Annotated in this window: 217 protein-coding genes, 3 tRNA genes and 1 pseudogene (2 of these 221 only partly in view); 104 read left to right on the top strand and 117 right to left on the bottom strand. The window is 63.3% G+C overall.

Going from position 1 to position 225,592, the window contains the following annotated elements; translation table 11 throughout:
• The 3 genes from NKI21_RS03800 to NKI21_RS03790 form a co-directional block, all read right to left on the bottom strand.
• On the bottom strand, positions 1-2,094 hold the 5' portion of the coding sequence (locus NKI21_RS03800) for an aldehyde dehydrogenase family protein (RefSeq protein WP_352797273.1). Its footprint begins 279 nt before the window's first position; only the first 2,094 of its 2,373 coding nucleotides appear in the window; it begins with the start codon at positions 2,092-2,094; its stop codon lies beyond the left edge, outside the window.
• Between the two features lie 72 nt (positions 2,095-2,166).
• The gene (deoC, locus tag NKI21_RS03795; protein WP_031213095.1) at positions 2,167-3,216 is read right to left on the bottom strand and encodes a deoxyribose-phosphate aldolase; all 1,050 of its coding nucleotides are present in this window, start codon (positions 3,214-3,216) and stop codon (positions 2,167-2,169) included.
• Positions 3,217-3,367: 151 nt separating this feature from the next.
• Entirely contained in the window at positions 3,368-4,195 is an 828-nt protein-coding gene (locus NKI21_RS03790) for a ferredoxin--NADP reductase (RefSeq protein WP_023810851.1), read from the bottom strand.
• Between the two features lie 220 nt (positions 4,196-4,415).
• Between NKI21_RS03790 and NKI21_RS03785 the strand changes: the two genes are divergently transcribed.
• From NKI21_RS03785 to NKI21_RS03770, 4 genes are all read left to right on the top strand, one after another.
• Complete coding sequence (locus NKI21_RS03785; protein ID WP_352440645.1) at positions 4,416-6,500, top strand: hydantoinase/oxoprolinase family protein; 2,085 nt, start codon at positions 4,416-4,418, stop codon at positions 6,498-6,500.
• A gap of 16 nt (positions 6,501-6,516) precedes the next feature.
• Positions 6,517-8,259, top strand: coding sequence for a hydantoinase B/oxoprolinase family protein (locus NKI21_RS03780; RefSeq protein ID WP_023810849.1), 1,743 nt, complete (start codon positions 6,517-6,519; stop codon positions 8,257-8,259).
• A gap of 124 nt (positions 8,260-8,383) precedes the next feature.
• Positions 8,384-9,160, top strand: coding sequence for an ABC transporter substrate-binding protein (locus NKI21_RS03775; RefSeq protein ID WP_352440644.1), 777 nt, complete (start codon positions 8,384-8,386; stop codon positions 9,158-9,160).
• Between the two features lie 53 nt (positions 9,161-9,213).
• Entirely contained in the window at positions 9,214-10,344 is a 1,131-nt protein-coding gene (locus NKI21_RS03770; RefSeq protein ID WP_352864552.1) for an aminomethyl transferase family protein, read from the top strand.
• Between the two features lie 88 nt (positions 10,345-10,432).
• Here the strand turns inward: NKI21_RS03770 and hpaR are convergent, their stop codons facing one another.
• Entirely contained in the window at positions 10,433-10,828 is a 396-nt protein-coding gene (hpaR, locus tag NKI21_RS03765; protein ID WP_127276380.1) for a homoprotocatechuate degradation operon regulator HpaR, read from the bottom strand.
• A 215-nt stretch (positions 10,829-11,043) separates the two neighbouring features.
• Between hpaR and NKI21_RS03760 the strand changes: the two genes are divergently transcribed.
• Genes NKI21_RS03760 through hpaH form a run of 5 tightly spaced genes read left to right on the top strand, consistent with a single transcriptional unit; the run spans position 11,044 to position 15,652 of the window.
• Positions 11,044-11,430: a 5-carboxymethyl-2-hydroxymuconate Delta-isomerase gene (locus NKI21_RS03760; protein ID WP_023810846.1), complete on the top strand. Its 387-nt coding sequence runs from the start codon at positions 11,044-11,046 to the stop codon at positions 11,428-11,430.
• 11 nt (positions 11,431-11,441) lie between these two features.
• Complete coding sequence (hpaE, locus tag NKI21_RS03755; RefSeq protein WP_352440642.1) at positions 11,442-12,959, top strand: 5-carboxymethyl-2-hydroxymuconate semialdehyde dehydrogenase; 1,518 nt, start codon at positions 11,442-11,444, stop codon at positions 12,957-12,959.
• 13 nt (positions 12,960-12,972) lie between these two features.
• Entirely contained in the window at positions 12,973-13,953 is a 981-nt protein-coding gene (gene hpaD / locus NKI21_RS03750; RefSeq protein WP_352440641.1) for a 3,4-dihydroxyphenylacetate 2,3-dioxygenase, read from the top strand.
• A gap of 20 nt (positions 13,954-13,973) precedes the next feature.
• Positions 13,974-14,849 (top strand): fumarylacetoacetate hydrolase family protein, encoded by an 876-nt coding sequence (locus tag NKI21_RS03745; protein ID WP_352440640.1) that lies wholly within the window; start codon positions 13,974-13,976, stop codon positions 14,847-14,849.
• The gene (gene hpaH / locus NKI21_RS03740; RefSeq protein WP_352440639.1) at positions 14,846-15,652 is read left to right on the top strand and encodes a 2-oxo-hept-4-ene-1,7-dioate hydratase; all 807 of its coding nucleotides are present in this window, start codon (positions 14,846-14,848) and stop codon (positions 15,650-15,652) included. The genes NKI21_RS03745 and hpaH overlap by 4 nt, the downstream gene beginning before the upstream one ends.
• 24 nt (positions 15,653-15,676) lie before the next feature.
• On the opposite strand, the gene NKI21_RS03735 is transcribed toward hpaH, so the two are convergent.
• Genes NKI21_RS03735 through NKI21_RS03710 form a run of 6 tightly spaced genes read right to left on the bottom strand, consistent with a single transcriptional unit; the run spans position 15,677 to position 22,109 of the window.
• Positions 15,677-16,699 (bottom strand): phosphotransferase enzyme family protein, encoded by a 1,023-nt coding sequence (locus NKI21_RS03735; protein ID WP_352440638.1) that lies wholly within the window; start codon positions 16,697-16,699, stop codon positions 15,677-15,679.
• Positions 16,696-17,988 carry an aminotransferase class III-fold pyridoxal phosphate-dependent enzyme gene (locus NKI21_RS03730; protein WP_352440637.1) on the bottom strand — a complete coding sequence of 431 codons (1,293 nt, stop codon included), beginning with the start codon at positions 17,986-17,988 and terminating at the stop codon, positions 16,696-16,698. The genes NKI21_RS03735 and NKI21_RS03730 overlap by 4 nt, the downstream gene beginning before the upstream one ends.
• Positions 17,989-18,023: 35 nt before the next feature.
• Positions 18,024-19,373, bottom strand: a complete 1,350-nt coding sequence (locus NKI21_RS03725; protein ID WP_352440636.1) for an aminotransferase class III-fold pyridoxal phosphate-dependent enzyme — start codon at positions 19,371-19,373, stop codon at positions 18,024-18,026.
• Between the two features lie 20 nt (positions 19,374-19,393).
• Positions 19,394-20,062, bottom strand: a complete 669-nt coding sequence (locus NKI21_RS03720; protein ID WP_352440635.1) for an HAD-IA family hydrolase — start codon at positions 20,060-20,062, stop codon at positions 19,394-19,396.
• Complete coding sequence (locus NKI21_RS03715; protein ID WP_352864545.1) at positions 20,059-21,339, bottom strand: Tm-1-like ATP-binding domain-containing protein; 1,281 nt, start codon at positions 21,337-21,339, stop codon at positions 20,059-20,061. The genes NKI21_RS03720 and NKI21_RS03715 overlap by 4 nt, the downstream gene beginning before the upstream one ends.
• Positions 21,339-22,109 (bottom strand): IclR family transcriptional regulator, encoded by a 771-nt coding sequence (locus tag NKI21_RS03710; RefSeq protein WP_352440634.1) that lies wholly within the window; start codon positions 22,107-22,109, stop codon positions 21,339-21,341. Before NKI21_RS03710 ends, NKI21_RS03715 begins: the two co-directional genes overlap by 1 nt.
• Before the next feature lie 173 nt (positions 22,110-22,282).
• Between NKI21_RS03710 and NKI21_RS03705 the strand changes: the two genes are divergently transcribed.
• The 6 genes from NKI21_RS03705 to NKI21_RS03680 all read left to right on the top strand — a co-directional run bounded on the left by NKI21_RS03705 (position 22,283) and on the right by NKI21_RS03680 (position 29,401).
• Positions 22,283-23,731: an APC family permease gene (locus NKI21_RS03705; protein WP_128305117.1), complete on the top strand. Its 1,449-nt coding sequence runs from the start codon at positions 22,283-22,285 to the stop codon at positions 23,729-23,731.
• Between the two features lie 59 nt (positions 23,732-23,790).
• Positions 23,791-24,984, top strand: a complete 1,194-nt coding sequence (locus NKI21_RS03700) for a cytochrome P450 (protein ID WP_352864542.1) — start codon at positions 23,791-23,793, stop codon at positions 24,982-24,984.
• Positions 24,981-26,468 (top strand): aldehyde dehydrogenase, encoded by a 1,488-nt coding sequence (locus tag NKI21_RS03695; RefSeq protein WP_352440632.1) that lies wholly within the window; start codon positions 24,981-24,983, stop codon positions 26,466-26,468. The genes NKI21_RS03700 and NKI21_RS03695 overlap by 4 nt, the downstream gene beginning before the upstream one ends.
• 251 nt (positions 26,469-26,719) lie before the next feature.
• Positions 26,720-27,574 (top strand): MetQ/NlpA family lipoprotein, encoded by an 855-nt coding sequence (locus NKI21_RS03690; RefSeq protein ID WP_128305115.1) that lies wholly within the window; start codon positions 26,720-26,722, stop codon positions 27,572-27,574.
• A gap of 92 nt (positions 27,575-27,666) precedes the next feature.
• Complete coding sequence (locus NKI21_RS03685; RefSeq protein WP_352440631.1) at positions 27,667-28,764, top strand: methionine ABC transporter ATP-binding protein; 1,098 nt, start codon at positions 27,667-27,669, stop codon at positions 28,762-28,764.
• Positions 28,745-29,401, top strand: coding sequence for a methionine ABC transporter permease (locus tag NKI21_RS03680; RefSeq protein WP_352440630.1), 657 nt, complete (start codon positions 28,745-28,747; stop codon positions 29,399-29,401). The genes NKI21_RS03685 and NKI21_RS03680 overlap by 20 nt, the downstream gene beginning before the upstream one ends.
• Before the next feature lie 75 nt (positions 29,402-29,476).
• On the opposite strand, the gene NKI21_RS03675 is transcribed toward NKI21_RS03680, so the two are convergent.
• Positions 29,477-29,986 (bottom strand): flavin reductase, encoded by a 510-nt coding sequence (locus NKI21_RS03675; protein WP_352440629.1) that lies wholly within the window; start codon positions 29,984-29,986, stop codon positions 29,477-29,479.
• Positions 29,987-29,992: 6 nt separating this feature from the next.
• Positions 29,993-31,537, bottom strand: coding sequence for a 4-hydroxyphenylacetate 3-hydroxylase N-terminal domain-containing protein (locus NKI21_RS03670; RefSeq protein WP_352440628.1), 1,545 nt, complete (start codon positions 31,535-31,537; stop codon positions 29,993-29,995).
• A 92-nt stretch (positions 31,538-31,629) separates the two neighbouring features.
• Here NKI21_RS03670 and NKI21_RS03665 point away from each other — a divergent pair, with 92 nt between their 5' ends.
• The 15 genes from NKI21_RS03665 to NKI21_RS03595 all read left to right on the top strand — a co-directional run bounded on the left by NKI21_RS03665 (position 31,630) and on the right by NKI21_RS03595 (position 47,424).
• A complete protein-coding gene (locus tag NKI21_RS03665) occupies positions 31,630-32,499 on the top strand; it encodes a helix-turn-helix domain-containing protein (RefSeq protein WP_352864536.1) in 870 nt (289 codons plus the stop codon).
• 252 nt (positions 32,500-32,751) lie between these two features.
• On the top strand, positions 32,752-33,159 hold the full coding sequence (locus NKI21_RS03660) for a hypothetical protein (RefSeq protein ID WP_245273201.1): 408 nt from the start codon (positions 32,752-32,754) through the stop codon (positions 33,157-33,159).
• A 152-nt stretch (positions 33,160-33,311) separates the two neighbouring features.
• Positions 33,312-34,406, top strand: coding sequence for a transporter substrate-binding protein (locus tag NKI21_RS03655; protein ID WP_023810824.1), 1,095 nt, complete (start codon positions 33,312-33,314; stop codon positions 34,404-34,406).
• Positions 34,403-35,020 (top strand): ANTAR domain-containing response regulator, encoded by a 618-nt coding sequence (locus tag NKI21_RS03650; protein ID WP_023810823.1) that lies wholly within the window; start codon positions 34,403-34,405, stop codon positions 35,018-35,020. The genes NKI21_RS03655 and NKI21_RS03650 overlap by 4 nt, the downstream gene beginning before the upstream one ends.
• Positions 35,021-35,039: 19 nt before the next feature.
• Positions 35,040-35,906, top strand: coding sequence for an ABC transporter permease (locus NKI21_RS03645; RefSeq protein WP_196815320.1), 867 nt, complete (start codon positions 35,040-35,042; stop codon positions 35,904-35,906).
• Positions 35,903-36,823, top strand: coding sequence for an ABC transporter permease (locus NKI21_RS03640; RefSeq protein WP_023810821.1), 921 nt, complete (start codon positions 35,903-35,905; stop codon positions 36,821-36,823). Before NKI21_RS03645 ends, NKI21_RS03640 begins: the two co-directional genes overlap by 4 nt.
• An 82-nt stretch (positions 36,824-36,905) precedes the next feature.
• Positions 36,906-38,501: an ABC transporter substrate-binding protein gene (locus NKI21_RS03635; protein ID WP_502895179.1), complete on the top strand. Its 1,596-nt coding sequence runs from the start codon at positions 36,906-36,908 to the stop codon at positions 38,499-38,501.
• Positions 38,491-39,435 (top strand): acetamidase/formamidase family protein, encoded by a 945-nt coding sequence (locus tag NKI21_RS03630; protein ID WP_023810819.1) that lies wholly within the window; start codon positions 38,491-38,493, stop codon positions 39,433-39,435. Before NKI21_RS03635 ends, NKI21_RS03630 begins: the two co-directional genes overlap by 11 nt.
• A gap of 208 nt (positions 39,436-39,643) precedes the next feature.
• Positions 39,644-41,410 (top strand): ABC transporter ATP-binding protein, encoded by a 1,767-nt coding sequence (locus NKI21_RS03625; RefSeq protein WP_023810818.1) that lies wholly within the window; start codon positions 39,644-39,646, stop codon positions 41,408-41,410.
• A 209-nt stretch (positions 41,411-41,619) separates the two neighbouring features.
• Positions 41,620-42,828 (top strand): ABC transporter substrate-binding protein, encoded by a 1,209-nt coding sequence (locus NKI21_RS03620; RefSeq protein WP_128304150.1) that lies wholly within the window; start codon positions 41,620-41,622, stop codon positions 42,826-42,828.
• A 12-nt stretch (positions 42,829-42,840) separates the two neighbouring features.
• Positions 42,841-43,620 (top strand): ABC transporter ATP-binding protein, encoded by a 780-nt coding sequence (locus NKI21_RS03615; protein ID WP_023810815.1) that lies wholly within the window; start codon positions 42,841-42,843, stop codon positions 43,618-43,620.
• Positions 43,613-44,323, top strand: a complete 711-nt coding sequence (locus NKI21_RS03610) for an ABC transporter ATP-binding protein (RefSeq protein ID WP_023810814.1) — start codon at positions 43,613-43,615, stop codon at positions 44,321-44,323. Before NKI21_RS03615 ends, NKI21_RS03610 begins: the two co-directional genes overlap by 8 nt.
• A 7-nt stretch (positions 44,324-44,330) precedes the next feature.
• The gene (locus tag NKI21_RS03605) at positions 44,331-45,218 is read left to right on the top strand and encodes a branched-chain amino acid ABC transporter permease (RefSeq protein WP_023810813.1); all 888 of its coding nucleotides are present in this window, start codon (positions 44,331-44,333) and stop codon (positions 45,216-45,218) included.
• A gap of 1 nt (position 45,219) precedes the next feature.
• Entirely contained in the window at positions 45,220-46,191 is a 972-nt protein-coding gene (locus NKI21_RS03600; protein WP_023810812.1) for a branched-chain amino acid ABC transporter permease, read from the top strand.
• A gap of 174 nt (positions 46,192-46,365) precedes the next feature.
• On the top strand, positions 46,366-47,424 hold the full coding sequence (locus tag NKI21_RS03595; protein ID WP_128304151.1) for an aminopeptidase: 1,059 nt from the start codon (positions 46,366-46,368) through the stop codon (positions 47,422-47,424).
• 1 nt (position 47,425) lies between these two features.
• Here the strand turns inward: NKI21_RS03595 and NKI21_RS03590 are convergent, their stop codons facing one another.
• From NKI21_RS03590 to NKI21_RS03545, 10 genes are all read right to left on the bottom strand, one after another.
• A complete protein-coding gene (locus NKI21_RS03590) occupies positions 47,426-48,412 on the bottom strand; it encodes a methyltransferase (RefSeq protein WP_128304152.1) in 987 nt (328 codons plus the stop codon).
• 131 nt (positions 48,413-48,543) lie between these two features.
• Positions 48,544-48,774 carry a hypothetical protein gene (locus NKI21_RS03585; RefSeq protein ID WP_023810809.1) on the bottom strand — a complete coding sequence of 77 codons (231 nt, stop codon included), beginning with the start codon at positions 48,772-48,774 and terminating at the stop codon, positions 48,544-48,546.
• A 104-nt stretch (positions 48,775-48,878) separates the two neighbouring features.
• Positions 48,879-49,262, bottom strand: coding sequence for an SMU1112c/YaeR family gloxylase I-like metalloprotein (gene gloA2, locus NKI21_RS03580; RefSeq protein WP_352440625.1), 384 nt, complete (start codon positions 49,260-49,262; stop codon positions 48,879-48,881).
• Positions 49,263-49,356: 94 nt separating this feature from the next.
• Positions 49,357-50,337, bottom strand: coding sequence for a 2-dehydropantoate 2-reductase (locus NKI21_RS03575; protein WP_352440624.1), 981 nt, complete (start codon positions 50,335-50,337; stop codon positions 49,357-49,359).
• A 2-nt stretch (positions 50,338-50,339) separates the two neighbouring features.
• Positions 50,340-51,866, bottom strand: a complete 1,527-nt coding sequence (locus NKI21_RS03570; RefSeq protein WP_352440623.1) for an acyl--CoA ligase — start codon at positions 51,864-51,866, stop codon at positions 50,340-50,342.
• Between the two features lie 90 nt (positions 51,867-51,956).
• The gene (gene ggt, locus NKI21_RS03565; protein WP_352864531.1) at positions 51,957-53,543 is read right to left on the bottom strand and encodes a gamma-glutamyltransferase; all 1,587 of its coding nucleotides are present in this window, start codon (positions 53,541-53,543) and stop codon (positions 51,957-51,959) included.
• Between the two features lie 81 nt (positions 53,544-53,624).
• Positions 53,625-54,425, bottom strand: coding sequence for an ABC transporter permease (locus NKI21_RS03560; RefSeq protein WP_352774309.1), 801 nt, complete (start codon positions 54,423-54,425; stop codon positions 53,625-53,627).
• Complete coding sequence (locus tag NKI21_RS03555; protein ID WP_352440621.1) at positions 54,422-55,348, bottom strand: ABC transporter permease; 927 nt, start codon at positions 55,346-55,348, stop codon at positions 54,422-54,424. The genes NKI21_RS03560 and NKI21_RS03555 overlap by 4 nt, the downstream gene beginning before the upstream one ends.
• Positions 55,348-56,430, bottom strand: a complete 1,083-nt coding sequence (locus tag NKI21_RS03550) for an ABC transporter ATP-binding protein (RefSeq protein WP_352440620.1) — start codon at positions 56,428-56,430, stop codon at positions 55,348-55,350. The genes NKI21_RS03555 and NKI21_RS03550 overlap by 1 nt, the downstream gene beginning before the upstream one ends.
• Before the next feature lie 79 nt (positions 56,431-56,509).
• Complete coding sequence (locus tag NKI21_RS03545; RefSeq protein WP_352774307.1) at positions 56,510-57,550, bottom strand: ABC transporter substrate-binding protein; 1,041 nt, start codon at positions 57,548-57,550, stop codon at positions 56,510-56,512.
• A 239-nt stretch (positions 57,551-57,789) separates the two neighbouring features.
• On the opposite strand from NKI21_RS03545, the gene NKI21_RS03540 reads away from it, so the two are divergent.
• Positions 57,790-58,491, top strand: a complete 702-nt coding sequence (locus NKI21_RS03540; RefSeq protein WP_352440618.1) for a GntR family transcriptional regulator — start codon at positions 57,790-57,792, stop codon at positions 58,489-58,491.
• A 62-nt stretch (positions 58,492-58,553) separates the two neighbouring features.
• On the opposite strand, the gene NKI21_RS03535 is transcribed toward NKI21_RS03540, so the two are convergent.
• Positions 58,554-59,318 (bottom strand): SDR family NAD(P)-dependent oxidoreductase, encoded by a 765-nt coding sequence (locus NKI21_RS03535; protein WP_352774305.1) that lies wholly within the window; start codon positions 59,316-59,318, stop codon positions 58,554-58,556.
• Between the two features lie 168 nt (positions 59,319-59,486).
• Here NKI21_RS03535 and NKI21_RS03530 point away from each other — a divergent pair, with 168 nt between their 5' ends.
• A complete protein-coding gene (locus tag NKI21_RS03530; protein WP_352774303.1) occupies positions 59,487-60,308 on the top strand; it encodes an alpha/beta fold hydrolase in 822 nt (273 codons plus the stop codon).
• Between the two features lie 171 nt (positions 60,309-60,479).
• On the opposite strand, the gene NKI21_RS03525 is transcribed toward NKI21_RS03530, so the two are convergent.
• Complete coding sequence (locus NKI21_RS03525; RefSeq protein WP_352440615.1) at positions 60,480-61,670, bottom strand: glycerate kinase family protein; 1,191 nt, start codon at positions 61,668-61,670, stop codon at positions 60,480-60,482.
• A gap of 1 nt (position 61,671) precedes the next feature.
• On the bottom strand, positions 61,672-63,198 hold the full coding sequence (locus tag NKI21_RS03520) for an SLC13 family permease (protein ID WP_352628986.1): 1,527 nt from the start codon (positions 63,196-63,198) through the stop codon (positions 61,672-61,674).
• 113 nt (positions 63,199-63,311) lie between these two features.
• Here NKI21_RS03520 and NKI21_RS03515 point away from each other — a divergent pair, with 113 nt between their 5' ends.
• Together NKI21_RS03515 and NKI21_RS03510 are read left to right on the top strand one after the other, a co-directional pair.
• Positions 63,312-64,916 (top strand): sensor histidine kinase, encoded by a 1,605-nt coding sequence (locus NKI21_RS03515; protein ID WP_352864525.1) that lies wholly within the window; start codon positions 63,312-63,314, stop codon positions 64,914-64,916.
• On the top strand, positions 64,894-65,574 hold the full coding sequence (locus NKI21_RS03510; RefSeq protein ID WP_352440593.1) for a response regulator transcription factor: 681 nt from the start codon (positions 64,894-64,896) through the stop codon (positions 65,572-65,574). The genes NKI21_RS03515 and NKI21_RS03510 overlap by 23 nt, the downstream gene beginning before the upstream one ends.
• A gap of 147 nt (positions 65,575-65,721) precedes the next feature.
• Here the strand turns inward: NKI21_RS03510 and NKI21_RS03505 are convergent.
• Positions 65,722-65,798 (bottom strand) — tRNA-Arg (locus tag NKI21_RS03505).
• Positions 65,799-66,075: 277 nt separating this feature from the next.
• Positions 66,076-67,578, bottom strand: coding sequence for an ATP-binding protein (locus NKI21_RS03500; protein WP_352440594.1), 1,503 nt, complete (start codon positions 67,576-67,578; stop codon positions 66,076-66,078).
• A gap of 278 nt (positions 67,579-67,856) precedes the next feature.
• Here NKI21_RS03500 and rpmH point away from each other — a divergent pair, with 278 nt between their 5' ends.
• From rpmH to NKI21_RS03480, 4 genes are all read left to right on the top strand, one after another.
• The gene (rpmH, locus tag NKI21_RS03495) at positions 67,857-67,991 is read left to right on the top strand and encodes a 50S ribosomal protein L34 (RefSeq protein WP_008833937.1); all 135 of its coding nucleotides are present in this window, start codon (positions 67,857-67,859) and stop codon (positions 67,989-67,991) included.
• Between the two features lie 16 nt (positions 67,992-68,007).
• Positions 68,008-68,361 (top strand): ribonuclease P protein component, encoded by a 354-nt coding sequence (gene rnpA, locus NKI21_RS03490; protein ID WP_013528505.1) that lies wholly within the window; start codon positions 68,008-68,010, stop codon positions 68,359-68,361.
• A gap of 14 nt (positions 68,362-68,375) precedes the next feature.
• Positions 68,376-70,187, top strand: coding sequence for a membrane protein insertase YidC (yidC, locus tag NKI21_RS03485; protein ID WP_352440595.1), 1,812 nt, complete (start codon positions 68,376-68,378; stop codon positions 70,185-70,187).
• Between the two features lie 176 nt (positions 70,188-70,363).
• On the top strand, positions 70,364-70,924 hold the full coding sequence (locus tag NKI21_RS03480) for a fasciclin domain-containing protein (RefSeq protein ID WP_352440596.1): 561 nt from the start codon (positions 70,364-70,366) through the stop codon (positions 70,922-70,924).
• Between the two features lie 183 nt (positions 70,925-71,107).
• Here NKI21_RS03480 and NKI21_RS03475 read toward each other — a convergent pair whose 3' ends face one another.
• The 3 genes from NKI21_RS03475 to NKI21_RS03465 are packed head-to-tail and all read right to left on the bottom strand — an operon-like array spanning position 71,108 to position 74,395.
• Entirely contained in the window at positions 71,108-72,649 is a 1,542-nt protein-coding gene (locus NKI21_RS03475; protein WP_352440597.1) for a DHA2 family efflux MFS transporter permease subunit, read from the bottom strand.
• Entirely contained in the window at positions 72,646-73,938 is a 1,293-nt protein-coding gene (locus NKI21_RS03470) for an HlyD family secretion protein (protein WP_352440598.1), read from the bottom strand. The genes NKI21_RS03475 and NKI21_RS03470 overlap by 4 nt, the downstream gene beginning before the upstream one ends.
• The gene (locus NKI21_RS03465) at positions 73,931-74,395 is read right to left on the bottom strand and encodes a MarR family winged helix-turn-helix transcriptional regulator (RefSeq protein WP_128304172.1); all 465 of its coding nucleotides are present in this window, start codon (positions 74,393-74,395) and stop codon (positions 73,931-73,933) included. The genes NKI21_RS03470 and NKI21_RS03465 overlap by 8 nt, the downstream gene beginning before the upstream one ends.
• 177 nt (positions 74,396-74,572) lie before the next feature.
• Here NKI21_RS03465 and NKI21_RS03460 point away from each other — a divergent pair, with 177 nt between their 5' ends.
• The 3 genes from NKI21_RS03460 to yihA all read left to right on the top strand — a co-directional run bounded on the left by NKI21_RS03460 (position 74,573) and on the right by yihA (position 76,306).
• Positions 74,573-74,887 carry a hypothetical protein gene (locus tag NKI21_RS03460; protein ID WP_352440599.1) on the top strand — a complete coding sequence of 105 codons (315 nt, stop codon included), beginning with the start codon at positions 74,573-74,575 and terminating at the stop codon, positions 74,885-74,887.
• A gap of 124 nt (positions 74,888-75,011) precedes the next feature.
• On the top strand, positions 75,012-75,650 hold the full coding sequence (locus NKI21_RS03455; RefSeq protein WP_023810785.1) for a CatB-related O-acetyltransferase: 639 nt from the start codon (positions 75,012-75,014) through the stop codon (positions 75,648-75,650).
• Positions 75,647-76,306: a ribosome biogenesis GTP-binding protein YihA/YsxC gene (gene yihA / locus NKI21_RS03450; RefSeq protein ID WP_352440600.1), complete on the top strand. Its 660-nt coding sequence runs from the start codon at positions 75,647-75,649 to the stop codon at positions 76,304-76,306. The genes NKI21_RS03455 and yihA overlap by 4 nt, the downstream gene beginning before the upstream one ends.
• A gap of 152 nt (positions 76,307-76,458) precedes the next feature.
• Here yihA and NKI21_RS03445 read toward each other — a convergent pair whose 3' ends face one another.
• On the bottom strand, positions 76,459-77,193 hold the full coding sequence (locus NKI21_RS03445) for a TetR/AcrR family transcriptional regulator (RefSeq protein WP_023810783.1): 735 nt from the start codon (positions 77,191-77,193) through the stop codon (positions 76,459-76,461).
• Positions 77,194-77,325: 132 nt separating this feature from the next.
• Between NKI21_RS03445 and NKI21_RS03440 the strand changes: the two genes are divergently transcribed.
• Positions 77,326-78,525 carry an HlyD family secretion protein gene (locus tag NKI21_RS03440; RefSeq protein WP_352440601.1) on the top strand — a complete coding sequence of 400 codons (1,200 nt, stop codon included), beginning with the start codon at positions 77,326-77,328 and terminating at the stop codon, positions 78,523-78,525.
• A 22-nt stretch (positions 78,526-78,547) separates the two neighbouring features.
• A complete protein-coding gene (locus tag NKI21_RS03435) occupies positions 78,548-80,143 on the top strand; it encodes a DHA2 family efflux MFS transporter permease subunit (RefSeq protein ID WP_023810781.1) in 1,596 nt (531 codons plus the stop codon).
• A 113-nt stretch (positions 80,144-80,256) separates the two neighbouring features.
• On the opposite strand, the gene msrB is transcribed toward NKI21_RS03435, so the two are convergent.
• The 4 genes from msrB to NKI21_RS03415 all read right to left on the bottom strand — a co-directional run bounded on the left by msrB (position 80,257) and on the right by NKI21_RS03415 (position 83,016).
• Positions 80,257-80,760 carry a peptide-methionine (R)-S-oxide reductase MsrB gene (msrB, locus tag NKI21_RS03430; protein ID WP_352440602.1) on the bottom strand — a complete coding sequence of 168 codons (504 nt, stop codon included), beginning with the start codon at positions 80,758-80,760 and terminating at the stop codon, positions 80,257-80,259.
• A 210-nt stretch (positions 80,761-80,970) separates the two neighbouring features.
• On the bottom strand, positions 80,971-81,528 hold the full coding sequence (locus NKI21_RS03425; RefSeq protein ID WP_352440603.1) for a fasciclin domain-containing protein: 558 nt from the start codon (positions 81,526-81,528) through the stop codon (positions 80,971-80,973).
• A 223-nt stretch (positions 81,529-81,751) separates the two neighbouring features.
• Positions 81,752-82,480 (bottom strand): anti-sigma factor, encoded by a 729-nt coding sequence (locus NKI21_RS03420; protein WP_352440664.1) that lies wholly within the window; start codon positions 82,478-82,480, stop codon positions 81,752-81,754.
• On the bottom strand, positions 82,477-83,016 hold the full coding sequence (locus NKI21_RS03415; RefSeq protein WP_013528490.1) for a sigma-70 family RNA polymerase sigma factor: 540 nt from the start codon (positions 83,014-83,016) through the stop codon (positions 82,477-82,479). The genes NKI21_RS03420 and NKI21_RS03415 overlap by 4 nt, the downstream gene beginning before the upstream one ends.
• A gap of 152 nt (positions 83,017-83,168) precedes the next feature.
• Between NKI21_RS03415 and NKI21_RS03410 the strand changes: the two genes are divergently transcribed.
• On the top strand, positions 83,169-84,668 hold the full coding sequence (locus NKI21_RS03410; RefSeq protein ID WP_352440604.1) for an amidase: 1,500 nt from the start codon (positions 83,169-83,171) through the stop codon (positions 84,666-84,668).
• A gap of 158 nt (positions 84,669-84,826) precedes the next feature.
• Positions 84,827-85,720: an acetylglutamate kinase gene (gene argB / locus NKI21_RS03405; RefSeq protein WP_128304177.1), complete on the top strand. Its 894-nt coding sequence runs from the start codon at positions 84,827-84,829 to the stop codon at positions 85,718-85,720.
• A 37-nt stretch (positions 85,721-85,757) separates the two neighbouring features.
• On the opposite strand, the gene NKI21_RS03400 is transcribed toward argB, so the two are convergent.
• The 3 genes from NKI21_RS03400 to NKI21_RS03390 all read right to left on the bottom strand — a co-directional run bounded on the left by NKI21_RS03400 (position 85,758) and on the right by NKI21_RS03390 (position 88,544).
• Complete coding sequence (locus NKI21_RS03400) at positions 85,758-86,156, bottom strand: RidA family protein (protein WP_352440605.1); 399 nt, start codon at positions 86,154-86,156, stop codon at positions 85,758-85,760.
• A 207-nt stretch (positions 86,157-86,363) separates the two neighbouring features.
• On the bottom strand, positions 86,364-87,950 hold the full coding sequence (gene bchE, locus NKI21_RS03395; RefSeq protein WP_352864514.1) for a magnesium-protoporphyrin IX monomethyl ester anaerobic oxidative cyclase: 1,587 nt from the start codon (positions 87,948-87,950) through the stop codon (positions 86,364-86,366).
• A 117-nt stretch (positions 87,951-88,067) separates the two neighbouring features.
• Positions 88,068-88,544, bottom strand: coding sequence for an Lrp/AsnC family transcriptional regulator (locus tag NKI21_RS03390; RefSeq protein ID WP_128304179.1), 477 nt, complete (start codon positions 88,542-88,544; stop codon positions 88,068-88,070).
• A 138-nt stretch (positions 88,545-88,682) separates the two neighbouring features.
• On the opposite strand from NKI21_RS03390, the gene phhA reads away from it, so the two are divergent.
• Positions 88,683-89,519: a phenylalanine 4-monooxygenase gene (gene phhA, locus NKI21_RS03385; RefSeq protein WP_128304180.1), complete on the top strand. Its 837-nt coding sequence runs from the start codon at positions 88,683-88,685 to the stop codon at positions 89,517-89,519.
• A 22-nt stretch (positions 89,520-89,541) separates the two neighbouring features.
• Here the strand turns inward: phhA and NKI21_RS03380 are convergent, their stop codons facing one another.
• From NKI21_RS03380 to NKI21_RS03370, 3 genes are all read right to left on the bottom strand, one after another.
• The gene (locus tag NKI21_RS03380; protein ID WP_352864511.1) at positions 89,542-90,981 is read right to left on the bottom strand and encodes a GMC oxidoreductase; all 1,440 of its coding nucleotides are present in this window, start codon (positions 90,979-90,981) and stop codon (positions 89,542-89,544) included.
• Complete coding sequence (locus NKI21_RS03375) at positions 90,978-91,154, bottom strand: hypothetical protein (protein ID WP_023810772.1); 177 nt, start codon at positions 91,152-91,154, stop codon at positions 90,978-90,980. Before NKI21_RS03375 ends, NKI21_RS03380 begins: the two co-directional genes overlap by 4 nt.
• 195 nt (positions 91,155-91,349) lie before the next feature.
• Entirely contained in the window at positions 91,350-92,111 is a 762-nt protein-coding gene (locus NKI21_RS03370; protein WP_023810771.1) for a GGDEF domain-containing protein, read from the bottom strand.
• A 160-nt stretch (positions 92,112-92,271) separates the two neighbouring features.
• Here NKI21_RS03370 and NKI21_RS03365 point away from each other — a divergent pair, with 160 nt between their 5' ends.
• A complete protein-coding gene (locus NKI21_RS03365) occupies positions 92,272-92,997 on the top strand; it encodes a pyrimidine 5'-nucleotidase (protein ID WP_023810770.1) in 726 nt (241 codons plus the stop codon).
• A gap of 81 nt (positions 92,998-93,078) precedes the next feature.
• Here NKI21_RS03365 and NKI21_RS03360 read toward each other — a convergent pair whose 3' ends face one another.
• Entirely contained in the window at positions 93,079-93,924 is an 846-nt protein-coding gene (locus NKI21_RS03360; protein ID WP_023810769.1) for an LOG family protein, read from the bottom strand.
• A gap of 226 nt (positions 93,925-94,150) precedes the next feature.
• Here NKI21_RS03360 and dapD point away from each other — a divergent pair, with 226 nt between their 5' ends.
• The 4 genes from dapD (at position 94,151) to NKI21_RS03340 (ending at position 96,597) form a co-directional block, all read left to right on the top strand.
• Positions 94,151-95,005: a 2,3,4,5-tetrahydropyridine-2,6-dicarboxylate N-succinyltransferase gene (dapD, locus tag NKI21_RS03355; RefSeq protein ID WP_023810768.1), complete on the top strand. Its 855-nt coding sequence runs from the start codon at positions 94,151-94,153 to the stop codon at positions 95,003-95,005.
• Positions 95,006-95,077: 72 nt separating this feature from the next.
• Entirely contained in the window at positions 95,078-95,440 is a 363-nt protein-coding gene (locus NKI21_RS03350) for a DUF805 domain-containing protein (RefSeq protein ID WP_128304182.1), read from the top strand.
• A complete protein-coding gene (locus NKI21_RS03345) occupies positions 95,433-95,810 on the top strand; it encodes a DUF805 domain-containing protein (protein WP_023810766.1) in 378 nt (125 codons plus the stop codon). The genes NKI21_RS03350 and NKI21_RS03345 overlap by 8 nt, the downstream gene beginning before the upstream one ends.
• A 13-nt stretch (positions 95,811-95,823) precedes the next feature.
• Positions 95,824-96,597 carry a hypothetical protein gene (locus NKI21_RS03340; protein WP_352440608.1) on the top strand — a complete coding sequence of 258 codons (774 nt, stop codon included), beginning with the start codon at positions 95,824-95,826 and terminating at the stop codon, positions 96,595-96,597.
• Here the strand turns inward: NKI21_RS03340 and NKI21_RS03335 are convergent.
• On the bottom strand, positions 96,500-97,540 hold the full coding sequence (locus tag NKI21_RS03335; protein ID WP_352440609.1) for a 2-dehydropantoate 2-reductase: 1,041 nt from the start codon (positions 97,538-97,540) through the stop codon (positions 96,500-96,502). The two genes, NKI21_RS03340 and NKI21_RS03335, sit on opposite strands and share 98 nt — an antisense overlap.
• A 127-nt stretch (positions 97,541-97,667) precedes the next feature.
• Between NKI21_RS03335 and dapE the strand changes: the two genes are divergently transcribed.
• Together dapE and NKI21_RS03325 are read left to right on the top strand one after the other, a co-directional pair.
• Positions 97,668-98,861: a succinyl-diaminopimelate desuccinylase gene (gene dapE / locus NKI21_RS03330; protein ID WP_352440610.1), complete on the top strand. Its 1,194-nt coding sequence runs from the start codon at positions 97,668-97,670 to the stop codon at positions 98,859-98,861.
• A gap of 5 nt (positions 98,862-98,866) precedes the next feature.
• A complete protein-coding gene (locus tag NKI21_RS03325; RefSeq protein ID WP_352440611.1) occupies positions 98,867-99,502 on the top strand; it encodes a transporter in 636 nt (211 codons plus the stop codon).
• Here the strand turns inward: NKI21_RS03325 and truA are convergent.
• From truA to def, 6 genes are all read right to left on the bottom strand, one after another.
• The gene (truA, locus tag NKI21_RS03320) at positions 99,469-100,239 is read right to left on the bottom strand and encodes a tRNA pseudouridine(38-40) synthase TruA (protein ID WP_023810761.1); all 771 of its coding nucleotides are present in this window, start codon (positions 100,237-100,239) and stop codon (positions 99,469-99,471) included. The genes NKI21_RS03325 and truA overlap by 34 nt on opposite strands.
• Before the next feature lie 121 nt (positions 100,240-100,360).
• A complete protein-coding gene (locus NKI21_RS03315; RefSeq protein WP_352440612.1) occupies positions 100,361-100,867 on the bottom strand; it encodes a GNAT family N-acetyltransferase in 507 nt (168 codons plus the stop codon).
• Entirely contained in the window at positions 100,864-101,817 is a 954-nt protein-coding gene (gene fmt / locus NKI21_RS03310; protein WP_023810759.1) for a methionyl-tRNA formyltransferase, read from the bottom strand. The genes NKI21_RS03315 and fmt overlap by 4 nt, the downstream gene beginning before the upstream one ends.
• A gap of 43 nt (positions 101,818-101,860) precedes the next feature.
• Positions 101,861-102,277, bottom strand: coding sequence for a type II toxin-antitoxin system VapC family toxin (locus NKI21_RS03305; RefSeq protein WP_023810758.1), 417 nt, complete (start codon positions 102,275-102,277; stop codon positions 101,861-101,863).
• Positions 102,278-102,282: 5 nt separating this feature from the next.
• Positions 102,283-102,543 carry a hypothetical protein gene (locus NKI21_RS03300; protein ID WP_023810757.1) on the bottom strand — a complete coding sequence of 87 codons (261 nt, stop codon included), beginning with the start codon at positions 102,541-102,543 and terminating at the stop codon, positions 102,283-102,285.
• 116 nt (positions 102,544-102,659) lie between these two features.
• A complete protein-coding gene (gene def / locus NKI21_RS03295; RefSeq protein WP_352440665.1) occupies positions 102,660-103,190 on the bottom strand; it encodes a peptide deformylase in 531 nt (176 codons plus the stop codon).
• Between the two features lie 103 nt (positions 103,191-103,293).
• Here def and NKI21_RS03290 point away from each other — a divergent pair, with 103 nt between their 5' ends.
• Complete coding sequence (locus tag NKI21_RS03290; protein ID WP_128304190.1) at positions 103,294-104,565, top strand: DNA recombination protein RmuC; 1,272 nt, start codon at positions 103,294-103,296, stop codon at positions 104,563-104,565.
• A 20-nt stretch (positions 104,566-104,585) separates the two neighbouring features.
• Here NKI21_RS03290 and NKI21_RS03285 read toward each other — a convergent pair whose 3' ends face one another.
• From NKI21_RS03285 to NKI21_RS03275, 3 genes are all read right to left on the bottom strand, one after another.
• A complete protein-coding gene (locus tag NKI21_RS03285) occupies positions 104,586-104,990 on the bottom strand; it encodes a GFA family protein (protein WP_127296482.1) in 405 nt (134 codons plus the stop codon).
• Positions 104,991-105,051: 61 nt separating this feature from the next.
• The gene (locus tag NKI21_RS03280; RefSeq protein WP_352440613.1) at positions 105,052-106,017 is read right to left on the bottom strand and encodes a cation diffusion facilitator family transporter; all 966 of its coding nucleotides are present in this window, start codon (positions 106,015-106,017) and stop codon (positions 105,052-105,054) included.
• Positions 106,018-106,160: 143 nt separating this feature from the next.
• Entirely contained in the window at positions 106,161-106,970 is an 810-nt protein-coding gene (locus NKI21_RS03275) for a transglutaminase-like domain-containing protein (protein WP_023810752.1), read from the bottom strand.
• A gap of 211 nt (positions 106,971-107,181) precedes the next feature.
• Between NKI21_RS03275 and NKI21_RS03270 the strand changes: the two genes are divergently transcribed.
• Both NKI21_RS03270 and sugE read left to right on the top strand, forming a co-directional pair.
• Entirely contained in the window at positions 107,182-107,307 is a 126-nt protein-coding gene (locus NKI21_RS03270) for a hypothetical protein (protein WP_013528464.1), read from the top strand.
• 207 nt (positions 107,308-107,514) lie between these two features.
• Positions 107,515-107,829 (top strand): quaternary ammonium compound efflux SMR transporter SugE, encoded by a 315-nt coding sequence (gene sugE / locus NKI21_RS03265; RefSeq protein ID WP_013528463.1) that lies wholly within the window; start codon positions 107,515-107,517, stop codon positions 107,827-107,829.
• 139 nt (positions 107,830-107,968) lie between these two features.
• Here the strand turns inward: sugE and NKI21_RS03260 are convergent, their stop codons facing one another.
• Positions 107,969-108,397, bottom strand: a complete 429-nt coding sequence (locus NKI21_RS03260; protein WP_023761392.1) for a DUF6481 family protein — start codon at positions 108,395-108,397, stop codon at positions 107,969-107,971.
• Positions 108,398-108,697: 300 nt separating this feature from the next.
• Here NKI21_RS03260 and NKI21_RS03255 point away from each other — a divergent pair, with 300 nt between their 5' ends.
• The 3 genes from NKI21_RS03255 to NKI21_RS03245 all read left to right on the top strand — a co-directional run bounded on the left by NKI21_RS03255 (position 108,698) and on the right by NKI21_RS03245 (position 112,116).
• Positions 108,698-109,759, top strand: a complete 1,062-nt coding sequence (locus NKI21_RS03255; protein WP_352440589.1) for an LLM class flavin-dependent oxidoreductase — start codon at positions 108,698-108,700, stop codon at positions 109,757-109,759.
• A 117-nt stretch (positions 109,760-109,876) separates the two neighbouring features.
• Positions 109,877-111,046: an AI-2E family transporter gene (locus NKI21_RS03250; RefSeq protein ID WP_023810749.1), complete on the top strand. Its 1,170-nt coding sequence runs from the start codon at positions 109,877-109,879 to the stop codon at positions 111,044-111,046.
• 68 nt (positions 111,047-111,114) lie between these two features.
• Complete coding sequence (locus NKI21_RS03245) at positions 111,115-112,116, top strand: LLM class flavin-dependent oxidoreductase (protein ID WP_023810748.1); 1,002 nt, start codon at positions 111,115-111,117, stop codon at positions 112,114-112,116.
• A 32-nt stretch (positions 112,117-112,148) separates the two neighbouring features.
• Here the strand turns inward: NKI21_RS03245 and NKI21_RS03240 are convergent, their stop codons facing one another.
• On the bottom strand, positions 112,149-113,168 hold the full coding sequence (locus NKI21_RS03240) for a LacI family DNA-binding transcriptional regulator (protein ID WP_023810747.1): 1,020 nt from the start codon (positions 113,166-113,168) through the stop codon (positions 112,149-112,151).
• 222 nt (positions 113,169-113,390) lie between these two features.
• Between NKI21_RS03240 and NKI21_RS03235 the strand changes: the two genes are divergently transcribed.
• From NKI21_RS03235 to NKI21_RS03225, 3 genes are read left to right on the top strand one after another with little or no spacing between them, the layout of a single operon-like run.
• Positions 113,391-114,974, top strand: coding sequence for a sugar ABC transporter ATP-binding protein (locus NKI21_RS03235; RefSeq protein WP_352797164.1), 1,584 nt, complete (start codon positions 113,391-113,393; stop codon positions 114,972-114,974).
• The gene (locus tag NKI21_RS03230; RefSeq protein ID WP_352797161.1) at positions 114,971-116,287 is read left to right on the top strand and encodes an ABC transporter permease; all 1,317 of its coding nucleotides are present in this window, start codon (positions 114,971-114,973) and stop codon (positions 116,285-116,287) included. Before NKI21_RS03235 ends, NKI21_RS03230 begins: the two co-directional genes overlap by 4 nt.
• Complete coding sequence (locus NKI21_RS03225; protein WP_352730413.1) at positions 116,284-117,252, top strand: substrate-binding domain-containing protein; 969 nt, start codon at positions 116,284-116,286, stop codon at positions 117,250-117,252. Before NKI21_RS03230 ends, NKI21_RS03225 begins: the two co-directional genes overlap by 4 nt.
• A gap of 40 nt (positions 117,253-117,292) precedes the next feature.
• On the opposite strand, the gene NKI21_RS03220 is transcribed toward NKI21_RS03225, so the two are convergent.
• Genes NKI21_RS03220 through NKI21_RS03195 form a run of 6 tightly spaced genes read right to left on the bottom strand, consistent with a single transcriptional unit; the run spans position 117,293 to position 124,441 of the window.
• Positions 117,293-117,754 (bottom strand): MarR family winged helix-turn-helix transcriptional regulator, encoded by a 462-nt coding sequence (locus tag NKI21_RS03220; RefSeq protein WP_352775435.1) that lies wholly within the window; start codon positions 117,752-117,754, stop codon positions 117,293-117,295.
• Entirely contained in the window at positions 117,751-118,335 is a 585-nt protein-coding gene (locus tag NKI21_RS03215; protein ID WP_352864501.1) for an amino acid synthesis family protein, read from the bottom strand. Before NKI21_RS03215 ends, NKI21_RS03220 begins: the two co-directional genes overlap by 4 nt.
• Positions 118,328-119,212: a UPF0280 family protein gene (locus tag NKI21_RS03210; RefSeq protein WP_352864499.1), complete on the bottom strand. Its 885-nt coding sequence runs from the start codon at positions 119,210-119,212 to the stop codon at positions 118,328-118,330. The genes NKI21_RS03215 and NKI21_RS03210 overlap by 8 nt, the downstream gene beginning before the upstream one ends.
• Positions 119,212-120,753, bottom strand: coding sequence for a 6-hydroxynicotinate reductase (locus NKI21_RS03205; protein WP_352864496.1), 1,542 nt, complete (start codon positions 120,751-120,753; stop codon positions 119,212-119,214). Before NKI21_RS03205 ends, NKI21_RS03210 begins: the two co-directional genes overlap by 1 nt.
• Positions 120,750-123,584: a molybdopterin-dependent oxidoreductase gene (locus NKI21_RS03200; protein ID WP_352809525.1), complete on the bottom strand. Its 2,835-nt coding sequence runs from the start codon at positions 123,582-123,584 to the stop codon at positions 120,750-120,752. Before NKI21_RS03200 ends, NKI21_RS03205 begins: the two co-directional genes overlap by 4 nt.
• Positions 123,581-124,441, bottom strand: a complete 861-nt coding sequence (locus NKI21_RS03195) for an FAD binding domain-containing protein (RefSeq protein ID WP_128304201.1) — start codon at positions 124,439-124,441, stop codon at positions 123,581-123,583. The genes NKI21_RS03200 and NKI21_RS03195 overlap by 4 nt, the downstream gene beginning before the upstream one ends.
• Positions 124,442-124,687: 246 nt before the next feature.
• On the opposite strand from NKI21_RS03195, the gene pncA reads away from it, so the two are divergent.
• Positions 124,688-125,302 carry a bifunctional nicotinamidase/pyrazinamidase gene (gene pncA, locus NKI21_RS03190; RefSeq protein ID WP_023810735.1) on the top strand — a complete coding sequence of 205 codons (615 nt, stop codon included), beginning with the start codon at positions 124,688-124,690 and terminating at the stop codon, positions 125,300-125,302.
• Between the two features lie 205 nt (positions 125,303-125,507).
• Positions 125,508-126,953: a sodium:proton antiporter gene (locus NKI21_RS03185; RefSeq protein ID WP_502896738.1), complete on the top strand. Its 1,446-nt coding sequence runs from the start codon at positions 125,508-125,510 to the stop codon at positions 126,951-126,953.
• Here the strand turns inward: NKI21_RS03185 and NKI21_RS03180 are convergent, their stop codons facing one another.
• The 8 genes from NKI21_RS03180 to gcvA (NKI21_RS03145) all read right to left on the bottom strand — a co-directional run bounded on the left by NKI21_RS03180 (position 126,954) and on the right by gcvA (NKI21_RS03145) (position 135,956).
• The gene (locus tag NKI21_RS03180) at positions 126,954-127,688 is read right to left on the bottom strand and encodes an ABC transporter ATP-binding protein (protein WP_352797147.1); all 735 of its coding nucleotides are present in this window, start codon (positions 127,686-127,688) and stop codon (positions 126,954-126,956) included. It abuts the gene before it with no gap.
• Positions 127,685-128,413 carry an ABC transporter ATP-binding protein gene (locus NKI21_RS03175; RefSeq protein WP_352797144.1) on the bottom strand — a complete coding sequence of 243 codons (729 nt, stop codon included), beginning with the start codon at positions 128,411-128,413 and terminating at the stop codon, positions 127,685-127,687. The genes NKI21_RS03180 and NKI21_RS03175 overlap by 4 nt, the downstream gene beginning before the upstream one ends.
• Entirely contained in the window at positions 128,410-129,372 is a 963-nt protein-coding gene (locus NKI21_RS03170) for a branched-chain amino acid ABC transporter permease (protein WP_352440576.1), read from the bottom strand. The genes NKI21_RS03175 and NKI21_RS03170 overlap by 4 nt, the downstream gene beginning before the upstream one ends.
• Positions 129,369-130,250: a branched-chain amino acid ABC transporter permease gene (locus NKI21_RS03165; RefSeq protein ID WP_352440575.1), complete on the bottom strand. Its 882-nt coding sequence runs from the start codon at positions 130,248-130,250 to the stop codon at positions 129,369-129,371. The genes NKI21_RS03170 and NKI21_RS03165 overlap by 4 nt, the downstream gene beginning before the upstream one ends.
• Before the next feature lie 215 nt (positions 130,251-130,465).
• Positions 130,466-131,770: an ABC transporter substrate-binding protein gene (locus tag NKI21_RS03160; RefSeq protein ID WP_128304207.1), complete on the bottom strand. Its 1,305-nt coding sequence runs from the start codon at positions 131,768-131,770 to the stop codon at positions 130,466-130,468.
• A gap of 128 nt (positions 131,771-131,898) precedes the next feature.
• The gene (locus NKI21_RS03155) at positions 131,899-133,347 is read right to left on the bottom strand and encodes a hypothetical protein (RefSeq protein ID WP_352440574.1); all 1,449 of its coding nucleotides are present in this window, start codon (positions 133,345-133,347) and stop codon (positions 131,899-131,901) included.
• A gap of 193 nt (positions 133,348-133,540) precedes the next feature.
• On the bottom strand, positions 133,541-134,845 hold the full coding sequence (gene pncB / locus NKI21_RS03150; protein ID WP_352440573.1) for a nicotinate phosphoribosyltransferase: 1,305 nt from the start codon (positions 134,843-134,845) through the stop codon (positions 133,541-133,543).
• A 136-nt stretch (positions 134,846-134,981) separates the two neighbouring features.
• Positions 134,982-135,956 carry a transcriptional regulator GcvA gene (gcvA, locus tag NKI21_RS03145; protein ID WP_352440572.1) on the bottom strand — a complete coding sequence of 325 codons (975 nt, stop codon included), beginning with the start codon at positions 135,954-135,956 and terminating at the stop codon, positions 134,982-134,984.
• 206 nt (positions 135,957-136,162) lie between these two features.
• Between gcvA (NKI21_RS03145) and speB the strand changes: the two are divergent.
• The 4 genes and pseudogenes from speB (at position 136,163) to NKI21_RS03125 (ending at position 139,414) form a co-directional block, all read left to right on the top strand.
• A pseudogene (gene speB / locus NKI21_RS03140) lies at positions 136,163-137,222 on the top strand (agmatinase).
• Positions 137,223-137,300: 78 nt separating this feature from the next.
• Positions 137,301-138,107, top strand: a complete 807-nt coding sequence (locus NKI21_RS03135; RefSeq protein WP_023810725.1) for a transporter substrate-binding domain-containing protein — start codon at positions 137,301-137,303, stop codon at positions 138,105-138,107.
• Positions 138,108-138,113: 6 nt separating this feature from the next.
• Positions 138,114-138,770 (top strand): amino acid ABC transporter permease, encoded by a 657-nt coding sequence (locus tag NKI21_RS03130; RefSeq protein ID WP_023810724.1) that lies wholly within the window; start codon positions 138,114-138,116, stop codon positions 138,768-138,770.
• Positions 138,767-139,414, top strand: a complete 648-nt coding sequence (locus tag NKI21_RS03125; protein ID WP_352864486.1) for an amino acid ABC transporter permease — start codon at positions 138,767-138,769, stop codon at positions 139,412-139,414. The genes NKI21_RS03130 and NKI21_RS03125 overlap by 4 nt, the downstream gene beginning before the upstream one ends.
• 22 nt (positions 139,415-139,436) lie before the next feature.
• On the opposite strand, the gene NKI21_RS03120 is transcribed toward NKI21_RS03125, so the two are convergent.
• From NKI21_RS03120 to NKI21_RS03110, 3 genes are all read right to left on the bottom strand, one after another.
• On the bottom strand, positions 139,437-140,252 hold the full coding sequence (locus tag NKI21_RS03120; RefSeq protein ID WP_352776192.1) for an oxidoreductase: 816 nt from the start codon (positions 140,250-140,252) through the stop codon (positions 139,437-139,439).
• A 93-nt stretch (positions 140,253-140,345) separates the two neighbouring features.
• Complete coding sequence (fabF, locus tag NKI21_RS03115) at positions 140,346-141,611, bottom strand: beta-ketoacyl-ACP synthase II (protein ID WP_352864483.1); 1,266 nt, start codon at positions 141,609-141,611, stop codon at positions 140,346-140,348.
• 44 nt (positions 141,612-141,655) lie between these two features.
• Entirely contained in the window at positions 141,656-142,234 is a 579-nt protein-coding gene (locus NKI21_RS03110; protein ID WP_127297537.1) for a TetR/AcrR family transcriptional regulator, read from the bottom strand.
• 80 nt (positions 142,235-142,314) lie between these two features.
• On the opposite strand from NKI21_RS03110, the gene NKI21_RS03105 reads away from it, so the two are divergent.
• The 10 genes from NKI21_RS03105 (at position 142,315) to NKI21_RS03060 (ending at position 150,820) form a co-directional block, all read left to right on the top strand.
• A complete protein-coding gene (locus tag NKI21_RS03105; RefSeq protein ID WP_023810720.1) occupies positions 142,315-142,674 on the top strand; it encodes a hypothetical protein in 360 nt (119 codons plus the stop codon).
• 84 nt (positions 142,675-142,758) lie between these two features.
• On the top strand, positions 142,759-143,217 hold the full coding sequence (locus NKI21_RS03100; RefSeq protein ID WP_128304215.1) for a nuclear transport factor 2 family protein: 459 nt from the start codon (positions 142,759-142,761) through the stop codon (positions 143,215-143,217).
• A gap of 334 nt (positions 143,218-143,551) precedes the next feature.
• A complete protein-coding gene (locus NKI21_RS03095; RefSeq protein WP_245486190.1) occupies positions 143,552-144,310 on the top strand; it encodes an ABC transporter ATP-binding protein in 759 nt (252 codons plus the stop codon).
• Entirely contained in the window at positions 144,297-145,028 is a 732-nt protein-coding gene (locus NKI21_RS03090) for an ABC transporter ATP-binding protein (RefSeq protein ID WP_352610978.1), read from the top strand. Before NKI21_RS03095 ends, NKI21_RS03090 begins: the two co-directional genes overlap by 14 nt.
• Positions 145,025-145,927, top strand: a complete 903-nt coding sequence (locus NKI21_RS03085) for a branched-chain amino acid ABC transporter permease (protein WP_352610979.1) — start codon at positions 145,025-145,027, stop codon at positions 145,925-145,927. The genes NKI21_RS03090 and NKI21_RS03085 overlap by 4 nt, the downstream gene beginning before the upstream one ends.
• On the top strand, positions 145,924-146,973 hold the full coding sequence (locus tag NKI21_RS03080) for a branched-chain amino acid ABC transporter permease (RefSeq protein WP_023810716.1): 1,050 nt from the start codon (positions 145,924-145,926) through the stop codon (positions 146,971-146,973). The genes NKI21_RS03085 and NKI21_RS03080 overlap by 4 nt, the downstream gene beginning before the upstream one ends.
• Positions 146,970-148,148: an ABC transporter substrate-binding protein gene (locus tag NKI21_RS03075; RefSeq protein ID WP_023810715.1), complete on the top strand. Its 1,179-nt coding sequence runs from the start codon at positions 146,970-146,972 to the stop codon at positions 148,146-148,148. Before NKI21_RS03080 ends, NKI21_RS03075 begins: the two co-directional genes overlap by 4 nt.
• Before the next feature lie 2 nt (positions 148,149-148,150).
• Positions 148,151-148,909, top strand: a complete 759-nt coding sequence (locus NKI21_RS03070) for a cyclase family protein (protein ID WP_023810714.1) — start codon at positions 148,151-148,153, stop codon at positions 148,907-148,909.
• 71 nt (positions 148,910-148,980) lie between these two features.
• Positions 148,981-150,237 carry a cysteine desulfurase-like protein gene (locus NKI21_RS03065; RefSeq protein WP_128304220.1) on the top strand — a complete coding sequence of 419 codons (1,257 nt, stop codon included), beginning with the start codon at positions 148,981-148,983 and terminating at the stop codon, positions 150,235-150,237.
• A 1-nt stretch (position 150,238) separates the two neighbouring features.
• The gene (locus tag NKI21_RS03060; RefSeq protein ID WP_023810712.1) at positions 150,239-150,820 is read left to right on the top strand and encodes a cupin domain-containing protein; all 582 of its coding nucleotides are present in this window, start codon (positions 150,239-150,241) and stop codon (positions 150,818-150,820) included.
• Between the two features lie 86 nt (positions 150,821-150,906).
• Here NKI21_RS03060 and NKI21_RS03055 read toward each other — a convergent pair whose 3' ends face one another.
• The 10 genes from NKI21_RS03055 to gcvA (NKI21_RS03010) form a co-directional block, all read right to left on the bottom strand.
• The gene (locus tag NKI21_RS03055; RefSeq protein WP_023810711.1) at positions 150,907-152,310 is read right to left on the bottom strand and encodes an MATE family efflux transporter; all 1,404 of its coding nucleotides are present in this window, start codon (positions 152,308-152,310) and stop codon (positions 150,907-150,909) included.
• A gap of 166 nt (positions 152,311-152,476) precedes the next feature.
• Complete coding sequence (locus tag NKI21_RS03050; RefSeq protein ID WP_023810709.1) at positions 152,477-154,063, bottom strand: FGGY-family carbohydrate kinase; 1,587 nt, start codon at positions 154,061-154,063, stop codon at positions 152,477-152,479.
• Complete coding sequence (locus tag NKI21_RS03045) at positions 154,060-154,743, bottom strand: HAD family hydrolase (protein WP_023810708.1); 684 nt, start codon at positions 154,741-154,743, stop codon at positions 154,060-154,062. The genes NKI21_RS03050 and NKI21_RS03045 overlap by 4 nt, the downstream gene beginning before the upstream one ends.
• A 15-nt stretch (positions 154,744-154,758) precedes the next feature.
• On the bottom strand, positions 154,759-156,237 hold the full coding sequence (locus tag NKI21_RS03040) for a mannitol dehydrogenase family protein (RefSeq protein ID WP_023810707.1): 1,479 nt from the start codon (positions 156,235-156,237) through the stop codon (positions 154,759-154,761).
• Between the two features lie 146 nt (positions 156,238-156,383).
• Positions 156,384-157,154, bottom strand: coding sequence for an L-iditol 2-dehydrogenase (locus tag NKI21_RS03035; RefSeq protein ID WP_128304237.1), 771 nt, complete (start codon positions 157,152-157,154; stop codon positions 156,384-156,386).
• Between the two features lie 2 nt (positions 157,155-157,156).
• Positions 157,157-158,155 (bottom strand): ABC transporter ATP-binding protein, encoded by a 999-nt coding sequence (locus NKI21_RS03030; RefSeq protein WP_023810706.1) that lies wholly within the window; start codon positions 158,153-158,155, stop codon positions 157,157-157,159.
• Positions 158,156-158,224: 69 nt separating this feature from the next.
• On the bottom strand, positions 158,225-159,049 hold the full coding sequence (locus tag NKI21_RS03025; RefSeq protein WP_023810705.1) for a carbohydrate ABC transporter permease: 825 nt from the start codon (positions 159,047-159,049) through the stop codon (positions 158,225-158,227).
• 11 nt (positions 159,050-159,060) lie between these two features.
• Positions 159,061-159,933 (bottom strand): carbohydrate ABC transporter permease, encoded by an 873-nt coding sequence (locus NKI21_RS03020; RefSeq protein WP_013528414.1) that lies wholly within the window; start codon positions 159,931-159,933, stop codon positions 159,061-159,063.
• Positions 159,934-160,056: 123 nt separating this feature from the next.
• The gene (locus NKI21_RS03015; RefSeq protein WP_127297546.1) at positions 160,057-161,367 is read right to left on the bottom strand and encodes an ABC transporter substrate-binding protein; all 1,311 of its coding nucleotides are present in this window, start codon (positions 161,365-161,367) and stop codon (positions 160,057-160,059) included.
• A 223-nt stretch (positions 161,368-161,590) separates the two neighbouring features.
• Entirely contained in the window at positions 161,591-162,496 is a 906-nt protein-coding gene (gene gcvA / locus NKI21_RS03010) for a transcriptional regulator GcvA (RefSeq protein ID WP_023810703.1), read from the bottom strand.
• Positions 162,497-162,606: 110 nt separating this feature from the next.
• On the opposite strand from gcvA (NKI21_RS03010), the gene NKI21_RS03005 reads away from it, so the two are divergent.
• Entirely contained in the window at positions 162,607-162,792 is a 186-nt protein-coding gene (locus NKI21_RS03005) for a hypothetical protein (RefSeq protein WP_023810702.1), read from the top strand.
• A 37-nt stretch (positions 162,793-162,829) separates the two neighbouring features.
• Here NKI21_RS03005 and NKI21_RS03000 read toward each other — a convergent pair whose 3' ends face one another.
• Positions 162,830-163,789: a sugar-binding transcriptional regulator gene (locus NKI21_RS03000; protein ID WP_023810701.1), complete on the bottom strand. Its 960-nt coding sequence runs from the start codon at positions 163,787-163,789 to the stop codon at positions 162,830-162,832.
• Positions 163,790-164,048: 259 nt separating this feature from the next.
• Between NKI21_RS03000 and NKI21_RS02995 the strand changes: the two genes are divergently transcribed.
• Positions 164,049-164,681, top strand: a complete 633-nt coding sequence (locus tag NKI21_RS02995; RefSeq protein ID WP_352440557.1) for an HAD family hydrolase — start codon at positions 164,049-164,051, stop codon at positions 164,679-164,681.
• A 5-nt stretch (positions 164,682-164,686) separates the two neighbouring features.
• Here the strand turns inward: NKI21_RS02995 and NKI21_RS02990 are convergent, their stop codons facing one another.
• The 8 genes from NKI21_RS02990 to ureC all read right to left on the bottom strand — a co-directional run bounded on the left by NKI21_RS02990 (position 164,687) and on the right by ureC (position 170,917).
• On the bottom strand, positions 164,687-165,454 hold the full coding sequence (locus NKI21_RS02990; protein ID WP_292338211.1) for a class II aldolase and adducin N-terminal domain-containing protein: 768 nt from the start codon (positions 165,452-165,454) through the stop codon (positions 164,687-164,689).
• A gap of 82 nt (positions 165,455-165,536) precedes the next feature.
• Entirely contained in the window at positions 165,537-166,181 is a 645-nt protein-coding gene (ureG, locus tag NKI21_RS02985) for an urease accessory protein UreG (protein WP_013528407.1), read from the bottom strand.
• On the bottom strand, positions 166,178-166,618 hold the full coding sequence (locus NKI21_RS02980) for a DUF3995 domain-containing protein (protein ID WP_128304225.1): 441 nt from the start codon (positions 166,616-166,618) through the stop codon (positions 166,178-166,180). The genes ureG and NKI21_RS02980 overlap by 4 nt, the downstream gene beginning before the upstream one ends.
• Complete coding sequence (locus NKI21_RS02975) at positions 166,615-167,286, bottom strand: urease accessory protein UreF (protein ID WP_023810697.1); 672 nt, start codon at positions 167,284-167,286, stop codon at positions 166,615-166,617. The genes NKI21_RS02980 and NKI21_RS02975 overlap by 4 nt, the downstream gene beginning before the upstream one ends.
• Positions 167,279-167,872 (bottom strand): urease accessory protein UreE, encoded by a 594-nt coding sequence (gene ureE / locus NKI21_RS02970; protein WP_023810696.1) that lies wholly within the window; start codon positions 167,870-167,872, stop codon positions 167,279-167,281. Before ureE ends, NKI21_RS02975 begins: the two co-directional genes overlap by 8 nt.
• Positions 167,869-168,474, bottom strand: coding sequence for a glutathione S-transferase family protein (locus NKI21_RS02965; RefSeq protein WP_023810695.1), 606 nt, complete (start codon positions 168,472-168,474; stop codon positions 167,869-167,871). Before NKI21_RS02965 ends, ureE begins: the two co-directional genes overlap by 4 nt.
• Before the next feature lie 44 nt (positions 168,475-168,518).
• Complete coding sequence (locus tag NKI21_RS02960; RefSeq protein WP_023810694.1) at positions 168,519-169,112, bottom strand: hypothetical protein; 594 nt, start codon at positions 169,110-169,112, stop codon at positions 168,519-168,521.
• Between the two features lie 92 nt (positions 169,113-169,204).
• The gene (gene ureC, locus NKI21_RS02955; protein ID WP_502896737.1) at positions 169,205-170,917 is read right to left on the bottom strand and encodes an urease subunit alpha; all 1,713 of its coding nucleotides are present in this window, start codon (positions 170,915-170,917) and stop codon (positions 169,205-169,207) included.
• A gap of 182 nt (positions 170,918-171,099) precedes the next feature.
• Here ureC and NKI21_RS02950 point away from each other — a divergent pair, with 182 nt between their 5' ends.
• Complete coding sequence (locus NKI21_RS02950) at positions 171,100-171,483, top strand: hypothetical protein (RefSeq protein WP_352440556.1); 384 nt, start codon at positions 171,100-171,102, stop codon at positions 171,481-171,483.
• A 129-nt stretch (positions 171,484-171,612) separates the two neighbouring features.
• Positions 171,613-172,101 (top strand): hypothetical protein, encoded by a 489-nt coding sequence (locus NKI21_RS02945; protein ID WP_352440555.1) that lies wholly within the window; start codon positions 171,613-171,615, stop codon positions 172,099-172,101.
• Between the two features lie 20 nt (positions 172,102-172,121).
• Here NKI21_RS02945 and NKI21_RS02940 read toward each other — a convergent pair whose 3' ends face one another.
• Genes NKI21_RS02940 through NKI21_RS02920 form a run of 5 tightly spaced genes read right to left on the bottom strand, consistent with a single transcriptional unit; the run spans position 172,122 to position 174,485 of the window.
• A complete protein-coding gene (locus NKI21_RS02940) occupies positions 172,122-172,427 on the bottom strand; it encodes an urease subunit beta (RefSeq protein WP_352440554.1) in 306 nt (101 codons plus the stop codon).
• Positions 172,428-172,435: 8 nt separating this feature from the next.
• Positions 172,436-173,023, bottom strand: coding sequence for a HupE/UreJ family protein (locus NKI21_RS02935; RefSeq protein ID WP_128304229.1), 588 nt, complete (start codon positions 173,021-173,023; stop codon positions 172,436-172,438).
• 32 nt (positions 173,024-173,055) lie between these two features.
• Positions 173,056-173,310: a DUF1272 domain-containing protein gene (locus NKI21_RS02930; RefSeq protein WP_027161066.1), complete on the bottom strand. Its 255-nt coding sequence runs from the start codon at positions 173,308-173,310 to the stop codon at positions 173,056-173,058.
• Between the two features lie 10 nt (positions 173,311-173,320).
• A complete protein-coding gene (locus NKI21_RS02925; RefSeq protein WP_015314510.1) occupies positions 173,321-173,623 on the bottom strand; it encodes an urease subunit gamma in 303 nt (100 codons plus the stop codon).
• A gap of 28 nt (positions 173,624-173,651) precedes the next feature.
• Entirely contained in the window at positions 173,652-174,485 is an 834-nt protein-coding gene (locus NKI21_RS02920) for an urease accessory protein UreD (protein ID WP_502895174.1), read from the bottom strand.
• Positions 174,486-174,701: 216 nt separating this feature from the next.
• On the opposite strand from NKI21_RS02920, the gene NKI21_RS02915 reads away from it, so the two are divergent.
• The 3 genes from NKI21_RS02915 (at position 174,702) to NKI21_RS02905 (ending at position 177,039) form a co-directional block, all read left to right on the top strand.
• A complete protein-coding gene (locus tag NKI21_RS02915; protein ID WP_013528393.1) occupies positions 174,702-174,956 on the top strand; it encodes an acyl carrier protein in 255 nt (84 codons plus the stop codon).
• 5 nt (positions 174,957-174,961) lie between these two features.
• Positions 174,962-176,170, top strand: coding sequence for a beta-ketoacyl-[acyl-carrier-protein] synthase family protein (locus tag NKI21_RS02910; protein WP_128304230.1), 1,209 nt, complete (start codon positions 174,962-174,964; stop codon positions 176,168-176,170).
• 164 nt (positions 176,171-176,334) lie between these two features.
• Complete coding sequence (locus NKI21_RS02905) at positions 176,335-177,039, top strand: glutathione S-transferase family protein (protein WP_352440553.1); 705 nt, start codon at positions 176,335-176,337, stop codon at positions 177,037-177,039.
• A gap of 23 nt (positions 177,040-177,062) precedes the next feature.
• On the opposite strand, the gene NKI21_RS02900 is transcribed toward NKI21_RS02905, so the two are convergent.
• The 4 genes from NKI21_RS02900 to NKI21_RS02885 form a co-directional block, all read right to left on the bottom strand.
• The gene (locus NKI21_RS02900) at positions 177,063-177,410 is read right to left on the bottom strand and encodes a hypothetical protein (protein WP_352440552.1); all 348 of its coding nucleotides are present in this window, start codon (positions 177,408-177,410) and stop codon (positions 177,063-177,065) included.
• Between the two features lie 85 nt (positions 177,411-177,495).
• Positions 177,496-178,116, bottom strand: coding sequence for a nucleoside triphosphate hydrolase (locus NKI21_RS02895; RefSeq protein ID WP_023810683.1), 621 nt, complete (start codon positions 178,114-178,116; stop codon positions 177,496-177,498).
• Between the two features lie 110 nt (positions 178,117-178,226).
• The gene (locus tag NKI21_RS02890) at positions 178,227-179,327 is read right to left on the bottom strand and encodes a hypothetical protein (protein WP_352440551.1); all 1,101 of its coding nucleotides are present in this window, start codon (positions 179,325-179,327) and stop codon (positions 178,227-178,229) included.
• A gap of 345 nt (positions 179,328-179,672) precedes the next feature.
• Positions 179,673-181,445: a methyl-accepting chemotaxis protein gene (locus NKI21_RS02885; protein WP_352864464.1), complete on the bottom strand. Its 1,773-nt coding sequence runs from the start codon at positions 181,443-181,445 to the stop codon at positions 179,673-179,675.
• Between the two features lie 405 nt (positions 181,446-181,850).
• Between NKI21_RS02885 and NKI21_RS02880 the strand changes: the two genes are divergently transcribed.
• The 12 genes from NKI21_RS02880 (at position 181,851) to NKI21_RS02825 (ending at position 197,193) form a co-directional block, all read left to right on the top strand.
• Positions 181,851-182,738, top strand: coding sequence for a D-alanyl-D-alanine carboxypeptidase family protein (locus tag NKI21_RS02880; RefSeq protein WP_352864461.1), 888 nt, complete (start codon positions 181,851-181,853; stop codon positions 182,736-182,738).
• A gap of 635 nt (positions 182,739-183,373) precedes the next feature.
• On the top strand, positions 183,374-184,300 hold the full coding sequence (locus tag NKI21_RS02875) for a DUF1003 domain-containing protein (protein ID WP_352864458.1): 927 nt from the start codon (positions 183,374-183,376) through the stop codon (positions 184,298-184,300).
• Between the two features lie 131 nt (positions 184,301-184,431).
• Positions 184,432-184,508: transfer RNA gene (locus NKI21_RS02870), tRNA-Arg, on the top strand.
• A gap of 100 nt (positions 184,509-184,608) precedes the next feature.
• A complete protein-coding gene (locus NKI21_RS02865; protein WP_352864455.1) occupies positions 184,609-185,634 on the top strand; it encodes a tyrosine-type recombinase/integrase in 1,026 nt (341 codons plus the stop codon).
• Complete coding sequence (locus tag NKI21_RS02860) at positions 185,631-186,026, top strand: hypothetical protein (protein ID WP_352864451.1); 396 nt, start codon at positions 185,631-185,633, stop codon at positions 186,024-186,026. Before NKI21_RS02865 ends, NKI21_RS02860 begins: the two co-directional genes overlap by 4 nt.
• A gap of 249 nt (positions 186,027-186,275) precedes the next feature.
• A complete protein-coding gene (locus NKI21_RS02855; RefSeq protein ID WP_352864448.1) occupies positions 186,276-188,147 on the top strand; it encodes a DEAD/DEAH box helicase family protein in 1,872 nt (623 codons plus the stop codon).
• 712 nt (positions 188,148-188,859) lie between these two features.
• A complete protein-coding gene (locus tag NKI21_RS02850; protein ID WP_352864445.1) occupies positions 188,860-190,443 on the top strand; it encodes an RNA-directed DNA polymerase in 1,584 nt (527 codons plus the stop codon).
• Positions 190,444-190,953: 510 nt separating this feature from the next.
• Complete coding sequence (locus tag NKI21_RS02845; protein ID WP_352864442.1) at positions 190,954-191,799, top strand: hypothetical protein; 846 nt, start codon at positions 190,954-190,956, stop codon at positions 191,797-191,799.
• Positions 191,800-192,082: 283 nt separating this feature from the next.
• Positions 192,083-192,165, top strand: a tRNA-Arg gene (locus tag NKI21_RS02840).
• 671 nt (positions 192,166-192,836) lie between these two features.
• Complete coding sequence (locus tag NKI21_RS02835; RefSeq protein WP_352864439.1) at positions 192,837-193,469, top strand: DNA methyltransferase; 633 nt, start codon at positions 192,837-192,839, stop codon at positions 193,467-193,469.
• Between the two features lie 206 nt (positions 193,470-193,675).
• Complete coding sequence (locus NKI21_RS02830) at positions 193,676-194,656, top strand: DNA methyltransferase (RefSeq protein WP_352864436.1); 981 nt, start codon at positions 193,676-193,678, stop codon at positions 194,654-194,656.
• Positions 194,653-197,193 (top strand): DEAD/DEAH box helicase, encoded by a 2,541-nt coding sequence (locus NKI21_RS02825; RefSeq protein ID WP_352809557.1) that lies wholly within the window; start codon positions 194,653-194,655, stop codon positions 197,191-197,193. Before NKI21_RS02830 ends, NKI21_RS02825 begins: the two co-directional genes overlap by 4 nt.
• 74 nt (positions 197,194-197,267) lie before the next feature.
• Here the strand turns inward: NKI21_RS02825 and NKI21_RS02820 are convergent, their stop codons facing one another.
• Entirely contained in the window at positions 197,268-198,392 is a 1,125-nt protein-coding gene (locus NKI21_RS02820) for a LacI family DNA-binding transcriptional regulator (RefSeq protein WP_352864433.1), read from the bottom strand.
• Between the two features lie 557 nt (positions 198,393-198,949).
• Between NKI21_RS02820 and NKI21_RS02815 the strand changes: the two genes are divergently transcribed.
• The 4 genes from NKI21_RS02815 (at position 198,950) to NKI21_RS02800 (ending at position 203,648) form a co-directional block, all read left to right on the top strand.
• A complete protein-coding gene (locus NKI21_RS02815) occupies positions 198,950-199,912 on the top strand; it encodes a sugar-binding protein (protein WP_352864430.1) in 963 nt (320 codons plus the stop codon).
• A 115-nt stretch (positions 199,913-200,027) separates the two neighbouring features.
• Positions 200,028-201,566: a sugar ABC transporter ATP-binding protein gene (locus NKI21_RS02810; RefSeq protein WP_352864566.1), complete on the top strand. Its 1,539-nt coding sequence runs from the start codon at positions 200,028-200,030 to the stop codon at positions 201,564-201,566.
• A 59-nt stretch (positions 201,567-201,625) separates the two neighbouring features.
• Positions 201,626-202,618, top strand: a complete 993-nt coding sequence (locus NKI21_RS02805; RefSeq protein ID WP_352440541.1) for an ABC transporter permease — start codon at positions 201,626-201,628, stop codon at positions 202,616-202,618.
• Between the two features lie 136 nt (positions 202,619-202,754).
• The gene (locus NKI21_RS02800) at positions 202,755-203,648 is read left to right on the top strand and encodes an aldose 1-epimerase (RefSeq protein WP_352864425.1); all 894 of its coding nucleotides are present in this window, start codon (positions 202,755-202,757) and stop codon (positions 203,646-203,648) included.
• Positions 203,649-203,656: 8 nt separating this feature from the next.
• Here the strand turns inward: NKI21_RS02800 and phnN are convergent, their stop codons facing one another.
• The 9 genes from phnN to NKI21_RS02755 all read right to left on the bottom strand — a co-directional run bounded on the left by phnN (position 203,657) and on the right by NKI21_RS02755 (position 213,572).
• On the bottom strand, positions 203,657-204,286 hold the full coding sequence (phnN, locus tag NKI21_RS02795) for a phosphonate metabolism protein/1,5-bisphosphokinase (PRPP-forming) PhnN (RefSeq protein ID WP_352864422.1): 630 nt from the start codon (positions 204,284-204,286) through the stop codon (positions 203,657-203,659).
• A complete protein-coding gene (locus NKI21_RS02790; protein WP_352864419.1) occupies positions 204,283-205,422 on the bottom strand; it encodes an alpha-D-ribose 1-methylphosphonate 5-triphosphate diphosphatase in 1,140 nt (379 codons plus the stop codon). The genes phnN and NKI21_RS02790 overlap by 4 nt, the downstream gene beginning before the upstream one ends.
• A 13-nt stretch (positions 205,423-205,435) precedes the next feature.
• The gene (locus NKI21_RS02785; RefSeq protein ID WP_352440537.1) at positions 205,436-206,143 is read right to left on the bottom strand and encodes a DUF1045 domain-containing protein; all 708 of its coding nucleotides are present in this window, start codon (positions 206,141-206,143) and stop codon (positions 205,436-205,438) included.
• Positions 206,144-206,296: 153 nt separating this feature from the next.
• A complete protein-coding gene (gene iolB, locus NKI21_RS02780) occupies positions 206,297-207,109 on the bottom strand; it encodes a 5-deoxy-glucuronate isomerase (RefSeq protein WP_352864415.1) in 813 nt (270 codons plus the stop codon).
• Between the two features lie 324 nt (positions 207,110-207,433).
• A complete protein-coding gene (locus NKI21_RS02775; RefSeq protein ID WP_023810667.1) occupies positions 207,434-207,646 on the bottom strand; it encodes a DUF3329 domain-containing protein in 213 nt (70 codons plus the stop codon).
• Positions 207,647-207,704: 58 nt separating this feature from the next.
• A complete protein-coding gene (iolE, locus tag NKI21_RS02770; RefSeq protein WP_352864411.1) occupies positions 207,705-208,622 on the bottom strand; it encodes a myo-inosose-2 dehydratase in 918 nt (305 codons plus the stop codon).
• Positions 208,623-208,763: 141 nt separating this feature from the next.
• Positions 208,764-210,614: a 3D-(3,5/4)-trihydroxycyclohexane-1,2-dione acylhydrolase (decyclizing) gene (gene iolD, locus NKI21_RS02765; RefSeq protein WP_352864408.1), complete on the bottom strand. Its 1,851-nt coding sequence runs from the start codon at positions 210,612-210,614 to the stop codon at positions 208,764-208,766.
• 35 nt (positions 210,615-210,649) lie between these two features.
• Complete coding sequence (locus NKI21_RS02760; protein WP_352864404.1) at positions 210,650-212,584, bottom strand: bifunctional 5-dehydro-2-deoxygluconokinase/5-dehydro-2-deoxyphosphogluconate aldolase; 1,935 nt, start codon at positions 212,582-212,584, stop codon at positions 210,650-210,652.
• Positions 212,585-212,726: 142 nt separating this feature from the next.
• Positions 212,727-213,572: a MurR/RpiR family transcriptional regulator gene (locus tag NKI21_RS02755; protein WP_164748924.1), complete on the bottom strand. Its 846-nt coding sequence runs from the start codon at positions 213,570-213,572 to the stop codon at positions 212,727-212,729.
• Between the two features lie 156 nt (positions 213,573-213,728).
• Between NKI21_RS02755 and NKI21_RS02750 the strand changes: the two genes are divergently transcribed.
• Positions 213,729-214,838: a Gfo/Idh/MocA family protein gene (locus NKI21_RS02750; RefSeq protein WP_352440533.1), complete on the top strand. Its 1,110-nt coding sequence runs from the start codon at positions 213,729-213,731 to the stop codon at positions 214,836-214,838.
• Positions 214,839-215,215: 377 nt separating this feature from the next.
• On the opposite strand, the gene NKI21_RS02745 is transcribed toward NKI21_RS02750, so the two are convergent.
• Complete coding sequence (locus NKI21_RS02745; RefSeq protein WP_352440532.1) at positions 215,216-215,911, bottom strand: helix-turn-helix transcriptional regulator; 696 nt, start codon at positions 215,909-215,911, stop codon at positions 215,216-215,218.
• Positions 215,912-216,040: 129 nt separating this feature from the next.
• Between NKI21_RS02745 and NKI21_RS02740 the strand changes: the two genes are divergently transcribed.
• On the top strand, positions 216,041-216,676 hold the full coding sequence (locus NKI21_RS02740) for a LysE family translocator (RefSeq protein WP_352736556.1): 636 nt from the start codon (positions 216,041-216,043) through the stop codon (positions 216,674-216,676).
• A gap of 270 nt (positions 216,677-216,946) precedes the next feature.
• Here the strand turns inward: NKI21_RS02740 and NKI21_RS02735 are convergent, their stop codons facing one another.
• The 7 genes from NKI21_RS02735 to NKI21_RS02705 form a co-directional block, all read right to left on the bottom strand.
• Positions 216,947-218,038, bottom strand: a complete 1,092-nt coding sequence (locus tag NKI21_RS02735) for a 3-deoxy-7-phosphoheptulonate synthase (RefSeq protein ID WP_127384666.1) — start codon at positions 218,036-218,038, stop codon at positions 216,947-216,949.
• Positions 218,039-218,557: 519 nt separating this feature from the next.
• Positions 218,558-219,352: an SDR family oxidoreductase gene (locus NKI21_RS02730; protein ID WP_352440530.1), complete on the bottom strand. Its 795-nt coding sequence runs from the start codon at positions 219,350-219,352 to the stop codon at positions 218,558-218,560.
• Positions 219,353-219,385: 33 nt separating this feature from the next.
• The gene (iolG, locus tag NKI21_RS02725) at positions 219,386-220,381 is read right to left on the bottom strand and encodes an inositol 2-dehydrogenase (RefSeq protein WP_352440529.1); all 996 of its coding nucleotides are present in this window, start codon (positions 220,379-220,381) and stop codon (positions 219,386-219,388) included.
• A gap of 116 nt (positions 220,382-220,497) precedes the next feature.
• A complete protein-coding gene (locus NKI21_RS02720; protein WP_352440528.1) occupies positions 220,498-221,265 on the bottom strand; it encodes an ATP-binding cassette domain-containing protein in 768 nt (255 codons plus the stop codon).
• A gap of 2 nt (positions 221,266-221,267) precedes the next feature.
• On the bottom strand, positions 221,268-222,344 hold the full coding sequence (locus tag NKI21_RS02715) for an ABC transporter permease (RefSeq protein ID WP_023810654.1): 1,077 nt from the start codon (positions 222,342-222,344) through the stop codon (positions 221,268-221,270).
• 116 nt (positions 222,345-222,460) lie between these two features.
• Positions 222,461-223,402 (bottom strand): sugar ABC transporter substrate-binding protein, encoded by a 942-nt coding sequence (locus NKI21_RS02710; protein WP_024502009.1) that lies wholly within the window; start codon positions 223,400-223,402, stop codon positions 222,461-222,463.
• Positions 223,403-223,703: 301 nt separating this feature from the next.
• Complete coding sequence (locus NKI21_RS02705; RefSeq protein ID WP_023810652.1) at positions 223,704-224,735, bottom strand: LacI family DNA-binding transcriptional regulator; 1,032 nt, start codon at positions 224,733-224,735, stop codon at positions 223,704-223,706.
• A gap of 168 nt (positions 224,736-224,903) precedes the next feature.
• Here NKI21_RS02705 and NKI21_RS02700 point away from each other — a divergent pair, with 168 nt between their 5' ends.
• Positions 224,904-225,592, top strand: the 5' portion of a protein-coding gene (locus NKI21_RS02700; RefSeq protein WP_352440527.1) for a fatty acid desaturase family protein. The gene runs 403 nt beyond the window's last position; the window shows 689 of its 1,092 coding nt (coding positions 1-689); its start codon is at positions 224,904-224,906; the stop codon falls past the right edge of the window.

The raw sequence follows: 225,592 nt of genomic DNA, 5'->3' as shown, positions 1-225,592 counted from the left end.
GATGACCTGGTAGAGATCGGTGGCCAGCAGCGGATAGCGCTCCGAAGGCACCGCGACCACGGTGTTGCCCATGGCCAGCGCCGGTGCGACCAGCGAGATCAGGCCGAGCAGCGGCGAGCTGTCGGGGGCGACGATGCCGACGACGCCGACCGGTTCATGAAGCGCCAGCGTCACGGCACGCGCCGGCGGCTGGTGCACGCGGCCCTCGAACTTGTCGGCTAGGCCGGCATAGAGGAACAGCCGTTCGATGGATTGTTCTACCTCTTCCCGCGCGGCCTTGGGCGTAGCGCCGGTCAATTCGGTGAGACGGGCGGCGAACTCGCCGGCACGGCCGGAAAGATTCTCGGCCAAATAATAGAGCACCTGGGACCTGTTATAGGCGGTCGCCTCCGGCCAGGCCTTGGCACCGCGGGCGGCAGAGACGGCATCGCGGATATCCTTGCGGCTGCCGAGCCCAACCTCGCCGGCAAGCTTGCCCTTGGCGGTGGCGACAGCCAGCGAATAATTGCCGTCCGGCCGTACCTGCTTGCCGCCGATGAACAGCTTAGCCGTGCGGTCGATTGCCGAGCCGTCGGCCTGCTCGACCGGCTGTGCGGAGGTCGTCGCCGGCTTGATGATCTGGCCGAGCGGCAGCTTCGCCGTGAGATATTCGAACATGCCCTCGCGCCCGCCTTCGCGACCGAAACCGCTCTCGCGGTAGCCGCCGAAGCCACAGGCGGCGTCGAACATGTTGGTGCCGTTGACCCAGACCACGCCGGCCTTCAATTGCGGCGCGACGTGCAGGGCAAGGTTGACGTTCTCGCTCCACACCGAGGCGGCGAGGCCATAGCGCGTGTTGTTGGCAAGCTCGATCGCTTCCTCGGTGTTGCGGAAGGTCATGGTCGCCAGAACAGGGCCGAACACCTCTTCTTGCGCCAATATGTTAGCCGGCGAAACACCTGTGGCGAGCGTCGGCAGATGGTAGTAGCCGGAAGACGGCAGCGCCGCATCCGGCTGCCAGCAGACGGCGCCCTGCCTGGCACCTTCGGCGACCAGGCCCTTGACGCGCTCGAGCTGTGTGGCGTCGACCAGCGGGCCGATATCGGTGTTCTTGTCGAGCGGGCTGCCGACGCGCAGCCGGCTCATCCGCGTCTTGACCTTGGCGATCAGGGCGTCGGCGATGCCTTCCTGGACCAGCAGTCGCGAACCGGCGCAGCAGACCTGGCCCTGGTTGAACCAGATACCGTCGACCAGGCCTTCGACGGCGCTGTCGAGATCGGCATCCTCGAAGACGATGAAGGCCGACTTGCCACCAAGCTCCAGCGACAGTTTCTTGCCCGAGCCGGCGGTCGCCTTGCGAATGATCTTGCCGACCTCGGAAGAGCCGGTGAAAGCGATCTTCTGGATGCCGGGGTGGTTGACGATGGCCGCACCAGCCCCAGGCCCGCCCTGGACGATGTTGACGACGCCTTTCGGTACGCCGGCGCGCTCACAGATCTCGGCGAACAGGATTGATGTCAGCGGTGTGAACTCGGCTGGTTTCAGCACCACGGTGCAACCTGCGGCGAGGGCCGGCGCGATCTTCCAGGCAAGCATCAGCAGCGGAAAATTCCACGGAATGATCTGGCCGACCACGCCGACACCCTTGTGGCCGGGGAAATCCCTGTCCAGCGCCTGCGCCCAACCGGCATGGTGGATGAAATGGCGGATGGCCAGCGGCACGTCGATGTCGCGGCTTTCGCGGATCGGCTTGCCATTGTCGATTGTCTCAAGCACCGCGAACAGGCGCTGGTGGCGCTGCATGGCGCGGCCGATGGCATAAAGCACCTTGGCGCGCTGATAGCCCGAGGCTGCCGACCACTTCGGCAGCGCCTTGGTGGCCGCCGCAACCGCCGCGTCGATGTCGACGGCATTGGCGTCGGATATCTTGGCCAGCAGCTTGCCGGAAGACGGCTCGCTGGTTTCGAAAGTCTTGCCGCCGGACGCGGCTTTCCAGTCGCCGCCGATGAACAGCGCCTTGCCGAAATCGCGCGCGGCAAGCCATGCATCGGCCTCGTTGCGGGCTTCCGGCGCCGGGCCGTATTCCATGGCGTGGTAGCGGTCGAGAATGTTCATTGGGCGCCTCCTTCACCCCTCCCACTTGTGGGAGGGTCGATCGGCTTGCCGATCGGGGTGGGGGTAAATCTCTCAAGCCATCGCGTGGCGATGATTGGCCGAATAGTGTCCGGTCAGATGGTGCTCGAGCTGGCGCTCGATGTCGGTCAAGAGGCTCGACGCACCGAAGCGGAACAGGTCCGGCTCCAGCCATGGGCGGCCGAGTTCTTCCTTCATCAGCACCAGCCAGTCGAGTGAGGCCTTGGCCGTGGAAATGCCGCCGGCCGGCTTGAAGCCGATGAGATAGCCGGTTTCCTCGAAATAGGCCCTGATGGCGCGCACCATGGCGAGGCCGACGGGCAGCGTCGCATTGACGCTTTCCTTGCCGGTCGAGGTCTTGATGAAGTCGGCGCCTGCCATCATCGCTACCATCGAGGCCAGCATGACATTGCGCAGCGTGGCGAGGTCGCCGGTGCCGAGGATGACCTTCAGATGCGCGTCACCGCAAGCGGCGCGCATCGAGACGATCTCATTGTATAGCTCGCGCCATTTGGCGCCGAACACCAGCCCGCGTGGAATGACCACGTCGATCTCGTCGGCGCCGTCGCGGACCGAGGCTTCGATTTCCTGCAGGCGGGTCGACAGGGGTGCCAGACCATGCGGGAAGGCGGTGGAGACGGCGGCGACATGGATGCCGGCGCCGCGCACGGCATCGACGGCGGTGGTGACGAAGGGATGGTAGACGCAGACGGCGGCCGGGCGGATGGTTTCACCTGATATGCCCAGGCCCTCGACGATGTCGCGGCGGAACGGATTGATCGCCTTGGCGCAGAGCCGGCGCACACGCTCCTCGGTGTCGTTGGAATTCAGCGTCGTCAAATCCATGCAGGCGACAGCGCGCAGCAGCCAGGCCGCCTGGTTGTCGGCCTTGATCGAGCGCCGCTTGGTCAGGCTGGCGACGCGCCGTTCCAGCGCCGAGCGGTTGACGCTGCGCACCGATTCCATGAAGCCGAGATCGAGCTTCATGCCGGGATTGCGCGCAATGCGATGGTCCGGTGGAACGGCTGTGTTGGCGGCGGCACGCGCCGGCAGCGGCGTCACCTTGGACGAGCCGATATCGGCTTCTCGGATTGTGCTGCTCATCTCCTGCCCTTTCATTCAGCGACGTGTGCCGAAGATAGCCCGTGAAGCCGTACTTCACGAGTCCTGCGGGCGGTCATAACCGAAAAAGGCGGCGAAAGCAGCAATTTTGACCGTGCGGTCAAAAGCATAGACTTCGAGATGTTGGTGCGGCTCAGCCGACGAAGGCGCGCTCGACGACAAAAGTCGCTGGATGGCTCAGCGAGCCTTCCTCGAAGCCGAGGCTTTCGGCCAGGTCCTTGACGTCCTTCAGCATATGCATCGAGCCGCAGATCATGATGCGGTCGGTTTCCGGGCTGAGCTTGTCGATGCCGAGATCGCTGTAGAACTTGCCGGAGCCGATCAGCGCGGTGATGCGGCCCATGCGTGCCGACTCTTCGCGGGTCGTCGAATTGTAGAGCGTGACGCGCCCAGTGGTCAGTTCACCGATCAGCGGGTCGCTTTCCAACGCCGCGACCAGCTCCTGGCCGTAGGTGAGTTCCGCATTGTCGCGGCAGGTATGGGTCAGGACCAGCTGATCGAATTTGTCGTAGGTGTCAGGGTCGCGCAGCAGGCTGGCGAAAGGCGCGATGCCGGTGCCGGTCGAGATCATGAACAGCCGCTTGGCCGGGGTCAGCGCGTCGACCACCAGCGTGCCGGTCGACTTCTGGCGCATGATGACGGTGTCGCCGACCTGGATCTTCTGCAGCTCCGAGGTCAGCGGGCCGTCCGGCACCTTGATCGAGAAGAATTCCAGCTCTTCGTCCCAGGCCGGACTTGCCACCGAATAGGCGCGGTACACCGGCTTCTCGGCATTGGGCAGGCCGATCATGACGAACTCGCCGGAGCGGAAGCGCAACGACTGCGGACGGGTGATGCGGAACGAGAACAGCCGGTCGGTGTAGTGCTTCACCGAGACGACGGTTTCGGCATAGACGTTGGCCGGAATCGGGAACTGCAGCGGTCGGGCGCCGACGGTGTTGAGAGCGGATGTGGTGTTCATCAAATCCAACCTTCTGGCCCAACCGTGGACGCGGGCGCCAAACTTTCACCTGCACGCCCGGACCATTCAGATCCCGGCGGGCTGTTCGCACACTGCAAAGCGGCAAGCTCTTGTGTCCGGAATTTATTAGTATACAAACGATATTTGCGTCAAGATGCTCCCTTAAAACAGCTTTCCAAACTGGCGCATATCCGTAGTCCGCGCATTTCGGGTTTCGACGATGGAAGAGAATATTTCGGCGCAAGCGCGCAATTCCCGGGGAAATGTCGTCGCCGGTATCGATGTCGGCGGCACCTTCACCGACCTGCTCCTGATCGACGGAAGCGACGGCGGCCGGGTGTATTTGGCCAAGACGCCGACCACGGTGGACAACCAGGCTTTCGGTGTCGTTTCGGCACTCGGCGCCACCGGATTTGCCATCGATAGCATCGACCTCATCGTGCATGGCACGACCACCACCACCAATGCGGTGCTGGAACGCCGGCTGGCGAAAACCGGCATGATCACCACGCGCGGTTTTCGCGACGTGATCGAACTGGGTCGGCGCACGCGGCCGCAGGCCTATGGCATGACCGGCAGCTTCGTGCCGATCATTCCGCGCAATCTCAGGCTCGAAGTCTCGGAGCGCGTCGAAGCATCGGGCGCGGTGCGCACGCCGCTCGACGAGACCGAGATGCGCGACGCCGTGCAGACGCTGATCGCGGCCGGTTGCGAATCCCTCGTCATCCATTTCCTGCATTCCTACGCCAACCCGGCACATGAGCGGCGCGCCGCCGAAATCGCCGCCGAGCTCTGGCCGAACGGCTACATCACGGCAGGCCACGCGCTGCTGTCGGAGGCGCGCGAGTTCGAGCGCGGCGTCACCGCGTCGGTCAACGCCTCCGTGCAGCCGATCCTCGAGCGCTATGTCGAGCGGCTGCGCAAGGAATTGGGCGCAAAAGGCTATGCCCGCGACTTCCTGATCATGAACGGCAATGGCGGCATGATCTCGGCCCGCTTCGTCACACGTGAATCGGCCAAGACGGTCATGTCCGGCCCGGCCTCCGGCGTCATCGCCGCCGCCTATACCGGAAAACGCGCCGGCTTCGAAAACCTCGTCACCTATGACATGGGCGGCACCTCGACCGACGTGGCGCTGATCCGCAATGCCGAGCCGGCAGTCTCGAACGAGATCGAGATCGAATATGCGATGCCGATCCATGTGCCGATGGTGGCGGTGCACACGGTCGGCGCCGGCGGCGGCTCGATCGCCCGCGTCGATGCGGCCGGCCTGATCCAGATCGGTCCGGAAAGTGCCGGCGCCAATCCCGGCCCGATCTGCTACGGACGTGGCGGCCTCGAGCCAACCATTACCGACGCCAATCTGGTGCTCGGCCGGCTGGCGCCGAAGAAGCTGCTGGCGGTCCAAAATCCCGTCACATCAGAGCGCGTCACCAGCATTTTCGAGGACAAGATCGGCAAGGCGACCGGCCTGTCCGGCGTCGAGGCGGCGGGCGCGGTGCTGCGGCTCGGCAACATGAAGATGGCCGGCGCCATCCGCATGGTCTCGGTGTCGCGCGGCCATGACCCTCGTGATTTCGCGCTGTTCGCCTTTGGCGGCGCCGGCCCGCTGCATGCGACCGCCCTGGCGCGCGAACTCGGCCTGCCCAAGGTGCTGGTGCCGGCGCGTCCGGGCATCACCAACGCACTCGGCTGCGTCGTCGCCGACCTGCGCCATGACTTCGTCAACACCATCAACCAGCCGGTGGCGGTGCTCGACGAAAAACAGCTTCATACTGTATTGGAACGCCACCGAAACGAAGGTGAAGAGCTGATCGGCAAGGAAGCGGTGAAGCCGGAGACGATCCGCGTTACCCACTCCGCCGACATGCAGTTCGTCGGCCAGACCCACATCATCAACGTGCCGCTGCCGTCCTCATCGGTGACGCGGGCAACACTGCAGCAGCTTTTCGAAAAGGCCTATTTCGCCCGCTTCAAGGTCGAACTGCCGGAAATCCGCGCCAACCTCGTCAATCTCAACACGTCGGTGACCGGCGTGCGTCCGGCGATCGATCTGTCGCGGCTGATCGATCCGGCGGGGCGCGCAACAACGCTGGATGAGGCAAGGCGCGAAATCCGGCCGGTCTGGTATGGCGGGCGTTGGCACGATACGCCGGTATATGCACGCGAAAAACTGCCGCTTGACGCTGAAATCGAAGGGCCGGCGATCCTCGAACAGATGGACGCCACCACCGTGCTCGAGCCCGGCGACCGCGCACGCTGCGACGCCGACGGCAACATCATCATCGACATCGGCGAGGCCTGAGATGCCTGACATTGATATGGCAAAACTCGACGCCATCACCCTTTCGGTCCTCCAGGCGGCCCTGCAACAGGTCTGCGACGAGATGGACCTTACGTTCTCTCGCGCCGCTTTCTCGCCTGTCATCGCCGAAGCCAACGACCGCTCCGACGGCATCTATTCGGCTGTCGATGGTTCGCTGATCGCGCAGGGAAGCCAAGGCCTGCCGGTGTTCGTCGGCGTCATGCAATATTCGACCAGGACGGTGATCGAGATGATCGCCGACGGCCGCTGCCTAGCCCCGGAGCCGGGTGACATCTACATCGTCAACGACCCCTATCTCGGCGGCACCCATCTGATGGATGTGCGCTTCGCCATGCCGGTCTACCGGGCCGGAAAAATCTTCTGCTGGCTGTCCAACACCGGCCACTGGCCAGACATCGGCGGCTCGGTGCCGGGCGGTTTTTCGGCCTCCGCGACCGCGGTCGAGCAGGAAGGCCTGCGGCTGCCGCCCGTAAAACTGTTCAAGAAGGGCGTGCTCGATCCGGAGATCTACGCCATCATCTGCTCCAACATCCGCGTTGCCGACCAGCGCATCGGCGACATCAGGGCCCAGGCCGCCGCACTGCTGATCGGCCAGGACCGGCTTAACGGAATCCTGGATCGTTACGGTGACGAAACCGTTGTCGAGGCGATCGCCGAACTGCGCCGCCGCGCCGCCGAGCAGATGCGCGCCAACATCTCAGCCATTCCCGACGGCACCTACCATTCCAAGGCGTTTGTCGATTCCGACGGGGTGGTCAACGAGCCGCTGACCATCGCGCTCGCCGTCGAGAAAAAAGGCAATACGCTGACTTTCGATTTCACCGGCTCGTCAAAGCCCTGCGCCGGGCCGATGAACAGCGTGCTGGCGACGACTTTGTCCTCGGTCTATCTCGCCATGCGCCACATTTTCCCTGATGTGCCGATCAGCGCCGGTGCCTTCGAACCGCTTGAAGTCAAGCGGCCGGAAGGCACTTTCCTCGACGCCAGATACCCGCGCCCCGTCTCGGGCTGCGCCGCCGAAGTGTCGCAGCGCATCGCCGAGGCGGTGTTCGCGGCCATGGTGCAGGCGCTGCCCGACAAGGTGACGGCGGCGCCCGCCGGCTCCAGCGGCAATTTCGCTCTTGGCGGCAACGACCCGGCGCGCGGCCGCGATTATGTGATGTACCAGATCTCCGGCGGCGGCTATGGCGGCAATTCAGGCCATGACGGGCTGACCAATGGCTGCTCGACCATCGGCATCTCGAAGTCGCCACCGGTCGAGATCATGGAACAGGCATTCCCGGTGCTCTACCGCCATTATGCCTTGCGCGAGGGTTCGGGCGGCGCTGGCAAGCATCGCGGCGGTTTCGGCCTCGCCTATGAGGTCGAAATCCTGCGCGGTGACGCCCGGGCCTCCTTCGTCATGGACCACGGCCGTTTCGGCCCACAGGGCGCACTCGGCGGCAGGGATGGCGCGGTCAACACGGTGACCGTCTTCCGCAACGGCGAGGAACATGTGCCGCTGCACCTTTCGAAGGAGCAGGACATTGCGCTCAAGGCCGGCGACCGCGTGCGCGTCGGCACGCCGGGCGGCGGCGGCTACGGCGATCCGCTGCAGCGCGATCCGGATCTGGTGCTGCGCGACGTGGCGCTGGGGTACTACACATCAGAGGAAGCCACCGAAAAGTTTGGCGTTGTCCTCTCGGCCGGGGAGTTGGCCATCGACCGGGCGGCGACCAACAAGCAGCGCGCCGGGTAACGCACCACCGATCGCCTGGCCTGGATCGCCCGCCGCGCCGCGATCGCCGCAGCGCATGTCGTTTCCGTCTCCGCCACACGCCCGGAAGACCGTAGACTTCCCGCTTTCAACGGGGAACTCGAACATGCGTCTTTCCGGTCGTTTCGTGCTTGCCGCTTCCGTCGCCCTCACCCTTGCCACGGGCGCCGCCTCCGCCCAGGACAAAAAACTCAGGATCGGTACCGAGGGCGCCTATCCGCCCTTCAATTACGCCAGTGCCGACGGCACGCTGGGTGGCTTCGACATCGACTTGGGGAAGGCGCTGTGCGCCGAGATGAAGGCCGAGTGTGAGTTCAGCGTGCAGGATTTCGATGGTTCCATACCGGCGCTGCAGGCCGGCAAGTTCGACGCCATCATCAACATCACCATCACGCCCGAGCGGGCCGAGAAGGTCGAGTTCACCCACAAATACTACCAGACGCCGCCGGCCATCGCCGTACCGAAGGATTCGACCATATCAGGCACCTCGCCGGACGACCTGAAAGGCAAGGCGCTCGGCGTGCAGACTGCGACCATCCACCAGAAATTCGCCGAGCAGAAATACGCAGGCTCGACCGTCAAGGCCTATCCGACCGGCGACGACGCCCGCACCGACATGGCCAATGGCCGGCTCGATGCGATGATGGACGGCTCGATCATCCTGACCGAATGGCTGAAGAAGTCCGACGGCGCCTGCTGCAAGCTGCTCGGCACGCTGACGGCCGATCCGGCGATACACGGCCCCGGCGTCGGCATCGCGCTGCAGAAGGGCAACAAGGAGCTGGCCGACAAGCTCAATGCGGCCATCGACGCGCTGCGCGCCAACGGAAAATACAAGGAAATCAACGACAAGTACTTTTCCGTCGACGTCTACGGCAGCTGAGACCGACAATAACCACCTTCGGCAGCGCCGTCTGGCGCTGCCGTTTTTCTTGAATGATGGAGACTTCCTTGGCCGAGCGGCGCTCCCCTTTCTACAGCAGCATCGTCGGACTGGGCGCGGCCATGGGTCGTGTCGGCGGCGATTTCATCTCGGCCAAAACTTATTCCGGCATTGCCGACGAGCACCTGAACACCCGCAAGAATGTCGGCGTGCAGGATCTCAGCACCATGGGCAAGATGGACATCAAGGGGCCGGACGCCGAGGCGCTGGTCAACCATGTCATCGTCAATGATGCCGCGGCGATGAAGCCCGGACAGGTGCGCTATTCCACGCTCTGTCGTGAGGATGGCGGCATCATGGACGACCTCACCGTGTTCCGGCTGGCGGCCGAGCACTTCATGCTGGTGACCGGCTCGGTCAACCGCCTGAAGATGCTGCCCTGGCTGTTGCATCATGCGCAGGGGCGCAAGGCCTATGTCACCGACATCACGGCGGCCATCGCCTTCCCGACCATCCAAGGTCCGCGCTCGCGCGAACTGTTGAAGGCGATGATCTCGGATGCCGATCTGGACGGGCTGAAGCGCTGGTCGTTCACGTCAGGCCATATCAACGGCACGCGGGTGCTGATCTCGCGCACCGGCGTCACCGGCGAGCTCGGCTTCGAACTGTTCGTGCCTGCCGACGAGGCGGCCTCCGTCTGGGACGCGCTGATGCGGACCGGCCGGGATTTTGGCCTGAAGCCCTATGGCGTGCTGGCGATGTTCACGCTCGGGCTGGAAAAGGCCTATCCGGCGCATGGCATCGACATGGACGAGAGCCGCACGCCGTTTCATGTCGGCCTCGACCGCTGGATCAAGTTCGACAAGGGCGATTTCGTCGGCCGGCAAGCACTGCTCAAGGTTCGCGACAAGGGCCTCGACGAGCAATGGGTCGGCCTGATCCTCGACGGCGACAAACCGGCCACGACGGATGCCAGGGTGATGGCCGATGGCGAGGACGCCGGCATCGTCACCTACAGCGACCACGGCTATTCCCTCGGCAAGGTGCTGGCGACCGCGCATCTGCGGCTGCCTTTCACGGCGATCGGCACTGAATTGAACATTGATATCGGTGGTCAGCCGACGCGTGCGGTCGTGGCGCCGATACCGTTCTTCGATCCCGAAGGAGCGAGGTTGCGAGGTTAGCTGACCCCCATCGGGTGTTTCGGCCTTTCCAAGGTATGCGGGCCGTCAACCCAAGCGACCGTCGAAACTTCCGCGGTAGCCGGAACGATCAGCTCTCGCCGTCGATCAGCGTCTCCAGCAGATCGAGCAACTGCTCGAGCTTTTCGTGGCCGAAGCGCTGTTCGATGTCGTCATAAATGACGCGACGCTCGGGCGACAGGGCGTCGATCAGGGCGGAACCGGCGGGCGCAATGGTTAGAACGACGCGGCGGCCGTCGCCTTCGGCCTTGTTGCGGGTGATGAATTTGCGTCCCTCGAGCGCCTTGATGATGCGCGTCAGGCTGGGCGGCAAAACCGAGGCTCGGTCGGCGAGTTCCGTCGCCTCGACCGGGCCGGCTTCGCTCAGCACGCGCAGCACGCGCCATTGCTGTTCGGTCACGTCATGCGCGGCAAGCATCGGCCGAAACCGCGCCATCACCGCTTCGCGGGCATGAAGCAGCGCCATCGGCAGAGAACGACGGGTATTTTCCGGCAGCAAGAAAAGAGCCTCCCACGCTTGCGATCGAAACAGGCCCTCCCTCGGCCGAATCCGCCTGCCAGGGCCCGTTCCCGCCTTCCCGTATCGTTGCGCCAAGGCCGATGCAAGGCTTGACTTCGCGCATGCTGCATGTAATTAACGCGTTAACTACAACAAGGCAATAACCCAGGGAACGAAACGCCGTGCCTCACTTCTCCATCGAGTATTCGGCCAATCTCGATGCCAAGGTCGATATGGGCGAACTGTGCGCTCTGGTGTTGCGCACAGTGCTGGACACCGGGCTGTTCGAAACCGGCGCCGTGCGGGTGCGGGCGTTTCGCGCCGAGGCCTACGCGATGGCCGACAGGCTGCCGGAAAACGCCTTTCTCGACATGTCGTTTCGCATCGGCACCGGCCGCAGCGCCGACGACAAGAAGCGGACTGGCGAGGCTGTCTTCGCGGCGGTGAGCGAATACCTTGGCACGCTGTTCGAGACCCCGCATTTCGCCCTGTCGCTCGAAATCCGGGAAATCGACCCGGTGCTCAGCTGGAAGAGAAACGCAATCCACCCGCGACTGCGCGGCAAGTGACGGAACCCGACATGTCCGACCTGCAAGGCAATCTGAACAAGGCCGAGGCCTATCTGGCCCGCTTCAAGCGCGATGGCGTGTTGAACCAGATCGGCGGCGAGGCGGTTCCCGCCATCGACGGCACTGCGTTCGAGAGCATTTCGCCGATTGACCTCAAGCCACTGGCCAAGGTCGCGCGCGGCGGCGCCGCCGACATCGACCGCGCCGCCAAGGCGGCCAAGGCGGCATTCCTGGCCTGGGCCGCCATGCCGGGCGAGACACGCAAAAAGCTCCTGCACAAAATAGCCGACGCGATCGAGGCGCGAGCCGAGGAGATCGCCTTCGTCGAATGCATGGATACCGGCCAGGCGCTGAAGTTCATGGCCAAGGCGGCACTGCGCGGGGCCGAGAATTTCCGCTTCTTTGCCGACCGCGCGCCGGAAGCCCGCGATGGTGAGACGCTGCGGACGACAGGCCAGGTCAACATCACCACGCGCGTGCCGATCGGCCCGGTCGGCATCATCACGCCGTGGAACACGCCGTTCATGCTGTCGACCTGGAAGATCGCGCCGGCGCTGGCGGCTGGGTGCACCGTCGTTCATAAGCCGGCTGAATTCTCGCCGCTGACCGCCCGCCTGCTGGTCGAGATTGCCGAGGAGGCCGGCCTGCCGAAAGGCGTGTGGAATCTCGTCAACGGTTTTGGCGAGGACGCCGGCAAGGCGCTGACCGAGCACCCTGCCATCAAGGCGATCGGCTTCGTCGGCGAAAGCCGTACCGGCTCGATGATCATGAAACAGGGGGCCGACACGCTGAAGCGTGTGCATTTCGAACTCGGCGGCAAGAACCCGGTGATCGTCTTTGCCGACGCCGATCTCGAGCGCGCCGCCGACGCAGCCGTTTTCATGATCTATTCGCTGAACGGCGAACGCTGCACTTCGTCGTCGCGCCTGCTGGTCGAGGCCTCGGTCTACGACAGCTTCACCGCCAAGGTCACTGAAAGGGCGAAGCGCATCGTCGTCGGCCATCCGCTCGATCCGAAAACGGTGGTTGGGCCGCTGATCCATCCGGTGCATGAAAAGAAGGTTTTGTCCTATATCGACATCGGCAAATCGGAGGGTGCGACGCTCGCGGCCGGCGGCGGCAAGGTCGATGGGCCGGGCGGTGGCTGCTATGTCGGCCCCACCCTGTTCACCAACGTCACCAACCGCATGCGCATCGCGCAGGAGGAGATCTTTGGGCCGGTGCTGAGCGCCATTCCGTTCGCCGACGAGACGGAAGCGCTGGCTCTGGCCAACGACACGCAATACGGCCTGACCGGCTATCTCTGGACCTCGGACGTCACCCGAGCGTTTCGCTTCACCGATGCGCTCGATGCCGGCATGATCTGGGTCAATTCCGAGAATGTGCGCCATTTGCCTACCCCGTTCGGCGGCGTCAAGAATTCCGGCATCGGCCGCGATGGCGGCGACCATTCCTTCGATTTCTACATGGAAACGAAGAACGTAGCCTTCGCGACGACGGCGCACGCGATCCAGAAACTCGGCGGCTGAAGGAGGAAATCAGATGCCCTTGCCCAAGCCCAACCTCTATCCCGCCTTCAACATCGTGCGCCTCAGCCATGTCGAACTGGCGGTGACCGACCTCGCCAAATCCCGCGCCTTCTATGTCGACACGCTCGGCCTGCAGGTCACCGACGAGACATCGGGCGCCATCTATCTGCGCGCCATGGAGGAGCGTGGCCATCACTGCATCGTGCTCAGCAAGGCGACGACGCCGGAGGCACGCGATCTCGGCTTCAAGGTCTTTTCGGATGACGACCTCGACAAGGCCGAGCATTTCTTTAAGGGCAAGGGCCTGCCGGTGGAATGGGTCGAGCGGCCTTACCAGTCGCGCACCTTCCGCACGCGCGACCCGCACGGCATACCGCTCGAATTCTACGCTGAGATGGAGCGGCTGCCGCCGATCCACCAGAAATACGCGCTGTACAAGGGCGTGAAGCCGCTGCGCATCGACCACTTCAACTGCTTCTCGCCCAATGTCGACGAGTCCGTCGCCTTCTACAACGAGCTCGGCTTCCGGGTGACCGAGTATACCGAGGACGCCAGCAGCGGAAGACTGTGGGCGGCGTGGACGCACCGCAAGGGCGGCGTGCACGACATCGCCTTCACCAACGGCATCGGCCCGCGCCTGCACCACGTCGCCTTCTGGGTGCCGACGCCGCTCAACATCATCGACCTGCTCGATCTGATGGCAACGACGGGCTATTTGCCGAACATCGAACGCGGCCCCGGCCGGCACGGCATTTCCAATGCCTTCTTCCTCTATGTCAGAGACCCGGACAACCACCGCATCGAGATCTACTGTTCGGACTACCAGACGGTCGATCCGGACCTCGAGCCGATCAAATGGGACCTCAAGGACCCGCAACGCCAGACGCTGTGGGGCGCGCCGGCGCCAAAAAGCTGGTTCGAAGAGGGTAGTGTGTTTGCCGGGGCTGCGGTGCGTCAGCCGGATTTGACGGCTTCGCCGATCATTGCGCCGTGACGATGGACGAGGAGACCCGGATGACTGGACATGGGCGGCTCGCCACCTTCACCGTCGGCGGCAAGGCGCGCTATGGCGCGATCACGAGCAAGGGCGTCATCGACCTGGCGGCGCGCCACGGCCAGTGGCCGACGCTGCGTGAAGTGATCGAGGCCGGCGCCTTGCGGCGGCTGGCGGAAGAGGCGGAGGCGTTTGCCCCAGATTTCCCGCTCGACGCCATCGCCTATGAAATCCCGATACCTTCGCCTGAAAAGATCATCTGCGTCGGCGTCAACTACCCTGACCGCAACGAGGAGTACAAGGACGGCCAGGCAGCGCCCTCCAACCCGTCGCTGTTCATCCGCTTCCCCCGATCTTTCGTCGGCCATGGCGCGTCGCTGGTGCGGCCACCAGAATCCCCGCAGCTCGACTATGAGGGCGAAATCGTCATCGTCATCGGCAAGGCAGGCCGGCGCATTGCCGAGGCCGACGCGCTCGGCCATATTGCGGCGCTGTCGCTGTGCAACGAGGGCACCATCCGCGACTGGGTACGGCATGCCAAGTTCAACGTCACGCAAGGCAAGAATTTCGACCGCAGCGGCTCGATCGGTCCATGGCTGGTGCCGTTCAGCGACGAGGCGCAGATCGCCGACATAGCGCTGACCACCCGCGTCAATGGCGAAATCCGCCAGCAGGACCGCACCAGCCGGATGATTTTTTCATTCCGCAAGATCATCACCTACATCTCGACCTTCACCACGCTGGTGCCGGGCGATATCATCGTCACCGGCACGCCGACCGGCGCCGGCGCCCGCTTCGAGCCGTCGATCTGGCTGAAGCCGGGTGATGTGATCGAGGTCGAGGCAGACGGCATCGGCGTGCTCAGAAACGGTGTCGTCGACGAGGCAGCGCAATGACCCTGGAGCAAGTGGAAGACGCCGCGGCAAGGCTGTTCGAAGCCGAGCGGTCGCGCCGCCAGATCCGTCTGCTCAGCCTCGATTTTCCCGATGCGACGATGGAGGACGCCTACCGCGTGCAAGCGGCGCTGGTGACGCGAAAGATCGATGCCGGGCTGAAGCCGAAAGGCTGGAAGATCGGGCTAACCTCCAAGGCGATGCAGTACGCGCTTGCCATCGACACGCCGGATTCGGGCGTGCTGTTCGACGACATGTTCTTCAATGACGGCGCGACGGTGCCGGCCGACCGCTTCATCCAGCCGCGCGTCGAGGCCGAGATCGCCTTCGTCATGAAGGCGCCGCTGAAAGGCCCCGGCGTGACCATCTCCGATGTGCTCAACGCCACCGACTACATCACCCCGTCGCTGGAAATCCTCGACACGCGCATCGAGCGCATCAATGCCGAGACGAAGAAGGCACGCACCTTCTTCGACACGATTTCCGACAATGCCGCCAATGCCGGCATCGTCATCGGCGGCCGGCCGCAGCGGCCTGATGAGGCCGACATGCGCTGGATCGGCGCCATCGTTTCGCGCAATGCCGAGGTCGAGGAAACCGGGCTTGGCGCCGGCGTGCTCAATCATCCGGCGATGGGCATCGCCTGGCTGGCGGACAGGCTTGCCCGCTACGGCATGTCGATCGCGGCGGGCGAAGTCGTTCTCTCCGGGTCGTTCGTGCGCCCGGTCGAGGCGCGGCCCGGCGACACGATCGTTGCCGATTTCGGCAGCTCGGGAACGGTCAGCATCCATTTCGCGAAGGGCTGACGGTCGCCAGCCCGCACAGCAGCCCTATTCGCCACGCAGATAGGCGATCACCACATCGGCTGCGATGGCCGACATGCGCAGACCGACCTCCCTGGTGATGTCGCCTTCGACGCGGCTCTGCACCCAGCCAAGAAAGGCAAAGGCACGCAACGCGGAAAACAGCGGCAGCGCGGCGATGTCGCGCGCCGTCAGCTCCCGCTCCTGCCGATAGCCGTCGAGCAGAGCGGCCTCGATCAGCGGATAGATCGCCTCCTCGCGGTTCTGGTACAGCGCAACGGCAAGGTCGTACATGTGCCAGCCATAGCCGCAATCGTCGAAGTCGATGATGCGGATCGCACCCTCATGGACAAGCACGTTCTCGCGCACCAGATCGGCGTGGATGATGCCGAAATTGCGGGCGCTGCGTTCGTGCTCCGACAGCGCCTTCACGGCCTTCTCCCGCGCCTGAAAGACCAGCTCGCGACGGGCGCCGTCGAGGAAGGGCGAGGTCTCGAAGCGGCCCCAATTCGGGTTGGCGCCGAAGAAGCCGTCGAAATCCCAGGCATGGCGGGCAAAGCCGGACGGAGGCGTCCAGGCAGACGTGGCATTGTGCATGTGGGCGATGGTTCGGCCGATCGCGGTAAAGACCTGTCTTGCCTGCTCGGGCGTAAAATCCAATGGCACGCCTCGCGCCCCGACAGCGCGGCCTTCCAGCCAGCTCAGACAATCGGCTTGCCGGGGCTGCACTGAGGCGGCTGGGCTGACGAGCACGAACAGATCGCCGGCCTGCGTGGCGACCGGCGACGGTGTGGCGATGCCGGCGGATTGCAGAAAACCCATCCATTGCAGTTCCGAGCGCAGCGCGGCGTCCGTGTGATAGCCAAGCCGATGAATGCGCATGGCGGCCGGCTGGCCTGTTGGCAAGATGACGCGAAACACCGCGTTCTCGCGGAATTTCAGCAGCTCCGGCTCACCCTCACGAATGCCCCAATGTTCGAGCGCGCGCCTAGCAAGAGCCGTGACATCGGCAGCCGTCTCGGGCTCTGACTGCTCGGAAACTGCGCTCACGCCTTCCCTCCGCCGACTTCACCCAGCACCTCGTCGAGGACGCCGATCAGGACGTCGGCATTGTCGCGCGAAAACGGCATGGGCGGGCGGATCTTGAGCACATTGCCGTGGATGCCGGTCTTGCCCATCAGCACGCCGCGCTGGCGCATGCGGTTGGCGACCTGCTCGGCGATGTCGGGCGCCGGCTCACGGGTCTCGCGGTCGTGAACCAGTTCGGCGCCGAAGAACAGCCCGGCACCCCTGACCTCGCCGATGCATTCATGGCGCTCGGCCAGCGGGCGCAGCAGACCGAGCGCATAGGCGCCGACATCGCGTGCGTTGGCGACGAGATTTTCCTGCTCGATGACGTCGAGAACGGCATTGGCCGCCGCGCAGGAAACCGGGTTGCCGCCAAAGGTGTTGAAGTAGCGGAAGGCGTTGCGGAAGGTCGCCAATATCTCCCTTGACGTGACCACGGCGGCGATCGGATGGCCGTTGCCCATCGGCTTGCCCATGGTGATGATGTCGGGAACGAAACCGGCGCGCTGGTGCCCCCAGAAATGGCTGCCGGTGCGGCCGAAACCGGGCTGGACCTCGTCGGCGATGACAAGCCCACCGGCATCACGCACCGCGCGCATCGCGTCGTCGAAAAATCCATTAGGAAGCGTCGGGAAGCCTTCATTGGCGAGCAGTGGGCACAGGATGATGCCGGACAGGCCGATGCCGTCCTTTGCCAGTGCGGCGATCGCTTCGCGCACAGCGTCGCCAAAAGCCTTGCCGTTGGCCATCGCATCGGGATGGCGAAAACTGTCGGGTGCCGGCACCAGCCTGACATTGCGGGCGCGGCCGCCGACCGGCGGCATGCGGGTGCTGAGCTGCGAAACCGCCGTGGTGTTGCCATGGTAGGTGGCGTCGGTGGCGATGATGCCCATGCGGCCGGTGGCGGCCTGCGCCATGCGCAGCGCGATGTCGTTGGCCTCACTGCCGGTGCAGGTCAGGATGGCTGTGGACAGGCTGGCATCGAAGGTCGCGGTCAGCCGCTCGACATAATCGAGGATGGCGGTGTGCAGATAGCGTGTGTGGGTGTTGAGCAGGCTTGCCTGCCGGCACAAGGCCTCCACCACATGCGGGTGGCAGTGGCCGACATGCGCGACATTGTTGTAGGCGTCGAGATATTTGCGGCCGTCGGCATCGTAGAGCCAGACGCCTTCGCCGCGCACCAGATGCACGGGCTCGTCATAGAACAATTGCGATTTCGCGCCGAGCAGGCGGGAACGCCGGCTAACCAGTGCTTCTTGCGATTGACTCATTGCGTCTTGAAACTCCGTTGTGGCCAGCTAACCCGTCAGGCCTTCGACAGGCCTGCATCCAGCGCTTCGCCGATCTTCGTCACATCGGCGGCGGTGATGATGAGCGGCGGCGACAGGATGATGGTGTTGCCCGACACACGCAGCATGACGCCGGCCTCATAGGCGGCCTCCGAAACCACGGCCATGGTCTTCTTGTCGCCCGGCTTTTTCGTCGTGCGGTCCGAGACCAACTCCAGCGCCGCCATCAAGCCCTTGTACCTGACATCGCCGACGATCGCATGCCTGGCCTTCAGCCCCTCCAGCGCGGCCGCGAGTTCGACGCCCCGTGCCGCCGCGTTCTCGTTCAGGCGAAGCCGTTTGGTCTCGGCAAGCGCCGCCAGACCCGCCGCGCAGCCGACCGGGTGGCCGGAATAGGTATAGCCGTGGCCGATCGCACCAAAACTGGTCTTGTCGGCCTCGAAGACATCGGCGACTTTTCCGCCGATCAAGGTCGCGCCGAGCGGGAAATAACCTGACGTGATCGCCTTGGCGATGGTCATGAAATCCGGCTTCACGCCGGACAGACGCGAGCCCGACCATGCGCCGGTGCGGCCGAAGCCCGTCACCACCTCGTCGGCGATCAGCAGGATCTCGTGGCGGTCGCAGATCTCGCGCACCAGCGGCATGAAGCTCTCATGCGGAACGATGACGCCGCCGGCGCCGAGAACCGGCTCCATGATGAAAGCGGCGATGGTGTCGCCGCCCTGGAAGGCGATTTCGTCCTCCAGCGCCTTGGCGCACAGTTTTGCCAGCCGCGCGGGATCGGTCTCGTCGAACGGGTTACGGAAGGTCCAGGGCGCGGGAATGTGGAAGACGCCGGGCAGCAGCGGCTCGTAGTTGCGGCGGAAATTGGCGTTGCCGTTGACCGAGGCGCCGCCGAAATGCGTGCCGTGATAGCCCTTCTTCAAGGCGAGGAATTTTGTCCGGTCGGCCTGGCCGCGGATCTTCCAGTATTGCCGGGCCAACCGCAGCGCTGTTTCGACCGAGTCCGAACCGCCCGAGGTGAAGAAGGTCCGCACCATGCCTTCTGGCTCGAACCATTCGCAGAGTTCGTAGGCGAGTTCGATCGACGGTCCGGTCGAAGTGCCGCGAAAGCCGGAATAATAGGGCAGCGCGCCAAGCTGGTCGGCGATCGCCTTCTTGATCGGGTCGCAGCTGTAGCCGAGATTGACGTTCCACAGGCCGCCGACGGCATCGAGCACGGTGTTGCCGGCGATGTCGGTGACCATCACGCCCTCGCCCTTCATGATCACCTTTGGCGGGTTGGCCCGCATCTCGGCCGGATGCGCCATTGGGTGCCAGATCGGCTTGGCGTTGGTTTCGGTGAGAAAATTGATGTCGCGCATGAAAGGGCTCCGCAAAAATCTCAGGCAGCTGAAACGAGGTCGAAATGGCCGAGTGCTTCGGCATAGGATTGGGCCGGGTGAGCAACGTCGAAATGAACCGTGCGCATGCCGGCAGCACAGCCGCCATCGACATTGCGCTGCTGGTCGTCGACGAAGACGCAGGCACCGGCCGGCAGGCCGAGCGCTTCGGTGACCAAGGCATAGGCGCGCGGATCGGGCTTGAGGATGCCGGTGTAGGTGGCGTCGGTGATCACATCGAAGAAGCCGAGCAACGGCAGCCGCTGGCGGAAGTCGGCGCCGTAGAACAGGTCGAGTTCATTGGACAGGATGGCCAGTCGAAAGCCGGCCGCATGCACCGTGCGAATGGCGCTGTCAGCTTCGGGCCGCACCACCTTTTCCGGCTCCGCGCCACGCGCGCGCCGGACGAAGGTTTCCATCGCCTGCCAGTCCTCGCCGATGAGCTGACCGACCTCACTGGTGCGGGAGCGCCAGTAGTCGCGCTCGCTGATCTCGTCGGTTTGCATCGCGCGCCACAGCGGATCGCTGTCAGGATCGAACGGCCCGCGCCATTGCAGCGTTCCAGGCGCAAGGCCGAGCGCCTGTTCGGTCAAAGCATGCGTTTCGAACAGGGTCCGGGTGACGACGCCGCCGAAATCGAGGACAAGCGCCTGGGCGGGAACAGCACTCACGCTGCCACTCCCTTGGCCGGCTTGCCGCGCGGGACGATGCCTTCCTCGACCCAGCGGTCGAAGATCTCGAGCGCCTTGCCGACGAAGTCGTCGCTGTTGATGTGAGCGTCGATCTCGTGGAACTCGACCCCGGCGGGAATAGCCCTGCGCATTTCGTCAGTGAAGGCCGCGAGAGCCTCGGGGTCATAGAGCGGCTCGCCCTGCACGTCCCATTCCTGGATGCCTCCGGTTGGCAGGATGAAGGCGGAGCGGCCTTTCGCGGCACCGAGCTTGGCGGCGATGGTCTTGGCGACCTGGCGGCGATCGTCGGCATCGACGGTGACCGAAGCGATCAGCCTGTTGTGGGCATGAAACGGCCGCGTCGAGAATTTAGCCGGCAAATCCTGCCAGGTCGGCAGATCGACCATGTCGACCGCCCCGGGTGCGGCGATCTGCGGAATGCCGCGAGCGCCGGCATTCTCCAGCCGGTCGGCGCCGGAACTGACGACGGATCCCGCGAGATGATTGGTGATTTCCTGCAGGCTGAAGTCGAAGACCGCGCAGAAATGATCTTGGCCGGCGATCGATTCGAAGGCGCGGCCGCCCATTCCGGTGGTGTGGAAGACCGCAACGTCATAGCCGCGCCGTTCTAGGGCCGGCTTCAGCGTCTTCATGTAGCGCAGGCAGCTGCTGCCGAGCGAGGTCATGCCGATGGTCGGCCCCGGTGCCTGCGCTGACGCGCGAGACGCCAGTACGATTTTAGCCGCGCCGACGACCGCACCGCAGGCCTGCGACAGGACCAGCCTGCAGATGTTGTTGAGGCCGTACAGTCCGCCCGCCCAGAGGATCATCATCAGGTCGGGGGCGACGCGCTCGGGCGGGATGAGATGCGAATAGGCGATGGTCGAGACGACGAATTTCGGCACGCCGAGCGGCAGGCAAAGCGCCACGTCGAGCGCCAGATCGGTTCCCATGGAGCCGCCTATGGCAATGAAGGCGTCGATCTCGCCACTTTGATGGAGCTTGCGCACCAGCTGCACGGCGCCGCCGGCCATCAGCGTCATGGCGGTGTTCTCATCACCGCTCGAAACGATCTCGGCGATCGTCACATCTACAGCCCGGGCCACAGCGTGCTTGTCGTGGTCCGGGCTGTAGGGCGGGTCGCCCAGCACGCTGACATCCATCATCACGGCGCTGCCGCCCGACGCATCGATGCACTGTTTCATGAACAGCAGCTCTTCGGCCTTTGTGTCGCCGGTGCCGATGACCAGGATGCGGGGCGCTGTCTCCAAGGGCATCAGGCCTGCCTCCTCAAGATTTGCAGGTTTTCGCCGTTGAGGCGCATGGAAATCTCCCGTGCCGCCTCCCTCACGGCAAGTCCCCGTTCGGCGATCGCGGCTGCCGTCGTTCTGGCCTTTGGCGCCGCCACCGCGATGGTGCCGAGCGCAAAGCCATCCGCCCCGCGGATTGCCGCCGCGACGCTGATCACACCTTCCTCATAGCCCTGGTCGCAGATCGAATAGCCGCGCTCGCGCGCCTCGCTCATGGATCTTGAGATTGCGGCCGGCTCGATCAGCGTATGGGCCGTGAACGCGTCGAGCGAACCCGTCAGGCATGCCTTGACGGTCTCGTCGCGGGCGAAGGCCAGATAGGCGATGCCTGACGCGGTCGAATGCAGGGGCAGCAACTGACCGATGTCGATGTTGACCCGGTTCGCCCATGCCGGATGCTCGACATGGACGGTGACCAGGCTGTCGACGCCGAATTCCGACAAATGCACGGTCTCGGCCGTCGATGCTGCCAGGTCCCGCACCAGCGGAACAGCCGTCTGCAGGAAGGGAAAGCGCGCTTCGCGGATGCGCGCCAGCCGCGACAGGCCGGCGCCGAGGCGATAGTGCCGCGTGCCGATATCCTGCTCGACAAAACCATGGCCGGCCAGCGCAACCAGCAGCCGCCTTGTCGTCGCCTTGTCGAAGCCCGAGCGGCGCGCCAGATCGGACAGGCCGAGCTCGGGCTCGTCGACGCTGAACAGCTCCAGAAGCGAGATCGCTTTTCCGACCGTACTCAAATTTGCCTCCCGGTTCGGGACAATCATTTAACGTGTGAATTAACTTGACAGGCATCAGCATTGTTTGCAAGTCTATATTCAAAATAACAGTTCAAATAATGAACCGACCACCAGAGTGCATGGGACAGGCCATTCGGCCGGCGAGCCTGAGGGTTTGCAAACAGGAGGGATCAATGACAGCAGTTGCAGAACAGGCGCCGGCCAACAGGCTGCGCAAGAACAGTCTTGGCGTCGGCGCCATCACCTTCATGGTGATTTCGGCGGCCGCCCCGCTCACGGCAGTCGCCGGCGGCACGCCGCTCGGCATGCTGATGGGCAATGGCGCCGGCTTTGCCGGCACCTATCTGATCGTGACGCTGCTGCTGCTTTTGTTCGCGGTGGGCTATGTCGCCATGTCACGCCATGTCGGCAATGCCGGCGCCTTCTATGCCTATGCCGCGCGCGGCCTCGGCAGCATGGCCGGCGGCGCCACGGCGCTGATCGCCATCCTGTCCTACAATGCCATGCAGATCGGGGTCATGGGCCTGCTCGGTGCCGCGACATCAGGCCTGTTCGCCGGCTGGGGCATCAATTTGCCCTGGTGGGTGTGGAGCTTCATCGCCATCGCGCTGGTGGCCGTGCTCGGCTACCGGCAGGTCGACCTCTCCGCCAAGATCCTGACGGTGCTGGTGCTGTGCGAATATCTTGTGGTGCTGGTCCTCGACATCGCCATCCTCAAGACCGGCGGCGACAGCGGCCTGTCGGCGGCGCCATTCAGCTGGAGCCAGATCGTCAGCGGCTCGCCGGCCATCGCCATCCTGTTCTGCTTTGCCGCCTTCATCGGTTTCGAGGCGACGACGATCTATGCCGAGGAGGCACGCGATCCAAAGATCACCATTCCGCGCGCCACCTACTTTTCGGTCGTGCTGATCGGTGTCTTCTACATGCTCACGGCATGGCTGATGGCGGTCGGCGCCGGTGTCGACAAGCTGCTGCCGACGCTGCAAGGGCTGCAGGATCCGACGACCTTCCTGTTCGGCCTGTCGGATCGTTACGCCGGCACGATGCTGTCGCAGGCGATGAGCATCCTGTTCGTGTCGAGCCTGTTTGCCGGCGTGCTGGCGTTCCACAATGCGGTTGCGCGCTATATCTATGTCTCGGGCCGCGAAAAACTGTTGCCGCAGACGGTCGGCGTGACGCATGCGGTGCACCAGAGCCCGCATGTCGCTTCCATCATCCAGAGCGTGCTCGCCGCGGTCGTCGTCGGCCTCTTCGCCGTGCTCGGCCTCGATCCGGTGCTGGCGCTGTTCTCCTGGCTGACCAACGTCGCGACACTCGGCGTCATCGTCATGATGGCGGTGGCCTCGCTTGCCGTGGTGATGTTCTTCCGCGCCAATCCATCGACGCAGGAGAACGCGATGAAGACCACCATCCTGCCCGGGCTGACCTTCATCGCCTTCGTCATCATCATCTACCTGATCGTCATCAATTTCGGCAGCCTGTCCGGGGCCGGCGGTTTCCTTGGCGTGTTCCTGCCGGGGCTGGTGCTGATCGCCGCGATCGTCGGCCTGCTGCTGGCCAGCGCGCTGAAGAGCCGCGATCCGGTCGCGTTCAAAAACCTCGGCCAGCCGCTGAAAGATTGAGAAAAGCAAAGGGGGGGCGTGCCACGCCGCCCCTTACACCACAAAGGGGAGTGGCGGATTTGAGCTTTGCCGAAAATATCACCGTCGAGGCATTGGAAGCAGATCCCTACCCGATCTATGCAGAGCTCAGGCGCAGTGCGCCGGTCACCTTCGTGCCGGCGGTCAATCTGTGGTTCGTCACCCGCTGGAAGGATGTCGAGAGCGTCGCCAAGTCTCCCGACATCTTCTCCGCCGTTGTCGGCTCGTCGCCCGTCGAGCGCTCCTTCGGCAAGCCGACCATCCTGACCACCGATGGCGAGACGCACAAACAGCTGCGACAGGGCGTCGACCCGAAATACCGGCCGCGCACCGTCGCCGCCTATGCCGGCGACCTCGTACGATCGATCGCCGAGCCCTACCTCGACCGGATCGCCGAACAGGGTGCGGCCGAACTAATGGCCGACTATTTCGAGCCGGTGTCGACGCTCAGCCTGGCGCGCTCGCTCGGCCTTGCCGACATCGAGATGCCGACGCTGCGCCGCTGGTTCTACGGCCTTGCCCAGGGCGCCATCAATTTCGAGAACGACCCGAAGCGGCAGGAGATCGCCGACGCGATCAGCGCCGAGGTCGGCGACGCCATCTTGCCGACGCTGGAAAGGCTTGTCCACGCACCGGATGATTCCGCGCTGTCGCATATGCTGCATGACGGCATGCCGGAGGGCACGACGCGGCCAATCGACTTCCTGATGCCGAGCATCAAGGTCATCCTGCTCGGTGGTATGCAGGAGCCCGGACATGGCGCCGGCTCGATCCTCGCCGGCCTGCTGGCCCATCCCGAGCAATTGCGACAGGTGCTCGCCGATCCCGAGACCTTCGTGCCCAAAGCGGTCGACGAGGGCCTGCGCTGGGTGGCGCCGATCGGCACGCAGACGCGGCAGACGACACAGGCGGTCGAGCTTGGCGGCGTGACGATTCCAGCCGGTGCCGCCGTCGCCGCACTCGTCTCCTCAGCAAGCCGCGACGAGAGCCGCTTTGCCGATCCCGACCGCTTCGACATCAACCGCGACGAAGGCAATCATGCCGCCTTCGGCTTCGGCCATCATTTCTGCTCGGGCCGGTTCTTCGCGCGTGAGCAGATGTGCCTTGCGGTAAGACTGCTGCTCCAGCGGTTCCCCGATCTCAGCCTTGTGCAGGGCAAGGAACCGGTGTTTCGCGGCTGGGAATTCCGCGCGCCAACCACATTGCATGTTTCCCTTGGAGTCCGTCACCCATGATCAGTCAGAGTGCCATCGACACGCTGCGCAAGACGGAGATCGGCGCGCGGGGCCTGTTCATCGATGGCGTGCAGATCGAGGCAACAAGCGGCGCAAGCCTGCCGGTGACGTCGCCGATCGACGGCCGACCTTTCGCCAGCATCGCCGACGGCAACGCCGCCGATATCGACCGCGCCGTGAAGTCGGCGCGCAAGGCGTTCGAGAAGGGCTCGTGGTCGCGATCAGCGCCGGCCTTTCGCAAGAAGGTGCTGACGAAATTCGCCGAGCTGGTCGAAAAGCATGCCGACGAGCTCGCCGTGCTCGGCGTGCGCGACAATGGCACCGAGATCGGCATGGCCTACAAGGCCGAACCGCTGTCGGCGGCAGGCACCATCCGCTACTACGCCGAGGCCATCGACAAGGTCTATGGCGAGATCGCGCCGACGGCCGACAATGTTCTGGGACTGATCCACAAGGAGCCGCTCGGCGTCGTCGGCGTCATCGTGCCGTGGAATTTTCCGCTGATGATCGGCGCCTGGAAGATTGCGCCGGCGCTTGCCGCCGGCAATTGCGTGGTGGTCAAGCCGCCGGAAATCGCTTCGCTGACGCTGCTGCGGCTGGCCGAACTGGCAAGCGAGGCCGGACTTCCCGCCGGTGTGCTTAATGTCGTCACCGGCCGTGGTTCGGTTACCGGCGAGGCGCTCGGCCTGCATATGGATGTCGACGCCATCGCCTTCACCGGTTCCGGCCCGGTCGGCCGACGGCTGCTCGAATATTCCGCTCGCTCCAACCTGAAACGCGCCTTCCTCGAACTCGGCGGCAAGTCGCCCAACATCGTCTTTGCCGATGCTCCCGACCTGAAACAGGCGGCGGTCGTCTCGGCCAACGGCATTTTTCGCAATTCCGGCCAGGTCTGCGTCGCCGGCTCGCGCCTGCTCGTCCAGGCGTCGGTCTATGACCGTTTCATGGACGAACTTGTCGCGGCAACGACGCAGCTGAAAGTCGGCGATCCGCTCGATCTCGCCAGCGACATCGGTGCGGTATCGAGCGCCGAACAGCTGGACAAGAACCTCGGTTTCGTCACCAGGGCGACGGAAGAAGGTGCCCGTCTCGTCACCGGCGGCAAGCGGATCCTGACCGAGACCGGCGGCAGCTACATGGCGCCGACGATCTTCGAGAACGTCACGCAAGACATGCAGCTTGCGCGTGAGGAGGTGTTCGGGCCCGTACTCGGCGTCATGCGCTTCGAAACCGAGGAGGAGGCGGTTCGGCTTGCCAATTCGACCGTCTACGGGCTTGCCTCCGCGGTGTGGACCGCCAACCTCTCCACCGCGCATCGCATGGTGCGCGCCATCAATGCCGGCGTCGTCCACGTCAACACCTATGGCGGCGCCGACATCACCGTGCCGCTCGGCGGCGTCAAGCAGTCGGGCTTCGGCCGCGACAAGTCGCTGCACGCGCTGGAGAAATATCTGGAACTCAAGACCGCGTGGATCGCGCTTTGAGACCAACCGTGGCGCTGGCCTGCCTCCGAATCTGACCTTCCCACGGAGATGCCCAGGATCGCCTTAGATCCGGCGGCGGTCGGCCGAGCGCCGTCTTGTTCTCTCTTCGTTGGAATTTTTGAGAGAATATTCCTGGCTTTGGCGAGAACGGCGAAACGCGTTCTTTGATTAAATCAATAGAATTCCTGACGATGTGATCAAGGCTAGGCAGTCCGCTTGGCCGCATGACTTCACAACCGCAGAGATCAATCATGTCCGACTTCAAAAACACTTTGCCATCTTCCTCAGGGTCAACCATCAGCCGGCGCAGCGGCTTGGCTCTGCTGTTCGCATCGGCCGTCGCGGTCGGCAGCTTGATGGCGCCGCATGCTTCGTTCGCCGAGGACAAGAAGGCGATCAAGGTCGGCATCATCAGCGGCGAGGACGAGGATGTCTGGCGCGTCGTCGTCGCCCAGGCGGCCGAAAAGGGCCTCGCCATCGAGACCGTGGTGTTCAACGACTACACCCAGCCCAACGAGGCGCTGGAGCGCGGCGAAATCGACGCCAACGCCTTCCAGCACCAGCCCTATCTCGACAACCAGATCAAGACTCAAGGCTATCACATCGTGCGTGTCGGCTATACCGGCGTCTGGCCGATCGGCCTCTACTCGAAGAAGTACAAAGCAGTCGCCGACCTGCCCGAGGGCGCGGTCGTCGGCGTGCCGAACGACCCATCCAACGAAGGCCGGGCGCTGCGCGTGCTGCAGAACGAGGGCGTGATCAAGCTGAAAGACGGCACCGGCATTCTGGCCACCACCGCCGACATCGCCGAGAATGCGAAGAAGGTGGTGATCAAGGAACTCGACGCCGGCATCGTCGGCCGCTCGGTCGAGGATCTCGACGCGGCCGTGGTCAACACCGACTGGGCGCTGAAAAGCGGCCTGACGCCGGAAAACCGCATCGCGCAGGAGCCCATCGCCGACAATCCCTACCGCAACTTCATCGCGGTGAAGGCCGGCAATGAGAACGAGGCCTGGGTGAAGACACTGGTCGCGTCCTATCAGAACGAGGCGGTGAAGGCAGAGTTCGACAAGGTCTACAAGGGCACCGGCCTCAGCGCCTATTGATCCGATCCTCGGCCGGAAGTCCGGTTCGAGAGCAACAGCGGTTCGCGCTCAGGCGCGGGCCGCGATTGCGTTTTCGGAGAACAGGAACATTCATGAACCAGCATATCACGGCATCCGGGGACACCGCCGATCCGACCCAGGCCCGGCCCGACGCGTCTCAGGACGTCGTGCGCCTTGTCGACCTGAAGCGCCGCTTCGGTGTGACGCCGGCGCTCGACGGCGTGTCGCTGACGGTGCGCAAGGGCGAGATCCTCGGCATCATCGGCCGCAGCGGCGCCGGCAAATCGACGTTGATCCGCTGCCTGAACGGGTTGGAACGGCCTGACTCCGGCGAGGTGTTCATCGAGGGCCGCGAGATCAGCCGGCTAGGCGAGCGCGACCTGCAGCCGTTGCGGCGACGCATCGGCATGATCTTCCAGCATTTCAACCTGCTGTCGGCCAAGACCGTCGAGGACAATGTGGCGCTACCGCTCAAGATCGAGGGGCGCCCGAAAGCCGAGAGGCTGAAGCGCGCCGCCGAACTGCTCGATCTCGTCGGCCTGTCGGAGAAAGCAAAAGCCTATCCGGCGTCGCTGTCGGGTGGCCAGAAGCAGCGCGTCGGCATCGCCAGGGCGCTGGCAGCACGGCCGGCGCTGCTTTTGTCGGATGAAGCCACTTCGGCGCTCGATCCGGAGACGACGCGCTCGATCCTTGCGCTGCTCAGGGATATCAACCGGCAGCTCGGCCTGACCATCCTGCTGATCACCCATGAGATGGAGGTGATCCGCTCGATCGCCGACCGCGTGGCGGTGATCGATGCCGGGCGCATCGTCGAGGAAGGCCCGGTCTGGTCGGTGTTCGCCGACCCGCGCTCGGACATCACCAGAAGCCTGCTCGGCGCCATCCGGCCGCAGCTGCCAGCCGAACTGGCGGCCCGGCTGCTGCCGGGGGCCGGCGCGGAGACGATCCTGCGCGTGGATGTGGCCGGCGAAGCGGCAAGCGGGCCATTGCTGTCCGACCTTGCCACGGCTGTTCCAGGCACCTTCCGCCTCGTCCATGGCGGCATCGACCATATCCAGCAGCAGCCGGTCGGCACGCTGTTCCTTTCGGTTCCCGGCAGCGATGCAAATCATCTCGCTGACATCATCACATTCCTGAAGGCCCGCCAGGCGCGGGTGGAGGTGCTTGGCCATGTCGCCGATCCTGTTTGAACTTCTGCTGCGTTCGATCTGGGAGACGGTGCTGATGACGGCCGCCTCCGGCCTCATCTCGCTGGTCTTCGGCCTGCCGCTCGGCCTGGCCTTGATCGCCACCGAACGCGGCGGGATTGCCGAAAGCCTGTGGGTGAACCGGTCGCTTGGCGCCGTCATCAACGGCTTCCGTTCGGTGCCCTTCATCATTCTTCTGGTCGCGCTCATCCCGGTGACGCGGCTGATCGTCGGCACCTCGATCGGCACATGGGCGGCCATCGTGCCGCTGTCGATCGCCGCCACGCCCTACTATGCGCGCATCGCCGAAGTGTCGCTGCGCGAAGTCGATCGCGGGCTGATCGAGGCGGCGCGCGCCATGGGCGGCAACCGCTGGACGATCATCCGCGAGGTGCTGGTGCCGGAAGCCCTGCCCGGCATTGTCGCCGGCTTCACGGTGACGCTGGTGACGCTGATCGGTGCCTCGGCCATGGCCGGCGCCATCGGTGCCGGCGGCCTCGGCGACCTCGCAATCCGCTACGGCTATCAACGATTTGAGACGTCCATCATGATCGCCGTGGTCATCGTGCTGATCGTCCTGGTCTGCGGCATCCAGTGGGCGGGGGACCGGCTGGTGGCGAGGCTGGATCGGCGGGGGTGAAAGACTGGCTGGTGGCACGGCCGCGTACGGGATAGGCGGAGGCATCCCCGCCACCAAACCGTCTGACACCCGGCTTCACCCGCCAAAGCTGCCCAGCCGCGTCGGCTGCGTGTAGTTGCGGTCGACATAGAGCAGGGCCGAACCGCCGCTGCCGTGCCGGACATCGATGACGCGGCCGATCATGACATTGTGCGTGCCGACGATATGCACAGTCTCGATCTCGCAATCGAAATTGACGATCGCATCCGACAGCGCCGGCGTACCGGAGGTCAGCGTCTGCCAGCGTGCGGCGGAGTAGCGCGCTTCCATGTCCCTGGTCGCGCCGGCGAACTTTCCCGCCAGATGCATTTGGTCATGCGTCAGCACGTTGACGCAGAAGCGCTGGTTGGACAGGAACATGGCGGCCTGCGTCGAGCGCCCGTTCATGCACACCAGCAGCGTCGGCGGCTCGTCGGAGACGCTGCACATGGCGGTGGCGGTGAAGCCGCCGCGCCCTGCCGGGCCATCGGTGGTGACGATGTTGACCGGCGCGCAGACCCTCGCCATGGCGTCGCGGAAATCGGTTTTCGAAATCTGCGTGGCCATCTGGTTTCACTCGGCCGTTGAGACAAGCGGATTGAACCAGGTATCGCCCGTCCAGCCATTCTCGTCATAGTCGGCCATGCAGGTGTCGACGAGCTCTTCCATCGCCTTCAGCCGCCCGCCGCGTTCAGCTCCTTTCAGCACCTGCAGCCGCACCTCTTCCGGCGCGCCGGCATAGTTGAGCTCGTAGAGCGCGTGACGGCCGCCGAACTCGGTGCCGGTCGCGTCCCACAAAAGCTTCATGATCTTGATGCGCTCGATGTGGCCCATGTCGTTGGAGCCGCGCACATATTGCGCCAGATACTTGTCGATCTCGGGGTTGTTGAAGTCGCGCACCGACGACGGCAGGTAGATCAGCCCGGACGCGATCACCCGGCGCACGGTGTCGATGACGCGCGGATAGGCTTCCGACATGAAGGTGCGGTAGGCGAGCGCGGCTTCCAGATTGGGCAGCACCGCACCATTCGCCCACGGGATCGGGTTGTAGGCCATGGCGTTGGAAAAGCTCCAGAACATGTGCCGCAGTGCAATGACCTCGCCCAGTGCCGCCTGGTTGCCGCGGAAAGCATCGCCGCCCGTGGCGCGCAGCGCCTTGGCCAGCAGGCCGGCGAGGAAATCGAGCTTGACGGCGAAACGCGTGCAGCCCTGGAAGCAGTAGCCATGCATGAAGCCGGACGCCGGGTGGAAGGACAGGATCTTCTGCGCATCGCGCAGCACCAGCACGTCCTCCCAGGGGATGAAGACATTGTCGAGCACCAGGATCGCGTCGTTCTCGTCGAAGCGTGACGACAGCGGATAGTCGAACGGCGCCGCCACCGTGTTGGCCGTCTGCTCGTAGGAGACGCGGCAGAACATCTTTATCCCCGGCGCATTCATCGGCACGATGAACATCACCGACAGCGACGGATCCTCGGTGACCGTCGCCGATCCCTGCGCCAGGAAGTTATAGTGCGTCAGCGCCGAGGACGTCGCCACCACCTTGGCGCCGGAGACGTAGATGCCGGCATCCGTCTCCTTGGTGATGTGGACGAAGACGTCCTTCACCTGTTCGGCCGGCTTGTGGCGGTCAATCGGCGGGTTGACGATGGCATGGTTCATGAACAGCACGGCTTCCTGGGCACGCCTGTGCCAGGACAGGGCATTGTCCCTGAACGGCCCGTACCAGTCTGCGTTGGCGCCGAGCGTATTCATCAGCGCCGCCTTGTAGTCGGGCGTGCGCCCCATCCAGCCATAGGACATGCGTGACCACTCGGCGATCGCCGTCTGCTGGGCGGCGAGTTCGCCAGAGGATTTGGCGACGCGGAAATATTTGTGGGTGTAGCCGCCCGAGCCGGTGTCGGTCGGCGAAGTCAGCGTGTCCCGTCGCAGGGGATCATGCAGCGCATCGTAGAGGCGCGCCAGCGACCGCGCCGAATTGCGCATCGACGGGTGCGTGGTGACATCGGCAATGCGTTCGCCATTGATATAGACCTCGCGGCCGTCGCGCAGGCTCTCCAGATACTCGGCCCCGGTGAACGGCCGTGCCTTGTCGACGCGGAAGTCTTCTGATCGCATGATGGTCCTCCTCTTGAGTCGCAACACTAGCGCCTTGGGCATGCATTGGTTATGGACGGAACGGCAAAACCGATTGGACTTTTTCAGGCGCCATGAGCCAGAATTCCATCCCCGACTTCTTCGTCTATGGCGAGCCTGTGCGGCCGCTCGATGTCGGTTTCCTGCATGTCGAGACGGTGCTTGCGCGCAGCAATATCCATCTTGGTCAGGTTGCGGCGCACAAGCATCCGCAGATGGGCCAGATCACCTACTGGACCAGCGGCTCCGGCACCTACCGTATCGAAGACCGGTCCTGGGACTTTTCGGCGCCTGCCGTCAGCTTCGTGCCGAGCGCTGTCGTGCATGGCTTCTCGATCGGACCCGGCACCGATGCCTTCGTCGTCTCGGTCGCCGACGGCGCGCTCGCGGCCATCGCCGCTCACAGCCTGCTGCCGCTGGACAGGCCGGTCTTTGCCGACGGTCTGCCACGACACGCAGCGTGGGCGAGACTGGCGGCGGTGCTGGAGATGATCGCCGCCGAATATGCCGAGGCGCAAGCCGGCAATGACAGGGTCCTGCCGGCGCTGATCGCCGTCGCACTCTCCCAAATTGCGCGCCTCAGCCCCGGCGTGACCGCCTCCGCCGCCTCTTCCGATGCTTCGCTGGCGCGGGGCCTGCGTCGGCTCGCCGACACGCATTTCCGCGACAACTGGCCGGTCGATCGCTACGTCGAGGCGCTGGCCACCACGCCGCATCTTCTCGACAAGGCTGCCCATGCGGTTCTGGGCGCCGGCGTCAAGCGGGTCGTCAGCGAAAGGCGGCTGCTGGAGGCCAAGCGCCTGCTGCTGTTCACCGTACGCACGGTGGAGGACATCGCCTACGAGATCGGCTTCGACGACCCGGCGTATTTTTCACGGTTCTTTCGCGCGCGAGTCGGCGAAGCGCCCGCCGCCTGGCGCCGGAAGCACTTGCAGGGCCATTGATCCTGCGTGAAATGCAGACCCCGTGACGCGCAATCCTCGATGTTGCAGCCACAGCCACTTTTTCGTGAAGCTGAACGGGTTGATCCCTTCGCCTGCCTGCCTAGGTAGAAAGGAGCGGCGGGTGCCACGCAAATCTGACATCGGACCAATCTGACGGTCGGCATGATATTTTCCTGCATTCAAAAGCTTGCCCTTCCTATTCTCTTCGTTGGCATCCAGTCTTCCTGCGTCGTTCCCGACGATACGTCGCGCGTGGCCAAGGTTGACCCCACCGCGGCGGCGGCTCGCAAGGAGATGGTCGGCCTCAGCGAAGCCGACGTCCGCATGTGCGCGGGGTTTCCGACCGCCACCGCGGACGCCGGCCGATCGGGCCAGATCTGGTCCTATAAGCGCGTCGTTCAGCGCGGCAATCTCAGCATCGTCGTCCCAACCATGGCATTGGGCGCGATCCCGGCGGTCGGTGGCTCCGTCAATGTCGCTCCCGGCGGTTATTGCGATACGCAAATTCGCATGGTCGACGGTCGCGTCGCCGAAGTTGCCTACGCCGGCGACAACAATATGCCGAACAGGCGCGACGCGCTTTGTGTCAGCACGGTGGACGCCTGCGTGACCTATGCGCGTCAACACGGTCAGAGGCCAGTGGCAGCGAAACGGCGATGACGGTCACGCAAATATCGTTGAGGGCTTGACTGACCCGCCGGACAGAATACGCTAGCGCAAAATACCGGCTCTGATCGCCGGGCGGCAAGAATGCCTCGTATGCCTCGCCCTCCCGGCGCTGGCTGCGAGGCATTGTCATTTTGGGGATCTGTTTGAAACGGCGTATCGAGATCGGCATCCTATATTCCCGCTCGGGGAGCTATCAGCTCGTCTCCGATGCGTGCCGCATCGGCGCCATGCGCGCCATCGCCGACATCAACGCCGATCGCAGCTCAGGTATCGAACTGGTGCCGGTCGAGCGCGATCCGCAAAGCAATGCCGACCGCTACGCAACGCTGTGCGAGGATATTTTCAGGACCAGCAGCGCGCGCCATGTCGTCGGGTGCGTCACCTCGTGGAGCCGCAAGGAAACCATTCCGGTGCTCGAGAAGGCGGGCGGCATGCTGTGGTACGCCTGCCCCTATGAGGGCTTCGAGGCCAACGAGCACGTCGTCTACATGCACGCCTGCCCCAACCAGCATCTGGTGCCGTTGATGGCGCATGTCGTGCCGCGTTTCGGCGCCAACGGTTTCCTGCTTGGCTCGAACTATATCTGGGGCTGGGAGATGAACCGCGTCGCCCGCGACCTGATCGCCGATGCCGGCGGCAAGGTTCTGGGCGAACGCTATCTGCGCATCGGCGAGACCGACGTGTCGCGTCTGATCGCGGAAATCCGCGCCACGCGGCCGAACTTCATCCTCAACAACCTGATCGGCACCTCGTCCTACGCCTTCCTCGCGGCCTATCGCGACCTAGGTCACGAGGATGCCGCCTTCAGTCCCGAGACTTGTCCCGTCATCTCCTGCAACCTCACCGAAGGTGAGCTGCCGGCGATCGGTGAATCCGGCAAGGGACATCTATCGGTCGGGCCGTACTTCGCGCCGCGGCCGGCCGCCTTCGCCTCGTCTTTCGAGGCCTCCGCCTATGCCTCCGTGCAGGTGATGGCCGACGTGCTCTCCAGCAATCCCGAAGCCGGTCCGGCGGAATTTTCCAGAGCCTTCGCAGAACGCCGCTTCTCCACCCGGCTCGGGCCGATCGCCATCGACGCGCACTCGCAGCACGCCACATTGCCGGTGATCATCGGGCGGATCGCGGACGGCTTCTTCGAGGTCGTCAGCCGCGAAGACGAAGTCGCGCCGGATCCCTATCTGTCGCGCTACGACCCGGCAAAAACATTCGGCCGCCCACGCCTGAGGGTGGTGTCGTGACGAGAGCCCCACGCATCCCCAATCTCGGCGGCGCCAAGGCGTTTATCCTGCATCGCCCGCATCCGACGGTGCAGGCGATCACCAGGCAATTGTCGGCCATCGGCCTGATCACGCTGGACTGCTGGCCGGAACTGCCGCCCGAGGCGCTGGCGGCCGATTTCGTGTTCTTCGACGCCGATCTCGGTTTCGACGAGCAGTTCCCCTGGAAGCCGGGCGAGGCGCCGATGCCGCTGGTGGCGCTGATCGGCTCCGAGGCGCCGGGCCGCATCGAATGGGCGCTGTCGCACAAGGCCGATGCCCAGCTCCTGAAGCCGGTCGGCAATGCCGGCGTCTACAGCGCGCTGCTGATCGCGCGCCAGAGTTTCGAGGCGCGAAAACACCTGGCCAGTGAGATTGCCTCGCTTCGCCAGCGCGTCGCCGAGCGCCAGACCATCGTGCGCGCGGTCACCGCACTGGCGAAAGGCACCGATGACGGCCGCGCCTATGCGCAGCTTCGCTCGCTGGCTATGAGCTGGCAGATCAGCGTCGAGGATGCCGCGCGGCGGATCGTGGCAATGACAAGTGAAGAAGCAACAGGGGAAGAAGGCGGCGATGACCAGTCCCATCGCGCCTGATCTCACCGCGCCAGGGCGCATGCCGGTCAAACCACGCGCCGGCGTCTGGCGCCGGCTGGTCAGGCGCCGTCTCGCACTGCTTGGGCTGATGATCGTCGCCATTGTCGTTGCCGGCGCCGTGCTGGCGCCATGGCTGACTGGCTATGATCCCAACGAGCAGATGTTCGACGGCCTGACCATCGAGGGCTCGCCCTTGCCGCCGGATGCAAAATTCTGGCTGGGCACCGACCTGCTCGGCCGTGACCTGTTGACCCGCATCCTCTACGGCGCCCGCACCTCGCTGATCATCGGCATCGTCGCCAATGGCGTGGCGCTGTTCATCGGCACGCTGGTCGGTGTTGTCGCCGGCTATTTCCGTGGCTGGATCGGCAGCGCGCTGATGCGCTTCACGGATTTGATGATGGCGTTTCCGGCACTGCTGCTCGCCATTTGCCTGGCGGCGGTGTTCGAGCCCAGCCTGTGGATCGTCGCCATGGTCATCGCGCTGGTCAACTGGGTGCAGACCGCCCGCGTCATCTACACCGAAACCTCTTCGCTGGCCGAGCGCGAATTCATCGACGCCGAACGCACCATAGGGGCGAGTGCACCGCGCATCCTGTTTCGCCATATCCTGCCGCATCTGCTGCCGACCATCATCGTCTGGGGCACGCTCGGCATCTCGACCACGGTGCTGCTCGAGGCGACACTCTCCTTCCTCGGCATCGGCGTGCAGCCGCCGACGGCGTCGTGGGGCAACATCATCTTCGAGAACCAGACCTATTTCCAGGCCGCACCCTGGCTGGTGTTCTTCCCCGGTGCCGCGATCCTGGCGCTGGCGCTGGCCTTCAACCTGATCGGCGACGCACTGCGCGACATCCTCGATCCGACGCAGAGGGGCCGGGCATGATCGCCTATCTCGGCCGCCGCCTGATCCAGTCGCTGCTGATCCTGCTCGGCGTCTCGCTGATCACTTTCGCGCTGCTCTATCTCCTGCCCGCCGATCCGGTGCGCCAGATCGCCGGTCGCAGCGCCACGCCGCAGACGGTCGAGAACATCCGCCAGCAGCTCGGCCTCGACCAGCCCTTCATCGTCCAGTACTGGCGCTATCTCACGAAGCTCATCAGCGGCGATCTCGGCCGCTCCTACATCCAGCGCTCCGAAGTCACCGAGCTGATCGTCTCACGGCTGCCGGCCAGCTTGTTGCTGATGGTCGGCGCCATCCTGTGCGAGCTGCTGCTCGGCCTGAGCATGGGCCTGATCGCTGCCGTCAAGCGCGGTACCGCCACCGACCAGACGCTGATGGTCGCCTCCTTCGTCGGCGTTTCGGCGCCGCAATTCGTCGTCGGCCTGCTGCTGCTCTACGTCTTTGCCGTGCGGCTCAGCTGGTTCCCGATCGGCGGCTATGGCACCTGGCGTCATCTCGTGCTGCCGTCGCTGACCATGGGCATACTCGGCGCCGGCTGGTACGCCCGCATGATGCGCTCGTCGATGATCGATGTTCTGCGCCAGGATTATGTCCGCACCGCCCGCGCCAAGGGCCTGGCGCGGCGAGCCATCCTGTTCCGCCATGCACTGCCCAACGCCATCCTGCCGGTCATCGCCATGATCGGCATCGACATCGGCATCTTCATGGGTGGCATTGTCGTCGTCGAAAGCGTGTTCGGCTGGCCTGGCATTGGCCAGCTGGCGTGGCAGGCCATCCAGCGCGTGGACATCCCGATCATCATGGGCGTCACCCTGATCTCGGCCTTCGCCATCGTGCTCGGTAATCTGCTGGCCGACGTCATCGCGCCCTTCATCGACCCCCGCATCAAGCTCAGATGAAAATGAAAACCAGATAGAGAAAGGGAACATAAAAATGAAAAAGTTTCTCGCATCCACGGTAGCGGTATCGGCGCTGGCGCTGATGCTCGGCATGACAAGTGTTCGCGCCGAAGACGCCGTCGACCCGAACGCCAAGCAGGGCGGCGCCATCACCATCACCTACAAGGACGATGTCGCCACGCTCGATCCGGCGATCGGTTATGACTGGCAGAACTGGTCGATGATCAAGAGCCTGTTCGACGGGCTGATGGACTACGAGCCGGGCACCACCAATTTGAAACCCGACCTCGCCGAAAGCTACGAGATCTCGCCCGACGGCAAGACCTTCACCTTCAAGCTGCGCCATGGCGTGAAATTTCACAATGGCCGCGAAATGACCGCCGACGACGTGAAATATTCGCTCGACCGCGTCACCAATCCAAAGACCCAGAGCCCCGGCGCCGGCTTTTTCGGCTCGATCAAGGGCTATGACGATGTCGCCGCCGGCAAGGCCGAGAGCCTCTCCGGCGTCACCGTCGTCGACCCCTACACGGTCAAGTTCGAACTGACCCGCCCCGACGCAACCTTCCTGCATGTCATGGCCATCAACTTCTCGCATGTCGTGCCGAAGGAAGAGGTCGAGAAATACGGCGCCGATTTCGGCAAGCATCCGGTCGGCACCGGCGCCTTCAAGCTCGCCGAGTGGACACTCGGCCAGCGCATCGTCTTCGAGCGCAATGCGGACTATTGGCACAAGGGCCTGCCGCATCTGGACAAGATCACCTTCGAGATCGGCCAGGAGCCGATCGTTGCGCTGCTGCGCCTGCAGAAGGGCGAGATCGACGTGCCCGGCGACGGCATTCCGCCGGCAAAATTCCAGGAGGTGATGGCTGATCCCGAGCAGAAGGCGCGCGTCGTCGAAGGCGGCCAGCTGCACACCGGCTATGTCACCATGAACACCACCATGGCGCCGTTCGATAATGTGAAGGTGCGCCAGGCGGTCAACATGGCGATCAACAAGGCGCGCGTGATCCAGATCATCAACGGCCGCGCCGTGCCGGCCAATCAGCCGCTGCCGCCGTCGATGCCGGGCTACGACAAGGAATACAAGGGCTATCCCTATGACGTCGCCAAGGCCAAGGCCCTGCTTGCCGAGGCCGGCCATCCCGATGGTTTCGAGACGCAATTGTTCGCCATGAACACCGATCCCAACCCGCGCATCGCCCAGGCGATCCAGCAGGACCTGGCGGCCATCGGCATCAAGGCCAGCATCCAGTCGCTCGCCCAGGCAAACGTCATTGCCGCCGGCGGCGACAAGGCCGGCGCACCGATGATCTGGTCCGGCGGCATGGCCTGGATCGCCGATTTCCCCGATCCGTCGAACTTCTACGGCCCGATCCTCGGCTGCGCCGGTGCGGTGCCGGGCGGCTGGAACTGGTCGTGGTATTGCAACAAGGATCTCGACGCCAAGGCGGCCGAGGCCGACTCGGTGGTCGATCCCGCCAAGGCTGGCGAACGCGACAAGATGTGGAGCGCCATCTACGACAAGGTGATGGAGGACGCGCCTTGGGCGCCGGTCTTCAACGAGCAGCGCTTCACCATGAAATCGGCGCGCATGGGCGGCGCCGACAACCTCTATGTCGACCCGGTCCATATCCCGATCAACTACGACAATGTGTACGTAAAAGATGTGCAATAACTGCGACTACACCATCCACGGGCGCCAACATCATTTCGGCTGGGACAATTCGTTTGCCCCGGCCGAGCGGGTGGCGCCCGGCTCGACCATCGAGTTCCAGTGCCTCGATTCCTCCGGTGGCCAGTTGCAGGCCGACAGCACGGTCGCCGACGTCGCCAAGCTCGACTTCGCCACCGTCAATCCGGTGACCGGGCCGATCTTCGTCGAGGGCGCCGAGCCGGGTGACGCACTGAAGGTGACGATCGAGATGTTCAAACCGTCCGGCTTCGGCTGGACGGCCAACATTCCGGGCTTCGGGCTGCTCGCCGACGACTTCAAGGAGCCGGCGCTGAACATCTGGAAGTACGACGCTGCCTCGCTCGAGCCGGCGCTGTTCGGCAAAAATGCGAGGGTGCCGCTGAAACCCTTCGCCGGCACCATCGGCAACGCCCTGGCGGAAAAGGGTCACCACTCGGTGGTCCCGCCAAGACGCGTCGGCGGCAATCTCGACATCCGCGATCTCGCCGCCGGCACCACGCTGTACCTGCCGGTGGAAGTGGCGGGCGCGCTGTTTTCGGTCGGCGACACCCATGCCGCGCAAGGTGATGGCGAGGTCTGCGGCACGGCGATCGAAAGCCCGATGAACGTCGTGCTCAAGCTCGATCTGGTCAAGGACGCCAGGCTGAAGACGCCGCGCTTCACCACGCCAGGCCCGGTGACGCGCCATCTCGACGCCAAGGGCTATGAGGTGACGACGGGAGTTGGGCCGGACCTGATGACGGGTGCAAAGGAGGCGGTTGCCCAGATGGTCGACCTGCTTTCCACCCGCTACAGAATAGACCCCGTCGAGGCCTACATGCTGGCCTCGGTCTGCGGCGATCTCCGCATCAGCGAGATCGTCGACATGCCGAACTGGGTGGTGTCGTTCTACTTCCCGCGCTGCGTGTTTGAATGAGGTTGGGCCGGCGCTGCACCCCCCTCTGTCCTGCCGGACATCTCCCCCGCAAGGGGGGAGATCGGATGTCACGACGGGCTTCGCCACTTTTCAACGGTGACGAATGGACGCCGCGGCAAAGCCGCCAATCTCCCCCCTTGCGGGGGAGATGTCCGGCAGGACAGAGGGGGGTGTGCCGGAGTAAATCCCCCTCCGGGTCACACGCGCAATGATCGCCGCCAGCAAACCCATACTCGACATCGCCAACCTCTGCGTCAGCGTGCGCGGTGAGGACGGCGAGCGCGAGGTCGTCTCCGACCTGTCGCTGACTTTGGCGCGTGGCGAGACGCTCTGCATTGCCGGTGAATCCGGCTCCGGCAAATCGATGACCGCACTGGCGATCATGCAGCTTCTGCCGCAGCCTGCCGCCCGGATTTCATCCGGCAAAGTCCATCTGGGCGATACAGATCTGACGACTCTGGACGAGCGCCGGATGCGGCGCATCCGCGGCGACCGCATCGCCATGATCTTCCAGGAGCCGATGACCTCGCTCAACCCGGTGCTGTCGATCGGCCGGCAGCTCACCGAATCCATCGAGGCACACACCAGCCTGTCGCAGGGCGAAGTCCGCCAGCGCGCCATCGAGGCTCTGAAAGCGGTGCGCATTTCGGAAGCCGAAAGCCGGCTGAAGCAGTTTCCGCACGAACTGTCCGGCGGCATGCGCCAGCGGGTGATGATCGCCATGGCGCTGGCGCTCGAGCCGGACGTGCTGATCGCCGACGAGCCGACGACGGCACTTGACGTCACCGTGCAAGGCGAGGTGCTGGAGCTGCTGCGCGACCTGCAGCGCCAGCACGGCACCAGCGTCATCCTGATCACCCACGACATGGGCGTGGTCGCAGAGATGGCCGACCGCGTCATCATCATGCGGCATGGCCGCATGGTCGAAGAGGGGAAAACCGCCGACATTTTTTCCAGGCCACAAGCCGACTACACGCGCGAACTGCTTGCCGCCGTACCGCGCATCGGCAGCGGCGTCGGCCGACAGACATCCAGGGAGGCCGAGGCGACGACGGCATCGGCCAATGTCGCCGAGGTCAAGGACCTGCATGTCCGCTTCGACCTGCATGGCGGTTTCTTCGGTCGGGTCAACCGGCGCGTTCACGCCGTCGAAGGCGTTAGCTTTTCGATCGCGGCCAACGAGACGCTGGCGCTGGTCGGCGAATCCGGTTGCGGCAAGTCGACCACCGCCAAGGCGCTGGCCGGACTGGTGCCCTACAGCGGAGGCGTCGTCATCGGCGGCCGCAATTTGTCTGGCCTTGGCCGCGACGAGCGTAAGGCGGTGCGCCGCGACGTGCAGATGATTTTTCAGGATCCCTACGCCTCGCTCGACCCGCGCATGCGCGTCGGCGAACTCGTCGCCGAGCCGCTGCTGATCCATGGCATCGCCTCGAAGCAAGAGCGCAGCGACCGTGTGGCCGCGCTGTTCGAGCGCGTCGGCCTGTCGGCCGATCAGATGGAACTCTATCCGCATGAATTCTCCGGCGGCCAGCGCCAGCGCGTCTGTATTGCGCGTGCCCTTGCGCTGCGGCCGAAGCTGATCATCGCCGACGAAAGCGTCTCGGCGCTCGACGTCTCGGTGCAGGCGCGCGTGCTCGATCTGTTGAAGGAATTGCAGCGCGAATTCGGCGTCGCCTATCTCTTCATCTCGCATGACATGGCTGTGGTCGAGAACATCTCCGACCGCGTCGCCGTCATGTATCTCGGCCAGATCGTCGAGATGGGCACGCGCGACCAGGTCTTTTCCAACCCGCGTCATCCCTACACCAGGCGGCTGATCGAAGCCGTGCCCGTGCCCGATCCGGCTAAGCGGCGAAGCCGCTTCGCCCGCCTCGACCAGGAGATCCCGAGCGCCACCCGCAGGATCGGCGAGGCGCCGTTGAAACTGGCGCTGAGGGATGTCGGCAACGGCCACCTCGTCGCCGCCGAGGGCTGAGGCAAGTACCGCCGCGGGTCGCGGTTCACGTGTTTGTGTTTCTATCTCGGGCTCAACGCCGGCATTCTGTCCCCAAAGCGCATCGCTTCGAACACGAAATCCGGGACGGCCTCTTGCCCTCTGTCCCTATCTTCCTCATGTTCAATACCATTGCGATGATCGATCGTAGGAGGGTCGGTCGGATTCATCGCTATGGGAGGAAGTCAACCATGAAGGTAAGCCTTTTCGTTTCCGCGGCACTTCTCGCCGCATCCGCGATCCCCGCCTCGGCCGCCGACATTTCCGACGGCAAGGTCAAGATCGGCATCCTCAACGACCAGTCGGGCGTCTATGCCGATTTCGGCGGCAAGTGGTCGGTCGAGGCGGCCAAGATGGCGGTCGAGGATTTCGGCGGCAAGGTGCAGGGAGCGCCGATAGAAATCATCAGCGCCGACCACCAGAACAAACCGGATATCGCCTCCAACATCGCGCGGCAGTGGTACGACACCGAGCAGGTCGATGCCATCATGGAACTGACGACCTCTTCGGTGGCGCTCGCCGTCCAGGGGATTTCCAAGGAAAAGAAGAAGATCGACATCGTCACCGGCGCGGCGACCACGGAGCTGACCGGCAAACAATGCTCGCCTTACGGCTTTCACTGGGCCTATGACACACATTCGCAGGCGGTGGGAACCGGCGGCTCTCTCGTGCAGCAGGGCGGCGACAGCTGGTTCTTCGTCACCGTCGACTATGCATTCGGCTATTCGCTGAAGGATCAGACCACCAAGTTCGTCGAGAGCCATGGCGGCAAGGTGCTGGGCGAGGTGCGTTATCCCCTGGGATCGACCGATTATTCGTCCTTCCTGCTGCAGGCGCAATCGTCGGGCGCCAAGGTCATCGGCCTGGCCAATGCCGGCCTCGATACCTCCAACTCGATCAAGCAAGCGGCCGAATTCGGCATCGTGCAGGGCGGTCAGCGTCTTGCCGCACTCCTGTTCACGCTGGCCGAGGTGCATGGGCTTGGCCTTCAAGCGGCGCAGGGCGTTGTGCTGACCGAAGGCTATTATTGGGATCGCGACGACAAGAGCCGCGAATTCGGGCAGCGCTTTTTCAAGCGCACCAACCGCATGCCGAACATGATCCAGGCCTCGACCTATTCGGCGGTGACGCAGTACCTGAAAGCGATCGACAAGGCCGGCACGGACGAGACCGAAGCGGTCGCCAAGCAACTGCATTCGATGCCCGTGGACGACGCCGCGATAACCAACGGCAAAGTGCAGGCGGACGGCAACATGGTCCATGACATGTACCTCTATCAGGTCAAGTCGCCAGCCGAGAGCACCCAGGAGTGGGACTACTACAAATATCTCGCCACCATTCCTGGCAACGAGGCCTTCCTTAGCGAAAAGGAAAGCGGCTGTCCGACGGCCGGCCAGTGATCGGCGCGGCCGATGGCGCCGACTGACCTGAGCGCGAACGAGCCGCCTGTGGTGCTTTCCGCCCGCGGGTTGCGGCGCGACTTTGCCGGCTTCATCGCCGTCAAAAACGTCGATCTCGATGTCCGCCATGGCAACATCCATGCCCTGATCGGACCCAACGGCGCCGGCAAGACGACCGTCTTCAACCTGCTCACCAAGTTCCTGGCGCCGACCAGCGGCAGGATCGAGCTGCTCGGCCACGACATCACCCGCACCTCGCCGGCCAGGGTCGCGCGGATGGGCCTGGTGCGCTCGTTCCAGATATCGGCGATTTTTCCGCACCTCAGCGTGCTCGACAATGTGCGCGTCGCGCTGCAGCGGCCGGGCGGGCTCAGCGTTCAGTTCTGGCGCTCGCTGGCGGCGCTCGACCGGCTGACGCCGCGCGCCGAGGAATTGCTGCGCTCGGTCGGTCTCGACGACGCCAGGAACAGGCTCGCCGGCGACCTTTCCTATGGCAGGAAACGCGTGCTCGAGATCGCTACGACCCTGGCGCTCGATCCGAAAGTGCTGCTGCTGGACGAGCCGATGGCCGGCATGGGGCATGAGGACGTGGCCACGGTTTCCAGCCTCATCCGTTCGGTGGCCAGGGATCGCGCCGTGCTGATGGTCGAGCACAATCTGACCGTCGTGGCCGACCTTTGCGACTGGATAACGGTCATGCAGCGCGGCGAGGTGCTGGCCGCCGGCGACTACGCCACCGTCAGCCGCGACGAGCGCGTCAAGATCGCCTATATGGGCACCGCCGATGACTAGTGCCGCACCTCTGCTTGCAGTCAGCGGCCTCAACGCCTGGTATGGCGAGGGCCATGCGTTGCACGGCGTCGATCTGGAGGTGTTTGCCGGCGAGACGGTCACGCTGCTCGGCCGCAACGGCGTCGGCAAGACGACGACGCTGCGCGCCATCATGGGGCTGATCCGCAAGCGAACCGGCCGGATCGCTTTCGACGGCCAGGATCTGATGCGGCTGCCGCTGCACCGGACCGCGCATCAAGGCATCGGCTTCGTGCCGGAGGAGCGCGGTATCTTCGCGACGCTGACCGTCGACGAGAACCTGGTTCTGCCGCCGGTCGTCGCGCAGGGCGGCATGAGCGTCGAGGAGATTTTCGACCTGTTCCCCAATCTGAAGGAGCGGCGCAACAGTCCAGGCACGAGGCTGTCGGGCGGCGAACAGCAGATGCTGGCGATCGCGCGCATGTTGAGAACCGGTGTGAAAATGCTGCTTCTCGACGAGCCGACGGAGGGTTTGGCCCCCGTCATCGTGCAGCGCATTGGCGCGTTGCTGGCGACGTTGAAAAAGCGCGGCATGACGATCCTACTGGTGGAGCAGAACTTCCGCTTCGCCAGCCGTGTCGCCGATCGTTTCTATCTGATGGAGCACGGCAAGGTGGTGGCGGGGTTTCCGGTCGGCGAGCTGCCGGACCGCATGACGCAGCTCCACGAAGTCCTGGGTGTATGATGGCGCCATGACGATGATCTTCGGCATCCCCGTTCAGGCTTTCCTCGGCCAGTTGCTGGTCGGCCTGATCAACGGCTCGTTCTACGCCATGCTGAGCCTGGGCCTGGCTGTCATATTCGGCCTGCTGCGGGTCATCAATTTCGCCCATGGCGCCCAATATATGCTCGGCGCCTTCGTCGGTTATCTGCTTCTCACCTATCTCGGCATCGGCTACTGGCCCGCCTTGATCCTTGCGCCGCTGATCGTCGGTGCCTTCGGCATCGTGGTCGAGCGCCTTGCGCTGTCGAGACTGTACGATCTCGATCCGCTCTACGGCCTGCTCTTCACCTTCGGCCTCGCGCTCGTGCTCGAAGGCATCTTCCGCTACTATTACGGCGTCTCGGGAAACCCCTACGCCGTGCCGCCGCTGCTTTCGGGAGGCACCAATCTCGGCTTCATGTTCCTGCCCAACTATCGCGGCTGGGTCGTCGTCGCCTCGCTGATCGTCTGCTTCGGAACCTGGGCGCTGATCGAGAAGACCAGGCTCGGTTCCTACCTGCGCGCCGCGACGGAGAATCCCCGCCTCGTCCAGGCTTTCGGCGTCAACGTGCCCTTGCTGCTGACCCTGACCTACGGCCTCGGCTCCGCGCTGGCCGGGCTTGCCGGGATTCTGGCAGCGCCGATCTATCAGGTGAGCCCGCTTATGGGGTCGGATCTCATCATCGTCGTCTTCGCCGTCGTCGTGGTCGGCGGCATGGGATCGATCCTTGGCGCCATCGTCACCGGCTACATGCTTGGCCTTGCCGAAGGCCTGACCAAGGTCTTCTACCCCGAGGCCTCCAACCTCGTGGTCTTCGTCATCATGGCGATTGTGCTTCTGGTCCGGCCGGCCGGCCTGTTCGGAAGGGACGCCTGACATGTCGGAACTGACGCTTCGCGAGACATCGGCCAAAACCTCGGCACGGCTTGAATGGACGCTGGTCGGGCTCGGCATCCTGGCGCTGCTGGTGGCGCCTTTCCTGGTCTATCCGATCTTCCTGATGAAGATGCTGTGCTTCGCGCTGTTTGCCTGCGGGTTCAATCTTCTGCTTGGTTACACCGGGCTGCTGTCATTCGGCCACGCAACCTTCTTTGGCGGCGCCGCCTACTTCACCGCGCATGCCGTCAAGGTCTGGGGCTGGCCGCCGGAAGCCGGCATTCTGCTCGGCATGGCGGGTGCGGCCTTGCTCGGCCTCGTCATGGGCTTCTTCGCCATTCGCCGGCAAGGCATCTATTTCGCCATGATCACGCTGGCACTGTCGCAGATGTTCTTCTTCTTCTGCGTGCAAGCGCCGTTCACGCAAGGCGAGGACGGCATTCAGGGCATACCGCGCGGCATGCTGCTAGGCGTCCTCGACCTGAACGTCTCGCTGAACATGTATTATTTCGTGCTGGCGGTGTTCCTGATCGGCGTCTTCGCCATCTGGCGCATCGTCAATTCGCCATTCGGCATGATCCTGCGCTCGATCCGGGAAAACGAGAATCGCGCCATTTCGCTGGGCTATTCCGTCGCCAACTACAAGCTCGGCGCCTTCGTCATGTCGGCGGCGCTGGCCGGGCTGGCCGGCTCGCTCAAGGCGATCGTCTTCCAGTTCGCCACGCTCACCGACGTCACCTGGCAGATGTCGGGCGAGGTGATCCTGATGACGCTTCTCGGCGGCATCGGTACGATGGTCGGGCCGATCATCGGCGCCAGCCTTGTCATCGGCCTGGAAAACACGCTTGCCACTTCCGGCTTTCCGGTGACCATCGCCACCGGCCTGATCTTCATGGTGTGCGTGCTGATCTTCCGGCGCGGCATCGTCGGCGAATTTTACGCGCGGATTTTCGGGCGGGCGGGAAAGGACTGATCAGCTGCAGGTTGGTGGGACGCGGTTTGCGCGTGGTGACATGCGTCACCACAATGAGCACCTGTCCGGATTCTTCAGAAAACTATAGACCTCGATCAATCGAGGCGACTGCTTGCGACCTGGGGCAATCGCGACCCCATCGGAACGGGTGAGCACTGCTGTGGACAAATCGTGATGCGTGCATTCTTTCGATTGGTTGCGGTTATGACCGTGGTGTCCGGCGTGACCGGCTGCACCAGCATTTCCTACTACGCGCAATCCATGAAGGGTCATCTGCAGATCATGACCGCACGCCAGGATGTCGGAAAACTGATCGAGGATCCTTCGACGCCGAAGGCGTTGCGCGCCCGAATGGCATCGGCGAGCGCTATACGACAGTTCGCAACGGATGAACTGGCGCTGCCCGACAACAACAGCTACCGCAGCTATGTCGACATTGGTCGGGACTCGGTGACATGGGCTGTCTTCGCCGCGCCGGCATTTTCGCTGACGCCGCGAACATGGTGTTTTCCTGTTTTCGGCTGTGTTCCCTACCGGGGGTATTTCTCCAGGAAGTCCGCGACTGAAACCGCTGTCGAACTTCAAGAACAGGGCATGGACGTCTATGTGACGGGCATCACTGCATATTCCACGCTCGGCTGGTCAAGTGACCCGCTGCTAAGCACGATGTTCGGCGAGGATAAAACCTATCTTGCAGGGCTGATTTTCCATGAACTCGCCCACCAGCGCGTCTACGTGCACGACGATTCCGCATTCAACGAGGCGTTCGCTGTCGCCGTCGAAACAACCGGCGTGAGAAAATGGTTGCGCATGACTGGCGATACCGCCGCATTGCGCCGTTACGAAGCCGCCCGGAGACGCAAGGCTGAATTTCTTGCGCTGGTGTCGCGGACCCGGGACGAGTTGGCGCAAGTCTATTCCAACGCCGGCACCTCGGAGCAAAAACTGGCCGCAAAGACGGCCGCTATTGAACGGCTGCGGATGCGCTACCGGCACATGCGCGACAGACGCTGGGGCCGATACCGGGGATACGATGCCTGGTTCGCCTCCCCGATCAACAACGCGAAGCTCGCCGCGACGTCCGTTTATAGCGATCGGGTGACCGCGTTTCTGCGCCTGTTCGACTTGTGCTCGGGCGACTATGTCAGGTTCTATGCATCGGTCCGGCGGATTGGCGCACTGGACGAAGCTCACCGCGTCGAAGCACTTGCCGCGGCAGATCGCTGTTATTGAGTCAGCCCGTGAGGCGTCCACGAAACAACGTGCAGCCGTCCGTCAGGCGCGACCTGGAGATATCCCGGAATCCGGCCTCGGTCATCCACGCGCGATACTGACCCTCAGTGTACGATTCGCCGTGGCGATAGAGGTTCAGGAAGGTGAGATTGAGAAAGACACCCTCTGGCGGGCCGAGGCGGTCGTCATCGACGACACCCCACCCGGCAATTGCGATCTCGCCGCCATGTGTAAGGCAACGCGCCGCGTTCAGGATCGAACTGCGCGCCTGGTCCGGCGGAAGCACCTGGACGACGGCCTTCAGGATCGCCAGATCGTGCCGACCGACCGATGGCGCGACGGTTATGTCCCCCTCTTCGACAACCACGTCGTCGGCACCGTATTCCGACAGGATGGCTGGCGCGACCGCTGAGACCGTCGGCAGTTCCATCAGCGTCGCCGCAATGTGCGGCCACCGCTCGCGAAGCCCGACCAGTATGGTCCCGGCACCCCCGCCGATGTCGATCACCGAACCGACCGCCGAGAGGTCCATCTCCTGGGCCAGATGTCGGCCGAAAATCACCCCACCCGGTGCGAGCATGCGGCTGAAGGCCGCCGCGGCCTCAGGTCCCGCTTCGGAAAAGTCGTGCAGCGCAGCCGGCCGGTTCTGCCGCAGCGACTCGGCGGTTAGTAGGTCGGCTCCCCAGAGCTCGCGCAGGAGCGCATGATCGCCGCCGCGATAGCTTGGCTTGGACGCATCGAGGAAGGCCGACGCTTCGGCTCCGTTGCGAAATTCACCATCCTTGACTTCAAGGAGGCCGATGCTGGCGAGCGCGTAGAGGAGCCGCGACAGACGATCGGGTTCGACTTTGAGCGTGGCCCCGAGGCTGTCAGCAGTCAGCGCGCTTTCACCGAGCCGGGTGAAGATGCCAAGGTCCAATCCGGCGCGAAGCGCCAAGGCGGGGGGCACCGCTGCGATCAGCTTGTCGATCCGGTCAGAATCCACCATGTCACATCCCCTCCGCGATCCAGGATCGGCCTTGAAACAACTCCCATGGACTAGAACTTACAGTCCCGACGTCCGGATGGCGACGGACCGGCCGAGAACTCCCAGTGGTGCGGTTGGGAGCGCGCGCGGCTCTAGTCTGAGAACTTCACGCTCACGCCGCGCTGCCGAAAATAAGCCTGCATCAACTTGCGGCCCGAGCGGTTGTTCTGCGCCAGTTTGGTCGGATCGAACACCGCCTGTTTTATCCCCTCCCGCGTCAGCGCCGCCTTAAGCGTCGCGATATGTGCGTCGATGTCGGCATTGTCCGCCCGGAGCGAGGCATAGATGCTCTCGGTCGCCTCGGCCACGGTCAGTTCGCTCATTGGTGTCGTCCTTTGGTTGGTTGGGCGGCGCTTAGCACAGATTCGCGGTCCGCCGATACCGAGACCGTCAGTACACAGCGCCCGCCGCGAAAGCGAACCGTTCCTTATGAGGCTTCGTAAAGTTCCAGCGGCAATCCATCCGGATCTCTGAAAAAAGTAAACCGTTGGTCTGTGTATGGGTCGATCCGGATTGGCTCAAAGGCAACGCCTGCGGCTTCCAGGCGGATAATTACGGGCTCAAGATTAGCCACAGCAAATGCCAGATGTCTCAGGCCTGTAGCCTCTGGGTGGGATGGCCGCATCGCCGGTGCAGGGAAGGAGAACAATTCCAGTTGGGCCGACCCGATCCGCAGATCCGCCTTCCATGACTGCCGCTCCTCCCGATAGACCTCCCGGATCAGATCGAGGCCGAGGAGTTCGACGTAGAACCGTCGCGACCGGTCATAGTCGGTGCAGATGAGCGCGACGTGGTGAATGGCGTTCAGCATGCTGCTAACTCCAGTCAAGGGGATATGAGGCCAAGGTGCTTCAAGGCCTGGATCGTCGCGCGCCACGGCTCCGATTTGCCTTGTCCTTCCCACCTCACCCATAACACCCGCGTTCCACCGCCAGCCGCCGCACCAGCGCCAGCACGGCATCGATGGTCGGGGTCGGCTTGTCCGTTAGCCGGCCAAGTTCCTGCACCGCGCTCACCAGCGCGTCGATCTCCATCGGCCGGCCGCGCTCCAGGTCCTGCAGCATCGAGGTCTTGTGTTCGCCGACATCGCCGGCGCCCTTGATGCGCCGGTCGACCGCTATGGGAAAGCGCACGCCGAGGCTTTCGCCGATCGCCTGCGCTTCCAGCATCATGGTGCGAGCGAGCGTGCGGGTGCCTTCGTCGGCGACAATTGCGGCAAGCGTGCTGCCGGTCAGCGCCGAGATCGGGTTGAAGGACAGATTGCCCCACAGCTTTACCCATATCTCGCCGCGGATGTCGTCGCGCACCGGCACCTGCAGGCCGGCCTTGACCATTTCCTCGGCCAGAAGCGTAACCCGTTCGCTGCGCTCGCCGGAGGGTTCGCCGAGCGAGAAGCGTCTGCCCTCGACATGGCGGATGAGGCCCGGCGCATCGACCTCGACGGCCGGATAGACGACCGAGCCGATGACGTGGTCCGGTCCGATCCGCTGCCAGATCTTGCCGCCGGGATCGACCGCGTTCAGCCTGGTGCCTTCGCGCGGCCCGCCAACGCCGTGGAAGTACCACCACGGCACGCCGTTCTGCATGGTGACGACGGCGGTGTCTTGCCCGAGTAGCGGTGCGATCTGGTCAAGGGCCGAGGTGAGGGAATGGGCTTTTAGCGCCAGAACCACATAATCCTGGACGCCAAGTTCCTCGGCTTTCGCGGCGGCCCGGACGGGGACGGACGTCTCCTGGCCGTCCTCGATCAGGCGCAGGCCATTTGCCTTGATCGCTTCCAGATGCGCCCCGCGCGCGACGATCGAAAGATCGGTCCGCCCAGTCATGGCAAGCTTGGCAGCGAGATAGCCGCCGATCGCACCGGCGCCGAAGATGGTGATCTTCATCGTCAAAGCCCCAGTTTGGCAGCGAGGCCGATGCGCTGCAATTTGCCGGTCGCGCCCTTGGGGATCTCGTCCAGGATCAGGATCTTGCGCGGCACCTTGAAGTCGGCAAGCCGCGTCGCGGCATAGGTGCGAATGTCGCCCTCGGTGGCACTGATGCCTTCGCGCAGCACAACCGCCGCGGCCACCTCCTCGCCAAGCTTGTCATGCGGCATGGCGAAGGTGACGACCTGCGCCACCGCCGGATGGTCCATCAGCACATCGTCGACCTCGAGCGGCGAGATTTTTTCGCCGCCGCGGTTGATGATCTCCTTGAGCCGTCCGGTGACCCTGAGATAGCCGTCTTCGTCCAGCACGCCCTGGTCGCCGGTGTGGAACCAGCCATGCGCGAAGGCGGTGGCGTTGGCATCCGGGTTCTTCTCGTAGCCAACAGTCACATTGGGCCCGCGAATGACGATCTCGCCGGTCTCGCCGGCCTTGAGCAGTCGCCCGTCGGGCGCCATGACAGCCACGTCCGGACCGGCGGAGGCCCCGACGCTGCCCGGCTTGCGCTGGCCCGGCGGCAGCCGGTTCGACGCCATCTGGTGCGCGGCCTCGGTCATTCCGTAGGATTCGATCACCGGACAGCCGAAGGTCGCTTCCAGTTCAGCCATCACTTGCGCCGGCAGCGACGCCGAGGACGAACGGATGAAGCGCAGGCGCGTTGCCGCCAGCACCTCGGCATTGCGTGCCGCGCGAGGCAGGATCGCCTGATGCATGGTCGGCACCGCCGTGTACCAACTCGGTCGTGCCTCGCCCAGCCACTGGAAGAAGCGCAGCGCGTTGAAGCCCGGCGTGCAATAGATGCTGCCACCGGCAGCCAGTGACGACAGCACGGCCGCGATCAGGCCGTGAATGTGGAACAGCGGCATGATGTTGAGGCAGCGGTCATCGGCCGTCAGGCCAAGCGTGCCGCCGATATGGGCAGCCGAGGCTGCGATGTTGGCATGGCTGAGCGGCACCAGTTTTGGCCGCGACGTCGTGCCGGAGGTGTGCAGCAAAAGCGCGATGTCGCCGTCTTGCGCCATGTCGGGTGATGCCGGGGGCCCGATCGCCGCGCCCTCGATCGCAAAACTGCCGGCGGGTGTGGCGGGCTGCACGACAAGCCGCAGCACGCCGATGCCGAGGCGTTCGGCCACCGTCACCGCAGGGCCGGTCTCGCCCTCGGCGACAAGGATCGCCTTGGCGCCGATGTCGGTGAGGTAGAAATCGAGCTCGTCGGCCCGGTAGGCTGGATTGAGCGGTGCCGTCGAGGCGGCGGCCGCCACGGCGATAAAGGCGGTGGCCATCTCGGGCCCGTTCGGCAGCACGATCGCCACCCTGTCGCCCCGGCCGATGCCGCGCGCATGCAGCTGTTTTGCCGTGTCGGCGATCAGGCTGCGCAATCCGCCATGGCTGAGCGTCGCCCTGTCGGGCGCCAGGATGGCAGGTGCATCGTCCGCCCCCGCTGCGAGACGGCGGGAGAGATCTGCGTGGGTTTCAGTTTGGGTCATGATCACCGGCTGGATTTCGAACGGCTATTGGCGGCAGCCCCGCTGACGGGCTTGCCTCGATATGGATACGCCATTGGACAACGGATTGCGTCAGTAGCCAAGCGCCAAACCATCCTTGCGCGGATCGGAAGCGCCGGTCAGCGTCCCCTTCTCCCAGTCGATCAGCACCACCTGCCCGCCGCCCAGCGGGTGATGCGGTTCGGCGATGCGGTGGCCGCGCCGGCGCAGGCCCTCGATCGCCTCGCTGGGAACGCCACGCTCGGCCTCCACGGTGTCGTCATTGTAAAACACCCTGGGCGCATCCAGCGCCTGCTGCGGGTCCATGCCGAAGTCGATCATGTTGGTCAGCAGATGGACATGGCCGAACGGCTGGTAGCCGCCGCCCATGACGCCGAACGGCATCACGACGCGGCCGTTCTTCGTCGCCATGCCCGGCATGATCGTGTGCATCGGCCGCTTGCCGGGCGCGATCGCGTTCGGATGTGCCGGGTCGAGGCGGAAGCTCGAACCGCGGTTCTGCAGCACGACACCGGTCTTCGGGCCGACGACGCCGCTGCCGAACGAATAATAGGTCGAGTTGATGAAGGAAACCGCGTTGCGGTCGCGGTCGACGATGGAGATGTAGACCGTGTCGCTGCCGGGCAGCTCCACGCGCGGCAGATGCGTCATGGCGCGGTCGCGGTCGATCTCGGCGCGCAGCCGGTCGGCATAGGCGCCGGACAGGAGCTGTTTGACCGGCACCGGGACATGATCCTGGTCGCCGAGATAGCGGTCGCGGTCGCGATAGGCCAGGCGCCCGGCCTCGATCTCCAGATGCAGGCGCTCGGCGCCATTGGGGTCAAGTCCGCCAAGCTTGAAGCCCGACAGCAAATTCAGCATCAAAAGCGCCGTCAGCCCCTGATTGTTGGGCGGCATCTGGTGGATCTCGTGGCCGCCATAAGAGGTGCTGACCGGCGTCACATAATCGCCTCGGGTCGAGGCGAAATCCTCGGCCGAATGAAGTCCGCCCAATTCGTTAAGCCGACTAACCATATCGTCGGCGACAGCGCCTTCATAGAAACCGGCTCGGCCGTGTTTGGCGATGATGCGCAACGTCGCCGCTAGTTCCGGCTGCCTGTGGATGTCACCCGCCTTCGGCGCCTTGCCGCCGGGCAGGAAGATGCGCGCGGCATGCTCGTCGGCCGACAGGTCGGTTTCCGGTTCGGCCCAGTCGAAGGCGACGCGGTCGTGCACGACATAGCCGTTCTCGGCATAGTGGATGGCCGGCGCCAGCACCTCGGCAAGGCCCTTGCGGCCATGGTCTTCGAGCAGGCGGCCCCAGGCGTCGACAGCGCCCGGCACGGTGACCGCATGCGGACCCTGCAGCGGGATGCGATCGAAGCCTTTTTCGCGGTACCAGTCGACCGTCGCTTTGGCTGGCGCCCGACCCGAACCATTGAAGGCCAGCACATTGCCCTGTCCCGCCGGGCTATAGAGCACGAAGCAATCGCCGCCGATGCCCGTCGATTGCGGCTCGACGACGCCCTGCACGGCGGCGGCGCAGACGGCGGCATCCATGGCATTGCCGCCGGAGCGCAGAATGTCGATGGCCGCAAGGGTTGCAAGCGGATGCGAGGTCGCGGCAACCGCCTCGGTGGCACGAACCGGCGAGCGGCCGGGAAACTGGAAATCACGCATTCTGTCTGGATATCCCCTGGTCACGTCTGCAAGTTGGTCACGTCTGCAAGTTGGTCACTTCTGCGAATTGGTCTGGTGAAATCAATGCCGCCGGCCGAAGATCTGCGCAACCGACAACAGCACGACCGAGAGAACGATCAGGCAGGTCGAGATGGCAGCGATCGTCGGGTCGATCTGGTCGCGCAGCGCGTTGAACATGCGGCGTGTCAATGTCGTGGTCTCGCCGCCCGATATGAACAGCGAAACCACCACTTCGTCGAAGGAGGTGATGAAGGCAAACAGCGCGCCCGAGACGATCGAGAAGCGGATCTGCGGCATCGTCACCTGCCAGAAGGCGGCGACGCGGCCGGCGCCAAGGCTGCGCGCCACGCGCTCCTGGTTCATGTCGTAGGAGCGCAAGCCCGACAGCACCGTCAGCACCACCAGCGGCAAGGCCTGCACCGTATGCGCGATGACCAGCCCGGTCAGCGTGTTGTTGAGCCCGATGCGCGCATAGAGGAAGAAGGTGCCGATGCCGATCAGGATCACCGGAACGATCAGCGACGCCGTCAGCAGCGCGTTGATGGTGCCGTTGAGGCGCAGCGTGCCCCTGTTGATGGCATAGGCTGCAGCGGTGCCGAGCGGTGTCGCGACGAGCACTGTCATAACAGCCACCTTGACCGAGACGATCGTAGCGTCGCGCCATTCCAGTGAGCCGAAATAGGTCTGGTACCAGCGCAGCGACCATTGCTGCGGCGGGAATTGCAGCAGCGTCGAATCCGAAAACGACATGATGACGATGATGATCGACGGCGCGATCAGGAACAGAAGCACGAGGCCGCCGAGGCAATAGAGCCACAGCCGTTGCCGATGCGAGATCGGCAGGCCGACATCCTCGCTCATCGCGAACTCCACACACCTGTGGCGCGCGCGCCGAGCAGCCACTGGAACAGGCCGAGAAGCGCCAGCGTGACCACCAGCAGCACCACGCCCAGTGCTGCACCCGCACCCCAGTTGGAATAGAGGCTGGTGGTCTGTTCCATGCGCATCGCCCACATGATGACCTTGCCGCCGCCCATGAGCGCAGGCGTGACGAAGAAGCCCAGGCACAGCACGAAGACGATGACCACGCCCGAGGCGAGGCCGGGCAGCGACAGCGGAAAGAAGATCTGCCGGAAGGTGGCGGCCGGGCCGGCGCCGAGATTCATGCCGGCGCGCAGGCAGTCGATGTCGATGGTCTTCATCGAGGCGTAGAGCGGCAGCACCAGGAACGGCAGCAGGATATGCGTCATGCCGATGACGACGCCGGAAAAATTGTTGGCGAGCGATAGCGGCTGGCTGATGACACCGAGATCGATCAGCCAGCTGTTGATCAGGCCCTTGCGCTGCAGGATCACCAGCCAGGCATAGGTGCGCACCAGAACCGATGTCCAGAACGGCAGGATGACGAAGATCAGGCAGATCGACGCCGCCCGGCGCGGCAGTTGCGACAGCATGTAGGCTAAGGGATAGCCGAGCAGCACGCAGGCGCCGGTGACGATGAAGGCGACCTTGAAGGTGGTGATAAAGGTCTTGATGTAGGAGGCCTGTTCGAAGAAGCGCGCATAATTGGCGGGACTGAAGGCGCCGGCTTCGTCGAACAGCGACAGCCAGAACAGCCAGCCGATGGGCACGATGATGATGGCGAAGACCAGCAACAGGCTCGGCGACAGCAGCGCCAGCAACCGCAACGACTCGCGCCGAGCGTCCATATGCAGCGCCTGCGTGTTCAGATCCGGGCCCGAGCGGCCGGCTTTCTCCTGCATGAGGGCGGTCTGCGCGCTCATCAGTCTGCCGCCACCAGGATCGTGTCCTGCGCATCGAGACCGAATGAGACTGGATGGCCGGGTGCGGGCATTTTCGCCAGCACATCGCTGCGGCAATAGTCGCGCAAAGTCAGCTGCCGGCCGTCGCGCAGCACGGCATAGCAGACGAAGCTGTCGCCCTGGTAGATGATGTCGCTGAGCGTCGCGTTGAGCACGTTGACGCCGCTTGCCGGTTCGGCATCGGTGAGCAGCCGCAGCTTTTCCGGCCGCACCACCATCAGGTACTGGCCTGCCGCCGGCGTCGCCGCCGCCGTATGGATTCTTCGCTCCTCGTACCAGACGGAGCCGTTGCGGCACTCGACCGGAATGAAATTCGATTCGCCGATGAAGCCGGCTACAAATTGCGTCCGCGGCGTGGCGTAGAGGGTTTCGGGCTTGTCGAGCTGTTCGATGCGCCCGGCGTTCATCACCGCGATGCGGTCCGACATGGTGATGGCTTCACGCTGGTCGTGCGTGACATAGACCGTGGTCATGCCAAGCCGCCGGTGCAGGCTGCGCAGCTCGATCTGCATGTGCTCGCGCAAGCCCTTGTCGAGCGCCGACAGGGGCTCGTCCATCAAAACGATGCGCGGTTCGAAGACGATGGCGCGCGCCAGCGCCACGCGCTGGCGCTGGCCGCCGGAGAGCTGGTCGACCCGGCGCTCGCCCAGCCCCTGCAATTTCACCAGATCGAGCGCCTTTTCGACACGCTCGGCCGTCTCGGCGGCGGCAACGCCGCGCTGCTTCAGCGGAAAGGCGATGTTGTGAAAGACGTTCATATGCGGAAACAGCGCGTAGTTCTGAAACACCATGCCGATGTTGCGCTTGTGCGGCGGCGTGGTGATGATCTCGTCGCCGCCGACCCTGATCGAGCCGGCATTGGCCCGCACGAAACCGGCCAGGATCATCAGAAGCGTCGTCTTGCCGGAACCGGAAGGCCCCAGCAGCGTCAGGAATTCACCAGCCTCGACGTCGAGGTTGAGGTCGCGCAGCACAGGCACGCTGCCAAATCGTTTCTCGATCCCGCGCATGCCGATCGGCAACGCGGATGGCGCAATGGACAAGATTTTTCTCTCCCAGGGGCTGAGGCGGCGAAAGCAGGGCGAGGCGTCGCCCTGCCGTGGTTTGGATTGCGGCCGCAGCCTATTGCTGGATCAGATTGTTGAATTTTTCCGTCGCCTCGACCAAATTGTCGCGCCAGAATTCTGCATCCTGCAACACCTGCTTCTTGACGTTCTCGGGCGCCGAATTAATGTCCTTGATCCTGTCCTGCGGGATCTTGCCGGTCTCGAAAGCCTTCTCGTTGACCGGGCCATTGTCGACATAGAGCGGCAGATTGGCCTGCAATTGCGGGCTGACGAACATCGCCAGCGCCTTCATCGCGGCTTCCTTGTTCTTGGAGCCCTTGGGGATGACCATGCAGTCGGCGGTCAGCACGCCCTGGTCGAAGGAGAAGCTGACCGGCGCGCCTTCCTTCTTTAAGGTGCCGGCACGGCCGTTCCAGATGCTCGCCATGTCGACTTCGCCGTCCTTCACCAACTGCATGGCCTGCGCGCCGGAGGTCCACCAGGCGTCGATATGGCCACGGATCTTGTCGACGGATTTCAACGCGCCGTCGATATCGACCGGATAGACCTTGTCGATCGGAATGCCTTCGGCCAGTGCCGCGACGCTCAGCGTTTCGGTCGCCTGGCTGCCGCTCAGCGCGCGCCGTCCCGGAAACTTTTCCACGTTCCAGAAGTCGGCCCAGGTCTGCGGGCCTTTGTCGCCGAACACATCGGTCCGGTAGATCAGCACGACGGATGTGTAGGAAATGCCGACCCAGTCGTCGTGGACAAGCTTCGGGTTGATGCCGCTCTTGTCGATGATGCCGTAGTCGAGCTTCTCGAACAGCCCTTCCTTCGAGCCGCGCGCACATTCGTCGGCGCCAAGTTCGGTGATGTCCCACTTCACCGCATTGCCGGTCACCTGCAGCCGGACGTCGTCGAGGCCGTTGGTGGTGTCTTCCTTGATGGTGATGCCGAGCGCGTCGGCGGTAGGCTTGAAAAACGCCTTGGTCTGCGCCTCCTGGTAGGTGCCGCCCCATGAGGCGACGGTGATGGTGTCGCCCGCTATGGCGGGGGCCGCGAGCGAAGCCATGAGGCCCGCAATCGCAACGATACTAACGCTTCTGGTCCTGTTCATTTTTTCGGCTCTCCAACCGGTGTTCCCATTGTTTTCGATTTGGCATGCTATTTTGTATACAATTTTGAGTGTAGCCTAGCGATCGATGTTGTCAACACCGCCGGCTCGATCGAATTCACGGGTTTCGAGCCGGACAAGGTGGCGAGGAACGGCGTCGCCGGGGGCGTGGCAAATTATGCCGACTGCGGCTACAGCTATGCGTGTTCCGGCTGAAAGGCCGGAGAAGTGGGAAGGGAAGCTTGGCCAAGAAAACCAAAAATACGTTGCGTGACTCGGTCTACTCCGCGCTCAAGGCGATGATCGTGACCGGCCAGATTCCGCCGGGCTCGCGCGTCACCGAAAACGACATCGCGGCGAAGCTGACTGTCAGCCGCACCCCGGTGCGCGAGGCCTTCAACCGTCTCGAGCGCGACGGGCTGGTCACCGGCCGGCCGCGCCAGGGCTATGTCGTCACCGAGTTCGACATCAACATGTTCCGCGAGGCATTCGAGATCCGCGAGCTGCTCGACGGCCACGCGACGGAACTGGCGGCAGCGGCGGCGACGGACCAGGACAAGGCACGGCTGCGCGCCATGCTGGCCGAATGCGAGCGGCTGGCCGCCATTCCGGAGCGCACCAACAGGGAAAAATTCCAGGAGCTTGAGGTCGGCATTGACCTGCACCGCGTCATCGCCGAAATCAGCGGCAATGTGATGCTGCACGGCATGCTGTGCGGCATCCTCGACAAGTGCCAGCACTATGTCTGGACCGAACTTTTGTGGCTGGACGAATGGAAGATCGCCCGCGACGAGCATGCCGAAATCGTCGATGCCATCTGCGCCGGCGACGCCGCCAGAGCCGGCACGCTGGCGCGCGCCCATGTGCGGGGCTCGCGCGACAATGTGCTGCGCCTGCTGCAGGCCAAGTCGGATTATCGGAACTTTCTGGCCAAGGCGTCTTGAGGGGTGAGGAACTTGGGCGAGGCCTGCCCGCCGACCGACCCTGACGACAAGCGCCTTTGAGCTTAGCCCTTGCGCTCCTGAAGGCGGTTGCCGCCGTCGACCACCAGCAGGGCGCCATTGACATAGCTGGCACCTTCCGAGGCCAGGAACACCACCGCTGCGGCCACCTCATCCGGCCGCCCGGCCCGCGCCGGCGGCGTGTGCAGGGCGGCTTGCCGCTCCATCTCGCTCGACGAACCCGTTTCGATCCAGCCGGGCGCCACGGCATTGACTGTTACGCCGCTTTTCGCCACTTCCAGCGCCAGCGTGCGCGTCAGGCCGACCATGCCGGCCTTGGCGGCGGAATAGGCTGATGTGCCTTCGAAGGATACCAGCGGTCCGGTGACGGACGCCACATTGACGATGCGCCCGTAGCCCGCTTCGACCATCGCCGGCAGAAAGGCCTTCGTGACGAGGAATGCGGTCTTCAGGCTGACGTCGATCCCCTGGTCCCAGTCGGCCTCGGTCATGGTGAGAAACGCCTTGTCGACCGATGGCGATGCCAGCGAGCCCATGCCGGCATTGTTGACCAGGATACCGACCGCCCCGACATCGGCCCGCAGCCGCGCGACATCGGCAGCGATGGTGAGATCGGCGACCACGGCTTTGGCATCGATGCCTTCGCGGCAAAGCTCGGCGGCGCGATCGAGCACGCGCGTACTGGCTCCCGTGAGGAAGACCGCATGGCCGGCACGGCCGAGCTGCCGGGCAATGGCAAAGCCGATCCCGTCGGCCGCACCGGCCCCGGTGATAAGTGCGCGCTTGGTGTTGGTAGAGGAGATGGTCAAATCAGGCTCCGCTGGTTTCCGCTCCCGGTCTTACCACGCGCTTTGGGCAACAGCCCGCGAGGATTTGGCTTTGCAACATTCCACGCCGCTTTGAGTTCTCTGAAAATCCGAAAGTCGAACCGAACGAAGCGTGCAGCTTGGCGATCGCGTGGGCGTGGAGGAAAGGACGTGCCGGAGATCCAGAAAATATCCTTGTCCTCTGGCGGCGAGGTGGCCGTCCGGACGGCCGGCGATGTTTCCAAGCCCGCGCTAGTCCTGTTGCACGGCTTCCCCAATTCCTCTCGGATGTTCAGCGACGTGACCGCCAGGCTCTCCGGCACCGTCTATGTCGTTGCGCCTGACCTTCCGGGCTTCGGCGCATCCGATCTCCCATCCGAGCCATCGTTCGACATGCTGGCCAACGCGATTGAAGAGCTGCTTGCGAGTCTCAACGTGGGCCGCAGGTTACTCTATTTGCATGATTTCGGCGCTCCGGTGGCTTTTCAGCTCGCCATGCGCGCTCCGGAACTTGTCGAAGGCCTCATCATTCAGAATGCCAATGCCCACCGCTCCGGCTTTGGTCCGCAGTGGGCAGCCACATTGGACTTCTGGGCTGCGCCGAATGCCGGCAACGAGGAGGCCGCCACCGCCCATTTGACCCTTGAGGGAACCCGCGACCAGTACGTCGCCGGCCTGCCACCCGAGATCGCGGCGCGGATCGATGCAGAGCGTTGGATTGAGGACTGGCGGGTCATGTGTCTACCGGGACGGCTTGATCTGCAGAAGGCGCTGCTGGCCGACTACGGCCGATATGTCGACCGGTTTGGGGAGGTGGCTGACTATCTGGCGAAGCATCAACCTCGAGCCATGCTTCTTTGGGGTCGCCACGATGTCTTTTTCGACATTGCGGAGGTTCAGTCCTGGCTCATCGACCTTCCTCGGATGGAGGCTCACATCTTCGACGCGGGCCATCCCTTCTGGAGACGCAGGGGTCCAGGGCTGCAGAGCTGATACGGGAGTTCGTCGATGCGGGCTCGCCCTGAGCCGTATACTTGCGTAGGTCCGGGCAAGTCGCGGAAGCAATGCGACGACGTAAACCGCTGTTGATGTGAGCCTTCACATGGCCCAGGAAATTTCGGGCCGAAGCCGCACGCCTCGCGGCCTTGGGCGAGACAAGACCCATTATCTGAACTTAAAAGCGCGCGCGGCCCACATCAGCCGCATCGCCTGTTCGGCCGCGTTCGCCAGCAGCATGTCGGCGTCACGGATCGCGTCTTCGAGGGAACATGGCCGGCGAAGAATGCTAAAGAACGCATCGATGCCAATTTCGTGGGTCGCCTCGGCGCCCAGTCCGACCGTGCCGGCCAAGGCAATCACAGGCAGATTGTAACGTTTCGCGCGCCGTGCAATCTCCGCCGGCACCTTGCCAAAGCCAGTCTGTCCGTCCAGACCGCCCTCGGCCGTCATGACCATGTCGGCATCTGCCAGTCGGCGATCAAGATCAATATACCGCCGGATAAGATCAAAGCGTGGCTGCAGCCGCGCTCCAACAAAGGCGTGAAGCCCGGCGCCAAGTCCACCGGAAGCTCCTCCGCCGACAAGCGGCGCTACGTCGATGCCGAGGTCGCGGCGGACGATATGAGCGAGATTTTCCATGCCCTGATCGAGCAACGCCACCTGGTCAGGCGTTGCACCCTTTTGCGGACCAAATACCCGAGCGACGCCTCTCTCGCCGAGCAGCATATTGTAGGGGTTCACGGCGACGTCGATACGAACATTCGAAAGGCGGCGGTCACGATCGGAAAGATCGACGCGAGCGAGTGACGAAAGCGCCGAGCCGCTCCCCGAAATAGAGTGGCCGTCCCCATCGAGCAAGCGCACGCCTAGAGCTTGGGCCATCCCCATTCCCGCATCGTTGACGCCCGAGTCACCGCAGCCGATCAGAATCCTTTCGGCGCCAAGATCGAGTGCCACATGAATCAACTCCCCCACCCCATAACTTGTAGTACGGGTCGGGTCGCGCATGTCCGTGGGAACGAGCCGCAGCCCGGCAGCCGCCGCAATCTCCAGAACAGCCGTCCGCTTCTTTCCTCGGCCGAGAAAACCGACGGTCGCCTCCACAGGTTGCCCGACTGGCCCCGTGACGGTGACGGAATGCAACTCACCATGGGACAGCTCAACAAGCGTACGCGTAAAATCCTCGCCTCCATCCACCATCGGAAGGCTAAACACTTTTGCTGTCGGAACCGCATTGCGGACGCCGCGCGCCAATGCATCGATAACATCACGAACGCCGAGGCTCTCCTTAAAACCAGACGGTGCGACCAGCACTCGAAGCCGTTTTCTCTTCTTCGGCTCTTTCTTTTTCGACATGCTATGACCCTCCGGAAACTTGCAGACCGAGCGTGATGAGCAGACCTTGGATCATTGGCCACGCGCCCACCGCGAACACGACGATCAAAAGGAATTGCACCGGCAGCAGGACGGCGCTCAGGAGGGCCAAGTCCCTCGGGCCGTAGCCTTCGTCGTCGAGTCCCCCGAAAAGCGCGACCGGCTTCGCGCAGATCATGAGCGTTTGGCAAAAGCCGGTCGCTGAGACGAGCACAAGCATCGCAAGGAGGGGGTCGAGCCGCGCTGTCGACGCAATCATCAGAACCGGAGGCAGCAGCACCGATACGCGCGCCGTGCGACTGTGAATAAGGAGATGGCTGAAAAGGCCCAGCAAAGCGAGCAACGAGAGGAGGGCCAGCGGCCCCAAGCCGACGACCCGCAGTGGGTTCACCGTCGTCTCGATCAACCATTGATGAAGACCCGACGCCACCAGGCCGTCTGCCAGGCAGATGGTCGCCGCAAGGAACAGGAGCAGCTTCCACTCGGTACTCCTAATGGCATCGTCAAACCTCACCGCGCCGAGCCCCGGAAGCGATGCGGCGAGAGCGCCGCTGAGTGCGATGACGGTGGCATTGAGCCCGTGCAAAGATTCGGTCAGCCACGCGATGACAACGCCCGCGGCGATCCAGAGTATCGGCTGCCGTGCCAACCCGACCCCATCATTGCTTACCGTCGGCAGCAAAAGCGCTGCCCGCCGTTCTGCGGGTGACAGGAAAAGCCGGAGAAGACACTCAACTGAAACAAAGGTGCTCACGGCCGCAAACGGCAGACCGAGGGCGATCCATTCCAGGTAGCTCACCTTCACCCCTGAGAGGCGGTCGACCATTTCGATCGCCAGGAGATGGGCACCGGCCCCCACGGGCGACGCAAAGGCCGAGAGGAGAATAGCAGTGGGAAACAACAGCGCGAATGCCCTTCGCAACCGAGCATTTCCACAGCGCCCCGCAACCGCTTGATAAGCCGGGATCATTAAGGCTGCCCGACCCGACGTTGACGGAATAATGAAGGCTGTGGCGACCATGACCGCCGCCAAAGCATACGCGACCGCGCGAACCGACCGCATGCGCCCTGTCACGAGGCCGAGGATGCGATCCGCGATCCCACTTGCCTTGACGGCGGCCGCAAGGATGAAAGAGGCGAGCAACAGCCAGATCAACTCATCCCCAAGCGCGTGAAACAGCGCCCCGGGATCACGATTGACGAGCAGCGCCATTGCCAGTCCGGCGACGATAGCAACGAAGGTGTCGTCGAACGGCGTCAAGGTCCAGCCTATGATCGCGACAAGCAGGATCTCGAGCGCTCGCCGAGCGTCCGATGGGAGAGCGGGGAGGCCGAATTCGATACTGACAACGACGAGACATGCACCGATTCCGATCAGCGCGGCGCGCCACACCGGCCAGACCGCCGTCATCTTTTTCCCGACAAGGGAGCCGATCTCAGCCTGGAACTCTACTTGTACCAACCGAACCTCTTCGAGCTTGTCGCCGCTCCGGCGATCGGACAGGCGCACGGTCGTCGCACGTCCCAGCGTTCGAATTTAGGGGCTTCTGGTTAGACGGGCGGGAGAGCTCCGGTTAGAATTTGGTGAGAGACGCTAGTCGATCGCCAGCAGGGATCACCCGCATGACTGTTCGAGGTCGCATCCTCCTTTTTCAAATTCTCATCCTCGCCCTCGTCGGGCTGATTTCCGGATTGGCACTCGCCACACTGCACCTGACGGAAGAATTCGTCCGCCGCGTAGACAGCGTCCACGGACGGCTTGAGGCTCTTGCGGAACTCAATGGCCAGGCCAACAACTACACCGAGCAAGTGGCCGAGGTCCTGCTGCTCGGGCCTGAGCAGATGCCGGATTTCGAGGCGGCACGAAGAGAATTGTATTTTGGATTCCATAAGTTGGAAGGCGCAACGCGCGAGGAACTTGGTGCGCTCGGCTTTTGGAGCGACAGAAGCCAGGAGGAGGGCGAACTCGAGTTCGTCGGCCGCATCAAGGCGCTGTTTGAAGCTATCGATCGAGCTGCCCAACGGCTGTTCAGCCAGCGATCAAGAGGCGAGCCGGCAGGCATCGTGGAAAGCTTCCGAAATGATGTAGAGCATCGACTGGAGAGCGATTTCGAAGGAATGATCGAGGCTGCCTTGCACGAGGAGCGCAGCGAAGTTGGAGCGGAACTCGAACGGGTTCGTGGTGCGCAATGGCATCTGCTGCTCATGACCGGCGGCTCCTCCACCTTGCTCATGCTGGGCAGCCTGGGCTTCGGCCTCGTTCTGCGGCGGTCGATCGCCGCACCTGTGCGTGAGCTGAATGAAAGTGCCAAAGCCATCGCCGCGGGTAAGCTTCACCATCGCATCCCCGCAGCCGGGCGCGACGAGTTCGCTTCCTTGTCGCGAAGTTTCAACAGCATGGCCGAGGCACTTGAGATCGAACGTGCCGCTCTGATTTCGGTCCAGGGTCGGCTGGAGGCTGAAGTTCAGCTGCGCACGCGCGAGCTTCGTGAAGCGAATAAACAACTCAGGGCTCTCAACAGCCGGCGAATCCAATTTTTTGCGGAGGCAAGCCATGAGCTACGCACGCCGCTGACGATTCTCCGTGGAGAGGCGGATGTTGCCCTTCGCGGCCAACCGCGTGTTCGACCTTACGGGGAGGCCTTGAACCGAATCCGCAACTACGCCGAGGATATGGCTCGCAACCTGGAGGACCTTCTCGCCGTCGCCCGCTCTGAAGCGGAAGATATGAGCTTCTCGTCGCAAATCATCGATGTCGGCGAGGTTGTGAAGGCGGCCGTTCAGGAAGCGTCCGTACTCGCTACCCCCAAGCAAATATCCGTTGATCTCTCACTTAACGCAGACCATAGCCTCATTCGAGGGGACGCCCAGCGCCTCAAGCAGGCGCTGCTGATCGGCTTCGACAACGCCATAAAGTATTCAAAACCACACCAGACGATCTCGGTTGAGATGACCGGGCGCGACGGCGCGCTTGAGATTGTCGTCCGCGATAGCGGTTCAGGCATCGGTGCCAGTGATCTTCCGTTCGTGTTTGACCGCTATTATCGCGGACATGCTGGCGAGAGATCTGTTGCCGATGGGCTCGGTGTTGGCCTTGCGATCGCCAAGAAGATCATAGACAGGCATGACGGCACGATCGGCCTTGAACGGATTGAGCCTTCGGGAACCCTCCTCAGAATTAAACTCCCGCTGGTACAACACACCGATGATTCGAATCCTGATCGTTGAAGACGACCGGCGTGTTTCCGATTTCCTCCGCCGAGGGCTGGAGGCAGAAGGCTTTCACGTGAGTGTCGCGGAGGACGGTCGAGAGGGATTGGCCGCCATTCGCACGGATCCGTTCGATCTGGTGATCCTGGACCGCCTGCTCCCCTACCTGGATGGTCTTGAACTGTGCCGGATCGTTCGATCAGAGCAGTGGCCGGTTCTCATCCTGATGCTGACGGCCAAAGAGACAATCCAGGATCGCGTGGATGGGCTCAAGGGGGGTGCCGACGATTACCTGACCAAACCGTTTGCCTTTGATGAACTGGTGGCCAGGATTGATGCCCTGCGCCGACGCCGTCCGGGAACAGGGGAGGAGCAGTCGCTTCGAATCGGCGGCCTCAACCTCGACACGAGCGCTCGCCGTCTAACGGATGGCGACCGGGAAATCCGCCTCACCCGACGTGAATTCGACCTTCTGCACTTCCTGATGCTTAATGCGGGAAAAGTGGTTAGCCGCCAGCGCATCCTCAACAATGTCTGGTCATACAGCTCCGAACCCGGGACTAAGATCGTGGAGGTGTACATTCGCTATCTCCGGGCCAAGCTGGGACCAAGTGCGTCAGCCGGCATTCAGACTGTCCGCGGGGTCGGCTACATGCTGGTTGAGCGGAAGGCATAGAAGCGGAGCCAAATTCCTGGCGACCAACTTGTCTGCTGGCTGCGACATGTTTCAAAGGAATCGTTCATCCAAATCGGCTGAATTTCGGAATTAAGCCAGTGCCGCAGCCGGCTGAGGCAAAATGCCAAAGATTTCAATTGGATGGAATGGCGCGCCCGAAGAGATTCGAACTCCTGACCCCCAGATTCGTAGTCTGGTGCTCTATCCAGCTGAGCTACGGGCGCGCAACAGGCCATGCTTTCCATGACCCCGCAATCCGATCGTAAACGACCGGTCGCGACGAGACGTGTTCCCTAGCGACTGAATTTCCGAAAAGCAAGTCGATCCGGCAAAAGTTTTGTCACAAGTGCCTTTGTTGGCGATGACGGCCCGGATCCCGGCGCTTGAAATGGCTCCGGAGTTGAGCCCGAACTCAATCCTTGAAGGGAAGAGCGCCGATCCCTGAGAAAAGGAGCGCCGGACCCGGAGGCACGAGCATCGGAGCAAAACGCGCCCGAAACATCATGCCGGGCGGCGCAGGCCGTTGCGGGCCTGGTCGAGCCGGACCGGCTGGTCGGGAATGGTGACCGCGAATGTGGTGCGTCCGCCGATGCTCTCGACCAGCTCCACCGTGCCGCCATGGGCGCGGATCAATTCATGCGCGATCGCCAGGCCAAGGCCGGTGCCGCCGCTGCGGGCCGAGCCGCGGAACGCCGCGAACAGGTTTTCCCGCGCCTTCGGCGGCAGGCCGGGGCCGGTGTCGCTGACGGCAATGCGGCTGACGCTGCCCAGGCGCACGGCCGACACCGCCAGGCGGCGCACCAGGGCGTTTTCGCTGTCGGCCGCCATCGCCTGCACGGAATTCCGGCACAGATTGGTCAGCACCCTGAACAACTGGTCGGAATCGGCATCGACCTCGAAGGTCGGCTCGACCGAATTGACGAACTCGATGCCTTGCTCGATGTCGAGCAAGCCTTGCACGTCCTCGACCAGCTGCCGGAGCCGGAGCCGGCGCCGCGCGGGCGGCGGCTCCTGCGTGCGGCCGTAGTGAAGCACGCCTTCGGAATAAGACACGGCGCGGTCGAGTGCGCGCAGCAGTTTCGGCGCGAAGGCCTGCACGGTCGGATCCTTGACCTGGCGCAGGCGGTCCGACATCAGCTGCGCCGAGGCCAGGATGTTGCGCATGTCATGGTTGATCTTGGAGACCGCGAGGCCGAGGTCGGCAAGATGCTTCTGCTCGGAGAGCATTTTTTGCAGCCGCTCCTGCATCTGCGACAGCTCGCGCTCGGCAACGCCGATCTCGTCGGCGCGGGCAGCCGGATGGATGATCCGTCCGGGATCGTCGGGCGCTTCGGAGAAGGACAGCATCGAGCGCGTCATGGTCCGGATCGGCCCGATCATGATCAGGTCGATGGCGGCGTAGACCAGCATGGCGGTGAACAGCGAGATCAGCAGCGAGACGAAGGCGACGTTGCGCGAATAGCGCAGCATCGCATTGCGCAGGCTGTTGTCCGGCATGATCAGCTCGAACTCCTTGTCGGACTCGCCGACCGGGCCGAAGACGCGCAGCATCCGGTCGCCGCCGAAAAACAGCGTGTCGAGCGCGCCGGTCATGCCCTTGATCATGCCGATCGAAGCGATATCGATGTGTTCGTCGACCTTCGGCGGCATTTCGGCCACCACCAGCAGCCGCGAGACGCCGCCGTCGCGCACCGCGATCGCCTTGGCGCCGATCGCCATCAGCACGTCGTTCTGGGCCGTGCGCGACAGCGAGGTGGATTCGCCTTGCACCAGCACGATCGACACCGCCGCCGCCGTGCTCAGCCGCTCCTTCAGCCAGTTCAGCCGGTAGCTGGCGATCCAGGGCAGGAAGATCAGCACTTCGGCCAACAGCACGAAGACGATGGTCAGCAGCAGCAGCTTGGTCGACAGGCCGCGCGACAGCGGAACCGTGCGCACGGTGGCTGGGGCCTCGGTGGACCCCGCCGTGCCGATCCCTTCCTGTGCCTGTATGGTTTCGCTCATGCGGCTAATGTCTTCACGATCACTTGATCAACGCAGATTAGGCGATTACGGCTTTCTTGCCAATTTCATCCTTGGTCGCAAACATAAACCGGCCTGAACGGAGCCGGATTGCGCCCGACGACTCCGGATTGACTTCCAAAAGCCTTCTTTCTATAAGCCCGCACACGCTCGGGCCATTCGTCCCGGCGCGGTTTCGATCGCGCCAAAGCCGGCCCGGCAAAGCTCCTGTTACACAGTGACAGAATCAAGAAGGGCCGCACCCCGCGGTATTAAAACAAATGAAGCGTACCTACCAACCGTCTAAACTCGTCCGCAAACGTCGGCACGGCTTCCGTGCCCGCATGGCCACCAAGGGTGGTCGCGGCGTCGTCGCAGCTCGCCGCAACCGCGGTCGCAAGCGGCTCAGCGCCTGAACGGAAGACGAGATCGTTGCCCGCATCCGGCAAGCCAGTGGGACCAAATCCCAAGCGGCTTCTGAAGCGCGCGGAATTCCTGGCCGTCCGTCGTGGTGAAAAGCGACGCGGGCGGCTTTTTCTCGTTGAGGTTCTCGACCGCGGCGACGGCCTGTCGCCGCGCGTCGGCTACACCGTCACCAAGAAGGTCGGCAATGCGGTTGTCCGCAACCGTGTCCGGCGGCGGCTGCGAGAAGCCGTCCGCACGCATGCTGCAAGTGACATGGCGCCTGGCAATGACTATGTCATCGTCGGGCGCGAAGACGTGCTTACCACTCCGTTCGGCCAGTTGAAGGCCGAACTCTCCCGCCGACTGCGCGGAACACGATAGGCCAAGGGCTTTCGATGGAAAACAACCGGAACTTCTTCATCACCATCGCGCTGTCGGTGCTGATCCTGGCGGTATGGCAATATTTTTACGTGTTGCCGCGCAGCGAAGCGCAGCGCGAGGCAGCCCGCGTCGAACAGCAGCGCGTCGAGGAGCAGAAGAAGGCCGCCGGCACAAATCCCGGTACCGACACCGGAACGCCCGTCGCCCCTGGCGCCATTCCCAACGCACCGGGAACAGACGCCGTCACGCCGGCCGGCCGCGAACAGGCACTCGCCACGACCACCCGCGCCAGGATCGACACGCCGAGCCTCGAGGGTTCAATCAACCTGACCGGCGCCCGTCTCGACGACCTCAAGCTCAAGCACTACACTGAGACGGTCGACAAGAACTCGCCCGAGATCAGCCTGCTCAACCCGGCGGCACTGCCCAATGGCTACTATGCCGAGATCGGCTTCGTCGGCAACGACAAGACCGGCGCGGTGCCTGGTCCCGAGACTGTGTGGGCCGTCGACGGCAATGCGACGCTGACGCCGACGACCCCGGTCACGCTGACCTATTCGAACGACAAGGGCCTGACCTTCAAGCGCACCTTTTCCGTCGACACCAACTACATGTTCACGGTGTCCGATACGGTGCAGAATGCGGGCACGGCCGCTGTCTCGCTGTCCAATTACGGCCGCGTCACCCGCTTCGACAAGCCGCTCGTTGCCAGCACCTATGTGCTGCATGAGGGCCTGATCGGCTTCACCGGCACCGAAGGCCTGCAGGAGCACAAATACGCGTCCATCGAGAAGGACAAGCAGTTCACGCCGGGCAAGTCGACCGACGGGTGGCTCGGCATCACCGACAAATACTGGGCGGTGACGCTGGTGCCGACGGAGAAGCAGCCGTTCCAGCCGCGCTACGCCTATTTCGAGGACGGCCGCCATCGCTACCAGTCCGACTTCCTCACCGACCCGATCACCGTCGATGCCGGCCAGTCGGCGACGGTGGAGAGCGAAATCTTCGCCGGCGCCAAGGAAGTCGGCAAGATCAACGCCTATGCGGAAGACCGTCATATCAAGCGGTTCGATCTCCTGATCGACTGGGGCTGGTTCCACTTCATCACCAAGCCGATGTTCTGGCTGATCGACACGCTCTACAAATTCTTCGGCAATTTCGGCCTGGCCATCCTCGCCACCACCGTCATCGTCAAGGCCATCTTCTATCCGCTCGCCAACAAGTCCTACGCGTCGATGGCGAACATGAAGAAGGTGCAGCCGAAAATGCTCGAGATCCGCGAGAAATACGCGGACGATAAGATGAAGCAGCAGCAGGCGATGATGGAGCTGTACAAGACCGAGAAGATCAACCCGCTTGCCGGCTGCTGGCCGGTGGCGCTGCAGATCCCGGTCTTCTTCTCGCTCTACAAGGTGCTCTACATCACCATCGAGATGCGGCACGCGCCGTTCTTCGGCTGGATCCAGGATCTGGCCGCACCCGACCCGACGTCGCTGTTCAACCTGTTCGGCCTGATCCCGGTCACCCTGCCGCACATGCTGATGATCGGCGTCTGGCCGCTGATCATGGGCGTCACCATGTTCCTGCAGATGCGCATGAACCCGACGCCGCCGGACCCGACGCAGGCGGCGATCTTCACCTGGATGCCTGTCATCTTCACCTTCATGATGGCGGGTTTCCCGGCCGGCCTGGTCATCTACTGGGCCTGGAACAACACGCTGTCGATCCTCCAGCAGGGCATCATCATGAAGCGCCAGGGCGCCAAGATCGAGCTGTGGGACAATCTGGTCGCGCTGTTCCGAAAGAAACCATCGCCGGCCGAATAGAAGCGCAGCGCTTTCTCCAGCCTCAAAGCCCCGCTCGCGCGGGGCTTTTTCCGTTTAAGCAACTCCGGGATCACGTTCCCGTGATCGGCGAAACTTGCGCCTCGCCGGGGGCGTGACTGCCTGTGCGTTTCCAAAGGCTATCAATTCCGATCAGCCCTCACCCGGAGGAAGACCACATGCGCTTGCCGTCATTCAGGACCATCGCCTTTTCCGCGCTCATCGCCGGCGTGGCGATTGCCGCGCCCGCCTATGCCAAAAACCCGAATGTCGGCGGCGCGCCGATGTACACCACCAAGAACATCGTCGAGAACGCCGTCAATTCGAAGGATCACACGACGCTGGTCGCCGCGGTCAAGGCCGCCGGCCTGGTCGACACGCTGCAGGGCGCTGGCCCGTTCACAGTCTTTGCCCCGACCAATGCAGCGTTTGCGAAATTGCCCAAGGGCACCGTCGACACGCTGCTGAAGCCGGAGAACAAGGACAAGCTCACCAAGGTGCTGACCGCGCATGTCGTGGCCGGCAAGATTTCGGGCGCCGAAATGATGAAGAAGGCCAAGGCGATGGGCGGCAAGTACGAGATGAAAACCGTCTCCGGTGACACGCTGACCGCCGAAGTCAAGAAGGGCAAGCTCTACATCATGGATGAGTCAGGCGGCGAGGCGCGAGTGACGATCGCCGACGTCAACCAGTCGAACGGCGTCATCCATGTCGTCAACAAGGTGCTGTTGCCGAAGTAACGGCTTTCGGCAAAGGGGATCAAGGCAGGTCCGTTGGGGCTTTCTCGGCCTGCCGTCCCACCTCATGACGAGGTGCCATGTTTCTTGGGAAGTCGTATCGGCATCGGCCGGGGTCCTGTAGTCCCTCACAGGACCCCGGTTTCTTTTCGGCTGTTGCTTGTCCTGCCGGATGAGCTTCGACCGTCACTCCATCACGGCGCTGTGGTCGATCTTGGCCGGAGTCGCCGGCTTGCGCAGCAACAGAACCAGCGGAATGGCGGCAAGCGACAGGATCATCATCAGCTTGAAGTCGTTCATGTAGCTGATGATGGTCGCCTGCAGCGTCACCACGCCGTCGAGCGCGGCACGCCCGGCGGCGCTGTAGGGGTCCATCGCCTGGAAGATCGCCGGATTGCCGAACGCCTGGTTGTAGGGCGTCACATAGGTGGCGATGCTGGCGTGGTTGATCTGCACGTTCTCCGTCAACAGCGCGGTGACCACCGATATGCCGACGCTGGAGCCGATGTTCCGCGACAGATTGTAAAGGCCTGTGCCTTCCGCGCGCCGCTCCGGCGCCAGCGTGGCGAAGGTGATGGTGGTCAGCGGCACGAAAAGGAAGCCCAGGCCAGCGCCCTGGATGAAGCCGGTGCTGATGATCGTCCATTGCGACACATCAGGGGTCCAGCCGGTCATGTCGTACATCGCCCAGGCGGTGACCAGCAGGCCGGTCAGCAGCAGCCAGCGCGTGTCCACCTTGCCGATCAGCCTGCCGACCAGGAACATGCAAGCCATGGTCCCAAGCCCACGCGGCCCCATGACGATGCCGGCCGTCACCACCGGATAGCCCATCAGCGTCTGCAGATAAGGCGTCATCAGGGCCAGCGAGGCCAGATAGGTGATGCCGATGATGAAGATGAAGATCATGCCGACTGCGAAATTCCTGTCGAGGAACAGCCGCGGGTTCACGAAGGTGTTTTTGGCGGTGAAGGTGTGGACGAGGAAGATGTAGAAGGCCGACGCGCAGATCAGCGCCTCGACGATGATCTCGGACGACGAGAACCAGTTGAGCTGCTCGCCGCGATCGAGGAACATCTGCAGCGCGGCGATGGTTATGCTGAGCATGCCGAAGCCCAGCCAGTCCAGCCTGGCCTTGAGGTCCGTTTTGGTTTCCTGGACGAACATCGACACGCCGGCGAAAGCCAGCGCGCCGATCGGGACGTTGATGTAGAACACCCAGCGCCAGCTGACATTCTCGGTCAGCCAGCCGCCGATGACCGGTCCGAGCACCGGCCCGACCATCACCGAAACGCCGAACAGCGCCATCGCCGAGCCGCGCTCCTCGACGCTGTAGATGTCGAGCAGGATGCTCTGCGCCAGCGGCACCAGGGCCGCGCCGAACAGGCCTTGCAGCAGGCGGAAGCCGACGATCTGGGGCAGCGACTGCGCGAACCCGCACAGCACCGATGCGACGACGAAGCCGGTGATGGATATCAAAAGGATGCGCTTGCGGCCAAAACGATTGGCAAGGTAGCCCGAAGGCGGCGTCATGACTGCCGCAGCCACGATGTAGGACGTCAGCACCCAGTTTATCTGGTCGGCGCTCGCCGAAACGCTGCCCTGGATATAGGGCAGCGCCACATTGGCGATGGTCGTGTCCAGCGCCTGCATGATGACGGCGAGGATCACGCAGGCGGTGATGGCGCCGCGATTGGCGACCACGCCACCTGTCGCGGACGCGCCGGTCATGACTTTTGTCCGAACCGGCCGAGGAGGTCCGTCACGAAGTCCGGCAGGCCGCGCGCATGGCCGGTATCGATGCCGACCACGACGCTCATCCCGCCACGCAACGGCGGCTTGCCCTGGAGATCGTCCAACGTCACGCGCATCGGAATGCGTTGTACGACCTTGACCCAGTTGCCGGTGGTGTTCTGCGCCGGAAGCAAGGAGAAGCTCGACGACGACGCCGGGCTGATCGAGGCGACCGTACCGTGCCAGACGGCACCCGGGTAGCTGTCGACGCTGATCGTCGCCGTCTGTCCCGGCCGCACATAGGTCAGTTCGGTTTCCTTCGGCTCCGCCGCGATCCACAAGTCGGTCGCCGAAATTAGGCTGAACGCCGGCTGCGAAGCCGGCAGGTACTTGCCGACCTGAAGCGTGTCGACATTGGTGACTATGCCGTCGAATGGCGCCTTGACGATGGAATCGGCAAGATTGCGCTGGGCGTCGTCCACCGCAGACTGGGCCTGAAGGTAGAAGGGGTTCTTCTCCACCGGCTGGCTGGCGTCGCCGCCAAGCTGGGCAAGCGTCGCCTGTGCCTGCGCTTGGGCAACGGACACTTTCTGGCGGGCGGCGACGAGGTCGTGTTGGGCGCTGTCGAAGGTCGCCTTGGAGGAGGTGGAGGTCTTGAGCAGATCCTGCTGGCGCTGGAAAGCGGCCTCGTAGTAGGTGATGTCGGCCTGCGCCTGCTCGATCAGCGCCTGCGACTGCAGGTAACTCGCCTGCAGGGTCAGCACCTGGTTGCGCACCGTGCCGAGCTGCGCCTGGGCGGCGGCAAGAGCGGTTTCGAAAGAGGCCGGCCGCAGCCGGAAAAGCACCTGGTCCTTCTTCACCGCCTCGTTCTCGTGCACATCGATCTCGGACACAGTGCCGGAGACATCGGTGGAAACGCCGAGCGACTGCGCCTGGATGTAGGCATTGTCGGTCGTCATGACCTGGCCGCCGATGACGTAGTAATAGCCGCCGACGACCAGCGCGACCGGAAGCAGGGCAAACAGGATCGGCCGTGCTCGGCCGCGCTTGGGCTTGACCGGCGCCGGAGGCGCCACCGCAACCCCGGCCTGGCGTGGCTCCTTGGACGGAGCCTCGAGCGCCGCCGGCTCCAGGGCGACCGGTGCTTCGAGCTCGTCATTGTCGATGACGGTGCCGGCTCGCCTTTGCTCGCGTTCGCTGTCCAGTCGGATGACCTGGTCGCGCGCCCGGTCGGCGGCGGATCCGTCTTCTTCGACAGGCTTCTTTGGTGAGGTTGATTCAGCCATGTGTTTTCTCCCGGTCGGCGGCAGGCTGGGCGCAAGCCGCGAGCAGATTGGATTTGATGAGGGATAGGGTTTGCAGCAGATGCAGTTGCGCATCCGCGGAAAGGCCGACGAAGGCCTCGTCACGCGTCTTCTGCCCATTGCTGCGCATGATTTCGATAAGCGGATGGGCTTGCGGCTTCAGGTAAAGCAGCCATGCCAGGCGGTCGGCGGGATTGGGCCGGCGCTCGATGAAGCCACGTGCTTCCATCTTGTCGAGCAGCCGGGCGAGCGTGATCGGCGTGATCTCGATAAGGTCCGCCAATTTGTTCTGGTGCATGCCTTCATGCACGCTGAGATAGGCCAGCACCTGCCACTGGGCGCGGGTCAGCCCCGATGCCCGCGACCTCTGCTCGAACCGCTTTCGAAGCAGGCGCGCGACATCGTGCAGCACGAAGCTGATGTTGGGTGACGATGGCATGGGAGGTACTGGAGTTTCGGCGCAACTTTTAGTGAGCATGCTTATTATCATCATGCACATAATCCCGCTGGACGCGGTGCGCAAGACGGACTAAGCCCGCCTGGAAAAAATGACGCATGGGCTGCGACGCCACAAAAAGGCTCCGGTAGCAGGCTGTTGCCGCGCAGGGATGAGACGATGAATTGGCTGAAGATCTTGACCGTATCGACCATCGCGGGATGGCCGGGCATTGCGTTCGCAAAGGACGCCGTCAGCTGCGGTGGCGCCGCCATGCTGGGTGGCGCGCAATTGAACTGCAGCCACGTCGAACCCCAGGCGCCGCCTCAGTTTTGCACCTATAGCTGGGCTCTCCACATGCCGACCGGAGACCAGAAAATCGTCGAAGGCAGCTTCATGCTGCCGCCCGGCGCGGCGAACGTCACCGTCTATCAGGGCAGCGGTTTCGACAGCGCGCTGTCCGATCCGATCGTGATCTGCCGCGGCAGCAAATGAGCAAGACCGTCAAGGAAAGCTCGCTCGTCGCCCGATTGGTGCTATAGGGCGGATCACGCTATTTTGAACGGGCGCATTCGAGTTTCGGATGCGCCTGGCGGCCATTTCTCTGACGGATTTCGACATGGACGGACCCAACCCAGACATCAAGCACCCGATCCCGATGCATACCCGCGTCGGCTTCCTCAAGGGGCTGGTGAACGCGCCGAACATCGAGGTCGGCGACTTCACCTATTATGACGACCCCGACGGTCCGGACAAATTCGCCGAAAAATGCGTCCTGCACCATTATCCGTTCATTGGCGACAAGCTGATCATCGGCAGGTTCTGCGCCATCGCCGAGGGCGCGCGCTTCATCATGAACGGCGCCAACCACGCTATGTCCGGCTTTTCGACCTATCCGTTCAATATTTTCGGCCATGGCTGGGAAAAGGGTTTTGACCCGGCGACCTGGTCCAGGGAAGTGCGCGGCGACACCATCGTCGGCAGCGACGTCTGGATCGGCATGGAAGCGGTGATCTTGCCCGGGGTGGAAATCGGCCACGGCGCCATCGTTGCCGCGAAATCGGTGGTGACGCACGACGTGCCGCCCTATGCGATCGTCGCCGGCAACGCGGCCAAGGTGGTAAAGATGCGTTTCGACGACCGGACAATCAGGCGGCTGCTGGCGGTGGCGTGGTGGGACTGGCCGGTGGACAAGGTCAGCCGCAACCTCGATGCTATCCGGGGTGCCAATATTTCTCTTCTGGAGGCAGCAGCTTGAACGCTCTGAACAGCAGCATAATCGGCACCGAACTGTTCACGCGAGGATGGATCTTCATCCGCGGCGTGCCGGCCATGAAATTCTTGCCGCCGGAAGGGCCGCCGGAAATCGCCTTTGCCGGCCGCTCGAATGTCGGCAAGTCGTCGCTGATCAACGCGCTGGTCAACCAGAAGGGGCTGGCGCGCACTTCCAACACGCCGGGGCGCACCCAGGAGCTCAACTATTTCGTGCCAGATGGATTTTCGGGTGAGGGCGCCGACCTGCCGCCCTTGGCGCTGGTCGACATGCCCGGCTACGGCTACGCCACCGCGCCGAAGGAGAAAGTCGACGAGTGGACCAAGCTGGTCTTCGACTATCTCAAGGGCCGCGTCACGCTGAAGCGCGTCTATGTGCTGATCGACGCCCGTCATGGCATCAAGGCCAAGGACGATGAAGTGCTGTCGCTGCTCGACAAGGCGGCGGTGTCCTACCAGATCGTCCTGACCAAGACCGACAAGATCAAGACTGCCGGCGTGCCGAGGCTGATCGAGGAGACGCTGGCAAAGATCAAGAAGCGGCCGGCGGCGTTCCCGGTCGTGCTGGCGACGTCTTCGGAAAAAGGCGAGGGCCTTCAGGAATTGCAGGCGGCCATCGTGCTTGCCGCCAATGGCGGCTAAGCTATGTCGATATTCAGGTGATGCCGGCCTGCAAACGACGGCTTTCTGCGCTTCCGGTGCTCACGGACCCGAATGTCCGCTCCGCTCCGGTTCTCGAAAGCCACCGTTTTCGGCTCGGCCTGACCTGAATCTCAACACACCTTAGAACTGGGTTAAGGCTTGGCCTCGATAGCAATCGTCTGATGGCCTTCTTCCGCCACAAGCCTTTCGGTGCCGTATGCCCTGAGGAACATGCTGACGCCTGACCTGACGATGTGATCGATCTCGTCCTGGGTCGGGGCTTTCGTGCGGTAGGCGAAGATGCACTGGCGGAACAGACCGGCCAGGCACAGTTCGGTGAACTGATAGGCGGCAAGATCGACATCGTCGATGCGCAGCAGGTCGCGCTCGATGGCGGCATTGAGAAAGGCCGCGACCTTGTCGTGGCCACGCTTGGGACCGCGCTCGTAAAAACGCGCGCCCATGTCGGGTATCCGGTCGGATGCCCCGATCACCGTGCGCTGTGCCTGGATGACCTTGGCCGACGTGATCTTGAGGGCCAGCACCTTGCCGAACTTCACCAGCGTCTCGCGCAGGTTGTCGGCGTTGTCCAGCACGTCATACATGTTCTTGAAGATGGTGCCGCGCTCTTCCTCGATCAGCGCTTCGAACAGCTCCTCCTTGTTGGCGAAGTAGACGTAGATCGTACCCTTGGAGACACCGGCCTCGCGGGTGATGTCGTTCATCGAGGCGGCTTCGAAGCCCTTGTCGATGAAGACACGACGGGCGCCGTCGATGATCTGGCTGCGCTTGACCGGATCCTGCCCCGCGGCCGGGCGGCCACGGCGCAAGCTTTCCAACAGGTCGTCGCATGACTCGTTTTCGACATTGGGCGGGGTCTCGGCCATGAAAGTCACACCTCGAAAATAATTCGAACCAAGCGGTTCGATTGCCCTTGATATGGTCCTCTTTACGCGCTATGTCAACGGCCGGATCGAACCGAACGGTTCAGTATCATATTATAACTTTAGAGAGATGTCATGTCCTCGAACGCGCCGACCACAGCCGAAGTCCGTCCCTTCCCCAACGCCAAGGTTGCGCCGGCGACGGAAGCGCCGGATATGCCTGTCCAGCCCGTCTCGTCGCCGCCGGCAGAGGCTCCGGTCAAGAAGAAGCGCTCGGTGCGTTCTTTTCTGCTGCCGATCATCGGCGTCGCCTTGCTGAGCGCCGGCGCCTGGTACGGTTACGATTACTGGACAACGGGCCGCTTCATGATCTCGACGGATGACGCCTATGTCCAGGCGGACATGGCGTTCATCTCGCCCAAGATTTCCGGCTATGTCGATCAGGTCAAGGTCAGCGAGAACCAGCTGGTCAAGGCCGGCGATCCGCTGCTCGTCGTCGATGACGGCGATTACAAGATTGCCGTCGCCCAGGCCGAGGCGCAGATCGCCACCTTGAGCAAGACGCTCGACCGTATTGACGCCCAGACCGACGCAGCCCGCGCCTCGCTGCAGCAGGCGCAGGCGCAGAAGGTCGCCGACCAGGCCGCGGCCGACAATGCAGCCAAGGTCGCGGCGCGCGCCTTGCAGCTGCTCAAGACGCATGTCGGCACGCAGGCGCAGCTGGACGACGCCCAAACGGCGGTCCAGCAGGCCGATGCCGCCCTTGTCGGCGCCGACGCACAGATCGCCGCCGCGCAGGCCAATATCGGCGTGCTGCAGGCGCAACGCGCGGAATCGGCGAGCACGCTGGCGTCCCTGCAGCTCAGCCATGACAAGGCCCTGCGCGATCTTTCCTTCACCGTGCTCAAGGCGCCTTATGACGGCATCGTCGGCAACCGCTCGGTCGAACAGGGCGACCTTGTCAGCCCCGGCCAGAAGCTCGCCGTCATCGTGCCGATGGACAAGCTCTACATCGTCGCCAACTTCAAGGAGACGCAGCTTGCCCGGCTGGTGCCCGGCGAGAAGGTCAAGATCTCGGTCGATGCGACCGACGGCCAGGACTTCGAGGGGACCGTCTCGTCGCTGGCGCCGGCTTCGGGTGCCGTGTTCTCGCTGCTGCCGCCCGAAAACGCCACCGGCAACTTCACCAAGGTCGTGCAGCGCGTTCCGGTCCGCATCGATGTGCCCGCCGATGCGCTGAAGAGCGGCAAGCTGCGCGCCGGCCTGAGCGTCGTCGTCGCCGTCGACAGCCGTACCGCCCCGACGGGGTCGGCATCAGCGGCAGCGTCGAACTGAGCGGCCGCCGGGGAGCAATGCCATGGCAACCGCAACCCTGACAGCAGGAGCGCCGCCGGCGAGGCCGGCTGTGCCTGACACCATTTCGACGCGGCGCGTCATCGCCTTCCTGGCGATGGTGTTCGGCATGTTCATGGCCATCCTCGACATCCAGATCGTCTCCGCCTCGCTGTCCGAAATCCAGGCCGGCCTGAGCGCCAGCTCCGACGAAATCCCGTGGGTGCAGACCGCCTATCTGATCGCCGAAGTGGTGATGATCCCGCTGTCGGGCTTCCTCAGCCGGATGCTGTCGACGCGCGTGCTGTTCACCATCTCGGCGGCAGGCTTCACCGCGGCCAGTGCGCTGGCGGCGACCGCCACCAACATCGACCAGATGATTGTCTACCGCGCCGTCCAGGGCTTCATCGGCGGCGGCATGATCCCGAGCGTCTTCGCCGCTGCCTTCACCATCTTCCCGCCCTCGCGCCGCGCCTTCGTCTCGCCGATGATCGGCCTGGTGGCGACGTTGGCGCCGACCATCGGCCCGACTGTCGGCGGCTACATCAGCCATGCCATGTCCTGGCACTGGCTGTTCCTGGTCAATGTCGTGCCCGGCATCCTGGTCACAGCGGCGGCCTGGACGCTGATCGACTTCGACAAACCCAACCTCAAGCTGTTCAGCAAGTTCGACTGGTGGGGCCTCGCCGGCATGGCGGCTCTCCTGGGCTGCATGGAATATGTGCTCGAGGAGGGTCCCAACAATGACTGGATGCAGGATCAGGGCGTCTTCATCTGCGCCATTGTCATGACCATCGGCGCGGTGCTGTTCTTCTGGCGGGCGTTCACCGCCGAGGAGCCGATCGTCGACCTGAAGGCCTTCACCAACATCAACTTCGCCTTCGGCTCGCTGTTCTCCTTCGTCATAGGCATCGGCCTTTACGGCCTGACCTATCTCTACCCGGTGTATCTCGGGCGCATCCGTGGCTACGATTCGATGATGATCGGCGAGGCGCTGTTCGTCAGCGGCCTGGCCATGTTCTTCACCGCGCCGATCTCGGGCATCCTGTCGAATAAGATGGACCCGCGGCTGATGATGATGATCGGCTTCTTCGGCTTCGCCACCGGCACCTGGTGGATGACGCATCTGACCGCCGACTGGGATTTCTATGAGCTGCTCATCCCGCAGATCCTGCGCGGCTGTTCGATGATGCTGTGCATGGTGCCGATCAACAACATCGCGCTCGGAACCTTGCCGCCCGAGCGGCTGAAGAACGCTTCAGGCCTGTTCAACCTCACCCGCAACCTTGGCGGTGCGGTTGGCCTCGCCCTGATCAATACCGTGCTGATCGACCGCAATGCCTTCCACTACGCAAGGCTCTCCGAACATGTGCAATGGGGCAGTGAAGCCGCGCAGACCAAGCTGCAGAACATGACGCTCAATTTCGAGCAAACCCCCGGCCTCGACGCGACAAGTGCCGCGATCTCCAAGCTGTCTGGCATGGTCCAGCAGCAGGCGGCGCTGCTGTCCTTCATGGATGTGTTCTTCATGCTGACGGTGCTGTTTGCGACGCTTGGCATGTTCACCATGCTGATCCGCAAGCCGGCCGCGGCGGGCGGAGGTGGCGGCGGCGGCCACTGATACGTGGGCAGCTGTTTCGGGAAGCTCCTCCAGTCCACGCCTGAAAAAGCTCTGACCGCGCAAAAAACTCCGGGCCCGCAAGCCCGGAGTTTTTCATATCCAGTTGGAATTTGTCAGGCTGTGGCGGGCTTGAAGGTCAGCGCGACGCCGTTGATGCAGTGGCGCAGGCCGGTCGGCGCCGGACCGTCGTCGAAGACGTGGCCGAGATGGCCGCCGCAGCGGCGGCAATGCGCCTCGGTGCGCGTCATGCCGAGCGAGCGGTCCACGGTCGTGCCGATAGCCTTGGGGATCTCTTGCCAGAAGCTCGGCCAGCCGGTACCGGAATCGAATTTCGTCTCCGACGAATAGAGCGGCAGGTCGCAGCCGGCACAGGCGAAGATGCCCTTGCTGTGTTCGTTGAGCAGCGGGCTGGTGCCGGGATACTCCGTGCCTTCCTTGCGCAGCACGTTGAAGGCGGCAGGCGACAGGATGGCTTTCCACTCGGCGTCGGTCTTGGTGACTTCGAATTTTTCGGCGGCCTGTGCTGCCTGCGGATCGCCCATGCGCAGCATCGTTGCCGCGATCCCGACGACGCCGATGGCGGCGGCACCCCTCAAAAGAAAGTCGCGACGGTTCATGACCAGTTCCTCCTGATGTCCTTTTGCCAAACTATACCGTCGCGCGGAAATCAAAAGCCGGTGACGGAAGCCCCTCGAACGAACACTCCGCGCCCGCCCACATCCGAATGTGGGAGGCGCGGAGTGCGCGGGTCAATTGCGGATCACAGAGCGGGATCGTGCAATCGACGGAGGGCCCTTGCTGCCAGTTCGCCGGCAGCAAGCCCCTTGTTACATCTTCGGCAAAAGAACCTTGTCGATGACGTGGATGACGCCATTGGACTGTTCGACATCGGCGATCGTCACATTGGCGACATTGCCGTTCTCGTCTGTGACGGTGACCTTGCCGCCGTCAGCCTTGAGCGACAGCTCGCAGCCGCCGGCCGTCTTGACCTTGTGGGTGCCGCCGTCAGCCTTGGCCATCGAGGCCACGTCCGCCCCCATCGCCTTGGCACCGATGACATGGCAGGTGAGGATCTTGGTGAGCTTGTCCTTGTTTTCAGGCTTGAGCAGCGTCTCGACCGTCCCGGCCGGAAGGGCTGCGAAGGCCTCGTTGGTCGGAGCGAACACAGTGAACGGACCGGCGCCCTGTAGCGTCTCGACAAGGCCGGCGGCCTTCACGGCGGCGACCAGCGTGGTGTGGTCCTTCGAGTTCACGGCGTTCTCGACGATGTTCTTGTCGGCAAACATCGCGGCGCCGCCAACCATCGGGTTTTCGGCATAGGCGGCGGTGGCAAGGGCCGAAACGGCGATCGTACCGGCGAGCAAAAGGGTGACGTATCTACGCATGATGTCGAACTCCTCGGGTTTTTCTCTTCCCATTTTTGGGGACGCGAGGAGATACGGGACAAAATCGCCCGAGTTTCAGAAATATCGTGATTTTTTATTTTATCTAACGCGCCCGGCGGATTTCCCAAGCAATCGGTCGCGGCCGACATGCTGTCTATGGGCATGTTCAGTGAGGGATAGACTTATGATAGTCTTTTGTGATTTTTCAAGCGCGCGGAGCCGGTCAGATGTTCTTCAGGTCGCCGGCGGCGACTACCGGTCCGGTCGGCTGTCCGGTCGGCGAACCGCCTGACGGCTCGAGGCTGACGGCAAGCACCGCGCCTTGGGCAAGCTTCTGCTGGGCCGCCGGCGAGACGACAATATGTGCCGTAGCACCGGCCGGAATGACGCCCATCGACACCGGCGGGTTCTTGCCCTCGATCATCCACAGCTCGAAGTCCTTGCCGGAAGCACGCTCACCGGAGACATGCGACAGGCCGATTTCGTGATGCGCGGCATCATAGACGGCGAGATATCTGACGTCGCTGCCTTCGGCGGCCAGCGAAGCGACGAGGCGCGCCTGCGGCTGCTCGACCGGGGGGTTGAGGACTGGCACGGCGATGTAAATCGCCAGTGCCGCAGCCGCGGCCGCGGCAAGGCCGCGCCAGAAGGCCAGGCTGGACCACAGGCCGCCGCGCGATTCGGCGGGCGTGGTCACGGCGGCAGCGTTGGCGAACAGGCGGCGGTCGACAGCGGTCTTCACCGAAACCGACGGCTCGACTTCCCGATAGGCGGCGGCAAGCGGTGAGAGACTGACCTCCCAACTCTCGACAAGACGAGCGAAAACCGTATCCGCATCGATGCGGCGGGAGACGATCTGGCGTTCGTCGGCATCGAGCACGCCGAGAACGTATTCGGCGGCGAGCAGGTCGTCGCCTCCACGTTCCGGTCCTGTGTCTTCTGCCAGCGTCATCTTTCCAGACATTCTCTGAGTTTCAACAGGCTGCGGCGCAGCCATGTCCGCATCGTGTTCAGCGGCACGCCATGGCGCTCCGCCAGTTCGGCATAGCTCTCGCCCTTGAGATAGGCGCCCCGGACGGCGGCTGCCCGGTCCTTCTCCAACTCATCGAGACAATGGTGGATACGTTCGGATTCGTCGCCCGCCACCGCCATCGCTTCAGGCCCCGGCGCCGGATCGGCCACGTCGAGCGCGGCATCGATGTCGGCGGCGGGCTTGCGTCGCGCTCGTATGCGATCGATCGCATGGTTGCGCGCGATTGCCACCAGCCAGGAGATCGGGCTTAGATCGGAGACCGCAAAACGATCCGCCTTCGTCCATATCTTGACGAAGACTTCCTGCAGCGCTTCTTCCGCGTCTCCCCGGTCGTTCAAGACACGAAGGCAGACGCCAAAAAGTTTCGCGCTGGTCTGCCGGTAAAGCAGATCGAACGCGGCCCGATCCTTCATCGAAGTCCGAACGATCAGCTTGGTGATGTCCTGCGGCGTCATTGCAGGCAAGTTAGGCGATTGCGATGTATTTGCAACGGCGGAAATAATCTTGTGCACGCCTAAGCTTTTGTGTGTCGCCGGCCCGGATCCGTCCACCGATTGCCAATGGAATCGCCACTGGCTAGCTTGCCCTCAGTGATGGGGGAGCGCGCATGTCGGTCGAACGGATCCTTTGGGAAGAAGATGCCACGGGCCTCGCCAATCTGGTCCGCAAGGGCGACGTTTCGGCCGTCGAGCTGACGGACACCGCGATTGCCCGCGCCGAGGCCACCCGTCCCGACATCAATGCCACGGCCGAACCGCTCTACGATGCCGCCCGGGCCCGCGCCAAGACCATCGACCGCTCGCTGCCGCTGGCCGGTGTTCCCTTCGTCATCAAGGATCTCGGCATCGCCATCAAGAGCGTGCCGACGCATGGCGGCAGCCGCATTCCGGCATGGCTGGCCGATGTCAATTCGGTGCTGACCGACCGCTATCTCGCTGCCGGGCTTATCCCGATCGTCACCTCGACATCGCCGGAGCACGGGCTTCGATTGATGACCGAATCCAGGGCCTTTGGCATCACCCGCAATCCGTGGAACACCGGCCATACCAGCGGCGGCTCTTCGGGCGGTTCGGCAGCCTTGGTCGCAGCCGGCGTCGTGCCGGTGGCGCATGCCTCCGATGGCGGCGGCTCGATTCGCGTGCCTGCCGCCTGCACCGGGCTTGTCGGCCTGAAAACGTCGCGCGGCCGCACACCGCTGACGCCGCTGGTGAGCGAAAGCTGGTACGGCATGGTCGTCGACCATGCGCTCACCCGTTCGGTGCGCGATTGCGCGCTGCTGCTCGACCTCATCCACGGCCCCGATCCTCTGTCGCCCTATGCCGCGCCGCCGCCGAAAGGCACGTTCGCGGCTGCCGCCGCGCGCGATCCCGGCAAGCTCAGCCTGGCCGTGTACCGCAAATCGCCGCTTGGCCTGCCGATCTCGGACGAGACGCTCAAGGCGCTCGACACGGCGGTGGCGCTTGCCCGCGAGGGCGGCCACACGGTCGAAGAGATCGACCTGCCCTTTATCGGCCGCGATTTCTTCGCCGATTTCTGCAGGACGGTTGCCTCCGCCGTTGCCGGCACGATGCGCGCGGACGCGCTGCGTGTCGGGCGCTCCGTTACCGGTGACATCGAGCGGGCGACGCGCGTGCTCGCCCGCTTCGGCGAACTGGTGTCGGCGGGCGAGACCTATGCCGACCTGCAGCGGCTGCATGCCGCCTCGCGACGGCTGATTTCGGAGACTGCGCGGTATGACGCCGTGCTGATGCCGGTCATTGCCCACCCGCCGCTCGCCTGCGGCGCCATGGATCCGAAAGGCGCCGACGAACTCATCGAGAACCTGCTCGACAAGCTTCATCTGACGCCCTTGCTGAAGCTGAAGCCGTTCTTCGGCCAGCTGATGGACAAGAGCCTCTGGTTCACCCATTGGCCGGCGATCCAGAATGTCAGCGGCCAGCCGTCGATCGCGCTGCCGGTCCATGTCACTGACGCCGGCCTGCCGCTCGGCGTCCAGGCGGCCGGCCGTCCGGGCGACGAGGAGACGCTTTTGTCGCTCGCCGCGCAGATGGAGAAGATCTCGGGTTGGCTGGACCGCAGGGCGCCGCTGATGGTGCCGACACAATGACGAGGTCGTGAAGCGCTCGAATATGACAGCAAAGCCATTTGCGGGCGACGCCAATTCCCGCTAAGACGCCGCCGTCCTTACCTGATGCATGTCGCCCAGAAGTGTCCAGCGGTTTGGGACAGCGACATGCTTAAAATAAAAAGCCGGGAGCCAAGCCGATGACGGAAGTAACCGCCACCGCCGAAATGCAGGCAGCCCTGTTGTCGCGGGCGCTGCCCTACATGCAGCGCTACGAGCACAAGACGGTCGTGGTGAAATATGGCGGCCATGCCATGGGCGACATCGAGCTCGGCAAGGCCTTCGCGCGCGACATCGCGCTGCTCAAGCAGTCCGGCGTCAACCCGATCGTCGTCCACGGCGGCGGCCCGCAGATCGGCGCCATGCTGGCCAAGATGGGCATCGAATCGAAGTTCGAGGGCGGCCTGCGCGTCACCGACCAGAAGACGGTCGAGATCGTCGAAATGGTGCTGGCCGGTTCGATCAACAAGGAGATCGTCGCGCTGATCAACGCCGAGGGCGAATGGGCGATCGGCCTGTGCGGCAAGGACGGCAACATGGTGTTCGCCGAAAAGGCCCGCAAGACCATGATCGACCCGGACTCCAACATCGAGCGCGTGCTCGATCTCGGCTTCGTCGGCGAGCCGGTCGAGGTCGACCGCACCTTGCTCGATCTTCTGGCACGCTCCGAGATGATCCCGGTGCTGGCGCCGGTGGCGCCAGGCCGCGACGGCCACACCTACAACATCAATGCCGACACCTTTGCCGGCGCCATTGCCGGCGCCTGCCAGGCGACGCGCCTGCTGTTCCTCACCGACGTGCCGGGTGTGCTCGACAAGAACAAGAAGCTGATCGACGAACTGACCGTGGCCGAGGCCAAGGCGCTGATCAAGGACGGCACGGTCTCGGGCGGCATGATCCCCAAGGTCGAGACCTGCATCGAAGCGATCGAACGCGGCGTCGAAGGCGTCGTCATCCTCAACGGCAAGACGCCGCATGCGGTGCTGCTGGAACTGTTCACCGAACACGGCGCCGGCACGTTGATCGTCCCCTGAGCGGCGGCCGATCTGCTGATCGTCCGCCGCCGGTCGTTCAGGCAGATTGGGGAAGGCGCGCGATGACCTTTATCTCGAAATCGAATCCCGCCAGCCAGTTCACGCCAACCGCGGTCCAGTTCGTGTAAGGCGGCTCACCGAATACCTTCTTTCGAACGGCATCGATCGCCTCCCATTGCGCGGCCGGATCGGTGTGGAACGTGGTCACGTCGACGATGTCGTCGAACGTGCCGCCGGCGGCCTTCAGCACCGCCGCGAGATTGTCGAAGGCCAGCTGGACCTGCTTTTCGAAGACCGGCTCGGGCGATCCGTCCTCGCGGCTGCCGACCTGGCCGGAGACGAACAGAAGGTCGCCCGAGCGGATCGCCGCCGAATAGCGGTTGATCTCGTAGAGAGCCTGCCGGCCAGCAGGGAAGATCGCGTCGCGTTTGGTCATAGTTTCACTCCATCTAGACAAGGCAGGTCCGACCTCCCGACGATCGCGACGTGGCGTCGCCGAGAGGGCGAGAGCCGTTCGCAAGGCTTCGGGGTTTTGGATCGCTGCGCTCCACCAATCCGGGGTGATTTTTGACATACGCCCCGCATGCGCGATGTGGGTGCATACGCGACGTATGTCAATATGCATACGCAGCGTATGTTATTTTCAGGATAGTATCGGCTGCGGGCCAAGCTCATTTGCGCGGTCAGGCATTCGACGAATCGCGGTCCCAGGCAGAGTCAGCTTGCGCGCTGGGCGTCGAACGGTCATTGACTCCTCCTCGGCGTCCTGCGGCGCGCCCCAGAATTCAGCCAGCGTCGGGCCGTCTTTCACCCTGACGTCGCGGACCAGAAAACCCCAGACCTCGCGGAACCAGACGCGGCGGCCCATCTGCGTGTACCAGCGCATCGAATGCCGCTGCTCGGGATCCCTGTGGAACAGGATGCGCGCCAGCGCCTTGGGCCGCGATTGCACTGCGAGCTCGATCAGTTTGACGCTGAAGAACAGCATCCAGGGTTTCAGACGCGTCATCTGCAGCACCTGGTGCTTGTAGTCCCAAAGGCGCGCGTCCTGCTGGATCACCTTGCGATCCCGCGCAATGCGGAAGAACGGCGTCCAGCGATGCGGCGTCACATAAAGCGCCTGGATCTGGTCGGGGTCGTAGGCGATGAGCTGGCGAAACCCGCGCCACAGATCGCGAAACCCTTCGTCCTCGAAGCCGGCAACCCAGGTCGCCATCGACAGGATGCCGTGCAGGCGCAACAGCCTTATCGCCTCGCGGTCGGATGAGGTGCTGCCGCCCTTGCGGATCAATTGAAGCGTCTGCTCGTCGGTGTTTTCCATGCCGAGCAGCCAGCGGATGACACCGGCCTTGCGGTAGAGATGCAGGATGTCGGCATCGCGCACGATGTCGTCGGCACGGGTCGAACCGACGATCAGCACCGGCACGTTCTCGGCGATAAGGGCGTCGAGGAAGACGCGCCAGGCCTTCTTCGAGACCGTCGGATTCTCGTCGGCGAGATTGATCAGTTCGACGCCGTGCTCGCGGTGCAGCCAGGCGATCTCCTTGGCGAACTTTACGGGATCGCGATGCCGCCAGCGGGTCCAGAAGCCGCGCTGGCCGCAATAGTTGCACAGATGCGGACAGCCGCGCGAAAACTGCATGACCACGGCACGCTTGCCGCCCCAATAACTGTAGCGCCCGTGATCGATCAGTTCCCAGCCGACGCGGTAGGCATCGAGTTCTGCGATGGTCATGGCCGGCTGCGTGGCAAAGGGACGGCGCAGATCGTCGCGATAGGCGATGCCGGCCACGCTCGCCGGTGGCTGGCGCATTTCCAGCGCCTCGACCAGCGCCACGACGGTCGCTTCGCCCTCGCCGCGCACGATGAAGTCGAATGTATCCGTTGCGGACAGGATGTCGCGCCAATGATAGGTGGGGAAAACGCCGCCATAGATGATGATGGTCGCCGGCTCCCGCTGCTTGATCTGCTCAGCGATCAGCAAGGCGGTCGGATGCGCCGAGGTCGAGCCGGAATGGCCGATCAGGACGAAGTCGGGGTGGTCCTCCAGTGCGTTGCGCACGACGTCATCGAGCGGCATCGGCCCGAACTCGGCGTCGACGAGCCGTACTTCGTGCCCGGCATCGATCAGCGACCCGCCGATCGCCAGCAGGCCGAGCGGCGGCAAATGATCGTCGGGCACGCGGCTGCCGATGGCGGTGTGCGGCGGATTGATCAGGACGATTTTCATGGCGGACCTCTTGGGCATTTGGTCCGCGCAAGCTGGCCGGCGATGTGGACACGCGCTTGGCCCGTTTCAGCAGTTTGCGTGCAGCTTTTGCTTAAGGGGTGAGGAAAGGAGGCATTCTCACTTCCGGAGATGCCCGAGCGGCACATGGCCCGGCCCCTTGATGTTCTGCAGCACCAACTGCGTGTGGACGTCGCGCACGCCGTCGAGCCGCATCAGCCGGTGCATGACGAAAGCGTTGAGCTCGTCGACCGACGGCACCATGACATGCAGCAGAAAGTCATGGTCGCCGGTCATCGTCCAGCACGACGACACCTCGTCCATGCGCTGCACGGCGGCGATGAAGCTTTCGGGCGAGCCGTCGCTGTGGCTCACCAGGCGCACCTGGATGAACACCTCGACCATCAGCCCGACCGCGCGGCGGCTGATCACCGCGGCAAAACCCTTGATGATGCCGGCATCCTGCAGCGCCTCGAAACGCCGCGCGCACGGCGTCGTCGACAGGCCGATCTCTTGCGCCAGTTCGGAAACCGGCTTGCGCCCGTCGCGCTGCAGGACATCGAGCATCTTGATCTCGAAATCGTCGAACTGAGGCATTTTCACTCCGAGAGAGGGTTTTGTGAGTGGATATTATCTCGAATATTCCGTTCGAGCCATCATCAAAACCGATTTCCCTCGGCAAATCCGGGTAGCCTTTCGGCACGTCTGCCATTCATGATTTGCGAGGAGAAAACCATGACGACGATGAGCGTTGCCGAATACGCCCGCGACTGCGCGGCGCAAGGATTGCGCGGTGACTATTCGGTCTGCCGTGCCGATTTCACCGTGTCGCAGGGTTACGATTACAGCGAAGAAGAGCAGGCGGTGTGGCGCACGCTGTGCGACCGCCAGACCAAGTTGACGCGCAAGCTCGCCCACCATTCCTATCTCGACGGCGTCGAAAAACTCGGCCTGCTCGACCGTATTCCCGATTTCGACGAGGTCAGCGCCAAGCTGCGCAAACTGACCGGTTGGCAGATCGTCGCGGTGCCGGGGCTCATTCCCGCGGCCCCGTTTTTCGATCATCTCGCCGATCGCCGCTTCCCGGTCACCAACTGGCTGCGGACCAGGCAGGAGCTCGACTACATTGTCGAGCCCGACATGTTCCATGATTTCTTCGGCCACGTGCCGGCGCTGTCGCAACCGGTGTTCGCCGATTTCATGCAGATGTATGGCGAGAAGGCCGGCGACATCATCGCGCTGGGTGGCGACGAGATGATTTCCCGGCTCTACTGGTACACGGCCGAATATGGCCTGATGCAGGAGGCCGGCCAGCCGCTAAAGGCCTTTGGCGCCGGCCTGATGTCGTCGTTTACCGAGCTGCAGTTCGCGGTCGAAGGCAAGGACGCCCACCACGTGCCCTTCGACCTGGAAACGGTGATGCGCACCGGCTACGAGATCGACAAGTTCCAGCGCGCCTATTTCGTGCTGCCGTCCTTCGACGCCTTGCGCGATGCCTTCCAGACCGCCGATTTCGAGGCGATCGTCGCCCGGCGCAAGGACCAGCCGGCGCTTGACCCGGCGATGCTCTAGGCAGCACGTTGCCCTGCAGCCGTCAGGCGGTGACCACCTTGCTCAGATGGTCGCCGAGCCGGCAGGCCAGCGCGGTGATTGTCGTCGTCGGGTTGCATTGACCTGACGTGCAGAACACCGAGGAGCCGCCGACATGGAGATTGTCCATGCCGTGCATCTTGCAGTTGGCGTCGACAACACTTTTGGTGACGTCGGTGCCCATGCGCGTGCCGCCCATGTGATGATGGCCCGCCGTCTCGTCGTTGGTGGGATAGTCCTGGCCGTTGCTGATCCAATCGGCAATGCGCACGCGGCCGAGATTCTTCTCGATCAGTGTCTTGCCGAACAATCTGAGCCCTTCGAGCAGTGTGCGGCGCTCCATTTCCGATTTCTTCCAGTGTAGCTCGATGCGCGGCACGCCGGCGTGGTCGACATCGGTCTTCGACAACTCGATCTGGTTGGATGCCAGCGGCGCCTGTTCCCAGGCGACGTAGAGCTGGGCGGCGCAACGCAGCCTCTGGCTGAGCTTGGAGGACATCCACTCGGCCATGTCGGGCGCCGTGCAGGCGAGGTCGGCGATAAGGCTCTTGACGCCGGGATACGGCGTCTCGATCAGCCGGATGCCAAAATTCATGATCTGCAGCCGCTCCATGGCGGCAAGTGTCGGCGAGAAGAAGGCCTCGTTGACGGCATCGACCTCGAACGCGTTGTAGTCGGTCAGGATGGCATTGCCGCCCTCGAAGGTCGGATGCTCCATCCAGTAGCGGCCAAGCGCCGTCGCATTCGGCACGACGCCGCCGTTCGAGCGCTGGTTGGACCACAGAAGCAGCCGCGAATTCTCCAGCCCACCGGTGCAGACGATGAAATAGTCGGCGCTGAAGGAGCCGGCATCCTGCCCGTTCGACCACAGTCTGGCGCCAGTCACGCGTCTGCCGTCGCCGGCAAGTTCGGTGGCACAAGTGTTGAGCACCACCGCGATGTTCGTGGCCTTGTCGAGTTCATCGCCGAATTTCTCGGCGAAGCGCACGGCCGGGCTCTTGATCAGCTGCACCCAGCGAATGTCGTTCGAGATCGGCATATCGGGCCGGAGGGCCGGAAGGTCGAGAATGTCGCGCACTTCCGGCAGATAGGGTTCGATGTCGGTGCGGCGGATCGGCCAGCCCGTGTCGGGTACCCAGGCCTTCGGCTCGAAATCCTGCTTGTCGAGGACGCGGCACCAGCCTGCCCAGTGGTTGGAACTGCCCCCCATGAACCGCAGCCGGGTTATGTCGAGATCGAAATAGAAATCCCCGACCGTGCTGCCCCGGTAGAAGCCCTGCGACTCGTCGCTGAATTCGCGCGGACCGGCCTCCATCACCACCACCGGAATGCCGGCCGCACCAAGCTTGCGGGCAATGGTGGTACCGGCCGGGCCGGAGCCGAGGATGCAGACTTTTGGAGTGAAGTTCGCGGCGCGATACGCCTCGTAGCTGTCAAAGATCATGCCAAGTCGCTCCGCTTCAGGATCCAGCCATTGACCTCGACGATCTCGTTCGGGTCGGGCTCTGGATCGGCGGCATCGGCATCAGGCAGCTTGCGGAACAAAGACAGGGCAGGCAATGCGATCAACGCCTGCACGAGCGCGCGGCGTGACATTCTTTTGATGATGAAACTCATGGCTGGTTTCTCGTCTGGGCTTCGGCACTGCATGGGCGTTCCCAGAACGGCAATTCCCGGAACGACACATGCATCACCGTGGAAGCCAGTATCGTGCCAAGTCTGGCCGTGAAGCAGTGAAAACCCGGCTAAGCGGTACAACCGAGTGCAAACAGGGTTAGAGTTTGCTTAACGGGCCGGTTGCGGCAGATCGGATCACGCCGCCTCGGAAATGCCGGTATCGATGATCGTCAGATTGCGGCCCTGGTGCTTGGCCTGGTAGAGGCGCCGGTCGGCGGCGCGCATCAGCTCCGACACACTGGCTTCCTCGCCGCAGATGGTGCCGCCGATGCTGACCGTGAGCGGGATGGTCCGCTCGTCGACGGGCCGGAAGCGGATCAGCTCGACTTCGCGGCGAATGCGCTCGGCGACGCGCTTGGCCTCCTGCTCGGTGGCGCCGATCAGAAAGGCGCCGAACTCCTCGCCGCCGATGCGGCCGAGCACATCGCCGCTGCGCACGCCGCGCTGGATCGCGCTGGCGATCAAAAGCAGCGCGTCATCGCCGGTCAGGTGGCCAAAATTGTCATTGATGGTCTTGAAGTGGTCGGCGTCGATGATCAGCAGCGCGCCGCGATCGGACTTGCGGCGCGAACCGTCAAGCGCGGCAAAGAAACTTTCCCGGTTGAGCATGCCGGTCATGTCGTCGCGGCTCGCCTTTTCCGCCAGTCGGCGATGCGCGGCGGCGAGCTGGGCATGAGCGCGGGCGAGATCGCGATGCGCGTTTTTCAGCCTGTCGCTTTGCCAGAAAGTGCTTGCGCTGGCGGCCCACGCCAGCACCAGCGGACAGAGGGTGGAGGTCAGCCAGATCGTACGATTGACCGGAAATCCCATGGCCGGAACGATGATCAGGGTCAGCAGGAGAGAGGCCGCGACTGAGGCGAAAGCAACGGCGGCGGATCTCAGAATTATGCTGTTCATCGCTTGCTCCCACAAGACTGCCTCTCTGCCAGCAAGCCCTGAAGGCCACCTTTCCCAGATGCCTAAAATTTGAATCGTGAGGCGATTTACGCAACCTCAACGAGCAGAAGTTGTGGATAAAGTCGCTTTCGGAATGCGCGTTTCATGCCATAAGGAGCCTATGACCACGCTCCCTGACCCCGCCCGCTTCGCCCATGTCACCGACTGGGTCTTCGATCTCGACAACACGCTCTATCCGCATCATTCGAATCTGTTCTCGCAGATCGACGTCAAGATGACCGCCTATGTCGGCGAACTGTTGGCATTGCCGCGCGACGATGCGCGCAAGTTGCAGAAGGAACTCTACCGCGAATATGGCACGACGCTGAACGGCCTGATGACACGTCATGGCATCGACCCCGACGATTTCCTCGAGAAGGTCCACGACATCGACTATTCATGGCTGGTGCCCGATCCCGTTCTCGGCACCGCCATCCGCCAGCTTCCGGGCCGCAAGTTCATCTTCACCAATGGCGACCGCAGGCACGCCGAGCGCACCGCGCGCCAACTCGGCATCCTCGACCATTTCGACGACATCTTCGACATCGTCGCCGCCGGGCTCAATCCCAAGCCGGCGCGCCAGACCTACGAGAAGTTCGCCGAACTGCACGCCGTCACCGGCCACAATGCGGTGATGTTCGAAGACCTTGCCCGTAACCTGTCGGTGCCGAAGTCGCTCGGCATGACCACGGTGCTTATCGTGCCGCGCAATTTCGAGCCGACCTTTGCCGAGATCTGGGAGCGCGACCCGGCCAACGAGGATGATGTCGATTTCGTAACCGACGATCTGGCGGGGTTTCTGACGGCGATTGTGGAGGGGGAAGGAAGAGGGGAATTGAAGAATTGAAGAATTGAAGAATGAAGGACGGTCTCCACGGATCAAGTTCCCCAGTTCTTCAATTCACCAGTTCTTCAATTCCCCACTGCCCTACTCCCCCAGCTTGTAGAACCGGCTGATGATCCCCCAGGCTTCGTCGGCGGTGTCGACGAAGTCGATGATGTCCTGATCGCCGGGGCTGATCGTGCCCTGCTCGGCGAGAAAATCGAGATTGATCGCCCGCTTCCAGAAGGATTTGCCGAACAGGATCACCGGCACGCGCTCCATGCGCCCTGTCTGGATCAGGGTCAGCGTCTCGAAGAATTCGTCCATCGTGCCGAAGCCGCCCGGAAACACCGCGACCGCCTTGGCGCGCATGACGAAATGCATCTTGCGGATAGCGAAATAATGGAAGTTGAAGCAGAGCTCCGGCGTCACATAGATGTTCGGCGCCTGCTCGTGCGGCAGGACGATGTTGAGGCCGATCGACGGCGCGCCGACATCGTCGGCGCCGCGGTTTCCCGCTTCCATCACGCCGGGCCCGCCACCGGTCACCACGACATATTCGCGGTAATAGGAGGTAGCCGACTGCTGCGAGCAGAGGCGGGCGAATTTGCGCGCTTCCTCGTAGTATTTGCTGTTTTCCTCGAGGTTCTTCTTCTGCGTCTCGTTCTTGGCCGCCCAGGCCTCGCCGCCGGGTTCCGGCAGGCGCGCGCCGCCGAACAGGATCACCGTCGAACGGATGCCGCGTTCGGCCAGGATCATCTCCGGTTTCAGGAGTTCGAGTTGCAGCCGGACCGCGCGCAACTCGCGCCGCGTCATGAAGTCGGGATCGTTCCAGGCGAGCCGGTAGGTTTCGGCACGCGTCTGCGGCGTGTCCGGCACACTCTTCGACCGCTCCAGATCCTCGTCCGAATGCGGCAGTGGCGTCCAGCCCGCCTTTTCCATAGGTGTCATATGCTCTACCCGTCCAAATTCTTAACTTGCGCCGCCCCATGACGCAGCCGCGATTGACCCTCACCAAGGCTTCACATAAGCAGGTTCCGCAAAAGTGTCCCGCGGTTTTGTGACAAGAACCTGCTACATGCAAAGACGCAAGCATGCGAAGCATGCATGGGGTCCGCGCGACTTTCAAAACAGGTTAAGGCGCAGCCCCTTAACAGCTTGGTAATGGAGCGAATTCATGTCGAAGCCCGATCTGGCGAGCCTCGAAAAGACCATCGAGAAGGCCTTCGAGGAACGCGACGCGATTTCGACTGCGACGCGCGGCGAAACGCGCGATGCCATCCAGTCGGCGCTCGACCTGCTCGACCGCGGCGCCGTCCGCGTCGCCGAGCGGCAGGCCGACGGCAAGTGGCATGTCAACCAGTGGCTGAAGAAGGCCGTGCTGTTGTCCTTCCGGCTCAATCCGATGGAGATCATCAAGGGTGGTCCCGGCGAAGCGATGTGGTGGGACAAGGTGCCGTCGAAGTTCGATGGCTGGGGCGCTGTCGATTTCGAAAAGTCGGGCTTTCGTGCCGTGCCGGGGTCGATCGTGCGTCGCTCGGCCTATATCGCGCCGGGCGCCGTGCTGATGCCGTCCTTCGTCAATGTCGGCGCCTATGTCGATACCGGCACCATGATCGACACCTGGGTCGGGGTAGGCTCCTGTGCCCAGATCGGCAAGAACGTGCATCTTTCCGGCGGCGTCGGCATCGGCGGCGTGCTGGAGCCGATGCAGGCCGGCCCGACCATCATCGAGGACAATTGTTTTATCGGCGCGCGTTCGGAAGTGGTCGAAGGTTGCATCGTGCGCGAAGGCTCGGTGCTCGGCATGGGCGTCTTCATCGGCCAGTCGACCAAGATCGTCGACCGCGCCACCGGCGAGATCTTCTATGGCGAAGTGCCGCCGAATTCCGTCGTCGTCGCCGGAACGATGCCGGGCAAGTCCTTTCCCAACGGCGAGCCAGGTCCGAGCCTCTACTGCGCCGTCATCGTCAAGCGTGTCGACGCCAAGACCCGCTCCAAGACCTCGATCAACGAATTGCTGCGCGATTGATCTTTGCGCAAAGCGAGCGCACCTTCCGTCGGCGCGACAATCGGTCGCGCTGGTTCAACATGGAGGGGTGACATGGACTGGAAGGATCTGCTCACAAGTTTTGATGGTCGCATAAACCGTGGCAAGTTCTGGGCCGCGATTGGCGTTTTCATCGTCATTGGCATCGTTGCCTTTATTCTCGATGCGATTCTCGGTACACGCATCACCACCGCCAGTGGCGCCCAGATCGGCATCATCGGCATTCTCATCGCTCTGGCCTCGATCTATTTCGCACTCGCAGTCTACGCCAAGCGCTGGCATGATCGCGGCAAGTCGGGCTGGTGGAGCCTGATCATGCTGGTGCCGCTCATCGGCCCGATCTGGTTTCTGGTGGAATGCGGCATTCTCGAAGGCGCCAGGGGCGCCAATCAATATGGACCGGACCCGCTTGCCTGACAGATCAGATCTCACCTGGCTTTTTTTCAAAACCTCGGGCCGCGTCAGTCGCGCGGCCTATTTTCTTGGCGGGTTGCTCGTCGCCATCATCCAGGCCTTCCCGCTTTACCGCTTCACGCTGGTGCCGGAAGGTTCGGCCGAGAGCAACATGTGGTCGTTCATCTTCTTCGTCGCCTTCATCGCCTCGCTGTGGTCGAACATCGCCCTGGCGGTGAAGCGGCTGCACGATTTGGACAAGCCGGGCATTGCCGCGCTGATCCTGTTCGTGCCGGTGGTCTCGATCGTCGCCTTCCTTGTGTTGTGCCTGTTTCCGGGGCAGCCTGGACCCAACCGCTATGGCCGGCGCACCAACGAGCCGGAACAATCCTGAGGGCCGATCGGACATGCGCTACCGCACGCTTGATCCGAAGCTGATCATCGAGACCGCGGAACGGCTGGAGACGCGTGTTGCGGAGCGTTTCCCCAAGGCCGGCCTGCGCGGCGTTGCCGCCGAACTGGTCTCGCTGTCGCGCGATCTGGCACAGGGCGCCAAGGCCCTGGAAGCGCCGATCTGGTGGCTGCGCGGCCTCATCGTCGCCGCTGTCGTTGCCGGCGCATTGATGTTCATCTTCGTCGGCACCGTCCTGCCATTCGACCGCATTTCCAAACCCGGTGATGCCGTCCAGTCGGTGCAAGGCATCGAAGCTTCGCTCAACATGTTCATCCTCGCCATTGTCGGATTTCTCGCCTTGATCCGCTCCGAGGAGCGCATCAAGCGCAAGCAGGTCTTTCGCCAGCTGCATGGCCTGCGCTCGCTGATCCACGTCATCGACATGCATCAGCTGACCAAGGATCCGGCGGCGCTGTCGGCCGATTTCAAGCCGACGTCGCATTCGCCCGCCCGCATCACCAATGCCGCCGACCTGGCCCGTTACCTCGATTATTGCTCCGAAATGCTGTCGATCACGGGCAAGATCGCCGCATTGTTCGCACAGTCGGTCAATGACGACGTGGTCATCGACGGCGTCAACGACATCGAGAACCTGGCGTCAAACCTGTCGCGGAAAATCTGGCAGAAGATCACGTTGATCGACGGCCGGCCGGTGCAACAACCTGCTCCGGCGCCAGGCCCGGCGAGCCAAGCCGCTCCGCTTCCGCCGCGCGCACCAAGGCGGTGATCCGCTGAACCGTCGGCACGGGCGTGCCGGCCTTCCCCGCCAGCTGCAAGATGGCGCCTTGCAAGTCGTCGATCTCCGTCGGCCGGCCGCGCTGAAGATCGTCCCACATCGACGAGCGCGCCTGCGCGTCGATCGCCAGCATGCGCCGCGCCAGCAGCTTGAACAGCCAGTCCGGCAGCCTGAGCACCTTCGGCAGCAGCGCCGGCCGCAGGCCGGCGATCCGCGCCGGCTCGATGCCGGACGCTCTCATCGCTCTCAGTGCCTCGTCGATCTGGCTGGCCAGGATCAGCCGCCAGCGTCGATCGGCCAGTTCGGTTGCGAGCGGCAGACCGGAAAGCGCCACCAGTGCGTTGTTCAAATTCATCAGCAGCTTGCCCCACAGCACAGCCTTCATGTCGCCACGGGTTTCGACCGCAAACCCTTCGACTCCAAGCAGGTCGGCCAAGCCGGCGTCGCCATCCTCGACCATTACCGTGCCGTCGCTGGCGCGGTGAACGCGCAGCGGCAGTTCGCTGTCCGGCGACTGCACCACATTGAACGGCACCATGCCGGCCAGCACCGTACGTCCGGCAAGTTCAGCGCGCAGCCTGTCGGCATTGCCGACACCGTTCTGCAGGCTGATCACCACGGCATCGGGGCGGGCATGGGCCTTGATGAGGTCCGCCATATCCTGGGTGGCGCCGCTCTTGACCGTGACCAGGATCACGTCCGCCGGCGGCAGGGCGACGGCCGGATCGGCGGTGACGACAAGCGCCTCGGGCTTGATCGAGCGATCGGGGCCCTGGAGGTCGCTGACCCGCAATCCACCCTGCCGCAACGCTGCCTCGATGCGAGGCCGAGCCAGCAGAATGACCTCTCGGTTGGCCAGCGCCAGGCAGCCGCCGGCATAGCAGCCGATGCTGCCGGCACCGGCTATGACGATCCGTTTGTGCTTGTCTGCCATCCTGCCGCCCGCGCCGGGTCGCAACTATAAGACATGAAAACCATAATATCGGCGGTATCGCCAGCCATGACGCTGGCCCCTATGTCTGGCCGTGACAGGCCCTGCGCTTTCGACTATCGCTTTTGCCATGACGCTGCCGACCGATCCCGCCGAAAACCTCGCCGCCCTTATCCGTTGCGCTTCGGTGACGCCCGCTGAGGGCGGCGCGCTGACCGCGCTGGAGACGATGCTCAAACCGCTCGGCTTCCTGGTCGATCGGCCGGTGTTTTCCGAAGACGGCACGCCCGATATCGAAAACCTCTATGCAAGGCGCTCCGGCAATGGCCCGCATCTGATGTTCGCCGGACACACCGACGTGGTGCCTGTCGGCGACGAAGCCGCCTGGACGCATCCGCCTTTCGCCGCCGAGATCGCCAATGGCGAGATGTATGGCCGCGGCGCCGTCGACATGAAGGGCGGCATTGCCTGTTTCATCGCCGCCGTGGCGCGCCATGTCGAGGCCAATGGCGGTCCGAAAGGGTCGGTCTCGCTGCTGATCACCGGCGACGAGGAAGGCCCCGCGATCAACGGCACGGTGAAGCTGCTCGAATGGGCGGCTTCGCGGGGCGAGAAATGGGATGCCTCTGTCGTCGGCGAGCCGACCAATCCGGACGCTCTCGGCGACATGATCAAGATCGGCCGCCGCGGCTCGATGTCCGGCGCCGTCACCGTCAATGGCCGCCAGGGCCATGTCGCCTATCCCCTGCTTGCCGACAATCCGGTGCGCGGGCTGATGAGCCTGGTCGACGCCTTGCTGCATCCGGTTTTCGACAAGGGAACCAGGGATTTCCAGCCGACCAATCTGGAGATCACCTCCATCGATGTAGGCAACCCCGCCACCAATGTCATTGCGGCCAAAGCGACCGCGACCTTCAACATCCGCTTCAACGACACCTGGACGGACGAGACCCTGCAGGCCGAGATCCACAACCGGCTCGACCAGGCGGCCAGGCGCAAGAAGTACCGGCAGGGCAAGAAGACGCCGGTCGACTACGAGCTCGTCTGGCGCGACCGGCCTAGCCATGTCTTTCTGACGCGCGACGACAGGCTTATCGAAACGCTGCGCGGCTCGATCAAGTCGGCGGTCGGCAAGGAGCCGACGCTGTCCACCTCCGGTGGAACGTCCGACGCGCGTTTCATCAAGGACTATTGTCCGGTGGTCGAGTTCGGGCTGGTCGGCAAGACAATGCACATGGTCGACGAGCGCGTCGCCATTGCCGATCTCGAAACGCTGACGCAAATTTACCAGCGCTTCATAGAAGACTGGTTCGGACAGGGCTGAACAGCATGCTTTCGGCGGACGAAACCCAAGCTTCGCTGACGGGCGCCTGGCGATTGATGCTCGGCAAGGTCGACGGCCTGCGCCTGCTCGACCTATCGGCCGACGGCTTCTGGAATTCCTTCTTCGCCATTGTCGTTGCAGCACCGGCGCTGATCGTCGGCTGGGTCGGCATCGCCAACGAAATCGGCGATCCCGACGCCTTCGCGGGGCGCTTCAGCATGCTGGTGCGCCTGGCGACGGTCGACATCGGCTCCTGGGTGCTGCCGCTGGTTGCGCTCGCTTTGATCGCGCCGCGCGCCGGCATCGGCGGCCGCTTCGTCCACTACGTCGTCGCCAGCAACTGGGCTTCGGCCATCACCGCCTGGCTGATGCTGCCCTCGGCGCTGATCCGGCTTTTCCTGTCGTCCGCAAGCCAGGCTGCGAGCCTTGTGTCGCTGTTCCTGTTTGCCCTGTCGATGGTGCTGACCTGGCGCATGACCAACGCCACGATCGGCAGGGGCGCATCGGTCGGCACCGCCGTTTTCGTCGGCATGTTCATCGCCTCGCTGCTGGTGCTGTTCGGCCTGCAGACGCTGCTCGGCATCACCGTGCCGGACGATGTCGGAGTTCAGAGCCTGTCCGGGCTCGTCTCGACTGGATAATCGACACCGGTGAGAAACAGCCCGTCGGGCGGCGCCACCTGGCCGCAGGCGGCGCGGTCGTGCGCCTCGAGCGCCGTTTTCAGGTCGGCCGCGCTCCAGCCGCCGTCGCCGACGCGCTTCAGTGAGCCGACCATCGAACGCACCTGGTTGTGCAGGAACGAGCGCGCCGAAGCCCTGACCTCGACTATGTCGCCCTGTCGGCTCACATCGAGCCGTTCCAGCGTCCTGATCGGGCTGTTGGCCTGGCACTGGGTCGAGCGGAAGGTGGTGAAGTCATGCCGTCCGAGCAGGACTTTCGCCGCTTCGTGCATGGCGCCGGCGTCGAGCCGCTTCGGCACCCACCACACCTTGCCCTTGTCGAGCGCGGCCGGGGCACGGCGGTTTAGGATGCGGTAGAGATAGTGGCGGCCGATGGCCGAGAAGCGGGCGTCGAAGCTGTCGGAAACGACCGTCGCTTTCAAGATGGCGATGCGCGCCCCGGCCGCCTGCAGATGGGCGTTGACGGCATCGCGCACCTTGTCGCCCGGCCACGCCTTGACGAGATCGACATGCGCCACCTGCGCTGTCGCATGCACGCCGGCATCGGTGCGGCCGGCGGCGCGCAGCCTGATCGCTTCGCCGCAGAATTTTTCGATCGCCCGCTCGATCGCCTGTTGCACCGAAGGCTGATCCGCCTGGTGCTGCCAGCCGGCAAACAGGCTGCCATCATATTCGATGTCGAGGCGAAAACGCGGCATTTGCGACTAGAGCTCTCGCCTCGGGCAATTCCAGGAAAAGTGTGAAACGGTTTTCCGTTCGGAATTGCGTTCAAACAAAGAGGTAGAGCAGTTCGCCGTTTCCATGAAACGGTGGACTGTTCTAGGCGGCGAGAGCGGTGAAGGCGGAGGCGTATACCAGCCTGCCGGCGTCAGGCGCGTCGCCCCAAGCCAGCGCCTGCAGCGCTTCGCCCTGGTATTCGCTCTCGAAGTTCTCGGCACGCGTGTGGCTATATCCGAAACGCCCGTAATAGGTGGGGTCGCCGAGCACCACGGCCAGCGTTTCGCCGGCATCCCTGAGGCGGATATGCGCCTCGCGGATCAGCGCGCCGCCGATGCCGCTGCCATGGAACGAGGGCTCCACCGCCAGCGGCGCGAGCGCCACGGCGGCGAAGGTCTTGCCGCCATCCTGGACGAACAGCCGCGAAAACAGGATGTGGCCGACCACCTGACCGTCCTCTTCCGCCACCAGTTCGGCAACAGCGTTGCCGCCAGTCACCAGCGCGTCGACCAGACCGGCCTCCGCCTGCTGGCCGAAAGCGTGTTCCTCGACGAGGCGGATGGCCTCGCGATCCCGCGGCGTTGCCGCGCGTATCGACATCATGCTCATGAGAATTTCAGTCCTTTTTCGATCTTGGCCCCGCGCAGGAATTCCGACGCGGCAGCGGGCTTTCCGCCCGCCCGTTGAACTTCGACCAGCCTGATCGCGCCTGCCCCGCAGGCGACCGTCAGCCGGTCATCGAGAATTCCTCCCGACTCGCCCAACTCTTCCCAAAGCGACAGGCCTTGCGACAGCGTCGAGCGAAGCAGTTTCAGCCGCTCCCGGCGGCCGCCAATTCCTATCTCCGACCAGGCGCCGGGAAAGGGCGACAGGCCGCGAATATGATTGTGGACCTCACTTGCTGAGCGAGTCCAGTCCACGCGAGTCTCGGATTTATCGATTTTCTTGGCGTAGGTCACCCCCTCCACAGCTTGTGTGGTGAATGTCAGGGTGTTCCCTTCCAACCGCGCCAGCGCTTCCACCATCAAGGCAGCACCGACGCTCATCAACCGATCATGCAAATCGCCGGCTGTCATATCGGGTTCGATGGCGCATTTTTCAATCAGCCCGACCGGGCCGGTGTCCAGCCCCTCTTCCATGCGCATCACCATCATGCCGCTTTCCAGGTCGCCGGCCATGATGGCGCGCTGGATAGGCGCGGCACCGCGCCAGCGCGGCAGAAGCGAGGCATGGCCGTTGATGCAGCCGAGCCGGGTCGCCTCCAGAACCGCCTTCGGCAGCAGCAAGCCATAGGCGACGACCACGGCGACGTCGGCCCGCAAGGCACGGAAGGCGGTCTGCTCGGCCTCGCCTTTGAGCGAAACCGGCGCTCGCACCTCGATGCCCAGTCGCTCCGCCTCGCGCTGCACCGGCGACGGTGTCAGCTCCAGCCCGCGCCGTCCGGCAGCGCGCGGCGGCTGGGTATAGACGACTGATATCTCATGGCCAGCCTCGGCGATCGCGCGCAAAGTCGGCACCGAAAACTCCGGCGTGCCCATGAAGATGACGCGAAGGGGCATTTTTCTTCCGAGACCTTCTCTCTACCTGCGCCGGGAAGTCAGCTCAGGCTTCAAACGGGTTTACCAGCTTCAGGTCAAGTCCGTCGAAGTCTCGAACGTTGCGGGTGGCAAGCGTGGCGTCGTGCACCTGGCAGATCGCAGCTATCATCGCGTCCTTGGTTTCGACAGGTCTGCCAGCGAGTCGTCTTGCCGCGGCAATGCGGCCATAGTGTTCTGCGGGCAGATCCCCAAAAACCAGGATCCGACCCGAAAATTCGCCCCGGATCCTCGAAATGCTTTGGAGAAGACCATCTCGCCGGATGGCCTCCTGAACGAGGTAGGCTCCGAAATAGAGCTCTGCAAAAACAATGGTGGAGAGGAAAAGGGTCGCAGGCTCTTGGCCATTCAACCAGTTGAGAACGTTTTTGCTCCGTTGCCGCGATAGCACGTCCGATATGACGTTGGTGTCCAGTATAATCATTTCGGTCAACGGAAATCAGGCGGCCCACGATCGGCCTCACTTCGCGACCTCGCTATTTCCTGAATCTCGTCGCTTGTGAAACGATCATCGCCGACGAGCGAATAGAGGCGATCGCCGACTTTTTCGGCGCCAGCAAATTGTGTTGCAAAACCCTTCTGTATCAAGACGACCGCTTCCTCCGAAAGGCTGCGCCTGTTCAGCCGCGCACTTTCCTCGAGACGCCGTTTCAATTCCGGATTGATCCCACGGATCAGCATGTCACCCATAGACACCTCCTACGTGATATCACTGATATCACAGCAAGTCGGTATTTTCAATCGAAGGTTCGTGAAGCTGAACCGCCGAGGCTGATCGGAGGGGCCGTGCTCCGACAGAGCATGCCCTATCCCACCAGCTTGCCCGGCACTTTGTCCTTGGCGAGCTTCTTGAATTTCTTCACCACCATGTCGCGCTTCAGCTTCGAGATGTGGTCGATGAACAGGACGCCATTGAGGTGGTCGATCTCATGCTGCAGGCAGGTGGCCATCAGGCCCTCGGCCTCCATCTCCTGCAGCTTGCCGTCGCGGTCGAGATACTTGACCCGTACGGCGGCCGGGCGTTCGACCTCGGCGTAATAATCCGGGATCGACAGGCAGCCTTCCTCGTAGACGGAGCGCGCATCGGCGCTCTCCAGGATTTCCGGATTGATGAAGACATGCGGCGCCGGCGTCTCGTCTTCCTTGGCGAGATCGATCACCAGCAAGCGCAGCGGCTCGCCGATCTGGATTGCCGCCAGACCGATGCCCGGTGCGTCATACATGGTCGCCAGCATGTCGTCGGCTAATTTGCGCAGGGGCGCGTCGACACGCTCCACCGGTTGGGAAACCTGGCGCAGGATGGGGTCGGGAAGGATGATGAGCGGCTTGATCGGCATGGCGTTCCACGTAAGACCTCCAGCGAAAAGCGTCAACCGGTTGGCATGAGGCTCGTTCACGTTTTGATCTGTGCTATCGCGGCGAATCGTCTATGCTGTCCACATGAATGATTTGAGCACCATCCTTTCGGAGCCTGTCGCCCGGCTTGGCGCCACAACCATCACGCTCGGCCATGCGCTGGCCTTCGGCGCTTTGCTGTTTCTGGCCCTGTTCGTGGCGCTGGTCGTTGCGCTGTGGCGGTCGGCGAAGGCGCGCGCCGTGGCGGCTGCGGAAGCCGCCGATCATGCCCGCGATGCCGAGGCGCGGATGGCCGGAATTCTGCAAAGCCAGGCCGAAATGCAGGGTCGCATGGGCGCCATTGCGGAAGTGTTCGGCGCACGGCAGGCGGAGCTGACGCAATCGATCGGCCAGCGCCTGGACGCGATGACCGGCCGGCTCGGCCAGACCATGACCGAGCAGACCAAATCCACGCATGAGAGCCTGGCCAAGTTGCAGGAGCGGCTGGCTATCATCGATGTCGCGCAGGGCAACATCCAGTCGCTCGCCGGCCAGGTCGTGCAGCTGCAGGCGATCCTCTCCAACAAGCAGACGCGCGGTGCTTTCGGCCAGTCGCGCATGGAGGCGATCGTTGCCGACGGCCTGCCGCATGGCGCCTATGAATTCCAGGCGACGCTGTCGAACGGCAGCCGTCCCGACTGCCTGGTGAAGATGCCGAACGGCGCGCCGTCGCTGGCCATCGACGCCAAGTTTCCGCTCGAGGCCTGGAATGCCATCCGCGCCGCCGACGGCGCCGACCTGCAGAAGGCCGCCTCGCAGGCCTTCCGCCGCGACATCGAGATCCATGTCCGCGATATCTCGGAAAAATACCTGATCCAGGGCGAGACGCAGGACACGGCCTTCATGTTCGTGCCGTCGGAATCGGTGTTCGCCGAGATCCACGAGAATTTCGAGGCGATCGTCCATAAGGCGCACCGTGCCCGAATCGTCATCGTCTCGCCGTCGCTGCTGATGCTGTCGATCCAGGTCATCCAGGCGATCCTCAAGGATGCCCGCATGCGCGAACAGGCGCATCTGATCCAGGGCGAGGTCATTCGGCTGATGGAGGATGTCGCGCGTGTCGATGAGCGGGTGCGCAAGCTGCAGGTCCATTTCGGCCAGTCGGCCAAGGACATCGACGACATCCTGGTTTCGACGTCGAAGGTCACCAAGCGCGGCCAGAAGATCGAAGCGCTGGAGTTCGGCGCGCAGCCCGACGGCGATGCCGCCGCGGACGCAGCGTCACGGGCTCCCGCCGCGAAAGTCGATACTGGCGCGCGCGTTGCCGATTCGAAAACCGGGCAGCTCAGGCTGAGGGTCGTCGAAGGCGACGACTGAGCAGCAGCGCCGGATCCGCCCTACTGCTCTTCCTTGGTCGTCATACCCGGGAATTCCGGCAACCAGGGCAGCGCCGAGCGGTGCCAGCTTTGCCGTCTCGGGACCAGCTGTTCACGTTGCCGCGCCGTGCCGACCCGGATGCCATAAACCTTCGGCCCGTCGCCAACCGATGTCGCGTAGAGATGCGAGCCGCACTCGCCGCAAAAGCCCTGCGCGCGCTTGTCGCCGCTCGATCCTGTCTTGATATAGACCTTTGGCGCACCCTTGGTGATCCGGTAGTGGCCTTCCGGCGCGCCCACGGTCACGCGAAAAGCCGTTCCGGTCAGTTGTTGGCAATCGGTGCAGTGGCAGATTCCGGTGTTCTCCGGGTCGACCTCCGCCTCGTAGGTGATGGCGCCACAATGACAGCCGCCGTCTATTCTCATCTTCGTTCCTCCAAAGTCCCTTCAATCTAGCGGGGCAAGGCCGTGAGGCAATGGCGCGCCGCTAGTCCAGGGTCGGATCGGATGCGTTCTCGATCAGCCTGCGCCGCTGCTCCCAGGTGCCTGACGTCTGCGGCTTGACGAACAGCCGCGTGATCTCCGGCATCTCCTTCTTCAGCTGCGCCTCCAGGCGCTCGACGCAAGCTTCGATCTCGGGCGCCGTCAAATGGTCCTCGAACTCGATGCTGAGCCCGGCGACGATCTCTGCCGGCCCCATATGGACGGTCAGCACGCCGTTCGCCCGCTGCACCGCCGGATCCTGCTGGGCGATCGTCAGCACCTGTCTCTGGACCTCGAGCGAGGCCGGCTCGCCGATCAGCAGGCCCTTGCTTTCGCGGGCCAGGAAGATTGCCGTCGCGCCCAGGATCAGCCCAATGCCGATGGAGGCGGCGCCGTCGAGTTCCGGCATCTCCAGAACTTCCGCCGCCAGGATGCCGGCGAACGCGACGATCAGGCCGAGAAGTGCTGCGCTGTCCTCGAACAGCACGGTGTAGACGCTCGGGTCCTTGCTCGACTGCACCGCCCGCAGCCAGCCCTGCTTGCCCTTCTGCTGGCGGAACTCTTTCAGCGCCACCCACCACGAACTGCCTTCGAACAGGAAGGAAAGGCCGAGCACGATGTAGGTCACCTCGGCGTTGGCGACCGGCTCCGGCGCCATCATATGGATCACGCCTTCGTAGAACGACACGCCGGCGCCCAGCGCGAAGACGAGGAGCGCGACGATGAAGCTCCAGAAGTAGAGTTCCCGGCCGTGACCGAGGGGATGCGTCCGGTCGGCCGGGCGGGCGGCACGGTGCATGCCGTAGAGCAGCAGGCCGCCATTGCCGGTATCGACCAGCGAATGCACGCCCTCCGACAGCATCGCCGAACTGCCGGTAAAGGCGGCGGCGGCGAACTTGGTCAGCGCGATGGCGAAATTGCCGGCGAGCGCCGCGTAGATCACCTTTTTTGAGCCGCCGTGCCCGGCCATGGTGCTGTCCCCATTCGATGCACACCCAGTCTAATGGTCAGATGGAAGAAGCTCCACAGCCACCACAACGTGTGAACCGCTGGCTCGTTCAAAAACGGCGGTCGTTAAAGAGGTTTGTCGTTAGAGACTGGTAGGCAGAACGACTACTCGATGATCTCGCTGGTCCACACCTTGAAGCCGGCAAGCGTTCCCGGCCCGAATATATGGGTCAACGGAACGTCGGCGGCGTCGCGGCCGGAGGCGATCAGGATGCGGCCGATGCGCGGTGCATTGTTGCGCGGGTCGAAGACATGCCAGCGGCCGCCGAGATAGACTTCCATCCAGGCGCAGAAATCCATGCTCGCCCATGGTTTCGGCATACCGATGTCGCTGATGTAGCCGGTGCAATAGCGCGTCGGGATGTTGAGTGCCCGGCAGAAGGTGACCGCGAGATGCGCATAGTCGCGGCACACGCCGCTCTGTTCGCGATAGGCTTCCGCGGCGGTGCGTGTCGGCCGAGCATTGCCGTAGTTGAAGACGATGTGATTGTGGACGAAGTCGCAGACCGCCTGCACGCGCGGAATGCCCAGCGGCGTGTTGCCGAACAGCCGCCACGCTTCATCAGCCAGAAGGTCGCTTTCGCAAAAACGGCTGGGCAGCAGAAACAGCAGCGTGTCCGCCGGCAGATCGCGCACCTCGTGCTGCCAGGCCATCAGGTCGCCCATCTCGAAAGTGCCGGGATCGCGGATCACCGCGTCGGTGCCGAAGGTGAAACGCCCGGGCGGCGCAACGAACCGGTTGCACCAGTTGCCGAAACTGTCGCGATAGCTTTCGATCGGCACCGGCGGGTTGGAGATCAGGAAATCCGGCCGCTCGAGATCGGAGGCACGCGAATAGTGGACATTCAGCATTGCGATGAGCGGCGTTTCCTGCGGAAAGTCGAAGCTCATCTCGCAGCCGATGTGAATTCGCATTGTCGTCCTGACGGCCTGCCTGACGATCACCGGGCGGAGGCACGGGTTGATGCTGCAGTGCGAAGACAACCATGGCATGGACCGCCATGGTTTACGAGCAAATTAGAAACCGGTTGAAAGCGAGCCGCTGACGGCGGCAGCAGTCGCTAACCCCTTGCAGTCCGGCGGTTCTCTTGTTTCACTTCGCTTCCCACATCAGGAGGAACGAATCATGGCTAAAGGTGCGATGAAGGCAGGCAAGGAAGCCCGCAAGCCGAAGAAGGACGCCAAGAAGCCCGCCCCGGCTCCGGCCCTGAAGGCGCCGCCGGTGAAGGCGATGAAGCTCAAGGACAAGTAAGTCCGGCCGATTTGCTTCGAAATGGGATTGCGACCGGCAGCGCTGTTGCCGGTCGTTGTTGATCGAGCGCTCGAAATTCCTATATTGGCGTGGCGGGGACGACCTCGCGCTTCCCCAAAATCCGGACGGGACGACCCGCCATTGTTTGACTGATCGTCGGACGCCGAAAATCGCTTTTCGGCCCGATGCTCTGATGGAGCGTTGTCGATGTCGTGGATTCTTCTCTTTTTCGCCGGCCTGTTCGAGATCGGCTGGGCAATCGGCCTCAAATACACCGATGGCTTCTCGAAGCTGGTGCCGACCGTGCTGACCGTTGCCTCGATGGTCGTCAGCCTCACTCTGCTCGGCCTGGCGCTGAAGGCGCTGCCCGTCGGCACCGCCTATGCGGTGTGGACCGGCATCGGCACCGTCGGTACGGCACTGCTCGGCATCTGGCTGCTCGGCGAACCAGCCACCGCGATCAGGCTGGCCTGCATCGCGCTCATTGTCTGCGGCATCATGGGATTGAAGTTCGCCGCCTGACCGATAGCGCTTCTTGTTTTATGCATGTCGTCCTCCCAAAACCGGGACCACTTATGGGCGACATGCATGGGACAAACACAATCAGGGCCGCTGCGAGGCGACCCTGATTCTCGAAGCCGATTGCTTCGTAGCCTGGAGGCTAGCGGGCCGAGAAGCCCGGCGGCGTCCTGCCGGTGCGCTGCTTGCGTGCCGCATAACGCGCGTCACGCTTGGCCTTGCGCTCGGCTTCATCGGCCAGAAAACGGGCGATGCGCTCGTTCTCTTCGGATTCCCGAATCTTGGCCTCAGCCTGTGCAGCTTCCTCGGCGGCGATACGTGCCGCTTCGGCTGCTGCCTCGCGCTCGGCCTTCTCGACCGCTTCGCGTGCCAGCTTCTCCTGCTTCAGCCGGGCCTTTTCGGCCTCGCGGATTTCGCGAGCCGCAAGGATAGCCTTGCGTTCAGCCTGCCGCGCCAGCACTGCGGGATCATCCGCCGCCGGCTTTGCCTTGAAGCGCTCGAGGAGCGCCTTCTTTGCCTCGTTTGCGGCGTTGCGCCGCTCGAAAACGTCTTTTTCCCTGTAGATAGCCAAGTCCACTTCCCTGAAGTCAATTCGCGACGCTTACATACGCGCGAAAACCGAGAGTTCAAGCGCCAAAACGGCATGGCAGCCATGAAATTGTCGGCTGTTGCAGCCGGGAGACGCCTTTGGAGCAATTCCAGGAGAAGTGTGAAGCGGTTTTCCCGGGAAAGCGCGCAGCGCTTTCCCTTGGGAATTGCGACGAAGAGATAGAGTCGAAAACGACATGCACTGTTCACCGTCGCCCCTCTGGCAGCGAGGTTGGCGGATGGCTACGTCTAGCGGCAAATTCCAACATCAGGATGACATTAGATGGAACTCGGTCTCTACACCTTCGCCGACGTCAGCCCGCAGCCGGGCCCCGGCGCAATCGGCCCGCATGAGCGGCTGCGCAACCTGATCGAGGAGGTCGAACTGGCCGACCAGGTCGGCCTCGACGTCTTCGGCCTCGGCGAGCATCACCGGCCCGACTATGCCGCCTCCGCACCGGTCGTGGCCTTGGCCGCGGCGGCCGAGCGTTCGAAGCGCATCAAGCTGACCAGCGCGGTCACCGTTCTGTCCTCCGACGACCCGGTGCGCGTTTTCCAGCAATTCGCCACGCTCGATCTTCTGTCGGGCGGCCGCGCCGAGATCATGGCCGGGCGCGGCTCGTTCATCGAATCCTTCCCGCTGTTCGGTTACAACCTCGAGGATTATGACGAGCTGTTCGCCGAAAAGCTCGATCTGCTGCTTGCCATCCGCGACAGCGTGAAGGTCACCTGGTCGGGCAATCTGCGCGCGCCGATCAACGATCGCGGCGTTTATCCCCGGCCCTTCCAGGACAGGCTGCCGGTCTGGATCGCCATTGGCGGCACGCCGCAGTCTGCCGCCCGCGCTGGCGCACTCGGCCTGCCGCTGGCGCTCGCCATCATTGGCGGCGAGCCGGCGCGTTTCGCGCCGCTGTTCGATCTCTACCGCGAAGCCGCCAAGCGCGCCGGTAGTGATCTGGCGGGCCTCGCCACCAGCATCAACGTGCACGGCTTCATCGCCGAGACGACCGAGCAGGCGGCCGACGATTTTTACGGCCCGCAGGCGGAGGTGATGAACCGCATCGGCCGCGAGCGCGGCTGGGGTCCGACATCCCAAGCGCATTTCGACCAGTCGCGCGGCCCGAACGGGGCCTTGTTCGTCGGCGGCCCCGAGCAAGTGGCTGAGAAGATCGTCGCCCAGCACAAGATCTTCAAAAACGACCGCTTCCTGCTGCAGATGGCGATCGGCACCATGCCGCATGCCAAGATCATGAAGGCGATCGAACTCTACGGCACCAGGGTGGCGCCAATCGTACGCAAGGAAACAGCCAAGGCTGAGCCGGCACCGGCAGCGCCGGTCGCCTGACCCGGAGTCCGGTGCGAGCGGCCTCATTCCGGAAGCCGGCTCATGGAACCTGCGCCCATAACTCTGCGTTCATGCAGGCAATAGCCGATCGCCGAGGGCGCCGGCTCGAGGGTGAGCATGAAAACCGAACCCGCTGCCTTGGCTCACGCCGTCGCCGACGAATCGGATTCGCGCGTTGCGGCCCGCGCCGACACGCATCTGATGCGTTCGCTGCTCGTCGGCATTTTCCTGTTCATGGCCATCTATGCACTCTACTTCGCTCGCGCTTTCTTCATGCCGGTCATTCTGGCTTTCCTGCTGGCGCTGACGCTGACGCCGATCGTTAGGCTCCTGCGCAGGCACGGCATCTCCGAAGTGATTTCGGCGACCCTTCTGGTGCTGGTGTCGATCTGCATCTTTGCCAGCGTAGGCTACCTGCTCAGCGGACCGATCATCGACCTCATCAACAACACCTCTTCGATAGGCCAGCAACTTGCCGAACGGCTGGCACAATTGCGCCGCCCGCTCGAGAAGATCATGCAGATTTCGCATCAGATCGAACAGCTGACCCAGACTTCGCAGGAGCCGGGCATTCAGAGGGTGGCGGTGGCGCAGTCCGGCATCCTGTCGGCGGCCGCCAGCAACATCCTGTCGGCGGGAACAGGCCTGACCATCATCTTCGTGCTGTCGCTGTTCCTGCTCGCCTCCGGCACGATGTTTTATGAAAAGATCATCCAGTCCTTCGCCCGCCTCAGCGAAAAGAAACGGGCGTTGCGCGTCGTCTATGACGTCGAGCGCGAAATCTCGCACTATCTGCTCACCGTCACCATCATCAATGCCGGCCTTGGCACAGTCATCGCTCTCGGTCTGTGGGCGCTTGGCATGCCCAATCCGCTGGTCTGGGGAGCCGCCGCGGCGTTGCTCAACTTCTTGCCCTATGTCGGAGCGCTGATCACCATTGCGCTTGTCACGGTCATGGCGTTGATCAGCTTCGATACCATCTTCTACGCGCTTCTGGCGCCGGCCTTCGTGATCTTGTGCGACATCGTCGAAGGCCAGTTCGTGACGCCGATGGTGGTCGGCCGGCGCCTGGAGATCAACGCCGTGGCGATCTTGATCGCCATCGCCTTCTGGTCATGGCTGTGGGGCTTCGTCGGCGCCCTGATGGCGGTGCCGCTGCTGGTCGTCATCAAGGTATTCTGCGATCATTTCGACGGGCTTAGCCATGTCGGCAATTTTCTCTCCGCGCAGCACGCGGTTGTCGTCGAGGAGGACGACATCGCCGACCCCGAAGCTGTCAAAGGCTGATCAATATTTTTGAATTTGCGGCGCCGCCGGATGCTTCCTACATGCGGTCCTGACACAGGATCCCACCCATGACCGCTCTTTCCGTTCTCGACCTGTCGCCGATCGTCGAAGGCAGCGATGCCTCGCAGTCGCTGGCCAACTCGCTCGATCTTGCCCGCCATGCCGAGCGCCTGGGCTACAAGCGTTTCTGGCTGGCCGAGCATCACAACATGCCGGGTATCGCCAGCGCGGCCACAGCCGTCGTCATTGCCCATGTCGCCGGCGGCACCAAGACCATTCGCGTCGGCGCCGGCGGTATCATGCTGCCCAACCATTCGCCGCTGGTGATTGCCGAGCAGTTCGGCACGCTGGCCGCCTTGCATCCGGGCCGCATCGATCTCGGCATCGGCCGGGCGCCCGGCACCGACATGGGCACCGCCCGTGCCTTGCGCCGCAATCTCGAGGCCGGGGTCGACAATTTCCCTCAGGATGTCGTCGAGCTGATGGGCTATTTCCAGCCGGCCGAGGAGGGCCAGCGCATCCGAGCCGTGCCCGGCGAAGGCCAGGACGTGCCGGTCTGGATCCTTGGCTCCAGCCTCTACGGCGCGCAGCTCGCCGCCATGCTCGGCCTGCCCTACGCCTTCGCTTCGCATTTCGCGCCGGCGGAGCTGGATCACGCGCTGGATGTCTACCGCTCGCGCTTCCAGCCGTCCGAGCAGCTCGACAAGCCGCATGTCATGCTTGGCCTCAATGTCTTCGCCGCGCCCACCGATGCGGAGGCCCGTTTGTTGTTCACCTCGCTGCAACAGGCTTTCGTCAATCTGCGCACCGGTCGGGCCGGCCGGCTGCCGCCACCTGTCGAGAACTATGACCGCGATCTCGATCCGATGGCAAAGACAATGCTCGGCCAGGCATTGTCCTGCGCCGTCGTAGGCTCCCCGGAAACGGTGCGGCAAGGCATCGATGCCTTCGTGCGCCGCACCGGCGCCGACGAACTGATGGTCACCGCGCAGATTTTTGATCATGCGGCGCGGGTGCGATCGTTCGAGATCCTGGCCGAGGCGCACAAATCCTTGTCGCAGGCGGCCTGACAAATCCTGGTACGACTTACGCCGGGGGAAGGCTACGCGCTCACGCTCTGCGCAATCGCGCCGAGCGGACGGCATGAATTGCGGATCATCAGCCGGCCCTTGAGCAAAAGCTTGCGCGGCGGCGCGTCCCTGTTGCCGGCGAGACGGTCGAGAAGCAGATTGGCCGCCTGTTCTCCGATCGCCTGCACCGGCTGGGCCACCGTGGTCAACTGCGGCTGGAACACGTCGGACCATGGAAAGTCGTCGAAGCAGGCGACCGAAATGTCTTCCGGGCAGGACAGGCCGATGTCGCGGATCGCCTTCATGGTGCCGATCACCATCGGGTTGTTGGCCGAGAAGATAGCACTTGGCCGATCATGCGAGGAAAGCATCTGCATGGTTTCGTTATAGCCGTCGATCTCATGGAAATTGCCGAAGCGGATCAGTTCTTCGGCGATCGGCAGGCCGGCGGCGTGAAGCGCCTCGCGATATCCCGCCATGCGGTCATGCATCGGCGAGATGTCCGAGGTGCCGGTGATGTAACCGATGCGCCGGTGGCCGAGATTGATCAGATAGGTGATGGCGTCGAACACCGCGCGCTGGTTGTCCAGTACCACGGCATCGGTGTCGACGCCTTTGCAGATACGATCGAGCAGCACGACCGGCACGTTGGCGTCGTCGACGATCCGCTTGAGGATCGCGCCGTCGCCGACGCGCGCCACGATCAGCCCGTCGACCATGCGGTCGAGCAGCAGCCTGATCTGGTCGTCCTGGGTGTTCAAATCCTCGTCCGTGCAGCACAGCATGACGGCATAGCCGGCCCGGTCGAAGGCCTGCTGGATGACCGAGACGACATCGGTGAAGAACGGGTTGGTGATGTGCGGCACGGTCAGTCCGATGGTGCGGGTCGTGCCCATCTTCAGGCTGCGGGCGATCGCGTTGCGCTTGTAGCCGATATCGCGGATCGCCTGCTCGATGCGCTGGCTAAGCTCCGGGCTGACCGTCGCCGTGCCATTGATCAGCGCCGAAACGGTGGCGACAGAAACACGCGCCGCTTCAGCCACATGAAGCATGGTGGGCGCGGTGGATTTGCGGTGTCTTTTTTGCCCTGACGCTGTCATTTTCGAAACGTTTCGCCACCCCTTGCTGGCCAACACGTACGGAATCCTGTCCTTTTAAGCAAGAATCGAAATTGCATCAAACGTCCGGCACCTTATATCGGCTTGACTTGATCGAAACGTTTAGATTAGCGTTTGCGGGAAATTGACGACGACGGAAGGGAGGCCGCCATTGTCATGCAAGAGAGCAATTCCCTGTCCCCGGAGCACGGTGCGGCTGATCGGTCGGACACCGTTCTGAGTGCCGAGCGCATTTCCAAGAGCTTCGGCGGCATCGCCGCGCTTGTCGATGTCGGCTTTGAGCTGCGTCGCGGCGAGGTTCATGCCTTGATGGGCGAGAACGGCGCCGGCAAGTCGACGCTGATGAAGATCCTCTCCGGCGTCTATACCGGCTATGACGGCACGGTCAGCGTCGATGGCCGCCCGGTCAGCTTCGGCGGCGTGCGCGACGCCGAGGATGCCGGCATCGCCATCATTCATCAGGAGCTCAACCTGGTGCCCGAACTCAGCGTCGCCGACAACATCTTCCTCGGCCGCGAGAAGCTGATCGCGGGCCTGATCGTCGACCGCAAGGCGAGCAGCCGCGCGGCGGGCACATTGTTGCAGCGGCTCGGCATCGAACTCGATCCGCAAGCCCGCGTCGGCGCCCTGCGTGTCGGCGAGCAGCAACTGGTCGAGATCGCCAAGGCACTGTCTATGTCGGCACGCATCCTGATCATGGACGAGCCGACCTCGGCGCTGTCGCCGGCCGAATGCCAGCGGCTGTTCCGCATCATCCGCCAGCTTGTCGACAGCGGTGTCGCCATCGTCTACATCTCGCACCGCATCGACGAGGTCATGCATCTGGCCGGCCGCGTCACCGTGTTTCGCGACGGACGCCATGTGCTGACCGAGCCGATGGCCAGGCTCGACGAAGATGCGATCATTTCGGCGATGGTCGGCCGCAACCTGCTTGCTTCCTCCCAGGAAGAGCGCAACACCACTGGCATGACCGTGCTTTCGGTCGAAAACCTGTCGCTGTCGAAGCCCGATGCGCATGGCTGGCGCACGGTGATCGACGGCGTCGGCTTCGATCTTGCCGCTGGAGAAATCCTTGGCATTGGCGGGCTGCTGGGTTCGGGCCGCACCGAGATCCTGGAAGCGATCTTCGGTTCGAGCGATGGCCGCACCGGCGGCGAAATCCGTATCGACGGCCAGCGCATGGATATCCGTTCGCCGCGCGATGCAAGGCGGCTGGGCATCGCGCTGGTGACCGAGGATCGCAAGACGCAAGGGTTGCATCTGCAGGCTTCGATCGCGGACAATGTCGCGCTGCCGCTGGTCGGCTCGCTGGCCCGCTTCGGCATCCGCTCGCTGGCCGGCGAGCAGGGGCTGGCGCGGCAGGCGGTCGAGGCCCTCGGCATCCGCTGCCGGGACATCGATCAGCCCGCCGGTACGTTGTCGGGCGGCAACCAGCAGAAGGTCGTCATCGGCAAGTGGCTGGCAACCAGGCCAAGGGTGCTGCTGCTCGACGAGCCGACGCGCGGCATCGATGTCGGCGCCAAGCGCGAGATCTACGACCTGATCTTCAGGCTGGCGCGCGACGGCCTCGCCATCGCCGTCATCAGCTCCGAACTGCCGGAGCTGCTGCACCTCTCCGACCGCATCCTGGTGATGGCCGATGGCCGCCAGACAGGCATTCTTTCCCGCGACGCGGCCAGTGAGGAGGCCATCATGCGCCTCGCCGCCCCGCGTCGGACCATATCGAGACCAGCCGCATGACTGCCCTGAAACTCCTGTCCCGAACCAAGCTCTATTGGGGCCTGATCGCCATCTTCCTGATCGGCGTGCTCGGCTCGCCGATGAGCTCGAAGGGCAACAACATCTTCCTCTCCTACGGCAATCTGCTCGATGTGCTGCGCCAGGTGTCGACCACCGGCCTGATCGCCACCGGCATGACGGCTGTGATCATCACCGGCGGCATCGATCTCTCCGTCGGCTCGCTGATGGCTATCTGCTCGGTGGTCTGCGCCATGCTGCTGACGGTTCCAGGCGTGACACCAGGCGTCGTGCTGGGCGTGCCGACCGTCGCTTTGGTGGCGCTTTGCCTCGGTTTCGTCGTCACCCGCTTCATTTTCCAGAACCTGGCAAAGTCCCGCGCCGGCGCCGATCTCCTCCGCGAGATCAGGCTGGACGGGATTCGTGGGGTGGTCACGCCCGCCGTCGTCGGCGTGGTCCTGTGCTGCCTGTCGCTGTGGTTTCTGCTGCCGCAGATCGAGCCGAAATTCGGCGTGTTCGGCGTGCTGCTGGTGGCGCCATGCGTCGGCCTGCTGTTCGGCGCGCTCAACGGCTTCATCATCGTTGCCGGGCGCCTGCAGCCCTTCATCGTCACCTTGGCGATGATGGTGACGGCGCTCGGCATCGCCCGGCTGACCGCCGGCCAGAACAATGCCGTGCTGCCGGTCTATACCGGCTCCAACGCGACCGCCGATTTCGAGATCCTGCGCTCGCTGGTGTTCGGCATCATCCCGATGCCGGGCCTGTTCTTCCTCGGCGCCATCCTGATCTATGGCGCGGTGCTGCGCTTCACGCCGTTCGGCCGCTATGTCTACGCCATCGGCGGCAACGAGGAGGCGGCGCGCCTCTCCGGCATCGCCGCCGGCCGCGTCAAGATCGCTACCTATGCTGTCTCCGGGCTGCTCGCCGGCATCGCCGCCGTGCTCTATGTCGCACAGTACCGGCAAGGCAAGCCGGATGCCGGCGCCGGGCTGGAGCTCGATGCCATCGCCGCCGTGGTCATCGGCGGCACCAGTCTGATGGGCGGGCGCGGCAGCCTCGTCGGCACTTTCTGCGGCGTGCTGATCTTCGGCCTGCTCTCCAACATCCTGCAGCTCCACAACATCAATTCGAACCTTCAGCTGGTGCTGAAGGGGATGATCATCATCGGCACCGTGCTCGTGCAGGAGCGCAATGCCGGTGATCTCCTGGCCTATCTGCGCCTGCCCGGCGGGCAATCGGCGCACAAGGAAACGGCCGCGGCAAAGCGGCCGTCGCAAGAGACACCGTCTCTCAATCTCGGAGGAAACAAAAAATGAAACGACGTGACATGCTGAAGCTTGCCGCCCTGACCGCGGCGCTGCTGACCACCACCGCGCTTCTGACCACCGGCAATGCCTTCGCCCAGGACAAAAAGTGGAAGATCGGCTTCTCGCAGGTGACGACCATCGAGCCCTGGCGCGCGCAGTTCAACAAGGACATCCTGGCCGAAGCCGCCAAGCATCCCGAGGTCGAACTGATCATCACCGACGGCGAGGACAAGACCGAAAAGCAGGTCGCCGATGTCGAGAACCTGATCCGCCAGGAGGTCGATGCGCTGTTGGTGTCACCGAAGGAATCTGCCGGCCTGACCGGCGTCGTGCAGCAGGCGATCGACGCCAAGATCCCGGTCTTCGTGCTCGACCGCAATGTCGACACCAAGGACTACACGCAGTTCGTCGGCGGCGACAACGCGCTGATCGGTCGCGCGGCCGGCGAATATGCCGTCGAACTGCTTGGCGGCAAGGGCAAGGCTTCAGGCAACGTCGTCGAGATCTGGGGCGGCATGGGCACCCAGCCGGCGCATGACCGCCACGACGGCTTCCACGAATTCACCGACAAGGAGCCGGGCATCAAATATCTGCTCGACCAGCAGTCGGGCGACTGGAAGCAGGACCAAGCCTATAATCTGATGGCCAACGCGCTGAAGAGCAACGAGAAGATCGATCTCGTTTACGGCCACAACGATCCGATGGCCTATGGTGCCTATCTCGCCGCCAAGGATGTCGGCCGCGAAAAGGACATCAAGTTCATCGGCATCGACGGCCTGCCCAACGAAGGCGTGCAGATGGTCAACAAGGGCGAGCTGACAGCCACCTTCACCTATGTCACTCCCGGTGCCGAAGGCCTGCGCCAGGCGATCAAGTTCCTCAACGGCGAGAAGGTCGAAAAGACCATCACTCTGCCGACCGAGAAGATCACCAAGGAAAACGCCGCCCAAGTGCTGAAGGACAACGGCCTCTGAGCCAAGCTTCCTGCCGGGTGCCTTTTTGGCGCCCGGCGGTCTAAGCCAGCTTCACCAGCAGCTTCATGAAGGTGGCGATCTCCTTGGCGGAGAGCGGCGCCAGCGTCTCCTGGGTGATCTCGCGCGCCAGCGGGATCAGGCGCTCGATCGCATGGCGGCCTGCCGCGGTCAGATTGACCAGAAGCCGTCTTTTGTCGACCTCGTGCCTGGAAAGCTCGACCAGGCCGCGCGCCTTCAGCCGGTCGATGACGCCCTTGACCGTCGCCGCATCCATGGCGATCAGCGTGCCGAGCTGGTTCTGCGAGGTCTCGCCGACGTCCCGCAGCTTGGCAAGTGCTGCAAATTGCGGCGGCGTCAGGTCGCCGATATGCGCGGCAAAGATCGCGACATGGCGCTGATGCGCCTTGCGCAGGATGAAGCCGACCTGCTCCTGCAGGAGGTAATCCTGGTCGTCCGGGGTCTCGACCTCGACCAGCTTGAGCAGATTGTCCTCGCCGCTCACCGCAAGCCATCCCAGGCTTTGATGTCATCGGCCGCGAGACCACCCATGCGATCGTGGATGCGGGGGCCACAGGTCATGGCGAGGCAGAACAGGATCTCGTCGGGGCGCGGACCATCGGACATGCCGACTTCCATGGCGTCGAAATGGCTGCGCACATAGGCTGCGTTGATGTGGCCGAGCGGCACGTCGAGCTTCGAACCGAAAGCGCCGACCTTCTTGGCCGACGGCACGATCGCCTTGGCGTCGCCGAGCCGCTCGCGCATGGCGTAGCCGCCGGGCACATGCCACAGCGCACCGTGCTCCAACTCGCCCGCCGCGCCGACAATGGCGCCTTTGCCGTAGCCGTCGATCTGCTTGACGTCGCCGCCGAGCGCCGCGATCAGCCGGTCGGCGAGCAGCAAGCCGAGCGGCTTGAGATCGTCCATGGCGCTCTGCAGCTCCTCGACATAGCGCCCGGCGAACGGATTTTTCACGAGCGCCATGGCGGCGGCGCGGCGGCGCGGCACCTGGGCCACCGGCCCGCCCTCGTGAAAGATCTCTTCGGTCAGCACCGCGATCTTGCGGATCGGAAACTCAGGCATGGGCAACCTCCTCCCTCGAACTTTTGTTGGGCGCGGCAAGCGCAACCGAGCCACTGATGCGGGCCTCACCGCCAAGAAACAACGCCGATCCGGCAATGAGGCCGCGCCGGCGAAAATCTTCGGCGACGGCAAGGCCATTGTCCAGCGCCTGCGTCACTTCGCCAAGGGCAAGCGTGCCGACACCATGTGTCACCAGGCGCGCGCCGAGATCGCTGTCGGGCGACAATTCATGTGCGGGAATGCGCTTGATGGCGGGATTGCCGGGCAGGTCCACCGCGTTGGCAATGAGGGTCGCTGCCGCATCTGCCTCGGCGCCGGTCCGCGCGAGCACGGTGACGGCGTCGGCAATGCCAAGCGAGAAGGAGCGGCCGCGCCAGCCGCTGGTGGCAACGCCACGAACGCCATCTTCCGCGCGGATCGTGATCCGGTCGGCCATGCCGTTGCCGGTGCCGGCGACCGCCAAGCCCATCGACTTTCCCCTGCCGATATGGATTGCGCAGTCGCCGCCATTGTTGACATAGGCGCGCTCGAGCTTGCGACCGGCAAGCAATGCGGCGAGCATTTCGTCGGCTACCGATCCCGCGACGGCGGCCATCGGTGTTATGAAGCATTCCGCCAGGGGCATGACGGCTGCCTCCATGCGGCGCGCCGTCGGGCCGGCGAATGTGCGCGGCGCCAGGAAAAACGCCGGCAGCCGCAATTCGGGGAGTTCCTCGACCAGCTCCATCAGGATCGTCTGGAACCGCGCTACGGCTTGTTCATAGGCTCGGCGGCATTCATCCGCCTCACCAAAAACCTCGACGATCAGGTCGATCGGCCCGTGGTTGAGATGCAGCCGCCTGCCGTCCTGCAGCCAATGGGCTTGCGGACCTTGCATCACCCGGCCCCGTTCGGGCCGGCACGACGTAGCTGCGCGAGTGGCGGCCATGGATTGTTGGCTTCGGCGCCGGTGCCGCGGCGCGGATTCAGGTACTCACCGCCTTTTGCGACAATGTCCTCGACGCCGCGGATCTCGGCCTCGTAGCCGCCGAGCCTGACATAGTCGTCGCGGCGCAGCGTGAACTCGATCGGGGCCACCAGCGCCGGCGTCGGCACATAGCCGAAGGCGCCTTCCGGCACTCGTGTGACATCGACCATCAGCGTGATGCCGCCGCCCGGCCAAACATAGACCGGCGCGCCGCCGACCGTCACATAGGTCTTCAGGCCCTGAACCGAGCGGGTGAGATTGACCGGGTTTTCGGTGACGCCGGCCCGCAGCGAACCGCCGGCACCGCCGATGAACAGCACCGTGCACAAAGCCGGCTCGCAATTGTCCTCGATCAGGCCGACCGACTTTTGCAGCCGTTCGGGGAAAGGTTTTTGCACCGGTTTCAGCTCGTCATCGAGCTCGTAATAGGCGAACTGCTCGCCGGTGGTCGACACCATCAGCAGCGACAGACCCGGCCGCGCGCCTTTCTTGGCGTTCCACTCGCCGAGGATCGACAGTGGGTCGGAAATGCTGGTGCCGCCCCAGCCGAGACCGGGTTCGGAGACCTTGAAATAGCGGCCCGGCGTCGAACGGCGACCAATGATCTTGATGCCCGTATCCTGCCAGCCCAGAACCTTGCCAGCCTGGTGCTCGGAAACGACGCCGGTGATGTGGTCGTCGACCACCACCACCTCGTCGACCAGGCCGCGCCATTGCGTGGCGAACATGCCGATGGTCGCCGAGCCGCAGCCGACGCGCATGCGGTGTTCCTGCTTGCCGTCGATGACAGGCGCTTTGCCGGCTTCGACTGTTATGGTGGCGCCGCCGTCGATGGCCAGTTCCACCGGCTTGCGGTTGCACAGATTGAGCAGAGCGTCGCAGGTGGCGCGGCCCTCGGCCTTGGAGCCGCCGGTCAGGTGATGCACACCGCCCAGCGACAGCATCTGCGAGCCATATTCTCCCGTCGTGACATGGCCGATCGCTTCGCCTTGCGATCGCACGACAGCCGTTTCGGGTCCGATATGACGGTCGGTGTCGATCTTCACCTTGACGCCGCAATACGAAAAAATGCCTTCGGTGACCACGGTCACGAGATCGACGCCTTCGACTTCCTGGCTGACGATGAACGGGGCCGGCTTGTAGTCGGGATAGGTGGTGCCGGCGCCGATTGCCGTGACGAAGCGGCGGCCGGTGTTGACCAGTTCGCCGTCCCAGGCCTCGCCTTCGGCAATGAACGGCACGATTGCCGCGCCGGTCTCGGCCGCATGGTCGAGGATCGTCAGCGGGTCCATCCGCACGATCCTGCCGCCGACATTGCCGTAGCGGTCGCAGGCGCCCGTGCGCCCATCCGCGATGTAGCACATCACCGGACAGGCATCGCAGCGGATCTTCTCCGCCACCAGCTTCTCGCCGGGATCATGGGTTTCGAAGCGTTCGGCAAGCTCGCTCATCGGCGTGCCTCCTTTTCGCGGATGCCATCTTTCTCGCGGATGCCAGCGCGGATACGCGTCGGCGTCGCCGGTATCTTGGTGACCAGGACGCCGGTGGCGTGGCGGATGGCATTGAGGATTGCAGGTGCCGTCGGGATCAGCACATGCTCGCCCAAACCCTTGGCACCGAAGGGTCCTTCCGGGTCCGGAACTTCAATGAGAATGGTCTCGATCGGCGGCACGTCGCCAATGGTCGGGATGAGATAGTCGTGCAGATTCTCGGTGCGGCCGGGGATGTACTCTTCCATCAGCGCCATGCCGATGCCTTGCGCGATACCGCCTTCGATCTGGCCCTCGGCCAGCAGCGGGTTGATCGCCTTGCCGACATCGTGCGCGGCGGTGATTTTCAGCAGCTTCACCGTGCCGAGCTTGAGGTCGACCTCCAGTTCGGCGATCTGCGCGCCATAGCCGTAAACGGCATAGGGCTTGCCCTGTCCTTTGGCATCGAGCGGCAGTGTCGGCGGATCGTAGGTCTCCTCAGCACGGAAGACGAAGCCTTCGGTATCCACATCCAATGTCGCGAGATCGATGCGGCGCGTGGCTTCGCCTTCGCGGATGACGATCGCGGGGCCGTCGAGTTGCAGGGCTGCGTTTTCGGAAACATTGGCAAATCGCAGGATCTTTTCGCGCAAGGCGCGGCCGGCCTTTTCGGCTGCCTTGCCGGTGACGAAAGTCTGGCGCGAGGCCGAGGTCTTGCCGGCGTCGGGAGTGATGGCTGTGTCGGCGCTCTTCAGTTGGAATTTCTCCAACGGCAGGCCGAGAGCGTCGGCGCAGATCTGGGTGATGACGGTGTTGGAACCCTGGCCGATATCGACGGCGCCCTGGTGCAGGATGATGTCGCCTGAAGCCGCGATGCCAACCCGGATGGTCGACGGGTTGGGCAGCGAAGTGTTGCCGCAGCCATACCAGCAGGACGCGACGCCAACGCCGCGCTTTCTATCCCTGTTGGCACTGTTGAATGCATCCGCATCAGCCGTCGCGCGCACCCAATGCGGCTGCAGCGATTCGAGGCATTCGGCAATGCCGACGCCGGACTCCAGAAGCTGCCCGGTAACCGTTTCGGAACCGTTCCGAAGGCAGTTCCTTAAGCGGAAGTCGAGCCGGTCCATGCCGAGTTTGCCGGCCAGCTCGTCATAGAGCGTCTCCTGCATGATCGTCGCCTGCGGCACGCCGAAGCCGCGGAAGGCACCGGAAATTGGCCCATGCGTGTGAATGGCGCGGCCTTCGGCGCGGTAATTCGGCGTCGCGTAGGGTCCGGAGGCGTGCACCGGCACGCGGTTGGCCACGGTAGGGCCCCAGCTTGCATAGGCGCCGGTGTTGAAGTCACCTTCGAAGATCATGCCGGTGACAAGGCCGTCGGCATCGGCGCCGATGGTCGCTTTCATCCCGGCCGGATGGCGCTTGGTGGTCGACATCATCGATTCGTTGCGGGTGTAGGCGAGTGCCGCCGGCCGCCCCGTCTTCAGCGCCACCAGGCCGATCAGCGGCTGCAACGAAACGTCGAGTTTGGAACCGAAACCGCCGCCGGTCGCGGTCGGCACGATGCGCACCTTGTCGACGGCAAGGCCGAGCACCTTCGCCGTCTCGTCGCGGTCCATATAGGGCGCCTGGGTGCAGGCGACGACGACCAGCGTGTCGCCGTCCAGATAGGCATAGCCGGCTTCCGGTTCGATATAGGCGTGCTCGACATAGGAGGTGTCGATGGCGCCGGACACGGTGAACGCAGCGCCGGCAAGCGCCGTCTCGGGGTCGCCGCGTTCGACCAGGCCGGAGGTGAGCAGGTTCGCCGGCCGACTTTCATGGATCAGCGCCGCACCTTCGGCCTGCGCTTCGGCGGGTTGCAGAAAATGCGGCAGTTCGCTCCAGCGGATAGGAAAATCCGACAGGTCGAGATCGAGGATCGCCTCGCGCTCGCCGGCGACCAGCGCCACCGCCTCGCCGCGAAGACGAGTAAAACCTTCGGCCAGCGCCGGCTGGTCGGCGAATGGGCCGATAGCGCCGAAACAGTTCTTTCCCGGAATGTCGGCGGCGGTGAAGACCCCGGCGATGCCAGGATGCTGTTTCGCCCAGCCGTCGAGGTCGCCGAAGGCGAAAGCGGCGTGATAATGCGGCGAGCGGACCACCAGCACGGCCAGCGCATCGGCGGGGAAGGAATCGCCGCCGAATTTCTCAGCCCCGGTGACCTTCGGCACGCCGTCGAGTCGGATCGGCGAGGAGCCGATCGCGTGGCCGGATGGAGGCAAGCGGAAATCCAGGCTTACTGCCTGCACGGAGGCATCCATCACTGCGGCAATGATCTTCCGGTAGCCGGTGCAGCGGCACAGAATTCCGCCGAGCGCGTCCTGTACCTCGACCTCGGTGGGGCTCGCCTTCTTCTCCAGCAACGCCGTCGCCGCAACCAACAGGGCGGGCGTGCAGATCCCGCACTGCGCGGCGCCGTAGGCGAGGAAAGAGGCCTGCAACGCCGACAGCCGGCCGTTGGAAAGCCCTTCGACTGTCGTCACCGATGCGCCGGCAGCGGAAGCCGCCGGCATCAGGCAGGCGCAGACGGGATCGCCGTCGACCAGCACCGTACAGGCGCCGCAATCGCCGGCATCGCAGCCGACCTTGGTGCCGGTCAGCCCCAGTTCGTCGCGCAGCACCAGAGACAGCCGGCGCAGCGGCGGCACATTGACCGAGACGGCGGCGCCGTTGACCTCGAAGACGATATCGGCGCGCGCAGCGCCGAAGCCTGGCTGGGCACTGCTCGGATCGGGCAAGGCTTCACGCGCGTCAGGCTGAATTTGGCTCATGCCGCCACCTCTTCGCCAGTCGTCCGGCCCACAGCCGCGAGCACGGCGCGGGCAACAATCTCGCGCACCGCATCGAGCCGGTATTCGGCGCTGCCGCGCACATCGGCGATCGGCGATAGTTCGCTCATCGGCGCGGACAGGACCGCAAAGGCAAGTCCGCCATCCGCCGGCAGCCCGCACAACGCGGCTTCGACGCCGGCCAGCCGCCTGGCCACCACCGAGCAGGAGCCGGCGGCGACCGCCGCTTGCCGGACAAGGCCGTTTTCGACGACCAGACGTGCCGCCACCATGGCAATGGAAATGACGAGATAACGGCGCGCGCCGAGCTTGACGAAAGCCGACATGCCCGTAGCAGCGGGTCTCGGCACGCGGATGGCCGTGACCATCTCACCGGGCAGCAGAGCCGTTCGGCGGTTGCCGAGAATGAAGTCCTGCAGCGGCAGGTGCCGCGTGGCTGCCACCGAGCGCAGCTCGACCTCGGCATCGAGGACGAGCAGGGCAGGCACACCGTCGGCGGCCGGCGACGCGTTGCAGACATTGCCGGCGACCGAGGCGACGTTCTGGATCTGCACCGAGCCGACCTCGCGCGCCGCCTGTTTCAAGGCATCGAAGGCCGGCGGCAAGGGGTGGCGGACGATGTCGGTCCAGGTCGTGCGCGCGCCGATGACGAAATGGTCGCTCGTCTCGGCAATGCCGCGCAGCGAACCCAGGCCGTTAATGTCGAGAACATTGTCGCGGAAGGGTTTGCTGCCCTGTGCCGGATAGAAATCGGTGCCGCCGGCAAGGATGCGCCAGGCGCCCTCGCCAAGCAAAGCGAGCGCTTCGTCGACCGAGGTGGGTTTCGCGTAACGGATCACGCTTTGCCTTCCAGAAAAGGAACTTTCCGAATCCGGTATTTCCGGCGTTCAAGCCGAGAAATTCATTCGTATGCAAATGATATCAAGCCCGCAGGATTTGTCAAAGCCGGAGTTTGCAGCGACCCGGCCGGCACGCATTTGTTATGTCGCGAGAGGTTGACGCCGCCGGCCATCTGGTCAAGTTTCTGCGTCCGGTCGCGTCAGCGGCATTTTCCACTGGAGCCTGCATACGGAAGAGGAAAGCCCATGGCCGACGAAGCGCTTGTCGTCATCGACCTGCAGAACGATTTTTGTCCGGGCGGCGCGCTGGCGATTGCTGGCGGCGATGAGATCGTGCCGCTGGTCAACGACCTGATCCGGCGAACCGACCATGTCGTGCTGACGCAGGACTGGCATCCCGCCGGTCACTCCAGCTTTGCTTCGAGCCATCCGGGCGCGCATCCCTTCACCATGATCGAGATGCCGTACGGCCAGCAGACGCTGTGGCCGGACCACTGCATCCAGGGCAGCTTGGGCTCCGATTTCCATTCCGGCCTCGCCTGGACCAAGGCCGAACTCGTCATCCGCAAGGGATTCCGGCCTGATATCGACAGCTACTCGGCCTTCTTCGAAAACGATCGCACGACACAGACCGGCCTTGCCGGCTACCTCCGGGAGCGCGGCATCGACACGCTGACCCTGGTCGGGCTGGCGACCGATTTCTGCGTTGCCTTCTCGGCGCTGGACGCCGTTAGCCAGGGCTTTAAAACCATAGTGCGGCTCGATGCCTGCCGCGGCATCGATCTCAACGGCTCGCTCCATGCCATGCTGCAGCGCATGCGCGACGCCGGCGTGACGCTCGAAGACCCTTTGTCGGATTGAACGGATCGTGGGGCAACAGGTAGAGATCCGATGTTTAAAGGCAGGATTGTCGCCTTCGGTGAAGGTCCCCCTCACCCGGATTGCCAGCCGAATTGCGAAGGGCAATTCGGGTCAGTCCGACCTCTCCCCGAGGGGAGAGGAGGCTGCCGGCGCCGAAGCTCGTCTCTTCTCCCCAACGGGAAGAAGGTGGCCGCATAGCGGCCGGATGAGGGGGCCTTTTTCATATCCGATCCCCCTGTTGGCTGCATGCGCTGCGATAATTGCCGCTATGCTGTTCCCGGCACAGGCTTTCGCGGCGGAGGAACACGGCCTGCCCGGCGCTTCGATGTCGCTGTGGTGGGCGCTGCCCTTTGCCGGGCTGCTATTGTCGATCGCCACCGGTCCGCTGCTGTTTCCTCATGCCTGGGAACATCACTACGGCAAGATCGCGGCCCTTTGGGGCGCTCTGGTGGTCCTGCCGCTGGCGGCTGCCTTCGGTGTTCCCACAGCGACCGAAGCGGTGCTGCATGCGTTGCTCACCGAATACATGTCGTTCATCATCCTGCTGTTTGCGCTGTTCACCATTTCGGGCGGCATTCTCATTGCCGGCAACATTCACGGCACGCCGCTGGTGAATGCCGGCCTGCTGCTGGTCGGCGCGCTGCTGGCCTCGGTGATCGGCACGACCGGTGCCTCGATGATCCTGATCCGGCCGATCATCCGCGCCAACGATAACAGGCCGTTCAACGCCCATGTCGTGATCTTCTTCATCTTCTTGGTGTCCAACATCGGCGGCTCGCTGACGCCTTTGGGTGACCCGCCTTTGTTCGTCGGTTTCCTCAGAGGCGTCGACTTCTTCTGGACGACCGCCAACCTCTGGCGCGAAACGCTGTTCGTCGGCGGCGTCGTGCTGGCCGTCTTCCTGGGCATCGACATCATCCTGCACCGGCGCGAGGCCGGCGCGCCGAAGATCAAGGATCCGACGCCGGATACCAAGGTGCGTCTGCGCGGCCTGGCCAACCTTCCGCTGCTGGCGGGCGTGATCGGCGCCATCCTGCTGTCGGCAACCTGGAAGCCGGGCGTCAGCTTCTCCGTGTGCGGGGTCAGCCTGGAACTGCAGAACCTGGTGCGCGACGTCATGATCCTGGCCCTTGCCCTCGTTTCACTTGCCATTTCGCGCAAGGAATACCGCGAAGCCAACGGCTTCAACTGGGGTCCGATATCAGAGGTGGCCAAATTGTTTGCCGGCATCTTCATCTGCATCGTGCCGGTCGTCGCTATCCTGAGGGCCGGCCATGAGGGCGCGCTGGCGCCGCTGGTCGCCCTCGTCACTTCGCCCTCGGGAGGGCCCAATGACCTCGCCTATTTCTGGCTGACCGGGGCGCTGTCATCCTTCCTCGACAATGCGCCGACCTATCTGGTGTTTTTCGAGCTTGCCGGCGGCGACCCCCGGCACCTGATGACGGAATTCGCCTCGACTTTGGCGGCGATCTCCGCAGGCGCGGTGTTCATGGGCGCCAACACCTATATCGGCAATGCGCCGAACTTCATGGTCTACGCCATCGCCAGGCATCGCGGCGTCAAGATGCCGGGCTTTTTCGGCTATATGGCATGGTCGGGCCTGGTGCTGATCCCGACATTTTTGGTAACGGGTTTTCTGTTCTTCGGCTGATCAGCCCACGCCGACATAACGGCGCACCGCCGACGGGTCGGCACGCAATTCCTCGACATCGACCGTCTCGCGGTTGCGGCCGTTTTCGATGAAGGCAACATGGTCGGCGACAGAGAGCACCGCATCGACACGCTGTTCAACCAGGATGGTCGAAACGCCCATATCGCGCAGCTTCGACACCGTCTCGCGGATCTTGGCGATCATCGACGGCATCAGCCCTTCGGTAGGCTCGTCGAGCAACAGCACCTGCGGTTCGAGGCAGAGTGCACGCGCCATCGCCAGCATCTGCTGCTCGCCGCCGGACAGCGTACCGGAGCGCTGCCTCAGCCGCTGGCGCAACAGCGGAAAGAGGTCGAGCACATTTTCACGCGTCGCCTTGCCCTTGCCGCGCGCCATCAGGCCGATCTCGATGTTTTCCGCCACCGTCATCTCGGCGAACAGCCGCCTTCCCTGCGGCACATAGGCGACGCCGGCCTTGGGCACTTCATGTGCCGGTAGCCGAGTCAATTCCTGACCGTCGAGCCTGATCGAGCCGGCGCTCGAGGGAACCAGCCCCATGATGGCTTTGAGCGTCGTCGTCTTGCCGGCGCCGTTGCGGCCGAACAGGCACAGCACCTCGCCCTTGTTCAGCACCAGATCGAGGCCATAGAGCACCTGGACCTCGCCATAGAAGCAGTCGAGCCCCGAGATGGTGAGTGCTTGAGACGTCGCCTCGGCCTTGTTTGTCTCGGTCATGGGGCGGTCCCCAGATAGGCTTCCTGCACCGCCACGTTCCCGCGGATTGCTTCGGGCGTGCCTTCGGCGAGGATCTTGCCGGCGTTGAAGACGGTGATGCGGTCGGCCAGTTGCATGACCACGGGCATGTTGTGCTCGATCAGAAGCACGGTGGCGTTTTTGGCGATCTCGCGCACCAACGTGATGAAATTGTCGATCTCAGAGTCGGCCAGGCCTTGCGTCGGTTCGTCGAGGATCAGCAGGCGCGGCTTCAGCGCCAGGCCCATCGCCACTTCCAGCAGGCGCTGATGGCCGTAGGACAATTGGCCGGCCGGCATGTGGGCACGATCGGCCAGGCCGGTGCGTTCGAGTGCTGACATGACAGCGGCCTGTATCGCGCTCTTGGAATGGCTGCCATGCCGCAGCGTCAGTTGCGCGGGCAGCGCGACGTTGGCGTAAACGGACAGGTTGGCATAGACGCTGGTGAGCTGGAAGGTGTAGGCGATGCCCCTGCGCACCCTGACATAGGCTGGCAGATTGGTGATGTCGGCGCCGTCGAAGACGATCATGCCGGCAGACGGCTGGATGCGGCCGCTGACCAGGCTGACGAAGGTGGTCTTCCCCGCTCCGTTGGGGCCGATCACGGCGCGGATCTCGCCCGGCATCAGCGCGAAATCGACATTGTCGACGGCGCGCAGACCACCGAAATTGCGCGACAGGCCCTTGGTGGTCAAAAGCGGCATCACGGCAGCCACCCGAGCCAGCGCTGGCGGATGCTGCCCAGAATTCCTTTGGGGAAGAACAGCACCAAAAGGATGAGCGCAATGCCGACGATCAGCAAATAGGCGGAGGTGTAGCCGCTGGTGATATCAATGACATAGTACATGAACAGCGTGCCGATCAGCGGCCCGAGCGTTGTTGCAGCACCGCCCAGCAGCACCCACAGCAGCGGCAGGATCGAATACTGCACCGAGGCGAAGCTCGATCCGACATAGCCGAACAGCAGTGCATAGGCGGCACCCGAGGCCGCGCAGATGATGCCGGAGATGACGACGGCGGCGAGCTTGTTGGAGAAAGTGTCGTATCCCAGCATCTTCGTCCGCTCCTCGTTCTCGCGGATGGCGACCAGCACGCGGCCATAGCGGGAGCGGACCATGGCCAACTTGACGAGAAGCACGATCGAAAACAGCCCGAGCGCTGTCAAGTAGCGCACCGTTGGATTGGTGAGCTCGAGCGATGTCGTGCCGAAGCTAAGCACCCGCGCCGGCTGCGGGACGACCATGCCCTGGTCACCGCCAGTCCACGTCGCGAAATAAAGAATGAGGAGATAAAAAACCTGGGCGAACATCATGGTGACGATCATGAAGGCGACACCCGTGGTGCGCAGCGCCAGCAGGCCGATCACCAGCGCCAGGAGCGCACCGCAGGCAATCCCAGCGGCAAATGCCGCTGGTACGCCCCAGCCAAGCTGGATGACGGCAAGGCCGGCGCCATAGAGACCGGCGGAGAAGAACATGGCATGGCCAAGGCTGAGCAGGCCGACATAGCCGAACAGCATGTTGTAGCCCATGGCGAACACCGCCAGCACCATGATGCGGGCGAGCAGGCCGTGATAATACTCCGGCAAAAGGAAGCTCAGCACGAAGAGCAGCGCGATGACGCCGAGATGCAAGGCATAGGCTTTTGCCGGCGAAGCTTCGCTCATCGCGATGCCGTCCCGAACAGGCCTTGCGGGCGGAACACCAGCACCATGGCGACCAGCAGCGTTGCGATGATCTTGGCCAAAGTCGGCGAGAAGAACATCGAGATGATGCCGTCGGAGAGGCCGATCAGCACGGCGGCGACGACCGTGCCGCGCAGCGAGCCGAGGCCGCCGATGATGACGACGATGAAGGAGAGCAGCAGCGGATCCTGTCCCATCAGATAATGCGCCTGGCTGATCGGCACGATCAGCACCGCGGCAATGGCCGCCAGCATGGCCCCAAGCGCGAAGACGCCGCCATAGACACGGCCGACAGGGATGCCGAAGGCTTGCGCCGTTTCGCTGTCATACTGCGTGGCGCGCATGACGAGGCCGATCTTGGTGCGGGTCAGCACCAGCCATGTCGCGGTGAGCAGCAGCGCGGAAGCGGCGATAACAGACAGTTTGTAGCCGGAGTAACCGAACCAAGGCAAAAGGATGCGATAGCTGAACGGCGGCTCCACCGGCCGCGCCTCCGGGCCGTAAAAAGTCAGCGCCAATTGCTGGATGATGTAGAGCATGCCGATGGTGGCGACGATGGTGGCTTCCGGATTGTAATTGAGCCGGCGCAGCACCAGCCGTTCGGCGACCAACGCAATGGCGCCGACGATCAGCGGCGCAATCACCAGCGCCGCCAGGAAGCCGAGCACAGGGTGACCGCCGATGGCCGTGGTGATCGCCCAGGCGAGCACCGCGCCCAGCATGAAGAACTCGCCATGCGCGACATTGACCACCCGCATCACGCCGAACACAAGCGACAGGCCAAGCGCGGTCAGCGCCAGCACCGCGGATGTGACGAGGCCTTCGAGGGCGGCGAGGAGAAGGTGGGGACCGAAGTGCATGGGCTATGCGCCAACGGATGCGCGAGGCACCCCCCTCTGCCCTGCCGGGCATCTCCCCCGCAAGGGGGGAGATTGGATGTCGTCGCTGGTTTCGCCAATCATCAACGCTGGCTGATGGGCGCTGCCGCACAAACCGCCGATCTCCCCCCATGCGGGGGAGATGTCCGGCAGGACAGAGGGGGGTGCCTTGGCGCTCACGCTACTGAAGCTAAGCCTCACAGCGCCTGCGTCGTATAATCCCCCTCGGCCTCGTAAAGCCCGTCCTCGATCTTGGTCTTGTGCACGACCTTGAGCTTGCCGCCCTCGACCTTGGAGATGTTCTGGATGCCAAAGCACTGGTGGATCTTGCCGTTGAAGGTTTTCGGCCCCTGCGGATGCTCGGCACCTTCGGCGAATTCGGTCAGGGCTTCGGTCGCCTCGACCAGCTTGGCGCGGTCTTCCGGTCCCTTGTAGCCGGCATCTTCCATCGCCTTCTTGACGACGTAGAGCGTCTCCCAGCAGCCGAACATGTGCGCGGCAGTGGAGACGTCCTTGGGGTCTCCGACGGCGGCGCCATTGTCGTCGATGCCGACAGCAGCGCGATAGGCCTTCTGCGCTTCGGAATCATCGGCCTGGGCATAGCGCGGCGAGCCTTCCCAGAAATGGCTGCCGTCGAGGAATTCGAGGCCGGGGCTGTTGATGTCGGTGGCCTCGAGCGAATCGATGAAGCCGAACAGTTGCGGCCGGTTGGAGCCGTAGAACTCGCCGAGCTCCTTGACGAAGGTGAGCACGGCCGGGCCGACCATGACGTGGTAGATCACCTCGGTCTCGGCCGGGATCTGCGGGAAGTATTTGGTGAAGGACGATTCCGTCGGCGGGATGGCGATCTGCGCGATGACCTCGGCGCCTTGCGCCTTCAGTGCCGGCGGCAGGTAGTCGCGATGGTCGTAGCCGAAGGCGAAATCGGGGAAGATCTGCGTCACCTTCTTGCCGGCATTGGCCGCGATCCACGGCGCCATCGACTGGATCTGGCTCTTCACGTCGGTGATGCCGGGCTGGAAGACATAGCGGTTCAGCTTTGTCGAGGCGACGTGATGGCCTTCGCTGACGACGAAATAGGGCATCTTGTTTTCGCCGGCGGCGGGCGCCGAGCCGATGACGACATGCGAGAACAGCGTGCCGAAGACGATGTCGGTCTTGTGCTGGGTGGCGAACTTGCCGACCACCTCGGCGCCACGGCCGGGATCGGTGCCGTCGTCCTCGATGATCACCTCGACCTGGCGGCCGTTGATGCCGCCGGCGGCATTGATCGCCTTGACCGCGGCAGCCGTGGTCTTCTCGTACCAGCGGCCGTAGGCAGCGCCGATGCCGGTGCGGTGCGACTGGAAGCCGATCTTGATCGGCGCCGAGCTCTGCGCCTGGGAATAGCGGACGAAGCCGGGGGCCAGGCCGAGGCCGGCGCCCGCGGCCAGACCCTTCAGCGCCGTGCGGCGGGTGAGCGTGGATCTGGAGAGATCGAAAAACCCATTCTTGTCAGTCACGGCAGTTCCCCTGTTCTTGAGTTTTGACTGGCTGTAACGAGGCAAAAAATCGCATGTATACAAACTAAATCACCAAAGCCCCGACGTGGCAAGCGGGCTTTCCCCAAAGGTATGTTGGTCGCCTTTTCTCACCCTGTGGTCGGCGTGGCAAGCAACCAGAGGCCGAAGACGGTGTAGGCGATCATCAGCAAGGTGAGCGGGAGCTGGCTGAGTGCCGCGCGGGAGGGCTGTGGGTGCAGGCGCCAGGCGAAGCCGTGAGCGACGAGGACGGCGAGCACATGGCCCAGGATGATGGCGCCGGCCTGGATATTCCACAGCCACCACGCAGAGTTCGCCCCCGCAACGATGCCGGTCTCGATCTGCATGTCGGCGGTGTCGAACAGGTTCCAGCCCATCGCGAACGGATCGGAAAGTGCCGCGAGCGCATATTGGCCGTCGACGAGCAGCGCCGTCAGATAATGCGCAACGTGATAGGCGAGCGCGATCGGCACGATCGACCACACCAGCAGGCCTGCGGCCTGGCCGAGAGTGTGATCGCTGCCGGCAAGACGCTGGCCGAGCCGGACGGCAAGCAGGAACACCGCGGCCAGCAGCGCGAATGTCAGCACGAGGCCGAAAGTGCCGCTGCCGATCAGCGCGGTGCGGCCGGGAAATTCGAGCGGGTTGATACCGAACAGGCCGAGCCAGAAGAAGGTCTTCGACAGGCCGTCGAAGGATACCGACGACAAGGCCAGCAGCAGAAAGGCGATGCCGCTGGCCGGCAAGGGCTCCGCGGCCAGCAGCTTGGCGCCGGGCCAGCACAGGCCAAGCCGGCCATCTTGGCTGCGTTCGACCATAGCAAAGCGCGCCACCATCGAGAAGAAGACCGTCAGGAATTCACCGCTGCGGCTCCAGCCGCGATAGCCGAACGCCAGCATGGCGAGGAAAGAGAACAGCCAATATAGGCCGGCGGCAAAAGCCAGCCGTGCCGGATCGTCGGGCGCGGGATCGATGAGTTCGAACCAGGCGAAGGCGAAGAACAGGATGGCAGCCGGCCAGCAGCCGACCCATCGGGGCAGGCGCCATGCTCCGTGATCCCCGGTCCCGACCAGGCGCGAGGCGAGACGCCATGGTCCATACCAGGGGTTCAGCCATGACCAGAGGTCGCCGAAGAGGCCTTGCAACAGCGTGAGGCCGGCCCACAACAGGGTCCAGATCACCAGTGGCAGAGGATTGGAAAGTGGGTCGCGGCTGCCGAAAAGGCCGGCGGCGATGAGAATTGCAAAGCCGGCGAAGGATAGCAGGCTGATGGCGGCGCGGGTGGCGTCTCTGAGGGCAAACAACGGCAGGCGCCGTCGCCAGAAGCGGTCAAGCAAATCCGCAGGCAGCAGCGCCAGGACGAGGAAGCTGACGGCAACGGCGAATGCGCCGCCGACCAGATAGTAGCCGGTCGGCAGGAGCAGGACGTGGCCGCGATCGGAGGCGTGCGCGAAGGCGGGGGTGGGGAGGGATACGAATAAGCAGATGAAGCTTGTCTTTAAGAGGCGATAACCTTCGCCGCCGCGATCCTTCACACCCCCCTCTGGCCTACCGGCCATCTCCCCCGCAAGGGGGGAGATCGGATGTCGCCCAGGCTTTCGCCAATCTTCAACTTCGGAGAAAAAGGCGGACTGGTCGAAGCGGCCAATCTCCCGCCTTGCGGGGGAGATGTCCGGCAGGACAGAGGGGGGTGTGCGGGAACTCAAGCTATCCTTCCATCTTTGCAGGCGATGCCAGGAGCCCCATCACCCCTCACACCTTGACCAATTGCTCCACGCGGTCCTTCTCGCCAAAGATCCTGAGATACCGCTCGATCTCTTTCACATCGCCGGTCGCCTTGGCCGGATTGTCGGAAAGCTTGACCGCTGGCCTGCCATTGGCCTCGGTGACCTTGCAAACCAGCGATATGGCGTCGAGGCTGTTGGTTTCCGTCGGCGCGCAGCCTTCGAAATCATTGGTCAGATTGGTGCCCCAGCCGAAGGACATACGCACCTTGCCCTTGAAGTGGCGATAAGTCTCCTCGATGGTCTCGACCTCGAGCCCGTCGGAGAAGATCAACAGCTTCTGCTTGGGATCCTTGCCCTTGTCGCGCCACCAGGACAGGATTTTCTCGCCGCCTTCGATCGGCGGCGCGCTGTCGGGGCGAAAGCCTGTCCAGTCGGCCACCCAGTCCGGCGCGTCGCGCAGGAAGGAGGCAGTGCCGAAGGCGTCGGGCAGCACGATCAGCAGATTGCCGCCATAGTAACGCTGCCAGTCCTGCAGCACCTTGTAGGGCGACTGCCTCAGCTCTTTTTCCGAGTCGGCGAGGGCGGCGAACACCATCGGCAGCTCATGTGCGTTGGTGCCGAGCGCTTCGAGGTCGTTGTCCATGGCCAGAAGCACGTTGGAGGTGCCGGTGAACGCTTCGCCGATGCCTTCCTTCAGCGCCTCGACGCACCAGCGCTGCCACAGGAAGGAATGGCGCCGGCGCGTGCCGAAGTCCGAGATGCGGATGCCGGGCAGCGCCTTCAGCCGCTCGGTCTTGGCCCACATCTTGGACTTGGCGCGGGCATAGAGCACGTCGAGCGCGAAAGGCCCGAACGCCCGCATCGCCGCGCGCGATCGAAGTTCATTGATGATGGCGAGCGCCGGGATTTCCCACAGCGTGGTGTACATCCACGGCCCGCTGAAGGTCAGCTCATACTGCCCGTCGCGCTTCGACAGCTCGTACTCGGGCAGCCGGAAGCCTTCCAGCCAAGCGAGGAATTCCGGCTCGAAGATCTGCTTGCGGCCGTAGAAATTGTTACCGCCGAGCCAGATCATCTCCTTCTTGGAGAAGCGCAGCGTGCGGGCATGGTCGAGCTGTTCGCGCAGTTCGCTCTCGTCGATCTCGTCGGCAAGGCGCACCGAAGTCGTGCGGTTGATCAGCGAGAAGGTGGTGTCGACCTTGGGATACATGCCCCAGATCATCTGCAGCATCAAAAGCTTGTAGAAATCCGTGTCGAGCAGGCTGCGCACGATAGGATCGAGCTTCCAGGTGTGATTGTAGACGCGCCGCGCAATATCGGTCTTAGCCATGTTTCAACACCGCCTTCGCTGCCTGCCATCCACAATCGCGACAGGCCTCATAGCATCGAATCGGCCGGAACGCTGCCCGCTTTCAGGCTGGCCCGACAAAAAGAGCTGCCTGCATGCGGCGGCGCGCAGCCTGGCATCAGCCTGCGGATTTGGCGCCCATCACCCTGAGCGCCGGACGCTTGCGACGGCTGACGATGCGGCCGGCCACAGGGGCGTCGGCGCGCCCGTCATCCCCGGCCTTCTCGGCGAACAGCCAGTCGATGAACACCTGCACGATCGGTGTCGCCCGCATCTCGTTGCGGCAGACGACATAGAAATCGTCGACCGCCGGCACCGACAGGCTGAACGGCGCGACCAGCATGCCCCTGGCCAGCAGCGCGCTTGCCGTCACGGAGTCGCCCAACGCCACGCCATGGCCGTGCACCGCCGCCTCGGTCGCCATACGCGCATCGCCGAGGTGATGGCGGCGACCCCGCTCCAGGTCCAGCGCATCGGCCGCCGCCAGCCAGGTGTGCCATTCGCGACCGTCGTCGCCATGCAGGAAGACATGGTCGGCAAGGTCCCTGACGCTGCGGATCGGGCGGTTGTTGATCAAGGTCGGGCTGACCACGGGAAACAGTTCGAGGCCCGACCATTTGCGCATCCAGCAATCGGTCCAGCTGCCGTCGCCATAATGCACGCAGACATCGATGGTGGGCGCCCGCAAATCCTTGGGATCGTTGGAAGGAATAAGCGTCAGCCTTATGTCGGGATATTGCGCCATGAAACTGCCGAGCCGCGGTGTCATCCACAACAACAGAAGCGCCGGCACGCAGGAGACCGAAAGTGTGCCGCTGCTCGCCGGCCTTGTCATGCGCTGGGTGGCGGCTGCGATGCCGTCGAAGGCGGTCGACACTGCCGGCAGAAGCTCCGCGCCATGCGGTGTCAGTTTGACCCGCTGGCCGGCCCGCTCGAACAGCTTGACACTGAGCGACTGCTCAAGCGCCTTGATCTGATGGCTGACGGCGCCATGCGTGACATTCAGCTCATTGGCCGCCTTGGTCAGCGAGCCATGCCGGGCCGTTGCCTCGAAGGCGCGCAGCGGATTAAGCGGTGGCAGGCGTTTGGTCATGGGTATCAACTTTATTGTGAGATTTTCTCACAGAAAGCACCCTAACAATATCAATTGATTTTTCAATGCCGCTGCCAGACACTGGCCTGGAACAGCATCAAGACGTGAAATCTGCAGGCAGCCAGCGGGACAGCGGCCCGGCCGGATGACGGTCGGTTCGCAGGCGTCACCCGCGTCGGCACTGTATCAGCCCAGGAGGAGCGGACATGGGATACGATCGCGGCAAGCTCGACGCGTTGCGTCGCAAATATGGTGAAAGCCATGGCGGCGATGTTCGACCCGAAATTCCGCAAGGTCGCCGACAAGATCTTTTCCAAGAGCGGCACGCGGCTGGCGCCCTATTCCGGCATCCCGACCTTCCTCGCCGCGCCCTACCGCGAAATATCGGCCGACAATCCGGATTTCGGCGACCTTCAGGTAGCGATGATCGGAGTGCCGATGGATCTCGGCGTCACCAACAGACCAGGCTCGCGCTTCGGGCCGCGAGCGCTGCGTGCCATCGAGCGCATCGGCCCTTACAACCACGTGCTGGAATGCGCGCCCACACATGAGCTCCGGGTCGCCGACATCGGCGACACGCCGTTCCGCAGCCGCTACCGGCTGGAGACCAGCCATGAGGATATCGAGCGCCGCACCAACCAGATCGTCGATGCCGGCGTCATCCCGCTTTCGATCGGCGGCGACCATTCGATCAGCCATCCGATCCTGAAGGCCGTCGGGAAGAAAGCTCCGGTCGGGTTGATCCATATCGACGCCCACTGCGACACCAGTGGCCTGTTCGACATGACCAAGTTCCACCATGGCGGCCCGTTCCGCAACGCGGTGCTTGACGGCGTGCTCGACCCGACGCGCACGATCCAGATCGGCATCCGCGGCTCGGCCGAATATCTGTGGGAATTCACCTACGAGTCCGGCATGACCGTGGTGCATGCCGAGGAGGTGACCGGGCTCGGCATTCCGGCCATCATCGAGAAGGCGCGCAGAATAGTCGGCGACGGCCCGACCTATGTCTCCTTCGACATCGACAGCGTCGATCCGGCCTTCGCGCCGGGCACCGGCACGCCGGAAGTCGGCGGGCTGACGACACGCGAGGTGCTCGAACTGCTGCGCGGCCTCAAGGGTCTCAACATCGTCGGCGGCGACGTCGTCGAGGTGGCACCGCAATACGACTCGACCACCAACACGGCGCACGCCGCGGCACAGGTACTGTTCGAGATCCTGAGCCTGATGGTGTTCAGCCCGGCGATCACAGGCAAGGGCGCCTGACTTTCAGAAAAGCAAAGGCGGCCGCCGCGCTGGAGCCGGCGGTCGTGTCAAACAAAGCGTCCAGACAGGGGAATAACAATGACAATCCGCAAGACATTTTCAGCCATCGCCGCCGTGCTGATGCTCGGCACGGCCGGCTTCGGCCTGTCGATTCAGGCCGCCAGCGCCGATGCACTGGCGGACATCACCAAGGCCGGCACCATCAATGTCGGCGTCTTCGCCGACTTTCCGCCCTTCTCCTCGGCCAGCGCCGACATGAGCCTCAAGGGCTATGACATGGACGTCGCGCAATACATTGCCGACACGCTCAAGGTGAAGCTCAATCCCGTCGCCGTCACCGGCCAGAACCGCATCCCGTATCTGAACGACAAGCGCGTCGACATCCTGATGAGCGTCGGCTACTCGAAGGAACGCGAACAGGTCATCGACTTCGCCGCCGCCTACGCGCCCTACTACATCGCCGTGATCGGTCCGGCGGCACTGACGGTCAAGGGCAAGGAAGACCTCGCCGACAAGTCGATCGCCGTCAATCGTGGCACGCTGGAAGACACCTCGCTCACCGAGGCAGCACCGGCGTCGGCCGACATCAAGCGCTTCGACAACTACAATTCGGTGATCCAGGCCTTCATCTCCGGCCAGACGCAGCTGATGGTCGTCGGCAACGATGTCGGCGCGCAGGTGCTGGCCAAGCAGGATGCGCTGAAGCCGGAGCAGAAGTTCCAGCTTCTGACCTCGCCTTCGCATATCGGCCTCAACAAGAACGAGGACGGCCTGAAGAAGGCCGTCAACGATGCGGTCGCCAAGATGCTGGCCGACGGCAAGCTGGACGAAAGCTCGAAAGCCTGGCTGAAGACGCCGCTCAATCCCGAAAACCTCAAGGATTGAGTTTCCGTGGCCTTTGCCTGGCTCCCGGATGCTCTGGGCGACATCGCGCACGGCGCGGCCACGACGATCCTGCTGATCGCCGTGACCACGCTTGCCGGAACGCTGCTCAGCATCCTGGGTGCCGCGGGGCGACGAAACGGCCCGGTTCTGCTCAAGCGGGCAATCGCCTGTTACGTCGAGGTGATGCGCAACACGCCGTTCCTGGTGCAGCTGTTTTTCATCTTCTTCGGGCTGCCCAGCCTCGGCATCCGGCTCGACCCGCTCCTGGCCGCCATGCTGGCAATGACGCTCAACATGGCGGCCTACACCATCGAGATCGTCGGCGCCGGGCTTGACGCCGTGCCTGGCGGGCAGACGGAAGCAGCGCTCGCATTGGGCTTGCGGCCACGCCAGGTCTTCATCAAGATCGTGCTGCCGCAGGCACTCAAGATCATCTATCCCGCGCTGACCAGCCAGATCGTCATCATGATGCTGGAGTCGGCCGTGGTGTCGCAGATCGCCGTGCGCGAGCTGACCTACGAGGCCGACATGCTGCAGGCACGCACCTTCCGCTCTTTCGAGACCTATTTCGTCGTGACGCTGGTCTATCTTGCTCTGTCGATGGCCTTGCGCCGGCTGCTGGTGTCAGGCGGACGCCGTGCGCTCGGAGCCGGCGTGTCATGATCGAGTTCACCTTCTGGGACATCGTACGCAACCTGCTGCTCGCCGCCCGCTGGACGGTGCTGCTATCGCTGGCCGCCTTCATCGGCGGCGGCATCGTCGGCCTGGTCGTGCTGTTCTTCAGGATCGCCAAGAACAAGTGGAGCAGGCGTGTTGCTTCCGGCTACATCGCCCTGTTCCAGGGAACGCCGCTCTTGATGCAGCTGTTCCTGATGTTCTTCGGCCTGCCGATGCTCGGCCTGCGCATCGAACCGTGGACGGCGGCGGCGCTCGGCCTCACCTTCTTCGCCAGCGCCTATCTCGCCGAGATCTGGCGCTCGGGCGTCGCGGCGCTACCCCTCGGCCAATGGGACGCCGGCGCCAGCCTTGGCCTGCACTATCTGCAGGAGCTGAGGCTGATCATCCTGCCGCAGGCCTTTTCGATCACCCGCGCACCCACCGTCGGCTTCCTGGTTCAGCTGATCAAATCGACCGCGCTGACCTCGATCATCGGCTTCGAGGAACTGGTGCGGACCTCCAACGCCATCAACAATGCGACCTTCGAACCGTTCAAGGTCTACGGGCTGGTGGCGCTGATCTTCTTCATCATGTGCTTTCCGCTGACGCAATACGCCCGCAGGCTCGAGAAACAGGCGGCTGCCCGCTGACGCGCCAAGGCAGCGCTCGACTTCAGGCCGGCAGCCCAAGCTGCTTGCGCAGGCTCTTGTCGAATGCGGACGCGGGGACGAAACGGCGCAGGAAATTGACCTGGCGCGCCATTTTTCCCGCCGCATAGCGCTTCTTAGGGGAGGGATCGGTCGCTGCTGCCAAAACGGTGTTGGCGACCACTTCGGGCGCATCGCCTTTGTCCATCGATTTCCGCACGGATACAGTCATCCCGGCGCGCGCGGAGTCGTAGATTTCGAGCGACCGGTCGGGGGCGACAAGATTGTCCTCGAATGATGTGCGGGTATAGGCGGGCTCCACCAGCGAAACGCGGATGCCGAACGGGCGCAATTCGTGATCGAGCGACTCCGAATAACCCTCGATGGCATGTTTGGTCGCCGAGTAGAGTGCGAAATAGGGAGCGGGGATGAACCCCTGCACCGAACTCAAATTCACGATTCTGCCCTTCCCTTGGCGTCGCATTGCCGGCAGCACCGCGTTGGTCACGCGGAAAACGCCGAAGACGTTCACGTCGAACAGCGCCTTGGCCTGGGCGGTCGAGGACTCCTCCGCGCCGCCAAACAGGCCCATGCCGGCATTGTTGACAAGCAGGTCGATGCGTCCGGCCTTGGCCAGAACGTCATCGACCATTGTCGCAACGGACGCGTCGTCGGTCACGTCGCAGGTCAGCATGGTCACGCCGGCGGATGGCTGGGAGCTCGCGCGACGGCTGGTTCCGAAGACGCGAAAGCCGGCGCCTAGCAAGGCATCGGCGGTAGCGCGCCCGATGCCAGAAGACGCCCCTGTCACCAAGGCGACGCCGGGATTGGTCTTGTTCATGGAAATCGTGTCCTTCTTTGCGTTGGATCGGATTGGGAAAAGCATGAGAGGCCGGGGCAAAGGGCGTTGGTCATGACTGCGTCCGGCCACCGGTTAGTTCCAGCGTCTGAACAGGGCGCTGGCATTCACGCCGCCAAAGCCGAAGCCATTGGAGATCGCGTACTCCATCTCCATCGGCCGGGGCGCGTTTGCGACGAAGTCGATGCCGTCGCCGGCCGGATCGGCCTCGCCCAGGTTGAGGGTTGGCGGAGCGATCTGATCCCTGAGCGCCAGGATTGCGAAGATCGCACCCAACCCGCCGGCCGCTCCGAGCAGGTGTCCGGTCGCCGATTTCGTCGCACTGACAGCTATCGCGAAATCGCGCCCGAACACGCTCTTGATCGCTTCGATCTCACCCAGGTCGCCGACTGACGTGGAGGTCGCATGCGCATTGAGATGACGTACCTGGCGTGGCGAAATCCCTGCCTGGGCAATCGCGATCTGCATGGCCCGGCGCGCGCCGTCGCCGTCCTCCGGCCCGGAGGTGACGTGGTGGGCATCCGCGGTCGTGCCGTAGCCGACGAACTCAGCCAGCGGCTTTGCGCCGCGCGCCAACGCGTGGTCCAACGCCTCGATGACCAGCACGCCGGCCCCTTCGCCCATGACGAAGCCGTCCCGCGATGTGTCGAAAGGGCGCGAGGCTTGAGCCGGCGCCCAATTAAAGCCGGTTGAAAGAGAGCGAGCCGCGGCGAACCCGCCGAGACTGACGGTGTTGATGCACGCTTCCGTTCCGCCGCACACGGCGATGTCGGCTTCGTTGGCGCGGATCAGGCGGGCGGCGTCGCCGATCGCCTGGATGCCCGCCGCGCATGCCGTCACCGGTGCGCCGAGTGGACCTTTGAAACCATGACGGATCGAGATGTGGCCCGCCGCGAGGTTCACCAGGAAGGACGGCACCGTAAAGGGAGACAGGCGGCGGGCGCCACGCAGGTCCACCGTGCGCACCGCCTCGGTGATGGCGGGGAACCCGCCGACTCCTGAAGCGATGATCGTGGCCGTGCGCAGACGCTCCGTTTCCAGGGCAGGCTTCCATTGCGCCTGCGCAAGCGCCTCTTCCGCCGCCGCCAACGCAAACAGAATGAACCGGTCCACCTTGCGCTGATCCTTCGCGGACAGGACGGCATCGGCATCGAAACCAGCCTCCGGATCTTCGCCCAGGGAGGGAACCACGCCGCCAATCTTAACCGGCAGCTCTCCCACCACATCGTCCGGAAGCCTGCGAACGCCGGACCGGCCGGCAAGCAGGCGTGACCAGGACGCTTCGACATTGGCGGCCAGGGGCGTGACCGCTCCCATGCCCGTGACGACAATCCGTTGCATCTGCTCTCCTGTCCTTGGTGTGCCGGCGGCGCTGCTCGCGCCGTTCAAGTGGCGACTGCTTCGCGAACCTGATCGGCCGCCGCATCCAGAAAAGCCCGCGCAAGGTCGGGATCGTTGACGACCCGCGAGAGCACGACCGCGCCGACCATCGTCGAGAGAACGGCCATTGCCTTTTTTCCGCTCTTTTCGCTGTCGCCCTCGCCAACCCAACCGCCGAGCATCTCAAGGTACGCCTTGATGCCGTCTTCGAATGACGCCTTCACCTCGGCACCCTGCCTGGCTGCATCCGAACCGAGCGCAACGACCGGGCAGCCGTCCATCTTTTCCCTGCGATGGTCCATGCTGAGGTAGAATGAGATCACCCCGTCGAGCGGGTTCCCAGGATGTGCTGCGGTCGCGGCCGACCATTTGTGGGTGGCGCTTTCCATCGCCCGCCTGGACGCCAGCGCCGCCAGATCGTCCTTCGACTCGAATTGCTTGTAAAAGGCACCCTGGGTCAGCCCGGCACCCTTCATCAGATCCTTGAGGCCGATGCCGTCAAAGCCGCGCTCCCGAAAAAGCCGGCTTGCCACATTGATCACGGTCTCGCGGTTTTCCGCGGCCTGAGTGCGACTCACACGCATCGTCATCTCCTTTTTTAGATTGCATTCGTAATCTATACACTATATAGAGGGTGAACGCAATCTAAAAAAGGACAAATGAGATGATCCGCAAAACCCTGAGCGCCTCGCTCCTGGCGGCGCTGTTTCTTGCAACCCCGGCTCTCGCCGAGGAAGCCACCATCGGACGCCCGATCGAAGGTGGCAGCCTGCACCAGGGACACCTGGACATGGTGGCCTACTACGTTCCGCGCGGCGACCTGCTTGAGGTCACCGCCACTTTCGCACCGAAGACCGGGGGTGATCCGCTGCGGTTCGTCATGGGCCTCGCCAACAGTGACGCCGTGGCGTTTTCCATACCGGGCCACCCGGGCTCGCTCTACGCGTTCTCAAGGTCCGGTAAGGAAGTGACGGTCTCGACCGGGACCGGCACATCCCTGCGAGCCGATGCGACAACGCCCTGACCTGGCGCGCAGGCCGCGGCCGCGCGATGCTGGCCGGGGCTCTCGCGTCCGATCACGCCATCCCAATGAGCCTGGAGAGGTCACATGCTTTACAGCTATTTTGTCGAGAAATCGATCCGGCAGAGCTTCGACGACGTCAACAACCATCGCTGGGACGCGGCGGTGAAGGCCATCGCGCCGCATGTCCATCACCGGGTTGGTGGCGCCCACGCGCTTGGTGGGGAGCGCCACGACAAGCAAGCCCTGCGCCGGTGGTTCGAGCGCCTCGGCCGTGTTCTGCCCACTCTCCATCTCACGGTCAACCACGTCTGGGTGAAGGGCTGGCCGTGGCATACCACCGTGTTTGCCCAGTGGGATGGCACCGCAACCCTGCTCAACGGCGATACGTCCTACGTCAACCATGGTCTCCACGTGTTCACGCTACGGTGGGGCAGGGTTCATGCGCTCGAGGAGTTTTACGATTCACAGGCGGCGGCGCGCGGTCTCGCCGCCCAGGCCGCAGCCGGCCTCGAAGAAGCTGTCGCCGAACAGATAACAAGCTAGCTGAAGCGCGGTCCGAGGACGGCCAAGGTTTAAGGGCCGGTCGCGCTGATCTTTTTCGTCGCGTGCCTTCCGCCTGCGCAGTATGCGCGGAGGGTCGGGAAGCGAGCGCCGGCGCTGGACTGCAAGCCAGGAAACCCAGTGCGGGAGCGCAGCGCTGCATCGATGCCGGTGCTGTCGCGGCAACGGTCGAGCCGAGGCAGGCATATAGCTTTCCTGCTAGGAATAGGCCTTGACATCTTGCCGTTCGAATTGTCCATTTGATGCTTGACCGGGCCGAACGGGGCGGCGAGGGCGGACAGGGGCAAACCGGCGCGTGGATAGACAGTCGAGTCGAGTGCTGTTGAAGACGGTTGGGCTGACAAAAGCCTTTCGAGGGCTGGTTGCCCTGCGGGATCATTCCATCGAGCTGCACGAAGGTGAAATCGTTGGGGTAATCGGGCCGAATGGCTCGGGCAAGAGCACGCTTTTCAACCTGATCACCGGCTTCTCCCAGCCGAATTCCGGTAGCATCGAGATGGAGGGCCGTTCGATCGTCGGCCTGCGCACATCGCAGATCGTCGCGATGGGCATCGCCCGCACCTTCCAGGGTTCTCGCCTATTCGGCAGCCTCAGTGTCGCACAGAACGTGCTGACGGCGGCGCAGCTGCGCCATCCTGTCGGGCCCGCCGATACCGTGCTGCGCGGTCGGCGCTATCGCGAGCGGGTGGCCGCGACGCGGCAGCAGGCCGACGAACTCCTCGACCTCATGGGCCTGACAGATCAGGCCGGCAGGGTCGCCGCGGATCTTCCCTACGGCGATCAGCGGCGGCTGGAGATTGCGCGTGCGTTGGCGACCAGCCCGCAGCTGCTGCTGCTCGATGAGCCCGCAGCCGGGCTTGATTCCAACGAGACCAAGGTGCTGGCGGCGCTGATTCGGACGATCCGTGACCGCTACGGCGTAACGGTGGTCGTTGTCGAGCACGACATGGACCTGATCATGGCGCTGTGCGAACGCATCCAGGTGCTGGCGACCGGCGAGGTGATCTGCGTCGGAACACCGGAGCAGGTACGCGAACACCCGAAAGTGCGGGAGGCGTATCTTGGCCACGCCTAGCCCCGTTCTGCTCAGCGTCGAGAACCTCGAGGTCAATTTCGGCGCGGTGCGTGCGTTGAAGGGCATTTCGCTCGACGTCCATACCGGCGAGGTGGTGGCGTTGGTGGGGGCCAACGGCGCCGGCAAGAGCACGACCTTGCGCACCATTTCCGGCCTGTCGCGGCCGCGCGGCGGCAAGATCATCTTCGATGGCAAGCCGATCGGAGGTATCGCTCCGTCGCGTATCGTAACTCTGGGCATCGCGCAGAGCCCGGAGGGCAGGCGCCTGTTCGGCGGCCTGACGGTGGCCGACAATCTGCGGCTCGGCGCCTGCACCCGCACCGACAAGGAGGCCGTCGTCAGAGATAGCGAGCGCATGTTCATGCTGTTCCCGATTCTCAAGCAGCGGCTGAAGCAACTGGCCGGCACGCTGTCGGGCGGCGAACAGCAGCAGCTTGCTCTGGCGCGCGCGCTGATGGCGGCGCCGCGCCTGCTGCTGCTCGACGAGCCTTCGCTCGGCGTTGCGCCGCTGCTGGTGCGCCACATCTTCAGCGCGCTTGCCGAACTGAAGCGCCAGGGCATGACGATGCTGCTGGTGGAACAGAACATCACGCTCGCGCTGGACCTCGCCGACCGCGCCTATGTGCTGCGCACGGGTCAGGTGGCGCTGTCGGGCCGGTCCGCGGAACTGCGCGACAGCGAACGCGTGGCCCAGGCATATCTCGGGGCGGCAATATGACCCAGCTGGACTATATCCTGCAGCAGATCGTCAACGCGGTGAGCCTCGGCAGCCTCTACGCGCTGGTGGCGGTCGGCCTGTCGATCGTCTTCGGCGTCCTCAAGCTCACCAATTTCGCGCATGGCGACGTCATGATGGTAGGCGCATTCGGGGTAGCTCTGCTGGCGGGGATCGGCGTTCCGTTCCCTGTCGCCGTGATCTGCGGCATCGCCGCGGCGGCCGTCGCGGGCCTCCTCATCGAACGCATCGCCTATCGTCCGATCCGCGACGCGCCCGACGTTGCGCGACTGCTCACCAGCCTCGCCGTCACCTACATCATCGAGAACGTCGGCATCCTGGTGTTCACCTCCTCGCCGCGCAATTTTCCACTCCCCGATATTCTCAACACCTCCTGGGAAATGTCGAACGGCGCCATCACCTTCACCAGCATCAATCTCCTGACCATCGCGCTGACCTTCGTGTCGCTGCTGCTCCTCGGCTGGTTCATCACGCGCACCACGACCGGGCTCGGCATGCGCGCCGCAGCCGAGGACATGTCGGCGGCACACCTTGTCGGTCTGAACGTCAACCGGCTGATCATCGTCGCCTTCATCGTCGCATCCGCCTATGCCGGCCTTGCCGGCATTTTGTGGGCGGCACAGGCCGGCGTGGTGCAGCCGCAGATGGGCTTCACGCCGCTCCTGAAGGCTTTCGTGGCGGCGATCATCGGCGGCTTCGGGTCGATCGCGGGCGCCCTGGTGGGCGGCTACATATTGGGCGCGCTGGAGATATTCATCGTCGCATTCCTGCCGAGCAGCGTCTCGTCCTATCGCGACGCAATCGTCTTCGCCGTGCTGATCGCCTTTCTCCTGGTGCGCCCGGGCGGGCTGCTCCAGCCAAACCGGGAGATAAAGCTGTGAGCCGGGAAGCGCGGATCACACTCCTCGTCCTCGTCGCCCTGGTGGCGGGAGCAGCTGTCGCTTTCGGTGCACCGCACGTGCTGAGCGACTATTTCGTCCGGATTATCCTGCTGATCGCGCTGAATGCAATCCTGGTGCTGGCGCTGTCGCTGAGCAACGGTTTTACGGGCGTGTTTTCGCTCGGTCATGTCGGCTTCATCGGCGCCGGCGCGTATATATCGGGGATACTGTCGATTCCCGTACAGCAGAAGATGGCACTGCTGCCGCATCTGCCGGCGTTTCTGCATGCTTTCAGCCTCCCCTTCCTGCCGGCGACGCTGGTGGCAGGTCTTCTGACGGCGCTGCTTGCCGTGGTCGTCGGTTATCCCTTGATGCGCCTGTCGGGCTATTTCGTTTCGGTGGCGACGATGGGATTCTTGATTATCGTCAACGTGGTGCTGATCAATGCGTCGGATTTCACCCGAGGCGCCCGCACTTTCACCGGTGTGCCGCTGGAGACGACGTTGCCCTGGGTGATGGGTTGGCTCGCCATCACGGTGTTCGTTCTGGCGCGCCTGGTCTATTCGCCTTTCGGGCGCGCCATGAAGGCGGTGCGCGACGACACAATCGCGGCCAGCGCTGTCGGCATCGGCGTGTTGCGGACCAGACTGATCGCCTTCGTCATCGGCGCGTTCTTCTCAGGCGTCGGCGGGTCGCTCTACGCACATTATCTCGGCTCGTTTTCGCCGAACACCTTCTACTTCGCGCTGACCATGAGCCTGATCACAATGCTGGTGCTAGGCGGCATGGGCTCCCTGACCGGCGCGGTGGTTGGCGTCATCTGCGTTTCGCTGTTGTCGGAGGTCCTGCGCTCGGTCGAACGCGGCTTCACGATCGGCGATTTCGCGGTGCCGGCCCTGTTTGGCGCCAGCCAGATCGTGCTTGGCTTCATCTTCATTCTAGTCATGATCTTCCGGCCGAAGGGGATCATGGGGGACCGGGAACTTACGTTCGGATTAACCCAAAGATCGGCAACGGTGAACCAGACAGAGGAACGAAAACGATGATCAAACTCACTCGACGCGACACCATCGGCCTAGGACTGGGCGCATTCTTCGCGCTTGCCTCGGCCAGCACGGCACTTGCTGCCGACACGATCAAGATCGGCTATCCGGCAAACCTGACCGGCATTCAGGCCTCGCTCGACGGTCCGATGCTGAATGGCGCCAAGCTGGCGGCAAGCGAAATCAACGCCGCCGGCGGCGTGCTCGGCCAACAGATAGAACTGGTGATCTACGACTCCAAGAGCGATTCGACGACGATCTCGACCGTCGCCAGCCAGTTGATCGACAGCGACAAGGTCGTCGGCATCATCGGCTTCGCCGATTCCGATTCGGTGCTGGCCATCGGACCGCAGGTCCAGAAGGCGCAGATCCCGTTCATCACGCCCGGCGCGACCTCGCCGAAATTGCCGAGCCAGCTCGGCAACGAGATCTTCCTCGCCGCCTTCGGCGACAACGTTCAGGCTGCGGTTGGCGCGGAATTTGCGCTGAACAAGCTGAACGGCAAGACCGCCTACCTGCTGACCGACATCGGCACCGAATACACAACGCTGCTGTCGGACTACTTCGTCACCGCCTACGAGCATGGCGGGGGCAAGATCTTGGAGCGCGACACCTACAAGATCGGCGACAAGACCTTTACCGCGCAGATCGCCAAACTGAAGGCGCTGTCACCGCAGCCCGACTTCGTCTATGCCTCGTCGAATGCCGAGGAAATCGGCCTGATCTTGAAGCAGATGCGCCAGGCCGGCATCAACCTGCCGGTGGTCGGCGGCGACGGTTACGACACGCCCTTGCTGATCCAGGTCGGCGGCGACGCGGCCAAGGACACCTACTTCACCACCCATGCCTATATCGGTGAGGGCGCCACCCCGAAGGTGCAGGCCTTCATCGACGCCTACACCAAGTCGGCCGGCAATGCCCCGGAGAACGCGTTCGCTGCGCTCGGCTACGATTCGGTCAAGCTGATGACCGACGCGATCAAGCGTGCCGGTGCGCCGGATCCGGCCAAGATCCGTGACGCGCTGGCCGCTACGTCCGGGCTCGACGGCGTGACCGGAACGATCACCTACCGCCCGGGCATTTCGGTGCCGGACAAATCGGTCTCGGTCATCGGTGTCAAGGACGGCAAGCTTGTCCTTGCAAGTGAAGCGGCACCGACCTTCGTCGCGGAGCCGTGATCTTGTCCACTCCGGGTTCCCTTTGGGACATCTACAGGTCGCGGCTCTCCGCCGCGACCTTCACCGACCTGACGCATGCGTTTCATCCGGGCCAGCCGCACTTCCCGGCCTTCCCGGACGAGGAGCGCCGTGCGTTGCTCGATTTTTCGAAGGGCGACGCCTTCCAGGTCCACCACTACGCCTTCGTCGGACAGTGGGGCACCCATGTCGATCCGCCGGTGCACTTCATCGACGGCGGCCGCTCGATCGACCAACTGTCGGTGGCGGAGATGCTTCTGCCGTTGGTCATCCTCGACATCAGCGACAGGGTCGCCGCCGATCCCGACGCGACGCCGACGCTCGACGACATTTCCGCCTGGGAGACACGGAACGGCCGTATCCCGGAAAAGTGTTTTGTCGCGCTTCGCACCGGGTGGTGGCCGCGCTGGCCAGACCCCGTGGCGTTTCAGAACAAGTCGGCCGACGGTATCTCGCATGCGCCGGGCTGGTCGAAGCCGGTGCTGGAGGAACTTTTGGAACGCCGCGGTGTCGCTGCCATCGGGCACGAGGGCATGGACACCGATCCCGGCCGCGCCACTTCCGCGGGTGACGCAAGCCTGGAATACTATGTGCTGTCCCGCGACTGCTGGCAGATCGAGCTCCTGGCCAATCTCGACAAGGTGCCTGACGCCGGCGCGTTGATAATGGCAAGCTGGCCAAAGCCAAAGGCCGGATCCGGCTTCCCGGCTCGCGCTGTCGCCATCCATGAAGCGGCCGGCTGAACGCGTGAAACCGCAGCTGGCGGCGTCTAGGGGCCGCCACACAACGATCACCAGACACACGGAATTCAGACATGGATATAGACACAGTCCGCGATGCTTTTCCGGCGATGGCGAGAGGTGCCGAGCCGAAGAAGCGGATTTTCTTCGACAATCCCGCGGGAACCCAGATGGCGAGCCGTTCGATCGAGCGCATGACGCGTGCCATGATCGAGACCAACGCCAATCTTGGTGGCTATTTCGAAACCTCACTCGCGGCCCAGGCGATGGTCGACGACGCGCATCAGGCGATGGCCGATTTCTTCAATGCCGCGGACCGGCGTGAGGTGGTGTTCGGCCAGAACATGACGACGCTGACTTTCGCCGTCTCGCGCGCCATCGGCCGCGATCTGAACGCCGGCGACGCCATCGTGTTGACGCGCATGGATCATGACGCCAACGTCGCACCCTGGCTGATGCTGGCGGAGGATCGCGGGCTTGAGGTACGCTGGATCGACCTCGATCCAAAAACGTTCGAACTCGACCTGTCGACGCTGGAGGCCACTATCGACGAGGAGGTCAAGCTGGTCGCCGTCGGCTATGCCAGCAACGTTACCGGCACGATCAACGACGTGAAGCGGATCGCGCAGCGCGCACGCGCGGTCGGGGCGCTGAGCTATATCGACGCGGTGCAGTTCGCGCCGCATGGAGTGATCGACGTCCAGGAGATTGGCTGTGATTTCCTGGTTTGCTCGGCCTACAAATTTTTCGGACCGCATCACGGGGTGTTGTGGGGCCGGTTCGATCTGCTGCAGGCGCTGACCGCCTACAAGGTGCGCGCGGCTTCGAACACGCCACCTGGAAAATTCGAGACGGGGACGACAAGCCGCGAGTCGCTTGCCGGGGTGCTTGGCGCCGTCGAGCACTATGCCTGGCTCGGACAGTCCTTCGGCAACGTCCACCCGCAGGCGACGCGGCGCGAGCGCATCGTCGCCGGCATTGAAGTCGCCGACCGTTATGAGCGTGTCCTGACAGCACGGCTGATTGCCGGATTGTCCAGAATTGATGGCGTCTTGGTCCAGGGTATAACCGATGTGGCGGCGCTGGCGCGCCGGGTGCCTACCGTGTCGATCACCGTTGACGGAACCGATCCCGCCGATATCGCCAAGGCGATGGCAAAGGAAGGCATCTATCTCTGGCATGGCCACAATTACGGTTTGGAGCCAATCAAGCGGCTGGGGCTTGCGGACCGCAACGGCGTCGTCCGCATCGGGCTGGCCCATTATAACACCGAGGCGGAAGTCGATTTTCTGTTGGCGAAGCTGGCGGACTGGATGAAGACGCGGACCTGACATGCGCGACAGAAACGGAACCCCGAGGATCGGCGTCAAGCTGCGCCATGCCAGACAGGTGCTTGGCCTCAGCCTGGAAGAGCTCGGCGCCCGCATCGGGCTGACAGAGGGTTATCTCTCGAAGATCGAAAACGACCGCGCGACGCCCTCGATGGCGGCTCTGCACCGGCTGGTGCAGGCGCTGGGCATCAACATGAACGCTATGTTCGGCACGCTGCAGCACAATGCCTCGGAAGTGTTCGTGTTGCGGCAAAACGAGCGTCCGCACATGGAGACGGGACATCGGCGCTCGGGCAACCATGTCGTGCTCGAGCAATTGGTGCCATCCGGTCCGGAATATCTGCTGCAGATCAATGTCCACGTGATCGAGGCCGGCGGCGGCAGCCTCGAGTTGATCAGCCACAAGGGACAGGAATTCGGCTACGTGCTCGAAGGTTCCGTCGAGTTGCTGGTCGAGACGAACGTGGTGGCGCTCGAGGCAGGCGACGCGTTTTATTTCAACTCCGAACTCGGCCACGGCTACCGCAATATCGGTTCGACCACGGTCCGTATCCTCTGGGTCAACACGCCGCCGACATTCTGACCGCCTCTATCGCGGAGTTGTGAAGGCGTTGTTCAATGAGCCAACGCCCACAGGACAACAGCCGCCGGGCCATCGGCCGTTCTGTTTCAATGCCCGAACGCGAGCGGCGGCGCCAACCGGTCGCGCCGCAGCCAGCGCGCCAGCAGCAGCGCGGCCACCACGGCCAGCCCCGTCGACAGGCCGATCCAGATGCCGACGCCATGCAGGCCGAAATGGAAGGCGAGCAGCACGCCGAGCGGCAGGCCGACGCCCCAATAGCCGATCGCGGCATAGATCATCGGCACCTTGGTGTCATGCAGGCCGCGCAGCATGCCGGCGGCCACCGCCTGGGCGCCGTCGAAGACCTGGAACAGCGCCGCGAAGACCAGGAACGACACGGCAAGTTCGATCACCCTGGCATTGGCCGGATTGCCCAGATCGATGAAGGCGCTGATCAGCGGATGCGGCCACAGGATCATCACCAGCCCCATCAGCGCCATGAACGAGACGCCGATGACAAAGGCGGTCCAGCCGGCGCGCGAGACGCCTTCCGGATTGCCGGCGCCGTGCGCAAGGCCGACGCGCACCGTCACCGCCTGGTTGAGGCCGAGCGGCACCATGAAGGAGATCGAGGCGATCTGGATGGCGATCGCGTGCGCGGCCAGGGAATCCGCGTCGATCAGGCCCATCAGCAGGGCCGCCGCATTGAAGATCGTCACCTCGAAGGCGAGGATGCCGGCAATCGGCAGGCCGAGCCGCAACAGGCCCTTGAAGCGCGGCCAGTCGGCGCGCCAGAAACGGCCGAACAGACGGTAGCGGCGGAACTTCTTCTCCAGCATCACCACGGCAGCCATGCCGATGAACATCAGCGCTGAGGACAGCGAGGTGGCAAGGCCCGACCCGGCAATGCCCATTGCCGGCACGCCGAGATTGCCGAACATGAACACCCAGTTGAAGAAGACGTTGCAGGCGACGGCGACGAAGACGATGACCAGCGCCCAGCCCGGCCGTTCCAGCGCCGAGATGAACGAGCGCAGCACGATATAGAAGTAGAAGGGCAGCACCGCCCATTCGAGCCAGCGCAGATAGATGCCGGCCTGATGGGCCAGAACCGGGTCCTGGCCCATGGCCAATAGAATGCCCTCGCCGTGCCAAAGCACGAGCCAGATCGGGATCGAGATCAGGATCGCCAGCCACAGGCCCTGGCGCACGGTGCGGCGCAGGTCGCGCACCGAATAGCGGCGGCGGCCGAGCTCGGTAGCGATCATCGGCGAGGTCGCCAGCATCAGGCCGAGGCCGAAGATCAGCGGCATGAAATAAAGGTTGGCGCCAAGCGCGCCGCTGGCCAGCGTATCCGGGCCCAGACGACCCATCATCATGACGTCGGTGGCCGTCATCGCGGTCTGGCCGAGATTGGTCAGCACCATCGGCCAGGCGAGCGCCAGCGTCGCCCTGATTTCCTGACGCCAAAGATTTTCCGGCGCGCGAGCGCCGGCTTCGATCGCAGACATTGTTCCGCTCTTTCCACCTACGGCACGTCGGCCAGAGCCGGAAGCCGCATGTCAAACGGCAAAACCTTCGGTTTCGCCGCGTTTGCGTCAGCTTCTGGACGAAACGCGACATGAAGGCAAGAGAGGAGGGACGGGAACGGATTGAGCCAGCGACCGGCCCGATGCTCTAGCGGATCGCGTCCAGCATCCGGCGCTGGCGGTGCATCTCGAGGAAAACCTTGTAGTCGCGCTCGAAACGCCCTGATGATTTCGGGTTCGACGGGCGCGTCCTGCCGCCTTGCTGCATGGCAAGACAGGCGGCGTTGAGGTCGGGAAACAGCCCGGCAGCGGTGGCGGCGATCATGCCGGTACCGAGCAGCACCGCCTCGTCGGCCAGCGGCTCGATCACCGTGCAGCCGGTGGCGTCGGCGTAGAGTTCCATCAGCAGCGGGTTCTTGGTGTGGCCGCCGGTGACGTGCAGCGTGTCGATCAGATAGCCGTTCTCGTTCAGTGCCTCCAGCACGTGGCGCACGCCGAGCGCGATGCCGACGGCGGTGCGCCAATAGAGCTTGCACAGGCTGTCGAAGGAGGAATCCAGCGTCAGCCCGCTGACGACGCCGACGGCATGCGGATCGGCGAGCGGTGAGCGGTTGCCATGAAAGTCGGGCAGCACATGCAGCCTTGCGGCGAGGCTGTCGCCCTCGATGGCGCGCAGCTCGGCGACACGCCTGGCGATCTTCGCATGCATGGCGGCATCCGGCTCGCCGCCGGCGCCGTGCCAGCGGATGATGTGGTCGAGCAGGGCGCCGGTCGCCGACTGGCCGCCTTCCGACAGCCACAGCCTGGGCAGCGCCGCGCCGTAATACGGCCCCCAGACGCCGGCGAAAGGCTGCGGATCCGGTGACATCGCCATGACGCAGCTCGACGTGCCGGCGATCAGCGCCAAATGCCGGCCGATGTCCTGTTCGTCGCCGGCAAAGCCGCCGAGCACGCCAAGCGCGCCGGCATAGGCATCGATGACGCCGGAGCCCACCCGGCATTTCTCGCTCAGCCCAAGCTCGGCCGCCGCTTGCGCCGTCAATCGACCGATATCGGCGCCGACGGGACTGGCCTTTTCCGGCAGGCTGCCGTGCTCGAAAAGATCGCCGAGGCCGACGAGCTCGAAGAAGTCGCGCCGCCAGCCTGTCTCCTCATGCGCCAGATAGGTCCATTTGGCGGTCAGCGTGCATTGCGAGCGGGCCAGCGAACCCGTCGCTTGCCAGGTCAGGAAATCGGTCAGGTCGAATAAATAGCCGGCTTCATTCCACGTGTCCGGCAAATTGCGCTTCAGCCACATCAGTTTCGGCGTCGCCATTTCCGGCGACATGACGCCGCCGATGTAATTCAGCACGGCGTGGCCGCTTGCCGTGCATTCGTCGGCCTCGGCGATGGCGCGGTGGTCGAGCCAGACGACGGTGTCCCAGCGCTTGTCGCCCGTGACCGAGACACTGAGCTGGCTGCCTTGCCGGTCGCGCACCACCAGCGAACAGGTGGCATCGAAGGAGATGCCGACAATGTCCTCAGGCTCGACACCGGCTTTTTCGCGGGCAGCGCGCACGGCGGTGCAGACGGCCGACCAGATATCGCGCGAATCATGCTCGGCGTGATCGGGCTTCGGCTGGTTCATGGCGATCGGCCGCTCGGCGCGGCCGAGCAAGGTGCCACTGGTGTCGAGAATGCCCGCGCGAGCGCTCCCGGTGCCGACATCGACCGCGCAAACGAACTGTTTCGTCAAGATGCTCTGTCTCTCGCTCCCAAGCCTGCAATCAGATCGGGCAATTGCAGCATGTCAGCGAATATAAAGTCCGGTTCACTCGACGCAAGCCGCGCTTTCAAGGCGGGATTGCCGGCATGCGATCCGCCGGTGAAGGCGAGCACGCGCATCCCTGCCGCCCGCGCAGCAGCGATGCCGGCCGGGCTGTCCTCGATGACGAGGCATTTGCGCGGATGGGCCCGCATGCTGGCGGCGGCATGCAGGAACAGATCCGGCGCCGGCTTTCCCTTGGCCACCATGGTGGCACTGAACAGATGCGGCTCCATCAGCCCAAGCAATCCGGTGACGTCGAGCGCGTAGCGGATGCGGTCGAGCGTGCCTGAGGACGCGACACAGTACGGCAGCCCAAGCTTGGGCAGCATCTTCCTGACGCCGGCGATCGGCTTCAGCTCCTCGCGGAATTTGCGCATCAATTCGACGCGCATCTCGGTCAGGTGCAGGTCGGTGATATCGAGCCCGAAGTCGCGGCCGAGGATCTCGCGCACGCTTTTCATGCTCTTGCCGAGGAAATGCTCGTAGGCGGCGTCCTCACTGACGCTGCCGCCGGCAAGTTTGACCATGCCAAGCAGCGCCGAGACGGAGAGCGCCTCGCTGTCGACCAGCACGCCATCACAGTCGAAGATGACCAGCTCAGGCGTCATGATGGAGAATGGCTCTCAGAGCTTGCCGGCGAGGTAGCGCGTCAGCGTCGCGCGCGCGCCATTCGCCCACAGCACGTTGAGCGCATGGGCAAAGGCCTCGACAAACGCCGTCGCGCGGCCGACATCGCCATAGATGTCCTCCATGGCGAGCCAGGCGGCGGGAGCATCCTTTGCCGCCTTTGCCGTCGCTTGCAGCCGGTCCCAGCTCGGATCGTTGGGCTCGATGACGGCACCGCTGTCGGTCGTACCGAAGCAATAGCGGCACCAGAGCGCTGATTCCAGCGCCAGGCCGACGACGCTTTTCCCGGCCTTCAGCCGGTCGGCGATGGTCGGGATGATGAATTTCGGCTGGCGGTTGGAGCCGTCGAGGCAGAGCCGGCGCACCGTGTCGCCGATCTTGGGATTGGAGAAGCGGCTCTCGATGAGCTGGTAATAGTCTTCCAGGACCGTGTCCGGCACCGGCGGCACGGTCGGGATGATTTCGTCCCGTTCGAGCTTGGCCAGAAACCCGCTCACCAGCGGCTCCTGCATCGCCTCATGGACGAAATGGATGTCCATCAGCCCGGCCGGATAAGCGATGGTGGCGTGGCCGCCATTGAGGATGCGGATCTTCATCAATTCGTAGGGCGCAACGTCTTTGACGAACTGCACGCCGACCTTTTCCAGTGGCGGCCGGCCGCCGGTGAAATGGTCCTCCAGCACCCACTGCCGGAACGGCTCGCAGAACACCGGCCAGTTGTCCTCAAGGCCAAAATCCTTGGCGAGAATGCCGCGTTCGCGATCGGTGGTCGCCGGCGTGATGCGATCGACCATGCCGTTCGGAAAGGCGACATGCTCGCTGGCCCAGTTCGCCAGATCCTCGTCGATCAAACGGGCCAGGCCGATGACCCCGTCCGAGGTGACATGGCCGTTGTGGGGGATGTTGTCGCACGACATCACCGTGAACGGCACGGTACCCTCGTCGCGGCGGCGCACCAGCCCGGCAAGGATGATGCCGAACACCGTCTTCGGCGTCGCGCCGGGCTGCGCATCGGCGACGATGTCGGGATGGGTCGGGTTGAACACGCCGGAGGCCGGGTCGATGAAATAGCCGCCTTCGGTGATGGTCAGCGAAACGATCTTGATGGCCGGGTCGGCCAGCTGTTCGATGATGCCGGCCGCATCGCCGGGCATCAGGAAGTCGATCATGGCGCCGGTGACGCGTGCGCTCATATGGCCGCTGTCCTGCTCGACCACGGTGGTCAGCCAATCCTGCTCTTCCAGTTTGCCGCGACCGATCTTTTCACCGTCGAACACGCCGGCGCCGATCAGCGCCCAGTCATGGCCGATGCCCGCATTGAACAAATCGTCGAGATAGACGGCCTGATGCGAGCGGTGAAAATTGCCAACGCCGAAATGCACGATGCCGGCCTTCAATGTTGCGCGGTCATACTTCGGACCGGCGACCTCAGTGGGCAGCTTGGAGAGGTTTGAGGACGAGAGTTTCACGGTCATCTGTTTTACCCTTTGGCCGGATTTCGGCCTTCGTTACGCTCCTCTCCCGGTCGGGGAGAGGATAAGGGGTGGCACTTGCTACGCGCCCGCTGATGTCGGCCTCTGCTCCTCGCGGAGGTACGAGGAGCAGAGGCCGTCCCCCGCCCTCAACTCATCCACTGGCCGCCGTCGACATTGTAGGTCTGGGCGACGACGTATTCGGCGTCGGCGCTGGCGAGAAAAACCGCCATGCCGGTAAGGTCCTGCGCCGTGCCCATGCGGCCATAGGGCACCGCCTCGCCGACCAGTTTCTTCTTCTCGCCCCTCGGCCGGTTTTCATATTTGGCGAACAGCGAATCGACGTGATCCCAGTGCTCGCCGTCGACCACGCCAGGGGCAATCGCGTTGACGTTGATGCGGTGCTTGATGAGGTCGAGCCCCGCCGACTGGGTCAGCGAGATGACGGCGGCCTTGGTGGCGCAGTAGACGCCGACCAGCGCCTCGCCGCGGCGTCCGGCCTGGCTCGCCATGTTGATGATCCTGCCGCCCCGGCCAGCGGCGATCATCGAGCGGGCGGCAGCCTGCAGCATGAACAGCGTGCCGGCGACATTGACGGAAAACAATTTGTCGTAGCTTGCCTTGGTGATCTCGACGATCGGCGCCAGGTCGAACAGGGCGGCGTTGTTGATCAGGATATCCAGGCCACCGGTCTTCGTCTCGACGGCTTTCACCGCCGCTTCGATCGAGGCGAGGTCGGTGACGTCGAGCTTGACCGCATAGGCCTTGCCGCCGATCTCGGCGGCTGTCTTCTGCGCCGCCTCGAGATTGATGTCGGCGATGGCGACGGTTGCGCCTTCGCCGGCATAGGCTTCGGCGAAGGCTCTGCCGATGCCGCGGGCCGAACCCGTGATCAGCGCGGATTTGCCGGCCAGTCTCATGCTCACATCGCCTTTCCGTCGGCGCCGAAGCGGTGCAGCTTGGCCTTGTCCGCTGTCAGATAGATGGTGTCGCCGTGACGGACGGCGAGTTCGCCGTCGGCGCGCACTGTCAGCGGACCGACGCCATCGGACTGGACGTGCAGGAAGGTGTCGGAGCCGAGATGTTCGGCGACGCCGACAGTGGCTTTCCATTCGCCCGCCGTGGTCGAGATCTCCAGATGCTCGGGACGGATGCCGATGGTCTTGGCGCCGTTTTTGGCAGCCGGCGCGCCTTCTATCAGGTTCATCTTCGGCGAGCCGATGAAGCCGGCGACGAACAGGTTCTTCGGCGTCTTGTAGAGCTCCATCGGCGAGCCGACCTGCTCGATGTTGCCGGCGTTCAGCACGACGATCTTGTCGGCCATGGTCATGGCTTCGACCTGATCGTGGGTGACGTAGATCATGGTGGTCTTGAGCTGATGGTGCAACTCGCTGATCTCCAGCCGCATGGTGCCGCGCAGTGCCGCATCGAGGTTGGACAGCGGTTCGTCGAACAGGAAGGCGGTCGGCTGACGCACGATGGCGCGGCCGATGGCGACGCGTTGGCGCTGGCCGCCGGAAAGCTGGCCGGGCCGGCGTTCGAGATAGTTGGTCAAGTTGAGCACGCGCGCCGCGTCTCCCACCTTCTTGTCGATGGTCGCCTTGTCCTCACCGGCCATCTTCAGCGGAAAGCCGATGTTCTTGGCCACCGTCATGTGCGGATAGAGCGCGTAGGACTGGAACACCATGGCCAGCTTGCGCTTGGCCGGTGCCTCGCCGGTGACGTCGCGGCCGTCGATGTTGATGGAGCCGCCGCTGGTGTCCTCGAGCCCGGCGATCAGGCGCAGCAGCGTTGACTTGCCGCAACCCGACGGGCCGACGAAGACGACGAACTCGCCATTCTCGATCACCAGGTCGAGACCGGGGATGATGGACGTCGCTCCGAAGGATTTGGAGACGTTCTTGAGCGTGATGTTTCCCATGATTTCCTCCCCGAGGGGTTATTTCTGCCGATTGCTTCGAACAATTCCGTTATTTCACCGCACCACCAATTATTTGACCGCACCAAATGTCAGGCCGCGCACCAACTGCTTCTGGCTGAACCAGCCCATGATCAGGATCGGCGCGATGGCCAGCGTCGAGGCGGCCGAAAGCTTGGCCCAGAACAGGCCTTGCGGGCTGGAGAACGAGCTGATGAAGGCGGTCAGCGGTGCGGCTTCCGTCGTCGTCAGCCGGATTGTCCAGAACGCCTCGTTCCAGGCCAGGATGATGTTGAGCAGCATCGTCGAGGCGATGCCCGGCACCGCCATCGGCGTCAGCACATAGACGATCTCGTTCCACAGCGAGGCGCCGTCCATGCGTGCCGCTTCCAGGATCTCTCCCGGTATTTCGCGGAAATAAGTGTAGAGCATCCACACCACGATCGGCAGGTTGATCAGCATCAGCATGATCATCAGGCCGATGCGGCTGTCGAGCAGTCCTGTGTCGCGGAAGATCAGGTAGATCGGGAACAGCACCGCGACCGCGGGCATCATCTTGGTGGACAGCATCCACATCAGGATGTCCTTGGTCCGCTTGGTCGGCGAGAAGGCCATCGACCATGCCGCCGGTATGGCGACCAGCAGGGCCAAGATGGTCGAGCCGACCGAGAGCAGCACCGAGTTGAAGAAGAACTTGAAGTAGCCGCTTTGCGCCTGAACCTCGGCATAGCTCTCGAACGTTCCCGACGGGATGATGCTGAAACCCTGGATGGCTTCCTGCTCCGACTTGAACGAGGTGATGATCGTGTAGAGGATCGGGAAGAAGATCAGCAGGGCGACAATCCAGGCGGCAACTGTCGCAATCGTCTTGTGCTGGGTGGTGACTGAGCGTGCCATCGTAGCCTCCCTTACTTGTCCAGGTTCTTGCCGACCGCGCGCATGGCGAAGAAGGCAACGATGTTGGCGAGAATGACGGCGATCACACCGCCGGCGGATGCCTGGCCGATTTTGAACTCCAGCAACGCCTTCTGGTAGACGAGGAAGGGCAGGTTGGTGGAGGCGTATCCCGGGCCGCCATTGGTGGTGACGAGGATCTCGGCATAGACGGAGAGGAGGAAGATCGTCTGGATCAGGATGACGACCGTGATGGCGCGCGACATGTGCGGCAGCGTCAGATAGATGAAACGGCTGATGAAGCCGGCGCCGTCCATCTCGGCAGCTTCCTTCTGCTCACCGTCGAGCGACTGCAACGCGGTCAAGAGAATGAGCGTCGCGAAAGGCAGCCATTGCCAGGCGACGATGATGATGATCGCCAGCATCGGATGCTGCCCGAACCAGTCGATCGGCTGGGCCCCGAAGAAGCGGGCTATATCGGCGAACACCCCGTATTGCGGGTGCATGATCATGTTCTTCCAGACCAGTGCGGCCACCGGCGGCATGACGAAGAACGGTGAGATGACGAGAATGCGCACGATGCCCTGGCCCCACATCGGCTGGTCGATCAGCAGCGCCAGAAGGATGCCGCCGATCACCGTGATCAGGAGCACGCTGACCACCAAGGTGAGCGTGTTGAGGATCGATTGCAGGAAGGCCGGGTTGGAATAGAACAGCGCGTAGTTCGAGAAGCCGACGAAGCCGTCGCGGATCGGATTGAGCGGGTTGTACTGCTGGAAGGAGAACCAGATGGTGATGACCAGCGGCACAATCATCCAGACGAACAGCAGCACCACGGATGGCGCCATCATGAAACGGGCAAGCGAACGGGTCTGCTGAGTAGCCATGACGGTCACCCTTCACTGGTCAGACGGAATTTTCAAAAGGCGTTAAAGGCGGCCGCCCGAACTGGGAATTCGGGCGGCCGTTGCCGGTCAGGAGGCGACCGGCATTCGGCGCCGGGAGGAGCCTTACTTGATGTATCCGCCTTCGGTCATTGCCGCGGTGGCAGCGTCCTGGGCCTGCTTCAGGGCATCGTCGACGCTCGACTGGCCGGCAAGAGCCGCCGAGAAGAGCTGGCCGACAGTGGTGCCAAGACCCTGGAACTCAGGGATGGCGACGAACTGCACGCCGACATAGGGCACCGGCTTGACGGTCGGATGCGTCGGATCGGCGGCGTTGATGGAGTCCAGCGTCATCTTGGCGAACGGAGCCGCCTTCTGGTATTCGGCATTGGCGTAGAGCGAGGAGCGCGTGCCCGGAGGAACGTTGGCCCAGCCTTCCTTCGAAGCGACGAGTTCCGCATAATGCTTGCTGGTCGCCCAGGAGACGAATTTCTGGGCGGCATCGGCCTTCTGCGTGCCGGCGGGGATCGCCAGCGACCATGCCCACAGCCAATTGCCGCGCTTGCCCAGGCCATTGTCGGGTGCCAGCGCATATCCAACCTTGTCAGCGACCTGCGATGCCTTGGGATCGGAGACGAAGGACGCAGCGACGGTGGCGTCGATCCACATGCCGCATTTGCCCTGCTGGAACAGCGCCAGGTTTTCGTTGAAGCCGTTGGAGGACGCACCCTCAGGGCCGTCGGCCTTCATCAGGTCGACATAGAACTGCAGCGTGTTCTTCCATTCCGGCTGATCGAACTGCGGCTTCCAGTTCTCGTCGAACCAGCGCGCCCCGAAGGAGTTCGACATGGCGGTCAGGAAAGCCATGTTCTCGCCCCAGCCGGCCTTGCCGCGCAGGCACACGCCGTTCACGCCATTGGCGCGATCGGTCATCTTGTCGGCGGCCTGCCTGATGAAGTCCCAGGTGGGCGCGTCGGGCATCTTCAGTCCGGCCTTCTCGATCAGGTCCTTGCGGTACATGACGAAGGAGCTTTCGCCGTAGAAGGGCGCGGCATAGAGCTTGCCGTCGACCGAAAGGCCGCCGGCGATGGCCGGGATGATATCCTTGGCGTCGTAGTCGTCGCCGAGCTTGTCGAGCGGCAGCAGCCAGCTCTGCTTGGCCCAGATCGGAACCTCATAGGTGCCGATGGTCATCACGTCGTACTGGCCGCCCTTGGTGGCGATGTCGGTGGTGACGCGCTCGCGCAGCACGTTTTCTTCGAGCGTAACCCAGTTGAGCTGGATGTCGGGGTTCGCCTTGGTGAAGTCCTCGGTCAGCTTTTGCATGCGGACCATATCGCCATTGTTGACGGTGGCGATGGTGATGGATTCGGCATGTGCGGCGAACGCAAGCGTGCTGGCCGACAACAAGCCCAGGGTGAGCGTGCGAAGTTTCATCAAATTCCTCCCTTGAACCAAGATGAGCATTTGCCTTGGCTTTGGGCAATTACTCACTTGGCGTGAATTATGTCAAGCCGGATTCGATGCTGCAGCGCAGCACCCGGGCAAACCGCAGGCCGGGACGAGCGGAAATTGCCAGGGCGAGGATCGTCCCGGCCGCAACAGTGAGGCAACAGCGGATAGATCTGCGAGAACCAGGTGCAGCCCGGAAGCTTGCCGGTCAGCAGGCGATCTCGGCCAGCAGCCAGTCGCGGAAGGCACGGATCTTCGGCACGTTGCGGCGCGCCTCGGGATAGACCAGCCAATAGGCATGGCCGTCGTCGCCAACCAGATCGAAAGGTTGGATCAGGCGCCCGTCCGCGAGTTCCGCCTTGAACAGCGCCCTGGTCAGGATCGCGACGCCATGACCGGCGATCGCCGCATTGGCCTCATAGGCCTGCGCGCCCATGCTGCTGCCGGGCCGCTTGGCAAGATCGTGCGAGTGCACGCCAGCAGCCGAGAACCATTCCGTCCACCAGATGTCGCCGGGATCGAGGATAGGCAGCCGCAAGAGGTCGGCCGGTTCCCTGACGCCGCCGATGGTCGCCGCGAGTTTCGGGCTCAGCATCGGCGTGAAGTCGGCATCGAGCAGCTTGTGCGCTTCCAGGCCCGGCCATTTGCCGCCGCCCGAGCGGATGGCGATATCGGTATCCTCGCGGGCAAAGTCGGTCAGGCGGCTCGACGTTTCGAGCCGCACCGCCAGCGACGGATGGGCGATCTGGAACGACCCCAGCCGGTGCGCGAGCCAGTTCGAGGCGAATGTCAGCACCGTCGTGACGCACAGCAAGCCGTCGGCCCCGCCACGCACCGCGGCATAGGCCTGGCCAAGGATGGCGAAGGCCTCGCTGACCGCAGGTGCCAGGCGCTGCCCGGCCTCGGTTAACACGATCTGCCGCGGCCGGCGTAGGAACAGCGGCGCGCCGACACGCTCCTCCAGCACCTTGATCTGATAGCTGACCGCCGCTTGCGTCATGGCGAGTTCGCCGGCGGCCTTGGTGAAGGAAAGATGCCGCGCCACCGCGTCGAACACCCGGATCGCCTGCAGCGGCGGGAGTGGCGAAACCTGTCGCGAGCCGAGGTCCGGCATAAGGCCTCCTTATGGATCATGATCGATGTTCGATTGGCAAAGACCGCCGGCAAGACCGACATTCCCAGTCAACCCGTCATTCGGGTCCAGGATAGCGAAGGTTGACGATCATGACCATGGCGCAGCAAAAATGCACTCCCGCACCGGATCACCGCTGGTTTTCGTGGCTGACGGATGGATTCGGCTGGTTCGCGACCAAAAAACGGGCACATCTCGATATCAGGGACCTGTCGCCGCATCTGCAGCGCGATCTCGGGTTTCTCGATGGCAACGACCCTTTCGGGCGGCACGGCTAGTGCGGTTGGCCTTATCGCAAACCGGTTGTGGGTCCGGTCAGATGCCAGCCAGCAGGGCGGCGGCGGTCCGTTCATCGGTGATGAGGCCGTTGATCAGCCGCCGGTTCGCGGCCGCTAGGATGCCTGGCAGCTTTCGTTCGCCCATGGCCAGTGCGATGACCAGCGATTTCTCGCGTGACGGTAGCGAAGCCGACGACACCCGGTCGTTGGTGATGCCCTCGATCATGCGGCCCTCCCTATCGAACACCCAGCCGACGATCTCCGCGATGCCGCCGGCCTTCTGCAGCGCCTTCAATTCGCTCTCCGAAATGAAGCCGTCTTCGTAGAGCGGCGCCTTGGGGCCGAGATCGCCGATGCCGATGAAGGTGACGTCGGCTTCCGCCGCCAGCGCCAGCGTCGGCTGGATCATCGGCTGGTTGAGCAGCATCTCGCGCTCCTCCGGCGACGAGGCGATGACCGGCAGCGGCATCGGGAAGGAGCGCGCCTTGACCCTGTCGGCCATGGTGAAGATGACGTTGTAGAAGGCGGCCGAGCCGTCCGGCGAGATGTTGCCGGTCAACGACACCACCTTGTGCTGCGGGCATTCCATTGGCGGCAGCTGCTCGATCGCCGCCTTTAGCGTGCGACCGGTGCCGATCGCCATGACGATCGGGGTCGGCGACCGCAGCCGCCGCTCGATCTCGGCGGCAGCCGCCTCGGCGATGCCGATCGTGGTCGAGGACGAATTGGGGTCGCTCGGCACCACCTCGACCAGATCGAGCGCAAAGCGCGATCTCAGCCGTGCCGCCAGATCGAGACAGTTGGCGATCGGATGGTCGACGCGAACCTTGATCAAGCCCTCCGACACCGCCAGCGATACCAGCCGCTGCGCCGTCTGCCGCGAAATGCCGAGCGTCGAAGCGATCTGGTCCTGTGTGTTGCCGGCAACATAATAAAGCCAGCCGGCGCGCGCCGCATCGTCCAGCCTGTTGCTGCCACCATCCTGCCGGCTATTCAAAGTCCTGCCTCCCGAGACCGCCGGTTGTGAGAGCGGCCCATGCCCCACTTTCGCAGGGAACGGCCAACTGCGCAATTGTCAATCTCGGGAGCAATTGCTTGCTGTTCATCGACGTAAGCACGGCCCAGTTTTTCTTCTCCCACGAAGTCTCTGTCGCCAAAGAGACTTGGCCGCGGTCTCGGCAGGCGGCAGGTTCTTGCGCTCCGAAGGTTTATCTCCCGGCTCAAACCCTTTAAGGGATGGCAAAAAGGAGCCTCACATGATGCCGAAAGCGGTTTTCTGGGACATGGACGGCACGCTTGTCGACAGCGAACCGCTGCATGAAGCAGCCCTGATGGCGGCGATGCGCAATGTCGGCCTTGTCCCGCCGGACGATCTGCATGAGCGCGTGCTCGGCGTTGCCGCCTGGCCGGTCTACGAGATGATGCGCGACGAGTTCGGCCTGGACCTGCCTTTCGACGACTGGATCGTGCGCAAATACGAACACTACCTGCCGCTGGTGGAGAGCCTGAAGCCGCGCCCCGGCGCGATCGAGATCTTCAACGAGCTGCGTGCAAGAGGCATCCAGCAGGCCGTGGTCTCGAATTCGGACCGGATGATCGTCGACGCCAATCTGAGCATGGTCGGCCTGATCTACCCCGGCATGAAGACGATCAGCCGCAACGATGTGCGCGAAGGCAAGCCGCATGCCGAGCCGTTCCTGCGCGCCGCGTATCTGGCCGGCGTCGACCCCGCGCACGCCGTGGCGATCGACGACAGCTGGCCGGGCGCCATGGCAGGGCTGGCGGCGGGCATGAAGACGATCTTCTGGCCGGAAACGCCGATGGGCGGACCGCCCGGCGCCGTCGTCATCAACAGCGCCGAGGAATTGCGGGCTGAACTGGGCCTGTAAGGCAATCAGTTCCGGTAGGCCGGTTCCTGCTCGTCGAGGATCGCCTTCAATTCGCTGAGATGGCGTTCGGCCTGGCCGGGATAGTCGTCCATCTCGCTCGCGGCCTTTTCGGCGATCGCATCTGACAGCGTGCGCAGCGGGCGGCCGGTCCAAAGCGCCTTGATGTAGGTCTCGGCGGCGCGTTCGAAATAGAACATGCGGTTGAAGGCATCGGCGACCGTATCGCCGATGACCAGCACGCCGTGATTGCCCATCACCATCACCTTGACCTTGGGATCGACGAGAAGCTGCGAGCAGCGCTCGCCCTCCTCCTCGAAGGCCAGCCCGCCATAATGCGCGTCCACGACATGGCGATTGAAGAACATCGCCGAATTCTGGTCGATCGGCGGCAATGTCGAGTCAGCGAGCGATGCCAGCACCGTGGCGTGGATCGAGTGCACATGCATGACACAGCGCGCGTGACGCACATTGCGATGGATGGCGCCATGCAGCCCCCACGCCGTCGGGTCGGGCGCATTGGGGCCGGAGAGCGTTTCTGGATCGTTGGCATCGATCATCAGAAGGTCGCTCGCCTTGATGCGCGAGAAATGCACCTGGTTGGGGTTCATCAGGAATTGTGTGCCGCCATCATTGACGGCCAGCGAGAAATGATTGGCCACAGCCTCGTGCATGTTGAGCCGCGCCGTCCAGCGGAAGGCGCAGGCGAGATCGACGCGCTCCTCATAGTAGGGCAGGTTGGTCAGCGTTTCCTTTTGCAGACGGGCAAGGCTCATCGAAAAATCCTCCGGTTTCGGCAAGAATGCCGTGGCCAGTCGATCCCCGCAACCGGTTTTGGTTGGTGCAGGGATAGCTGTCTCACGCCGCCGTGCTGGCAGCGGCAGCGCCGGCTCGCAGGCCGCCATGCTCGATGATGAAATCGATCACCTCCTGCAGCCCCTTGCCGCGCGACAGGTCGGTGAAGCCGAACGGCCGCTTGCCGCGCATGCGGCCGGCGTCGCTCTCCATGACATCGAGGTTGACGTTCACGTAAGGAGCAAGGTCGCTCTTGTTGATCACCAGGAAATCGGAGCGGGTGATTGCCGGCCCGCCCTTGCGCGGGATCTCCTCGCCCTGGCAAACCGAGATGACATAGAGCGTCAGGTCGGCGAGATCGGGCGAGAAGGTGGCGGCGAGGTTGTCGCCGCCGGATTCGATGAAGACGATGTCGAGATCCGGGAATTTCCTGTTCATCTGCGCGATCGCCTGCAGATTGATCGACGCGTCCTCGCGGATGGCGGTGTGCGGGCAGCCGCCGGTCTCGACACCCATGATGCGGTCCTCGGGCAGCGCCTGCAGCCGCGCCAGCATCATGGCGTCTTCCTTGGTGTAGATGTCGTTGGTGACGACGGCGATGGAAAACTCGTCGCGCAGCGCCTTGCACAGTTTTTCGGTCAGCGTCGTCTTGCCCGAACCGACCGGGCCGCCAATGCCGACGCGCAGCGGACCATTTGTCTGTGTCATGTCGGAAACTCCGTGATGGCGAGGATGGCAAAGCCGAGCCCGATCAACAGGCACAGCGGCGAATAATAGCGGACATCGAGCCGCGCGAAAGGCTGTTCCGGCGTCAGCCGCCGCCACCACGGCGTGAAGCCGGCTATGCCGCGTCCCAGGAACACCAGACCGATGAGCAGCGAGGTGGCGGCGAGCCCCTCCTGGGGGAAGGGCGAGGCAAAGACGCCTATGAGCGCAAGCGGCCACAGCGTCGCCAGGCACAGGCACGCGGCGACGGCGAAACTGGCGAACGGCGTCGGCATCTCATCGACGCCGCGAAAGCCGACGACGGCGTGAGCGCAGGAGGCCGCATCCTGGCCCGGCCAGATGCCGCCAAGGCCCCAATAGGCGTGCAGCGCGGTAATCAGGAGTAGAACGGTCGAAAGCGAGAAGGCGAGAAGGATCATGAACGGAACAATCGCGAATACTGGGTTTCGTGCTTCATCGCCATGACATCGGAAACGAAGGCGCAGCCACCGAGATCGTCGAGTGTCGAGCGCGCGGCGCGGGTCGCGGTCGCCAGGGCCAGTGGCTCGAAGCCGGCCAACAGAGCTGTGGCTTTGCTCTGGCCGACGATGCCAAGCCGGATCGCTGCCTGCACGAGGTTGGAGAAGAAGGTTTGCAGGAAGGCCGACAGCGCGTCCTGAAGCCCGATGCCGTTGCCGCCGGCAATGGCGCCGACGGCGACGCAATAGGCGCATTCAGCCGGCAAGCGCTCCAGCACTGGATTTGGCCAGGCCGCCGCCGCTTTGAGGAAGGCCGCACCCTGCAGCATGGTTTCGGTGTGGCGTTCGCGCGAGCCGGCCAGCGCCTCCGCGAGTGCCGCTACTTCATCGAGATCGCCTGCGTTGCGCGCGCGGCGCCAACTCTCGGCGAACAGCACGGCATCGTTCCAGCCGGAGCCCATCTCGACCAGCGTTTCCAGCCAGCAGGCGAGGCTGTCGGCATCGGCAATCAGCCCGTCATGCACCGCGCGCTCGAGACCATGGCTGTAGGAAAAGCCGCCGACCGGAAAGGCAGGCGACAGCCACGCCATCAGCCGCAGCAGGGCGATGTTCGAAGGCTGGTCAGTCATGATCGTGGCGATGGCCGGCATGACTGTGCGAATGGGAATGCGCTTCGCCATGAGAATGGCTGTGCGCTTCCGCGTGGCTGTGCGCATGCGCATGGCCGTGATCATGGCTTTGCCCATCATGGCCGGAATAGGCACCGCGCACCGGTTTGAACGGTTCGGACACGTCGGTCACGGTGGCGCCCAGCCCCTCCAGCATCGCCTTGATGACATGGTCGCGCAGGATGAGGATGCGCCCGGCCTCGATGCTCGCCGCGAGATGGCGATTGCCGATGTGCCAGGCGAGCTCGGCCAGATGCACGCCGTCGCGGGCGCGGATGTCGTAGACCTCTTCCGGCGCCGCGATGATCTCGATATGGCCGCCATCCTCCAGCACCAGACGGTCGCCATCGTTCAAGGCGACGGGCTCGGGCAGGTCGACCAGCACCTTGCTGCCGTCGGCAAGCTCGATGGCGCGGCGGCGCAGATGGCGTTCGTCATGGGCGAGAATGGCCCGGCCGGACGGTAGGGTGGTTCCGGCATTGCCGGCGGACAGCACGGAGACGGCGCGCGGGAATTTGGTGAAGTCGGTGTTGAGGTTGAGCTTCATTTCATGGATCCTCCATTTGCTTGTGCCCGCACACGCGCAGGCCGCGCCAGCACGCGGTCGAAATAGGCGTTGACGCGTTCGGACTCGATCTCAAACCGGCCGGCACGCGCCCAGCCGCCCATGTCGCCGAGCAGCACGTCGACGGCGGAAAACCGAGCGCCCAGCGCAAACGGTTTGTCGCCCAGCCGCCGCTCCAGCGCCTTCAGCTCCGAGGCAAAATCGTAAGCCGCCGCAGGACCGACATCGACGCGTACGTCCTTCGGCAGCAGGAAGCGATGGCGCAATTTGTTCCACAGCGGCGCTTCAAGCTCGCTCTGCGCAAAATGCATCCAGGAATCCATTTCGGCGCGACCGGCTAGGCCTGGGTTGGCGCTCATGCCCATGTCCGCGTGCTTGTCGGCGAGATAGACGCAAATCGCCGCCGAATCCGTCACCGTCAGTTCGCCATCGATGAGGATCGGCACCTTGCCCGATGGGTTGAGCGCATAGGCTTCCGGTGAGCGCAGCCTGACCTCGACGAATTCATAAGGCTGCCCGAGCTCCTCGAGCATCCAGAGAACGCGGCTGACCCGGGATCCGCGCGATCCAACGGCCTTGTACATGTCGAACCCTGCCTTTCCCCAACAAGCTAGACCATCGCGTTCGTTCAGACGATGGTGTCGAAGAGCCGCAGGATGAACGATATCTGATAGATGAGCGCCGCCGTCACGAAGGCGATATGGAAGCGGCGGTCGCGCACCAGGATCGCAATGATGCAAAGCGCGACGAAGACCGGCGTGCGGAACAGGTACTCGCTGCCGAAGCGGGCGAAATGCTCCGGCCCCTTCAGCAGCGTGTCGACCACGTCGAGCATATAGGTCGCCGCCAGCAGGCCGAAGAACCACGCCCGGCGCGAATAGAAGAAATCCTCGTAGCTGGTGTAGTCCAGCATCGAATCGGGAAACAAAAGCGCGCACAGCAGGAACAGCGTGATCGCGTAGAAGATGATGAACAGATACTTGCCGAAGGTCCAGGTTTCGATGGCGTAGAGGCCGAACTCCCACCACCAGAAATGCACCAGCATCAGGAGCACCGAGACGACCCAGGCCAGATGCACGGGATAGAGCTTGTATTGGCCGGGATGCTGGACGATCCGCGCCACCCCCGACAGCAGGCGGGCGACGCCAAGCCCGATCACCATGCCCATGACGATGCGGATATGCGGGAAGATGTCGTGGGCGGAAGCGATTTCGGTGGCCATGCTCGATCACAATGCAACTGGTGGTCGGCCGCATATTGCTGCCTCCCACCAAGGGCTGCAACGGATAAGGCTCGCCCGGTCGAATCGCCGCTTCAAAACAGAAAATACCTCTGCGCCATCGGCAGCACCGTCGCCGGTTCGCAGGTGAGCAATTCACCGTCGGCACGGACCTCGTAGGTTTCCGGGTCGACTTCGACATGCGGCGTGGCGTCGTTGAGCACCATCGAATGCTTGCCGATGCCGCCGCGGGTGTTTTCAACGGCGACGAACTGCTTGTCGACGCCAAGCCTGCCGTGCAGGCCTGATTCGAGCGCGGCTTTCGAAACAAAGGTCACCGACGAGTTGGTCCTTGCCTTGCCATAGGCGCCGAACATGGGCCGGTAGTGCATCGGCTGCGGCGTCGGGATCGAGGCGTTGGGGTCGCCCATCGGGGCGGCGGCGATCATGCCGCCGATCAGCACCATGTCCGGCTTGACGCCGAAGAAGGCCGGGTTCCACAGCACCAGGTCGGCGCGTTTGCCCGCCGCGATCGAGCCGATGTCTTTCGACAGTCCATGCGCGATGGCCGGGTTGATCGTGTATTTGGCGATGTAGCGGCGGACGCGGAAATTGTCGTTGTTGCCGGTCTCCTGCGGCAGCGAGCCGCGCTGGCGCTTCATCTTGTCGGCGGTCTGCCAGGTACGGATCGCCACTTCGCCGACGCGGCCCATGGCTTGGCTGTCCGATGAGATGATCGAGAAGGCACCGATGTCGTGCAAAATGTCTTCCGCCGCGATGGTTTCCTTGCGGATGCGGCTTTCGGCAAAGGCGATGTCTTCGGGGATCGACGGCGACAAATGATGGCAGACCATCAGCATGTCGAGATGCTCGGCCAGCGTGTTGACCGTGTAGGGCCGCGTCGGGTTGGTCGAGGACGGGATGACGTTGGGCAGGCCGCAGACCTTGATGATGTCGGGCGCGTGGCCGCCGCCGGCGCCCTCGGTGTGGAAGGCGTGGATGGTGCGGCCCTTGATAGCCGCGACGGTGTTCTCGACAAAGCCGGATTCGTTCAGCGTGTCGGTGTGGATCATCACCTGCACGTCATAGTCGTCGGCGACCGACAGGCAGCAGTCTATCGCCGCCGGCGTCGTGCCCCAGTCCTCGTGCAGCTTCAGCGAGCAGGCGCCGCCCAGCACCATTTCCTCGAGGGCTGCGGGCAGCGAGGCATTGCCCTTGCCCGACAGGCCGATGTTCATCGGGAAGGCATCGAAGGACTGGATCATGCGGGCCATGTGCCATGGCCCCGGCGTACAGGTGGTGGCCAGCGTGCCGTGCGCCGGACCGGTGCCGCCGCCGAGCATAGTGGTGATGCCTGACATCAGCGCCTCTTCGATCTGCTGCGGGCAGATGAAGTGGATATGCGCATCGAAGCCGCCCGCGGTCAGGATCTTGCCCTCGCCGGCGATGATCTCGGTGCCGGGACCAATGATGATGGTGACGCCATCCTGCGTGTCCGGATTGCCGGCCTTGCCGATGGCCGTGATGCGCCCGTCCCTGAGGCCGACGTCGGCCTTGAAGATGCCTGCGCTAGCATCGATCACCAGCGCGTTGGTGATGACGGTATCGACGGCGCCTTGCGCCCTGGAAACCTGGCTCTGGCCCATGCCGTCGCGGATCACCTTGCCGCCGCCGAATTTCACCTCTTCGCCATGGATGGTGAGATCCTTCTCGACCTCGATGAACAGTTCGGTGTCGGCAAGGCGCACTCTGTCGCCGACCGTCGGGCCATACATCTGCGCATAGGCGGCGCGGGTAATTCTGGCCATCAGCGATTGCTCCTGAAATGCGGTTTGCCGAAATGCGGTGGGATTGAAGCGCGGCTGCACATTGCTGCCATCCTATGGTCACGCAATGACCCGCTGGGCGACACCTTCTGATCCCATTTGGCGGTTGAGGTTAGGGGGTCACCCCAGACCGACCGTTTGCCAATCGATGGAAAGGAAAATCCATGCGCAAAACAATAATTCTTGCCGCTGCTGCCAGCCTGATGCTGGCGGGCGCCGCGGGTGCCCAGCAGCAACCCGCGCCACAGCCCGCTCCGGCGCCGGCAACGCCTGCTCCAGCCACGCCCCAGGCTCAGCCTGCGGTGCCGACGATCCAGAGCGTCAACATCGTCGACATCACCGAGCTGCCGAAGGACACCCAGACGCAGGTCAACCAGGTGATCGCCCAGCGTGGCGATGACGGCCTGAAGAAACTGCGCAGCTCGATCGACGCCACGCCCAAGGTGAAGTCGGCGCTGGAAGCCAAGGGGCTCAGTTCGGCGCAAGTCGTCGCCGCCAGCATGGAACCCAATGGCGCACTGACCCTGATCACCAAGAAGGCGAGCTGACGAGACGGCACGGCGGGCCGGCATCCGGCCTGCCGGCCGCATCGGGAAAGGAACCTTCGCCGGGCGGGATTCGTTTTGTTCTTTTCGCGCTAACCCGCGCCCCGAAACGACTTCTCTCAGGAGCGAGCGATGGCGATCACTTCTTTCTTGACCAGAATGCAGGCAGTCGCCGCCACGGCGTTCTTGGCGGCGGCAGGGTCTGTTGCCGGATTGAAAGCGCAAGGGCTGGAAAGCACGGAGACCGTCAACCGCATCGTCGGCTCGCACGTCAAGCAGGAAGAGGCCAAGGCCACCGCCGAAGCCCGCAGCGTCAACACGGCGATCGACCGCACGCGTGAAAACATCGGTACGGTGCGCAAGACGTCCAAGCTCGACAAGGTCGACATCGTGTTCCTCACCGACGCCGCGCGCAGCGAAGGCGGCCCGCCGCCGGAGATCGAAAGCAAGGTCAAGCAGCATCAAGACGACATCACGGAGCTGCGCAAGGAGATCGAGGCCAACGCGCTGCTGTTCAACGCCATCGAATCGCGGCGCGTGCAGGCGCAGGATGTCCTCGCCGTCGAATTCGACAATCCCGGAAAGATCGTCATCTACGCCGCGGCCAAGCCATCGAACTGAGCTGAGCGCGCCGGGAGATCTCACAGCTTGCCCATCACCTTCTGCTGAAATCCGTAGACCTCGCGCTTGCCGCCGAGCGGCACCAGCGTGACGTCGCGCTCCTGGCCCGGCTCGAAACGCATGGCCGTGCCCGCGGCAATGTCGAGACGCATGCCCCTGGCACGCTCGCGGTCGAATTTCAGCCCCTCATTGGTCTCGAAGAAATGGTAGTGGCTGCCGACCTGGATCGGCCGGTCGCCGCTGTTGGCGACTTTCAGGGTGACGGTCGGCAGGCCCTTGTTGAGCTCGATGTCGCCGTCCACCGTGATGATCTCACCGGGGATCATGGTCACCCTCACACGATGCCGAAGGCGAGGCCGATGCCGATCGCCGCGCAGGCGGCACCGGCAGTACGGGCCAAGCCGCGGAACCGGATGCCGAGACCGAGACCGGCGGCGATGCCGGTGGCATGCAGCAACAGCGTGGCGATGGCAAAGCCGGCCATGTATTCAAGCCCGCCGGCATTCTCCGGCACCTCGGTGCCATGCGCGTGGCCGTGGAACAGCGCGAACAGGCCGATGATGGCGACGCCGGCCGAGACCGGCAGATCGACCGCCAGCGCCACCAGCAGCCCGAGCGCCACGATTGAGGCCAGTATGCCGGGTTCGACGAAGGGCAGCGGCATATGCAAAATGCCCAGCGCGCCGCCGACCAGCATGACACCGACAAAGGCCGCCGGCCAGGCAAGAACCGCCTTGCCGCCCTTGATCGCTGCCCACAGTCCGACCGCGATCATCACCGTCATGTGATCGAGCCCGGAAAGCGGGTGCATGAAGCCGGCCGTGAAGGAGGAGGCCGTGCCGATGCCGACATGGGCATAGGCCGGCATGGCAGCGGCCAGCAGCAGGATCGCCGACAGGGAGAGGCGTTTGGCAGGGATCATTCTATTGCCTTTCGTTTTGCTCGGTCTGGTGTTTACGCCGCCTTGCGGGGGCCGCAGCCTTCGGCCTTGAGAACGCGTTTACTCGACGCCGGGTATTTCTTCAGCATCGCTGCCGGGCGGATCGGCCGCGCCGAAAAACCACCGCCGCAATTGGGGCAGATGCCGCCCAACACCTGTTCCACGCATCCGGCGCAAAAGGTGCACTCGAAGGTGCAGATCAGCGCATCCGTCGCCTCGGGCGGCAGGTCCTTGTCGCAGCATTCGCAGTTGGGACGCAGCTCCAGCATCCTGTCCTCCTCAACGGATCGGTTCGTGCACGGTCACCAGCTTGGTGCCGTCGGGAAAAGTCGCCTCGACCTGCACGTCATGGATCATCTCGGCGATGCCTTCCATGACTTGCGCGCGGCTGACGACATGAGCGCCGGCTTCCATCAGTTCGGCGACCGGACGGCCGTCGCGGGCGCCTTCGACGACGAAGTCGGTGATCAGCGCGATCGCTTCTGGATGGTTGAGCTTGACGCCGCGTTCGAGCCGCTTGCGCGCCACGATCGCCGCCATGGCGATCAGCAGCTTGTCCTTTTCCCTCGGCGTCAGGTTCATGCGTTTCCCTGGATTGGTAGAGACAGGCCTATAGTGACCATAATTTGGGCAACCCCGCCCTTCCGTTGAGCAATTCGACGAGTGGAACCAGCCGCTGGCGCAGCCGGTAGCCGTCCCCGGCGTAGAGCCTCGCAAGAAGCTTGCCAGATTTCTTCACGCACCAGGCGCTGGCGCTGCCTTGGTCGCCGACGATCTCCAGAACCTGGTCGAGCAGGGCCTCGGCGTGCGGCGACACCAGAAGCAGCGTCGCCACCGCGATCGCGCCGCCGGCAACGGCCGGGCGGTCGAGCCTGGCGGCGATATCGGGTCCGATGCGGAAATCCTCGGCATGAATGAGGGCGCCATCCTGGCGCACGCGCCAGCGGTCATGGAAGTTGCCCTGCGTGGCGCGCTCGCCCATAGCCAGGCGACCGAAGACGGCGGCTTCCAGCACCAGCGCCTCGGCGCCGACGGCAAGCTCGACGTCGAGCGTGCGGGCAAAGGCCGCCCGGTCGAAGACGATGGTTTCCTGCGGCAGCCAGGCGATGCGGCCGTTTTCCCCGACCGACAAATTGACCCGCACTTCGGCACGGTCGGATGCCGCCCGGTAGATCTTCTCGCAGGCCTGCGTGGTGATCGATGCCGAAGCGGCCGCGCCGACATCCACGTCCCAGGCGATACGGTCGCCGCCGGTCATCCCGCCGGCGGTGTTGATCAGCACCGCTTCGAGCGGATCGGCCGAGACGGCCGGCATTCTTATCTTGGCGGCGCCGTCCTGATAGAGGCGCCGCAGGCGCGTGCGGCCCTCACGGAGCGCGCAGGAAAGCCGCGCGACGCCCGCAACGCGCTGCGTCGAAATCCCGCCATGTTCGCCCATATCCATGCCTGCACGTTAAGCACTCCGGCGGCTTTGTCGATATGGAGTTCGATATAGCTTGTTGCTTGACAACGTTTCGGTTTCTATAGAGGGAACCACCTTGGTACGGTCATGCTGCGCTTGGCGGGGGTATTAAACGACGACGGCGGCTTGATACCAGGAGAAAAAGGGGCGCTGCTCAGTTGGCGTCGGGAAACGTCGAGATAGTGGGGAAGGAACCGAATGGCCGACCAGCTGGCAACGGATATCATCGCGAAGATCAAGGCTCATGCCGAGCCGGGCGGCGAAGAAATCACCACCACCACCGAATTGACCTCGCTTGGCATCCATTCGCTCGAGCTGACGGAGATTATCTTCGATCTTGAGGAAGAGTATGGCATCGAGATCGAGATGAACACGGTCGACGCCTGGAGCAATCTGAAGAATGTCGGCGACATGGTCGAAGCTGTGCGCGCGCTGATCGCGAAAAAAGCCTGAACTGAATGCGGCAGCGCGTTGTCATCACCGGCATGGGCGGCATTTGCGGGCTCGGCACCAGCGCGCCCGCGATCTGGAACGAGATGCGCGCCGGCCGCTCGGCCATCGGCCAGATCACAAGTCCCCAACTGCATGATTTGAAGGTCAAGGTCGGCTGCGAAATCAAGGCGCTTCCCGATCACGGCATCGACCGCAAGCAGACCGTGTCGATGGACCGCTTCAGCCTGCTGGCGACGATCGCAGCCAGGGAAGCCATGCAGCAGGCCGGCCTGACTTCGAATGAAGCCACCACCTATCGGATGGGCACCGTCGTCGGCGTCGGCGTCTGCGGCTGGGAGGCGATCGAAGAGAGCTATCGTGCCATCCTGGTCGAGGGCAAGAACCGCGCCGGTATCTTCACCGTGCCAAAGGTTATGCCAAGCGCGGCCTCCGGCCACGTCAGCATGAGTCTGGGCCTGCGCGGCCCGGTCTTCGGTGTCACCTCGGCCTGCTCCTCATCCAACCACGCCATCGCCTCGGCCGTCGACCAGATCAGGCTTGGCCGCGCCGACGTGATGGTCGCCGGCGGCACCGATGCGCCGCTGGTCTGGGGCATCCTGAAGGGCTGGGAAGCATTGCGCGTGCTGGCGCCCGACACCTGCCGGCCATTCTCGGCCGACCGCCAGGGACTGTCGCTCGGCGAGGGCGCCGGCATGGCGGTCCTGGAGACGTATGAGCATGCCATGGCGCGCGGCGCCACCATCCTTGCCGAGGTCGCCGGCGCCGGCCTCTCCGCCGACGCCTCCGACATTGTCGCTCCGACCGTCGAAGGGCCGACGGCGGCCATGCGCGCCTGCCTGGCCGATGCCGGCTTCAATCCCGAGGATGTCGACTACCTCAATGCCCATGGCACCGGCACCAAGGCCAACGACCAGATCGAGACGGCAGCGATCAAGCGCGTCTTCGGCGACCATGCCTACAAGCTTTCGGTGTCGTCGACCAAGTCGATGCACGCCCATTGCCTGGGCGCATCGGGTGCGCTGGAGATGATCGCCTGCGTGATGGCGATCCGCGAAGGCATCGTGCCGCCGACGGCCAATTTTCGTGAGGCCGATCCCGATTGCGACCTCGACGTCACGCCGAATGTGCCGCGCGAGCGCAAGGTGCGCGCCGCGATCAGCAACGGTTTCGCGTTCGGCGGCACCAATGCCGTGCTGGCCTTCAAGGCCGTCTGAACGCAAGGCCGGGCGCGCGATCTGCCCCAAGCAGGCCGTTCCGTTGACTGTTCGCGCGCAACGAAACCCTTGCACGCCATTGATCGTGCCGTGCGCCGCGTCTAATCCTTGGCCGACCCGCCAAAACCGCGCCGCTCGGCGCGAATCCTCATTCAGGAGTTTCCATGGCCGACCTGTCCGCCTTTCCGATCGCAACGCGTTGGCCGGCCAAGCGTCCGGATCAGCTCCAGCTCTATTCGGCGACAACGCCGAACGGCGTGAAGATTTCGATCGCCCTGGAGGAACTCGGCCTGCCTTACGAGCCGCATTGGGTCAACATCGGCCAGAACGAAAGCTGGACACCGGAATTCCTGTCGCTCAACCCCAACGGCAAGATACCGGCGATCATCGATCCGAACGGTCCGGACGGCAAGCCGATCGGCCTGTTCGAATCCGGCGCCATCCTGCTCTACCTCGCTGAAAAGACCGGCCTGCTCATGCCCATCGATGCTGCGCGCCGCTACGAGACCATCCAGTGGGTGTTCTTCCAGATGGCCTCGGTCGGGCCGATGTTCGGCCAGGTCGGCTTCTTCCACAAATTCGCCGGTCGCGAGATCGCCGACAAACGCCCTCTGGAGCGCTATCGCGACGAGTCAAAGCGACTGCTCGGCGTGCTCGACGGCAGGCTGAAGGGGCGCAAGTGGATCATGGGCAATGACTACACCATCGCCGACATCTCGCTGCTCGGCTGGGTGCGCAACCTGATCGGATTCTACGAAGCGCGCGAACTCGTCGGCTTCGACGATTTCGCCCATGTGGGAACATGGCTGGAACGCGGCCTGGCGCGGCCGGCGGTGCAGAAAGGCCTGACCATCCCCGCCAAGGGATAGCCGAACCAGCCTCCGAAGCGCGGCTATTTTGCCTTCGCTTTGGCCTTCGAACCGCCTTTGCCCATGACGGAAGCAGCGAGCGACGCAGCACCTCGGGCGGCGACCATGACGGCGCCGGCAGCGACGTTCGCCGTCGCCTTGGCCGTGCGCACCGCACTGCCGCTCAGGGAGTCGCTGGAACTCACGGGCTTCTTCGGCTTTGCTGCTTTTGGCGCGGCTTTCGCTGCGGCCGGCAACGCTTTCTTCGGCGCTGCCTTGCCGAAGGCCGGCTTGGCGTCCTTCGAACGGGCTGTCATCGCCGGGCCGGCGCCGGCCTTGGATTGGGTCGCCTTGCCCTTGGCGGGCGCGGGCTTTCTTGCCTTGATTGCCATTGGACCGAATCCCTCTTCTGGCACAATTGCCGTGTCGGGATAACGGCCTGAAAGTCTTAAGGTTCCCCTTGCGCAATCCGTCGAATCAAGCGGAAAGGCCGATCACCAGATCGGCAGCCCGGCGCCGCGCGAGCACGCGTTCGATGTTGGGCAGGTCGTTGGACGCGATCCAGGCGCGCGCATCTTCGTCGGAGCGGCCATGTCCGTGCCAGCGCTCCATCAGGCGGCGCTCGAGTTCGTTGCGCGGCACGTCGACGAAGATCGAGAAATCGAACAGCGGCGCCAGCCGCGACCACGGCTCTTCGTCGAGCAGCAGATAGTTGCCCTCGACCAGGATGAACTTGGTTTCCGTGGCGACGATCGAGGCGGCGGCGCGCGACAGCTCCATGCTGCGGTCGAAGACCGGGATGGCGATGTCGGGTTCACCGGCACGGATACGCTTCAGCAGGGCCTCAAACCCGGCAAAGTCGAAGGTTTCCGGCGCGCCCTTGCGCGCGCGCAGGCCGCGCCGCTCGAGCACGGCGTCGTCATAGTGGAAGCCGTCCATCGGCACGACTTCCGAAGCACCTTCGGGCAGCAGTTCATGCAGCCTTGCCGACAGCGTCGACTTGCCGGAGCCTGGTGGCCCGGCAATGGCCACGATGAAGCGGTTTGCCTTGCCGGCACGCTTGAAGATGGTGGCGGCGAGATGGGCGATTTCGGACATGAGAGCCTCTCTGGCAGGAGCTTCAAATCCACCATGTTCCGCATGATGATTTCGGCCACATCTTGGCGGCAGTTCACGGAAATTTCAAACCCTACGGCCGCGCAATCCCATCAAGCGGGCGCAGGCTGGCCAATGCGCAGGAAATCGCTGTCGAAGGGAACCTCCCGCGTCGCGCCACCCGTCACCAGTCGTATGCGGCCATCCGCCGTCGTGATCGCCTGTGGCGGCTCGCCGCCGGCCAGCGGAATGGCGCCGATGACATGGCGAAAGGACACGCTTTGGCCTTCGCCCAGTGCAAAGGCGGTCGCGACCCCTTCGCGCTTCAGCCAGTTGTCGCCGATCGAGGCGGCATGGCCGACGGCGGCGCGGCCATCCTCGATGCCGAGCACGCCCAGGTGGCGACCGCTCCACGGCGCGTAGTCGCGCCCGCCATTGCTGAACCACAGCATGGTGATCGGCAGTTCGGCCGGGTTCTTCAGCACCAGCACCAGATCGTCTTCGGCCTCTCGTGCAAGCGCGGTCCAGCCCGGCCCGCCATGATCCGCCTCGACCAGCGTGAGGAAATCCTCGCGGCGGTCGTCCATGCGGTATTCCGTCAGGTCGAGCGTACCGCCGCCGGCGGCGGGGAATTGGCTGAGATCGGCGGATCGTGCCGGATAGGCCAGCAGGAAGCGGCCGCGCGCGGGATCCGGCTCCAGCGGGTCGTCCAGCGTCGCCGCAAACCGCTTCGGCGAAAAGGCCAGCCTGCCGCCGCCCGTCATCGCCGTCATCGGGTGATGCGCGACCGAGATGGCACCATGGCCGCCGGAAAACGCATGCTCCTGGTAGAGGAAGGGATGGCCGTCGCGCAGCGTCAGGATCTTGTCGACGCTGGCACCCATCACCTTGTGCCGCAGGCGGTAGACCGCGCGCCAGCCATCATCCGTCGCGGCACTTTCGGCGATGTCCCAGGCGCTGTTGGCCGGCCAGCCATGCAGCGGCGCCTCCTCGACATCGCTGCGCGAAAACGGCGCGCAGAGAAAATCGCCGGACAGCCGAACCGTACCTTCCGGCAAATTGTCCGGCAGCGTCTCATTCGCATCAACCCAGGGCGCGCGGTGCAGCGGCTTCAACTGCCGTCCGCCACCCTCGACGACCATGCCGGCGATATGGCCGACCGTGAGGTCGAGCGAAACCGAAATGCCTCGGGCCTTGATGGTCTGGATGGTCATCGCGCTCTCACCGATTCTGCAGGCGCAAACTGGCCTGTTCGGCGGCACTTGCGCAAGCACCGCGACAGGCATTTTGCATCAGTTCTCACCCTCCCACATCGCATATGGATTCTTTCGAAGAGGACCCCCACCCTAACCCTCCCCACAAGGGGGAGGGAACGCTGTCGCGTGCCTTAATTGTTCTTTCTTTGGCGCCGAAAAGACAGGCGACTAGCCTGGGTCGGCGCCAACGGAAGTCTCCCTCCCCCTTGTGGGGAGGGGTTAGGGGTGGGGGTCCGTGCCGGGCAGACATCTCAAGAATTCCACGTGCGATAGCCCTCCCCACAAGGGGGAGGGTGAGCGTAGCTACTGCCGCTTGTATTCCCGCACCGGCGACTTGGTGCCGTCGGTGTAGGTGACCTGCACCGACATCGATTTCACGCTGTCGGCGACCTTGAAATAGGGCTGGTAGTCGTAGGGGATGGCGTAAGGGTCCTTCTTGTCGCAACGCGGCATCTTGATCTCCTTGTCGAGCGCCGCGCCGTTCAGGCTGTAGTGCACCTGTTTGATGGCGCAGCGGTAGGACAGCATCTGGGTGAAATAGACCAGCCCGTGATTGCCGCTGGCATCGAAGGCGATCCACGAGGTCCAGAACTGGTCGAGGATCTGCTTGTTGCCCTGCTGGAGTGCCGCCTCCGGGTCGAAGCGGATGTCGAACGGGCCGGTCTCGCGGCCCCTGATGTCGAGATATTTGATGGCGATGATGCCGGCCACGGTGCTGTCGGGCATCTCGAAGCTCGGATTGGCCATCGGCTTGCCGGTCGTCTGGTCGTTCATGGCCAGGAAACCGGTGTCGGTGAACGGACCGCTGTTGCCCATGCGCCAGGAGATGGCGGTCGCCGGCTCGGGCAGCGAGATGGTCATCGACCAGCCCTGGTTGGAGCGCATCGGCGTCAGCGAAGGCACGAAGCGGGCGGGATCGAGCACGTCGCCGAGTGCGGCCAGCCGGCTGCGGCTGCGGTCCAGCCAGTCGGCCAGCTGCGTCTGGTCGACGAAATATGTGAGCAGCCCGCCATCCTTCTCGTAGGACGTGAACTTGGTCAGCGCCTTGGCCTCGTTGCGCTTGTCGGCCAGCGTCTGGGCGCCGAGCCGGTCTTCGGAAAACTCCTGCGCCAACAGGAAATAGGCCGGCGCGAAATCTGGATTGGCTGATATGAAGGCGTTGAGCTTGTCGACGCGCTGGGCGTCGTCGAACTGCTGGATATGCACCAGCTTGATCGACAGCGCCTTGCCCTTGTCGGCAAGCGCGCCGAACACTTCGCGGGCGCCGGCCTTGCCGTCCTGCACCCGAAGCAGCGTGGCAAAGCGCGTATAGGGATCGATGGCGTCGACATCGAAGCCGGCAAAGGCGAGGTAGGAGCGCCGTGCATTGAGCATGTCGCCGGACAGCTCGTAGACACGGGCATTGTGGTAGAACTCGTCCGGCCGCTTCGGCTCGGCGATCGCCCCACCCTGCGCGGCAAGGGCGGCAAAGCCCCTGGCGATGGTGTCGATCGAGGCGGCGATCTGCTGAGTCGTTTCTTGCAGCTTCTCGGTCTGCTTCTTCACCTCGTCGGTGGTCTTCTGCACTTCCGCCGTCTGCTGCGTCTGCTGCTGCTGGGCGTTAGCGATCTCATCGGTCTTCTTGGCCACCGTGTCGGTCGACTGCTTGACCTGTTCGACCGTCTTCTGCGTCTGCGTGACGGTCTGCTCGATCCTGGCCACTTTTTCGGTAACGATGCCCATCGACTGCTGCAGCCCGGCAATGGCCGGCACCAGGCTGGCGATCACCCCGTTCTGGGCGTTGGTCTGCTGCTGCAGGCCGTAGACGCCGCCGGCGACCGCCGCTGCTGTTGTGGCGAAGATCAAGGCCGGCAGCGCTCTGGCCGCCAGCACCAGCCTGAGCACGATGGCAATGGCGATGATGATTGCGGCCACCGCGGCGATCAGCGCGATATAGGCGGCGAACGGCGCCAGCGGATTGAGGATGTCGGATACGGCACCCCCGATAAAGGCGACGCTGCCGGCCCATTTGCCAGTGCGGCTGAGCGATGCCCTGATAAGCGAGGGCGCAGCGCCCCCGGCCCCGATGTTCGTCATGCCAAGCCCCCAAGCCCTGAGATACCACGCCCCTTCCCACGGGAAACGCGGCCCTGGCAAGGAAAGACACGGGAAAACCGGCGTTTTCGGGGCGGCTTCGCAGGCTTGGGTTCCTCGCCCCACGAATGTGGGGGAGAGGTGGCTCGGCGGAGCCGAGACGGAGCGGGGGAACGGCGCCGGCCGTGCCAGGTAAGGTTCCGATACATTTCGTTTGGAGATGGCGCCCGACGAAATCCCCTCTCCGTCCGCTGCGCGGCCACCTCTCCCCACTTCGTGGGACGAGGAACCAGATCGATGCCCTCGACAATCCTGGGACTGTCGGCCATTAACCAAATGGACGCATCACTTGCGTTACGTTAGCTTCGTCTCATCTCAGCAACAGCCGACCCCAGAACAGTCCTGCCCTTGTCCAACCTGCGTCCCCTTCCGCTCATCCAGAGAGTTTTTGCGGCACTCGCCCTGCTGGTGCTGCTTGCCGGCTGCGCCACGACGCCGCCCGACAGCGTGCTGGCCGTACCCGCGCCGGCGCAGAAATATGCGGCCATCGTCGTCGACGCCAGGACCGGCAAGCAGCTGTTCGAGGTCAGCTCGACGGCGCAGCGCTACCCGGCTTCGCTGACCAAGATGATGACGCTCTATCTGCTGTTCGAGGCGCTGGAGTCCGGCCGCGTCAGCAAGCAGACGCAGATCCCGGTGTCGGACCACGCCGCCTCGCAGCCGCCGACCAAGCTGCGCTTCCGGCGCGGCGAAAGCATCGACGTCGATTCGGCGATCCGCGCCATCGTCGTCAAATCGGCTAACGACGTGGCGGTGGCGGTCGGCGAATATCTCGGCGGCTCGGAAGATCAGTTCGCCGCCATGATGACATCCAAAGCCCGCCAGCTCGGCATGACCAGCACCATTTTCCGCAACGCGTCGGGCCTGCCCGACGATGGCCAGATGACGACCGCGCGCGACATGGCGGTGCTCGGCATGGCGCTGCGTCAGCGCTTTCCCCAGCAGTTCCACTATTTCTCCGAAAGCGACTTCATGTTCCGCGGCCGGCTGGTGCGCGGCCACAACGACATGCTCGGCCGCGTGCGCGGCGTCGACGGCATCAAGACCGGCTACATCAGGGCGTCGGGCTTCAACATCGTCACCTCCTACAATGCCGACGGCCGCAATCTGATCGTCGTGGTGATGGGCGCCGACTCAGCCCGCCAGCGCAACGACCATGTCGAAGCGCTGATCCAGCGGAGCCTGTCGCCGACCATGGACGGCGCCAAGACCAGGCTGATGTTCGCCGAGCAGTAGTAGGCCGCGGCGCGATTCGCGTCTGGGCGCACGGTGACGGATAGGAATTTTTTCTTGACTCGGTGAGGGCAGCTAAGCTACTGTTTTGGGTATGGTGCTGAGTCGCGCCAATTGACCACTGGAAACGTGACCCGCCCGCAAGGCGGGTTTTTTGTTGCCCGCCGCCGTGCAGAACCTTGCGCACGTTGGCGGGACGGCACCCCCCTCTGTCCTGCCGGATGTTCGTCGCTCGGAAAGCCAAGCAATTGGCTTTCCGCCCGCTGCGCGGACCGCTCCTCAACCCCCGCAAGGGGGAGATCAGCGGCTTCGGCGCTACGCTCACTCATGTGACGGTGGAAATTGGCGAAAGCCGGGATGACAGCCAATCTCCCTCCTTGCGGGGGAAATGTCCGGCAGGACAGAGGGGGGTGATTGGCGCAAACATCGGGCAAGTTCTTCCCGCTCCGCCTGTGGACGACGAAGTTGGTGAGGCTTCGGCCAATTTCGAACGTCTCCACCCGCCCTGGGGGGCGAGCCGCCGCCAGCCACATCGCCTTCTCCGATCAAAACCACTTGTCCGGCCTGCGAAATCCGTGCCCGGCGCTGGCTATGCGCCGCCACCTCTGTCTATCGTCGCCCAGCATCAGGAGCCCACCATGAGCACCGTCCCCAAAACGCCCGAGCAACCGGCCGACAATCAGAACGACAGTGGCGGCGAGTATTTCGAAGCGCCGATCATCGGCGAGCTGGAGGCCGATCCGGTGTCGGACGAGCACTTCGAGACGCCCGAAGTGCCGGACTCCGAACCATCAGCTCCAGGCCCCCAACGCGGCAAGCCGAAGAAGAAACCGTCGGCGATATCGGGTCGGAAATTCCGCAAGCGCGATCTGGTGCGCATCGACACGCTGCGCCCGAGCCTCGCCGACCGCATCCGCTCGGACCATCCCGACCTGCCGGCCGGCGCCCGCATCAGCCGCGCCGAGCTCGGCCGCTACCGCATGCGTTACATGGAGGAGCTGCTGCAGCAGGAGCACGGCGAATTCTCCGAGCTCGACCGCCAGGTGGTCGAATCGATCGCCAGGCAAGACACGATTTCCGAGAACTCGGAGGAGGAGTTCGAGGAGCACCGGACCTTTGCCGACCGCGTCTCCGACATTATGGCTTCCTTCGGCGGCAGCTGGTGGTTCCTGATCTCGTTCGGCAGCGTGCTGCTGGTGTGGATCGGCATCAACCTGATCGCCGGCATGAGCGCCGCCTTCGATCCCTACCCCTTTATCCTGCTCAACCTGCTGCTCTCCTGCATCGCCGCCATCCAGGCGCCGATCATCATGATGAGCCAGAGGCGCCAGGAATCCAAGGACCGCCTGCGCTCCTTCAACGACTACCGCGTCAACCTCAAGGCCGAGCTCGAAGTGCGCCATCTGCACGAAAAGCTCGACTACCTCATCTCGCGCCAATGGACGCGCCTGGCCGAAATGCAGCAGATGCAGCTGGATGCGATGCACGAACTGACCGGTGCGAAGAAGCCGAAGCGCGCGGTGCGCGGAAGGCGGGCGGTGAAGGTTGGGGCGGGAACCTCATAGGACGTAGCCTGGACGCACCGAGCCAAGTCGCTGCGCCAATCTCCAATTGCCCGTTGAAGCCCGCGCCTGCTTCCGCTAAGAAGCCGTGACTTGCCGGTTCACCGGCTGGTTCGTTTTCCGGATTCCGGAAAGCACCCGTAGCTCAGCTGGATAGAGCGCTGCCCTCCGAAGGCAGAGGTCACAGGTTCGAATCCTGTCGGGTGCGCCATCTCAAACCCTTATAAAGCAAGGGTTTCGAGCGACTGCTTCATTCCTTGAAATGCTCCTCAAAGCAACCAGTCACAATCTGGTCACAAGGAGCAGCGCCGATGGCGTCTCTACGCAAGCGAAACGACAAATGGCAGGCACAGGTCCGCCGCACTGGGCATACACCGATAAGCAAAACCTTCATCAACCGTGCTGACGCGCTGAGATGGGTACGACAGACTGAACAGGAGCTGGACCGGTCAGCGCTGGCTTACGATCCATCCACCTTACAACGTACAACCGTTGCAGACCTACTACGCCGCTACGTGAGTGATGTAACACCGGGCAAGCGCGGCCATGCATCGGAAGCCAAACGCATAGAGGTTTTCCTACGATACGACTGGGGGAAACTGACCCTAGCTCGGATCACGCCGCAGGTATTCACCCGGTACAGAGACAACAGGCTAAGAGAGGTAGAAGCCGGAACGGTTATTCGGGAACTCGGCTTGTTGCGCACCGTGTTTGAGGTCGCACGGCGTGAATGGGACATACCCTTACATGCAAATCCAGTAGCCAGCGTGCGCAAGCCCAAGGCAGTTAGCGGACGTAGCAGGCGGCTTTATGCTGATGAGTTTGCGGCGCTGTTGGCTGCTTGTGCAGATGGCCGGACAGAATGGCTGGAGCCGGGTATCAAGCTTGCGATCGAGACTGGGATGCGTCGTGGCGAGCTTCTAAACATACGCCGTGCGGACCTCGACCTAGCCAATGGCCTGTTGTCGATACCGGAAACAAAGACCGACATTCCGCGCACCATTCCGTTGTCTGAAAACGCAGTGGTCATACTGCGAAGCATGATGGATACGGCAACTAACGACCGACTGTTTCCGGTCTCGGCAAATGCGTTCCGCCTTGCATGGGAAAGGTGCAAGCGCAGAGCCGCAAAGGACAAGCCGGGCATTGTGGATTTGAGATTCCACGACCTCAGGCATGAGGCTGTAAGCCGGTTTTTTGAGCTAGGCTTGAACGTACCAGAGGTCGCAGCCATCAGCGGGCACAAGGACCCAAGAATGCTGTTCCGGTACACGCATCTCAAGCCGGAAGATATCGTTGCTAAACTTAGGAAAGCCAGCCAGCAGGTGGCGGCATGACGAACACAGCACTCGTGATGCCTGACTACGTTGCCCAGTTGGCAAAGCTGGGTTTGTCTCAGCTTGGATTGATCCCATCAGACGAGCATAAGGACGTCATAACCGCGTCACTTCGCTATCAAGACGGGACCCAGCTTTCTCTAATCGTTATGTGCATCGCCCAGAAAGGTTGGCTTCGTGAAAAGCCTATGGTGTCTGTTGCGATAGCGAAGTTGGATGCCAGGATGAGGTCAACCGACATCTACCTGCGGGAGGTGATGCCCGTTCCCTATGGCCCGAGCGATTTGAAGTTCCTACTAGCGCTAAGTGCCAATATCCGCGCCATGGCCTGGACCGTTGCAGCCACTGCCGGAATGGGGGAATGTTTGGAACTACCGAGATCGTCCAGGTGATAGCAGCTTATCCTTGGAAAGCCTTATTTTCGCTTTCCCTCATAAGTGGAAAATCAGAATGGGCCTGTTGGGGCAGCGTAGCTGCTTCATTCCTCCCTATAAGGAACAAAAGGGGCTGCCTTCCGCCCCCGTAAACTCCCTCACTTGTCCCTAAATAATCTTTAAGAGCTAACTGCGGGACTTTCAGATTTGGGCCTGCCGGATTGTGTGCCGGTGGGCCTTTTTTGTTGTCTTAAGAGAAAGGAGCAGATGCTTACACCTTTTACAGAACGAATGAAAAGCTATTGGACGGAAACCCTTGGACTCACTGACTCCAATGCCCTTGAAGAAGGATGGCAACAACTCGCACAAGCCATAAGCGGGTGTGACAGGAACACCTTGCGCTGGCAGGTGATCCAGCAGCCTACCGGATCGGGGAAGACTCAAGCCCTAAAAGTTCTGTGCTCAATACAGGACCAAATACAGCACCCCGGCGTACTGATCGTTACAAAGTTCCGAGAGGAAGCGAACAGGCTGTCAGAGGGGATCAACGAGCTTGCTAGGTGGAAGATGGCTCGACCTTTCCACCAAGAGGCTTCGGCAACTAACGATCAGCTCGCCTTCGCTCCAGTGGTTGTCACCACACATGCCTCCTATCGGCTGGCTCTAAAGGAAATTGCTGATACTGGCTTGAACCACAAGGCAAATAGGTTGCTGAGCTACGAATGTGGCAAACGTGACTGGGTAGTGATCGACGAGGCCTTCGACTGGGCTGATAACTACAGCCTGAGCGCTAGCAATCTGCGGTCAATGTCCGGGGATCTTGCGAGGGCCATGCATGGCGAACTGCGAGCTGCCGCCGAGCAACTATTTACTTTTTCGATCCGGCTCACGGATACAGACCTTGGTCGATCTGATCGAGTGCTGGATGCTGAGTGCTTCGACATCTTAGCAAGCATTGATCTCAGCGGATTGAGGGCAGGCATTGCCGGCACCTCGGACGATGCATTTGCCAAATTAAATGAGCACAGACCGGCTACGAAAAGCGAACCGGCTTCACGCATTGAGAGATCGTCCAAGCCTCAATATCTGGAGCAACTAGATCAGTTGCAAACTATCGCTCGTATTGGCCACGCGTGGACGAGCAGACGCGGTGGACGGACCCAGTTGCACAGCGCCAGATCGCTCATCGGTGTAGATGGAATGCGAGGCGTCATCCTAGACGCCACAGCGGGCATTGATCCCGTATATTCGATCATGAGGCAACATGTTGATGTGCTGGCTCGACCACCCGGAATCCGAACCTACCGGAATGTGACCCTACACGTTTCATACGGCCATAAGGTCGGCAAGGAACATCTTGCGAAACATGCAGGGAAAGAATGGTCGACCGTCTGGGGTGATCTATCAGAGCGACTATCCGGAAAGCGCATTCTCGTGTGTGCCCATAAGGATGCTCGGCCTTCTATCGAACCATACGGACCTAAGGACGGAAGTGTCCAGTTCGATAATTGGGGCAACCTTGATGGCAGAAATGATTGGAATAGCTGCGAGGCTGCCATTCTCTTCGGGCTTCCCTATCTGGACGATATTGAGCCGGCTCAGAGGTTCATTGCTCATCAAGGCCGACAGTCAGACGAATGGTTCTTAGGAAGCCGCAAGTACAAGGACTATGCGGATATACGGACTGCCCTGAGTGATGGCTTCATAGCCAGAAGCGTGGTCCAGGCCATAAACCGCATCCAATGCCGAAACGCGATCGATGCCGATGGCAACTGCAAGCCAACGGACATCTACCTGCTCTTGCCACGCGGAAACACAGGAGCGGCCGTTGTACGGGCAATCCAAGACCAGATGCCCGGCATACGGCTAGCGAGCTGGCCTTCAAAAGCAACCAAGCGGAAGGCTCGCAAAATCCCGACAGAGATCAAATTGGCCGATCACTTCGAGAGTGCTGACCCCGGCTATTACTCAAAATCTGAAATCGTGAACACGCTACGGATCAATCCCTCCAGCTTGGAACGGATCACGGCCAAACTACGCCAGCAACAGTCTGGGCTAGCTAAAAAGCTTGAGGCGTATGGGGTCCATTACCACTCCCAAACTGGACGCGGGAAGGAGGCGTATTTCATCAAACAATAGGAGATTGAATGTCACTACAGAGTGTTGGCACGCCCATCGTGCTGAGCAGAAATGAGGCCGCCATGAGCGGCCTTTCTCGTTTTTATACAGGTCACTCGTGCAGAGAAGGCCATCGCGCTGGACGCTTCGTCAGCAATCGACAGTGCGTCACTTGCAATGCGCAGCAAGCACGTCAACGCGAGCATCTTAGGGGCGTTAGAGACCCGTCGTTTCGGATGTACAGGAACACACTCCGCCGCACCGGAATGGCTCTCAGCGGCCGTGCCAGCCCCGCCTTTGCGCTAGGCTGCGCTCATTCCGAACTGCGTGACTATATCGCGGCACAGTTCCGAATGGGCATGTCTTGGGAGAGCTATCGGCAGTGGGAGGTTGATCACATAGAGCCGCTGGCAAGCGCCAGGGACTTAGATCACCTGATCCAGCTTTGTTACTATACGAACCTACAGCCGCTATGGCGGCGAGAGAACCGAGTGAAGGGCGGGGCCTAGTGCCCCGTCCACGTCCGCGCATCTGTATCTATCTATTCACAAAGCAAATTCGCAACTAAGCCCAATTTTTCCCGTCCCAAGAATGCCACGTGTTAGTCCGTGTTGCCAGTTGCTGTCCTAACGACATCAGGTATATGGAGGCTCTGTGGGATTTCAGGGGACTTGGACATGGCAGATGTGAAACTAGGCGAGCCTTCGGAATGGAGAGTGCGGCATTCGCTAAAATGGATCTCGACCTATCGATTAAGCGTATTTTGAATGACGTGAAATCGGACTTCATATACGCTCCGCATCTTAGCCTGATCTATGCACGGGCTGGTGATGCTCTCAAGGAAGCTGTTTCCGCGGATATAAAGGCCGGCCAATTCACACCGGGTATCCCTATATCTATGGAAGTTCCCAAATCATTCCGGATACCTGTAGAGTCCACAAAGCGCTTAGGCCCGGCATATTCGCGGTCTGGTAGCATATTGCTTCCGAAAGACCGCCTGCTTTACCAGGCACTAGCGGACAGATCGACAGCCGTTATCGGAAAGTCTCTAGATAATGCCCGGTCGTTCAGCCACCAACTGGCGGACGAGGATAGTCCCGCAATGTTTTTGTCGACGAGAAAGTGCTGGAACGACCTTCAATCCTCCCTTTCTGTGAGTGTCAAGGATAAGAGCGTGCAGTACGTTCTCAAACTTGATATTGCTAACTACTTTAGTTCGATTAATCTCCACACATTAATCAACGTCCTAAACGACTCCGGGTTCGAAAAATCATACTCGTCCCGATTAGAGGCCATACTTACAAGCTTCACCGGAGAGCGGAGTTCAAGGGGAATCCTGCAAGGAATATTCCCGTCAGACCTTCTTGGCAATTTCTACATGGCTCCGATAGATCGAATACTTAAGGACATGAAATTGCATTCGGCAAGATATGTAGATGATCTGTACATTTTCGTCGACTCTGTTGAGCACGCGGATCGCATTCTGCGGGACTTGATTCCGGCGTTGAGAAGCTATGATCTCTCGCTAAATGAAAGTAAGTGCAAGATTATACCAAAGACTTTGCTTTATACCATGGAACCCGATTTGGAGTCATTGTTTCAGGCGGCGGTAGATGAGATCGCGGACCAAATCGATGACGAAGACTTTGATGCGGACTATGGGTTCCAGTCAGAATGGGAGTCAGAGGACGAGGAAGATGCAGGCGAAGATGAACAGGAAGAAGTTGAGGAAACACCGATCGAGCTAGCGGCAACGATGTCTCTGTTTGACTCAATGGACGAGTACCCTGGACAGGAAGAGAACGTTGAGAGGTTCTGCCTACCGCTCTTTGCAAAGGCCGGATCGGATCATGCCGTGGAGCACGTTAAAGACGCATTCAAGCGGCGACCGTCGATGGCGCAAATTTATTCGTCATATCTAGCGAAGTTCCTTGAGAACAAGGACCTCAGATCTTTTGTTGTGGGATTGGCAGCCGATGAGGCCCTTGCCGACTGGCAACGCATGTGGCTCATCGCTGCCATGATGCAAGCTTCTGAGCCTACTGATGACGAAGTGAAGATTGCATTAGACATTGCTAAGGACGGAACCCGGCATGACGCGTTGCGTGCTGTGGCTGCATATTATGTGGGCAGGTTTGGCGATCACGCTCGCAGGACCAGTCTTCGGACCCTCTATGCGCAAGTTTCAAACTACGTTCAGGCTGCGATCTATGCATCATCCCGTTTTTGGCCAGGAGTGGAGCGTTCGAATGCAAAGGCAACATGGGCAGGCCACGGGCAACTTCATTCACTGCTGACTATCGCAATGAAGAAGTGACTGATCGGACGTTGGCCAGGGCTTGCACCAGTGGCCCGGTAAGCTTCCCTCGGATTCATGCAGCTTATCTTGGTAGCGCCGTTCATCATCGACTAAGCCCTTCCGTGCGATTAGGCGTGGCCTCCGAAGGCACCAGAACCTGCCCCGCTCGGTCTTTTCGCCTTGCGGTGCTCCTTGCATCGAACATGCTAGCGGCGCTGGGGGAGCGTCGGCGCTGTACACCACCGTATCCAGCTTTGCTATTATTCGAACCTACAGCCGCTCTGGCGGCGGGGAAACCGAAGAAGGGCGGGGGACAGTGCCGTCTTCGTCCGCGCGTCTGTCTTTCACAAGTTGCCTTTCATCCTGTAGGGCAAAGGCCATGTAGGGCGATTGACATCATGCGATTGAGACAGGGGGCGCTCATTCAGTTTGTCCACCTAGGCGCTCAATGCCCGGGCTTTACTTCGCCTCTGTGTCGGTCAAATGTGACAGTGGGCTCTCTGGAATGGGTACGGGTGGCTGACTAAGATGAGCGCAATTCTAGGCTTCTTCAACCAAGGCTGGGTCGGGGTTCTGGTAGGCACCCTCGGCATTGCGGTTGCGATCTACACTATCTTCCGACGCACGAAGGGACGTCTTCTATATCAGCAAACCAGCATACGATTGCTCGACGCTGGTCGAAGCTCTCTGCTGAACAATGTATCTGTGTTGTACGGGGACAAGAAAGTCCCTCGCGTTTCACTGACGCACGTTGCGATCTGGAACAGCGGTAGGTCCGCAGTTCGGTCAACGGATATATCCCAACATGGGCCAATCAAGATCGAATTGAATGGCGATGGAGAGATATTGGAAGCGACTGTAGCTGCATCAAGCATGCCAGACAACGACCCAACTCTAATTGTCAGTGATGATGGTCGGTCGTTTCTATTAAGTTTCTCATTTCTAAATCCTGGTCAAGGCGTTATTACACGAGCTATACATACTGCGGCTAAGGGAAATGCCTTGATCAGTGGCACTCTAATTGATTTACCTAAGATCGAAAATGCAGGACAATTGGGCATGGGTTCACTCCGTGCCTCAGGCGCTAATAAGACTATACTAATTACCAGAAGCAGGACCATCGTTGGCGTTTACCTACTGCTTAGTGGGGCAATATTCATCGTACTGGGGACCTTCTTTAAGGAAGATATGGCTGCAGTGGACCAGAAGCTGTCAGCCCTCTCACAATCCTACGGTTGGCTGATGGGTATCGCCTTGGGCGTACCTATGATTCTGGGCTCGCTCCTGCTACTCGTTTCTGGACGCTCGCCTCCCAATGTGCTTATCGCCAAATTGTCGAGTCCCGCAGAAGCTCCTGGAAGCGAGACGACATAGGGACCTGACGAGATCAGCGTGCTTCGCTTCACCCTCTTTCTTCAAGCGTACAAGCCCAGCAGTTGAACCTGGATCAGGAAAACGACGAATTTTTTCGTGAGGGTATCAATAAATGACCAAGTCGGCTGTCCCCCCGTGCCATCGCTTTTCGATAGTCGGTCGGTCACAACCAGGTCACCTTCTGTCACAAATTCGGGCCTTACGACCTTGACGAGGTATACGAACCGGGGGTAGCTCTGTTCCGTCAACCGGTTGTAGCGAATGAGTTATTTCTGGGATGCAAGCAGTTCTATGTTTGGTTGCCACCGCTAGTTAGCTGCCCTCCGAAGGCAGAGGTCACAGGTTCGAATCCTGTCGGGTGCGCCACAGACGAGGAGAATCTGCAGCTTGCCTCGATGCAGGATCGCAGCATCTCATGGCTCGCAGCATAAACCCACGTCCCTCTACGTTAACCGTCTGATGGATCTTTGATAAGCGCCAATCGATAGACCGCGAGCGCTGCCGCAATCATTAGAAGAAACGAGTAAATCAGAAGCAGGCAGTGTGCGGGTGCAGTCTTATATTTAAGGCAGATGCTGAAATCTTATGTTTGCGTGGCATTTCGTCCCCCCATTTTAGTTTCTGGCGCAGCGTAGTAGTGGCCGAGCCAAATCAAATACAAAGCTCAGCGCAATGCTTATGTGACGGCCTATTCGCTGCGATAGGAAATCTATCGACACACTTCCACCTAGCCGTACATAGCAGCCGATATGACCACTCCGCCAGAGGCCTTCAGGTCATCGCAAATGCAATATTTCCGCGCCGAAGACCGAGGCCCCCCCCACGGCCGCAGATCCGCGCGCTCCTCAGCGCGAATTTGCTTATTGCGCATTGCAAAAGCGACCACACCGGTTAATTTCCCCCCAAGGATGAGATGCATAGTCAATGTTCGCCTAGACTGGCTACTGCAAGCGGTAACGGTCGGAGTGAGAATTGTCTTATTGTGACGCAGAGGATGATCGGGCAAGGCCCGAGCAGAGAGCAACAAGACGATTCGAATGGCTGGAAAATATGACGACCTGACTCGCGAGCAGCTGGTTCGGATTCTGCAAAAACGTGATCGCGAGCGCCGGTACGGTCTAGTGTGGGAACGCGACGACATCGAAGCCGATCTGGCCGTCGATGAGAACTTCGTCGTCGCGACCTTGGACAAAGAACTGAGCGAACGCCCAGCTCCGTGGGAAAATCTGGTTATCGAGGGTGACAACTACGACGCCTTGCGCTGGCTTCGCATGGCCTATGCCGGCCGCGTGAAGTGCATCTACATCGACCCGCCCTACAATACCGGCAACAAGGACTGGGTCTATAACGACCACTATGTGGATGCCAATGATCGCTACCGGCACTCAACTTGGCTCGAATTCCTATATCGCCGGCTTACGCTAGCGCGCGACCTGCTCACCGAAGATGGTGTGCTGCTCGTGTCGATCAACGACGACAACCGCGCCAAGCTTGAAATGCTGATGGACGAGGCGTTGCCCGGGATGCGGGTGGGGAGTTTTACTTGGCGGACTCGAATTGGTGGGAACGAGGGCGGCGAGCATTTCTTCACTTCTAACCATGAACCCATTTTGGTTTATGCCAACTCGGCTTTCAAATTTGGAGGGACCGAAAAAACCTATGCAATGTAAAGTATTTTGACGAGAAGAAGGATGATTTCTATCGTCTGAGTGATCTTACCGTTGCTGTTTCGTATGATAACCCTAGGGCTGGCTTAGCTTACTATCCGATCAGGGACCCAAACACCGATATATGGTATCCCTGCAATCCAAATCGCGTATGGGCCTTTACCTCTCGTGAGCGAGCAACAACAAAATCAAAAGTAAAAACAAAATATATGGAGGAGTGGATTGCTCTAGGACAAATCTACTTCCCAGATGATCAGCGCGTCGAGCAGTGGAATTCGATAGAGGAACTTAGAAGGGCTATGGAGATTGGCGATGTGCCGATGAGCGGTCGATCCCCTCTGCTACGTCCCGGGCTGCCTGATCTTGAGTTCTGGGTCGGGCGAAAGGTTGGGTTCGGTGTTCCCTCATTTAAGCGCTACAAAAAGGAACTGAAACGAGCATCCCAGCCAATTTCCTCTTGGATTGTGCCTCAAAAGGAAAAGGCGACAGTGACTGAAGAGCTGACCAATCTTATTGTGGGTACTAATAGCGAGGGTGCGAAGGCTGTTAAGGACATATTTGGCCAGAAGATATTTGATTATACTAAGCCCGTATCGCTGATCCGCGAACTGATCCGCCAGTCCACCGGTCCCGCCGATTTGGTGCTAGATTTTTTTGCAGGTTCGGCCACGACCGGCCAGGCGGTGATGGAACTGAACGCCGAGGATGGCGGCGACCGACGTTTCATCCTGGTTTCCTCCACCGAAAAGACTGAGGAAGAGCCCGACAAGAACCTCGCCCGCGACGTAACCTCCGAGCGTATCCGTCGCTTGAACCGACTGGAGGAGGGTAAACATACCGAGCTTTCCGCCGGCTTTGCCTATCTGCGCATGCGCGAGGTTGAATTCGAAGACCTCGACTATGACGTCGAACCGCAGGAAATGTGGTCGGCGGTCGAGGCCATGCACGGCCTGCCGCTGACCGTGTTTGACGCGGACGCACCGTTCAATGCGCATGAAAGCGACGAATCGACGTTGGTTTTTGCCGACAAGCCGGATCAGGCTTTGCGCGTCTTCCTTGAGCTGCAGCCTGCGGGGCGGCCCGTATTTGTTTACGCGTGGACACCTGGCGCCATCCGCGAATGGGATCTTCCTGATACGATCGAGTTGCGCGCGGTGCGCGAAGTTCTAAAACAAAGATTCCAGCAATGAGCGCCGAGCCTGCAAGAAGGGCTGGCGACACGCTGCATACCCTCGCAGGCTACCAGTCGAAGGCGCGCGACGCGCTTCGCGACACGGTCAGGCGCATTGCCGGGTTGCAGGTCGAAAATCCAGTGCAGCGCGAGATAATCGCACGTGAGCTTGGCGTGGTCTTGTTGCAGGCGCCTACCGCCGCCGGCAAGACTTTGATCCTTGGCCGGACCCTGGAAAGCCTGCGCGGCGCGGTGCTTGGCAAATTCGCCTGGTTTTGGTTCACCCCGTTTGTCGGCTTGGTCGAGCAGACCAAGGACGCGTTGTCAGCGCAATGCCCGTCGCTGCGCCTGCGTGAGGTTGCCAAGGATAGGACAGCGGAAAGCACTCGCGACGGCGATGTTTTTGTGCAGACCTGGGCGACCGTCGCTGCCAACAATGCCGACGCGCGAAAGGTGCGCCGACGGGCCGAGGATTCCGGCTCGATTGACGATTTGATCAGCGAACTGCGCGACAAGGGCTTTTCTATCGGCGTGGTTATTGACGAGGCGCATGTGAATTTCGGCACCTCAGCCCACGCCGCAGCCGAATTCTATCTGAATGTGCTGAAACCTGACGCGACAATTCTCGCCACCGCGACGCCGAATGACGAAAAGCTGGAGTCCTTTGAGAAAGAGGCGGGCATACGTGTTGAAAGCCGGGTGGTCGTCGACCGTCAGGCGGTGGTCGACGCGGGACTGAACAAGATCGGCCTTGTGTTGGGCATTGTGACGTTTGGTGAGGAAGACAGCAAGCTGGTCGATCCTGAACAGGCCGCGTTCGCCGCCGGCTGGGCGCGCCACAAGAAGATTAGGAACGAACTGTCCGATCGTGGTATCGCCGTTACGCCCCTGATGCTGGTTCAGGTCGAAGACCAGAAGACGGGCCAGGCTGACCCTGTCGGACGCGTGCGCGAAAAGCTTGTACAGCTTGGCGTGCCTGCCGCCGCGATCAAGTCGCACACGTCAGGCAAGCCGGACCCTGACTTCCATGCCTTCGCCCATGATCCCGATGTAGAGGTGTTGATTTTCAAGGTGGCTGTCGCGACCGGTTTTGACGCGCCGCGCGCCTGGACGCTGGTTTCCGTGCGACCAAACCGCGGCGTTCAATTCGGCTTACAGATAGTAGGGCGCATTATGCGTGTGCATCCTGCAGTGCGGCATTTGCACAAGACGGTTCCCCTGCTTGACAACGGCTTTGTGGTGCTGACCGACCCGGAATTGCAGGGCGGCCTTGATGCGGCGGTGGCTGAATTGAAGGCCGTGCGAGAGTCCATCGACACGATCACCGACCACTTGAACGTCGTGCAGTTCGGCAGCGGCGCGCCGGTATTGCAGGACATCCAGGCGATACGTGGGGAAGGACTGTACTCAAGCGAGGAGCGAACTCAGCGCATCGACCAACTGGTGGAACAGGGTGTGCTGTTTCCCTCGGCGCGCAACGAACCCCCCGAATTTCAGGAGCGGCTGCTCAAAGCTGTCGACGCGGGCGTGGCGGGCGACTTGTTCGGCGATCTGCCGATCCAGCAGCAGCAAGTAAAAAGTGGAGGTAGCCCGGCGCGGAGTCGCGCGACGCTCTATCGACTGCGCATCGACCTGGGTCTGCCCGAAACGATGAAACGAGAAGAATTGCCGGCTATCCAGGCAGCCGGCGCCGACTTCGCTGAGATAGTTGGCCGTGAATTCGTAAAACGTATTCCCATCGCCGACTACCTGCTGGAACGCGGAAAAGCCGGCGAACTGCGACTGCGCGAGTTGTTCCAGAACCGCAGCGAGCTGTCGGAGCGGCTGAATGTGCCGATCTCTGCTGCTCGCGTTGATGATTTGGCTCAGGCAGCCTTCCAGTTTAACGATCAAATCGATCCGCGCGACCTGAAGCGCTCGATCTTGCGGGCGCTGGAGCGCGCTGCGGATGAAAGAGCCGTGCCGACCGACGAGCGCATGCTCAGGCGCGGCGTGGCGCTCGCTGCGCTGGAGCAACAGCAAGCGATGCGTGACGCCGTGCGTGCGGCGCAACGTCTGCGCATGACGGTTGAAGACGGAGATCGGATCCCCTTGAACTTAGTTGACGTTGAGGGATTGCAGCGTGCCGAAAAAGCCGCACATGGCATCTTTCCCTCTGGCATGAATCGCCCGGAAAGCGCATTTGCCCGGCTGCTCGACAAGGACAGCAGCGGCACAATTTTATGGTGGCTGCGCTGCACAGAAAACACCAAATGGGCGCCAAAACTGGTGCTGCCCGACGGCAGCAACTTTTTCCCCGATTTTGCTGTGGGCGTGGCGCGCCGCTCGAAACCCGATGGTATCGCGCTGATCGAAGTCAAGGATGACGGTGAAACGGGACGCTTGCAGTCTGATCGCAACACGATCAAGGCGCGAGTCGACCATTCGACCTATGGCAAGGTGTTCTGGGGAACGGTTCATGGCGAGGATTTGCCGGTACGTCTTTTGTTTGACGACAGGGTGAACCGGTTTGTGTCGACTGGCGCGTTTGATCTGGCCAGCCTAGTTTACGATTAAGCGAGAATGTCAGCGCGCGTTTCGATGGGACTGATGCCAACACGCACAGTTTGGCCGCTTCGGACCAAGGGCGCCTATCCCACTCCCCTCACCCCCCTTACACTCTCCCTTTCCACCAGCGGGCATTCCAGCTTGGTGATCGGATAGCGCCCCCGTCCAGGGGGCGCCGGGGCCTCCAGCTGCTCGATCGCCCATTGGCCCATCGCCATGTGCGGCAGGATCGAGGTGGTCAGCGGCGGGAAGAGGTGGCGGGCGATTTCCTCGTCGTCGTAGCCGACCACGGAAATATCCCCGGGAATGTGCAGGCCGGCTTCCTTCAGCGCTTCGTAGCAGCCGATCGCGGTGCGGTCGTTCTGGCAGAAGATGGCGGTCGGGCGCTCTTTTAGCGCCAAGAGCTTGACGGTCGCGGCGTAGCCGGCGCTGGCCGACCAGTCGCCCTCGACCACCAGCTCCGGGTCGAACGGAATGTCGGCGGTGGCGAGCGCGCGGCGGTAGCCCTTCAGCCGGTCTTGTGCCGCCTGCATCCACGGCTCGCCGGTGATGGTGGCGATGCGGCGGTGGCCGTGGCTGATCAAATGGCGGGTCGAGCTCTGGCCGCCGGCGATCTCGCTCGGCACCACGGCAGGGAAGGCATAGTCCGCCGTGTAGCAATTGAGCAGGATCACCGGGATGTCGAGGCCGTAGAGGTAATCGGGCGCCGTGATCTCGCGGGTGAAGATGGTCATGTAGATCAGCGCCGAAATGCCCCGCTTGGTCAGCGCTGAAATGGCGCGCGGCTCCATGACGGAATCGCCCAGCGTCTGCGCTACCAGAAGCACGTTGCCGGCATTCCATGAGGCCTGCCGCGCGCCCTCGATGGCGACCACGGCTTCCGGGCTGGTGGCGAGCTGGTCGACGGCAAAGCCGATCACCCCGTCGAGTCCTTCGAAGGCGGGCCCCTCGAAGGCAGGCAAAGCCGGGTGAAGTGCCTCGAAAGCGGGCGCGGTGTAGCCAAGCGTCCGCGCGGCCTCGATCACCCGTTCGCGGGTCTGCTGCGACAGCTTGATCCCCGGCGAATTGTTGAGCACGAAGGAAACGGTCGCCTGCGAGCAGCCGGCCGCCCTGGCGATATCGATCATGGTGACGCGGCCCTTGGCGCCCTTGGCCGGCGCCTTGCGCCGCCTCGCCGTGTCGCTGGCCCGATCCGTCGTCTCGCTCATGGCAAATCCCAGTCTGGCGGGCCGGTCAGGCCGGCAAGATGGCTGACGCCGTCGATTTATAGAGATATCGTCAAGGTCGTTTATAACTATTAGTATGCCGGAGGTCCATCCGCCATGGATCTCCATACAAGCCAAGACTCAAATGACAAAAGGGTTGGGCGGCGGGCCAGCGATGGCCACGGCTCGGCGTTTGACACGCCGCGCAACCGCCGGCATTGGCTCGGAACTAATACTGTTTACTAATACAAAAATGCGCTGTACCGTCAATCCGTCGCGTCCGGCCGGTGGGTTCGGGGCGGCGGGAGAGTACGAAAAATGGCCCGGTGGCGAGCGGATACTACCTCCGCGAGCCTTGTCTCGGATATGTGATATGTCAGACAAATCGGACTATTTACGAACGAAGGATGAGTCTCTAAGGTCCATGATCGTGGCTGGAACGACGCCATTCTTCGGTGCCGGGAACCCCTTTGAGGAGGAGGGCGTCCACGCTGCAAACGGCAAATCAGGTCAGTGCAAGATCGGCCGGTCCAACGACTGAGCCAAACGGGAGGTTGAACATGAAATCCTTGATACGCAATGCATCCGTAGCCGCGGCCGCGCTGCTGCTTGGCCTGTCGGCCACGGCAATCGCGCGCGCCCAAGACAAGCCGACGCTGGCCTTCGTCGTCAACGGCGCTTCCGATTTCTGGAAGGCCGCCGAAGCCGGCGTCAAGAAGGCGCAGGGCGAACTGCCCGACTATACGCTCGAACTCAAATATCCCGAGCAGTCCTCGGTCGCCATCCAGCAGCGGCTGATGGACGATCTGGTCACCGCCGGCGTCAAGGGCATCATGGTCTCGGCCGTCGATCCCAAGACCTCGACCGATGGGTTGAACAAGATCGCTTCGGAAACCGCGCTGTTCACCACCGACTCTGACGCACCGCAGACCAAGCGCGTCGCCTATATCGGCTCGTCCAACGTCGATGCCGGCAAGCAGGCGGCCGAAATCGCCAAGAAGGCGATGCCCAATGGCGGCAAATGCCTCGGCTTCGTCGGCCTGCTCGGCGCCGACAATGCCAAGGAGCGCATCCAGGGCATGAAGGACGGCCTGGCCGGCACCAAGATCGAGCTGATCGACGTGCGCGGCGACGACATCGACCAGGCGCGCGCCAAGAAGAACGTCGAGGACGCGCTGGTCGCCAGCCCCGACGTCACCTGCATGGTCGGCTTCTACTCCTACAACACGCCGCGCATCTATGAAGCGCTGCGCGACGCCGGCAAGCTCGGCTCGATCACCGTCGTCGGCTTCGATGACGATCCGATCACGCTGGGCGGCGTCAAGGAAGGCACCGTTGCCGCAACCGTCGTGCAGCAGCCCTTCGAATGGGCCTATCAGGGCATGAAGCTGATGGCTGCCTATCTCAAGGGCGACAAGTCGGGCATCCCGGAAGGCAACCTCATCATCATCCCGACCAAGATCATCGGCAAGGATGACGTCGACGCCTACGCCGCCAACCTGAAGGCGATGGCCGGAAAATAAGACTTGAAGCAGTTCAGCCGGCTCAACGTCGCTTGGGCCGGCTGCTCGCATTGACGAACCGCACGCGGATCGTCAGTCTGCCAAAAAGTCGGCCCGCCAATCGCTGTCAGGCATGATGAATTATTCCGACACATCCATCGCAGCAACGACGCCGTTCCTCAGCCTCGAGAACGTGCGCAAGACCTATCCGGGCGTCGTCGCGCTCGACGGCTTCTCCATGGAGGTCAGGCCGGGCGAGGTCATCGGCCTCGTCGGTGAAAACGGCGCCGGCAAATCGACCTTGATGAAGATTCTCGGCGGCGTCACCAAGCCGGACAGCGGCACGATCACCGTCGACGGCACCGCGCATGACAGGCTCTCCGTCGAAGGCAGCCTGGGTTCGGGCATCGCCTTCGTCCACCAGGAACTCAACCTGTTCGAAAATCTCGATGTCGCCGCCAACATTTTCTTCGGCCGCGAGCCGTTGCGCGCCGGGCCGCTCAAGCTCGTCGACCGCGCCAAGCTGCGCACCATGGTGGCGCCGCTTTTGAAGCGCGTCGGCGCCAATTTTTCCGCCGACACGCCGGTCGCGACCCTGTCGCTGGCCCAGCAGCAGATGGTCGAGATCGCCAAGGCGCTGTCGATCGAGGCAAGGCTGGTCATCCTCGACGAGCCGACATCGAGCCTGCCGCTCGCCGAAACCGACAAATTGCTCGACGTCATCAAGGCGCTGAAGGCCGACGGCATCAGCGTCATCTTCATTTCGCACCGCCTGCACGAGGTCGAGCGCGTCGCCGACCGCGTCGTCGTGCTGCGCGACGGCATGCTGGCCGGCACCTTGCCGAAAAGCGACATCGGCCACGACCAGATGGTCAAGCTGATGATCGGCCGCATGCTGAAGGAGCGCGAGAAAGCCTCGGAGGCGGCGCGTGCGCCCGGCGCCGTAGCGCTTGCGGCCAAGGCCATCCGTACGCCTGCCTATCCCGGCCGCCCGGTCGATCTCGACGTCAGGCGCGGCGAAATCCTCGGCCTTGCCGGCCTTGTCGGCTCCGGCCGCACCGAACTGGCGCGGGTGTTCTTCGGCATTGACTCGAAGCTCGGCGGCGCGCTCGAGCTCGACGGCAAGCCGCTTGCGCTGGCTTCCGCGGCCGACGCTGTCGCGCATGGCATCTTCCTGGTGCCGGAAGACCGCAAGCTCACCGGCATCCTGCTCGACCTGTCGATCGCGCAGAACATTTCGCTGCCCAATCTGCCTGCGCATGCGCGCCGCTCCCTGGTGTCCTCAAGCGCCGAGACCGCCACCGCCGAGAAGCAAAAGAAAGATCTCGGCATCAAGGCGCCTTCGGTGCAGACGCGCACCGGCACGCTGTCGGGCGGCAACCAGCAGAAGGTCGTGCTCGGCAAATGGCTGGCCATGAACCCCAAGGTGATGATCCTCGACGAGCCGACGCGCGGCATCGACATCGGCGCCAAGGCGGAAATCTACGGGCTGATGCGCGCATTGGCCGATGCCGGCGTCGCCGTGCTGATGATCTCGTCGGACATGGAAGAGGTGATCGGCGTGTCCGACCGCATCGCCGTCATGCATGAGGGCCAGATCTCGGGCATTCTCGACAAGGACCGGTTCAGCCAGGAAAACGTCCTGCTGCTGGCGGTGGGCAAGCAGCCGAAATAGTTTTTGTTGCCACGGGTTCCGGTCCGGAACCTTCCAGGGCGGGCATTGGGGAGAAGACGATGAGCAAGAAAGATCTCGGCCTGCTGATCCTGATCCTGGTGGTCGGGGCGATCGTTGCGATCATCAATCCGCGCTTCCTGCTTCCGATCAACCTCGCCAACACCTCGAACCTGATCGGCCTGTTCGGCATCCTGTCGATCGGCCAGGCCTTCGTCATCATCACCGGCGGCATCGAATTGTCGGTCGGCTCGGTGGTCGCGCTGCTCGGAACGCTATTCATCGACTTTATCGCCGTGCGTGGCATGGGATGGCCGGTTGCCTTCGTGCTCATCCTGGTGCTTGGCGCCATCATCGGCCTGGCACATGGCTGGCTGATCACAAGGCTCAAGCTGCAGCCCTTCGTCGTCACCCTGTGCGGCCTTTTGATCTACCGCGGCGTCGCCCGCTTCTACACTGGCGACGGCACGGCGGGTTTTGCGTTCGGCCAGAATTTCCCCGACCTCGAATTCCTCACCGCCGGGCGCTCTTATGGCGTGCCGAACAGTTTCATCGCGCTGATCGTTATTTCGATCGTCATGTGGGTGGTGCTGCACCGCTCGGTGTTCGGCCGCTATCTCTACGCCATCGGCAAGAACGAGGAGGCGGCGAAATATTCCGGCATCCGCACCGGCCGCGTCGTCATCGCCGCCTACGTCATCTGCGGCGTGCTGACGGCGCTGTCGGCGATCTATTTCGCCATGTACACGCGCTCGATCTCGCCGGCCAGCCACGGCCAGTTCTACGAACTCTACGCCATCGCCGCCGCCGTGCTCGGCGGCTTCTCGCTGCGCGGCGGCGAGGGCTCGCTGATCGGCGTCATCCTCGGCACGGTGCTGCTGCAGGAACTGCAGAACCTGGTCAATCTGCTCGGCATCCCGTCCTCGCTCAACTTCGCGGTGATGGGCGGCGTCATCCTCATCGGCGTGCTGGTCGACCAGCAATGGGGCGTGTTCCGGGAACGGCGGCTGATGGTCGACGCCACGCGCAAGAGCGCTTCCGGCGCCGCGGAATAATCGCCTTGCCAAGACGCGCCGCGCGTTTGTCGGCGCCTGGCGGCATGAATGAAATGGTTGCGGCCTTGCCGCCCTTCTGCGATTGCGGGACGTCTCCACATCATGCCGGATGTCGGTGGCGGACGAGTGGCAAGCCATGAGAGCGAAACCTGAACTGTTGATGTTGAGGGCGGGGGCGCTTGAAGCCGAACTGGCGCCGCAAATCGGCGGCAGCGTGAGCGCGCTGCGCTGGCGCGGCATCGATCTCCTGCGCCGGCTTTCGGACGGGGATCGCGATACCGGCAATGTGCTTGGCGTGGCCATGTTTCCAATGACACCCTACGCCAATCGCATCGCCGGAAATGCCTTCATGTTCGGAGGGAAACGCTGGCAGGTCCAGCCGAACAATCTCCCCGAAACAATCAATGTGCATGGCAGCGGCTGGAAGCATCCCTGGACTGTCATCGACGCGACCGCCGACAGCGCCGGATTGTCACTCGAAATTACCGCCGGTCCCGAGCCTTATTCCTATCGCGCGACGCAGGTTTTCGAAGCTTCCGATGAAAGCCTCGCGGTCCGAATGACGATCACCAACACCGGGCCGGTTTCGATGCCGTTCGGGTTCGGACTGCATCCCTGGTTCGACCGCGACCCGGACGTGACGCTGCGGTTCAACGCCACGCGGTTCTATCTGGAAGAACCGCAAGGCATTGCCGGCGATCCGATCACGCTTGCCCCCGAGCTCGACTTCGCCGATGGCCGGCCTTTGCCGGGCGGCTGGCGCAACAATGATTATGGCGGCTGGAGCGGCGAGGCCGAGATCCGCTTCCCGACACGCGGCGTCGGGCTGCGCATCAAGGCCGATCCGATGTTCAAGCACCTGATGCTTTATGCCGATCCTGCGAAACCGTATTTCTGCGTCGAGCCGCAGACCAATGCCTCCGGCGCCTTCCACCGCGACGGATGGAACGATCCGGACGAGGGCATCATCGTGCTTGCCCCGAGCGAAAGCATCGCCGGCACCGTCTCGTTCATGCCCTTTCGCGCTTGAAGGCTAGCCTAAATCAAGCCCGACATGTCGGAAAACGCCATCGCGTTGCGTAGCACTTCGGCGAAGCGCTCGCCGGCGGCTTCGCGCGGGCCGCTGTTGTCGATCGAGGTGACGCCAGGTCCCGACAGGCTCACATTGGCGCTGCGCGCCAGCCGCGCCAGCACTTCGCCGCGCGACTCGCGGCCGCGCATCGCCAGACGCTCGGCCAGCACTTCAGGCGAGGCGGTGATCTCGACGATGGCCAGATTGGCATAGCGTTCGCGCAAGGAGGGGATGATCGCGCGCGACACATTGGCGACAGCGACACGGCCATTGGCAACGGACCAGTCGACATCGGCAGGGATGCCGTAGCGCAAGCCGTGCGCTTCCCAGGAGACGGCGAAGGCGCCATCGGCTTCGGCCTCGACGAAGGCGGCATCGGCCAGCGTGTCGTGGTCCTCGCTGGCGACATCGCTCGGCCTGGTGATGACGCGGCGGACGAACTCCAGCCTTGTCTCATCGGCAAAGCGGGCGCGGGCGTAGCCGATCACTGTGTCCTTGCCGGCGCCGCTTGGGCCGACGACGGCGACGAAAACGCCATCGCGGATCGGAAACGTCTCGGCCGACAATTCCCGCTCGATCGATGCCGACACCATCATGCGACCCGGCTTCCCTGCCGCCACACGGTGCGCACCACCGGGACATGGTCGTCGACGCGCACGCGCACCAGGTCGGCGCGGCGGCCCTGTTCGATGACGCCGCGGTCGGTCAGGCCAATCGCATCGGCCGGGTTCTTTGAGACCATGGCGACGGCCTGCGGCAGGGAAATGCCTTCGACGACATCGCCGAGGAAGAACGCCGACTGAATCAGGCTGAAGGGAATGTAGTCGGACGACAAGATGTCGAGCAAGCCGTCGCCGGCCAGCGTACGGGCCGAGACATTGCCCGAATGCGAGGCGCCGCGCATGACGTTGGGCGCGCCCATCAGCACGCCCATCCCGGCCTCTTTCGAGGCCTTGGCGGCCTCTTCCGTGGTCGGGAATTCGGCGACGCGCACGCCCTGTTCGATCGCCTCGTCGACATGGCCTGATGTGGCGTCGTCGTGGCTGGCCAGCACGATGCCGCGCTCCTGGCAGGCGGCTGATATCACCGCCCGGTTCGGCGCTGAATTGCGCGCCGATTCGGCCATCCGCTTTTCGCAGAACAGCTTGAAATCGCGATCGGTCAGCTTCAGCTTGCGCTGGTAATAGTAGGCATAGGTCTCGAGATTGACGAACTGGCGCTGGCCTGGCGCATGGTCCATCAGCGATGCCAGCTTGACCCGCTCGTCGCCATCGAAATTGGCGAAAGCCCTGAGGCAGTCCGGTGCCGAAACCTCGCAGCGCAGGTGGATGAAATGGTCGGCGCGCAGACGGTCCTGCTTCACACTGTCCTCGATCGCGTCGGCCAGCTTGCGGATGTCGGCCGATGTCAGGTCGGCGTCTTCGTCCATGCCGACGCGCAAGGCGTCGAGCACGGTGGTGATGCCGGCGGTCGCCACCTGCGCGTCATGGGCGAGCACGGCGGCGATCGGATTCCAGCGCACCTTGGGCCGCGGCGCGTAGTGGCCTTCGAGATGGTCGGTGTGCAATTCGACCAGCCCGGGAATGACATAGTCGCCGCCCATATCCTCGCCGATGCGGCTGATGCCGGATTCGATGCCGGCGATAAAGCCGTCGCGCAGCACCAGCGAACCCTCGACGATCTCGTCGGCAAGCACGATGCGGGCATTGTGGAGAACAGTCTCGGCGGTCATTTCAGGCAGTCCTTCAGGCGGTTTTTCTGGCCGGGCGGCGCCCGAGCGCGTGATGCGAGAGCACCATGAACGGTGCACCCGGTTCGGTTTCGACAAACAAGGTCAGCGCATCCACCAGCACCTTCTGTTGCAGCACTTCCGCGAACAGGCTGTCGATCGCTGCGCGCAAACGAGGGCTTTCCTGTGACCCCGCCCGGCCGGACAGCGTCATGTGGAAGCGAAAGGTTTCGAAGACATAGGGGTAACCCCATTGGCAGAGATTGCGGAACTCGGCCGGCTTCAGCGAATCCGGGCTGCGCCGCTCGATTTCCGCCTCGCTCAGCGGTGCGCGAAACCGGTCGAAATCGCGCACCACGTCATCGGCGAACCGGTTGAGCGCAGGCACTGGCCCTTCCGGCACCAGTGCGAAGAAGCCGTCGATCTGGCTCACGACGAGACGCGGGATGGTCACCGCCGGCGTCGCCTCGGCGAATTGGTCGAGTGCGGCGCGCAGCGAGGCTTCCGTCTCGGTGGCAGCCAGGCGGAAGGGGGCTTTCAGCGTTGCGTGAAAGCCATAACGGCGCGCCGAAGCGGTGTGGAAAGCGACTTCCGCCGCCGACAGGTCTGCCACCGCTTCGACCGGCCTCGTCGCGGCGCCAAACGGGTCGCGGCCGAGCCAGTCGGCGGCGATCCGCGCCAGTGGCTCGTCCTGCCGGGGGGTGAAATAGAGGGCGTAGCGCATGGAAAGTCCTTGTCAGCTTCGCTGCCATAGGTGATTTCCATGACGAATTGACGAAGCCTTGCTGGCTTTCAGGTAACAAAACGCTGCGGCGGGGTCATTAGCCGACGATTTTTTCGTGCTGGACCAGGGAGCGAGTGCTCACGCAGCGACCGGTCAGGCCTTCATCAGCCATTCATGCTCAGGCGCATTGTGGAATTTCCACGTCCGCTTCGGTCCGGCCATGACGTTGAGATAATAGAGGTCATAGCCGTGGCAGGCGGCGCAGGGGTGATAACCCCCGGGCACCAGCACGACATCGCCATCCTCGATCGCCATGGCTTCGTCGAGCGCGCGATGGCCGTTCTTGTCGGCATCGGTGTAGACGCGCTGGAAGGCAAAGCCCTGCGGCGGGTTGAGACGGTGATAGTAGGTTTCCTCAAGATAGGATTCGGCGGGCAGATTGTCCTGGTCGTGCTTGTGCGGCGGATAGCTCGACGTGTGGCCGCCGGGCGTGATCACCTCGACCACCAGCAGCGAATCGGCCGGCTTGCCCTCCGGCAATATGTTGGTGACGTAGCGCGTGTTGGTGCCCTTGCCGCGCACCTCCTGGCCGAGATCGTCCGGTGCGATCATCCGCACCGGCAGGCCGCCGCCAAGGCCCGGCGCCGAGCAGACGGCAAGTTCCAGCTCGGTATCCGCCGTCACCGACCAGTCGGAGCCTTGCGGAATGTAGACCGACCACGGCTTGCCCTCGAAGGGCGACATGCGCTCGCCGAGCAGGCCGAGATCCTTGCCGCCGGCTGAAGCCTTGCCCTTGCCGGTAACGAACACCAGGCAGACTTCGCGATCGTCGGTTTTTCCGGACGCGCTCTCGCCCGGCTTCAGCCGATGCAGGTCGAAACCGACATAGGTCCAGCCGGCGCTTTTCGGCGTCACATGGGCGACGCGGCCAAGGCCCTTGTCGGCTTTGACGAGCAGCTTCGACATTTCTTGTCTCCTATTCCAGTGGCCTGACGGTTGCAGGCCTGTAAAGCCAAGTCGTTTGTTTGAAAGGACCATCGCAAACGTTCGGAAATTGGCCGGCGCCCTTCCAACTTCGTCATCCTAGGGCGAAGCTCCGTCGCGGAGACCCTAGGATCCATGCCGTTGCCTCGGCCGAAGGGCACAGCGGAGCGGAATCTGCACCGTCACACCAGCTTCAAAGTCATGGCATGGATTCTAGGGTCTGCGCCGCGTCGCTGCGCTCCTTGCTCCGCCCTAGGATGACGAAGTTAGAAGCACTGCAAGCCAATCGCCAACGCATGCGATCAGTCACTCCTTCGGTTCGGCCTCGGCCTTCGCCTCGTCGGCCGGCTTATAGAGATAAAAAAACTGCCAGACGGCGTAGCCGGCGAAGCCGAGCGCGATCATGCCCCAGAACGGCGTGCCGGTGGCGAACTCGATGATCGACCAGATGACGCAGACCGCGACGATGGCGACACGCCGCCACAAAGGCCGGAAGAAGGGGTGTTCGGAATCTTTCATCGGGCCAATCTACAGCAATCGGCCTCGCCGGGAACCCGTCGCACCAGCCATTGAGAAACTAGACATTTGGAAAGCCTTGCGTCTCGACCGTATAGCCGGCGGCGGTCATGACGCGCATCAATTCCTTGTAGCCAACCTGCGCCATCCTGAGTGGCGGGTTCTTCTTCGGGTCCTGCTCCGCCTCGACCACGAACCAGCCCTCATAGCCATGGTCGGCGAAGCGCTGCACGATGGCGCCGAAATCCAGCGAGCCGTCGCCCGGCACCGTGAAGGCGCCGAGCGCCACCGCGTCGAGGAAGGATTGCTTCGAGCGGTCGAGCCTGTCGATCACCTCCATGCGAACGTCCTTCACATGCACATGGCTGATGCGGGTGTGATGGTTGTCGATGGCACGCAGCACGTCGCCGCCGGCGAATGCCAGATGTCCGGCATCGAGCAGCAGCGGAATGCCGGCTCCGGAATAGCGCATGAAGGCATCGAGTTCCGGCTCGGTCTCGACCACCGCCGCCATGTGGTGATGATAGGACAGCGGCATGCCCTGTTCGGCGCACCATTCGCCAAATTCGGTCAGGCGCTTGGCGTAGGCCTTCATCTCGTCATCCGACAGCTTAGTTTTGGTGGCGAGCGGCTTCGAGCGGTCGCCCTGGATCGAGCGGCCGACCTCGCCATAGACGATGCAAGGCGCATTCACCGCCTTGAACAGGTCGATCATCGGCTGGATGCGATCCTTGTTGTCGGCCATCTCCCCATCGACCAGCGTGCCCGAGAACCAGCCGCCGCACAGCGTGATGTCGGCGGCCTTCAGGATCGGCAGCATGATTTCGGGGTCATTGGGAAAACGCCGGCCCATCTCCATGCCGGTGAAGCCGGCCGACCGTGATTGGCGCAGGCATTCTTCCAGCGACACGTCATCGCTGAGTTCCGCAAGATCGTCGTTCCACCACGCAATGGGGGACATGCCCAGTTTGGCTTTCAAGTAGTCACTCCGGTTCTTGTTCACCCTCCCCCTTGTGGGCAGGGTCGCTGCGAAGCAGCGGGGTGGGGGTGGCGCCGGACCCCCACCCGGACCTTCGGTCCGACCTCCCCACAAGGGGGAGGTAGGGGTGGCAGCGCCTTATCAATCGCCGACGGTCTGCATCTTGCGCTTCTCGTCATACGCCTTGCGCGCCGCGTTGACCTGCGGCCGCACAGACACTTCCGGCACCGCCACATCCCACCAGTGGCCGCCGGCATCCGTGGAAACCAGCGGGTCGGTGTCGATGATGAGCACCGTGGTGCGCGGATTCTTCTTGGCTTGTGCCAGCGCGTTTTCCAGCCCGGCGATCGACGGCACTTTCTCGGCGATCGCCCCCATGCTCGCCGCATGCGCGGCAAAGTCGATATCGGGCAGCACCTCGTGGCGCGAGTCCTTGAGGAGGTTGTTGAAGTTGGCGCCGCCGGTCGCCATCTGCAGCCGGTTGATGCAGCCATAGCCTCTGTTGTCGAGCAGCACGATGGTGAGCTTGAGGCCGAGCATCACCGAGGTGGCGATCTCCGAATTCATCATCAGGTAGGAGCCGTCGCCGATCATGACGACGATCTCCTCGCCCGGCTTCGCCATCTTGGCTCCGAGCCCGCCGGCAATCTCGTAGCCCATGGTCGAGAAGCCATATTCGCCATGATACGATCCGGGCGCGCCCGCCTGCCAAAGTTTGTGCAATTCGCCCGGCAGGCCGCCGGAGGCATTCAGCAGCGTCACACCGGAGCCCATGGCGCGCTGCACGGCGCCGATCACCTGCGCGTCGGACGGGTAGGCGGCATTGGTCGACGCCGTCACCTTGGCCGCCTCGGCCTGCCAGGCCTTCTTGCCGGTGGCCGCATTGTCGGTCCAGGTGGAAGGTGCCTTCCAGCCGTTCAGGGCAGCACCGAGTTCCGCCAGGCCCTCGGCCGCATCGGCCACCAATGGCAGCGCGCGGTGCTTGCCGGCGTCGAAGGGCTGCACGTTGAGCCCGATGATGGTCTTGCCGGAATTCTTGAACAGCGCCCACGAACCGGTGGTGAAATCCTGCAGGCGCGTGCCGATGGCGAGCACGACATCGGCTTCCTCAGCCAGCCGGTTGGCGGCAGAGGTGCCGGTGACGCCGACCGCCGCCATGTTGAGCGGATGATCGTCCGGCAGCGAGGATTTGCCGCCTTGCGTCTCGCAGACCGGGATGCCGGCGCCCTCGGCGAACTTGGCCAGTTCGTCCGAAGCCTGCGAATAGAGGACACCGCCGCCGGCGATGATCAACGGTTTTTTCGCACCCTTGAGCGCGCCGACTGCAGCGGCAAGCTCATGGCGGTCAGGGCGCGGCCGGCGCTGGTGCCAGACCCGCTCGGCAAAGAAACTCTCGGGATAATCACAGGCCTCGGCCTGGACGTCCTGGCACAGCGACAGCGTCACCGGCCCGCATTCGGCCGGATCGGTCAGCACTTGCATGGCGCGGCTGAGCGCAGGAATGATCTGCTCCGGCCGGGTGATGCGGTCGAAATAGCGCGAAACCGGACGGAAGCAGTCGTTGACCGTCGCCGTGCCGTCTGAGAAATCCTCGGCCTGCTGCAGCACCGGATCTGGGATGCGGTTGGCGAAGACGTCGCCCGGCAAAAACAGGACGGGCAACCTGTTTACATGGGCGAGCGCCGCCGCCGTCACCATGTTGAGCGCGCCGGGGCCGATCGAAGAGGTCGCGGCCATGAAGCGGCGGCGGAAATTGGCCTTGGCGTAGGCGATCGCCGCATGCGCCATCGCCTGTTCATTGTGGGCGCGGAAGGTCGGCAATTCGTCGCGCAGCTGATAGAGCGCCTCGCCGATGCCGGCGACATTGCCGTGGCCGAAGATCGCCCATACGCCGCCGAAGATGGGGACTTTGCTACCGTCGATCTCGGTCATCTGGCGCGACAGGAAGCGGGTCAGCGCCTGCGCCATCGTCAGGCGGATTGTCTTGCTCATGGTGGTTTCCTCCGCAGTCCTTGTGCCGGGCTTTCTTATGCCGCCTTACGGCCGCGCGCGGCAAGCCACGCATCCGTCAACTGTTCGAAGCGTGACGCCATGTCGGCGATCGCCTCGTCATCCGACATCTTGCCGGCCAGCCATTGTTCGGCCGCATGGACGAAGATGGTGCGGCCGACGGCAAAGCCCTTGACGATGGGTGCCTTGGCGGTGGCGGCGAAGGCCGCTTCCAACTCGTCCTGCGGCGCCTCCAGGCCAAGCAGCACGACGCCGCGGCACCACGGGTCGTGCTTCAGGATGACGGCCTCGATCTTCGCCCAGGCGCCGCTCGAGCCCTGCGGCTCGAGCTTCCACCAGTCCGGCTTGATGCCGAGCGCATAGAGTTCCTCCAACGCGCGCGGGATCGTCGTGTCGTCGAGCTTGCCATGCTTGCCGGCAATGATCTCGACCAGCAATTCGCGGCCGACCTTGCGCGCGGCTTCGAACAGCGCGCGCAGCTTCTGCTGCTGTTCGTCCTTCAGCGCCGCCGGATCGTCGGGATGGTAGAAGCACAGGCACTTGATGCAGTGATCGACCGGCCACTCCACCAGCTGCGAGCCGATGTCCTGCGAGAATTCGAAGCGCAGCGGCCGCGAACCCGGCAACTCCACCGGCCGCCCGAGCCAGGCGAAGGAATGCCTAGCGAATTCGAACATCGCCTTGCGGCCGTGTTTCTCGTCGATCAGCATACCGTAGCCGTCGCGGCCGGCGGCGACCTTCGCCGCGGCCTTGACCGCCAGCACCTTGAATTCTTCGATCCGCGCCGGATCGGCACCGGCCTTCGCCGCCACATCCTCTAGCTGGATGCGATGGTCGCAGGCGAGCGCCATCAGCGAGGCGACGTCACGCCGGCGCGTCGTCGCCCAATGGATGTGGTTGATCGCCTCGTCCTTGCGCAACGCCAGATGCTTGCTGCCGTGTTTGAGGAAGAACCGCAGTTCTTCGAAGGTCGGATATTCCGGCGCGCAGAGCAGCCGCGACACGGCGAAGGCGCCGCAGGCGTTGGCCCAGGTCGCCGCTGTCGCATGATCTTCGCCACCCAGCCAGCCGCGCAGGAAACCGGACATGAAGGCGTCGCCGGCGCCGAGCACATTGAATATCTCGATCGGAAATCCCTTGCCGACGACACCGTCCTCGAGATCGTCGCTGATCGGTCCGTCATAGACGATGCAGCCCATGGCGCCGCGCTTCAGGACGATGGTGGCGGACGACAGCGAGCGGATCGTCTTCAAGGCGCTCAGGCAATCGTCGGCGCCCGACGCGATCATGATCTCTTCCTCGGTACCGACGATGAGGTCGCAGTCGGGCAGCACCGTCTTCAACTGTGCCGAGACCCGGTCCGATTTCACATAGCGCTCGAACCCTTCGGCATGGCCGGCAAGGCCCCACAGGTTCGGCCGGTAGTCGATGTCGAACACCACCTTGCCGCCCTTGGCCTTCATGATGCGGATCGCCTTGCGCTGCGCGGCATCGCTGTTGGGCCTGGAAAAATGCGTGCCGGTGACGACGATCGAGCGCGCCGAGGCGATGAAGGCCTCGTCGATGTCTTCCGGCGCCAGCGCCATGTCGGCGCAGTCCGAGCGGTAGAAGATCATCGGCGAAACGCCTTCGTCCTCGACCGACAGCAGCACCAAAGCGGTCAGCCGCTCCTTGTCGGTCTTCAGGCCGTCGACATTGACGCCTTCACGCGTCAGCTGCTCGCGGATGAAGCGGCCCATCTGCTCGTCGCCGACGCGGGTGAGCAGCGCCGAGCGCAGGCCGAGCCTGGCGGTGCCGACAGAGATATTGGCCGGGCAACCGCCGACCGACTTGGCGAAGGAGGTGATGTCCTCCAGCCGCGAGCCGATCTGCTGCCCATAAAGGTCTACGGAAGCGCGACCGATGGTGATGACGTCGAGCGGCGCGTATTCAGCGTCCACGGCTTCGCTCATTGGAACCTCCCGTCGGCCTTGTTGTGTTGGGGTACACGCGCGAGCGGCAGCGTGGCGCCGGGAATATGAAATAATAATTCCAATCCATAGTCAATATGGAATGAGCGTTCCTTCAGCAAAAAGGTACCTTTTCGGCGGTGGATCAGGCCTTGCGCTTGCGGCCCGTGTCGCGTCGCTTCTCGCCGACGCCGACGGTCAGCGCCATGGCCAGCGCCATTGTCGCCGACAGCGAGCGGAAGCCGGCGAAATCGGCCTCGGCAACCTCGAACCAGACCTTGGCGAACTGGGCGAGCGGGGAAAACGAGCTGTCGGTGATGGCGACGATCGGCACGCCCTGTTCCGAAATGCTGCGCGCCTCCTCGATGGTGGCAGGCGCATAGGGCGAGAAGGAGATGGCGATGACGGCATCCGCCGGCGTCGCGAAGCCGATCATCTCGGCATTCAGCCCGGCCGCCGACTCGATCAGCTGGTTGCGGATCTTCAGCTTGCCCAGCGCATAGGCGATGTAGGACGCCACCGGATAGGAGCGGCGCTTGGCCAGCACATAGATGGTTTCCGCCTTTGCCAGCAGGGAAATAGCGTCTTCCAGATGCGCATCGTCCAGCGTGCGCGAAATGTCGTTGAGCGAGGTGCTGGCCGCGGCGACGAAGCCGTCGAAGATCGACCGATGGCCGGCGCCGCCCTCTGCCTTGGCGCGCAACGCCTGCAGCCTTTCGTCATAGGAGGAGTTGCGCTCGCGCAGCCGCTCGCGAAACACCTGCTGCAGGCTGGTGAAACCGTCGAAGCCAAGCTGCTGGGCAAATCGGATCAGGGTTGAAGGCTGCACGCCGGCCGAAGCGGCGATGCTGGCGGCGGTGCCGAAGGCGATGTCGTCGGGATTGTCGAGCGCATGGGCAGCGATCTGGGCGATGCGCTTCGGCAGGCTTTCGCGCCGCTCCAGGATGGTGGTGCGCAGCGTCTCGAAATCGCGAGGTACCCGTTCGTCCATCGTCGCTGTGTCCAAGCTCATGCGTGAAGCGTCCCTCTCTGCATCATCATAGCGAGCCTGCGCAAGAACGCCATAAAAAATGAGGCAGACATTCCATTTCGGATGAAAATGGACTAATTCATCCACGTAACGCTTCAGGCAGTGGAGAAACGGAAAATGGTCGGCGTCGGTCTCATCGGTACGGGTTTCATGGGCAAGTGTCACGCCATAGCATGGAGTGCCGTCAGCGCCGTCTTTCCCGACGTTGCCAAGCCACGGCTGGTCCATCTCGGCGAGGTCAATGAAGAGCTCGCCCGGCGCAAGGCGGGCGAGTTCGGTTTCGCCAAGGCGTCCGGCGACTGGCGTGCCGTAGTCAACGATCCCGAAGTCGATATCGTCTCGCTGACCACGCCCAACCAGTTCCATCCGGAAATGGCCATCGCCATCCTCGAAGCAGGCAAGCATCTGTGGTGCGAAAAGCCGATGGCGCCGAGCTTTGCCGAGGCCGAGGCGATGGCTGCGGCGGCGAGCAAGTCCGGCAAGGTCGCGGCGCTCGGCTACAACTACATCCAGAGCCCGGCCATCCGCCACATCGGCGCTTTGCTGGAAGAGAAGATCATCGGCGAGGTCAACCATCTGCGCATCGAGATGGACGAGGACTTCATGGCCGATCCCGAGGCGCTGTTCTTCTGGAAGCACGAGGCGGCCTCCGGTTATGGCGCGCTCGACGATTTCGCCGTGCATCCGCTGTCGCTGGTCTCAGCCCTGTTCGGCCGCGTCGCCAGCGTCATCTGCGACATGGCCAAACCCTATGCCGATCGCAAGCTGGCCAGCGGCGGCCGTCGCGTGGTCGAAACCTACGACATCGCCAGCGTGCTGATGCATCTGGAAAATGGCATTGCCGGCACGCTGCTGGTCAACCGCTCGGCCTGGGGCCGCAAGGGCCGCATCGCCATCCAGATCTTCGGCTCGAAGGGGTCGATCTTGTTCGACCAGGAGCGGATGAATGAAATCCAGCTCTATGTCACCGCCGATCGACCGACCGAGCAGGGCTACCGCACCATCCTGGTGGCGCCCCACCACAAGCCCTATGACCTCTTCGTGCCGGCGCCGGGCCATGGCCTCGGCTTCAACGATCTCAAGATCATCGAATGCCACGAATTGCTGACGCGGCTTGAAGGCAGGCCGGCGCGGCTCATCGAGTTTGCCGAAGGGCTGGAGATCGAGCGCACGGTTCACGCGATGGCGCGTTCGTTCGAGGAGAAGCGCTGGGTCGATGTGCGATAGAGCCATGTAGTTCGTCGAGACGGGGAAGGTTACCGACTCTCGGCAGACAAGATTTCACCATTCATTTGGTGACCCGTCGCAGACATTCGCGATTGGCCGACGCCTCCCTGACGCTTCGTCATCCTATGGCGGAGCAAGGAGCGAAGCGACGCGGCGCAGACCATAGGATCCATGCCGCGACTCCAACGCATCACAACGGTGCAGAATTCTGCTCCGCTGCATTCCTCGACAAAGGTCGCGGCATGGATCCCGGGGTCTGCGCCGCGTCGCTTCGCTCCTTGCTTCGCCCCAGGATGACGAAGCAACGGGCGTTTCGACCAATCCCCAAGGCGTGCGACCTGCCAAGGTAAGCACCACGCCAAGTATCTGCGGTCACCTCAGACGGCCGCAGCGTTCGTCTCCCAGCCGTTGACCCAGACCTGCCGCAAGCGGTCGCCTTCGCCCTTGAACCGCAGCCCCGTCGCCTGGCAATCCTCGATCCGGTCGCTGCGGAAATTGCGGATCGCCTGGCGCAGCTCGCACCAGGCGACGATGTTGGCGGTTTCGGCGTAGTAGATGAGCGCGATCGGGCGGATGAGGCGCTCGGAGGCGCGGCCCATTTCGTCTCGATAGGAGAGGTAGAGCTTCTCCTCGTCACGGATGGCGCGTCGCACCAGCGCCAGGTCGATCGCGCCGGTAGAAGGCGCGGCGAAACCCCAGGCATGCAGCGCATTGGCGTCGAATACCTGGCGCAAGGGTGATGGCACCGCGCCGGCGATCTTGGCGCTGACGCGCTTGGCCGCTTGCTTGAGCTCGCTGTCGCCCGTGCGCTCCAACAGCGCCAGCGACAAGACGATCGCCTCCATCTCCTCGATCGAGAACATCAGCGGCGGCAGGTCGAAGCCGGGGCGCAGGATGTAGCCGATGCCGCGTCCGCCCTCGATCGGCACGCGCATCGCCTGCAGCGCTGCGATGTCGCGATAGATCGAGCGCACCGTCACTTCCAGCCGCTCGGCAATCGTCGCCGCCGTCACCGGCTGCCGCGCCAGCCGCACGATCTGGATGATCTCGAACAGGCGTGACGCCTTGCGCATTTTTTCCCCCGGGCTGCGAGCCCAACTGACACAGCATTGTCAGTTGGGCTGATCTATAGGAGCGCCTATCGAATTGAAAATCAACAGGTTCCGCTGCGGTTTGGCGGAGCGAGGCGGCAGGCAACTGACATGGATTATGCGGAAAATCTCTGGCTTTTCTTTATCCTGCTGTTCGGCATCATCGCCGTTCCAGGCATGGACATGCTCTTCGTGCTCGCCAATGCACTGACCGGCGGACGCGACAGGGGTCTCGCCGCGACTGGCGGCATCATGGTCGGCGGCATGGTGCACACGCTGAACGGCGCCATCGGCGTCGGCCTGCTGATGCATTTCGTGCCGATCCTGTTCAAGCCGCTTCTGCTTGCCGGCGCCGCCTACATGGCCTTTATCGGCATCACGCTGATGCGCAGTTCCATCACTGTCGGTCAGGAGGGGCCTGCCGGCAGCCGTTCCGCATGGAAGGCCTTTCGCCAGGGTTTTGTGACCTGCCTGATCAACCCGAAGGCATACCTGTTCGTGCTTGCCGTCTATCCGCAGTTCCTGAAACCGGACTACGGTCCGATCTGGATGCAGGCGACGATCATGGGACTGCTGACCGTGGTGACGCAGGCTGCGATCTATGGCGGACTGGCGATCACGGCCGGCCGCAGCCGCAATCTTCTGATCGCCAATCCGAGGGCGACCATTTTTGCCGGCCGGGCGGCCGGACTGCTGCTCTTTGCCGTGTCGGTGTTCACGGCATGGGAGGGGTTAAGGGCGGCGTAGGGATTTCCTGCGAAGAGGACCCACCCCCCCACCCCCTAACCCCTCCCCACAAGGGGGAGGGGGACTCCAGTCGGCGCTGACAACGGCAAACTGCCGACGTTTTCAGGCGTCAAAGGTTCGAGTAGGAGTGCGCGGCAGCGTTCCCTCCCCCTTGTGGGGAGGGTTAGGGTGGGGGTCCTTCTTCGCAAGTATCCATATGCGATTGCCCTCCCTCTTGTGGGCGGGGTTAGGGGTGGGGGTCCGTGCCGGGCAAAGGCCGGCAATAGTGGCTCAAGCGGCTCCCTGCCGGTTGTCGATCATGGCGCGGCGTGCCGAGCGGCGCCACTCGACGGCGCCGGCAAGGCCGTGCAGCACGGTCTCGGTAGTCGCCCAGTCGATGCAGCCATCTGTGATGCTCTGGCCATAGACCAGCGGCTTGCCCGGCACCACGTCCTGGCGACCGGCGACGAGATTGCTCTCGATCATCAGGCCGATGATGCGCTCGTCGCCCGCCGCGACCTGGCCGGCGACATCGGCCGCGACCTTGGGCTGGTTCTCGGGCTTCTTGGCCGAATTGGCGTGGCTGACATCGATCATCAGCCTGGGCGCAACGCCGATACGAGCGAGTTCCACAGCGGCGGCTTCGACGCTCGCCGCATCATAGTTGGGCTGAACGCCGCCGCGCAGGATAACATGGCAATCCTCATTGCCCGTGGTCGTGGCGATGCCGCTGCGCCCGCCCTTGGTCACCGCCATGAAATGATGCGGCTGGGCGGCGGATTTCACCGCCTCGGCGGCTATGCGAAGATTGCCGTCGGTGCCGTTCTTGAAACCGACCGGGCAGGAGAGGCCCGAGGCGAGTTCGCGATGGATCTGGCTCTCGGTCGTGCGCGCGCCGATCGCGCCCCAGGCAACCAGGTCGGCAATGTATTGCGGCGTGGTCATGTCGAGGAACTCGGTCGCTGCCGGGAGGCCGAGATTGTTGACGGCCGACAGCACGTTGCGTGCCATCCGCAGCCCCTTGTCGATGTTGAAGCTGCCGTCGAGGTCGGGATCGTTGATCAGGCCTTTCCAGCCGACCGTCGTGCGCGGTTTCTCGAAATAGACCCGCATGACGATCTCCAGCCGGTCCGAGAGGCTCTCGCGCAGCGCTGCCAGGCGGCTGGCATAGTCGACGGCCGCGACCGGATCGTGGATCGAACACGGGCCGACAATGACGAGCAGCCGGTCGTCGGTGCCGTTCAAGATGGCATGGGTTGCGTTGCGAGACGCGCTGACGGTGCGCGTCGCGGTCAAAGTGCGCGGGATCTCCCGCATCACCTCGTCCGGCGTACTCAGTTCTCGGATTTCCTTGACCCGGAGGTCGTCTGTGGTGGTCAACACGGCTTTCTGCTCCTGTCGAGAGCATGATGCCGAAAAGTGTGAAGCGGTTTTCGGACGACATCATGCTCCTCTTTGATTTAGAGGGAACCTGCCGGCTGAAAACAAAAAAGCCGCCAGGTATGGCGGCTGTTCGGATCTTGTTGCTGCAATCTTCAGATCGAGCGCAATCCTCCCGCCGCCAGCGAGCTCCTAAAGTACCAATACGTGGCGGTCAGGTTGATCATGAGGCTCATATAGTCGAAGCGGAGGTGCTTGTCACGTGGGTGGTGGCAGCCAAATTCAGGATGGCCGAACCTTCGCGATTTCGTCATCCCAGGGCAAAGCAGGAGCGAAGCTCCGTCGCGGAGACCCTGGGATCCATGCCGGGACGTCAACCAAGAGTGCAGCGGAACAGAATTCTGCACCGTCGCGGCGCATTGGAGTCGCGGCATGGATCCTCGGGTCTGCGCCGCGTCGCTACGCTCCTTGCTCCGCCCGTGGATGACGAAGTGATGGGCGTTCCCGCTAGACTCGCCGATCCTATTCCGGCGAAGCCCCCGCAATGCTCTGGTCATAGTCGACCAGCGATCCGGTCATGACGCCCGACTGCGGGCTGACCATGTAGCTGATCAACCGTGCTAGCTGGTCCGGCTTCACCAACTGGCCCATCGGCTGCGCCGCTTCGGCCTTTGCCAGCCAGTCGTCCGGCGCATCGTGCCATTTCTTCTGCACGATGTCCTCGCCCTCTGTGTCCATCCAGCCGGGCAGCACCGCGTTGCAGCGGATGCGGTTGTGGCGATAGGCATTGGCGACGTTCTTGGTCAGCGTCATCAGCGCCCCCTTGCTGGTCGAATAGGGCGTCAGGAACGACTGGCCGGTATGCGCCGACATCGACAGCACGTTGACGATCGAGCCTGGTGCCTTCTTTTCCAGGAGATGCCCCACCACGCCTTGCATCAGGAAAAACGGCCCGCGCACATTGGTGTCGAAGATGGTGTCGAACAGCTCTTCGCTGGTTTCGACCAGCGAACCGCGCGCCGATGTCGCGGCGGCGTTGACCAGCGCGTTGATGGCGCCGAAATGCGAGATCGCGCTGGCAACGGCGCGCTTGCAGTCGGCCACTTTAGAGACGTCGGCGCTGATGAAGATCGCGTCGACGCCCGCTTTCTTGAAATGGGCGACTGCCTTGTCGCCCTTTTCCTGCGAGCGGCCGATGAGCGCCAGCGCCCGGCAGCCCTCGTCGGCCAGCGCCTCGGCGACGGCAAAGCCGATGCCCTGGGCGCCACCGGTGACGATGGCGCGCGTCTGTGAATTGCGATCGGCTGATACGCTCATCGCTGTGCTCCTGTGGTTTCTTTCCAAGGGTTCTTACTTGTCGAGACGGACGGTCTTGCCGGTCGTTGCTGATTTCAGCGCCGCATCGGCCAGCTTCAGCGCCACCAGCCCATCCGCGCCGCTCGGCGACGCTTTCTTGCCCGAGGTCGCGGCTGTGATGAACGCGGCGATCTCAATGGCGTAGGCGTCGAGGTAGCGGGTCATGAAGAAGTCGTGCAGCGGCGGGCGCGTATAGCCCTTCTCGTTGGCCAGTTCGATCGACACCGGCCGCTGGTTCTCGGCCGCGATCATACCCTTCGAACCATGCACCTCGATGCGCTGGTCGTAGCCATAGGTGGCGCGGCGCGAGTTGGAGATGACGGCCTGCTTGCCGGAAGCGGTTTCCAGGATGACGCTGACGCTATCGAAATCGCCGGCAGCACCGATCTTCTTGTCGACCAGCACCGAGGCATGGGCGCTGACCGCCACGACCTCTTCGCCGAGCAGGAAGCGCGCCATGTCGAAATCATGGATGGTCATGTCGCGAAAAATGCCGCCCGAGCGCTTGATGTAGTCGATCGGCGGCGCGCCGGGATCGCGCGAGGTGATGGTGACCATCTCGACGGTGCCGATGGCGCCGTCGTCGATCGCCTTGCGCACGGCGGCGAAATGCGGATCGAAGCGCCTGTTGAAGCCGACCATCAGCGTCGCCTTGGTCTTCTCGACCACGGCCAGGCACTTCTCGACGCGCTTGACGTTGAGGTCGATCGGCTTCTCGCAGAAGATCGCCTTGCCGGCCCTGGCGAAGCGCTCGATCAGATCGGCATGGGTGTCGGTCGGCGTGCAGATGACGACGGCGTCGATATCCCCGGCTTTCTCGATGTCTTCGATGCTGCGCACCTCGGCGCCATAGGCGCTCGCCAGCTCTTTGGCGGCCTTCTCGAACGCATCGGCAACGGCAACCAGTTTGGCCTGCGGATTGGAGCCGACGGCGCGGGCGTGGACCTTGCCGATGCGGCCGGCACCGAGGAGAGCGAAGCGAACGGTCATGGGTATTTCCTCTGGGGGGATGGGTTAGAGAGAGTTGTGTCCGCACCTTCTCTGAGGAAGGGGCAAGATTGCTTCAAGCACGCATATCGTCCTTAAAACAGGGTGATCGTCCTGTTTTAGGCTGCGAGTTCCGCCTCCCCGGTCTTGGCGCCGGTGATGTAGGAGACGATATCGTTTCCGTCGGTGTTCTCCTTGCGCAGATTGGCGACGATGCGGCCGCGCCGGAACACGACGATACGGTCGCAGAGATCGAACACCTGGCGCATATTGTGGCTGATCAGGATCAGCGGCTCGCCATTGTCCTTGAGCGTACGGACGATGTTTTCGACCTGCGCGGTCTCCTGCACGCCAAGGGCAGCCGTTGGCTCGTCCATGATGATCAGCTTGGAAGCGAAGGTTGCCGTCCGGGCGATCGCCACGCACTGGCGCTGGCCGCCCGACATGTGGCGGATGGTGTTGGACAGATTGGGGATCTTCACCGCCGTGCGGACGAGCGCCGCCTCGGTCGCTTTGCGCATGTATTTGCGGTCGAGGATCGAGAACGGGCCGAGGTTGAACAAAACCTTCTCGCGGCCGAGGAACAGGTTCGAAGGCACGTCGAGATCGTCGGCCAGCGCCAGGTTCTGGAACACGGTCTCAATGCCGGCCGTACGGGCCTCGATCGGCCCGGCAAAATTCACTTCCATGCCGTCGAACCAGATCTGGCCGCTTGTGCGCTGCTCGACGCCGGTGATCTGGCGCACGAAGGTCGATTTGCCGGCGCCGTTGTCGCCCATGATGGCGACATGCTCGCCCTTGCGCAGCTCGAAATTCGCGCCTTCCAGCGCATGCACGCCGCCATAGCGCTTGGTCAGGTTTTCGGTCTTCAGGACGATGTCTGACATGGTCATGCCCTCATTGCCCGCAGGCGTTGGCGCCACTGGTCGAGAACCACCGCACCGACGATGATCACGCCCTTGACCATCTCCTGGTAGTAGGCGTCGAGGCGCAGGAAGGTGAAGCCGGAGATGATGACGCCGAAGATCAGCGAGCCGATAACCGTGCCGATGATCGAGCCGCGCCCGCCCGACAGGGAGACGCCGCCGATGACCGCCATGGCGATGGCGTCGAGCTCGTACATCACGCCCATGCCGGACTGCGCGGTCAGGTTCTTGGAGCTCAGCACCACGGCGGCGAGCGCTGCGAGAATGCCGGCGATGACGTAGACCAGGATCTTGTGGTTGGCGATCTTGATGCCGGACATGCGCGCGGCATCTTCGTTGGAGCCGATCGCATAACAGTGCTTGCCGTACCTGGTGTAGGTCATGATCAGCTGGAACAGGATGGCCAGCGACAGGAAGATGACGACGGGCATCAGGCCTTTGCCGATGCCGGCGAAACTCTCGGTGGGAAACGAGATCGGCTGGCCCTTGGACCACCATTTGGCGATACCGCGCGCGGTCACCATCATGCCGAGCGTGGCGATGAACGGCGGAATGCGCGTGTAGGCGATCAGCGCGCCATTGACCAGGCCGGCAAACAGGCCGCAGGCGATCGCCACCAGCAGCGGCACGATGACAGGCAGGTCCGTCCAGCCTTGCGCCAAAAACATCGCCTTGGGATTGGGGTTGCCGTTGACCGTCGCCACCTGGGCGAAGCTCATGGCGATCATGGCGGTCGCGCCGACGATCGAGCCCGAGGACAGGTCGATGCCGCCGGTGATGATCACTTGCGTCACTCCGATGGCGATGATGCCGACGATCGACACCTGCAGGATGATGATCTGCAGGCGCGCTTCGTTGAAGATGCCGCCGACGTCGCTGCGGGTGTTGAACAGGAAGCTGTCGCCGAGAAAGACGCGGCCGATCAGTTCGAAGATGACGACGAGAATGACCAGCGCCAGGAAAACATTGAACTCGGCCGGCCATGTGCGCTTCCTCGCATCATAACCGACGCCGCCGACGCCATGAGATGTCTGTGCCACGTATCCTGTCCTCCATCAGCCGCGGTCGCCCTCGCGCCGTGCCGGCGCCGAGGGAGAGAGAGGGGAGCGGCGCTGTCGCGATCGAGAGCGCCGCTCCGTATCGAACCGCTGGCGGCTCAGTTCTTCTTCAGGAACTTGTCGATGTTGGCCGGCGTCACCAGCTGGAAGGGCACGTAGACCTTGTGCTCGACCTTCTCGCCCTTGGAGAGCTTGAGCGCCGCATCGAGAGCGCCGGCGCCCTGGCCGGCGGCGTCCTGGAACACGGTTACATCGAGGTCGCCCGCCTGCATGGCTGCCAGCGCATCCTGGGTGGCATCGACGCCGCCGACGACAACCGCCTTCATGTCGATGTTGCCGGCCTTCATCGCCTGGATGGCGCCGATGGCGCTTTCGTCATTGTTGGCGATGACGCCGTCGAACGGCTTGCCGGTCGACAGCCAGTTGGTCATCAGGTTCTGCGCCTCGTCGCGGTTCCAGTTCGACGTCTGCTTGTCGATGATCTTGATGAAGCTGCAATCCGGCGTCGCGATCACATCGTCGATGTCCTTGGTGCGCTGCACGGCGGCCTGGTTGGAAAGCTCGCCCATGATCACATAGACATTGGCTTCCTTCTTGCCGGCTTCCTTGAACAGGCGGCAGACTTCCTTGGTCTCGAGCGTGCCGGAATCGGCTTCGTTCGAGGCGACGAAGGCCTGGTTGTCGGGCAGCGTGTCGACATTGACGGGCTCGCGGTTGACATAGACCAGCGGGATCTTGGCGGCCGCCGCGGCATCCGACATCGCCTGCGTGGCCGAAGTGTCGACCGGGTTGACGATGATGGCATCGACGCCCGAGGCGGCGAAGTTCTTGATCTGGTCAAGCTGCTTGGCAACGTCGTTCTGCGCGTCCTCGACCTGCAGCTCCACGCCGCTCATGCCCTTGGCCTGCTCGATCATGCCGTTGCGCAGCACGGTCAGGAAGTTGTCGTCGAACTTGGCCATCGACACGCCAACCTTGGCGGCCAACGCGGATGAGCTCATCAGCGCCGCGAAGGCGACGCCCAAAATCAATTTCTTCATTGTGTTTCTCCTCCACATATTGGTGTCCGGTTTCACCGATTTATCCGGAATCCCCGATCTCCCCGGGGAATCTCTCCCTGATATCTTTTCTATTCCGGGTGACGCTTGCCTCCTGGCTGGAACGTCAAGCCCCTGTTTGAAACAGATGTTCCGGAACGAAAGAACCAAAATACACAGATGATGAAATATTTATTCCATTTCACATCGGGGCGTCAAGGGCGATTCCGCGGCCTGCCGGCCGATTTACGCATCGCTCTGATGGATTCTATCATTTGCCTCGGCGGCCTTGCGCGGCGGCGGGCTAGATGTTTTCCGGCAGGTAGATGTCAAAGGGCAGGAAGGTCTGGCCCGGAGCGTTGGCGGCGCCGGTTTCGATGGCATGCGCCATCAGGTCGACAAGCTCACGGCACAAAGCGGCGAGCGGGGTCGAGATCACCATGGTGAGGATGTTGTCGGCGAGTGCCGCGCGCGACTCGGCGTTGATCTCGTTGCAGACGACCACCGGCATGGTCGCGGGCTTCGCTGCCCGCAGCGCCGAGACCGCGCCCTCCATGCCGCCGCCGGCGACGTAGCAGCCGGCAAGATCCGGATAACGCGCCAGAAGATCGATCATCGCGTCATGGGTGACCTGGTTGGCTTCCAGATTGACGAGCGTTTCAAGCACGCTGAACTCCGGCGCATGCTCGCGAAAGAAGGAGCGAAAGCCGATCTCGCGCAACTCATGGCCGTGGAAGCGGTGGCTGCCGACGAAGAGGGCGACCTTGCCGGGCCGCTTGGCTGCTTTGGAGATCATCCATGCGGCGGTGCGCCCGACCTTGCGGTTGTCGAGGCCGATATAGCCCTCCCGGATGCCGGCGGCAAAGTCGGACAGCACCGAAAAGACCGGCTGCCCTCTCGCCTTCAAGGTTTCCACGACCGCTGTCAGGGTCGGATGGTCCGGGCCGACAACGGCGATGGCCCTCGATTTCGCCGCCAGCCTGCGCATCTGGGAGGCGATCTCGTCGGGAGCCAGGGAACTGGCGAAATCGATGGTCGCAACGCCGCGGAAGCGTTGCGATTGCGAGATGGCCAGTTCAAGTTCCCGCGCGAAGTCGCCGTAGAAGGCATCATTGCCCCGCAGCAGCAGGAAGCCCAGCCGGTACTCCGGCAATTCCTGGCGCATGCGCTGCTTGATCAGGCCGGCGGCGTGGTAGCCGATATCGGTAGCGGTCTCGTAGACGCGGCGCGCTGTCTCTTCGCGCACCGGCAGCCGGTTGTTCAGCACGCGGTCGACGGTGGCGACACTGACGCCCGAGATGCGCGCCAGATCTGATATTGTCGGCCGCTTCACCATGCTTGCCTCGTCGGATTTGCTTGAGCCTTCGTACATCATCCTGATGGGAAATGATAGAAACTATCTTTGTGATGTTGAGTCTATCATCGGTCGGCGTTACTTTGATGCTCGAAACCAAGGGATTTCACGGCATCGCTCTGGCGGATGCCTTTGCCGAGGGAGGCAATCATGTCCACTGCGCCGTCCCGGCGTGACTACAGCCTGATCGGCCGCGACGCCAGGCTCGCCGTCGAGACCGGCCTGTCGGCCGCCGAGTGGTATCACACCGACATACCGCGCAAGCAGATGAAGGAGCTGATGCAGCGCTCCGACGGGCCGGCGATCCGCGATACGGCGATCTGGTTCGCCGCGCTGATCGTCAGCGGCGCCGGCGGCGCCTGGTTCTGGGGCAGTTGGTGGTGCGTGCCGTTCTTCTTCGTCTATGGCGTCCTCTACGGCTCCTCGACGGATTCGCGCTGGCACGAATGCGGTCATGGCACCGCCTTCCGGACGCAGTGGATGAACGATGCGGTCTATCAGATCGCCTGCTTCATGATCATGCGCAATCCGGTGACCTGGCGCTGGAGCCACACGCGCCACCACACCGACACCGTCATCGTCGGCCGCGACCCGGAAATCTCGGTCATGCGGCCGCCTGATCTGGTTCGCGCCATGTTGGGCTTCGTCGGCGTGCTCGACGCCTGGCATGCGATGTCAGACATGCTGCGCAACGCCGCCGGCGCCGTCAGCGCCGCCGAAAAGACCTTCATTCCCGAACAGGAACAGCCCAAGGCGATCCGCGTCGCCCGCATCTGGACGGCGATCTATGCCGCCACCGTAGGGCTGGCGCTCTACACCGGTTCGTTCCTGCCGCTGAT

The organism is Mesorhizobium sp. M0715 (assembly GCF_040320355.1).
Lineage (GTDB): Bacteria > Pseudomonadota > Alphaproteobacteria > Rhizobiales > Rhizobiaceae > Mesorhizobium.
The sequence above is the reverse complement of the archived record's forward strand: the minus strand, read 5'-3'. Positions and strand labels throughout refer to the sequence as shown.

Bases quoted from the DNA above. Each gene is read 5' to 3' on its own strand.
- deoC (WP_031213095.1), bottom strand. From the start codon at position 3,216: ATGAGCAGCACAATCCGAGAAGCCGATATCGGCTCGTCCAAGGTGACG.
- NKI21_RS03790 (WP_023810851.1), bottom strand. From the start codon at position 4,195: ATGAACACCACATCCGCTCTCAACACCGTCGGCGCCCGACCGCTGCAG.
- NKI21_RS03785 (WP_352440645.1), top strand. From the start codon at position 4,416: ATGGAAGAGAATATTTCGGCGCAAGCGCGCAATTCCCGGGGAAATGTC.
- NKI21_RS03780 (WP_023810849.1), top strand. From the start codon at position 6,517: ATGGCAAAACTCGACGCCATCACCCTTTCGGTCCTCCAGGCGGCCCTG.
- NKI21_RS03775 (WP_352440644.1), top strand. From the start codon at position 8,384: ATGCGTCTTTCCGGTCGTTTCGTGCTTGCCGCTTCCGTCGCCCTCACC.
- NKI21_RS03770 (WP_352864552.1), top strand. From the start codon at position 9,214: ATGATGGAGACTTCCTTGGCCGAGCGGCGCTCCCCTTTCTACAGCAGC.
- hpaR (WP_127276380.1), bottom strand. From the start codon at position 10,828: ATGGCGCTGCTTCATGCCCGCGAAGCGGTGATGGCGCGGTTTCGGCCG.
- hpaE (WP_352440642.1), top strand. From the start codon at position 11,442: ATGTCCGACCTGCAAGGCAATCTGAACAAGGCCGAGGCCTATCTGGCC.
- hpaD (WP_352440641.1), top strand. From the start codon at position 12,973: ATGCCCTTGCCCAAGCCCAACCTCTATCCCGCCTTCAACATCGTGCGC.
- NKI21_RS03745 (WP_352440640.1), top strand. From the start codon at position 13,974: ATGACTGGACATGGGCGGCTCGCCACCTTCACCGTCGGCGGCAAGGCG.
- hpaH (WP_352440639.1), top strand. From the start codon at position 14,846: ATGACCCTGGAGCAAGTGGAAGACGCCGCGGCAAGGCTGTTCGAAGCC.
- NKI21_RS03730 (WP_352440637.1), bottom strand. From the start codon at position 17,988: ATGAGTCAATCGCAAGAAGCACTGGTTAGCCGGCGTTCCCGCCTGCTC.
- NKI21_RS03725 (WP_352440636.1), bottom strand. From the start codon at position 19,373: ATGCGCGACATCAATTTTCTCACCGAAACCAACGCCAAGCCGATCTGG.
- NKI21_RS03715 (WP_352864545.1), bottom strand. From the start codon at position 21,339: ATGCCCTTGGAGACAGCGCCCCGCATCCTGGTCATCGGCACCGGCGAC.
- NKI21_RS03705 (WP_128305117.1), top strand. From the start codon at position 22,283: ATGACAGCAGTTGCAGAACAGGCGCCGGCCAACAGGCTGCGCAAGAAC.
- NKI21_RS03695 (WP_352440632.1), top strand. From the start codon at position 24,981: ATGATCAGTCAGAGTGCCATCGACACGCTGCGCAAGACGGAGATCGGC.
- NKI21_RS03690 (WP_128305115.1), top strand. From the start codon at position 26,720: ATGTCCGACTTCAAAAACACTTTGCCATCTTCCTCAGGGTCAACCATC.
- NKI21_RS03685 (WP_352440631.1), top strand. From the start codon at position 27,667: ATGAACCAGCATATCACGGCATCCGGGGACACCGCCGATCCGACCCAG.
- NKI21_RS03680 (WP_352440630.1), top strand. From the start codon at position 28,745: ATGTCGCCGATCCTGTTTGAACTTCTGCTGCGTTCGATCTGGGAGACG.
- NKI21_RS03675 (WP_352440629.1), bottom strand. From the start codon at position 29,986: ATGGCCACGCAGATTTCGAAAACCGATTTCCGCGACGCCATGGCGAGG.
- NKI21_RS03670 (WP_352440628.1), bottom strand. From the start codon at position 31,537: ATGCGATCAGAAGACTTCCGCGTCGACAAGGCACGGCCGTTCACCGGG.
- NKI21_RS03665 (WP_352864536.1), top strand. From the start codon at position 31,630: ATGAGCCAGAATTCCATCCCCGACTTCTTCGTCTATGGCGAGCCTGTG.
- NKI21_RS03645 (WP_196815320.1), top strand. From the start codon at position 35,040: ATGCCGGTCAAACCACGCGCCGGCGTCTGGCGCCGGCTGGTCAGGCGC.
- NKI21_RS03640 (WP_023810821.1), top strand. From the start codon at position 35,903: ATGATCGCCTATCTCGGCCGCCGCCTGATCCAGTCGCTGCTGATCCTG.
- NKI21_RS03635 (WP_502895179.1), top strand. From the start codon at position 36,906: ATGCTCGGCATGACAAGTGTTCGCGCCGAAGACGCCGTCGACCCGAAC.
- NKI21_RS03630 (WP_023810819.1), top strand. From the start codon at position 38,491: ATGTGCAATAACTGCGACTACACCATCCACGGGCGCCAACATCATTTC.
- NKI21_RS03625 (WP_023810818.1), top strand. From the start codon at position 39,644: ATGATCGCCGCCAGCAAACCCATACTCGACATCGCCAACCTCTGCGTC.
- NKI21_RS03620 (WP_128304150.1), top strand. From the start codon at position 41,620: ATGAAGGTAAGCCTTTTCGTTTCCGCGGCACTTCTCGCCGCATCCGCG.
- NKI21_RS03615 (WP_023810815.1), top strand. From the start codon at position 42,841: ATGGCGCCGACTGACCTGAGCGCGAACGAGCCGCCTGTGGTGCTTTCC.
- NKI21_RS03610 (WP_023810814.1), top strand. From the start codon at position 43,613: ATGACTAGTGCCGCACCTCTGCTTGCAGTCAGCGGCCTCAACGCCTGG.
- NKI21_RS03605 (WP_023810813.1), top strand. From the start codon at position 44,331: ATGACGATGATCTTCGGCATCCCCGTTCAGGCTTTCCTCGGCCAGTTG.
- NKI21_RS03600 (WP_023810812.1), top strand. From the start codon at position 45,220: ATGTCGGAACTGACGCTTCGCGAGACATCGGCCAAAACCTCGGCACGG.
- NKI21_RS03595 (WP_128304151.1), top strand. From the start codon at position 46,366: ATGCGTGCATTCTTTCGATTGGTTGCGGTTATGACCGTGGTGTCCGGC.
- NKI21_RS03590 (WP_128304152.1), bottom strand. From the start codon at position 48,412: ATGGTGGATTCTGACCGGATCGACAAGCTGATCGCAGCGGTGCCCCCC.
- NKI21_RS03585 (WP_023810809.1), bottom strand. From the start codon at position 48,774: ATGAGCGAACTGACCGTGGCCGAGGCGACCGAGAGCATCTATGCCTCG.
- gloA2 (WP_352440625.1), bottom strand. From the start codon at position 49,262: ATGCTGAACGCCATTCACCACGTCGCGCTCATCTGCACCGACTATGAC.
- NKI21_RS03575 (WP_352440624.1), bottom strand. From the start codon at position 50,337: ATGAAGATCACCATCTTCGGCGCCGGTGCGATCGGCGGCTATCTCGCT.
- NKI21_RS03570 (WP_352440623.1), bottom strand. From the start codon at position 51,866: ATGACCCAAACTGAAACCCACGCAGATCTCTCCCGCCGTCTCGCAGCG.
- ggt (WP_352864531.1), bottom strand. From the start codon at position 53,543: ATGCGTGATTTCCAGTTTCCCGGCCGCTCGCCGGTTCGTGCCACCGAG.
- NKI21_RS03560 (WP_352774309.1), bottom strand. From the start codon at position 54,425: ATGAGCGAGGATGTCGGCCTGCCGATCTCGCATCGGCAACGGCTGTGG.
- NKI21_RS03555 (WP_352440621.1), bottom strand. From the start codon at position 55,348: ATGAGCGCGCAGACCGCCCTCATGCAGGAGAAAGCCGGCCGCTCGGGC.
- NKI21_RS03545 (WP_352774307.1), bottom strand. From the start codon at position 57,550: ATGAACAGGACCAGAAGCGTTAGTATCGTTGCGATTGCGGGCCTCATG.
- NKI21_RS03525 (WP_352440615.1), bottom strand. From the start codon at position 61,670: ATGTCGAAAAAGAAAGAGCCGAAGAAGAGAAAACGGCTTCGAGTGCTG.
- NKI21_RS03515 (WP_352864525.1), top strand. From the start codon at position 63,312: ATGACTGTTCGAGGTCGCATCCTCCTTTTTCAAATTCTCATCCTCGCC.
- NKI21_RS03510 (WP_352440593.1), top strand. From the start codon at position 64,894: ATGATTCGAATCCTGATCGTTGAAGACGACCGGCGTGTTTCCGATTTC.
- NKI21_RS03500 (WP_352440594.1), bottom strand. From the start codon at position 67,578: ATGAGCGAAACCATACAGGCACAGGAAGGGATCGGCACGGCGGGGTCC.
- rpmH (WP_008833937.1), top strand. From the start codon at position 67,857: ATGAAGCGTACCTACCAACCGTCTAAACTCGTCCGCAAACGTCGGCAC.
- yidC (WP_352440595.1), top strand. From the start codon at position 68,376: ATGGAAAACAACCGGAACTTCTTCATCACCATCGCGCTGTCGGTGCTG.
- NKI21_RS03480 (WP_352440596.1), top strand. From the start codon at position 70,364: ATGCGCTTGCCGTCATTCAGGACCATCGCCTTTTCCGCGCTCATCGCC.
- NKI21_RS03475 (WP_352440597.1), bottom strand. From the start codon at position 72,649: ATGACCGGCGCGTCCGCGACAGGTGGCGTGGTCGCCAATCGCGGCGCC.
- NKI21_RS03470 (WP_352440598.1), bottom strand. From the start codon at position 73,938: ATGGCTGAATCAACCTCACCAAAGAAGCCTGTCGAAGAAGACGGATCC.
- NKI21_RS03465 (WP_128304172.1), bottom strand. From the start codon at position 74,395: ATGCCATCGTCACCCAACATCAGCTTCGTGCTGCACGATGTCGCGCGC.
- NKI21_RS03460 (WP_352440599.1), top strand. From the start codon at position 74,573: ATGAATTGGCTGAAGATCTTGACCGTATCGACCATCGCGGGATGGCCG.
- NKI21_RS03455 (WP_023810785.1), top strand. From the start codon at position 75,012: ATGGACGGACCCAACCCAGACATCAAGCACCCGATCCCGATGCATACC.
- NKI21_RS03445 (WP_023810783.1), bottom strand. From the start codon at position 77,193: ATGGCCGAGACCCCGCCCAATGTCGAAAACGAGTCATGCGACGACCTG.
- NKI21_RS03440 (WP_352440601.1), top strand. From the start codon at position 77,326: ATGTCCTCGAACGCGCCGACCACAGCCGAAGTCCGTCCCTTCCCCAAC.
- NKI21_RS03435 (WP_023810781.1), top strand. From the start codon at position 78,548: ATGGCAACCGCAACCCTGACAGCAGGAGCGCCGCCGGCGAGGCCGGCT.
- msrB (WP_352440602.1), bottom strand. From the start codon at position 80,760: ATGAACCGTCGCGACTTTCTTTTGAGGGGTGCCGCCGCCATCGGCGTC.
- NKI21_RS03425 (WP_352440603.1), bottom strand. From the start codon at position 81,528: ATGCGTAGATACGTCACCCTTTTGCTCGCCGGTACGATCGCCGTTTCG.
- NKI21_RS03420 (WP_352440664.1), bottom strand. From the start codon at position 82,480: ATGACGCTGGCAGAAGACACAGGACCGGAACGTGGAGGCGACGACCTG.
- NKI21_RS03415 (WP_013528490.1), bottom strand. From the start codon at position 83,016: ATGACGCCGCAGGACATCACCAAGCTGATCGTTCGGACTTCGATGAAG.
- NKI21_RS03410 (WP_352440604.1), top strand. From the start codon at position 83,169: ATGTCGGTCGAACGGATCCTTTGGGAAGAAGATGCCACGGGCCTCGCC.
- argB (WP_128304177.1), top strand. From the start codon at position 84,827: ATGACGGAAGTAACCGCCACCGCCGAAATGCAGGCAGCCCTGTTGTCG.
- NKI21_RS03400 (WP_352440605.1), bottom strand. From the start codon at position 86,156: ATGACCAAACGCGACGCGATCTTCCCTGCTGGCCGGCAGGCTCTCTAC.
- bchE (WP_352864514.1), bottom strand. From the start codon at position 87,950: ATGAAAATCGTCCTGATCAATCCGCCGCACACCGCCATCGGCAGCCGC.
- NKI21_RS03390 (WP_128304179.1), bottom strand. From the start codon at position 88,544: ATGCCTCAGTTCGACGATTTCGAGATCAAGATGCTCGATGTCCTGCAG.
- phhA (WP_128304180.1), top strand. From the start codon at position 88,683: ATGACGACGATGAGCGTTGCCGAATACGCCCGCGACTGCGCGGCGCAA.
- NKI21_RS03380 (WP_352864511.1), bottom strand. From the start codon at position 90,981: ATGATCTTTGACAGCTACGAGGCGTATCGCGCCGCGAACTTCACTCCA.
- NKI21_RS03375 (WP_023810772.1), bottom strand. From the start codon at position 91,154: ATGAGTTTCATCATCAAAAGAATGTCACGCCGCGCGCTCGTGCAGGCG.
- NKI21_RS03370 (WP_023810771.1), bottom strand. From the start codon at position 92,111: ATGAACAGCATAATTCTGAGATCCGCCGCCGTTGCTTTCGCCTCAGTC.
- NKI21_RS03365 (WP_023810770.1), top strand. From the start codon at position 92,272: ATGACCACGCTCCCTGACCCCGCCCGCTTCGCCCATGTCACCGACTGG.
- NKI21_RS03360 (WP_023810769.1), bottom strand. From the start codon at position 93,924: ATGACACCTATGGAAAAGGCGGGCTGGACGCCACTGCCGCATTCGGAC.
- dapD (WP_023810768.1), top strand. From the start codon at position 94,151: ATGTCGAAGCCCGATCTGGCGAGCCTCGAAAAGACCATCGAGAAGGCC.
- NKI21_RS03350 (WP_128304182.1), top strand. From the start codon at position 95,078: ATGGACTGGAAGGATCTGCTCACAAGTTTTGATGGTCGCATAAACCGT.
- NKI21_RS03340 (WP_352440608.1), top strand. From the start codon at position 95,824: ATGCGCTACCGCACGCTTGATCCGAAGCTGATCATCGAGACCGCGGAA.
- NKI21_RS03335 (WP_352440609.1), bottom strand. From the start codon at position 97,540: ATGGCAGACAAGCACAAACGGATCGTCATAGCCGGTGCCGGCAGCATC.
- dapE (WP_352440610.1), top strand. From the start codon at position 97,668: ATGACGCTGCCGACCGATCCCGCCGAAAACCTCGCCGCCCTTATCCGT.
- NKI21_RS03325 (WP_352440611.1), top strand. From the start codon at position 98,867: ATGCTTTCGGCGGACGAAACCCAAGCTTCGCTGACGGGCGCCTGGCGA.
- truA (WP_023810761.1), bottom strand. From the start codon at position 100,239: ATGCCGCGTTTTCGCCTCGACATCGAATATGATGGCAGCCTGTTTGCC.
- NKI21_RS03315 (WP_352440612.1), bottom strand. From the start codon at position 100,867: ATGAGCATGATGTCGATACGCGCGGCAACGCCGCGGGATCGCGAGGCC.
- fmt (WP_023810759.1), bottom strand. From the start codon at position 101,817: ATGCCCCTTCGCGTCATCTTCATGGGCACGCCGGAGTTTTCGGTGCCG.
- NKI21_RS03305 (WP_023810758.1), bottom strand. From the start codon at position 102,277: ATGATTATACTGGACACCAACGTCATATCGGACGTGCTATCGCGGCAA.
- NKI21_RS03300 (WP_023810757.1), bottom strand. From the start codon at position 102,543: ATGGGTGACATGCTGATCCGTGGGATCAATCCGGAATTGAAACGGCGT.
- def (WP_352440665.1), bottom strand. From the start codon at position 103,190: ATGCCGATCAAGCCGCTCATCATCCTTCCCGACCCCATCCTGCGCCAG.
- NKI21_RS03290 (WP_128304190.1), top strand. From the start codon at position 103,294: ATGAATGATTTGAGCACCATCCTTTCGGAGCCTGTCGCCCGGCTTGGC.
- NKI21_RS03285 (WP_127296482.1), bottom strand. From the start codon at position 104,990: ATGAGAATAGACGGCGGCTGTCATTGTGGCGCCATCACCTACGAGGCG.
- NKI21_RS03280 (WP_352440613.1), bottom strand. From the start codon at position 106,017: ATGGCCGGGCACGGCGGCTCAAAAAAGGTGATCTACGCGGCGCTCGCC.
- NKI21_RS03275 (WP_023810752.1), bottom strand. From the start codon at position 106,970: ATGCGAATTCACATCGGCTGCGAGATGAGCTTCGACTTTCCGCAGGAA.
- NKI21_RS03270 (WP_013528464.1), top strand. From the start codon at position 107,182: ATGGCTAAAGGTGCGATGAAGGCAGGCAAGGAAGCCCGCAAGCCGAAG.
- sugE (WP_013528463.1), top strand. From the start codon at position 107,515: ATGTCGTGGATTCTTCTCTTTTTCGCCGGCCTGTTCGAGATCGGCTGG.
- NKI21_RS03255 (WP_352440589.1), top strand. From the start codon at position 108,698: ATGGAACTCGGTCTCTACACCTTCGCCGACGTCAGCCCGCAGCCGGGC.
- NKI21_RS03250 (WP_023810749.1), top strand. From the start codon at position 109,877: ATGAAAACCGAACCCGCTGCCTTGGCTCACGCCGTCGCCGACGAATCG.
- NKI21_RS03245 (WP_023810748.1), top strand. From the start codon at position 111,115: ATGACCGCTCTTTCCGTTCTCGACCTGTCGCCGATCGTCGAAGGCAGC.
- NKI21_RS03240 (WP_023810747.1), bottom strand. From the start codon at position 113,168: ATGCTTCATGTGGCTGAAGCGGCGCGTGTTTCTGTCGCCACCGTTTCG.
- NKI21_RS03235 (WP_352797164.1), top strand. From the start codon at position 113,391: ATGCAAGAGAGCAATTCCCTGTCCCCGGAGCACGGTGCGGCTGATCGG.
- NKI21_RS03230 (WP_352797161.1), top strand. From the start codon at position 114,971: ATGACTGCCCTGAAACTCCTGTCCCGAACCAAGCTCTATTGGGGCCTG.
- NKI21_RS03225 (WP_352730413.1), top strand. From the start codon at position 116,284: ATGAAACGACGTGACATGCTGAAGCTTGCCGCCCTGACCGCGGCGCTG.
- NKI21_RS03215 (WP_352864501.1), bottom strand. From the start codon at position 118,335: ATGCCTGAGTTTCCGATCCGCAAGATCGCGGTGCTGACCGAAGAGATC.
- NKI21_RS03210 (WP_352864499.1), bottom strand. From the start codon at position 119,212: ATGCAAGGTCCGCAAGCCCATTGGCTGCAGGACGGCAGGCGGCTGCAT.
- NKI21_RS03205 (WP_352864496.1), bottom strand. From the start codon at position 120,753: ATGAGCGAGCTTGCCGAACGCTTCGAAACCCATGATCCCGGCGAGAAG.
- NKI21_RS03200 (WP_352809525.1), bottom strand. From the start codon at position 123,584: ATGAGCCAAATTCAGCCTGACGCGCGTGAAGCCTTGCCCGATCCGAGC.
- pncA (WP_023810735.1), top strand. From the start codon at position 124,688: ATGGCCGACGAAGCGCTTGTCGTCATCGACCTGCAGAACGATTTTTGT.
- NKI21_RS03185 (WP_502896738.1), top strand. From the start codon at position 125,508: ATGAGGGGGCCTTTTTCATATCCGATCCCCCTGTTGGCTGCATGCGCT.
- NKI21_RS03180 (WP_352797147.1), bottom strand. From the start codon at position 127,688: ATGACCGAGACAAACAAGGCCGAGGCGACGTCTCAAGCACTCACCATC.
- NKI21_RS03170 (WP_352440576.1), bottom strand. From the start codon at position 129,372: ATGAGCGAAGCTTCGCCGGCAAAAGCCTATGCCTTGCATCTCGGCGTC.
- NKI21_RS03165 (WP_352440575.1), bottom strand. From the start codon at position 130,250: ATGCACTTCGGTCCCCACCTTCTCCTCGCCGCCCTCGAAGGCCTCGTC.
- NKI21_RS03155 (WP_352440574.1), bottom strand. From the start codon at position 133,347: ATGGCCGGTAGGCCAGAGGGGGGTGTGAAGGATCGCGGCGGCGAAGGT.
- pncB (WP_352440573.1), bottom strand. From the start codon at position 134,845: ATGGCTAAGACCGATATTGCGCGGCGCGTCTACAATCACACCTGGAAG.
- gcvA (WP_352440572.1), bottom strand. From the start codon at position 135,956: ATGACCAAACGCCTGCCACCGCTTAATCCGCTGCGCGCCTTCGAGGCA.
- NKI21_RS03135 (WP_023810725.1), top strand. From the start codon at position 137,301: ATGACAATCCGCAAGACATTTTCAGCCATCGCCGCCGTGCTGATGCTC.
- NKI21_RS03125 (WP_352864486.1), top strand. From the start codon at position 138,767: ATGATCGAGTTCACCTTCTGGGACATCGTACGCAACCTGCTGCTCGCC.
- NKI21_RS03120 (WP_352776192.1), bottom strand. From the start codon at position 140,252: ATGAACAAGACCAATCCCGGCGTCGCCTTGGTGACAGGGGCGTCTTCT.
- fabF (WP_352864483.1), bottom strand. From the start codon at position 141,611: ATGCAACGGATTGTCGTCACGGGCATGGGAGCGGTCACGCCCCTGGCC.
- NKI21_RS03110 (WP_127297537.1), bottom strand. From the start codon at position 142,234: ATGCGTGTGAGTCGCACTCAGGCCGCGGAAAACCGCGAGACCGTGATC.
- NKI21_RS03105 (WP_023810720.1), top strand. From the start codon at position 142,315: ATGATCCGCAAAACCCTGAGCGCCTCGCTCCTGGCGGCGCTGTTTCTT.
- NKI21_RS03100 (WP_128304215.1), top strand. From the start codon at position 142,759: ATGCTTTACAGCTATTTTGTCGAGAAATCGATCCGGCAGAGCTTCGAC.
- NKI21_RS03085 (WP_352610979.1), top strand. From the start codon at position 145,025: ATGACCCAGCTGGACTATATCCTGCAGCAGATCGTCAACGCGGTGAGC.
- NKI21_RS03075 (WP_023810715.1), top strand. From the start codon at position 146,970: ATGATCAAACTCACTCGACGCGACACCATCGGCCTAGGACTGGGCGCA.
- NKI21_RS03065 (WP_128304220.1), top strand. From the start codon at position 148,981: ATGGATATAGACACAGTCCGCGATGCTTTTCCGGCGATGGCGAGAGGT.
- NKI21_RS03060 (WP_023810712.1), top strand. From the start codon at position 150,239: ATGCGCGACAGAAACGGAACCCCGAGGATCGGCGTCAAGCTGCGCCAT.
- NKI21_RS03055 (WP_023810711.1), bottom strand. From the start codon at position 152,310: ATGTCTGCGATCGAAGCCGGCGCTCGCGCGCCGGAAAATCTTTGGCGT.
- NKI21_RS03045 (WP_023810708.1), bottom strand. From the start codon at position 154,743: ATGACGCCTGAGCTGGTCATCTTCGACTGTGATGGCGTGCTGGTCGAC.
- NKI21_RS03040 (WP_023810707.1), bottom strand. From the start codon at position 156,237: ATGACCGTGAAACTCTCGTCCTCAAACCTCTCCAAGCTGCCCACTGAG.
- NKI21_RS03035 (WP_128304237.1), bottom strand. From the start codon at position 157,154: ATGAGACTGGCCGGCAAATCCGCGCTGATCACGGGTTCGGCCCGCGGC.
- NKI21_RS03030 (WP_023810706.1), bottom strand. From the start codon at position 158,155: ATGGGAAACATCACGCTCAAGAACGTCTCCAAATCCTTCGGAGCGACG.
- NKI21_RS03025 (WP_023810705.1), bottom strand. From the start codon at position 159,049: ATGGCACGCTCAGTCACCACCCAGCACAAGACGATTGCGACAGTTGCC.
- NKI21_RS03020 (WP_013528414.1), bottom strand. From the start codon at position 159,933: ATGGCTACTCAGCAGACCCGTTCGCTTGCCCGTTTCATGATGGCGCCA.
- NKI21_RS03015 (WP_127297546.1), bottom strand. From the start codon at position 161,367: ATGAAACTTCGCACGCTCACCCTGGGCTTGTTGTCGGCCAGCACGCTT.
- gcvA (WP_023810703.1), bottom strand. From the start codon at position 162,496: ATGCCGGACCTCGGCTCGCGACAGGTTTCGCCACTCCCGCCGCTGCAG.
- NKI21_RS03005 (WP_023810702.1), top strand. From the start codon at position 162,607: ATGACCATGGCGCAGCAAAAATGCACTCCCGCACCGGATCACCGCTGG.
- NKI21_RS02995 (WP_352440557.1), top strand. From the start codon at position 164,049: ATGATGCCGAAAGCGGTTTTCTGGGACATGGACGGCACGCTTGTCGAC.
- NKI21_RS02990 (WP_292338211.1), bottom strand. From the start codon at position 165,454: ATGAGCCTTGCCCGTCTGCAAAAGGAAACGCTGACCAACCTGCCCTAC.
- ureG (WP_013528407.1), bottom strand. From the start codon at position 166,181: ATGACACAGACAAATGGTCCGCTGCGCGTCGGCATTGGCGGCCCGGTC.
- NKI21_RS02980 (WP_128304225.1), bottom strand. From the start codon at position 166,618: ATGATCCTTCTCGCCTTCTCGCTTTCGACCGTTCTACTCCTGATTACC.
- NKI21_RS02975 (WP_023810697.1), bottom strand. From the start codon at position 167,286: ATGACTGACCAGCCTTCGAACATCGCCCTGCTGCGGCTGATGGCGTGG.
- ureE (WP_023810696.1), bottom strand. From the start codon at position 167,872: ATGAAGCTCAACCTCAACACCGACTTCACCAAATTCCCGCGCGCCGTC.
- NKI21_RS02965 (WP_023810695.1), bottom strand. From the start codon at position 168,474: ATGTACAAGGCCGTTGGATCGCGCGGATCCCGGGTCAGCCGCGTTCTC.
- NKI21_RS02960 (WP_023810694.1), bottom strand. From the start codon at position 169,112: ATGGCCACCGAAATCGCTTCCGCCCACGACATCTTCCCGCATATCCGC.
- ureC (WP_502896737.1), bottom strand. From the start codon at position 170,917: ATGGCCAGAATTACCCGCGCCGCCTATGCGCAGATGTATGGCCCGACG.
- NKI21_RS02950 (WP_352440556.1), top strand. From the start codon at position 171,100: ATGCGCAAAACAATAATTCTTGCCGCTGCTGCCAGCCTGATGCTGGCG.
- NKI21_RS02945 (WP_352440555.1), top strand. From the start codon at position 171,613: ATGGCGATCACTTCTTTCTTGACCAGAATGCAGGCAGTCGCCGCCACG.
- NKI21_RS02940 (WP_352440554.1), bottom strand. From the start codon at position 172,427: ATGATCCCCGGTGAGATCATCACGGTGGACGGCGACATCGAGCTCAAC.
- NKI21_RS02935 (WP_128304229.1), bottom strand. From the start codon at position 173,023: ATGATCCCTGCCAAACGCCTCTCCCTGTCGGCGATCCTGCTGCTGGCC.
- NKI21_RS02930 (WP_027161066.1), bottom strand. From the start codon at position 173,310: ATGCTGGAGCTGCGTCCCAACTGCGAATGCTGCGACAAGGACCTGCCG.
- NKI21_RS02925 (WP_015314510.1), bottom strand. From the start codon at position 173,623: ATGAACCTGACGCCGAGGGAAAAGGACAAGCTGCTGATCGCCATGGCG.
- NKI21_RS02920 (WP_502895174.1), bottom strand. From the start codon at position 174,485: ATGGATATGGGCGAACATGGCGGGATTTCGACGCAGCGCGTTGCGGGC.
- NKI21_RS02915 (WP_013528393.1), top strand. From the start codon at position 174,702: ATGGCCGACCAGCTGGCAACGGATATCATCGCGAAGATCAAGGCTCAT.
- NKI21_RS02910 (WP_128304230.1), top strand. From the start codon at position 174,962: ATGCGGCAGCGCGTTGTCATCACCGGCATGGGCGGCATTTGCGGGCTC.
- NKI21_RS02905 (WP_352440553.1), top strand. From the start codon at position 176,335: ATGGCCGACCTGTCCGCCTTTCCGATCGCAACGCGTTGGCCGGCCAAG.
- NKI21_RS02900 (WP_352440552.1), bottom strand. From the start codon at position 177,410: ATGGCAATCAAGGCAAGAAAGCCCGCGCCCGCCAAGGGCAAGGCGACC.
- NKI21_RS02895 (WP_023810683.1), bottom strand. From the start codon at position 178,116: ATGTCCGAAATCGCCCATCTCGCCGCCACCATCTTCAAGCGTGCCGGC.
- NKI21_RS02890 (WP_352440551.1), bottom strand. From the start codon at position 179,327: ATGACCATCCAGACCATCAAGGCCCGAGGCATTTCGGTTTCGCTCGAC.
- NKI21_RS02885 (WP_352864464.1), bottom strand. From the start codon at position 181,445: ATGACGAACATCGGGGCCGGGGGCGCTGCGCCCTCGCTTATCAGGGCA.
- NKI21_RS02875 (WP_352864458.1), top strand. From the start codon at position 183,374: ATGAGCACCGTCCCCAAAACGCCCGAGCAACCGGCCGACAATCAGAAC.
- NKI21_RS02865 (WP_352864455.1), top strand. From the start codon at position 184,609: ATGGCGTCTCTACGCAAGCGAAACGACAAATGGCAGGCACAGGTCCGC.
- NKI21_RS02860 (WP_352864451.1), top strand. From the start codon at position 185,631: ATGACGAACACAGCACTCGTGATGCCTGACTACGTTGCCCAGTTGGCA.
- NKI21_RS02855 (WP_352864448.1), top strand. From the start codon at position 186,276: ATGCTTACACCTTTTACAGAACGAATGAAAAGCTATTGGACGGAAACC.
- NKI21_RS02850 (WP_352864445.1), top strand. From the start codon at position 188,860: ATGGATCTCGACCTATCGATTAAGCGTATTTTGAATGACGTGAAATCG.
- NKI21_RS02845 (WP_352864442.1), top strand. From the start codon at position 190,954: ATGAGCGCAATTCTAGGCTTCTTCAACCAAGGCTGGGTCGGGGTTCTG.
- NKI21_RS02835 (WP_352864439.1), top strand. From the start codon at position 192,837: ATGGCTGGAAAATATGACGACCTGACTCGCGAGCAGCTGGTTCGGATT.
- NKI21_RS02830 (WP_352864436.1), top strand. From the start codon at position 193,676: ATGGAGGAGTGGATTGCTCTAGGACAAATCTACTTCCCAGATGATCAG.
- NKI21_RS02825 (WP_352809557.1), top strand. From the start codon at position 194,653: ATGAGCGCCGAGCCTGCAAGAAGGGCTGGCGACACGCTGCATACCCTC.
- NKI21_RS02820 (WP_352864433.1), bottom strand. From the start codon at position 198,392: ATGAGCGAGACGACGGATCGGGCCAGCGACACGGCGAGGCGGCGCAAG.
- NKI21_RS02815 (WP_352864430.1), top strand. From the start codon at position 198,950: ATGAAATCCTTGATACGCAATGCATCCGTAGCCGCGGCCGCGCTGCTG.
- NKI21_RS02810 (WP_352864566.1), top strand. From the start codon at position 200,028: ATGAATTATTCCGACACATCCATCGCAGCAACGACGCCGTTCCTCAGC.
- NKI21_RS02805 (WP_352440541.1), top strand. From the start codon at position 201,626: ATGAGCAAGAAAGATCTCGGCCTGCTGATCCTGATCCTGGTGGTCGGG.
- NKI21_RS02800 (WP_352864425.1), top strand. From the start codon at position 202,755: ATGAGAGCGAAACCTGAACTGTTGATGTTGAGGGCGGGGGCGCTTGAA.
- phnN (WP_352864422.1), bottom strand. From the start codon at position 204,286: ATGATGGTGTCGGCATCGATCGAGCGGGAATTGTCGGCCGAGACGTTT.
- NKI21_RS02790 (WP_352864419.1), bottom strand. From the start codon at position 205,422: ATGACCGCCGAGACTGTTCTCCACAATGCCCGCATCGTGCTTGCCGAC.
- NKI21_RS02785 (WP_352440537.1), bottom strand. From the start codon at position 206,143: ATGCGCTACGCCCTCTATTTCACCCCCCGGCAGGACGAGCCACTGGCG.
- iolB (WP_352864415.1), bottom strand. From the start codon at position 207,109: ATGTCGAAGCTGCTCGTCAAAGCCGACAAGGGCCTTGGCCGCGTCGCC.
- NKI21_RS02775 (WP_023810667.1), bottom strand. From the start codon at position 207,646: ATGAAAGATTCCGAACACCCCTTCTTCCGGCCTTTGTGGCGGCGTGTC.
- iolD (WP_352864408.1), bottom strand. From the start codon at position 210,614: ATGAGCAAGACAATCCGCCTGACGATGGCGCAGGCGCTGACCCGCTTC.
- NKI21_RS02760 (WP_352864404.1), bottom strand. From the start codon at position 212,584: ATGAGCGAAGCCGTGGACGCTGAATACGCGCCGCTCGACGTCATCACC.
- NKI21_RS02755 (WP_164748924.1), bottom strand. From the start codon at position 213,572: ATGGACGAACGGGTACCTCGCGATTTCGAGACGCTGCGCACCACCATC.
- NKI21_RS02750 (WP_352440533.1), top strand. From the start codon at position 213,729: ATGGTCGGCGTCGGTCTCATCGGTACGGGTTTCATGGGCAAGTGTCAC.
- NKI21_RS02745 (WP_352440532.1), bottom strand. From the start codon at position 215,911: ATGCGCAAGGCGTCACGCCTGTTCGAGATCATCCAGATCGTGCGGCTG.
- NKI21_RS02740 (WP_352736556.1), top strand. From the start codon at position 216,041: ATGGATTATGCGGAAAATCTCTGGCTTTTCTTTATCCTGCTGTTCGGC.
- NKI21_RS02730 (WP_352440530.1), bottom strand. From the start codon at position 219,352: ATGAGCGTATCAGCCGATCGCAATTCACAGACGCGCGCCATCGTCACC.
- iolG (WP_352440529.1), bottom strand. From the start codon at position 220,381: ATGACCGTTCGCTTCGCTCTCCTCGGTGCCGGCCGCATCGGCAAGGTC.
- NKI21_RS02720 (WP_352440528.1), bottom strand. From the start codon at position 221,265: ATGTCAGACATCGTCCTGAAGACCGAAAACCTGACCAAGCGCTATGGC.
- NKI21_RS02710 (WP_024502009.1), bottom strand. From the start codon at position 223,402: ATGAAGAAATTGATTTTGGGCGTCGCCTTCGCGGCGCTGATGAGCTCA.
- NKI21_RS02705 (WP_023810652.1), bottom strand. From the start codon at position 224,735: ATGGTGAAGCGGCCGACAATATCAGATCTGGCGCGCATCTCGGGCGTC.